The sequence below is a fragment of the Sphingobacterium sp. B29 genome, from assembly GCF_001952815.1.
GTDB lineage: Bacteria > Bacteroidota > Bacteroidia > Sphingobacteriales > Sphingobacteriaceae > Sphingobacterium > Sphingobacterium siyangense.
The window spans coordinates 980,415-1,211,100 of sequence record NZ_CP019158.1; the positions used below are offsets into that span (position 1 = coordinate 980,415).

At 40.5% G+C, this 230,686-nt stretch carries 184 protein-coding genes, 3 tRNA genes and 3 rRNA genes (2 of these 190 only partly in view); 80 read left to right on the forward strand and 110 right to left on the reverse strand.

The window, feature by feature from the left end; genetic code table 11:
• On the reverse strand, nt 1–28 hold the 5' portion of the coding sequence (locus BV902_RS04155) for a lysophospholipid acyltransferase family protein (RefSeq protein WP_075990885.1). It extends 707 nt beyond the left edge of the window; 28 of the gene's 735 nt are visible here — the first part of the coding sequence; it begins with the start codon at nt 26–28; its stop codon lies beyond the left edge, outside the window.
• 123 nt (nt 29–151) lie between these two features.
• On the opposite strand from BV902_RS04155, the gene BV902_RS04160 reads away from it, so the two are divergent.
• The 4 genes from BV902_RS04160 to BV902_RS04175 are packed head-to-tail and all read left to right on the forward strand — an operon-like array spanning nt 152 to nt 2,948.
• Nucleotides 152–451 (forward strand): DUF2089 family protein, encoded by a 300-nt coding sequence (locus BV902_RS04160; protein WP_075990886.1) that lies wholly within the window; start codon nt 152–154, stop codon nt 449–451.
• A 45-nt stretch (nt 452–496) separates the two neighbouring features.
• A complete protein-coding gene (locus BV902_RS04165) occupies nt 497–988 on the forward strand; it encodes a hypothetical protein (protein ID WP_075990887.1) in 492 nt (163 codons plus the stop codon).
• Entirely contained in the window at nt 978–1,562 is a 585-nt protein-coding gene (locus BV902_RS04170) for a hypothetical protein (RefSeq protein ID WP_075990888.1), read from the forward strand. Before BV902_RS04165 ends, BV902_RS04170 begins: the two co-directional genes overlap by 11 nt.
• A gap of 12 nt (nt 1,563–1,574) precedes the next feature.
• Entirely contained in the window at nt 1,575–2,948 is a 1,374-nt protein-coding gene (locus tag BV902_RS04175; RefSeq protein WP_075990889.1) for an alpha/beta hydrolase family protein, read from the forward strand.
• Between the two features lie 159 nt (nt 2,949–3,107).
• Here the strand turns inward: BV902_RS04175 and BV902_RS04180 are convergent, their stop codons facing one another.
• The 3 genes from BV902_RS04180 to BV902_RS04190 all read right to left on the reverse strand — a co-directional run bounded on the left by BV902_RS04180 (nt 3,108) and on the right by BV902_RS04190 (nt 5,152).
• The gene (locus BV902_RS04180; protein ID WP_075990890.1) at nt 3,108–3,815 is read right to left on the reverse strand and encodes an SDR family NAD(P)-dependent oxidoreductase; all 708 of its coding nucleotides are present in this window, start codon (nt 3,813–3,815) and stop codon (nt 3,108–3,110) included.
• 2 nt (nt 3,816–3,817) lie between these two features.
• On the reverse strand, nt 3,818–4,732 hold the full coding sequence (locus tag BV902_RS04185; protein ID WP_075990891.1) for a lysylphosphatidylglycerol synthase transmembrane domain-containing protein: 915 nt from the start codon (nt 4,730–4,732) through the stop codon (nt 3,818–3,820).
• Between the two features lie 87 nt (nt 4,733–4,819).
• Complete coding sequence (locus BV902_RS04190; protein WP_046674904.1) at nt 4,820–5,152, reverse strand: hypothetical protein; 333 nt, start codon at nt 5,150–5,152, stop codon at nt 4,820–4,822.
• 54 nt (nt 5,153–5,206) lie between these two features.
• Between BV902_RS04190 and BV902_RS04195 the strand changes: the two genes are divergently transcribed.
• The 3 genes from BV902_RS04195 (at nt 5,207) to BV902_RS04205 (ending at nt 8,187) form a co-directional block, all read left to right on the forward strand.
• Nucleotides 5,207–5,761, forward strand: coding sequence for a lipocalin family protein (locus BV902_RS04195; RefSeq protein WP_075994619.1), 555 nt, complete (start codon nt 5,207–5,209; stop codon nt 5,759–5,761).
• A 248-nt stretch (nt 5,762–6,009) separates the two neighbouring features.
• The gene (gene gmd, locus BV902_RS04200) at nt 6,010–7,161 is read left to right on the forward strand and encodes a GDP-mannose 4,6-dehydratase (protein ID WP_075990892.1); all 1,152 of its coding nucleotides are present in this window, start codon (nt 6,010–6,012) and stop codon (nt 7,159–7,161) included.
• 99 nt (nt 7,162–7,260) lie between these two features.
• The gene (locus BV902_RS04205; protein WP_157625880.1) at nt 7,261–8,187 is read left to right on the forward strand and encodes a hypothetical protein; all 927 of its coding nucleotides are present in this window, start codon (nt 7,261–7,263) and stop codon (nt 8,185–8,187) included.
• 311 nt (nt 8,188–8,498) lie between these two features.
• On the opposite strand, the gene BV902_RS04210 is transcribed toward BV902_RS04205, so the two are convergent.
• The 5 genes from BV902_RS04210 to BV902_RS04230 all read right to left on the reverse strand — a co-directional run bounded on the left by BV902_RS04210 (nt 8,499) and on the right by BV902_RS04230 (nt 16,735).
• Nucleotides 8,499–12,119 carry an ATP-binding protein gene (locus BV902_RS04210; protein WP_083663471.1) on the reverse strand — a complete coding sequence of 1,207 codons (3,621 nt, stop codon included), beginning with the start codon at nt 12,117–12,119 and terminating at the stop codon, nt 8,499–8,501.
• A gap of 297 nt (nt 12,120–12,416) precedes the next feature.
• Nucleotides 12,417–13,190 carry a succinate dehydrogenase/fumarate reductase iron-sulfur subunit gene (locus BV902_RS04215; protein WP_172840644.1) on the reverse strand — a complete coding sequence of 258 codons (774 nt, stop codon included), beginning with the start codon at nt 13,188–13,190 and terminating at the stop codon, nt 12,417–12,419.
• Nucleotides 13,191–13,204: 14 nt separating this feature from the next.
• Entirely contained in the window at nt 13,205–15,139 is a 1,935-nt protein-coding gene (locus BV902_RS04220) for a fumarate reductase/succinate dehydrogenase flavoprotein subunit (RefSeq protein ID WP_075990894.1), read from the reverse strand.
• 57 nt (nt 15,140–15,196) lie between these two features.
• The gene (locus BV902_RS04225) at nt 15,197–15,967 is read right to left on the reverse strand and encodes a succinate dehydrogenase cytochrome b subunit (RefSeq protein ID WP_046674909.1); all 771 of its coding nucleotides are present in this window, start codon (nt 15,965–15,967) and stop codon (nt 15,197–15,199) included.
• A 171-nt stretch (nt 15,968–16,138) separates the two neighbouring features.
• Nucleotides 16,139–16,735, reverse strand: coding sequence for a porin family protein (locus BV902_RS04230; protein ID WP_075990895.1), 597 nt, complete (start codon nt 16,733–16,735; stop codon nt 16,139–16,141).
• An 87-nt stretch (nt 16,736–16,822) separates the two neighbouring features.
• Here BV902_RS04230 and BV902_RS04235 point away from each other — a divergent pair, with 87 nt between their 5' ends.
• The 6 genes from BV902_RS04235 (at nt 16,823) to pruA (ending at nt 21,178) form a co-directional block, all read left to right on the forward strand.
• The gene (locus tag BV902_RS04235; RefSeq protein WP_070561956.1) at nt 16,823–17,032 is read left to right on the forward strand and encodes a hypothetical protein; all 210 of its coding nucleotides are present in this window, start codon (nt 16,823–16,825) and stop codon (nt 17,030–17,032) included.
• The gene (locus tag BV902_RS04240; protein WP_075990896.1) at nt 17,029–17,370 is read left to right on the forward strand and encodes a tRNA-binding protein; all 342 of its coding nucleotides are present in this window, start codon (nt 17,029–17,031) and stop codon (nt 17,368–17,370) included. Before BV902_RS04235 ends, BV902_RS04240 begins: the two co-directional genes overlap by 4 nt.
• Nucleotides 17,371–17,379: 9 nt before the next feature.
• Nucleotides 17,380–17,847, forward strand: coding sequence for a nucleoside deaminase (locus BV902_RS04245; protein ID WP_075990897.1), 468 nt, complete (start codon nt 17,380–17,382; stop codon nt 17,845–17,847).
• 101 nt (nt 17,848–17,948) lie between these two features.
• Complete coding sequence (locus BV902_RS04250) at nt 17,949–18,557, forward strand: superoxide dismutase (protein ID WP_075990898.1); 609 nt, start codon at nt 17,949–17,951, stop codon at nt 18,555–18,557.
• 155 nt (nt 18,558–18,712) lie between these two features.
• On the forward strand, nt 18,713–19,372 hold the full coding sequence (gene msrA, locus BV902_RS04255; RefSeq protein WP_075990899.1) for a peptide-methionine (S)-S-oxide reductase MsrA: 660 nt from the start codon (nt 18,713–18,715) through the stop codon (nt 19,370–19,372).
• A gap of 168 nt (nt 19,373–19,540) precedes the next feature.
• A complete protein-coding gene (gene pruA / locus BV902_RS04260; RefSeq protein WP_075990900.1) occupies nt 19,541–21,178 on the forward strand; it encodes an L-glutamate gamma-semialdehyde dehydrogenase in 1,638 nt (545 codons plus the stop codon).
• Between the two features lie 63 nt (nt 21,179–21,241).
• On the opposite strand, the gene BV902_RS04265 is transcribed toward pruA, so the two are convergent.
• From BV902_RS04265 to BV902_RS04290, 6 genes are all read right to left on the reverse strand, one after another.
• Nucleotides 21,242–22,423 (reverse strand): metallophosphoesterase family protein, encoded by a 1,182-nt coding sequence (locus tag BV902_RS04265; protein WP_083663473.1) that lies wholly within the window; start codon nt 22,421–22,423, stop codon nt 21,242–21,244.
• 18 nt (nt 22,424–22,441) lie between these two features.
• Nucleotides 22,442–23,209: an endonuclease/exonuclease/phosphatase family protein gene (locus BV902_RS04270; protein ID WP_075990901.1), complete on the reverse strand. Its 768-nt coding sequence runs from the start codon at nt 23,207–23,209 to the stop codon at nt 22,442–22,444.
• 191 nt (nt 23,210–23,400) lie between these two features.
• A complete protein-coding gene (gene recA / locus BV902_RS04275; RefSeq protein WP_046674918.1) occupies nt 23,401–24,426 on the reverse strand; it encodes a recombinase RecA in 1,026 nt (341 codons plus the stop codon).
• A gap of 67 nt (nt 24,427–24,493) precedes the next feature.
• Nucleotides 24,494–25,171: an endonuclease III gene (gene nth / locus BV902_RS04280; protein ID WP_075994622.1), complete on the reverse strand. Its 678-nt coding sequence runs from the start codon at nt 25,169–25,171 to the stop codon at nt 24,494–24,496.
• A 165-nt stretch (nt 25,172–25,336) separates the two neighbouring features.
• The gene (locus BV902_RS04285; protein ID WP_145327159.1) at nt 25,337–25,528 is read right to left on the reverse strand and encodes a hypothetical protein; all 192 of its coding nucleotides are present in this window, start codon (nt 25,526–25,528) and stop codon (nt 25,337–25,339) included.
• Nucleotides 25,529–25,608: 80 nt separating this feature from the next.
• The gene (locus BV902_RS04290) at nt 25,609–27,234 is read right to left on the reverse strand and encodes a S8 family serine peptidase (RefSeq protein WP_075990903.1); all 1,626 of its coding nucleotides are present in this window, start codon (nt 27,232–27,234) and stop codon (nt 25,609–25,611) included.
• Between the two features lie 324 nt (nt 27,235–27,558).
• On the opposite strand from BV902_RS04290, the gene BV902_RS04295 reads away from it, so the two are divergent.
• Nucleotides 27,559–29,664 (forward strand): S9 family peptidase, encoded by a 2,106-nt coding sequence (locus tag BV902_RS04295; protein ID WP_075990904.1) that lies wholly within the window; start codon nt 27,559–27,561, stop codon nt 29,662–29,664.
• A gap of 25 nt (nt 29,665–29,689) precedes the next feature.
• Here the strand turns inward: BV902_RS04295 and BV902_RS04300 are convergent, their stop codons facing one another.
• Nucleotides 29,690–29,953 carry a hypothetical protein gene (locus BV902_RS04300; protein ID WP_075990905.1) on the reverse strand — a complete coding sequence of 88 codons (264 nt, stop codon included), beginning with the start codon at nt 29,951–29,953 and terminating at the stop codon, nt 29,690–29,692.
• Nucleotides 29,954–30,528: 575 nt separating this feature from the next.
• Between BV902_RS04300 and BV902_RS04305 the strand changes: the two genes are divergently transcribed.
• The 3 genes from BV902_RS04305 to argC all read left to right on the forward strand — a co-directional run bounded on the left by BV902_RS04305 (nt 30,529) and on the right by argC (nt 33,707).
• Nucleotides 30,529–31,245 carry a GNAT family N-acetyltransferase gene (locus BV902_RS04305; protein WP_070561978.1) on the forward strand — a complete coding sequence of 239 codons (717 nt, stop codon included), beginning with the start codon at nt 30,529–30,531 and terminating at the stop codon, nt 31,243–31,245.
• Nucleotides 31,246–31,406: 161 nt separating this feature from the next.
• A complete protein-coding gene (argG, locus tag BV902_RS04310) occupies nt 31,407–32,591 on the forward strand; it encodes an argininosuccinate synthase (protein ID WP_075990906.1) in 1,185 nt (394 codons plus the stop codon).
• A gap of 102 nt (nt 32,592–32,693) precedes the next feature.
• Nucleotides 32,694–33,707, forward strand: a complete 1,014-nt coding sequence (argC, locus tag BV902_RS04315) for an N-acetyl-gamma-glutamyl-phosphate reductase (RefSeq protein WP_145327158.1) — start codon at nt 32,694–32,696, stop codon at nt 33,705–33,707.
• A 186-nt stretch (nt 33,708–33,893) separates the two neighbouring features.
• Here the strand turns inward: argC and BV902_RS04320 are convergent, their stop codons facing one another.
• The 4 genes from BV902_RS04320 to BV902_RS04335 all read right to left on the reverse strand — a co-directional run bounded on the left by BV902_RS04320 (nt 33,894) and on the right by BV902_RS04335 (nt 37,294).
• A complete protein-coding gene (locus tag BV902_RS04320) occupies nt 33,894–34,580 on the reverse strand; it encodes a pirin family protein (RefSeq protein WP_157625882.1) in 687 nt (228 codons plus the stop codon).
• Between the two features lie 10 nt (nt 34,581–34,590).
• Entirely contained in the window at nt 34,591–35,313 is a 723-nt protein-coding gene (locus BV902_RS04325) for a dioxygenase family protein (RefSeq protein WP_075990909.1), read from the reverse strand.
• A 75-nt stretch (nt 35,314–35,388) separates the two neighbouring features.
• Nucleotides 35,389–36,078: a LytR/AlgR family response regulator transcription factor gene (locus tag BV902_RS04330; RefSeq protein ID WP_075990910.1), complete on the reverse strand. Its 690-nt coding sequence runs from the start codon at nt 36,076–36,078 to the stop codon at nt 35,389–35,391.
• A 61-nt stretch (nt 36,079–36,139) separates the two neighbouring features.
• Nucleotides 36,140–37,294 carry a sensor histidine kinase gene (locus BV902_RS04335; RefSeq protein ID WP_075990911.1) on the reverse strand — a complete coding sequence of 385 codons (1,155 nt, stop codon included), beginning with the start codon at nt 37,292–37,294 and terminating at the stop codon, nt 36,140–36,142.
• A gap of 429 nt (nt 37,295–37,723) precedes the next feature.
• On the opposite strand from BV902_RS04335, the gene BV902_RS04340 reads away from it, so the two are divergent.
• A complete protein-coding gene (locus BV902_RS04340; protein ID WP_075990912.1) occupies nt 37,724–39,016 on the forward strand; it encodes a DUF3472 domain-containing protein in 1,293 nt (430 codons plus the stop codon).
• A gap of 105 nt (nt 39,017–39,121) precedes the next feature.
• Here the strand turns inward: BV902_RS04340 and BV902_RS04345 are convergent, their stop codons facing one another.
• Nucleotides 39,122–39,958, reverse strand: a complete 837-nt coding sequence (locus tag BV902_RS04345; protein WP_075990913.1) for a hypothetical protein — start codon at nt 39,956–39,958, stop codon at nt 39,122–39,124.
• A 273-nt stretch (nt 39,959–40,231) separates the two neighbouring features.
• Here BV902_RS04345 and BV902_RS04350 point away from each other — a divergent pair, with 273 nt between their 5' ends.
• The 4 genes from BV902_RS04350 to BV902_RS04365 are packed head-to-tail and all read left to right on the forward strand — an operon-like array spanning nt 40,232 to nt 42,558.
• Nucleotides 40,232–40,747, forward strand: coding sequence for an RNA polymerase sigma factor (locus BV902_RS04350; protein ID WP_075990914.1), 516 nt, complete (start codon nt 40,232–40,234; stop codon nt 40,745–40,747).
• Between the two features lie 41 nt (nt 40,748–40,788).
• The gene (locus BV902_RS04355; protein ID WP_075990915.1) at nt 40,789–41,478 is read left to right on the forward strand and encodes a hypothetical protein; all 690 of its coding nucleotides are present in this window, start codon (nt 40,789–40,791) and stop codon (nt 41,476–41,478) included.
• A 6-nt stretch (nt 41,479–41,484) separates the two neighbouring features.
• A complete protein-coding gene (locus tag BV902_RS04360) occupies nt 41,485–42,006 on the forward strand; it encodes a DUF4252 domain-containing protein (protein ID WP_075990916.1) in 522 nt (173 codons plus the stop codon).
• A 6-nt stretch (nt 42,007–42,012) separates the two neighbouring features.
• Nucleotides 42,013–42,558 (forward strand): DUF4252 domain-containing protein, encoded by a 546-nt coding sequence (locus BV902_RS04365; RefSeq protein WP_075990917.1) that lies wholly within the window; start codon nt 42,013–42,015, stop codon nt 42,556–42,558.
• A 92-nt stretch (nt 42,559–42,650) separates the two neighbouring features.
• Here BV902_RS04365 and hemL read toward each other — a convergent pair whose 3' ends face one another.
• The 6 genes from hemL to BV902_RS04395 form a co-directional block, all read right to left on the reverse strand.
• Nucleotides 42,651–43,961: a glutamate-1-semialdehyde 2,1-aminomutase gene (gene hemL, locus BV902_RS04370; RefSeq protein WP_075990918.1), complete on the reverse strand. Its 1,311-nt coding sequence runs from the start codon at nt 43,959–43,961 to the stop codon at nt 42,651–42,653.
• 87 nt (nt 43,962–44,048) lie between these two features.
• Entirely contained in the window at nt 44,049–44,441 is a 393-nt protein-coding gene (locus BV902_RS04375; RefSeq protein ID WP_075990919.1) for a hypothetical protein, read from the reverse strand.
• 142 nt (nt 44,442–44,583) lie between these two features.
• The gene (gene hemB / locus BV902_RS04380) at nt 44,584–45,552 is read right to left on the reverse strand and encodes a porphobilinogen synthase (protein WP_070561999.1); all 969 of its coding nucleotides are present in this window, start codon (nt 45,550–45,552) and stop codon (nt 44,584–44,586) included.
• 90 nt (nt 45,553–45,642) lie between these two features.
• Nucleotides 45,643–47,229 (reverse strand): hydroxymethylbilane synthase, encoded by a 1,587-nt coding sequence (hemC, locus tag BV902_RS04385; RefSeq protein WP_075990920.1) that lies wholly within the window; start codon nt 47,227–47,229, stop codon nt 45,643–45,645.
• A 360-nt stretch (nt 47,230–47,589) separates the two neighbouring features.
• Entirely contained in the window at nt 47,590–48,831 is a 1,242-nt protein-coding gene (gene hemA / locus BV902_RS04390) for a glutamyl-tRNA reductase (protein ID WP_075990921.1), read from the reverse strand.
• A 219-nt stretch (nt 48,832–49,050) separates the two neighbouring features.
• Nucleotides 49,051–49,890, reverse strand: coding sequence for a hypothetical protein (locus BV902_RS04395; protein ID WP_075990922.1), 840 nt, complete (start codon nt 49,888–49,890; stop codon nt 49,051–49,053).
• Between the two features lie 221 nt (nt 49,891–50,111).
• Between BV902_RS04395 and BV902_RS04400 the strand changes: the two genes are divergently transcribed.
• On the forward strand, nt 50,112–50,510 hold the full coding sequence (locus BV902_RS04400; protein WP_075990923.1) for a hypothetical protein: 399 nt from the start codon (nt 50,112–50,114) through the stop codon (nt 50,508–50,510).
• Between the two features lie 137 nt (nt 50,511–50,647).
• On the opposite strand, the gene BV902_RS04405 is transcribed toward BV902_RS04400, so the two are convergent.
• The 4 genes from BV902_RS04405 to rbfA are packed head-to-tail and all read right to left on the reverse strand — an operon-like array spanning nt 50,648 to nt 53,430.
• Nucleotides 50,648–51,298: a hypothetical protein gene (locus BV902_RS04405; protein WP_075990924.1), complete on the reverse strand. Its 651-nt coding sequence runs from the start codon at nt 51,296–51,298 to the stop codon at nt 50,648–50,650.
• Between the two features lie 2 nt (nt 51,299–51,300).
• Nucleotides 51,301–52,389, reverse strand: a complete 1,089-nt coding sequence (locus BV902_RS04410) for an aminotransferase class V-fold PLP-dependent enzyme (RefSeq protein ID WP_075990925.1) — start codon at nt 52,387–52,389, stop codon at nt 51,301–51,303.
• Entirely contained in the window at nt 52,382–53,029 is a 648-nt protein-coding gene (aat, locus tag BV902_RS04415; protein WP_075990926.1) for a leucyl/phenylalanyl-tRNA--protein transferase, read from the reverse strand. Before aat ends, BV902_RS04410 begins: the two co-directional genes overlap by 8 nt.
• A 29-nt stretch (nt 53,030–53,058) precedes the next feature.
• Nucleotides 53,059–53,430: a 30S ribosome-binding factor RbfA gene (gene rbfA / locus BV902_RS04420; RefSeq protein WP_075990927.1), complete on the reverse strand. Its 372-nt coding sequence runs from the start codon at nt 53,428–53,430 to the stop codon at nt 53,059–53,061.
• Nucleotides 53,431–54,103: 673 nt separating this feature from the next.
• Between rbfA and argH the strand changes: the two genes are divergently transcribed.
• The gene (gene argH, locus BV902_RS04425; protein WP_075990928.1) at nt 54,104–55,435 is read left to right on the forward strand and encodes an argininosuccinate lyase; all 1,332 of its coding nucleotides are present in this window, start codon (nt 54,104–54,106) and stop codon (nt 55,433–55,435) included.
• 84 nt (nt 55,436–55,519) lie between these two features.
• Here argH and BV902_RS04430 read toward each other — a convergent pair whose 3' ends face one another.
• Nucleotides 55,520–56,578, reverse strand: coding sequence for an aldose epimerase family protein (locus BV902_RS04430; protein WP_075990929.1), 1,059 nt, complete (start codon nt 56,576–56,578; stop codon nt 55,520–55,522).
• Between the two features lie 250 nt (nt 56,579–56,828).
• On the opposite strand from BV902_RS04430, the gene BV902_RS04435 reads away from it, so the two are divergent.
• Nucleotides 56,829–58,187 (forward strand): deoxyguanosinetriphosphate triphosphohydrolase, encoded by a 1,359-nt coding sequence (locus BV902_RS04435; RefSeq protein WP_075990930.1) that lies wholly within the window; start codon nt 56,829–56,831, stop codon nt 58,185–58,187.
• A gap of 110 nt (nt 58,188–58,297) precedes the next feature.
• A complete protein-coding gene (locus BV902_RS04440; protein WP_075990931.1) occupies nt 58,298–60,409 on the forward strand; it encodes a type IA DNA topoisomerase in 2,112 nt (703 codons plus the stop codon).
• Between the two features lie 32 nt (nt 60,410–60,441).
• Here BV902_RS04440 and BV902_RS04445 read toward each other — a convergent pair whose 3' ends face one another.
• From BV902_RS04445 to BV902_RS04460, 4 genes are read right to left on the reverse strand one after another with little or no spacing between them, the layout of a single operon-like run.
• A complete protein-coding gene (locus tag BV902_RS04445; RefSeq protein WP_075990932.1) occupies nt 60,442–61,332 on the reverse strand; it encodes a TIGR01777 family oxidoreductase in 891 nt (296 codons plus the stop codon).
• 27 nt (nt 61,333–61,359) lie between these two features.
• Nucleotides 61,360–61,740 carry a hypothetical protein gene (locus BV902_RS04450; protein WP_075990933.1) on the reverse strand — a complete coding sequence of 127 codons (381 nt, stop codon included), beginning with the start codon at nt 61,738–61,740 and terminating at the stop codon, nt 61,360–61,362.
• Nucleotides 61,741–61,744: 4 nt separating this feature from the next.
• Nucleotides 61,745–62,107: a hypothetical protein gene (locus tag BV902_RS04455; RefSeq protein ID WP_075990934.1), complete on the reverse strand. Its 363-nt coding sequence runs from the start codon at nt 62,105–62,107 to the stop codon at nt 61,745–61,747.
• 4 nt (nt 62,108–62,111) lie between these two features.
• On the reverse strand, nt 62,112–62,618 hold the full coding sequence (locus tag BV902_RS04460; RefSeq protein ID WP_075990935.1) for a GbsR/MarR family transcriptional regulator: 507 nt from the start codon (nt 62,616–62,618) through the stop codon (nt 62,112–62,114).
• Between the two features lie 222 nt (nt 62,619–62,840).
• On the opposite strand from BV902_RS04460, the gene BV902_RS04470 reads away from it, so the two are divergent.
• The 3 genes from BV902_RS04470 to BV902_RS04480 all read left to right on the forward strand — a co-directional run bounded on the left by BV902_RS04470 (nt 62,841) and on the right by BV902_RS04480 (nt 65,190).
• Nucleotides 62,841–63,824 carry a hypothetical protein gene (locus BV902_RS04470; RefSeq protein ID WP_075990937.1) on the forward strand — a complete coding sequence of 328 codons (984 nt, stop codon included), beginning with the start codon at nt 62,841–62,843 and terminating at the stop codon, nt 63,822–63,824.
• Nucleotides 63,825–63,939: 115 nt separating this feature from the next.
• A complete protein-coding gene (locus BV902_RS04475) occupies nt 63,940–64,344 on the forward strand; it encodes an energy transducer TonB (RefSeq protein ID WP_075990938.1) in 405 nt (134 codons plus the stop codon).
• 78 nt (nt 64,345–64,422) lie between these two features.
• Entirely contained in the window at nt 64,423–65,190 is a 768-nt protein-coding gene (locus BV902_RS04480; protein ID WP_216640431.1) for a suppressor of fused domain protein, read from the forward strand.
• Between the two features lie 61 nt (nt 65,191–65,251).
• Here BV902_RS04480 and lat read toward each other — a convergent pair whose 3' ends face one another.
• On the reverse strand, nt 65,252–66,541 hold the full coding sequence (lat, locus tag BV902_RS04485) for an L-lysine 6-transaminase (protein ID WP_075990940.1): 1,290 nt from the start codon (nt 66,539–66,541) through the stop codon (nt 65,252–65,254).
• Nucleotides 66,542–66,560: 19 nt separating this feature from the next.
• A complete protein-coding gene (gene amaB / locus BV902_RS04490; RefSeq protein ID WP_075990941.1) occupies nt 66,561–68,090 on the reverse strand; it encodes an L-piperidine-6-carboxylate dehydrogenase in 1,530 nt (509 codons plus the stop codon).
• 125 nt (nt 68,091–68,215) lie between these two features.
• On the opposite strand from amaB, the gene BV902_RS04495 reads away from it, so the two are divergent.
• The 8 genes from BV902_RS04495 (at nt 68,216) to BV902_RS04530 (ending at nt 79,195) form a co-directional block, all read left to right on the forward strand.
• A complete protein-coding gene (locus BV902_RS04495) occupies nt 68,216–69,388 on the forward strand; it encodes an acyl-CoA dehydrogenase family protein (protein ID WP_075990942.1) in 1,173 nt (390 codons plus the stop codon).
• Between the two features lie 1,312 nt (nt 69,389–70,700).
• Nucleotides 70,701–72,230, forward strand: a 16S ribosomal RNA gene (locus BV902_RS04500).
• A 121-nt stretch (nt 72,231–72,351) separates the two neighbouring features.
• A tRNA-Ile gene (locus BV902_RS04505) sits at nt 72,352–72,425 on the forward strand.
• Between the two features lie 11 nt (nt 72,426–72,436).
• A tRNA-Ala gene (locus BV902_RS04510) sits at nt 72,437–72,510 on the forward strand.
• A gap of 228 nt (nt 72,511–72,738) precedes the next feature.
• Nucleotides 72,739–75,620, forward strand: a 23S ribosomal RNA gene (locus BV902_RS04515).
• A gap of 128 nt (nt 75,621–75,748) precedes the next feature.
• Nucleotides 75,749–75,860, forward strand: a 5S ribosomal RNA gene (gene rrf / locus BV902_RS04520).
• Together the 16S, 23S and 5S rRNA genes with 2 tRNA genes alongside form the textbook arrangement of a ribosomal RNA operon.
• Before the next feature lie 821 nt (nt 75,861–76,681).
• Entirely contained in the window at nt 76,682–78,088 is a 1,407-nt protein-coding gene (locus BV902_RS04525) for a Gfo/Idh/MocA family protein (RefSeq protein WP_236590176.1), read from the forward strand.
• 216 nt (nt 78,089–78,304) lie between these two features.
• Complete coding sequence (locus BV902_RS04530; protein WP_237241952.1) at nt 78,305–79,195, forward strand: formylglycine-generating enzyme family protein; 891 nt, start codon at nt 78,305–78,307, stop codon at nt 79,193–79,195.
• A gap of 44 nt (nt 79,196–79,239) precedes the next feature.
• Here the strand turns inward: BV902_RS04530 and carB are convergent, their stop codons facing one another.
• Nucleotides 79,240–82,059: a carbamoyl-phosphate synthase large subunit gene (gene carB / locus BV902_RS04535; RefSeq protein ID WP_075990945.1), complete on the reverse strand. Its 2,820-nt coding sequence runs from the start codon at nt 82,057–82,059 to the stop codon at nt 79,240–79,242.
• A gap of 261 nt (nt 82,060–82,320) precedes the next feature.
• The gene (locus BV902_RS04540; protein WP_075990946.1) at nt 82,321–84,555 is read right to left on the reverse strand and encodes a beta-N-acetylhexosaminidase; all 2,235 of its coding nucleotides are present in this window, start codon (nt 84,553–84,555) and stop codon (nt 82,321–82,323) included.
• 173 nt (nt 84,556–84,728) lie between these two features.
• Between BV902_RS04540 and lipA the strand changes: the two genes are divergently transcribed.
• Nucleotides 84,729–85,610: a lipoyl synthase gene (gene lipA, locus BV902_RS04545; protein WP_075990947.1), complete on the forward strand. Its 882-nt coding sequence runs from the start codon at nt 84,729–84,731 to the stop codon at nt 85,608–85,610.
• A 134-nt stretch (nt 85,611–85,744) separates the two neighbouring features.
• Here the strand turns inward: lipA and BV902_RS04550 are convergent, their stop codons facing one another.
• The 9 genes from BV902_RS04550 to upp form a co-directional block, all read right to left on the reverse strand.
• Nucleotides 85,745–88,405, reverse strand: a complete 2,661-nt coding sequence (locus tag BV902_RS04550) for a hypothetical protein (RefSeq protein ID WP_075990948.1) — start codon at nt 88,403–88,405, stop codon at nt 85,745–85,747.
• On the reverse strand, nt 88,405–88,608 hold the full coding sequence (locus tag BV902_RS04555; RefSeq protein ID WP_075990949.1) for a hypothetical protein: 204 nt from the start codon (nt 88,606–88,608) through the stop codon (nt 88,405–88,407). The genes BV902_RS04550 and BV902_RS04555 overlap by 1 nt, the downstream gene beginning before the upstream one ends.
• Before the next feature lie 19 nt (nt 88,609–88,627).
• Entirely contained in the window at nt 88,628–89,311 is a 684-nt protein-coding gene (locus tag BV902_RS04560; protein ID WP_075990950.1) for a GLPGLI family protein, read from the reverse strand.
• A gap of 195 nt (nt 89,312–89,506) precedes the next feature.
• Entirely contained in the window at nt 89,507–91,072 is a 1,566-nt protein-coding gene (locus BV902_RS04565; protein WP_237241954.1) for an amidohydrolase, read from the reverse strand.
• Nucleotides 91,073–91,431: 359 nt separating this feature from the next.
• Nucleotides 91,432–91,842: a BrxA/BrxB family bacilliredoxin gene (locus BV902_RS04570; protein ID WP_070563263.1), complete on the reverse strand. Its 411-nt coding sequence runs from the start codon at nt 91,840–91,842 to the stop codon at nt 91,432–91,434.
• 151 nt (nt 91,843–91,993) lie between these two features.
• Complete coding sequence (locus BV902_RS04575) at nt 91,994–92,527, reverse strand: AAA family ATPase (protein ID WP_075994623.1); 534 nt, start codon at nt 92,525–92,527, stop codon at nt 91,994–91,996.
• Nucleotides 92,528–92,550: 23 nt separating this feature from the next.
• The gene (gene pnuC / locus BV902_RS04580; RefSeq protein WP_075990952.1) at nt 92,551–93,153 is read right to left on the reverse strand and encodes a nicotinamide riboside transporter PnuC; all 603 of its coding nucleotides are present in this window, start codon (nt 93,151–93,153) and stop codon (nt 92,551–92,553) included.
• A gap of 52 nt (nt 93,154–93,205) precedes the next feature.
• Nucleotides 93,206–93,679: a ribonuclease H-like YkuK family protein gene (locus BV902_RS04585; protein ID WP_046672303.1), complete on the reverse strand. Its 474-nt coding sequence runs from the start codon at nt 93,677–93,679 to the stop codon at nt 93,206–93,208.
• 104 nt (nt 93,680–93,783) lie between these two features.
• A complete protein-coding gene (upp, locus tag BV902_RS04590) occupies nt 93,784–94,431 on the reverse strand; it encodes a uracil phosphoribosyltransferase (protein ID WP_075990953.1) in 648 nt (215 codons plus the stop codon).
• Between the two features lie 284 nt (nt 94,432–94,715).
• Between upp and uvrB the strand changes: the two genes are divergently transcribed.
• From uvrB to BV902_RS04615, 5 genes are all read left to right on the forward strand, one after another.
• The gene (gene uvrB, locus BV902_RS04595; RefSeq protein ID WP_075990954.1) at nt 94,716–96,749 is read left to right on the forward strand and encodes an excinuclease ABC subunit UvrB; all 2,034 of its coding nucleotides are present in this window, start codon (nt 94,716–94,718) and stop codon (nt 96,747–96,749) included.
• A 131-nt stretch (nt 96,750–96,880) separates the two neighbouring features.
• A complete protein-coding gene (locus BV902_RS04600; protein ID WP_075990955.1) occupies nt 96,881–97,486 on the forward strand; it encodes a porin family protein in 606 nt (201 codons plus the stop codon).
• Between the two features lie 350 nt (nt 97,487–97,836).
• Complete coding sequence (gene proB / locus BV902_RS04605) at nt 97,837–98,868, forward strand: glutamate 5-kinase (protein ID WP_046672306.1); 1,032 nt, start codon at nt 97,837–97,839, stop codon at nt 98,866–98,868.
• Entirely contained in the window at nt 98,865–100,115 is a 1,251-nt protein-coding gene (locus tag BV902_RS04610) for a glutamate-5-semialdehyde dehydrogenase (RefSeq protein ID WP_075990956.1), read from the forward strand. Before proB ends, BV902_RS04610 begins: the two co-directional genes overlap by 4 nt.
• Before the next feature lie 39 nt (nt 100,116–100,154).
• On the forward strand, nt 100,155–100,529 hold the full coding sequence (locus BV902_RS04615) for a hypothetical protein (RefSeq protein WP_232475671.1): 375 nt from the start codon (nt 100,155–100,157) through the stop codon (nt 100,527–100,529).
• Between the two features lie 73 nt (nt 100,530–100,602).
• Here BV902_RS04615 and BV902_RS04620 read toward each other — a convergent pair whose 3' ends face one another.
• Nucleotides 100,603–101,739, reverse strand: coding sequence for an acyl-CoA dehydrogenase (locus BV902_RS04620; protein ID WP_075990958.1), 1,137 nt, complete (start codon nt 101,737–101,739; stop codon nt 100,603–100,605).
• Between the two features lie 348 nt (nt 101,740–102,087).
• On the opposite strand from BV902_RS04620, the gene BV902_RS04625 reads away from it, so the two are divergent.
• Nucleotides 102,088–102,723, forward strand: coding sequence for a peroxiredoxin (locus tag BV902_RS04625; RefSeq protein WP_075990959.1), 636 nt, complete (start codon nt 102,088–102,090; stop codon nt 102,721–102,723).
• Between the two features lie 79 nt (nt 102,724–102,802).
• Here BV902_RS04625 and BV902_RS04630 read toward each other — a convergent pair whose 3' ends face one another.
• Together BV902_RS04630 and BV902_RS04635 are read right to left on the reverse strand one after the other, a co-directional pair.
• Complete coding sequence (locus tag BV902_RS04630) at nt 102,803–103,909, reverse strand: S1 family peptidase (protein ID WP_232475672.1); 1,107 nt, start codon at nt 103,907–103,909, stop codon at nt 102,803–102,805.
• Nucleotides 103,910–103,933: 24 nt separating this feature from the next.
• Nucleotides 103,934–104,506: an RNA polymerase sigma factor gene (locus BV902_RS04635; protein ID WP_075990961.1), complete on the reverse strand. Its 573-nt coding sequence runs from the start codon at nt 104,504–104,506 to the stop codon at nt 103,934–103,936.
• Nucleotides 104,507–104,885: 379 nt separating this feature from the next.
• Here BV902_RS04635 and BV902_RS04640 point away from each other — a divergent pair, with 379 nt between their 5' ends.
• From BV902_RS04640 to BV902_RS04650, 3 genes are all read left to right on the forward strand, one after another.
• Nucleotides 104,886–108,932, forward strand: a complete 4,047-nt coding sequence (locus BV902_RS04640; RefSeq protein ID WP_075994624.1) for a glycoside hydrolase family 2 TIM barrel-domain containing protein — start codon at nt 104,886–104,888, stop codon at nt 108,930–108,932.
• Between the two features lie 286 nt (nt 108,933–109,218).
• Entirely contained in the window at nt 109,219–110,460 is a 1,242-nt protein-coding gene (locus BV902_RS04645; protein WP_075990962.1) for an MFS transporter, read from the forward strand.
• A 62-nt stretch (nt 110,461–110,522) separates the two neighbouring features.
• Complete coding sequence (locus tag BV902_RS04650) at nt 110,523–110,744, forward strand: (4Fe-4S)-binding protein (protein WP_075990963.1); 222 nt, start codon at nt 110,523–110,525, stop codon at nt 110,742–110,744.
• A 66-nt stretch (nt 110,745–110,810) separates the two neighbouring features.
• On the opposite strand, the gene BV902_RS04655 is transcribed toward BV902_RS04650, so the two are convergent.
• From BV902_RS04655 to BV902_RS04680, 6 genes are all read right to left on the reverse strand, one after another.
• Nucleotides 110,811–110,884 (reverse strand) — tRNA-Asp (locus BV902_RS04655).
• 74 nt (nt 110,885–110,958) lie between these two features.
• Nucleotides 110,959–112,032, reverse strand: a complete 1,074-nt coding sequence (gene prfA / locus BV902_RS04660) for a peptide chain release factor 1 (RefSeq protein WP_046672315.1) — start codon at nt 112,030–112,032, stop codon at nt 110,959–110,961.
• Between the two features lie 98 nt (nt 112,033–112,130).
• Nucleotides 112,131–112,460: a DMT family transporter gene (locus BV902_RS04665; RefSeq protein WP_075990964.1), complete on the reverse strand. Its 330-nt coding sequence runs from the start codon at nt 112,458–112,460 to the stop codon at nt 112,131–112,133.
• Between the two features lie 66 nt (nt 112,461–112,526).
• Nucleotides 112,527–113,117 carry a Crp/Fnr family transcriptional regulator gene (locus tag BV902_RS04670; protein WP_083663477.1) on the reverse strand — a complete coding sequence of 197 codons (591 nt, stop codon included), beginning with the start codon at nt 113,115–113,117 and terminating at the stop codon, nt 112,527–112,529.
• Nucleotides 113,099–113,854, reverse strand: coding sequence for a UDP-2,3-diacylglucosamine diphosphatase (locus BV902_RS04675; protein WP_075990965.1), 756 nt, complete (start codon nt 113,852–113,854; stop codon nt 113,099–113,101). The genes BV902_RS04670 and BV902_RS04675 overlap by 19 nt, the downstream gene beginning before the upstream one ends.
• 59 nt (nt 113,855–113,913) lie before the next feature.
• Nucleotides 113,914–116,082: a M1 family aminopeptidase gene (locus tag BV902_RS04680; protein WP_075990966.1), complete on the reverse strand. Its 2,169-nt coding sequence runs from the start codon at nt 116,080–116,082 to the stop codon at nt 113,914–113,916.
• A 238-nt stretch (nt 116,083–116,320) separates the two neighbouring features.
• On the opposite strand from BV902_RS04680, the gene BV902_RS04685 reads away from it, so the two are divergent.
• Complete coding sequence (locus BV902_RS04685; protein WP_075990967.1) at nt 116,321–118,444, forward strand: prolyl oligopeptidase family serine peptidase; 2,124 nt, start codon at nt 116,321–116,323, stop codon at nt 118,442–118,444.
• Between the two features lie 130 nt (nt 118,445–118,574).
• Here the strand turns inward: BV902_RS04685 and BV902_RS04690 are convergent, their stop codons facing one another.
• The 20 genes from BV902_RS04690 to BV902_RS04780 form a co-directional block, all read right to left on the reverse strand.
• Nucleotides 118,575–119,813 (reverse strand): thioredoxin family protein, encoded by a 1,239-nt coding sequence (locus tag BV902_RS04690; protein ID WP_075990968.1) that lies wholly within the window; start codon nt 119,811–119,813, stop codon nt 118,575–118,577.
• 53 nt (nt 119,814–119,866) lie between these two features.
• Complete coding sequence (locus BV902_RS04695; RefSeq protein ID WP_075990969.1) at nt 119,867–121,105, reverse strand: thioredoxin family protein; 1,239 nt, start codon at nt 121,103–121,105, stop codon at nt 119,867–119,869.
• 111 nt (nt 121,106–121,216) lie between these two features.
• Entirely contained in the window at nt 121,217–122,404 is a 1,188-nt protein-coding gene (locus BV902_RS04700) for an aminopeptidase C (RefSeq protein WP_075990970.1), read from the reverse strand.
• Between the two features lie 269 nt (nt 122,405–122,673).
• Nucleotides 122,674–123,726 carry a TerC family protein gene (locus BV902_RS04705; protein WP_075990971.1) on the reverse strand — a complete coding sequence of 351 codons (1,053 nt, stop codon included), beginning with the start codon at nt 123,724–123,726 and terminating at the stop codon, nt 122,674–122,676.
• A gap of 1 nt (nt 123,727) precedes the next feature.
• Nucleotides 123,728–124,699, reverse strand: coding sequence for a polyprenyl synthetase family protein (locus tag BV902_RS04710; protein WP_075990972.1), 972 nt, complete (start codon nt 124,697–124,699; stop codon nt 123,728–123,730).
• A gap of 50 nt (nt 124,700–124,749) precedes the next feature.
• The gene (locus tag BV902_RS04715; protein WP_046672325.1) at nt 124,750–125,313 is read right to left on the reverse strand and encodes a DUF3109 family protein; all 564 of its coding nucleotides are present in this window, start codon (nt 125,311–125,313) and stop codon (nt 124,750–124,752) included.
• A gap of 5 nt (nt 125,314–125,318) precedes the next feature.
• Nucleotides 125,319–125,504 carry a DUF3108 domain-containing protein gene (locus BV902_RS28525; protein ID WP_335682271.1) on the reverse strand — a complete coding sequence of 62 codons (186 nt, stop codon included), beginning with the start codon at nt 125,502–125,504 and terminating at the stop codon, nt 125,319–125,321.
• Nucleotides 125,467–126,105, reverse strand: a complete 639-nt coding sequence (locus tag BV902_RS04720) for a DUF3108 domain-containing protein (RefSeq protein WP_335682258.1) — start codon at nt 126,103–126,105, stop codon at nt 125,467–125,469. Before BV902_RS04720 ends, BV902_RS28525 begins: the two co-directional genes overlap by 38 nt.
• A gap of 118 nt (nt 126,106–126,223) precedes the next feature.
• Nucleotides 126,224–126,745, reverse strand: a complete 522-nt coding sequence (locus BV902_RS04725) for a DUF2480 family protein (protein WP_075990973.1) — start codon at nt 126,743–126,745, stop codon at nt 126,224–126,226.
• 61 nt (nt 126,746–126,806) lie between these two features.
• Entirely contained in the window at nt 126,807–128,912 is a 2,106-nt protein-coding gene (locus tag BV902_RS04730; protein WP_075990974.1) for a peptidylprolyl isomerase, read from the reverse strand.
• Nucleotides 128,913–129,205: 293 nt separating this feature from the next.
• Nucleotides 129,206–129,835, reverse strand: a complete 630-nt coding sequence (gene lptC, locus BV902_RS04735; protein WP_075990975.1) for an LPS export ABC transporter periplasmic protein LptC — start codon at nt 129,833–129,835, stop codon at nt 129,206–129,208.
• An 8-nt stretch (nt 129,836–129,843) separates the two neighbouring features.
• On the reverse strand, nt 129,844–131,169 hold the full coding sequence (locus tag BV902_RS04740) for a hypothetical protein (RefSeq protein WP_075990976.1): 1,326 nt from the start codon (nt 131,167–131,169) through the stop codon (nt 129,844–129,846).
• Nucleotides 131,170–131,344: 175 nt separating this feature from the next.
• A complete protein-coding gene (locus tag BV902_RS04745; protein WP_075990977.1) occupies nt 131,345–132,328 on the reverse strand; it encodes a DUF6427 family protein in 984 nt (327 codons plus the stop codon).
• Between the two features lie 20 nt (nt 132,329–132,348).
• Nucleotides 132,349–132,558, reverse strand: a complete 210-nt coding sequence (locus BV902_RS04750) for a CcmD family protein (RefSeq protein WP_046672332.1) — start codon at nt 132,556–132,558, stop codon at nt 132,349–132,351.
• 147 nt (nt 132,559–132,705) lie between these two features.
• Nucleotides 132,706–133,368, reverse strand: coding sequence for a cytochrome c biogenesis protein (gene ccsA, locus BV902_RS04755; RefSeq protein WP_075990978.1), 663 nt, complete (start codon nt 133,366–133,368; stop codon nt 132,706–132,708).
• Nucleotides 133,369–133,405: 37 nt separating this feature from the next.
• Nucleotides 133,406–134,065 (reverse strand): heme exporter protein CcmB, encoded by a 660-nt coding sequence (locus tag BV902_RS04760; RefSeq protein WP_075990979.1) that lies wholly within the window; start codon nt 134,063–134,065, stop codon nt 133,406–133,408.
• A 77-nt stretch (nt 134,066–134,142) separates the two neighbouring features.
• Nucleotides 134,143–134,541 (reverse strand): hypothetical protein, encoded by a 399-nt coding sequence (locus BV902_RS04765; RefSeq protein WP_075990980.1) that lies wholly within the window; start codon nt 134,539–134,541, stop codon nt 134,143–134,145.
• 103 nt (nt 134,542–134,644) lie between these two features.
• On the reverse strand, nt 134,645–136,480 hold the full coding sequence (locus BV902_RS04770; protein WP_075990981.1) for an ABC transporter ATP-binding protein: 1,836 nt from the start codon (nt 136,478–136,480) through the stop codon (nt 134,645–134,647).
• A gap of 160 nt (nt 136,481–136,640) precedes the next feature.
• Nucleotides 136,641–137,195 carry a hypothetical protein gene (locus tag BV902_RS04775; RefSeq protein ID WP_075990982.1) on the reverse strand — a complete coding sequence of 185 codons (555 nt, stop codon included), beginning with the start codon at nt 137,193–137,195 and terminating at the stop codon, nt 136,641–136,643.
• A gap of 156 nt (nt 137,196–137,351) precedes the next feature.
• A complete protein-coding gene (locus tag BV902_RS04780) occupies nt 137,352–138,140 on the reverse strand; it encodes an SAM hydrolase/SAM-dependent halogenase family protein (protein WP_046672337.1) in 789 nt (262 codons plus the stop codon).
• A 351-nt stretch (nt 138,141–138,491) separates the two neighbouring features.
• On the opposite strand from BV902_RS04780, the gene BV902_RS04785 reads away from it, so the two are divergent.
• The 11 genes from BV902_RS04785 to BV902_RS04835 all read left to right on the forward strand — a co-directional run bounded on the left by BV902_RS04785 (nt 138,492) and on the right by BV902_RS04835 (nt 148,303).
• A complete protein-coding gene (locus BV902_RS04785) occupies nt 138,492–139,457 on the forward strand; it encodes a PhoH family protein (RefSeq protein WP_046672338.1) in 966 nt (321 codons plus the stop codon).
• 114 nt (nt 139,458–139,571) lie between these two features.
• Nucleotides 139,572–140,522, forward strand: a complete 951-nt coding sequence (locus BV902_RS04790) for a phosphoribosylaminoimidazolesuccinocarboxamide synthase (RefSeq protein ID WP_075994626.1) — start codon at nt 139,572–139,574, stop codon at nt 140,520–140,522.
• Between the two features lie 33 nt (nt 140,523–140,555).
• Complete coding sequence (locus BV902_RS04795; protein ID WP_075990983.1) at nt 140,556–140,936, forward strand: STAS domain-containing protein; 381 nt, start codon at nt 140,556–140,558, stop codon at nt 140,934–140,936.
• Nucleotide 140,937: 1 nt separating this feature from the next.
• A complete protein-coding gene (locus BV902_RS04800) occupies nt 140,938–141,849 on the forward strand; it encodes a ribonuclease Z (RefSeq protein ID WP_075990984.1) in 912 nt (303 codons plus the stop codon).
• Between the two features lie 226 nt (nt 141,850–142,075).
• A complete protein-coding gene (gene hisC / locus BV902_RS04805) occupies nt 142,076–143,134 on the forward strand; it encodes a histidinol-phosphate transaminase (protein ID WP_075990985.1) in 1,059 nt (352 codons plus the stop codon).
• 4 nt (nt 143,135–143,138) lie between these two features.
• Nucleotides 143,139–144,278 (forward strand): bifunctional histidinol-phosphatase/imidazoleglycerol-phosphate dehydratase HisB, encoded by a 1,140-nt coding sequence (gene hisB, locus BV902_RS04810; RefSeq protein WP_075990986.1) that lies wholly within the window; start codon nt 143,139–143,141, stop codon nt 144,276–144,278.
• A 1-nt stretch (nt 144,279) separates the two neighbouring features.
• Nucleotides 144,280–144,879, forward strand: coding sequence for an imidazole glycerol phosphate synthase subunit HisH (gene hisH, locus BV902_RS04815; RefSeq protein ID WP_046672343.1), 600 nt, complete (start codon nt 144,280–144,282; stop codon nt 144,877–144,879).
• A gap of 12 nt (nt 144,880–144,891) precedes the next feature.
• The gene (locus BV902_RS04820; protein WP_075990987.1) at nt 144,892–145,644 is read left to right on the forward strand and encodes a 1-(5-phosphoribosyl)-5-[(5-phosphoribosylamino)methylideneamino]imidazole-4-carboxamide isomerase; all 753 of its coding nucleotides are present in this window, start codon (nt 144,892–144,894) and stop codon (nt 145,642–145,644) included.
• A gap of 1 nt (nt 145,645) precedes the next feature.
• Nucleotides 145,646–146,398 carry an imidazole glycerol phosphate synthase subunit HisF gene (gene hisF / locus BV902_RS04825; RefSeq protein WP_075990988.1) on the forward strand — a complete coding sequence of 251 codons (753 nt, stop codon included), beginning with the start codon at nt 145,646–145,648 and terminating at the stop codon, nt 146,396–146,398.
• 114 nt (nt 146,399–146,512) lie between these two features.
• The gene (gene hisIE, locus BV902_RS04830; RefSeq protein WP_075990989.1) at nt 146,513–147,097 is read left to right on the forward strand and encodes a bifunctional phosphoribosyl-AMP cyclohydrolase/phosphoribosyl-ATP diphosphatase HisIE; all 585 of its coding nucleotides are present in this window, start codon (nt 146,513–146,515) and stop codon (nt 147,095–147,097) included.
• A 300-nt stretch (nt 147,098–147,397) separates the two neighbouring features.
• Complete coding sequence (locus BV902_RS04835) at nt 147,398–148,303, forward strand: WD40 repeat domain-containing protein (RefSeq protein WP_237241956.1); 906 nt, start codon at nt 147,398–147,400, stop codon at nt 148,301–148,303.
• A 25-nt stretch (nt 148,304–148,328) separates the two neighbouring features.
• On the opposite strand, the gene BV902_RS04840 is transcribed toward BV902_RS04835, so the two are convergent.
• The 5 genes from BV902_RS04840 to dacB form a co-directional block, all read right to left on the reverse strand.
• A complete protein-coding gene (locus BV902_RS04840; RefSeq protein ID WP_075990991.1) occupies nt 148,329–148,805 on the reverse strand; it encodes a GAF domain-containing protein in 477 nt (158 codons plus the stop codon).
• Nucleotides 148,806–148,985: 180 nt separating this feature from the next.
• A complete protein-coding gene (locus tag BV902_RS04845; RefSeq protein ID WP_075990992.1) occupies nt 148,986–150,842 on the reverse strand; it encodes a beta-N-acetylhexosaminidase in 1,857 nt (618 codons plus the stop codon).
• Between the two features lie 746 nt (nt 150,843–151,588).
• A complete protein-coding gene (gene ruvA, locus BV902_RS04850) occupies nt 151,589–152,170 on the reverse strand; it encodes a Holliday junction branch migration protein RuvA (protein ID WP_075990993.1) in 582 nt (193 codons plus the stop codon).
• Nucleotides 152,171–152,202: 32 nt separating this feature from the next.
• Nucleotides 152,203–154,485, reverse strand: a complete 2,283-nt coding sequence (locus tag BV902_RS04855; RefSeq protein WP_075990994.1) for an NADP-dependent malic enzyme — start codon at nt 154,483–154,485, stop codon at nt 152,203–152,205.
• A 93-nt stretch (nt 154,486–154,578) separates the two neighbouring features.
• Nucleotides 154,579–156,003 (reverse strand): D-alanyl-D-alanine carboxypeptidase/D-alanyl-D-alanine endopeptidase, encoded by a 1,425-nt coding sequence (dacB, locus tag BV902_RS04860; RefSeq protein WP_083663478.1) that lies wholly within the window; start codon nt 156,001–156,003, stop codon nt 154,579–154,581.
• 238 nt (nt 156,004–156,241) lie between these two features.
• Here dacB and BV902_RS04865 point away from each other — a divergent pair, with 238 nt between their 5' ends.
• Nucleotides 156,242–158,017: an aminopeptidase P family protein gene (locus BV902_RS04865; RefSeq protein ID WP_075990995.1), complete on the forward strand. Its 1,776-nt coding sequence runs from the start codon at nt 156,242–156,244 to the stop codon at nt 158,015–158,017.
• A gap of 107 nt (nt 158,018–158,124) precedes the next feature.
• Here BV902_RS04865 and BV902_RS04870 read toward each other — a convergent pair whose 3' ends face one another.
• The 12 genes from BV902_RS04870 to BV902_RS04925 all read right to left on the reverse strand — a co-directional run bounded on the left by BV902_RS04870 (nt 158,125) and on the right by BV902_RS04925 (nt 175,271).
• The gene (locus BV902_RS04870; protein WP_075990996.1) at nt 158,125–158,532 is read right to left on the reverse strand and encodes a response regulator; all 408 of its coding nucleotides are present in this window, start codon (nt 158,530–158,532) and stop codon (nt 158,125–158,127) included.
• A gap of 155 nt (nt 158,533–158,687) precedes the next feature.
• Entirely contained in the window at nt 158,688–160,583 is a 1,896-nt protein-coding gene (locus BV902_RS04875) for a PAS domain-containing sensor histidine kinase (RefSeq protein ID WP_083663479.1), read from the reverse strand.
• Between the two features lie 211 nt (nt 160,584–160,794).
• Nucleotides 160,795–162,588 (reverse strand): alpha-L-fucosidase, encoded by a 1,794-nt coding sequence (locus tag BV902_RS04880; protein WP_237241958.1) that lies wholly within the window; start codon nt 162,586–162,588, stop codon nt 160,795–160,797.
• A gap of 167 nt (nt 162,589–162,755) precedes the next feature.
• Nucleotides 162,756–164,609, reverse strand: coding sequence for an alkaline phosphatase (locus tag BV902_RS04885; RefSeq protein WP_075990998.1), 1,854 nt, complete (start codon nt 164,607–164,609; stop codon nt 162,756–162,758).
• Nucleotides 164,603–166,123: a RagB/SusD family nutrient uptake outer membrane protein gene (locus BV902_RS04890; RefSeq protein ID WP_075994630.1), complete on the reverse strand. Its 1,521-nt coding sequence runs from the start codon at nt 166,121–166,123 to the stop codon at nt 164,603–164,605. The genes BV902_RS04885 and BV902_RS04890 overlap by 7 nt, the downstream gene beginning before the upstream one ends.
• A 52-nt stretch (nt 166,124–166,175) precedes the next feature.
• Nucleotides 166,176–169,520: a SusC/RagA family TonB-linked outer membrane protein gene (locus BV902_RS04895; RefSeq protein ID WP_237241960.1), complete on the reverse strand. Its 3,345-nt coding sequence runs from the start codon at nt 169,518–169,520 to the stop codon at nt 166,176–166,178.
• Nucleotides 169,521–169,587: 67 nt separating this feature from the next.
• Nucleotides 169,588–170,178: a FecR family protein gene (locus BV902_RS04900; RefSeq protein WP_335682272.1), complete on the reverse strand. Its 591-nt coding sequence runs from the start codon at nt 170,176–170,178 to the stop codon at nt 169,588–169,590.
• Nucleotides 170,094–170,534, reverse strand: a complete 441-nt coding sequence (locus BV902_RS04905) for a hypothetical protein (RefSeq protein ID WP_075991000.1) — start codon at nt 170,532–170,534, stop codon at nt 170,094–170,096. Before BV902_RS04905 ends, BV902_RS04900 begins: the two co-directional genes overlap by 85 nt.
• A gap of 96 nt (nt 170,535–170,630) precedes the next feature.
• Nucleotides 170,631–171,158 carry an RNA polymerase sigma-70 factor gene (locus BV902_RS04910; protein ID WP_075991001.1) on the reverse strand — a complete coding sequence of 176 codons (528 nt, stop codon included), beginning with the start codon at nt 171,156–171,158 and terminating at the stop codon, nt 170,631–170,633.
• A gap of 127 nt (nt 171,159–171,285) precedes the next feature.
• Nucleotides 171,286–172,749 (reverse strand): hypothetical protein, encoded by a 1,464-nt coding sequence (locus BV902_RS04915; RefSeq protein WP_083663481.1) that lies wholly within the window; start codon nt 172,747–172,749, stop codon nt 171,286–171,288.
• 325 nt (nt 172,750–173,074) lie between these two features.
• Nucleotides 173,075–174,166: a DKNYY domain-containing protein gene (locus tag BV902_RS04920; RefSeq protein WP_075991002.1), complete on the reverse strand. Its 1,092-nt coding sequence runs from the start codon at nt 174,164–174,166 to the stop codon at nt 173,075–173,077.
• 34 nt (nt 174,167–174,200) lie between these two features.
• Nucleotides 174,201–175,271: a S41 family peptidase gene (locus BV902_RS04925; protein ID WP_075991003.1), complete on the reverse strand. Its 1,071-nt coding sequence runs from the start codon at nt 175,269–175,271 to the stop codon at nt 174,201–174,203.
• Between the two features lie 575 nt (nt 175,272–175,846).
• Between BV902_RS04925 and BV902_RS04930 the strand changes: the two genes are divergently transcribed.
• The 9 genes from BV902_RS04930 (at nt 175,847) to BV902_RS04975 (ending at nt 190,443) form a co-directional block, all read left to right on the forward strand.
• Nucleotides 175,847–177,589, forward strand: coding sequence for a hypothetical protein (locus tag BV902_RS04930; RefSeq protein WP_075991004.1), 1,743 nt, complete (start codon nt 175,847–175,849; stop codon nt 177,587–177,589).
• Nucleotides 177,586–181,083 (forward strand): DEAD/DEAH box helicase, encoded by a 3,498-nt coding sequence (locus BV902_RS04935; RefSeq protein ID WP_075991005.1) that lies wholly within the window; start codon nt 177,586–177,588, stop codon nt 181,081–181,083. The genes BV902_RS04930 and BV902_RS04935 overlap by 4 nt, the downstream gene beginning before the upstream one ends.
• A 402-nt stretch (nt 181,084–181,485) precedes the next feature.
• Nucleotides 181,486–181,788 (forward strand): hypothetical protein, encoded by a 303-nt coding sequence (locus BV902_RS04940; RefSeq protein WP_075991006.1) that lies wholly within the window; start codon nt 181,486–181,488, stop codon nt 181,786–181,788.
• Entirely contained in the window at nt 181,772–182,425 is a 654-nt protein-coding gene (locus BV902_RS04945) for a hypothetical protein (RefSeq protein WP_075991007.1), read from the forward strand. The genes BV902_RS04940 and BV902_RS04945 overlap by 17 nt, the downstream gene beginning before the upstream one ends.
• Nucleotides 182,426–182,440: 15 nt before the next feature.
• The gene (locus BV902_RS04950; RefSeq protein WP_075991008.1) at nt 182,441–183,190 is read left to right on the forward strand and encodes a hypothetical protein; all 750 of its coding nucleotides are present in this window, start codon (nt 182,441–182,443) and stop codon (nt 183,188–183,190) included.
• 131 nt (nt 183,191–183,321) lie between these two features.
• Nucleotides 183,322–183,693 (forward strand): hypothetical protein, encoded by a 372-nt coding sequence (locus BV902_RS04955; protein WP_075991009.1) that lies wholly within the window; start codon nt 183,322–183,324, stop codon nt 183,691–183,693.
• A 580-nt stretch (nt 183,694–184,273) separates the two neighbouring features.
• Nucleotides 184,274–187,525, forward strand: coding sequence for a SusC/RagA family TonB-linked outer membrane protein (locus BV902_RS04965; RefSeq protein ID WP_075991011.1), 3,252 nt, complete (start codon nt 184,274–184,276; stop codon nt 187,523–187,525).
• Nucleotides 187,526–187,660: 135 nt separating this feature from the next.
• Nucleotides 187,661–189,181, forward strand: coding sequence for a RagB/SusD family nutrient uptake outer membrane protein (locus tag BV902_RS04970; RefSeq protein WP_075991012.1), 1,521 nt, complete (start codon nt 187,661–187,663; stop codon nt 189,179–189,181).
• Between the two features lie 17 nt (nt 189,182–189,198).
• Nucleotides 189,199–190,443, forward strand: a complete 1,245-nt coding sequence (locus BV902_RS04975; RefSeq protein WP_237241962.1) for a YdcF family protein — start codon at nt 189,199–189,201, stop codon at nt 190,441–190,443.
• A gap of 109 nt (nt 190,444–190,552) precedes the next feature.
• On the opposite strand, the gene BV902_RS04980 is transcribed toward BV902_RS04975, so the two are convergent.
• Nucleotides 190,553–191,635 (reverse strand): Gfo/Idh/MocA family protein, encoded by a 1,083-nt coding sequence (locus BV902_RS04980; RefSeq protein WP_075991013.1) that lies wholly within the window; start codon nt 191,633–191,635, stop codon nt 190,553–190,555.
• 16 nt (nt 191,636–191,651) lie between these two features.
• Nucleotides 191,652–192,299 carry a hypothetical protein gene (locus BV902_RS27960; RefSeq protein WP_237241964.1) on the reverse strand — a complete coding sequence of 216 codons (648 nt, stop codon included), beginning with the start codon at nt 192,297–192,299 and terminating at the stop codon, nt 191,652–191,654.
• Between the two features lie 110 nt (nt 192,300–192,409).
• Here BV902_RS27960 and BV902_RS04990 point away from each other — a divergent pair, with 110 nt between their 5' ends.
• Complete coding sequence (locus tag BV902_RS04990; RefSeq protein WP_083663785.1) at nt 192,410–193,819, forward strand: sulfatase-like hydrolase/transferase; 1,410 nt, start codon at nt 192,410–192,412, stop codon at nt 193,817–193,819.
• Nucleotides 193,820–193,839: 20 nt separating this feature from the next.
• Nucleotides 193,840–195,942 carry a polysaccharide lyase 8 family protein gene (locus BV902_RS04995; protein ID WP_075991014.1) on the forward strand — a complete coding sequence of 701 codons (2,103 nt, stop codon included), beginning with the start codon at nt 193,840–193,842 and terminating at the stop codon, nt 195,940–195,942.
• A 67-nt stretch (nt 195,943–196,009) separates the two neighbouring features.
• Here the strand turns inward: BV902_RS04995 and BV902_RS05000 are convergent, their stop codons facing one another.
• The 4 genes from BV902_RS05000 to BV902_RS05015 form a co-directional block, all read right to left on the reverse strand.
• On the reverse strand, nt 196,010–197,266 hold the full coding sequence (locus BV902_RS05000; RefSeq protein ID WP_075991015.1) for a glycoside hydrolase family 88 protein: 1,257 nt from the start codon (nt 197,264–197,266) through the stop codon (nt 196,010–196,012).
• Between the two features lie 45 nt (nt 197,267–197,311).
• A complete protein-coding gene (locus BV902_RS05005; protein ID WP_075991016.1) occupies nt 197,312–199,240 on the reverse strand; it encodes a heparinase II/III domain-containing protein in 1,929 nt (642 codons plus the stop codon).
• 2 nt (nt 199,241–199,242) lie between these two features.
• A complete protein-coding gene (locus tag BV902_RS05010; RefSeq protein ID WP_075991017.1) occupies nt 199,243–200,946 on the reverse strand; it encodes a RagB/SusD family nutrient uptake outer membrane protein in 1,704 nt (567 codons plus the stop codon).
• A gap of 123 nt (nt 200,947–201,069) precedes the next feature.
• On the reverse strand, nt 201,070–204,270 hold the full coding sequence (locus BV902_RS05015) for a SusC/RagA family TonB-linked outer membrane protein (RefSeq protein ID WP_157625886.1): 3,201 nt from the start codon (nt 204,268–204,270) through the stop codon (nt 201,070–201,072).
• Between the two features lie 256 nt (nt 204,271–204,526).
• Here BV902_RS05015 and BV902_RS05020 point away from each other — a divergent pair, with 256 nt between their 5' ends.
• On the forward strand, nt 204,527–205,219 hold the full coding sequence (locus tag BV902_RS05020) for an outer membrane beta-barrel protein (protein ID WP_172840645.1): 693 nt from the start codon (nt 204,527–204,529) through the stop codon (nt 205,217–205,219).
• A gap of 143 nt (nt 205,220–205,362) precedes the next feature.
• On the opposite strand, the gene BV902_RS05025 is transcribed toward BV902_RS05020, so the two are convergent.
• The gene (locus tag BV902_RS05025) at nt 205,363–207,753 is read right to left on the reverse strand and encodes a TonB-dependent receptor (protein WP_075991018.1); all 2,391 of its coding nucleotides are present in this window, start codon (nt 207,751–207,753) and stop codon (nt 205,363–205,365) included.
• Between the two features lie 469 nt (nt 207,754–208,222).
• Here BV902_RS05025 and BV902_RS05030 point away from each other — a divergent pair, with 469 nt between their 5' ends.
• The 8 genes from BV902_RS05030 (at nt 208,223) to BV902_RS05065 (ending at nt 220,952) form a co-directional block, all read left to right on the forward strand.
• Complete coding sequence (locus tag BV902_RS05030; RefSeq protein WP_075991019.1) at nt 208,223–208,843, forward strand: RNA polymerase sigma factor; 621 nt, start codon at nt 208,223–208,225, stop codon at nt 208,841–208,843.
• Nucleotides 208,844–208,906: 63 nt separating this feature from the next.
• Entirely contained in the window at nt 208,907–209,896 is a 990-nt protein-coding gene (locus BV902_RS05035; protein WP_172840646.1) for a FecR family protein, read from the forward strand.
• Between the two features lie 116 nt (nt 209,897–210,012).
• Nucleotides 210,013–213,666 carry a SusC/RagA family TonB-linked outer membrane protein gene (locus BV902_RS05040; RefSeq protein WP_075991021.1) on the forward strand — a complete coding sequence of 1,218 codons (3,654 nt, stop codon included), beginning with the start codon at nt 210,013–210,015 and terminating at the stop codon, nt 213,664–213,666.
• 12 nt (nt 213,667–213,678) lie between these two features.
• Complete coding sequence (locus BV902_RS05045) at nt 213,679–215,331, forward strand: SusD/RagB family nutrient-binding outer membrane lipoprotein (protein ID WP_075991022.1); 1,653 nt, start codon at nt 213,679–213,681, stop codon at nt 215,329–215,331.
• Between the two features lie 58 nt (nt 215,332–215,389).
• Complete coding sequence (locus tag BV902_RS05050; protein WP_075991023.1) at nt 215,390–216,583, forward strand: purple acid phosphatase family protein; 1,194 nt, start codon at nt 215,390–215,392, stop codon at nt 216,581–216,583.
• 157 nt (nt 216,584–216,740) lie between these two features.
• Entirely contained in the window at nt 216,741–217,589 is an 849-nt protein-coding gene (locus BV902_RS05055; protein ID WP_070563489.1) for a glycerophosphodiester phosphodiesterase family protein, read from the forward strand.
• A 93-nt stretch (nt 217,590–217,682) separates the two neighbouring features.
• On the forward strand, nt 217,683–218,177 hold the full coding sequence (locus BV902_RS05060; RefSeq protein ID WP_145328867.1) for a hypothetical protein: 495 nt from the start codon (nt 217,683–217,685) through the stop codon (nt 218,175–218,177).
• Between the two features lie 411 nt (nt 218,178–218,588).
• Entirely contained in the window at nt 218,589–220,952 is a 2,364-nt protein-coding gene (locus BV902_RS05065) for a glycoside hydrolase family 3 N-terminal domain-containing protein (RefSeq protein WP_075991026.1), read from the forward strand.
• Here the strand turns inward: BV902_RS05065 and BV902_RS05070 are convergent, their stop codons facing one another.
• From BV902_RS05070 to BV902_RS05100, 8 genes are all read right to left on the reverse strand, one after another.
• The gene (locus tag BV902_RS05070; RefSeq protein ID WP_139144927.1) at nt 220,953–221,363 is read right to left on the reverse strand and encodes a hypothetical protein; all 411 of its coding nucleotides are present in this window, start codon (nt 221,361–221,363) and stop codon (nt 220,953–220,955) included.
• Nucleotides 221,364–221,419: 56 nt separating this feature from the next.
• Nucleotides 221,420–222,454 (reverse strand): sialidase family protein, encoded by a 1,035-nt coding sequence (locus tag BV902_RS05075; protein WP_075991027.1) that lies wholly within the window; start codon nt 222,452–222,454, stop codon nt 221,420–221,422.
• 161 nt (nt 222,455–222,615) lie between these two features.
• Nucleotides 222,616–224,052: an alpha-L-fucosidase gene (locus BV902_RS05080; protein ID WP_075991028.1), complete on the reverse strand. Its 1,437-nt coding sequence runs from the start codon at nt 224,050–224,052 to the stop codon at nt 222,616–222,618.
• A gap of 74 nt (nt 224,053–224,126) precedes the next feature.
• Nucleotides 224,127–225,710, reverse strand: a complete 1,584-nt coding sequence (locus BV902_RS05085; protein ID WP_075991029.1) for a SusD/RagB family nutrient-binding outer membrane lipoprotein — start codon at nt 225,708–225,710, stop codon at nt 224,127–224,129.
• Between the two features lie 11 nt (nt 225,711–225,721).
• Complete coding sequence (locus tag BV902_RS27640) at nt 225,722–226,849, reverse strand: TonB-dependent receptor (protein WP_216640432.1); 1,128 nt, start codon at nt 226,847–226,849, stop codon at nt 225,722–225,724.
• Entirely contained in the window at nt 226,812–229,049 is a 2,238-nt protein-coding gene (locus tag BV902_RS05090; RefSeq protein WP_216640433.1) for a SusC/RagA family TonB-linked outer membrane protein, read from the reverse strand. Before BV902_RS05090 ends, BV902_RS27640 begins: the two co-directional genes overlap by 38 nt.
• A gap of 23 nt (nt 229,050–229,072) precedes the next feature.
• Entirely contained in the window at nt 229,073–230,197 is a 1,125-nt protein-coding gene (locus tag BV902_RS05095) for an ROK family protein (RefSeq protein ID WP_237241967.1), read from the reverse strand.
• 477 nt (nt 230,198–230,674) lie between these two features.
• Nucleotides 230,675–230,686, reverse strand: the 3' end of a protein-coding gene (locus BV902_RS05100; RefSeq protein WP_157625888.1) for a SusD/RagB family nutrient-binding outer membrane lipoprotein. It continues 1,569 nt past the right edge of the window; the window shows 12 of its 1,581 coding nt (coding positions 1,570–1,581); its start codon lies off the right edge, out of view; it ends in the stop codon at nt 230,675–230,677.

Below are 230,686 nucleotides of genomic sequence, written 5' to 3' on the forward strand. Positions count from 1 at the left end.
ATAGGAAATAGCCTAAAAACTTCTTCATAAACGTTATTTAATGATACAAATATATCATTAAGCAATGATTTTTGAAAAATATTGATTTTATAATCTTTTGTTTTAACATTATTAATATTATCTTTAATAATGTTAATGATGTTATTATTTAATGAAAAAAATACCGGTTGATTGCCCTTGTTGTGAAGCGAAGTTAAAAGTCGCTAAATTGGTGTGTGACTCCTGTGAAACCGAAGTTGTAGGTAAGTTTTCTTTACCTGTGTTGATGCAGCTTACTGTAGAGGAGCAAGAATTTGTTTTGAATTTTTTGATGCACTCAGGGAGTTTAAAAGAAATGGCAAATCAGATGGGCAAATCCTATCCGACGGTCCGTAATATTCTCGATGATCTGATTCGCAAATTGAAATCGCTTGATCATACAAACAATGGAAGCAGGAATAGAAGTATTTAGCAGTCTGGGCAATCGAATGATTGATAAACAAAGAATTATATCAAGATGAAAAATAATACGCTTTATACCGAAAGCCAATCTTTTTTTAGCTGGTGGCTCTGTCTGATCCTTTTATCTGTCAGTGTGGCCAGTTTTTCTGTGCATTGGCATGAGCTCTTGCGGTTGAATTTTGCTCCATTATTTCAATTACCGGGGTTTTGGATCAATTTGGTATTATGGGGATTGTTTGGCGTTCTACAATTAAGAACTACTATTCGTGAAGATGGAATTGAAGTCTATTTTTTTCCGTTTAATTTCTATCGTAAAAGGATGGGTTGGACAGATATTCGTGCTGTTGAAGTACGAAAATATAACCCGATTGGTGAGTTTGGTGGATGGGGTTTTCGGAGAGGGAAGAAAGGGCTGGCTTTTTCAGCTCGTGGTAATATGGGCTTACAACTTACATTGGAAACTGGTAAGGTATTACTTATTGGGACCCAAAATCCAGTAGAAATCGAAAAGTTGAGCTTATCTCAATTCTTAAAAAATGAAAGTTAAACAGATTTTTCAGAATCCATTTGCGGAATTGCCGGAGTGGAAACTATTCTTTGCTGGTGTTATCGGATTTTTGTTATCAAGCTATGTTATTTATTTATCGGGCCAGCAGTTTAATGGATTTATGCATTTCTATCAACCAGATATAGGGGTTTCCATATGGGCTGTCTTGGGCGTTCATGCCTGTATGGTTTTGGCTCCTTTTACATTTCTTTACGGTGCAGGGTTGTTATTAAACAGAAAGACCAGAATCATTGATGTCATGAATGTCGTTTTGATTATACCATTTCCGCTCTATCTTGCCTTATTTTTAGGGAAATTGTTAAACCAGGATAAATTCACGGATCAAGTATTAAAAGCAGTGCAAAACGGCGATCATACATTGGCCGGAGTTGATAAAACTGAGCTATTTTTATTTGGTATGTTTGGAATAATCAGTTTGTTATTGCTATTCTACCAATTCTATTTATTGGTTAAGGGTATGAATGTAGCCGTTAATAATAAGAAGATTGAAATCAGTATAGTATTTGTGGCATTATATTTTATATTGGATTTATGCATACAGTTTAATTTCTAGTAAAAAACGACAATGAGAAAATTTTTATATCTATTTATCATTTGTTTTCATTTTTCATGTACCCACGCGCAGACATTTGATGGCTCATGGAAGGGCGAGGTTGAGGTTTCGGGGCAGAAGCTGCTGCTGGTGTTCAACATTCAAAAAGATAGCACAGGGAAGTGGAATGGAACCTTTGAGAGTCCGATGCAAACAGCGCAGAAATTTGCAATCACTCAAATACGTATAGAGCACGATTCCATTTGGATGGACGTTAGGAATATAGGTCTTCTGTATGCTGGCTTTTTAGACCGGGATAAAGATGTTATGAAAGGAGTGATGAAACAAGGTCCTTTTGAATCTGCTATGATTTTGGTACGAAGCGAGAACGAACAGAGTGGGCTTTCTCGTAAGCAGGATGTTTTCCCCCCTTATAGCTATATGGAAGAGGAAGTTTCGTTTAGAAATAGTGCAGGCAATGCATTTCTGACGGGCTCTCTGACTTATCCTAAAAATGGAGGGCCATTTCCTGCGGTGGTATTAGTCAATGGTAGTGGTCAACAAAATAGAGATTCTGAGGTGTTTGGTCACAGGCCATTTAAGGTGCTTGCTGATCATCTTACGAAAAACGGTTTTGCCGTATTACGTTACGATGACAGGGGAGTAGGTGGCTCCAAAGGAGAAGTTAATTTAGCGACAACGATTGACTTCGCTTCTGATGCTAACGCTGCAGTTGATTTTCTAAGCAAAAAAGCTGTAGTTGATGTCGATAAAATCGGGATGATTGGCCATAGTGAGGGAGCGCTAATTGCCGAAATCGTGGCATCCGAGAATAGTAAAGTAAACTATATTGCACTCCTGTCTGGACCTGTGATCAAAGGAGATTCTTTGCTGATTTTACAAAGCGATGCTTTAGGAAAAGCGGGCGGATTATCTGAAGCTGCATTGCAGACCAATAAAGCAAATAATCGAAAATTGTATACTATTCTATTGAAAGACGAGCCACCAAAGGCGTTGGCCGAATCGTTGGAAAAAGAACTTATTCAGCAAAATAACGGGAATCCACTGTCTCCTGATATGAAAATTAAACTTAGTCCAATGATGAGCCCCTGGTTTAGAACGTTTCTTCGCATCGATCCAGCTTATTATCTGAAGCAGGTGAAAGTACCGATTTTCGCTTCCTTCGGCGGAAAGGATGTTCAAGTCCCGGCGAATGAAAACATCTATTGTCTGCAACACCTGCATTTAAACACCACCGACGTCATCATTAAGGATTATCCTAATTTGAATCACCTTTTTCAAAATGCGCAAACAGGAAAAATTGAAGAATATTTTGAAAACTCAGAGAGCTTTAATGAACAATTGATGGATGACCTTACGAAATGGCTTAAACTGAAGACAAATTGATTTAATCAACTGAATGCCGCGAATCTTAATATTTTTTCCGGATCAAATAAGCTTAAAGAAATCGGGACCATTTAATCGTACATTAAATGGTCCTGACTATATTAGATCAACCTGACTGTATTAGAACAAGGGATATCTCTTTGAAGTGCGCTATTCCAGTTAGGGTGTTGTATTGGCGACAGGAAGTATTTTCCCATTGAAATAGTGATGCCCATTTTGAGCGAAATCTGCAATATAGCGTCCCATTTCAAAGGCTAAAGTACCCGCTTCAACGCCTGGAAAAGCAGCTTCGAACATTTCAGTCTGTGCAGATCCTAAGGCTAGACAGTTCACTTTAATTCCCTTTTCCTTAAATTCCTCTGCTAAGCATTCTGTAAGCACTGCTAATGCAGCTTTGCTGGTTGAATATGCCGAAAGTCCGGGAAACTTCATGGATCCCTGAAATCCGCCCATACTGCTAATATTGACAATATGTGAGCCTGATTGCATCATGGGAACAACGTGTTGGATCATATTGACGTGTCCCATCACATTGGTTTGTAGCATTTCAGCAAAATCCTTTCCATCAGTTTCCATAAATGGCTTATTGATGAGTGCTCCAGCATTGTTAATCAAGATATCAACCTTATCAAATTTTGATTGGATGAAGGGAACAAGAGTAGCATAGTCATCGTAGACAATATCAAATTGGGCCGGATATAAAGTGCCACCATCATAATTTAGCTGACCGGCAATTTCATGAAGTTTTCTCAGTTTGTCCGCTGATCTAGCCAATGCAATTACTTTATTGTCCTTTTTAGAGGTCAAATCCAGTACGGCTTCAAATCCAACACCACTGCTTGCGCCTGTAATAATAATATTTGCCATGTTTATTCTTCTAGTTTTTGACTTTGTTCAACTTCTTCTGCTGAAGGTAATTTGTCCTCTCCAATTGCCTGCGGATGAAAGATAAAATAAATTCCCGAAAGAGCAACGAGAGCGGAAATAATATAAAATAATAAGGTGATCAAAACCGCATTGTGAGAGTCTACCTGGAATATGCCAGCTCCCCACATAATCACAAGTTCACGCATGCCCAATCCCCCAACAGAAAACGGAATGATTGAAACCAAAGAAGATGCAAGGAATAAAAATAGGTACGGAGAGAACTTACCGCTAAAACCTAAGGCATAAAGAATGAGAATTGCTGCGAGAACCTGCATTGATTGTACACCAATAGCCTTTAAATGTGCTCTTAGAAATGTTGCCTTGTATTCCTTAAAGAACTTGGTTACGATAAAGTAATAGAGAACGCTCCCTATAATAAATAATATGATGGTCAGATAGTTTGGAATCCCTAGCTGTGGCATATAGGTAACCAGCGCTGCAATGATTAGGCATAGTGCCCATAGTCCGCTTAATCTATCTAAAAATAAGGCTGTAAATAATTTTCGTCCTTTAATATTGAATCGTTTCCTGAGGAAGAATATCTTATAACCATCTCCCCCAACGCCACCTGGTAAAATGAGGTTGTAAAATAAGCCAAGTTGGTATAGTTTTAAATTATATTTTTCCGTAACATCCAGACCGATTGCCTTTAAAAAGGTCAATAAGCGCGAAGAGGAAATAAAAATAGAGATACTATAAGCAACTAGAGCAAAGAATAGATAGAGCGGATTGGAGTTGATTACCGCTTCTTTCAGATCCTTTAGAGATACCTTGCTGAATACCCAGTATAAGGCGCCCACAGTAACGACAATCTTTGCTATATTTTTGGCTATTTTTAGCCCTTTTTTTTTATCCATATAAATTATACATCCAATCTTGTTCGGCTGTAATTAGCTTTTTGGAGAATCCAAAGTTAGAAACTTTGGCGAATTGTGCAATTACACTTAAGCAATCGTTGGGTAAATTCTTGAATACAATAATATCAAATATAAAATACCAAAGATAGTAGCAAGAGAAAATAGCCAATTTAGGTCAATTCTGTTATATTTGTGCTTGAGCACAGCGATCATTAATCCAATGATGAAGCAAAATAACAAGATAGGAGCGATGAGAGCTATCTTGTTCGTAAAAGCAAGGCTGATTTGATTCAATTTGCTTTTTGCTTCCTGTCCTAAAAAAAGCGGATAAGAAGCAAAGGCCAATAAAATGATAAATAACCTTAACAGCGTTTTTGCGATTATTTTGCTTATGGTATGATTTTTGGCTGTAATTTTCATGTTTTGTGGATTAATTTACCCCAAAAATACAATTTGAAATTAAAATTTATAGATATGAATCGATTCGTTTTATCATTAGCAACTATTTTTGCTACGGTGACCTTATTTTCTTGTGGAGCACAAAAGCAAGGTACATCAACTGGAAATCCTTCTTCCAACACGAGTGCAGCTTCTGGTCCAAGCGCTTCGGATTGGAAATCCGCTGTAAAAGGTACATGGACGTTGAATACAATCGATAGAGAGAATTTACCTTCTTCATTCACGATTAAAAGTGTATTTGAAGAAGCTCCTGCAGAATGTTTCGTAGGTAGTACATGGAATTTTATTGGAAATGGTAAAGGATCTATTACTTTTAATGCGCAAGGAACTTTATGTGCTCCGGGTGCATCACGTGAGATCTTTTGGTCTATCTATAATCCTGGAAAAGGCTTAGGAGAACCTCAGTTTCAATTTAAAAAGATTTATGCAGGCGATAAAGCGAAGAACGTAACAACAGGTTACCGTTTGGATTTATCTTATTCGGATGGGAATAAATTAGTTATGCGTATGCCATTGACTGTTGCTAACGGAGAAGCCTATTTAGTGTTTAATTTTACGCGTTCGAACTAAACGTAAACGATAAAAGAAGAATAACAGAAAGCTATAGGAATTCCTATGGCTTTTTTTGTTTAAAATTTAATACTTTTACACTCCCAATTCATTATGATTTATTTGTGTCATAGGCTGCGGAATTTACCGATACAGTGAAAAAGCCAACTATGCATGATAATCTTATGAGCGTATAAGCTTATTTTAAGTATGAAAATGGGATATATACCTAACGATTTCGTCAGGTATTGCTTAATCTAGAGAGAAACATGGCTGAACAAAACACGAAAACTGCTTTAATAACAGGTATAACAGGACAAGATGGTGCCTATCTAGCAGAATTCCTATTGAAGAAAGGTTACAAAGTACACGGTTTAAAGCGTCGCAGTTCTTTATTCAATACAGATCGTATTGATCATCTTTATCAAGATCCCCATCTTGACAATAGAAATTTCACATTGCATTTTGGTGATTTGACGGATTCAACCAACTTAATCCGTATTATACAGGAAACACAGCCTGACGAAATTTACAATCTTGCGGCGCAATCTCACGTAAAAGTTAGTTTTGATACGCCGGAATATACTGCAAATGCCGATGGTATCGGTACATTGCGGATTCTTGAAGCAGTCAGATTATTGGGATTGATTGAGAAAACCCGTATCTATCAGGCTTCTACTTCCGAACTGTATGGATTGGTGCAAGCGGTTCCACAAAGTGAAACAACACCTTTTTATCCGCGAAGTCCTTATGCTGTAGCAAAAATGTACGGTTATTGGATTACTGTCAATTATCGTGAAGCCTATAAGATGTATGCTTGTAATGGAATTTTATTCAATCATGAGAGCCCTGTAAGGGGAGAGACTTTTGTGACACGTAAAATTACAAGGGCTGTAGCAAAAATTGCGCTAGGGCTGCAGGATAAATTATATCTTGGTAATTTGTCGGCACAACGCGACTGGGGGCATGCCAAAGATTATGTAGAAGCAATGTGGTTGATTCTACAACAAGAAACCGCAGAAGATTTTGTTATTGCTACAGGTGTGACAACAACTGTAAGGGACTTTGTTCGCATGGCTTTTGCAGAATTGGGAATCGAGATTGAGTTCAGTGGAAAGGGAGAGCAGGAGAAGGGGGTAATTATCGATATTGACGAGGAGCGCCTAGCCCAGTTAAATATTGATAAGTCGCTGATTAAATTCGGTCAGACTGTTGTCAAAGTTGATCCAGCATATTATAGGCCAACTGAAGTCGATTTACTAATTGGTGATCCGACTAAAGCAAATACAAAACTTGGATGGACGCCAAAATATGATCTTCAGATGCTGGTAACAGATATGGTACAATCCGATCTTCACCTGATGAGAAAGGAAGAATACTTAAAACAAGGCGGATTTGAGACCTTGAATTATTTTGAATAATTCATAATTGGTAATAAAAAATAAAACTGGAATAATTTTTGTTTAAACATTCAATAGTATAAATTTATAGATTTATACCTATGAATATGACAGTATATTATGATAAATTCAGAAGTTGTTTCGAGTAAGAAAGAAGAAGAGAAGAAGAAAGATTCTTCGAAGATTTACTTCTTTATCATTGCGATAGCAGCATTACTTGCAACGAATATATATTTTTATGTCAAGTTTAAGACCAATGGTGAAAAGGTCTATACACTTACAGTAGAAAAAGAAAATTTGCAGGTACAAATCGATCGTATTGAAGCTGAATTGGATAAAATTGATGTAGAAAATGTTCAATTGACTCCAGAGATGTCCGTGCAGAAGGATGATTCTAGAGCTGAGATCGCAGAGCTTCGTAAAAAACTTGAAAATAAGAGTATTACTGCGAAAGATATCGATGAAGCACAGCACAAGATCAATCAGCTTAAGAAGCAGGTGGATACTTATCGTGTAAATGTGCAACGGCTGATTCAGGAAAATCAGATTTTATCGAAGCAAAACTCCAACTTGAGCGAATCTGTTGTCGAAAAAGAAAAACAGATTACTTCATTAGTTACATCAAATTCGGATCTGAAAGAGAAGGTCGCGACTGCTTCAGCATTAAAGGTTTCAAGCATCAGTATAAATGGCCTTGAAGTCAAAAAGAATGGAAAGGAATTTGTAGAAGAACGTGCTAAAAAAATCGATAAGTTAAAAATCAACTTTACCATTGCTGATAATCCGTTGGCTAAAAGTGGAGAACGTGATATATATGTTAGAATTATCGATCCACAGGGAAATCTGGTCGTGCAAGGCGATAATATTTTCTATGTACATGGCGAGAAATTACAATATACTTTTAAACACAATATTTTATTTACCAACAAAGGTGAAGATTATATCGTCTATTGGGCAGCAGAAGAAGGATTCTCTAAAGGGGCCTATACGGTTTTGTTATATGAAGATAATGCAATCATGGGACGATCTACTGTTGTATTGCGTTAAAAATAGATACACTATAAACAAAAAAAGCTCTTTGCGGTCATGCAAAGAGCTTTTTTGTTTATAGTATACTGTTCTTGTTATACTGATCCTTAAAGCAAAATAATAAGGCTATCCATTAACTGGTTAGTTTTATAGCTATCAGTGTTTGAGTTATACCCTAATTGAACGCTATATTTTTATCTACATCAGTTGGTGTGACAGCTTCTTCTTTACACAAATGGAGTGGTAGGTCCTTATTTAGAGACACTGGAGATAGAGCGCATATAAGCTTTCCTCGATGTCTTATTTTTGTTGATTGCTATCTACACATATTAAGACTCTATCTGTTGCAAAGGAAGCAGTATATGGAAGGTTGTACCTTCGCCTTCTACAGTCTCAAAATAAATTTGCCCATTACTGGCTTCAATTGTTTTTTTGACAAGAACTAGCCCTAAACCATTTCCTGAACTCTTTGTCGTGAAATTAATCTGGAAAATTCTATCCTGCATCTCTTTGGGAATTCCATAACCATTGTCTTTGATGTCTATCTTGACAAATTTGTCTGAGTAGCGTTCAATGAAAATCTCGATCTTCATGTTTTTTCGCCCATAACCGCCTTCAATCGCATTTTTTATTAAGTTATTGAAGGTTCTCAATAATTCATTACCATCAGCCTTAACAATTAGGGTTTTGTGATCGGCATTGTTAATGAGACGAATACTTACATTTGGTGTATTGTTGTACAAGGAAATGGACTTTGTTACTTTTTCTACAATATTGATGTTTTCCATTACCGTATTTGGGAATTTTGCGAAGTGCGAAAATTCTGAGGCAATATGCGTCAATGCATCGATTTGTTCGATAAATGAAGTGGAGAATTTATTGAAGCGATCTGGAAATTTAGGGTCTTCATCTTTGTACGATCTACGGAGTTGCTGAATGCCTAATTTCATTGGGGTCAGCGGATTTTTGATTTCATGGGCTATTTGTTGAGCCATCTCGCGCCAAGTGGATTCTCGCTCAGTATCTTTGATTTTATTGGCATAGTCCTCAAGTTTTATGATCATGAGATTATATTCTTTGATCAATGTACCTATTTCATCATTTCGTTGCCAAAACAGAGGTTCGTTGGGTTGTCCCAGGCGTAGTTGTGAGATCTTCTTACTGATGATGCTCAATGGATTGGTGACACTGTTGGCCACAAATGTCGCATAAAAACCAAAGCCTATGATGATCAGCGAATAAATGTTCACTATTGTATTTAAAAGAAGATTCTTATTAATATTTTCTTCCTTCTGAAGCGAGAAGTTTGGTATACCTATATAAGCGAGTGTATTATAGTTTTTGTCCCTAATGGTTGCATAACTGGTCTCAAATTGAAAAGTTCCTATACGCTCATCTTCAATCGTCTCCGATTTTTTTAAGATAGAAAGATTCTTCAGTGCAGCTGGATTAATGAAAGTAGAGAAAAGTTCCAGATCGTAGATTCTACGTTGCGAGCTATAAAGCAACCTGCCTGATTTGGAATAAAGATTGAAGTCTTTGGAAATTGTTTCAGATAATGTCTTGAGCATGCTGATAAGCTGCGTCTCGGTGGATGTTTCATCTGTGTAGGTCAACATATTTTCCATCCGTTTGCCCAATTCGATAATAAAACGTTCCTTACTTGCTTTATTGTTGTTATAAAGTTGCTTGTTGATACTTATATACGAAATTACTGCAGATATGAGGATAGCTAGTATTACCGATGAGATAATGGAGGTTTGAATACGTGTAGAGTACTGTATTTTATTTACTATTTTGTAGAACTGATATTTTAAATTACGGAAAGTTAGCTTGGTATTCTTAAGAAAGATATAGAATGATTTTATGAAATGGAAAAACATGAAAATCATAAAAAATACCAGGAACAAAAATGAAGTAGTCGCTAGATAGTCCCAAAAAGAAGGTTTTTGTTTACTGATAACATATGTTGAGAATTTATTGGCAACATAAGCCATATGTAGGTATGCATCACGGTCCAGTACTTGAATATATTCTCCTGGAACACCTTTCAGCCCCCTTAAATTGTTCTCGTAGGTATATTTCCCAAACTGTGTTATTAAAGAACCTCCTTTATAGAGGGCTATCGAATAATCCCCTTTATTATAATATTGCGAATTGTTGATCCGCATATCGGTGAGGATTTCGGGATAGGGAACCGTATAACTAAAATCTTTATTGGAAAGATTGATGATGACATTGACAATCCTATTTTGGTCAATGGTGACAGGAATAATGGAGAAGTATTCATGCGTACCTAATTCCGCACTGGCACGGTAGAAGTTCTGCGTGACTTTTATCGACTTGTTGATTACCTTTTCTCGATATTCATTGATCTTATTCTGACTGGCTGGATTGAGCGGAATATTATTCTGATCATAATAATATGCTTTGAACTCGTACTTGGAAAGATAGCCACTAAAGTATTTTTTCTTGATAAAATCGTTGATCCCCTCGGTATTGGTATAGGGAAGGCTGATATTAAATAAGTGTTTTAATTCTTGATCGTTTGCTAAGCTACTTTCAATATCAGAGAATAATGAGACAGCATTGACATCATCTTCTGATTGTAGATTACTCAACAAGATTTTCATGTCGATTAAGTTCCGTTCCTGATAGAAACGTGCGTGCGTGATCGCACTTATGATTGCCCAAAGTATCAGTACAGCAATATAATTTGTTAATATATGTCTATCGAAATACTTCTCGCCAAATGATTTAATAAGGATGATCAGCGCGAGTAGCAAATTGACCAGGCTATTTTTCTCTATATAAAAGGAAATGATCAGGATGACAAAAATGACACATGCCAGTTGAATATTGAGCAGCTGCGTCGGTTTTAATTCTAATTTTTTAAGAAAAAATAGTACAAGATCAATGTAGATACTTAAAGCCAAAATACCCATGCCAACAATGCCTAGATCTACCCAACTTAAAAAATGTAAATCGACAAGTTTTGTGAAATCAAAATAGATGTTGTTGGAGTGTGTAATCAATGTACCAGCGATGTCATACAATAGACCGAACGATAGATATATACTTAGAATAAATCCGATTGCGATAGGAATTCTAAAGAGCCGGATGTTTTTTATTTTGTCAAAGTTGAGCTCTTTGCGAATTGAATAGATAAATAGAACCAACCATAGCACCAATATGGTGGTGGACATCACGGACCATATATTAGGGAAGAAGCGATTATAGGCGTAATTCCGTGAGTCGAAAATTGAAAATGTCGCATTTTCGGACAGCAGGTTCCACTTAAGATCGGCAAATTTGACAAGGCTAAATATCGACAATAGCAGTATCGCAGACCACCAGGCCCTTCCTGTCTTGGCCATATGTAAGCAGAGGCTATTGAAGAAGATCAGTAACGCGATCCAGGCAAGGAGCCAGCAGAAGAATTGCAAAATTGTATAGGCATTTTCATGCTCTCCATCTTTTAGCTTAACGGAGAACAGATAAGACCCCTCATTGCTATAGATATTTTTAATGGTGACCGTGTCTGTATAGGAGGCGATGTCAATATTTCTGGAGTCGAAGAAGTTTCTCCGCAAAGAGCTATTTAAATAGGGGTTGTTGTTATTTGTATAGCCTTTTACAATAATATAGGCGAGTATACTGATATTGCCAATTGTTTTTTTTCGAACAACGTAAGAACGGTTATCATCCTGAATAAAATTGGATTTTTCTGGAAATCCCTGATCTGTGATAGGCACGAATAGATGTGTGCTCCACATCTTCGGTTCATGGTCCTTAAAAAGAAATAGAAAAACCTTCTCGTTGGTTTTAAATTTTTCAAAAGCCTGATAAACTGCTATCGGATACTGATCGTAGTTTTTAAATGTTTTGAGCAGGAGTGAATCATTGAAAATACGATCGACTTTTTTTTTCTTGTTGCGCGATGTAGTCATTGAGTGATTTTGTATCAATGTCTAGTATTTCCTTATTGGTAACAGATTCTTTAATGGTGATAGCTGTTCCTATAAAGCATAAAGTCAAGATAAGTAAGAGTAGTCGAATTTTTATACCAGAATTCACGTTCATCAATTTACATTATTGTAAATATAAAAAAAAAGTCCTTGCTTTCTTAGGGCAAGGACTTTTATATTATTTTTCTGGATTGCTTATTTTCATGGGCCAGAAAGAATCTTCATTAGGTTTTCGTAGCTGTTGATGCTAGCGAAAACATGAAGGATTTACTATGCTAATTAAACGTGTGGCTCTTCTTGACGGAAGATTTTAGCAGTCAAATACTCACGGTTTAGACGAGCAATGTTTGTTAACTTGATACCAACAGGACATTCTGCTTCGCAAGCTCCCGTGTTGGTACAGTTACCGAAGCCTTCTGCATCCATTTGATCAACCATTGCCTGCGCACGTTCGTAACGCTCAGTTTGACCTTGAGGTAATAAGGCAAATTGAGAGACTTTTGCAGATACAAATAACATTGCAGAAGCATTTTTACATGCAGCAACACAAGCACCACAACCGATACATGTAGCCGATTCGAAAGCTTCATCAGCAATACGTTTGGGGATAGGAATCGTGTTGGCGTCAGGAACACCTCCTGTATTGATATTAACATATCCACCTGCTTGTTGAATGCGGTCAAAAGCCGTACGGTCTGTTGCAAGGTCTTTCAATACCGGGAATGCAGCAGCTCTCCAAGGTTCGATGACGATTGTCTGTCCATCGTGGAAGCTACGCATGTGCAATTGACATGTTGTGGTACCTTCTTTAGGACCGTGAGGGCGACCGTTGATTACTAATGAACACATCCCGCAGATACCTTCACGACAGTCGTGATCGAAATATACAGGATCTTCTCCTTTACGAGTCAATTCTTCATTGACAATATCAAGCATCTCTAAGAAAGACATATCATCAGCGATATCGTTTGCCTGATAAGTTACAAATTGACCTTTATCTTTATCATTTTTTTGACGCCAAACTTTCAGCGTTAAATTCATATGTTGTGCCATGATAATTTTCCTTCTTATTTATAACTTCTTTGTGTTAACTGAACGTTCTCGAATACCAAGTCTTCCTTGTGTAATTCCTCAGGTACATTGTCTCCTTTATATTCCCAGGCAGATACATAGGCGAATTCATCATCGTTACGTTTTGCTTCACCTTCTTCAGTTTGGCTTTCTAAACGGAAGTGACCACCACAAGACTCAGCGCGTTGCAATGCGTCAACAACCATTAACTCTCCTAACTCTAAGAAGTCAGCTACGCGACCAGCTTTTTCTAAAGAAAGATTTAATTCTTCGTTCTCTCCAAGTACTCTAACGTTTGTCCAGAATTCTTTTTTCAACTCTTGGATCAAACCTTGTGCTTTTTGTAATCCTTCAGCTGTACGAGCCATACCACAATATTCCCACATGATGAGACCTAGTTTTTTGTGGATATCATCAACAGTTTCTGTACCGTTTAAAGACAACAATTTGTTGATTTTGTCTTCAACTTCCTTACGTGTAGCTTCGAACGCTGGGTGGCTGTGATCTACTGGTGCGAATGAACCTAATTTAGCTAAGTAATCACCCACAGTGTAAGGGATCACGAAATAACCATCAGCAAGACCTTGCATCAATGCAGATGCACCTAAACGGTTTGCACCGTGGTCAGAGAAGTTACACTCACCTAAAGCATACAAACCTGGGATTGTAGTCATCAAGTTGTAGTCAACCCATACACCACCCATTGTATAGTGAACAGCAGGGTAGATACGCATTGGTTGTTTGTAAGGGTTTTCGTCAGTGATTTGGTAGTACATGTCAAATAAGTTACCATATTTAGCACGTACAGCGTCTTCGCCTAGACGACCGATCGCTTCTTTGAAATCCAAGAATACGGCGAAACCAGTTTTTCCAACACCGCGACCATCATCAACAGCTTCTTTTGCATTACGTGATGCTACGTCACGTGGTACCAAGTTACCGAATGAAGGGTATTTACGCTCCAAGAAATAGTCTCTGTCGTCTTCTTTGATATCATTGGCTTTGATCTCACCTTTACGTAATCTTTCTGCCATTTCTTGAGTTTTAGGAACCCATACACGGCCGTCATTACGTAAAGACTCTGACATCAATGTCAATTTAGATTGGTGATCTCCTGTTACCGGGATACACGTTGGGTGAATTTGAGTATAACAAGGGTTAGCAAAGTAAGCACCACGTTTGTGTGCTCTCCAAGCTGCTGTAACGTTACATCCCATTGCATTTGTAGACAAGAAGAATACGTTACCGTAACCACCAGTACACATCAATACTGCATGTGCAGCATGAGTTTCGATTTTACCGGAAACCAAGTCACGAGTTACGATACCTTTAGCATGACCATCGATCATAACCAAGTCTAACATCTCATGACGCGTATAAGATTTTACTTTTCCTTTTTTGATTTGACGGTTTAACGCTGAATAAGCGCCCAACAACAATTGTTGTCCCGTTTGACCGCGTGCATAGAAGGTACGGCTTACCTGAGCACCACCGAAAGAACGGTTGTCCAATAAACCACCATATTCACGTGCAAAAGGAACACCTTGCGCAACACATTGGTCGATGATGTTGACAGATACTTCTGCCAAACGGTAAACGTTTGCCTCACGTGAGCGGTAGTCACCACCTTTGATTGTATCGTAGAATAAACGGAAAACAGAGTCTCCGTCGTTTTGGTAGCTTTTTGCTGCGTTAATACCACCTTGTGCCGCAATAGAGTGCGCACGACGAGGTGAATCTTGGTAACAGAAGGTAATTACATTATATCCTAATTCGGCTAAAGATGCCGCTGCAGATGCACCAGCAAGACCTGTACCAACAACAATAACAGTAAATTTACGTTTGTTAGCAGGGTTAACCAACTTAAGATTAAATTTATGATTTGACCACTTTTGGGCTAATGGGCCCGCTGGTACTTTTGAATCTAACATATCTCTTAATTTTATATTGATCGATAAAGCCTGAGCTTTATCTTAAAAGATTCTGAATTATTTAAAGAAGAAAAACAATGGCATTATTGCAAAGCCAATTGGAATTAATACCCCAAATACCCAAACACCGATTGCTCTGATGATTCCAATATATCTTCTGTGGTTAAAACCTAAAGTTTGGAATGCAGATTGGAAACCATGAATTAAGTGGAATGCCAAAGCTGCCATCGCAATAACATACAAAGCTACCAATGCAACATTTTTGAATGCAAAGTCAACTTGCTTGTACAAATCTCTCGCTTTTAAGATTTGAACATTGTTTTCTACCGTTTCTTGGTAGTCGTGGAATTCAGAAGCTTGAAGTTCTCTCGCTGTGGTTTGTCCAGTTGCCAAATCAGTACGGTATTCGATGTACGGCACTTCATCATTGTGAAACTTCCACCAAAAATTAGACATGTGCGTAGCTAAGAATACTAAAATGACAGTACCTAAGATACCCATGTTGCGTGAATTCCACTTGCTGTTTGCTTGACCATCATATTTGGCATAACCAATAGGACGAGCGGCCTTGTTTTTCATCGACAATGTAATAGCGTAGATGACGTGAACAATTACCGAAGCATACAATAAGTAAGAAACAACTTTGATTGGTGTAAAGTGAGTCATAAAATAGGCGTACTTGTTGAACGCTAGACCCGCATCATCTTTAAATAATTGCAAGTTACCAACCAAGTGAACAACTAGGAATAAACATAGGAAGATTCCTGTTAAGCTCATGATTAGCTTCTTCCCAATCGAAGAACTGAAAACTGGCTTTGATTTACTCATTATCCTTGTAATTTAATTTGAATTAGGCAAATCTACTATTTGCTATTAAATATGATACCATTTTGACAAGAAAAAGCAATAATTTAGAACGGTTCTAAAGTTTATTGAAATAATAAGTCCGTTTTGAATAAAAACGGACTTTTAAACAGTATATGAACAAGCTTTAAAGAACTATAGGATACTGAATAATCTATAGCCTAAACCGATACTCCACATGTTGATTTTGGGATTTGCCTGGCTCTCGTTGTTGACTTTGTTTAAGCCCATTTCATATCTTACATCGACACGTAAGCTTGAAATGTCAGCACCTACACCAAATGCCCAAGACGTACCACTTTTTTTGTAGTTATTTGGGTTCAATTGGTCAATGACTTTATCTTGCTTGTCATCGACTTTAAATGAAAATATTGGGCCAGTTTGAATCCTTGCTCCAATCGGACCTAAACCAAAGCGTTTGCCTAATAATACCGGAACATCGACCGTTGTAAATTTTACATCTGTCGATTCGCCATTTTCTGCTTTCACTGTCGTGTTTTTACCTGTTAAGTAAACCTCAGGCTGAATATGGAATCCCAATACACCAACACGTCCATAAAGACCTGCTTGGTAGCCTGCTTTCGTGTCAGAATTGAAATATTTTCCATCGCTTTTAAGTTTAGAGAAGTTCAAGCCTCCTTTTACACCCACCTCAAACCCTGGCAAAAGCTGCGCCTGTGCCGTTGCTACGCTACCACAAATCAAAAGTAATGCTGGTAAAATCTTTTTCATAATCTTTTATTTATGTATATATTGTATCTTTAAACAAACTTTTACAGTTCAGTAAAGATATACAAATTTTATACCTAAATCTGAGTTATGCTGAAAATTAACGAAGAACAGTGGCAAGTAGCCAAAGAAAAACTCCGTCGCAAGTACAACCACTTAAGTGATGAAGATTTAGCTTTTCAAGCAGGAGAGGAAGATAAACTGATCAATAGATTGTCTTTACGTTTGGGACGGAAGCCTTCCTATGTTTTATTTACGATAGGTAAAGAGATTCAGGATATTAGTAGCAACCGATTATGAGTGATGCCATTAGTTGGAGCGATTTTGAGAAAGTGGATTTACGGGTAGGAACTATTTTAGAAGCAAAAGACTTTCCAAGAGCTAAAAAGCCAGCATATCAATTGAAACTTGATTTCGGCGATGAAATTGGTGTATTACAGAGTAGTGCCCAGATTACAGTACACTACAACAAAGAGGAGTTGATTGGGAAGCAAGTTGTCGCAGTTGTGAACTTTCCCAAAAAGCAGATCGCTAATTTCTTTTCTGAGTGTCTAGTGACCGGATTTCCGGACGAAAATGGAGATATTATTTTGACATCTGTCGACAAAAAATTACCAAATGGATCTAAACTTAGCTAAGTTTGTACCATGACATTTATAGATTTTGAAGGAACACAACTCATCGATAGTGACGAGTCGTTCATGCGTATGGCATTGAATGAAGCTAAGGTCGCTTACGAAGAGGGAGAGGTGCCGATTGGAGCGGTTATTGTTCATCGAGGACGTGTTATAGGGAAAGGTCATAATTTGACGCAGCGATTGAATGATGTAACAGCTCACGCGGAGATGCAGGCTTTTACAGCAGCAGCAAATTACCTTGGGGGCAAATACCTGGATGAATGTACATTATATGTTACTATTGAGCCTTGTATTATGTGTGCCGGTGCAGCCTATTGGACACATATTGGTAAAATAGTCTATGGAGCCAAAGATGAAAAACGTGGCTATTCTCATTTTCACGATAAAATATTACACCCCAAAACTGTCATTACACATGGCGTTTTGCAGGACGAATGTGCGGATTTGGTAAAATCATTTTTTCGTCAAAAACGGTAGAGAAATATTGGATTTATTGTAACACATAAAAACATAACGGTGTATATTGTGTTATATTTGTATGTATAAACGAAGTAATAAACATTTAAATTAAAATAGATATGGCATTTGAATTAGAAGCGTTACCATACGCAGCCGACGCATTGGAACCACATATTGACAAAACTACAATGGAAATCCACCACGACAGACACCATCAGGCATATGTGGATAACTTAAATAAAGCAATCGCAGGAACAGACGCAGAAAACTTATCCCTATTGGATATTGTTAAAAATGTAAGTAAATACAGCGCAGCAGTACGTAACAATGGTGGTGGTCACTATAACCACTCTTTGTTTTGGAAGGTTTTAGGCCCAAATGCAGGTGGAGCTCCAACAGGTGAATTAGCCGAAGCAATCAATGCTACATTTGGTTCATTTGATGAGTTGAAAAAACAACTTCAAGCTGCTGGTGCAACTCGTTTTGGCTCAGGATGGGCTTGGTTAATCGTTGGTGCTGATGGTAAATTGGCCGTAACTTCTACACCAAACCAAGACAATCCATTGATGGATGTTGCTGAAGTAAAAGGAACTCCTATTTTAGGTATCGACGTTTGGGAGCACGCTTATTACTTGAAATTCCAAAATAAACGTCCGGCGTATTTAGAAGAAATTTTTAATGTTATCAATTGGGATGCCGTAGCTGAAAATTATGCTGCAGCAAAATAATTGATCATTTGATAGCGCAATAGAAAAGCGACAATAATAATTTATTGTCGCTTTTCTATTTTATAAACAAAATCTAGTGGGTATTTGTTTATAGGGCATGAATTTAACTCCAATAGTTCAGGGAAGATAAACGGAAAGAAGAAGGGTAATTATTTATGAGAAATATTCTGATACTTTTAACAGCACTTTTTGTATTGAACTCCTGCCAGGGGCAGCAGCAAGGGCTTCGGGTAAAGAAACCTGATTTCACCAAATTGCCTGAAAAAAATACGGCGAGTTTGGATACCGCAACATTTGCTGCAGGATGTTTTTGGTGTACTGAGGCACAATTTAAAGAGTTAAAGGGTGTTGTACATGTTATTTCAGGATATACTGGCGGATGGGTAGCAAATCCAAGTTATGCACAGGTTTGTACCGGAAGTACAGGGCACGCGGAAGCAACCAATATTATTTTTGATCCAAAAGTGATCAGCTACGACAAACTATTGGAGGCCTTTTTTGTAGCGCACGATCCAACGGAGCTCAATCGTCAAGGGAATGATGTTGGCACCCAATATCGTTCAGCTATTTTTGTGCACAATAAAGAGCAGCTTGATAAGACGCAATATTATCTTTCGGCGTTAGAGAAGGAGCATGTTTTCAATAAACCTATTGTAACAGAAGTAGTTCCGGCAACAGTATTTTATCCGGCAGAAGACTATCATCAAGATTATTATAGATTAAATGGAAAAGAGCCATACTGCCAATTGGTGATTAAACCGAAATTGGAAAAATTTAAACGTATCTTTTCCAAGGTGCTCAAAGAGGGACAGTAACTTTGGGTATTCATAAAATTTGAGGTAATTTTACTTCTATTAACGCTATTTAGTGTCATGCTAACAAGTTGAAACCATGGTTTCTGATGCAAATAATGGAATGAACGAACTTGATCGCTTCATGATTCCTAAATAGTATTTTTTGGATGAATAATTAATAATTGTAATATGTCTAAAGGATTTTTTACAGTTCCTGTTCCTACCAATGAACCGGTGTACACATACGCTGTCGGAACGAAAGAACGTAAATTGTTGAAAGCAGCAATTGATGAGGCACGTTCGAAACAAATCGATATCCCAATGTATATTGGTGGTAAAGAAATCACTACTTCTAAAAAAGTAAACCTAGCTCCTCCACATGACCACCAACATATTTTAGGTCAATACAATCAAGGCGATAAATCTCACGTAACAGATGCAATCAATGCAGCTTTAGCGGCAAAAAAGGATTGGGAAAACCTTACTTGGGAAGATCGTGCTGCGATATTCTTAAAAGCTGCTGAATTGATTTCGGGAAAATACCGTTATGAATTGAATGCTGCTACGATGTTGGGGCAATCGAAAAACCCATATCAGGCAGAAATTGATTCGGCATGTGAGATTGTGGATTTCTTGCGTTTCAATGTACAATACATGAGCGAAATCTATAAACAACAACCCCCTATATCGGGTAAAGGTGTTTGGAACCGTGTAGAACAACGTCCTCTTGAAGGTTTTGTATTTGCATTGACTCCATTCAATTTTACAGCTATTGCGGGTAATCTACCTTCCTGTGTTGCAATGATGGGTAATGTTGTGGTATGGAAACCATCCAATACCCAAATTTATTCAGCAAATGTATTGATGAAAATTTTCCGTGAAGCGGGTCTTCCCGATGGTGTAATCAACTTGGTGTATGTTTCAGGTCCTGATGCAGGTGACGTAATTTTCCAACACCCAGATTTCGCAGGTATCCACTTCACTGGTTCAACAGGAGTATTTCAGGATATCTGGAAGACGATCGGTAACAATATCCACCGTTATAAAACGTATCCACGTATCGTCGGTGAGACTGGTGGTAAGGATTTTATCGTTGTACACCCTTCGGCCGATTTAAAAGCTGCAAATACAGCTTTGGTTCGTGGTGCTTTCGAATACCAAGGTCAAAAATGTTCTGCGGCATCGCGTGCATACATTCCTAAATCCTTGTGGCCTGCATTGAAAGAATCTATGACGACTGACGTAAAATCTTTTACAATCGGTGGAACAGAAGATTTTACAAACTTTTTCAATGCTGTAATTGATGAGAAGTCATTTGATAAATTAGCGAAGTATATCGACAGAGCTAAAGAATCTAATGACGCAGAAATTGTAGTTGGTGGTACATACGATAAATCTAAAGGATATTTCATTCATCCAACAATCATTGAGGCTTCAAAACCGGATTACGAGACAATGGTTGAGGAATTGTTTGGACCTGTCTTGACCGTATATGTTTACGAGGATGCTAAGTTTGAAGAAACCTTAGATATTGTTGATACAACATCTATTTATGCCTTGACTGGATCAATCATTGCGCAAGATCGCTATGCCATTAATTTAGCAACAGATAAATTAAGACATGCCGCTGGTAACTTCTACGTGAATGATAAGTGTACAGGTGCTGTCGTAGGTCAACAACCGTTTGGTGGTGCTAGAGGCTCGGGTACAAACGACAAAGCGGGATCAATGATCAATTTGCTTCGTTGGGTGTCTCCTCGTACAATCAAAGAAACATTTAATCCAGATACAGATTATAGATACCCTTTCTTGGAAAAGGGAGAATAAGGAAGCTCGCATAGCAGCTTTCTTCAATCAAAATAGAAAAGGGCGCTTATTAAGCGCCCTTTTCTATTTCTTAAATAATCCCAGTTCTGTGCCATCGTCTCTAGTCATCCGTATGTTCAATGACTTGTTGTTCCCGGCTACATCGATGATAGTTCTTTTCCCAACTTTTGGACCTCCCCCTATAAATACAGGATAATTGTGGTCTTTATCTGCAGGGTAGTAGCCATATTGATGTGTATGACCAGAGATCATGGCATCAATTTTATATTTCTGAAACAAGGGATGGAAACATGCTCTGTTATTCAAGGTACCATGCCAGTCATCCGAATGAAAAATCGGTATATGGCTAATGACAACAGTGTGCTGTGCACTCTTTCTTTCCTTGGATTGTAGAACCTTTTCCAGCCATTGAGCCTGTTCTTTTCTGTAGTTATCATAATCGACTGTTCCGGCGTATACCTCATGATTGTCAGGCTTGTCTTCGCCACTGTCCAGCATGATCCAAAAAATAGGACCTCTTTTAAAGGCTTGGTAATACTTGTTGTCAGGATAACCAAAATATCTTTTGAAATTACGTGCGAAGGATCCCCTTGTCTCATGGTTTCCCCGATTCATAATGAATGGTTTTCCTGTCGCAAAAAATTCAATTGGCTTTAGTAGTTTCTCCGTAATATCTTGCTGATTGGTGACATAATGAAAGGAATCACCATTCAGTACAAAAAAATCGTAGGGTGAAATATCCTGATGCGGAATAAGGTCACGATAACTGCTTTTTTCCTCATGTACATCGTTATAGACAAGACAGCGAATCTGTTCTTGATTGTTCTTGGCTAATTTGGCCTCGAAAATAGGGGTTTCTATTTCTTGGCCGTATACGATTTTATAAGGATCGAATTTTTGCACTTCCTTCGCTTTGATGCGATAACGAAATGAACGCGGTGCGTCTTCAATTGTAAAATGAAAAAAATCAGTATTGGCATTGATCATCCCATCTTCGGATTGGTAGATCTTTTTTTGGACATTCCCTCCATTGTCCAGTATCTCGAGCCAAGCAAAGGCATCTTTGCTCAAAATCGTAAAAATACTGATTCCTGTTTCGGTTTGATTTTGTAGATAGGCAGGTACGACAAAACTGAACTCGCTTTCTGCCTCATTTGCGTCTTTTTCTTGCGCGACGCTTATATTAGGTAATGTAATCCCGGCCAGAGCCAGGGATTCTAAGAATCTTCTTCTGTTAAAATTCATATTTAAGATCACAAGTGGTTATTTAATGTTTATCTCGACATATAATGGCCGATGATCACTCGCATATTGTTCGTTCAGAATACGGTGGTTGGAGAACTTTGCGGCAGATGGTGTATTGATCATGATATAGTCGATTTCAGTAGTGGGTTTATCTTGAGGAAACGTAAATCCGTTAGCAATGCTGCTTTTTGTGAATATTTTGCTAAGTTCAGTAATCGCTGGATCATTGGGTTCTGAGTTTAAATCACCGACAAGGATAGTGGGTAACTTTTCGTTTTTGAAACGCTTGGTGATGAATTTTGCCTGTTCGATTTTGTTTTTGTCTTTCAGGTCAAGGTGTGTATTTGCAAATAAGATTTTCCTTTTGTGTATCGTGACTTCTATTACAGATAAACTACGTGTTTCGCTTTGCACAGGGGAAGGTAGAAAGTGTTTCTCTACACGTTCAATTGGATTTTTTGATAAGATGGCGGTACCATATTCACCTTTATCCAGGTCTATCCCTTTGGAAAAGATATAGTGCATGCCTGTTAATTCGGCTAATTTTTTGGCTTGATTTTCAAAGTATGATCTACCGAGATTGACATCGATTTCCTGAAGACCTACGAGGTCAGCTTTTGAATTTTTAATAATTTTGGCAATTGTGTCAAGGTTGACAACTGATTCTTTTTCGGTGGGTGGGTTTCCGTGGTGGATATTAAAGGAGAGTATGCGTATCGTTTGTGCATGTAGATGAAATACTGAGCCTAGCAGTATTAAAAGAAATAGAATTAGTTTACGATTCATTGTTTATATTAAGTTTAGCATTGGATGTCAGGCGTTTTTGGCTCGACCTGCTAAAATTAATAAAATCTATTAGTACAAATTGAAAACTTTGGACATGTAACAAAATAATCATCTAAGCACTTGAATTTTCGCAAAAAAAATAGCCATCCTAAACAGGATGGCTACCTACATTATACTAATTTTTACAGCAACTAGTCTTCGTTTTCCTCGATGTTAAGCATTGGATCTTCTCCTGTCACTTCAGCTCGGATTTTAGCTTCAAGTTCGTCCATTAAATCCGGATTGTCGAATAATAAGGCTTTAACAGCATCTCGACCTTGTCCTAATTTGGTCTCACCATAGCTAAACCAAGAGCCTGCTTTTTTAATAATACCATATTCAACACCTAGATCAATGATTTCACCTACTTTAGAGATACCTTCACCAAAGATGATATCAAATTCCGCTATGCGGAACGGAGGGGCAACTTTATTTTTTACAATCTTCACTTTTACGCGGTTACCCGATACTTCATCAGAATCTTTGATTTGTGATGTGCGACGGATATCTAAACGTACAGAAGCGTAGAATTTTAATGCATTACCACCAGTTGTTGTTTCTGGGTTGCCAAACATCACACCAATTTTTTCACGCAATTGGTTGATGAAAATACAACAACAGTTTGTTTTTGAAATTGTACCTGTCAACTTACGTAAAGCTTGTGACATCAAACGAGCTTGAAGCCCCATTTTAGAATCACCCATTTCGCCTTCGATCTCACCTTTTGGCACCAAAGCGGCAACGGAGTCAATAACAATAACGTCGATTGCACCAGAACGGATTAGGTTATCAGCAATTTCTAAACCTTGCTCACCATTATCTGGTTGAGAAATCAATAAATTTTCTACATCTACGCCTAATTTTTGAGCGTAATATTTATCAAAAGCATGCTCAGCATCAATGATTGCTGCAATACCGCCTTTTTTTTGTGCTTCGGCAACAATGTGAGTTGCTAAGGTAGTTTTACCTGAAGATTCAGGTCCATATATTTCAATGATACGGCCTTTTGGTACACCGCCAATTCCTAAGGCGATATCCAAGCCTAGAGATCCTGTAGAAATAGCTTCGATCGGCTCAACAGCAGTATCACCTAATTTCATAATTGAACCTTTTCCAAAGTTCTTTTCCAATTTATCTAACGTCAGCTGTAAAGCTTTTAGTTTATCTGTGTTGCTCATATTTTTAGTATATATTTCTCAAAATTAAAAATTAAAAATCATAAACCAAATATTTTCACTAAAAAAATTAGTTTTTTGTCTCTGGTATAGCTGAGACACTTTTTATATGGTGATTTTTTTCAAAGTATTTGCACATATAAGTGATAGGGCATTTCTCACACAGTGGTTTTCGGGCCAGGCATATATAACGCCCGTGTAAGATAAGCCAATGATGGGCAATGGCAATCGTGTCTTTAGGTAGATTTTTTACCAATTGTTTTTCCACAGCTAATGGTGTTGTTGCACGATAAGTTAGCCCAAGACGGTTTGCAACACGAAAAACATGGGTATCTACGGCCATAGCGGGATTATGATAAACAACAGAGGAAATGACATTAGCTGTTTTTCGACCTACACCTGGAAGTTTCACAAGATCCTCAATTTTTTCGGGTACAATATTGTCGAACTTTTCAATCAGTAGCTGAGCCATCCCCACAAGGTGTTTGGCCTTGTTATTCGGATAGCTTACAGATCGTATATAGCTAAACACCTCGTCTACGCTGGAAGCTGCCAAGCTGTGTGCATCTGGGTAGCGTGCAAACAACTTGGGCGTGACTTGGTTGATCCTTTTATCTGTACACTGTGCAGATAAAATAACGGCAACCAGTAATTCAAAGGGATTACTATAGTTGAGTTCTGTCTGTGCGTCAGGACTATTTTTGGAGAAATAATCTACGAAAGCCTTGTATCGTTCTTGTTTTAACATCGGTTCAAAACTAGCCAAAATTTCCATCAAAAAAGAAATTTTGAAACCTAGTAGAAGGAGAATAATCTGATTTTAGTTTGTGGAAGGTAAGGCGAGTCACAGCAGTTTTACACTATAGCTGATCATGGATGTCGTAAGGTGAAAAAGAAAGGCCTAATCTCCAGATTAGGCCTTTCTTTTTTCTAGTTGTTTAGAATATGCAAGGATATTCTCAACACATCTTCTGCTTGGATGAAGCAACATTTTTGGTAATTGAAGTTTCAATTCATTTTCTATGTCCTCGTCTGTCATTACCTTTTCGTTTTGGGTTAGCAAATTTTGAACTTCGTTTTCTGATTGGGTAAAGTTTTCTACCATAAGCATCTGTTGTTTTGTTTCTGTAAGTTAATTAATTAAACGGACAAAAGATAGTTTTGGTATAAAAAACGAGAAAATATTTATTTTTTCTTTCTGTTAGTATATTCCTCCGCTTTTATGATAGCGTTATATGCATTAACGATTCCTCCAGTGACCGAAATGTCTGCTAATCGAACCGTTTTGCTGGCATCTTCACCAACTTTTACCTGTACCAGTTGATTCGGCTTTTCTACCGATTCCATAATAATTTGTTTCGTTTCCACAGCGCTCAAATTAGGGTAATAAGAACGAATCATGGCGGCCAGACCAGCGACAACGGGAGCAGCCATACTTGTGCCCTGTTCTTCTTTATACTTGGAATCTGGTACCGTTGAGTTGATGTGGACGCCAGGCGCGAAAACATCGACAGTTTTTTTACCATAATTGGAAAAATCGGCTAATAGTTCATTGTCCAAATAAAGGCCGGTTGCACCCACTGTGATCCAAGCATTAGCAATCCCGGTTGTATCACCTTTTACATCCGTATAATACTTCATCGGAAAATTAGGCTCTATATCGTTATCTTCACTGTCATTCCCTGCAGCATGTACCATCAGGACATCTTTGGATTCAGCATATTTGATGGCATCGTCTACTGCCTGTTTATTATAGGCATAACTTTTTCCAAAGCTCATGTTAAGTACTTTAGCGCCATTGTCTGCTGCATAACGAATGGCATTTGCGACGTCTTTATCACGCTCATCACCATCAGGGACAAGTCTAACTGTGAGTATTTTAACATTGTCCGCTACGCCGTTGATACCAACATTATTATTACGTTTTGCACCAATGATTCCAGCGACATGGCTACCATGTAATGCGTCCGGTCCTTTTACATCTGCATTTCCGTAGTATCGCTCTGAAGCATCTTCATAATTATCTCCAACAATAGGTCGAGAATCGTATGCTTTGTTTAAATGATAATCAACTTGATTGTTGAAATATTTTGCACCTTCGGTGATATCATCAAAAAATTTGGCGAAGCCGCCGTTGTTGATTTCATCCTTTGCATAGCCAAGTGCGATACGTTGCGTGTTTGTGGTTGCTTTGAAATTGTCTATATCCTCCTGTGTGATATCTTCGGGCTTTTTACCTATTTCACGTACCACAGCGTCTATGTTGCGTTTGAGCGCATCGTAGGAAAATTGGCCCATCTTAGCTTCTTCTAGCTTGTTTTTATATTTGGCAAGCATCTTTTGATAACTAGCGAAAGCTTTTCGATCAGTTTCATTGAGTTCTGTTGCTGCTGTGATGTTTGCAAACTTTTTGTCCAGAACCCTAAGCTGTCTTGTCAATTCTAGGTTATCGAACTGAACATCCTTTCCATCGGCGTTTCCAATAAAATTCCAGCCATATTTATCATTGATATAACCATTGCCATCATTATCTATACCGTTTGCAAGACTATCCTTCACATTGATCCATACAACATCTTTGAGATCCTCGTGATAAACATCAACACCTCCATCCAATACCCCAACAATGACTGGAGTGGATTTTCTTCCTTTCAATAAAGTTTTATACGTTTTTTCGGTACTGATTCCCATGACCCCATCTGTTTTATAATCCAAATTGAACCAATTTGCTGGAATGGTATCGGATTGTCCGAAAGAGATAAGGGGCAATGCGCCCAAAGTAAGTAGATATAGTGATTTTCTTAAATTCATATGTACAAAATTCTTGATAGGTGTTCCGCTTTCATTTGTATCAAAGAACGCGTTCCACCTGATTATTCTCTCCTGTTTATTTAAATTTTCTTCATGAGCGTGTAAGCTCGCATATTCCTGCCTATAGCAGAATAGCAAAGATAATGCTAATGCCTCTTCTGAACTGTTAATTTTTATTAAAAGTATTTATAATCCATATCTCTTAGCAAATTGTTGACGAAATATCTTAAATTCAAACCATTTCAAGGAGTTTCCTGTGTTAGTTGATTGATCCAGGTAGCAGAATAAGAAAGTATGTATATTGAGTAGCATATAAGAAAACGAATGCAACAAAATAAGAAAATAGTTTGGCCTAATGTGATGGCCCCAGTGGCAGCAATTTACCCTCATGTCAGAAAGATACATGATGATACTGTGCAAGATGATTATTACTGGATGATTGATTACTTTAAAAAAGGAGAAAAATCGCAAGAAGTTATTGACTACCTGGAAGAGGAAAACAATTATACCAATTTAATGCTTCAAGATACCGAAGATTTACAGGAAAGTCTTTTTCATGAATTGAAATCCCGGATTAAGGAAAAGGACGAGTCTGTGCCTTATTACAAAAATGGCTACTTTTATTATAGCCGGACGGAAGAGGGAAAACAATATTTTAAATTCTGTCGGAAAAAGGGGACACTGGAAGGCGAAGAGGAAGTGCTGTTGGATGTAGATCAGCTTGCCGAAGGGCATGCATATTATACGGCAAAAGGATTTTCTGTGAGTCCGGATAATCGTTTGCTAGCCTTTAGTGTGGATACTGTCTCTCGGAGAGAATATACCATATTTATCAAAAATATCGAGACCGGAGAAATCTATCCCGACCAGATAAAGAATACAGAGGGAGCCGCTATTTGGGGAAATGATAATCGAACCTTGTTCTATACGGCCAAGAATCCTGTTACCTTGCTTAGTGAAAAGATTATGCGGCATACACTGGGGGGCGATCCTGCAGCAGATGTGCTTGTGTATGAAGAAAAAGATAACACAAATTATATCGGAGTTGGTAAATCCAAAAATGGAAAATATGTTATGATCAATTCTGAAGGGACATTATCCTCAGAAATTTGGTTATTAAATGCTGACTCACCGCAATCGGAATTTCGTATTTTTCAGCCTAGGATACAGGATGTTCTCTATTCGGTTGTTGCATTGGAAGATCGGTTCTTAATACTTACCAATGATGGAGCTATTAATTTCCGAATCATGCAATGTCCCTTAGATCGTACAGATCGCAGCCACTGGCAGCCATTCATAGACCATCGACCGGATGTATTGGTCAGCGATATTGAAGAGTTTAAGGATTTTCTGGCGATTGCTGAAAGGAAAAATGGATTGACCCAATTGGCAATTTATAATTTAAAGAGTCAGCATCAGCACTATTTGGATTTCGGAGAAGTTGCCTATACGGTATACCCGGGTATTAATGTTGAATACAACAGTGATAAGTTACGATATGGCTATACTTCTTTAGTGACACCAAGCTCAGTCTATGAATATGATATGGCTAAGCAGAAGAAAATATTGTTAAAGCAACAGGAGATTTTGGGAGGGTATGACCAAACCGCGTATATCACCGAACGTGTTTTTGCAACAGCAAGAGATGGTGTTCAAGTGCCCATCTCTATTGTTTATAAAAAGGGAACCAAACTTGATGGTTCAGCTCCATTATTGCAATATGCCTACGGATCTTATGGTGCGTCGATGGATCCCACTTTTTCGAGCAATCGACTAAGTCTGTTGGATCGTGGATTTATCTATGCCTTGGCACATATCAGAGGCGGTGAGGAAATGGGGCGCCAATGGTATGAAGATGGAAAAATGATGCACAAGATGAATACCTTTTATGATTTTGTGGATTGTGGTAAATACCTGATTGATCAACATTATTGTATGCCCGAACATCTCTATGCGCAAGGGGGAAGTGCCGGAGGTTTGCTGATGGGTGTAATCGCTAATATTGCGCCTGAGCAATATCATGGCATAATAGCTCAGGTACCATTTGTAGATGTGGTGAATACCATGTTGGATGATACAATACCGTTGACTACAAATGAGTATGATGAATGGGGTAACCCCAATGAGAAGGAAGCCTATTATTATATGAAGGCCTATTCTCCATATGAAAACATTGAAGCAAAAGAATACCCTAATTTATTGGTCACAACCGGGCTGCACGATAGTCAGGTGCAGTATTTTGAACCAGCAAAATGGGTAGCAAAACTGAGAGCTACTAAAATAGGAGATGCGGTTTTACTGTTAAAAACAGATATGGATTATGGTCATGGTGGGGCATCGGGTCGATTTGACTATTTAAAGGAAATTGCATTGGAATATGCTTTTCTCTTTAAATTGGAAGGGATTATTCCAATTTATACAAATGAATAATAAAAAAGCGGCTAGTGCCGCTTTTTTATTGTTGAGCATGATTAATGCTATCCTGTTGTTTTTGTAAACGCTCTTCCCGCTCGATCTCTCTAGAGTCGATCTGATGCTGTTGATAATTGTCCATGGCCACTTTACTGGCTTTCTGCGATACGTAGATCGCTAATAGGGCAACAATAGTAATGATTGCTATTCCCCAGGCATATTTATGTTTGTCCTGTTTGACGAGCCAATACATAAAGATAATGTAAGGGACGGCAAAAATAATATAGAAAATTAAACTCGGTGACATACTATTCTCCATTAAATGATCCCTACAAAAGTATCGTTTTTGACTAAAAATAACGAACCGATAGAAAAAACAACAATTTCAATTGATAAAGCCTTAAACCTTTATCCGTTTTATTGTCAAATTAATATCGCTAATGTGATGGTTCTATTGCCGACTTGTTGTGGATTAATTGCTTGAAAATGAAGCTTACAGGAAGGTTTTGACGGTGGATTGTAAATTTTTAATTTTTGCAAAAAATCAATGAGAATATTGTGGAAAAGAAAAAAATATTTTTATACATTTGCATCGTCAGAAACAATTGACAGAGCATAAAAAAATGAAACAGAACAAAAAGAACGATTATTCTTATATTCAAACTTTTGAGAAGTTTATGAAGAAGGTCTTTTGTGCTTTCATTTTTGTAGAAATACCTGTTTTACGCCTCCGACGACCTATACTACCTCGGGCTTGATTTGAGGTAGTGAATCTTTCCAAGCAAGACCATGATTGTCCGATGGTTTTGAATCCATTATTTTAATTTATTTAGTAACAAAACACGACAGTAGTTGTTGTTTTATTATTAGGGTCGTAAGTCAATGACTATATCAGATTTTTTAATTATCCCGGCTAAACCTGAGCATGCGCACTATGCAGAGGTTATTTGCGACGAAATGTTCGAGTCTGCAAAGGCTCGTGGTACTGGTATTGCGCGTCGTAAACCAGAATACGTTGCCAACAAGATGAATGAAGGTAAAGCAGTGATTGCTTTACATAGAGATGGCCGATGGGCAGGTTTTTGTTATATAGAAACTTGGGGGCATGGTGATTATGTCGCTAACTCAGGTTTGATTGTCAATCCCGAATTCAGAAAAGTCGGTTTGGCAAAAGCAATCAAAAAAAGAGTCTTTGAGCTTTCACGTGAGAAATACCCTAAAGCGAAGATCTTTGGTTTGACAACCGGATTCGCCGTGATGAAAATCAATTCAGAACTGGGCTATGAACCGGTTCCCTATTCCGAATTGACTTCCGATGATGAATTCTGGAAAGGCTGTCAAAGCTGCGTGAATTATGAGATCCTGATGAGTAAAGACCGTAAAAACTGTATGTGTACCGCCATGCTTTGGGATCCCGAAGAGAAAGAACGTGAATTGCGGGAGAAGATCCAGCGCAAGCATGAAGCGAAAGAACGTTTGGAAAGAATTACACAAAAACAGTCTCTGCTAAAGCGTATACAGGCGAAGTTTTGGAAATCGGCCAATAAATTTATTGCTGTCAATTTTCCGAAGCATAACAAAGTCGCAAAAGGATATTAAGCTAAGGCTGAGCGATTATATTGAAAATAGATGTAACAGGTAACTGAAGATGTTCATAATAACAAGATCAGTTCAAGGTTCTCTCAACATAATAATAAAAAACCGAGTGAGACGAGCTTAAATCAGCCGTTGAAAACAAACACTCATAAAATAACATTCTAATGAAAAAAGTAGTTTTAGCATTTAGTGGCGGATTAGATACTTCATTCTGTTGTATTTATCTTACACAAGATTTAGGTTTAGAAGTTCATTCCGTAGTTGTAAATACAGGTGGTTTTTCGGATGAAGAATTAAAAAATATTGAAGAACGTGCTTATGCTTTAGGTGTGAAATCACATACAGCTATAGACGAAACGGCAGACTATTACCGCGAAACTATTAAATTTTTGATTTTTGGCAATGTGTTAAAAAATGCGACTTATCCATTGTCAGTATCTGCTGAGCGTGTATGCCAAGCAACCGCAATTGCAAACTACGCAAAGAAAATTGGCGCTGAATGTGTTGCTCATGGATCTACAGGTGCAGGAAACGACCAAGTACGTTTCGATATGATTTTCCAGACCCTGATTCCAGGAGTGGAAATTATCACCCCAATCCGTGATCTACAATTGTCGCGTGAAGCCGAAATAGAATATTTGAATAAGCATGGTGTAGAGTATTCTGCTGAAAAAGCAAAATACTCCATCAATAAAGGTCTTTGGGGTACTTCTGTTGGTGGAGCAGAAACATTGACATCCAACCAATACTTACCAGAGTCGGCATGGCCAACTCCAGTGACTTCTTCAGAGCCGCAACAAATTACAATCGATTTTGAAAAAGGAGAGCCTATTGCATTAAATGGTGAGAAAATGGCTTCCGTTAAAGTGATTCAAGAATTACAGACAATAGCTCAACCATACGGTATTGGCCGTGATATCCACGTTGGTGATACAATCATTGGTATCAAAGGCCGTGTGGGTTTTGAAGCCGCTGCTTCTGTCATTTTAATCAAGGCACATCATGCCTTAGAAAAACATACCTTAACTAAATGGCAATTGTCCTGGAAAGATCAAATCGCTGCTTTCTACGGAAATTATATGCACGAAGGCCAAATGCACGATCCCGTTATGCGTGATATCGAAGCATTCTTGCAATCCTCACAGGAAACAGTGACTGGCCGAGTGATTGTTGAACTTCACCCATACCGTTTTGTCGTCATTGGTGTCGAGTCTGAACACGATTTGATGTCCAATAAATTCGGCAGCTATGGTGAAATGAATAAGGGCTATACAGGTGACGATGTGAAAGGTTTCTCCAAAATTTTTGGAAATCAAACCATCATTTGGCACAAAGTGAATAAAAAATAAACCGTGTTTTATGCCATGTATTTTTTCTTAAAGTAAACTTGATAAGAAAAAGTACATGGCATGATAGGTGATAACGCATACCTAAATTCTAAATTCAAAAAAATGATAAGAGTAGGAATAATTGGTTCGGCAGGATATACTGGTGGTGAATTATTACGTGTATTGATTTATCATCCTGAGGTGGAAATCGTATTTGCTAATAGCGCTTCCAATGCAGGAAATAAGTTATATGAAGTTCACAATGATCTATTTGGTGATACTGAATTGACCTTCTCTTCGGACTTTCACTCAGCTATTGATGTATTGTTCTTATGTGTTGGTCATGGTGATGCACGCAAATTTTTAGATGCAAATCCAATCGATGCATCCGTGAAGATTATTGATCTCTCACAAGATTATCGTCTTCGTGCGAATACAGCTTTCCAAGGTCAACAATTCGTGTATGGGCTTCCGGAACTAAACAAAGAGGCAATCAAAACGGCTCAGTATATTGCTAATCCAGGATGCTTTGCAACAAATATCCAATTGGCTTTATTGCCATTAGCGAGTAAAGGCTTATTACCTGATCAAATCCATGTTAATGCAACGACTGGATCAACAGGGGCAGGACAAAAACCAGGTGCAACAACGCATTTCTCCTGGCGTAACAATAACCTTTCTGCTTACAAATCTTTTGAACACCAGCATTTGCAGGAAATTTCAGAGTCCTTGGATCAGCTACAAGCGGGATTTTTGCCGGTGTCAGACGGATCATTGTTGGAACGTGCTGCTGCAAAAATTAATTTTGTTCCTCAACGTGGCGATTTTGCCCGCGGAATTTTTTCGGCAATTTATGTAGACACCGATTTGTCTGAAGAGCAGGCCTACGCATTGTATGACAGCTATTATGCCGCTCACCCTTTTACACATGTCAGTCCTAAAAATATTGACCTCAAACAGGTTGTTAATACAAATAAAAGTATTATCCACCTCGAAAAGCACGGAAATAAGCTCCTTATTTTAAATGCGACCGATAATTTGCTGAAAGGAGCATCTGGTCAAGCTGTACAAAATATGAACTTAATGTTCGGTTTAGACGAGCGTACAGGATTAAACTTGAAAAGCGTTGGTTTTTAGCCATTTTTAAAATATTAAACAGCAATATCAACAAGTTGTGAGTAACTTGAGGGATCACCTTAAAAGCGAAATGAGGTTTTCAACATTTTATTAACATCGTGTGGAAAAGTGAAGGGTAGACCCTTCACTTTTTTATGTTTATCGTGGTCGTTATTTTGGAAATCATCGTTTTTTAAATCTATTCCGTTAGAAACACAAAACCACCAAAAGGCCAGTTGCCGATAAGCATTCGATGTCTAAATTTTTTGAATCTGGTAGATAAAGACCATCAGATGGATAAAGAATACGTTCTTCAACTTCAAAATTACCATCTAATGCAAATGCAAATGCGCTTTTTTGGTCTTGGCCAATCTGTAATTCAAAATCATGTTTTCCGGCAAATGCACCGAAGTAGAACTGAAAATCAGTAGCTAAGTCGGTGCCTACAGGATACATCTTGTTTTTCTCAAACGAAGATGAAAGTGGAAGATTCGCAATATGAGGTAGTGTAGGAGTGTTTATTGCCGAATTAAGCACAAATTCTTGAAAGATCGCAGGCTCCCCAACTTCGGATGATGCCTTTATGTGAATTGCCGTATTATTTTCAAAATTGTGTACTAAGATTGTTCCGACAGGAACGGTATAGGTTTGGCCATCCATCGTCACGAGTAGATCCCCAACCAAAGGAATCAAAAATGAGACTGTATCCTGATTGGTCGGGAGTTCCAAAGTCTCTTGAAGCGCGACTTGCCAGCTATTGACTTGTTGCAACCGGCCAATAGCCTCCCGGTGAGGAGCAGCAAAGGAGCCATAATTGAGTGTGCTCCTGACTAAATGTGTTCCGATTGATGTTTCCCCTCGCTGTTCCGCGATATAGATTCTAATATCCTGCATGATCAGGCTGTTAAGCATTAACATGAATCGTCATTTTCATTTGGAAACCTTCAGATAAGGATCCTGTGACCGTAGACATTTCTTTGGTAACACCATCGCTGAATACGTTGTCATTGGCATTATAGGTATATCCTGAAACACCTTTTTTGTAACCATAAGAAGAACCTGTGTTATTGACTTCAAGACACAGACTATCTTGAAAGGCGATTTGCGTCACTAATAGCGATTTACCTGTAGCATCATATACATGAACGTGAATATGTGTTGCTCGACCTTGATACCAGCCCGGAAAGATGGTTTGGAAAGAAACAAGTCCATTGGCATTCGTAACTTGTCTACCGCGGTACCAATTGACAGACTGGTAGTTGCTGGATTGCATCTGTGTTCCGCCATATTGGGAATAGTTACCTTCCACATCACAATGCCAAATATCCACTAAAGCTCCTTCTAGTGCCGCACAGCTATTGTTTGTATTAACAATGGTAATTAAACCGAGCATATTCGCCCCAATACCATCACCTTTGCGTATATCTGATCGGACATAACTTGAAGGTGTTTTTGTCGGAAAAGGCCCTTCGGTTTCCGAAGGTGTTACACTGCAGCTTGAATCGACATTTACGTCAGTGCCCTCATCCGTAATTGATGTGGTATCGTCTTTCTTGCAAGCTGCCCAGACCATTGGCCCTGAAAATGCGAGCAATGATAGGGTTTTTATAAAATTTTTGCGTTCCATATCTCTTCTTTTTTATTTATGGAAGCAAGGTAATAGACGGAGATGTAAAATAATGTTAAGTAACGATAAAGAGGCTTATTGCATCGACGAATCACGTAGACATTGGATAACCTCATTATAGTAACCATCGCCGACTTTCAATGTGAAGTTGGGTAATTGTACTTTACGCTGTGAAAATGTAATGATGTGTTTGACTGCGATAACAAAGCTGCGGTGGATACGGATAAACTGATTTTTTGGCAAACGCTCGAGCATGGCTTTCATTGTCGATAGAGTCAATATTGTTTTTCCGTGTATAAGGTGTATTTTGATATAATCTTGCATGCTTTCCAAGCACTCAATTTCGTCAAGATAGATCTTGATTCGTTGATATTCTACACTCACGATTAAAAAGGGGCGATGGCTCTGTGTAGCTGAACGTGTCATCGCTTTATCGATGGCCCGTTCAAAACGGACGAAGTCAAATGGTTTGAGAAGATAGTCTACTGAATCAAGTTCAAATCCATCTATCGCATACTCCTTATGTGCTGTGGTGAAAATCAATAAAGGTCTTGGTTTTAAGTTCTTTGCAAAATCAATACCATTGATCTCGAGCATATCAATATCCAAAAAAATCAAATCAACACTGTTATTGGCGAGATATAGCTTCGCTTCATGGGGGTTACTGAAGGTTGCAGCAAGCTGTATAGCAGGATGCTTTGCTGTGAACGTCGAAATAATACGAAGAGCCAGGGGTTCATCGTCAAGAGCTATGCAAGTTAACATCGATTAAATTAAGATAAACTGCTTTTGTATATATAATCGTATAGCCTAATATAGAAACAATTTATGAAGAAATGTAAAGGATAAGCTGAACGAAAAAAGAATGATCCTCCTGCTGGATCGTCAGGCGATGTTTGTTGGCATAAAAATGTTCCAATAGACGTTTAACATTTTTAAGACCTGTTCCTGTTCGGTGTTGTTCGGTTGACTGTGTAGCTATGCTATTCTTTACATTTAATACACAGGATGTTGGCGTTAGAATGACTTCAAAACTTAATTGGGAGGGCTCTATTGTGCTTAATCCATATTTGAACGCATTTTCAACAAAAGGAAGCAACACAAATGCGTGTATCGTTTTAGGGTGTTCTAGCCCCGCATAGTGTTCACTGATAGAACAATTTGGGCCAGTGCGTAGCTTTTGGAGATTGATAAAATCTTGTATAGCCTGTATTTCAATCTTGATGTCAATCGTATCACTATGCCGTTCATCCATATAATAACGCATTAATTGTGAAAGACGATGAATACTACTCGCGACGGCATCATCGTTGGTCAATGCTAATGCATAAATATTATTTAAGGTGTTGAACAAAAAGTGGGGGTGGACCTGGGCTTTTAAGAAGGAAAGTTCGGCCTTCATCCGGTCTTGTTCGACCAATTGCATCTTTTGCTGAGTTTCCATCCAGTAGGTTACGATTCTATAGAGTGCGGCAAGGCTAATGGTTAACAGGAAAATATACACGGAAGCAATATCGATGGGTTGTGGCCGTTGTCCCAAGGTCTGCCCCGGACCTCGGTCTGGGGAATGCCTAGCAGATGGCGGCGGTGGAAAATCAGGGTGATGCCTAGACGAAAATTCTCTTTCTCCAGGGGTAGGTAATTGCTGACGTCCAATATGCATCAAGCGATCGAAGGGCTGAAGATAACAGGCTAATAACAAGCCTGTCAAAATAATGGAGATTCCGTAACTGATAAATTTTCGTTTTCTTATCGCATAAGGAATTAGCAGGTAAGCATTGACATAGAATAGGATTAAAAAACAGCCTGTGAAAATCCAAAATGCCGGCGCAAAAAGTATTTCCTTAATTTCCAATTGACCGTTGTTAAAAAATAATACTGGAAAGGATAAGAAAATAAGCCAGGCGAGTCCATGGATCAATATGGAGATTTGTTTTTGTCCTAAGATACGTTTTGATGTGCTATCAGCAGATTTGTCCATGGAGCTTGCTATTTTAGCTTTTATAAAAGGGGACTCTGATCCTAAAAATACACAAAAAGATTAGATCGTATTTTTAAAATGTTAAAATATACATCTCATTTTATAATAGTTCATTTAAATGGAAAGGAATGGTGGTCAATTATTGCTGTTTTTTTACACAATCGATTGATATACATTTCCTTTCTTTTTCTGTAAATCTAAGCCTTATCTTCATCAAATAATCCAGTTTCACAAACCGATACCATCTTTATTCAATAGTAAAGTGCAACAGAAAGATAGCTGATAAACTGAGTTTCAGAATAGCTAAAGGAGTTTGGTTTCGTGAAGTATTCGAGTTTAGCAGCATCTCGAATTCATGGCAAGCATTAATAACCGCAGGTAGTATAACTAGCCTAGGTTTGATATATAAATTGATAAAAAAAATAAAGTATGAAAAGAAAACACTTTATCCAGTATCTCTTTATGGGAGCTTTATCCTGTCTTTCGATAAGCAGTATAGCGCAAACAGTAGGGAAGACTTATGCCGTACCACTTGCCGGGAATGCTTTCATTACCGCAGGACAAGTTGGTGAAGCGGAAATTTCCGGTCGTAATGGCCTTGTAAAATGGTCAAGCGATCAGGAAGTGGTATCGGTTTATTTTAGGGCTCAAAAGGCGGGGAAATTGACTTTGAAACTGAAGGCAAAAAACGATGCTGGAAAATCCAAAATAGCAGTAGACGCTTTAGGAAAAAAGGCGATCGTGAATGTGGAAAGTACTGAGCTGTCGGAAACAGCGCCTCTGTCCATTGATGTAAAATCGCCCGGTTACGTTCAGGTTAATTTAAAAGGCTTAAGTAAATCGGGAAGCAATTTTGCCAATGTAACCGAATTGCTTGTGAGCGGCGAAGCGGCTTCGGGAGGTCTTCTGTTTTCCAATGATCCTGAGTATTACTATTGGTCCAGAAGAGGCCCTTCTTGTCATCTAAATTATACTGTTCCTACGGAGGGTAACGTTAGTTACTATTATAACGAAGTAACCGTCCCTCAAGGAGAAGATAAAGTTGGTTCCTATTTTATGGCGAATGGTTTTGGCGAAGGCTACTTTGGTATACAGGTTAATTCAGAAACCGAGCGACGTATCTTATTTTCCGTCTGGAGTCCATTCCACACAGATGATCCGAAAAGTATTCCAGATGAGCAAAAAATCCATCTACTAAAAAAAGGAAAGGATGTGCATTCGGGTGAGTTTGGAAATGAAGGGTCAGGCGGACAGAGTTACCGTAAGTACTTTTGGAAAGCAGGGGTAACCTATAAGTTTCTCTTGAAAGGCGTGCCCGATGGAAAAGGAAATACTGATTATACGGCTTGGTTTTTTGTACCCGAAGAGCATGCATGGAATGTGATCGCAAGCTTCAAACGTCCGCAGACAAACACCTACCTGAAACGATTCCATAGTTTCTTAGAGAACTTTAGTCCTAATCAAGGCTACCTGGGTAGAAAGGTTGAGTTTGGCAATCAATGGGTCTATGATGGACAATGGAAAGCTGTACAGGAGGCTTCTTTCAGTGTCGATAATACCTATCGTGCAAATCAACGCATTGATGCAATCGGCGGCATTACCAAAAACGGATACTTCCTTAGAAATGGTGGTTTCTTTAATGACGTTGTTAAGCCAGGAAGTAAGTTTGAATTCCGGAATAAAAATAATGCACCGAAAATTGATTTTGACAAACTGCCTTAATCAAAAAGGAATAAAGACAATGTCTTTTTGTCGCTCAAAGTTTGTCCTAAACACAAAAGAGACGCATTTTAATGCGACTCTTTTGTGTTTAGGACAGCCCTCAATTTATTTTTCAGACAGTTTGATATCACGTTCTACCGAAACATTATCTCCGGTAACAGCATTACCATCCTTATCCACTAGAGTCAATTTTACTTTATTGTTGCCCATTGGCAGCCCTTTTATCTCATATGGCCCCCATTTGTCCAATGTAAATGTCTGGCCATTGATATCTGCAATTATCTTGTTGCCGTCTGGAGCAAGTTTGGTATTGACTACGTAAAAATCTAACAGGAGATTTTTTGTTTCATCTCCTTTATACTCACCTTTAGGTCGAGAATAGAAAAGTGATGGTTCCTTTGGTGTTGCATCTGTCGTCAATTTACCCGTTGCATCAATCTTAAATTTTACCAATTTAGAAGCTTCAGTGGTTTTTATGGATTCATGATAGGATCTTGATAAAAATGAGAGCAGGTAATGTTCCGAATTTAACGGTACTGTTACGGAGTTCTCGGGCTTGTAAAGAGCCGTGTAAGGTTTATTGTCTAAAATAAAATGGATATGTTGTCCATCATGCGAATTTGCCATATGGGCAGCATGGGCATCATCGGTCATCTCAGTCAATTTGAAATTCTTGATCGCATATTTTACAGTTACTTTTGCGGAGTCTGTTCCTACCTTTTCTGCAGTGATCGAGGCGATCTGCAGATCAGCTCCAGGAAATTCTTTCGAGTCTGCAATAGGACTGACGGTGATTGAGTCCATTTTTTGTGCAGTATTTGTGTCGATACTGCTGCTTGAGTCAGCTCCACCTGTACTTTTCGTAGAAGAGTTGTTACACCCAACAGCGCCTACTAGGAGTGCTACTGCAGCAGTAATACCTGTAATTCTGTAATACTTCATAATTTTTTTTGTTTAATTTTTTAATCATTCAGCATCTTAAGTAACAGTCTATGTTCCTATTTTGTTTGTAATAAGGTTAAAAATAGGCTGTTTGGGCTACTTATTGAAGTTTAATACACAGTGAATTAAATATTTTTAAAAAAATAGTCATATTAGATGTAATAAATCGATCTGCTGAAATGTCTTGATTATATAAAAGGCACGGGTGATATTGAGATGGAGCATAAGCCGATTAAAAATTAAAATAGAGTAAGTCTCAATATTGACGATAACATGAATCAAGAGCAATTTAAAAATACCGTTTTCATCCATAAGGATAAGCTATTTCGCTTTGCGAAACGGATCTTGATTGATGATGACGAGGCTTTCGATGCGGTACAAAATGTGATGATGCGGTTGTGGCAATTAAAAGATCAGTTGCTTCAATACAAAAATATGGAAGCTTTCTGCATGCAGAGTGTGAAAAATGAAGCACTCAATCGTTTAAAAAGAGATAAGGTCCGGGCGGATTTTGTTGAACAGCATCAGGTTGTTGCGATGACCGAACATACCGTTGGGAATACGAAAGAAATTATTCTGGAGATGATCAATTCTCTTCCCGAAAAACAAAGGCTTGTTATGCATCTGCGCGATGTTGAGGATTATGATATCGATGAAATCGGTGAAGTATTGGAGATGGGAGAGTCAGCAGTCAGAGTTAATCTGATGCGTGCAAGACAAAAGGTAAAAGAACAATTGACAAAATTATTCGATTATGAAACCACGCGGATTTATTCAGGTAAAAAATAAACCCGATTGTTTCATCTTCTTTGAAAATAAGATATACAGTGATGAAAGATAAGAAATTAAAAGAATTGGAAGAGAAGTACTTTAATGGCCAGTCGTCATTAGAGGAAGAAAGAGTATTGAAAAACTCGGATAATGCTTTTTTTCAATCATTGAATCAGGAAAAAAATAAGACAATGGACTGGTCCTTTGAGGACTTCCAAAGTGAGATCAATGATGATAAGAAACGTATTGTGTGGTGGAATAATAGCTGGATAAAATATGCAGCAGCAGCCATGTTGGTAATGGCTATTGGAATTGCACTATTCCTAAATCAGGAATCAGCAATACAAGGACCTGTGCTCGCCAAAAAAGAAATGAGTGAGTCGAAGCCTGCCGATAAGAAGCTGCTTGACGATCAAAATATAGAAATAACAGCTCCCAAACTTAATGATGAGGTAAGTGCGGAGGACAGTGGAAAGGCGATGCGAACAGCAGAAACTTTTAAACGTCCAAAAGTAAAAAAACAGGCCAAAAATTGGATAGTGAAGAAAGAAGTCGTGACTGAAAGTTCGGAATTGACAACAGAAGAGTCCTACCGGGCAGATTATGTTGTTTTGAATGGGAAGCCTGTCGCGAATGAACAGGAAGCTGTTGAACTGACCCTAAAATCTTTGGGCTTACTGGCAAATAATCTGGAAAATGGTGTAGATAAAGCAATGAATATAAAACAAATGTCAATAACGATTAACTAAAATAAAATGAAAGGTTTTTTAATAGCTTGCCTTCTACTTGTAGCAAGTATGGCAAATGCACAAATTTCAAAATTGGATAAACTTTTTGAACAATATCAAGGAAAGAAAGGTGTAACGACACTCAAGATTGGGGCGCCGATGTTCAAACTATTGGGTAATTTGAAAATAGACGATGAGGATATGCAGACAATTACACCACTGCTTAAGAATGTTAAATCGTTGCGGATGCTGATTGTTGAGGATGGAGAAGATAAAGCTTTAACAGGTATTATTCGGGGGGCGGTGTCTAATTTAAAATATGAAGAGCTTATGTCACTCAACAGTGATGGGCAAGATATCCGATTCATGGTAGAAAATATGTCCGCAAATGCCGATATCCTAAACAATCTGTTACTTACAATCAATGGAGATGGGCAAAACCTATTTATGATCCTGGACGGGGCTATACCGTTGAAAGATGTGACTAGCTTGGTAAACGACGGGAATAATAAAGTGAATAAGAACAAAGGAGATAACAACAAAAAGTAGAAAATTATGAAAAGATTACTAACCTTGTTGTGCCTAGTTGGCGTTCTTTTCTCCATGCAATCATGCATGATAAAAAAAGCGTCCAATATGGACTTCGTCAGTCGGTCTAATGTATCTGACGATGCTGAGATTGTTGCGATTAATTTACCGATGTGGTTAACAAAACCCTTTATGAAAAAAGCCTTAAAGGATGATAATGATGAAGATACTCGTGCAATGGCCGAAATTGTAAAGAAATTGAAGAAATTCAGAATGCTGACACTGTCAAATAATGATAAAATAAAGAATGCGCGTATTTTGGACGATTACCATAAGTTTTTAAAGAAAAATAAATTTGAGGAACTTCTGGTTATTAACACCGATGGCCAGGAAATTTCGCTAAATGCTCGTATTGATAAGAACAATGTCATTCAGCGGGTTTCTTTATTGGTCCATGATGATGAAGATGAAAGTGTATTTATGGATATCAAAGGTAAGTTTTCGTTGGATGAGCTTATCGCCGGATTAAATAAGATGAAATCCAAAGATAAGAAGTTGGCAAACAAACTTTAATAAGTATGTTGATTTAAATCGAAACTTCCGCTAACCTCTAAAAAAAGCCCTCCAGTAATATACTGGAGGGCTTTTTTATAGTAGTTTGATTTTTATACGCTAAAGACAATGTCCAACGCATCAAAAATATGTTTTTTTGCCTGGTCAAGATCCGCTGCTGTATGTGCATCAGAAACAAAACCTACTTCATAGCCTGAAGGGCCAAAATAAACGCCGCGATTTAACAACTCGCGGTGCATAATTTTATAAGATTCCATCGATTTAGGATCGATTTCACTCGCTTTTTTAATTTCTTGCTGTTCTGTAAATGCAAACCAAAAAATAGAAGCAACATGGAAAAGTTGAACTTTATATCCTTTCTCAGCAATATAAGCACGCATATCATTGACAAAAGCTTCTGTTTTGGCATTTAAATTTGTGTAGAAATCCTTTTGAGCCAAGATACCCAATGCAGCAATGCCGGCAGCCATAGCAACTGGATTTCCGGATAAAGTTCCTGCTTGGTAAACGGCACCATCAGGAGATATACAGGCCATCAATTCTTTTGAGGCTCCATAAGCACCGACAGGCATTCCGCCACCAATAATTTTACCGTAGGTAATAATATCAGGTTGTACATCATAGTAAGCTGAAGCACCTTCAAAACCAATACGGAATCCTGTGATCACTTCATCCATAATCAACATTGCACCATGTTCTTTGGTGATATTACGTAAGAAGTGAACATACTCCTTAGATTGCAACAATAAGCCATTGTTTGCAGGTATACCCTCAATGATAACTGCCGCAATCTGATCTTTAAACTCTGCAAAAGCAGCTTCTAAAGCTTGCTTATCGTTTAATTCGATAACAATGGTTTCGTCTGCAAATGCTTTAGGTACACCGGCCGAAGATGTTTCACCAAAGGTTACCAGGCCAGAACCAGCTTTCACCAAAAGAGAATCGGAGTGCCCATGATAACAGCCATCAAATTTGATGATCTTATCACGTTTCGTATAGCCTCTAGCCAAACGGATAGCAGACATTACAGCCTCGGTGCCAGAACTGACAAAGCGAATTTTCTCAATAAATCGATTGTTTTCGATAATCAACTCAGCTAGTTGGTTCTCCAACGCAGTAGGAGCGCCAAAACTTAAGCCTTTCCCGAGTTGTGCCGCTACTGCTTCACGAACTTGATCATTATTGTGCCCTAAAATTAGAGGACCCCATGAACAACAAAAATCGATGAATTCATTGCCGTCCGCATCCCAAAGATGCGCCTTATCGCCACGTTCAATAAATAATGGGGTACCATATACGGATTTGAAGGCCCGAACAGGAGAGTTTACGCCTCCAGGGAAATATTGTTTTGCTTTTTCAAATAGCTCAGCAGATTTTGCTCTTGAAATATCAGGTGCTTGCATAGTCTATGTATTTGAATGCGAAGTTATCTTTTTTTGAGAAGATAAGTCTCATAGAAACGTAAGGAATCCATAATAGCCTGATATTAGCTATTTAAATTGAGTAATAGTGTCCTTTTTTAGCAATTGTATTTCTTGTTTATTGACAAACAGGATAATCTCATTGGCCGACTTAATTTCAATCTCAAAAGCCGTCTTATTATCATTATATTTTCCAAAAAGGTTTGGACTAAAAAAGTACCCACTGAATTTTTTGCTATCTAATATTGCAAAATTGCCCACTTTTTGATGAACTGAAGTTGGGGGACTTTGAGGGTTTGAATTTGAAAAGGTGAAAAAGGCGTCGCCATTCTTATTAAATATGATTGATTTCAATTTAGCGTTGGCCGCAATCCAATTGCCTTCTAAAAAGGAGTAAAATGTATGTTCATGTACGGAAGGAGCCGATAACAGGAAACTGCTGATTATAATACTTTTTAACATAATAAGGTGGATTATAATTTTCTGTTTGACCGCAATGTAATAAAAAGGTTTAAATAATATTTTAAAAAAAGCAGAAGCTCGGAAATGACTTCCCGAGCTTCTGTAAGTTATATTCCGATTATCGAAGATAATTTGGAAGTTATTAAATAAAACCTTTCTCCAATACTTCTTTGGAGTGGTAGGATAAGATTGCTGTAGCGCCAGCACGTCTGAAGCTCAATAACGTTTCTAGAATGACACGTTCGTCTAACCAGCCGTTTTGAATAGCCGCCTTTAACATCGCATATTCTCCGCTGACATTATACACCGCAATTGGCAGATCGAAGTTGTCTGCAAGAAGTTTAACGATATCTAAGTAGGGAAGTCCTGGTTTTACCATCAGAAAATCTGCTCCTTCCTGTGCATCGAGCTGTGCTTCGATAAGAGCCTCTTTTGCATTGGCAGGATTCATCTGGTAGGTCTTTTTATCGCCATGCTTGGGCGCCGAGCCTAAGGCATCTCTAAAAGGACCATAATAGGCCGAAGCATATTTTGCCGTATAGGACATCAAAGAAACGTTTGTAAAACCATTATGGTCCAATAGCTCACGGATGTAACCGATGCGACCATCCATCATATCTGATGGAGCAATGATATCTGCACCTGATTGCGCATGTGCCAAAGCCATCTTGCCCAATACCTCTAATGTCTCATCGTTTAGGATCTCACCGTTTTCGACAATTCCATCGTGCCCATCACTGCTGTAAGGGTCCATAGCAACATCCGTTACGATACAAGCTTCCGGAAAATTTTTCTTTACAGCTGCAATCGCACGTAAGTATAAACTTCCATCACGGTAGCTTTCTGTAGCATATTTGTCTTTTAAGGACTCTTCAATGTTAGGGAAAAGATCAAATGAGCGTAAGCCCAACTTTAGGCAACTTTCCACTTCTTTCAATAGATTGTCTATTGAATAGCGATAGATGCCAGGCATCGATTTAACCTCAGTTTTTTGATTTTGCCCATCGACGATAAAAAGTGGGAAAATCAAATTTGACGCGTCTAAACGTGTCTCTTGAATCATGTCGCGAATCACGGCAGATTTACGATTTCTTCTCGGACGTTGTAACATTATATTAAGATTATTTATGATCTATGTTGTTTATTTCAACGTCAGTGGAATCGTTTACCGACGTTGAAATACAAACTACTTTATATGATTCTAATACTCCAATCCAAAAACGGCTTCAGAAAGACCTATTTCATCTGGAGAATAAGGAAGTGTATAAGGGACATTCATCTCATCAAACTTTGCACCGGTAGAGCGGCCAATACAGATTACTTTCTGGCCCGGTTCCAACAAATTGTCCGCAAAATAAGCTTCCACGTTGCTTGGGCTGGTAAAGACCAATACCTCCGCATTGGATGGATCTACATTTTCTTCTAAGACCGTTTCGTATACCGGTATATTGATGATTTTCGTCTCTGGGCTTAACGCTTTTTGAATTGTTTCCAAAGATTCTTTCGCACGTGGAATAAGCACGGTACCACCATTGGCCAATTCAGCAAATTTCTTCGCAATTTCCTCCATATTGATGCCCTCACTGTCGCCAGAGAAATCAGCAACGCGGTCATATTTACGCAAAATCTCCTCCGAGCCGCGGCCAATGACACCGATCTTTGTCTTTTTGCTCAAACGAGGCTCTAAATTGAAAAAGTGCTCAATACCATTTTTGCTTGAAAATATAATCCAGTCAACATGTTTTAGGATAAAAGGATCCAGTTTATTGATAATAGGGAATATTTTGATCAAAGAGCGGCCCTCAATAGTAATATTGTGCTTGGCCATTGCTCTTGCGAAATAGGAATTTTCGTCTACCTCCCGGGAGATAAATACAGATTGTGGCAGCTTTCTATCCTTTGCATACTTATTGAAAATGCGCTCCGCTAAACGTGTCGCATCGGTATCTCTAAGGTAAACACGATCAGGGAAATCTTCACTTGTTTCAGCAATAGAGGCCCAAGCTTCGTATTCGTCACCGCTTTTGCGGCAATAACAGCCAAGTGGCGCATGACATCCTGCATCAAATTTATTTAATACCAAACGTTCTACGGAGATTGTTTGTGCTACTTCTTCATTGTTCAAGGGCTGTAAAGCTTCAAAAAGTTCCCTGTCAACCTCACGGATCTGAATAGCAAGTACCCCTTGCGCTGGTGCCGGAATAATTTCAACGGGAGGAATCTCCTCCACATGAAAATCTGTAATATCCATTTCAATACGGCTAATACCTGCTTTTGCAAGTACTATGGCATCATATTGCTCATCACGTAGTTTTTGGATTCTTGTCTGCAAATTACCACGGAGATCGTCAAATTCTAGATCAGGACGTAGTGCCGAGATCTGCGCTTTTCTACGGTTAGATGATGTTCCAACTGTCGCATTGTGCTTTAATGAGAGACGTTTTTTGATATCCACACAATCTTTGTGGATAATTAATAATTCAGCTGGATCTTCGCGCTCAGAAACCGCTGCAATGATCAATCCTGGAGGATTGACCGTAGGTAAATCTTTGTGTGAGTGTACAGCTAAATCAATGGTCCCGCTTAAAAGCTCTTCCTCAAGCTCTTTAGTGAAAAATCCTTTGCCTTCTAATTTATCCAAACGAAGGTGTTGAATAATATCACCTTGTGTTTTAATGACTTTTAATTCTGCTTCAATTCCGATTTCTGCCAATCGATCTTTTACAAAATTTGCCTGCCACATGGCAAGAACGCTTCCCCGGGTACCGATAATTAGTTTTCTATTCACGTTAATTTTACTTTACCTATTAAAACAATCACAAAGATGCTCCACCGGTAGCTACGTATTCAACTAGCACAGAATGTGTTTCAATTCAATTGAGCCCCGGAAAATGAACAATTTCGGAAAAATGTGTTTAATACCATTAATCAGAGCAAAAATAAATAAATAGAAGGAATATGTTGACACGTTACTGTCATTATATGTCAGGAAATAATTGATAAACCGAAATTTATGGGAAACAGTCAAATGGTAGCTCCATGGGGTGTGAGCAGAGCACATTCAGCGAGTAGAATAACCTCAGTACAAAACCTAGGTGATAATAATAAAAAGTCGAAGGAAATCACTGCTCCAAGAGCAGGTTTAGTGTTAGTTCTTTTCCGTTTCTGGAGTTTTAACCAAAATTTCTTTCGCCATAACCATTGGAACCTTGATGTATTTCTTTTCCATATAGTTGATGACTTTTTCCAAGACCTCTCTCGCTTCGGGGGTTAGGGCTTGAACCTCTTGGGCAAAAACCTCATTTAGAGCGAATGATTTAATTTCTTTAATCTTCTCAGGAACCTCACGCATAGCAACTTCTACGCGTCGCTGTTTAATTAAAGGTAAAAATTCTTGGATATTGTCCTGGATAATCTTTTCGGCACTCTCCAATTCATTATAACGCTCTTGGATGTTTTTCTCCGCAATAGCTTGTAAGCTGCTCACTTCGATATAATGAATCGGATTATTTTGGAGAACTTCAGCATCAACATCATTCGGAACGGCTAAGTCAATGATAATTTTCTTATCAGTCTCTCCGTTTAATAACGATTGGTAAAGTGTGTTGTCAATAATGGAGGTAGGCGCACCTGTACAAGTAATCAGAATATCAAAGCCTTCTTTGTACTGATCAATATCAGCCAAGGGGTAAGCTTCAGCATTTAATTCTTCGGCTAGGGCCTTTGCATTCTCCACTGTGCGGTTGAAAATAACGAACTTAGCTTTTTGGTTCTTCTGGAAATATTTTGCTAAATTCTGATTGGTTTCTCCAGAACCAATGATGACGATTCTAGGGTTTTCAACCAGTTTTAATTCGCGTAATTTGCGATAGGCAAGAGAGACAACTGAAATTGGGTTTCTGGAAATTTTAGTATAGGTGTATACTTCTTTAGCAGTTTTTACGAGACGATCCATCATCAGACGTAGAAAATCTCCAGTAAAACCAGCTTCTCTACAACGATCATATGCGCGACGTACCTGTGCCAAAATTTCTTTTTCACCAACAACAAGACTTTCAAGTGAACATGACATCCGAAGCAGGTGATTTAAAGCATCCATACCCTCGTATTTGTTGACCTGTCCCAAGTAACATTGTAGTCTTTCCTGAGGAACACAGAAGTTTAATTTCCCCATAAAATCAGCAATGAATTCATGGGTCAATTCATGAGCACCATAAAATACAAACTCTACTCGGTTACAAGTACCAATATAAAAGATCTCTGGAATGTCTAGGCTATGCTTTAGATTGATGAGGCGACTTTCTAAATCCTCATTGCAGATCACTAGATTACCTAGATCTTTTAGTTCGACATGTTTATGAGTAAACGCTAATACTTTAAGATTTTTCAAAGCTCTAATCCCTCGCTTATATTTAACGGTACAAATGTAGCTTAAAAGCTTTGTGCTTGTGTCAAAAATCTGTCAAAGGGATTAATTTAGAAAGATTTTAAATAGCTGTTTTTTCTATTTAATAATCTGTTTTATAATTACTTATGTTATAGCTTGATGCTAAATGATTTTCGTCACGATAGATCGTGACGAAAATTTTAAGCGATAAAATACGATAATCTATTCTTTAATACCCGTATTTGTGCTTGCAGAGTCGATGGTAACATCTTCCAATTCTTCCACATAAGGTTCTTCTTCAGAAGTAGTAGCTTCTTGAATTTCACTATCACTATATTGATAATAGCTGTCGAAGGTCTTGCTGCTTTTATTGTAAATTAATGCGTACTTGGAGTTTTTGTTCTTGACAATAATTCCATCGGCAGGAGCAGGTACTAACTTCATCTCGTCCATAAAAATTTTCTGTCCCTTTTTGAAGCTGTTAATGAGTGGCAGTTCGCTTGAATATTCCTTCCAGAATAAAATATCGCCTTTTGCCGATATGATCCAGATGGCACTACTCTGGTAGTCGTTCTTTTCTACTAGGAAAGCCATTTCTTTATTCCAACTGTCTGAATCGTTGCGATCTGTAAAGTTTCCATAGCAGAAAACAGATTTAGCCCGATCTTTTATCCGGGTAAACTTGTATATAGGTTTATCATCTACGGGCTCTAGGTAGCTATTGCCCATAAATATCTTTGTAATCCCCCTTCTGTAGCGTAATGGAATGTTGTCGTATTCCGGAAGAGTGAAGATTGCATTATTCCAATGTTGATAGTCTTCTAATGAACTCCATCCATCAGCATCTTCCAGGTCTTTGGGATCGGCATTGTCAAATCCGACGGCAGCCGTGGCGGCACTGTCTACCTGCAAGCCGTCGAAAGCTTGTCGCTGGCTATAATTGTAATACCCGCCACCCGCTAGAATAACCAATAGGACGGCGCCAATAATGATATATACCCTTTTCTTTTTATTTGGCTGTGCGGGTTGTTCTGCAGCGATTTCTTCAACTTCTCTTTTCATGTTTATTGTTCGGCTTAATGCTAAAAATTATACTCATCTCTTTTAAACAAGAGAAAAATAAGGTTTAAATTACTGATATTCTTTTTGTTAGCTTTGTTTTTTATTTGTTCTAAGCGTTAATTGCGCTTAAAAATAGAATAATTTTTCAAAAAGTGAAATACAAGTTATATATGTGTCAATATTCAACTTATATTCGTAGCAGTTTTAAAGGAATTTGAATCATGATTATTATCAAAAAATACGTTGCCATCGTTGGACTAGTCATTTCTTTTTTGTCCAGCATGACGCCGTTCTTAAAAGTGCCTATTAAAGGAAATTGGAATTTATATCAGGTAGATGCCTATTTATTCTTTATTACATTACTTATTCTGGGGGTGACGGCCCTTTTATTTTTTGTTCGTGCAGTTCGAGCTTATCAATGGATGACTCGATTAGCCGCCTGCTGGTACCTGTTGAGTATAACAGCGGTCTGGTTTAAGATCAATAACTATTTCGGTTGGGGATTTGCCGATAAATTGCTTTCTAAATCCTTGCACATGCGCTGGGGCTGGGTTGTCTATTTGATTGGAATCTTACTGTTATTGTTGAGTACCAAGAAGGTTTCTGCGACAACTGAATAAAATAAAGCCGTTTGTCCAAATAAAACTTTCATGACTTCGCAGACACCAACAGCAATCAAAGCGGACTGGAGGTTCTTTCTGGCCAATAAAATCAAGCAGTTTCAGAAAAAAAATAAGCTAGATGAAATTCATCTAGCTTATTTTTTGTTTGGACGATGCGGTACGAAATGACTTTTCAGCTTGTCCAATCCTAAATCCTCTTCAATCTTATCCAGTTCGTAAGACCATATCTTTTCATCCAAAATTTCGTTAAGGACTTTTGGATTAGTAAGATCTACAGGACGAACACGTTGTTCTCTGTTGATTGGTGAGGTCAGTTCCTGCAAACTGCCGCTATGACGTATGATCTGAAAACGGAAGGTAGGCCATTTACCAACATTTGCAAAGTTGCCTGTGTAAAACTGCATAGCGTCATGCGGTGGTATCTTATTACTGAAAATACCTTTCACTTTATTCGCTGTCGCTTCAGATACAGATACCAGGAGTTCAAAGCTCGTTTCATTGATGATGTGTAATTTGGCAAGTCCATCTTTGTGATCTCCCGAGATTGCCAAAAGTATTCCTTTTTCGATAAATCGATGTGGTGTCAGTGGTGTCGCATGCCGGTCAAGTTCATCATCTGCGCGACGCATATTACCGAAGACAAGGGTGATTTTATCCATTGGCACCGGAATCTCAAAACCAGTGTCGTCTGTAACGCCTACAATATCGTTGGGCTGCATGGATGTGATATGCCCTTCAATGGGTTCATCGACAAACCGTACTAAGTCGCCTATTCTAAATTTCATGTTTACTTTACTTTTGTGTCAATAATATATAGTAGCTTCTCAAGGTCCGCGTGATCATTGTATAAATGAAATCCGACACGGATTCCCGAACCTCGGGGAAAGCATTTTATGCCCTCATCCAGGAGTGTTTGATAATTGTCTGGGTTGATCTGAATATTGAAAATATTACTCTGTGGACGTCTATTGATGATGCTGTCCAATAACAGTTTTCTGTCGGCAAGTTCTGTGCGGGCATCTTCGATCAATTTTTGGGTATAGGCCACAGTTTCGGCAAAGCCCCATTCCTCCAATTGAAGAAGAGACTGCTGTAGCGTTCCGTGCGATAGGGTGTCCAAATGCCCTGGTTCAAAACAGAGTTGTACCACAGATTTATTCATCCATTGCTTGTTGAGGAAGCTGTAATTTTTTTGGATATCCGCATAAAGCATCGCTTTGAGTCTTTCGCTTAAGAGCACAAAACCATTACCAAAACCTGCCATAAGCCATTTGTATCCACTTGATAATACGGCGTCAAAGCCAGAAAGTGCGAAATCAAAAAGATCCGTCCCTAAATATTGGGTGCCGTCGCCTACAATCAACAACTCGGGATGCTGATGCTTTAATTCCTGTATGAAGGATAGATCTATTTTTAACCCCGAAATATATTGAACAATGGAAAGGATGAGAACATCTGGTTTGAATGTTGCTATTGTGTCCAATAAATTCGTTTCCAATTGTTCGTCCATCGTGACAAATTGGTGTTCAAAACCACTTAATATCGTCGGAAAATTAACGGAAGGATAATCATTATTCAGTAATAAAACCTTAGCTTGTTTTGGTAAACCTGCCAATAGCGCATTGAAGGCAAAGGAAAAACAACTTGATAAGAAGACATTTTGGGAAGGGCAATTGAAAAATTTACCGAGTGTATCCCGACAGGCATCTAAAGTTGCGCCTTGCTGTTCGCGTAAGGTGCTGTTCGCGTCGAAGAAATCTTGATCTCTTTTAGCGCGCCAGGCCTTTGTTTCACGTGAAAGTAAGCCGGATCCTGGTGTGGTGAGGTAAGTTACCGCTGAAGCGATGTCAAAATGTTTACGATAGGGACTACTCATGTCTTTGGTCTTTTGTTAGTATTGCTAAATAATCTGTCAAGGAGAGGTATTCTCCGCCCATGCTTTCCAAATGATCTGTGTGAAATTGGCAATCAATTAAACAAAGTTCAATTTCTTGGGCGAGATAAATCAGAGCCGCTTTCGAAGCGTTGGCGACTTTTGAAAACATGCTTTCGCCACAAAAGACACCATTGATTAACACACCATAAAGCCCCCCAACCAGTATACTATCTTGCCAAACTTCCACCGAATGTGCATAACCCAGCTCCGCAAGTTTACTATATGCTTCGATCATGTCCTGTGTTATCCAGGTTCCAGTCTGATCTTTTCTATTCATAGTTGCGCAAAGCTGAATGACTTCTTTAAAGCTGCGGTCTATCGATAAGGAAAATGTTTTTTTCCGGAGAACACTCGCCATGCTCTTGCTGATCTTGATCTTGGACGGATCGATCACAAATCGGGGATTTGGGGCATACCAAAGTATCGGGCTATCATCACTGAACCAGGGGAAAATTCCGTTACTATAGGCCAGTAGCAAACGATCTACCGAAAGATCTCCTCCTACGGCGAGTAAACCATCTTCTTCTGCATAGCTTGGGTGTGGAAACTCCAGTCTTTTAGTATCCAGTTCAAATACCATGGTTACTTAACATGCTGCGATAGATGGTATTATTCTGGTTGACGCGGTTCTTTGCCTATCTCTTCAAATAGTTTATCCATGTGTTCAACATATTCGTTGGTATCATCGAGGAAGAACTCCAATTGAGGAACAATCTTTACCTGGTTCTTAATTTTTGCACCCAGTTTATAGCGTATTTCAGATGTTTTGAAACGAATGGCCTTAATATCCTCCTGTGCCGTTTTTGTGTTTAAAAAGCTCACGTAAACGCGGGCAATCGCTAAATCCGGCGTAACACGAACCCGTGTAACCGTAATAAATGCTCCAGGAGCCCATGAATTACCTTCGCGTTGAAATAATGCTGCTAAATCCTGTTGAATCACCCCAGCAAAACGTTGCTGTCTCTTGCTTTCTGTTCCCATCGTATACGTTTTATGTTGAATATTCTCAATTATGTCAAACAAAAATAGCCAAAATTTCAATTAAAAGAGAAATTTGGCTTGACCTCTTGTCGCTTACTTGACAAAAAATATACAATAAACCATCGATTGGTAGCGAACGGATTATAGCTTTGAAAACAATAAAATAAGCAGCACAAGAAAAAAGGCACATCTTGGTTTGACGTGCCTTTAAATTTCGATTCACAATTGGTTAGGTAATTTCTTTCAAGTTTTAAGACTTTGGGGTCTATCATATTTGGTTTGAAATTTCGGTGTATTTAAAGCGGTAAGTATTTACTAACCTTACCATCTTCTATTTTTTCATCTCCCTTACACTACAAACATAGGAATACTTAAAAAACTGACAAAATAACTTTTAAAAATAAAGTGAGTGGTTACTTATAATGTGTGTTTATCGCGATTTAACAAACTTTTAACATTTAATTTTTTTTTGTAACGGCCCTTTTTTTTCACGAGATTTTTTGTTTTTCATCAAATTGTCCGAGCAAAATGTATGCAATCTTTGCATTGATATAACCATTTGCAATTGGTATTTTTGTAAAAATTGTATGTGATAGAATTATCAGGAGCTTCAATCAACGCTAAACCGACCAAGGGCTTTTGATAATAACGGGATCAAAAAGAAATTATACGAATGAAAATCTGGCAAAAAAATATAGATGTCGATTCTTTTGTAGAATCGTTTACGGTCGGCAATGACCGCGTAATGGACCTGCAACTTGCTGCTGCGGATGTTTTGGGTTCATTGGCCCATACACGCATGTTGAATAGCATAAATCTGATGACCGATGAGGATCTAGTGCTTGTACAAAAAGAACTGAAAAATATCTATAAAGAAATTTTAGCCGGTGACTTTCGTATTGAGGACTCGGTAGAAGATGTGCATTCACAGGTCGAAATGCTGCTTACACAGCGTATTGGAGAGGCAGGTAAGAAAATTCACTCCGGCAGATCCCGTAATGACCAGGTTTTAGTCGATCTAAAATTATACTTCCGCTCAGAGATTCAGCATATCATCCAGAATACAGAAGCTCTTTTTAATGAATTGATCCAACTCAGCGAGCGATATAAGCATATTCTGATTCCGGGATACACGCACTTGCAGATTGCAATGCCTTCATCTTTTGGATTATGGTTTGGTGCTTACGCAGAAAGCCTTGTTGATGATCTGGAGATGATGCGTGCCGCCTGGAAGGTCTGTAATAAGAATCCTTTAGGATCTGCTGCAGGCTATGGATCATCTTTTCCATTAAATAGAACGATGACGACGCAATTGCTGGGATTTGAAGACCTAAATTACAATGTGGTTTATGCACAGATGGGGAGAGGTAAGACCGAACGTATCTTGGCACAGGGCATGAGTTCCATCGCGGCGACATTGGCCAAATTTGCAATGGACGTATGTCTGTATATTAATCAAAATTTTGGCTTTATCTCCTTTCCGGCACATTTAACGACGGGATCGAGCATCATGCCGCATAAAAAGAATCCAGATGTCTTTGAGTTGATCCGTTCACGCTGTAATAAGATACAGGCATTGCCAAATGAAATTGCGTTGATGACTACCAACCTGCCGTCTGGTTATCATAGAGATCTTCAATTGTTAAAGGAAAATTTATTCCCGGCTTTTAAATCGCTGAATGAATGTCTTGAAATAGCAACTTTCATGTTGGAAAACATTTCCGTTAAAGAGAATATCTTGGACGATCCAAAATACGATTATTTGTTCTCTGTTGAAGTCGTGAACAACGAGGTTCTGAAAGGGGTTCCTTTCCGGGAGGCCTACAGGACTATCGGCATTGATATCGATGAAGGCCGTTTCAAGCCATCAAAAGAGGTAAACCATACGCACGAAGGAAGCATTGGAAATCTATGCAATGATCAGATTCAACGTATGTTCGGAGAGGTCAAAGCAACTTTTGGTTTTGAAAAAGTCGAATCAGCATTGGATGATCTTTTAAAATAAAAAATGTGCTGTGGCCCTACAAAGGAAACAGCACATCAACATAAAACGGCCGGTAAGCACATGCTTACCGGCCGTTTTCTTTTCTTATTTTTTTATAGAGAACTTAAAATGTGTCTCGGAGTCGAACGATTCGCCCGCTTTTAACAGGGTTGAAGGAAATTCCGCCTGATTGGGCGTATCCGGAAAATGCTGTGTTTCCAGACAAAATCCGGCATAAGGCAAATATTTATAACCTCTTTTGCCAAAATCATTTCCCGTCATCCAGTTTGCTGTATAGAGCTGTACACCAGGCTCCGTTGTAAAAACATCCAGCTGAATGCCTGTGTTTTTTGAATAGACTGTTGCACAAGGCTGCGAAATAGGCTGGTTGTTGACATAACAATGGTCATAGCCTTTGGCAGCGATCAATTGTTCGTTATTTGCAGTAATATCTTGAACAATAGGTTTGGGTATGCGGAAGTCGAAGGCGGTGCCCTCCACAGGTACTATTGCATTTGGTATCTGGTTGTCGTCTACAAATAAGACCTCATCTGAGTTGATCTGAAGGATTTGCTGCAATACGTCGCCACTGCCTTCCCCATCCAGATTGAAGTACGTATGATTGGTCAAGTTGACGTGCGTATCGGCATCCGATTGCGCATGATATTTGATAATGATCTCGTTATTTCTGGTCAGGGTATAAGAAACCATAACTTTTAAGTTTCCTGGGAAGCCCTCTTCACCATCTGGGGAAACATAATAAAATTCGACGTGCGATTGATAAGTTACCCTTCTGTCCCAAACCTTATCATGAAAGCCCGAAATACCACCATGAAGACAATTATTGCCATTGTTTTGCGGAAGCGTATAGTGTTTTCCGTCGATTTCAAATTTACCCGCAGCAATGCGATTGGCGAAACGCCCTGCTGTGCATCCATGGTATTTCTCATCAGAATCTAGGTAGGCCTGAATTGAATCGAAGCCCAGTGCTACATCCACTAAATTTCCCTTGTTATCAGGTACCAAAATACTGACAATACGTGCACCGTAATCCGTTAAGAGTACTTGCATGCCGCCTTCGTTTTTTAATAAGAGCAAATGCGTGTTTTTGCCTTCGATTGTACCTTCAAAATGTTTTGGAATAAGTGTTTGATATTTCGTCATGATGGATCCCTATTGGTATTTAGGTTAAAGATACAGAATATAACCTGTATAAAAATGACTTTGATAACAGCTGTTTGTAAAATTTGTCATTTTGAAATGCAATCATGGATACTGTTGCAATAATGACTCCTGAATAGGTGAATAACAGGAGTAAAATATAGCGATATGCGGACAGTCATTCGGATAATTTCCGAAGCTGTATCCTATGATTATAATTGTATTTAAAGGCAAATTTATCTAAGTTTGCGCTATGTCTGAAAAAATGAATTGGAAAGATTTGCTCTCTGCAAAGCGCTGGGGTTACGAAGATCGGAGCGTAGATAGTTACCTTGTGGCCCGGTCGGAATTTCAACGGGATTATGATCGTTTGATCTTTTCATCCCCATTTCGGAGATTACAGAATAAGACGCAGGTTTTTCCACTTCCTGGTGCTGTATTCGTGCACAATAGATTGACACATAGTTTAGAAGTTGCCAGTGTGGGACGCTCTTTGGGGCGTATGTTTTATGCGCAGCTGAAAGAGGAAAATCCAAACCTGGATAATGATTACCCCTTTCTGCAAGAAGTCGGAAATATTATCTCGGCGGCATGTCTTTCACATGACTTGGGCAACCCAGCCTTTGGCCACTCGGGTGAATCCGCCATATCTACGTATTTCACAGATGGAGATGGACGTAAATACCAAGAGCAGGTCACAGCCGAAGAATGGGCAGATCTGACCCACTTTGAAGGAAATGCAAATGCCCTGCGGATTTTGACGCATGCCTTCCAGGGCAAGGATCCCAAAGGTTTTGCATTGACCTATACTTCGCTGGCTTCCATTGTAAAATACCCCTGTTTGGCAATTGATGGCCACCTTAAGAAGAGCCATCACCGCAAGAAATATGGCTTTTTTACAGAAGAACAAAAGGCGTTTGAGAAGGTTGCCAATGAATTGGGACTATTAAAAGATCCCTCTAATCCAAAGGGCTATCTGAGACATCCCCTGGTTTATCTCGTGGAGGCTGCAGATGATATCTGTTACAATATTATTGACTTAGAAGATGCTCATCATCTTAAAATATTGTCCTATCAGGAAGTCGAAGAATTACTATTGCCACTATGTGGTAAAGAAAATCTTCGTGACAGACTCGATGGATTGCTGGATACCCCAAGCCGCGTAGCATTGTTACGTGCCAAAGCGATCAATACCTTGATTAAAGGATGTGTTGATGTCTTTGTACGTGAGCAGGACAAGTTTCTGTCAGGAACTTTCGCATCAGCGTTGATGGATGCCCTAGATGAAGATATTGTTACACAAATGAACAAAATCTCGAAGATTTCCATTGCAAAAATCTATAATGCACCCACAGTTGTACAGATTGAGATTGCTGGCTACCGGGTGATGGATGCCCTATTGAAAGAATTTGTTCCGGCATACCTGAAGAAGAACAAGAATAATTACGATAAAAAGCTAGTTGCGTTAATTCCTGAACAATTTTATACGGACAAACAAGATTCGTATTCGAAAATTCGTTGTGTATTGGATTTTGTTTCAGGTATGACTGATGTTTATGCGATAGAGCTGTATCGTAAAATCAAAGGAATAACGATACCATCCATAGAATAGGGACGTTTAAGGTAAAGGGTTAAAACATCAATATTAAATTGAGACTAGCTGTAATACCCTCGGGCATTACAGCTAGTCTCGGATCGAAAATCTAACATCTCATATCTAAAATGAAGGTTGTAATTGCTGAAAAGCCCTCCGTGGCGCGTGATCTAGCTCGAGTGATGGGGGCGAAGGAAGTCAAAGACGGTTATATCGCCGGCAATGGCTATGCTTTTACGTATGCTTTTGGTCATTTGGTTCAACTCTGTACGCCACAGGCTTACGGATACAATTCGTGGACAATTTCAAACTTGCCGATCATTCCACCAACATTTAAGCTGGAGTCAAAGAAAGTGAAGCGTGATGGCAAGCAGATGGATGATACCGGAGCAGTTAAGCAACTCAACACCATAAAATCCCTTTTAGAACAGGCCGAAGAAATCATTGTGGCTACCGATGCTGGACGGGAAGGGGAATTGATCTTTCGTAATATATACTATTTTTTGGGTTCTAAAGTTCCTTTTAAACGCCTTTGGATATCGAGTCAAACAGATAAGGCCATTAAAGAAGGATTTGCCAATCTGAAAGCAGGTGCGGAATACGATAGCCTATATATGTCTGCCCGCTCACGTTCGGAATCAGATTGGCTCATCGGTATCAATGCGACGCAGGCCATCACCTTGGCGGCGGGAAATAAAGGATTACTTTCTTTGGGCCGTGTACAGACGCCAACTTTGGCCATGATTTGTTCACGCTATCTGGAAAACAAAGATTTTAAACCCCAGGCATTTTATAAAATCCAGGCCGGGTTTGAAAAAGACAATATCAGTTTTAAGGCAACCTCCAATAAGATCGATAAAAAGGATGTTGCCGAGCAAACCATTGCGCGATTGACCGTTGGTTCCAATGCCCGTGTGGCAAAGGTGGAAGCCAAAGAAACAAAAGAACAGCCACCCTTGCTATTTGATTTGACATCGCTGCAACAGGATGCAAATAAAAAATATGGTTATTCGGCAGATCAGACACTGAGTATTGCGCAAACACTTTACGAAAAGAAGGTCATCACTTATCCGCGTACGGGCTCCCGTTACATCGGTGAGGATGTTTTTGAAGAAATTGACGCACTTTTTCAACATTTAGCAGATACCGCAGACGAATCCATCGCGTCGATTGCAAAAAATCTGATCGGTGCAAAATTGAACAAACGTTCTGTCGATGATAAAAAGGTAACAGATCACCATGCCTTGTTGGTGACGGATGAAAAGCCGGGGTCCATGCTCAAAGAGCAACAGAACGTTTACAATATGATTGCCAAGCGTATGGTGGAAAGTTTCTCGGAAGTTTGTATAAAAGATATTACCACCGTGACAATTGATGCGCAGGGAGTTGAACTTATCGCCAAAGGTACTGTGATCAAGCAATACGGTTGGCGTCTTTCCGCGGAGCAGATCGAAGCGCCTGATGAAGATAAAAATAATGACGATCAGGATAATGAAAATGCGCAATTACCGAAGCTGTTAGCCGAGGAATTATTGCAGATTCTGACCCTCGAACTTGCCGAACGTTTTACCAAAGCAAGACCCATACATACCGAAGCTTCGTTATTGAAGGCCATGGAAACCTCGGGAAAGGAAATTGAAGACGATGAGATGCGACAGGCTATGAAGGACTGTGGACTTGGTACACCTGCTACGCGTGCTGCAACCATCGAAACACTTTTTCAACGTGATTATATTAAGCGCGACAAGAAAAAACTGATTCCAACGGAAAAGGGGCTTGCGGTATACAATCTTGTAAAAGATCGTTCCATTGCCAAAGTAACTTTGACCGGTAAATGGGAGCAGAAACTGGAGGAAATGCGGGCCAATAAAGTGTCTTATGATGTTTTTATGAAACATATTAAGGACTATACGGCCAAAATCACAAAAGAATTGTTGACACTGCGGATTTCTCTCGCACAAGAGGAAGTTAAACCTCAACAAAAAGGAAAGATAAAATGTCCGAAATGTGAGAAGGGGTTGATTTTGCTCTACGATAAAGTGGCCCAGTGCGACCATTATGCCCGTGGATGTGATTTTAAGATCTGGCGGACATTAAATGGTATCTTTCTGGACGAAAAAGAGATGAAGAACCTATTGGAGAAAGGAAAAACCTCCGAGTTTAAAGGCGTAAAAAATAACGAGGGCACTATTGTCACTGCGCCACTTGTATTTGAAAATTTCAAGGTTAACGTGGGATAATGGTTTACCCCACGTATTTATCTTTTCGGTTTTTATCCCCGCTGCAAAATATCCTGCAAAGCAGTTGAAATCGTTGGAAACTTGAAGGTAAATCCACTGTTCTCCAACCTTTCAGGTAATACCCAACGGCTTTTTAAAAGCAGCTCTGTCTCCGTACCGATTAAAGCCGCACCTATTTCCAGTAGCCATTTTGGAGATGGTAGGCCAATTTTACGGTTCATTACCTGTCGAAAAGTTGCCATAAAAGTCTTATTCATAATCGGGTTGGGTGCCGCACAATTGACGACACCATACAAATCTTCATGACCTTTTAAGAACAGAATAAGCTGAAATAGATCTTCAATATGAATCCAGCTAAAATATTGCCGGCCATTTCCCTGTATACCCCCTAGTCCGGCACGTACAAGATTTTTAAAAGGAAGGATAACCCCTCCATCCGTGCCCAAAACTATCGCCATCCGAAGTGCCACCTGCCTTGTCTTTTCCGATTTGAAGTCGAAAAAAGTCTTTTCCCATAATGTTGCAACATCGACGGAAAAACCTGTTCCGATCTCCCCCGAACTTTCTGTCATTGGACGATCTTCGGCGTGACGATAGATGGTGGCGGTACTCGCGTTTAGCCATAGCTTTGGTGGATTGGTACAGCCTGCTGTGAGCTCGCCGAGAAGCGTAGTCGTTGCTGTCCGTGAGGAAAATATTTCGGCCTTATTTTTTTCGTTATACCGACAGTTGACAGATTTTCCGGCTAGATTGATTAGCATCGCTGCATTTTCCAGTGAATCGGAAATAGCGGATCGATCGGTCCAAAGGATATTGCCCGGCCGACGGCCAATGATGATCACCTGATAGCCTAATGTACGAAATCTCTCGGAAAGATATTGTCCAACAAAACCTGTTCCTCCAGCGATGACTATTTTATTCATGGCAAGTGTATTTGCAGTCTGTTTTAATTATGCATTGAAGGTTGTATCCATGTTTCTTCGTTGTTTTGCAATCCGTTTGCCTCTAAAGAAGAGAAACATATTAAGAAAGAGCATTACACCAAGATATATGCTAAATCCACCGATTTTATAACTCAGACGCTCAATGAGTTCCTGAATGCTGGGCTTGTACAGGCTGATTTCAAGTATGTAGAGTGCAAATCCCAAATTCATGAGGTAGAATCCGATGCGAAATAGATTATTTGTGGCATGGGCTACCTCCGGCCTGCCGGCAAAGATATCATTCATGTAAACAATGCTATTTTTAAAAAGCACGTAGGCAACATAATAGGTTAATCCTATTGCAATGGGTAAGTAGATAAAGTACCCGATAACTGTTAAATTTCCCATGATATTAATGTTTAATGGTTAATGAATTCTTTCTTTTTGCGAAAAAGTAAATACTGAGCATATTGAAGTAATGTAACCCAACGAGGACAAAAAGTAATCGTCCTGTTTTAAAGGCAATGCTGCAGATCATTTCATCAAATGATTCAATTTGTCGCCAATAACTAAATTGCAGGATTGCATATCCAATGTTGAGTAGGTAATATCCCAGCAGCAATAAATTATTTGTCGTATCGGCCAAGTTGACCTCCTGGCGGAAAAGCGAGAGGATGAAAATCCGGCCATTTTTATGGAATAACCGACCGACCCAAAGAATAATATAACAGGTGAGCAGGCCGTAGATTGCGTACGCTAGGATATTGAAGTTCATGACGCTACATCATTAGTTTGATCAATTTGATTAATAAATCTCCGCCGCTTGTATTGAAAATTTTGTTGGCAATAGTTTCGAGTTGATCCGTCAAATTTTGGATGTCCTTTACCGTTTTATGGAACTCCTTACCTTCTGCAGTCTGGTCCTTTTCGGTATTCTGGCTTATATCCTTTAGAATATCCATTACGGGGTCAAGCTCTTTCTGCTTACGCATCACTGCAATTTTCATCGCCCATTTTAAGACCTCTTTCTCTGCGACGAAATATTCCTTTCGATCACCAGCAATATGTTTTTTGTAGACAATACCATAATCGATCAATTGCCGGATACTCATATTGGCATTCCCGCGGGAGATCACTAACTTTTCCATAATCTCATCTGTAGACATGGGATTGCTTGCAGAAAGGAGTAGGGCATGAACCTGAGCAACAGATTTGTTGATCCCCCATTCAGAACCTAATGCGCCCCAGGTGTCTATGAACTGTTGTTTTGCTTCTTGTAATTCCATCGTGCTTTTATTTTGCCAATACCTCAATTTATTTTTATCGGACTATTGAACCGATCGGCTTTCCCATCCTTTTTGTGATTGCCTATATCAAAGGTATTTAAAGTTTTTGAATTTTCAATAATTTCTGAAAATAAAATAAGTTTAAGAATGCAAGTCACCATATCGTAATAAGAATTTGCTTTTCTTGCGGACTTTTCGATTTGTTTTAACTTTGCCAGCATTATGGCGACAACTTTGTATAATCCATTCAAACAATTTCAGTTTGATTCAGATATTTGTTTTTTAACAGGGAATAAGCTTCAGTCGGAAGAAGAATCCATTCAGGTGTTTCCTGTATGGATGATGAAATCTTTTCAATTGGAAGATAAACCTTTTAAAATGCTGGATGAGAATCTGGTTACTTACAAATCGTTGAAACTACCGTGTTCCATGGCTGCAGCCGAAGCTATTGAGCAAATGGAACGTGCGGTAGAACAGTCGTTTGAACAAGGCTATGAAGCCGTCAAACAGCTGGATCCATTACTATTGTTTCAATGGATGACAAAAATCATCTATGGAGTGGTTTTTAATGAAATTCTTGCGGGAATTCAGCAGCAAAAAGCTTCTGGTGAAGATATGAACTTTTCTCAGGCGCTTGCACAGCGTTTTACGAATCTACATGCGATGTTACAGTCTCTGGTTGTACCGATGGAGTTTGAAAATACATTCCCATTTTCATTGGTTGTTGTACCTGTTGAGAATGCACCGGATACATTTATGTATCGTGATGAAATCAATACCTTGATCTTCTCGATCCGTATGAAGGACTTTGCTGTAGTTGCCTGTCTTCAAGATAATGCGACAAACAATATTTATCACGAAGATATTCTCAAAGTCATTGCGGGCAAAACATTACACCCGATCCAGTTTGAAGAATTGTGTGCACGCTATTTTTATTCAGCCTACTTATTTAACCGTTTGCCAGATTATACCTATCTAAACACCCCGGAAAAAGTCTATGTTGAACCTATGCCATTAGCGGATATGTCGATGAAACCTATCTTTGATCATTGGCAAAATAAGACTTATGGCCAAGTTTTGGAAAATTTTTGGAAACCTTGGGGATTGACTTTATTCGAGATTATTAAAAATCCGGAGCATCCGATCAGTTTTCTTGTTGATGAAACAGGGGCGTTTAATGCAGAGGTTGCTATGCCGCTCAATTAGTCCGGAGGATTTAAAGCAATAAATTATCTTATACAAGCGTTAAATGGTACGATTATGGATAGGATAGGTTATGTATTTAACTGGATTTAAGACTTTTTTTTCAATTCTACTTTTTATGGTATGGTGTACTTCCGCAAGTGCACAAGTGATTGCTAAACGGGATATTCCTGCAGACAGTATTGCACAGAACGTTGATGATTTTCCCTATTTCAAGGGCGGGGTGGTGGCCTGGTCCAGATTTTTGCAAAATAACCTGGATTTGTCGGGAACAATCAGGGCAATGGACAGTGTGGCCTATGCAAAATATGGATCTCGGCAGACGGCAGTTCTGAAATTTATTGTTTGTGAAGATGGAGCGATCTGTAATATTGAAATCGAGAATCCCGATAAAGTGAGTCCCGAGTTTGCAAAGGCTGTGTTGTCTGCCATGCGCAGATCGCCACAATGGATGCCGGGACAGGTCAAAGGAAAACCAGTTAAAACAAGATTTAGACAGCCTGTAGTAGCTGTAATTGAATAAATTTGAATAGAAAATAATCGCTAAAATTTTCACCATTTATAAGATAATATGTCATTTTGGGATAAAGTCAAAAAAATTATGAGCGGCGAAGAGGAAGAATCTCCGTCCGAAAAAAAAGATACAGAAATTACTGCTGGAGGGTCTACGGTCTACCGTTATGAGGATCAATCTGATGATAAGGATCCAAAAAGCTTATTTCCGGAGGTACAATGTGTCTATCTGGATGAAATCGAGGAGCATTTGACCAAATATATTGCCGAACCCGATATGGTGTTCCATGAGATTATCTCCGAACTTGTTCATATCGATGTGCATTGGATTAAACCAAGTGCAAACTATCCATTCCATATATTGGTTACTTCAGGCATGAGTGATTTGGCTATGCATGTTCCAGATGAAGTTGAAAACAAAGAGGCTTATGAACGGGCGGAGCTGATGGTCGTGTTGCCGGCAGATTGGAAGATCGGAGAAGAGGAATTTCAGGATGACAACAATTATTGGCCGGTCTACTTTTTGAAAAGATTAGCGCGGTTTCCCCATGAATATAAAACCTGGTTGGGATATGGGCATACCATTCCCAATGGGATGGAAGCCGAGGATATTGCAAATACAGGTTTCGGTTGTATGTTGCTGCTTCCACCTATGCTAAGTTTTGATGAGGAATTTTTGGAGTTAAAAACCAAAGATGGTAATCTGATCAATTTTTATGCAATGATCCCTGTATATAAAGAAGAGATGGATTACAAACTTGAAGAAGGTACAGATGCACTCTTAGACCTGTTTGATGAGTATGGAATTTCAGAACTGGTCGATATTGACCGTCCCAATGTATGTAGAGATAGATAGTTTATAAAAAAAATAAGCAATGCTATAGGCTACATTGAAGCTTTTTAGCATTGCTTATTTTTTAGGAAATACTCTTTTCTATAATTGCTATCGTTTTATTGATATCCTCATAACTCACATTAAGGTGCGGTCTAAAACGGATACTTTTCTCTCCACAGCCTAACATAATCAGTTTATTTGCATAGGCATTTTTGATAAATTCATTGCGTGCAGCTTCCGATGTGAAATCCAATGCAACGAATAAACCCTCTCCTCGTAAATTGGACAGCTGCGGTTTTTTCACTAGCAGTTCCTGGAGCTTATCTTGTAGATAGTGCCCTTTTTCTGCTGCATTTTGAACGAGATTTTCTTGTTCTATGACTTCAAGAATTAATTTAAAGCGGAGCATATCCATAAAATCACCACCAAATGTTGAATTGATACGACTGGACTCTTTAAAGACATGATGTTCCACCTGATCAAATTTTTCCTTACTCGCCAGTATACCACATACCTGTGCTTTTTTGCCGAAGGCAATGATATCGGGAATTACGTTGTAATGTTGGTAAGCCCACATTTTCCCCGTAATACCCAATCCGGTCTGTACTTCGTCAAAAATCAATAGGATCTGATTTTCATCACAGATTTGACGAAGCTGTACGAAAAATTCCTTTCGAAAATGGTTGTCGCCACCTTCGCCCTGTATCGGTTCAATAATGATACAGGCGATATCGTTGGGGTTGGCGGCAAGGGCTTGGCGTATTTCTAAGACAGCCTTTTCCTCCAAAGTAATGGTCTGCTCAATATGTTCGCTTGTTAAGGGGTAGCTCAACTTCGGATTGGTAATGCGTGGCCAGTTGAACTTTGGAAAATAAAGGTATTTTCTGGGGTCTTGTGTATTTGTTAAGGACAGGGTATAACCGGATCTGCCATGAAAAGCCTGTTTAAAGTGAATGACCTGGCTGGCTTCCTTTTGTATTCCCTGTGCAAAATTAAGCCTTGTTTTCCAGTCAAAGGCAGCTTTTAAAGCATTTTCCACGGCGAGTGTTCCGCCTGATATGAAAAAGGCATAGGAGAGTTCTTTCGGTATGGCTACCCGGTCAAAAGTGTCGACAAAATCAGCAAACTCTTTTGGGTAAATATCAGACATGGCTGGCTTATTGACGGCCATTTTGCCTAAGAAGTCACGTTGTTTGACCAAATGTGGATGATTGTAACCCACGGCCATGGAAGCAAACATACTGAACATATCGAGGTATTCATCCCCATTTTCATCCACGACATAAGAACCATGGGATTTTTCCATATCCATAACCAAAGGAAATCCATCGGCCAATATATGTTTGCTTAATCTTTCATGTACGTTGCTCATAATTTTGTGTGTAAATGGTTTATAAATCAAATTTGATACCTTGTGCCAACGGTAGGTCAGTCGTATAATTGATGGTATTTGTCTGACGGCGCATATAGGCTTTCCAGGCATCTGACCCAGATTCCCGACCTCCGCCAGTCTCTTTTTCGCCTCCAAAAGCACCTCCGATTTCTGCTCCCGATGTGCCGATATTGACGTTGGCGATACCACAATCAGAGCCAGCAGCACTCAGAAATAGCTCGGCTTCCCGTAGGTTGTTCGTCATGACGGCCGAAGACAACCCCTGTGCGACGCTGTTTTGTAGATCTATGGCCGCACTGATATCTCCCTTGTATTTGATTAAGTAAAGAATAGGGGCAAAGGTCTCATGCTGTACGATTTCATAATGATTTTCGACTTCGGCAATAACAGGCTGCACATAACAGCCACTTTCATAGCCTTTGCCTTCAAGTACCTTTCCCTTGATCAGCATTTTTCCCCCCTGTGTTTTAATTTTGTCCAGTGCGTTTAAGTATGATTTTACGGCGGCTTTGTCAATCAATGGTCCTACATGATTTTTCGTGTCCAAAGGGTCACCAATTTTTAATTGACCATAAGCTTTGGTCAGTTGTTTTTTGACATTGTCATAAATGTGCTCATGGATAATAAGTCTTCGGGTGCTTGTGCAGCGTTGTCCGGCTGTACCCACGGCGCCAAATACAGCACCGATGATGGTCATTTTTAAGTCTGCGTCTGGAGTAACGATGATTGCATTGTTTCCACCGAGTTCCAAAAGTGTTTTACCGAGGCGTTGTGCTACGGCGACGGCGACTTCTTTTCCCATGCGCGTGGATCCTGTTGCAGAAATCAAAGCGATGCGGTTGTCTGCCGAAAGCCACTCGCCAACTTCTCTGTCGCCCATGACGAGGTTGGATATTCCCTCGGGCAGCCCGTTGCTGTGTAGGATTTCTGCAAGTAATTTTTGGCAAGCTATGGCACATAGCGGTGTTTTTTCGCTGGGTTTCCAGACGACAGTGTTGCCGCAGACCAGTGCGAGGGCGGTGTTCCATGCCCATACCGCCACCGGAAAGTTAAATGCTGTAATAATACCTACAACGCCCAAAGGATGATATTGGTCGTACATGCGGTGCCCGGGGCGTTCCGAATGGATGGTGTTACCATACAGTTGGCGAGATAGGCCTAACGCGAAGTCGCAGATATCGATCATCTCTTGCACTTCCCCCATGCCTTCTTGGTAAGATTTACCCATTTCATAGGAAACTAATTTTCCGAGAATGGGTTTAAGTTCACGGAGCTTGTCACCCAATTGGCGAACGATATCTCCTCTTTTTGGGGCAGGTAGTAGGCGCCATTGTAAAAAAGCATCTCCGGCTTGCTTAATGACCGCTTCGTAGTCCTGACGATTGCTGCCTTTTATTTTTGCGATGAGCTTTCCATCGACAGGTGAAAAGGATTCGAATTCTTTACCCTCGGAAAACCATTGTTGTCCAGTTGATGATCCTAAATTCTGAGAAGATATTCCAAGTGTTTTAAGCGCTGCTTTTATCATAATGGTTTATTTTATTCGTGGAATAGTTTAAATATATGAAATAAATTTTTTATTGACAAGTTTGTGCTGAATATTGTTCAGTGAAAAATAATCGTTATCTTAGATAAGCTAATGTAGACTATATCATGATCAAACAAATTAATATCGATTATTACCAGGTGGACGATTTATTGTCCGAAGAACATAAACTGATACGGCAGTCTGTCCGTGATTTTGTGAACACAGAGATTAAGCCTTTCATTGAAGACGCGGCGCAGGAGCACCGTGCTATTGCGGGATTGATGCCTAAATTGGGAGCAATTGGAGCTTTAGGGCCTTATATTCCTGCTGAATATGGCGGGGCGGGATTGGATCAGATTTCCTATGGCTTGATTATGCAGGAATTGGAAGCCGGTGATTCGGCAATTCGTTCGGCGGCATCGGTGCAATCCTCTTTGGTGATGTTTCCGATTTATACCTATGGTAGCGAGGAGCAGCGTCGTAAATATTTGCCGCTGTTAGCATCGGGCGAGTTGGTCGGTTCTTTTGGGCTTACTGAGCCTAATCATGGATCTGATCCGGGGGGAATGGAAACGAAATTGACGGCAAAAGGAGATGGTTTTTTATTGAATGGAGCCAAAATGTGGATTACAAATTCGCCTGTCTGCGATATTGCTGTCGTTTGGGCACGAGATGAGGCCGGAAAGGTGCGGGGAGTAATTGTTGAACGTGGAATGGCTGGTTTTGAAACGCCAGAGACCCTGCATAAATGGTCTTTGCGCGCTTCCAAAACAGGTGAATTGGTTTTTCATGATGTTTATATCCCTGCGGAAAATGTGCTTCCTGCTGTAAATTCAATGCGTGGACCGCTTTCCTGTTTGAATTCGGCCCGCTATGGAATTTCATGGGGAGTGATCGGAGCAGCAATAGACTGTTATGAAACTGCGGTTCAATACGCTTTGGAGCGACATCAGTTTGATAAACCAATTGCTGGTTTTCAATTGCAGCAAAAGAAGCTAGCGGAATTTCTGACGGAAATTACCAAGGCGCAGTTGTTGTCGTGGCGTTTAGGGCAGCTCAAAAATGAGGGACGTGCTACTCCACAGCAAATCTCCATGGCAAAGCGGAACAATGTGAATATGGCGCTGCAGATTGCGCGTGAATCCAGGCAGATCCTTGGCGGAATGGGGATAGTGGGTGATTTTCCTATTATGCGGCATATGATGAACCTAGAGTCTGTAGTTACCTATGAAGGGACACATGATATTCATTTATTAATCACGGGACAAGATATTACGGGGCTGAACGCTTTTTCGTAATGTAAACTTTTGTTGCGGAACGGAGCTTTTAGGCTTATGTATCCTATGCTAGTCCGAGTGTTTGTTGTTTTTTGGTTATTCTTTGTTATTTCTAGGGCAGGGGGTCGGATCCAGTTCGACTTGTTTTCGGCTGCGGTGCGACTCATGTTTGACTCTGAAAGAGCCTGGACAGGGTTTAGATAGGTCTTAGGTTCGCCCTGTGAGCAAGGTGTGTCCATCGTGAGCGGGTTCTGTCTCCATGTCGGGGTCGGACGGAACACGGACTCAACACGGACAAAACACGGAGTCAGTGCAAATCTTCCCCGAACATGGCACGAAGCCTGTGGAGAGCGGAACAGGAGGTCCCCCCAGATCCTGCGCGGCAGCCGGAGGCCTACCTCCGAGCAGACCCCTAGTTACCCTCTCGATAAAAATAATTCTGAACTTCTTATTCTTTAGTTTAGCTTTTGTTTATACTTAGCTTAGCATTAAGTTAGGTTTTGATTAGCTTATACCTATACTATACCTAAACTAACCCTAACTAAACCCTAAACTAACCCTAAGTAAACAGGTAAGAAAGTATAGCTATAAAAGGAGGTATTCCTGCCTTACCAATATCTGCTCGTCCATCTGCTTGGCCTTGTACCCCGGTCCCGGCTGCTTATGTTTGCCCCTGCCGCCGGTGCTGAAATCCCTCCGTTAAACCTCGGGGGAGCCCATTTCACGGAGCCGCGTGCTTCCCTGTCCCCATTTCGGGTGCAGGATCAGCTGTTTTTCGCCTCCCTCTGCAGCTTCCGCCGCTAAAATGAAAAAGAATCTCGCACCGTTACAGGTAGTTAGGGGCAAAATGAAATAAATAAGAACAAAAGGCTTGGAAGTCTGCCCGAAAACTCCCTATCTTTGCACCACTCCGCAAGGGAGGGACGGTTGCTTTGAAAGAAGGAACCCTGAAAAAAGAAGGGTTTAAGAGAAGCCTGGCAGGATCAAAAATCCCGCTCAGTTTATTTTAAACGCGGAAATCGAAAAAAGGGAAAAGAAAAAAAAACTTCAAAAAGTTTTTGGAAGTTCAGAAAAGATTTCTACCTTTGCAGTCCCAACGGAAACGAAGGGAAAAACAAAAAAGATAAAGAGGGCGCAATGCCCATCGGAATATAGCGGATACGGAAGTTGAAGCGACAAAGTTCTTTAAGAAAACACAATCATGTAAGCGTGACGAGTAGACAAACGAAAGTCATGAACAAATTCAAGTAATTCGTTCAATTCGATCCAAGATCAGAGATATAAAAAAAGAATTCTGATTATTATAAATAGTTGGAATCAAAAACTTCATTTTACAATGGAGAGTTTGATCCTGGCTCAGGATGAACGCTAGCGGCAGGCCTAATACATGCAAGTCGGACGGGATCCATCGGAGAGCTTGCTCGAAGATGGTGAGAGTGGCGCACGGGTGCGTAACGCGTGAGCAACCTACCTCTATCAGGGGGATAGCCTCTCGAAAGAGAGATTAACACCGCATAATATAATTTCCCGGCATCGAGGAATTATTAAATATTTATAGGATAGAGATGGGCTCGCGTGACATTAGCTAGTTGGTAGGGTAACGGCTTACCAAGGCGACGATGTCTAGGGGCTCTGAGAGGAGAATCCCCCACACTGGTACTGAGACACGGACCAGACTCCTACGGGAGGCAGCAGTAAGGAATATTGGTCAATGGGCGGAAGCCTGAACCAGCCATGCCGCGTGCAGGAAGACTGCCCTATGGGTTGTAAACTGCTTTTGTCCAGGAATAAACCTCTTTACGAGTAGAGAGCTGAATGTACTGGAAGAATAAGGATCGGCTAACTCCGTGCCAGCAGCCGCGGTAATACGGAGGATCCGAGCGTTATCCGGATTTATTGGGTTTAAAGGGTGCGTAGGCGGCCTATTAAGTCAGGGGTGAAATACGGTGGCTCAACCATCGCAGTGCCTTTGATACTGATGGGCTTGAATCCATTTGAAGTGGGCGGAATAAGACAAGTAGCGGTGAAATGCATAGATATGTCTTAGAACTCCGATTGCGAAGGCAGCTCACTAAGCTGGTATTGACGCTGATGCACGAAAGCGTGGGGATCGAACAGGATTAGATACCCTGGTAGTCCACGCCCTAAACGATGATAACTCGATGTTGGCGATAGACAGCCAGCGTCCCAGCGAAAGCGTTAAGTTATCCACCTGGGGAGTACGCCCGCAAGGGTGAAACTCAAAGGAATTGACGGGGGCCCGCACAAGCGGAGGAGCATGTGGTTTAATTCGATGATACGCGAGGAACCTTACCCGGGCTTGAAAGTTAGTGAAGAGTGCAGAGACGCACTCGTCCTTCGGGACACGAAACTAGGTGCTGCATGGCTGTCGTCAGCTCGTGCCGTGAGGTGTTGGGTTAAGTCCCGCAACGAGCGCAACCCCTATGTTTAGTTGCCAGCATGTAATGGTGGGGACTCTAAACAGACTGCCTGTGCAAACAGAGAGGAAGGTGGGGACGACGTCAAGTCATCATGGCCCTTACGTCCGGGGCTACACACGTGCTACAATGGATGGTACAGCGGGCAGCTACATAGCAATATGATGCTAATCTCTAAAAGCCATTCACAGTTCGGATTGGGGTCTGCAACTCGACCCCATGAAGTTGGATTCGCTAGTAATCGCGTATCAGCAATGACGCGGTGAATACGTTCCCGGGCCTTGTACACACCGCCCGTCAAGCCATGAAAGTTGGGGGTACCTAAAGCATGTTACCGAAAGGAGCGTGTTAGGGTAAAACCGATAATTGGGGCTAAGTCGTAACAAGGTAGCCGTACCGGAAGGTGCGGCTGGAATACCTCCTTTCTAGAGTATCGAAGATCGGTGCTCGTCACGTTACATATGATTGCAAGAAGAAAAAACATCAGAAGAAAGTGCCCGCCCCGAAAGGAGCAGGACCGAGAGAAAGAGATGAACAAGATAAGCTAGTCCCGTAGCTCAGTTGGTTAGAGCACTACACTGATAATGTAGGGGTCAGCAGTTCAAATCTGCTCGGGACTACGAAAACGATTGGGGAATTAGCTCAGCTGGCTAGAGCACCTGCCTTGCACGCAGGGGGTCAACGGTTCGAATCCGTTATTCTCCACATCACCGGGGAAGTATATAGCGATATACTTCATATATACCGGAAAAAGAGTTCTTTGACATATTGAAAGAGAAAAAAAATTACAAGAGAAGACAACAGTATAGAGACAATACGTGTATGTGTTTGAAGTAAGGGAGAGACCCTCGGTGAATGCCGAACGATCCCGAACCTAGCATATGAGTATATATATCAAAAGCAGCCGCATAGTAGCAAAAGGCTATGCCGGTGAAGAAAGTAAATAAGGGCACACGGGGGATGCCTAGGCTCTCAGAGGCGAAGAAGGACGTGATAAGCTGCGATAAGCTTTGGGGATTGGCAAATGCGACTTGATCCAGAGATTTCCGAATGGGGCAACCTGACTATTTGAAGAATAGTCGTATAAAACGCGAACGCGCTGAACTGAAACATCTAAGTAGGCGTAGGAGAAGAAAATAACAATGATTTCCCAAGTAGTGGCGAGCGAACGGGAAAGAGCCCAAACCGATCATGTTACGGCATGGTCGGGGTTGTAGGACCACGAGATTGTACAGCGCTATGAACTGGAAGCAGGTGGGAAACTGCGCGACAAGGGTGAGAGCCCCGTACAGGTAAAGAATGTTGACATAGTGGTATCCTGAGTACCGCGGGACCGGAGAAATCCTGTGGGAATCCACCAGCACCATCTGGTAAGGCTAAATACTCCTGAGAGACCGATAGTGAACCAGTACCGTGAGGGAAAGGTGAAAAGAACCCCGAACAGGGGAGTGAAAAGAACCTGAAACCGTGTGCTTACAAGCGGTTGGAGCAGGCAGGTCCTGTGACAGCGTGCCTTTTGCATAATGAGCCTACGAGTTACTCTTGTCTGGCAAGGTTAAGTCCTTCAGGGACGCAGCCGAAGCGAAAGCGAGTCTTAATAGGGCGCATAGTCAGATGAGGTAGACGCGAAACCTTGTGATCTACCCTTGGGCAGGTTGAAGTTGCAGTAACATGTAATGGAGGACCGAACCGATAAACGTTGAAAAGTTTCCGGATGACCTGAGGGTAGGGGTGAAAGGCCAATCAAACTGGGAAATAGCTCGTACTCCCCGAAATGTTTTTAGGAACAGCGTCGGCGTAGAGTTTGATAGAGGTAGAGCTACCGATTGGGTGCGGGGGAGTCAAATCCTACCAAATCCAGACGAACTCCGAATGCTATCAAATATAGCCGGCAGTGAGGCTTTGGGTGCTAAGGTCCAAGGCCGAGAGGGAAAGAACCCAGACCATCAGCTAAGGTCCCCAAATTCGTTCTAAGTTGAACTAACGAGGTCCGGTTGCCCAGACAGCTAGGATGTTGGCTTGGAAGCAGCCATTCATTTAAAGAGTGCGTAACAGCTCACTAGTCGAGCGGCCGGGCGTGGATAATAAACGGGCATCAAGAACGGTACCGAAGCTATGGATTTGTACTGAAAGATGTGCATCTGGTAGGGGAGCATTCCATCGCCGGGGAAGCAGTTTGGCAATGAACTGTGGAGGTTATGGAAAAGCAAATGTAGGCATAAGTAACGATAAGGCGGGTGAGAAACCCGCCCACCGAAAGACCAAGGTTTCCTGATCAACGTTAATCGGATCAGGGTCAGTCGGGACCTAAGGCGCACCCGAAGGGGGCAAGCCGATGGACAACTGGTTAATATTCCAGTACTCTTCATAACTGCGATGTGGTGACGGAGTAGTGACACTGCCGCGAACTGACGGAATAGTTCGTTGAAAGGCGTAGGTATAGGGACGGTAGGCAAATCCGCCGACCCTGCTGAACCCCAATAGTACAGCAAAGCTCCGGTGGCGCTGATAGAGCAGGTAAACAGACTTCCAAGAAAACCCGCTAAGCTTCAGGTTATGAAGACCCGTACCGCAAACCGACACAGGTGGTCGAGGAGAGAATCCTAAGGTGCTCGAGTGAGTCATGGCTAAGGAACTCGGCAAAATGGCCCTGTAACTTCGGGAGAAGGGGCGCTGTCTCGTAAGAGCAGCCGCAGTGAAAAGGCCCAGGCGACTGTTTAACAAAAACATATGGCTTTGCAAAATCGCAAGATGAAGTATAAGGCCTGACACCTGCCCGGTGCTGGAAGGTTAAGAGGGGATGTCATCGCAAGAGAAGCATTGAATCGAAGCCCCAGTAAACGGCGGCCGTAACTATAACGGTCCTAAGGTAGCGAAATTCCTTGTCGGGTAAGTTCCGACCTGCACGAATGGTGTAACGATCTGGGCGCTGTCTCAGCCATGAGCTCGGTGAAATTGTGGTATCGGTGAAGACGCCGATTACCCGCAACGGGACGGAAAGACCCCATGCACCTTCACTATAGCTTAACATTGAGATTGGGTACAGGATGTGTAGGATAGGCGGGAGATGTTGAAGTGGCTTCGCCAGGAGTCATGGAATCAACCTTGAAATACCGCCCTTTCTGTATTCGGTTTCTAACTCGGCAATGCCGAGGACATTGTTTGGTGGGTAGTTTGACTGGGGTGGTCGCCTCCAAAAAGGTAACGGAGGCTTTCAAAGGTAAGCTCAGTACGCTTGGTAACCGTACGTGGAGTGCAATGGCATAAGCTTGCTTGACTGTGAGACCGACAAGTCGAACAGGGTCGAAAGACGGACATAGTGATCCGGTGGTTCTGTATGGAAGGGCCATCGCTCAAAGGATAAAAGGTACGCTGGGGATAACAGGCTGATCTCCCCCAAGAGCTCATATCGACGGGGAGGTTTGGCACCTCGATGTCGGCTCGTCACATCCTGGGGCTGGAGAAGGTCCCAAGGGTTGGGCTGTTCGCCCATTAAAGTGGCACGCGAGCTGGGTTCAGAACGTCGCGAGACAGTTCGGTCCCTATCTGTTGTGGGCGTTGGAAGTTTGAGTGGATCTGACCTTAGTACGAGAGGACCGGGTTGGACAGACCTCTGGTGAACCTGTTATGCCGCCAGGTGTACGGCAGGGTAGCTACGTCTGGAATAGATAAGCGCTGAAAGCATCTAAGTGCGAAACTAGCCACGAGATGAGACTTCCTTATAGGGTCGTAGAAGATGACTACGTTGATAGGCCATAGGTGTAAAGGTTGAGAGACCAAAGCCAAGTGGTACTAATAGCCCGAAGCTTTCTCAAGCAGACAGACACTGTTGTCTTCCTCTTTAATTTTTAAGAAACAAACAGGAAACGAACCTCTTTCAATAGCTATGTCAGTTGGCATGAATCACATGATAAGAATATCATAGATCATCCAATAAAGATTTTTAGGTGCCTATATCGGCGGTGTCTACCTCTTCCCATTCCGAACAGAGCAGTCAAGCCCGCCAGAGCCGATGGTATTGCCGTAACAGGTGGGAGAGTAGGTCGGTGCCTTTTTTTACACGGAAGCCCTTGCTGGAAACAGTCAAGGGCTTCTTTCGTTTAAGTACTTCCGTATTTCCATGTACAGGCTATTGCATATCCTCCGCCTATCGGTTATCGCAGCACAGGACCGTCGGTGAGCCTGCTCCATCGGAAGCTGTTCCGCAACTATCCTTTACTAGCCTTGTCAAACGCTATTGCTTTTCAGCAGTATCCTATAGCTGCATATCAATTAACCTTGCAGTAGCTACTTGTCATAACGAGTTGTATATGCTATCCGACTGTCCGGAAGTATACAGGTAGTGGTCGCAGATATAGCTATCAGAATTACATGCTATAAAGCTATTTTCCACTATTATTAAGCTTTATGGGAAAATGTCATTAACCACATAAGTTGATCTTCTTATGTACACATCACAATCAGGAACGTAATATAACATTATACCTGCAGCTATACCTCTGTGTAGTTCCAATTGTATAACGATAGCAAATGCAGCTCGATATTCCCTGCTAGAGTAAACGGCTGTGATGACTGTTATCCCCATCAAGGATTTCATTATTGAAAACTTTGTGGCTAGTGAATATCGATTGAAAAACAACGAAGATAAAAAATTAAGCAATCGTTTGTGTAGATTAAGCAAACGATTGCTTTCAAGTTTCATTTTTTATTTAGAAAAAAGTGTTATATTATTGTTATAGAGATTAAGTTCTTACATGAGAACCAAATATAAATCCAATCCAAAAGGATTTTTCTATTGACTGTTTAGTTTGTTTTAAAATAGGTGATTTTTTAGAGGGACCAATTGGTCCCTTTAAATTTATATGAACTTTAAATTATGGATTCTAGAAGAGATTTTCTAAAAAAGGCCGGAATATTGTCATCACTGGCTGTTTCACTTCCTACTTTGGTCAATGCCAATACGGCAGCAGAGTCGTTTAATATGTGTGGCTATGCAGCTCCAAAAATTGATAAAGTCAGAGTAGCAGTGATTGGACTGGGCATGCGCGGTCCTGGTGCTGTTGAACGGTTGTCCTTTATTGAGGGATGCGAAATTGTCGCACTTTGCGACAAACATCCGGATCGGGTTGAGCGCGCAACAAAAATCGTTACATCGAAAGGTCTAACAGCTCCGAAAGCGTATTCAGGTGAAGATGGTTGGAAATCCCTGTTGAAAGAAGAGAAACTCGATCTGGTCTATATTTGTACGCCTTGGGATTATCATACTCCGATGAGTATTGCCGCGATGAAAGCGGGTAATCATGTGGCTTGTGAAGTGCCGATCGCTTTGACGATCAAAGATTGTTGGGAGGTCGTGAAGACATCTGAAGCGACTAAAAAGCATTGTATGATGCTGGAAAATTGCTGTTATGATTTCTTCGAAATGCTGACATTGAATATGGTGCGCCAAGGCTTGTTTGGCGAACTCGTTCATGCCGAGGGTGCTTATATTCACGATTTGCTGGATCTTAATTTTGCAAAGAATGGCTATGATAACATGTGGCGCCTGAGAGAAAATATAAAATTAAATGGAAATCTATATCCTACTCATGGTCTTGGGCCTGTGGCACAATGCTTAAATATCAATAGAGGGGATAAGATGGATCATCTTGTGGCAATGTCTTCCAATGATTTTATGATGGGAGAAAAAGCAAAAGAGCTAGCGGCCAAGGATTCTTTTTTTCAGGAATTTGTCGGAAAGAAATACCGTGGTAATATGAATACAACGCTTATTCGCACCGCAAAAGGAAAAACGATTATGCTGCAGCATGATGTTACTTCTCCTAGACCTTACTCTAGGCTGCATACACTGAGCGGTACGAAAGGATTTGCGCAAAAGTACCCTACGGAGAATATTGCTTTTGGCCATGAATTCATTACAGAACAGAAATTAAAAGAACTGTACGATAAATACACACCAGAATTGGTAAAATATATTGGTGAGCAGGCAAAACAGGTTGGTGGACACGGTGGGATGGATTTTATGATGGACTGGCGTCTGATAGACTGTTTGCGCAACGGATTACCTTTGGACCAGGATGTCTATGATGCTGCTTCATGGAGCTGTATCGTGCCATTGAGTTTTGAATCTGTAGAAAAGAACTGTAAAACAGTTGATGTACCGGATTTCACAAAGGGTGCATGGAAAAATAATACGCCGGTAGAAATCACGTTAAAAGGCGGTGGAAATACGCCTATTCGTGCTAGATCAGCGAAAAAAGAAAATATACAACTGGGCGTATAGCCCTCTTATATAAAATGACTTATTGAAGGGGAACTTTTTATTGTTCCCCTTTTATGTTTATCTTTAATTATGTTATTCAATCTGACTCTAATTACCTGTTTATCGTTTTTTTCCACCAAGGATACACTTTCCTGTTGTGTTGGGGAAAATATACCTACGCGCGCAGGTCTGATAAAATCCCAAATTGCGCAGTTAAAAAGTAAGACTACGGACAAGATGATATTAGTCGAAGGGGGCAAATTTCTGATGGGAAGTTCGAATTTTGAAGATAGTAAGCCTTTACATCAGGTGCAACTGAATTCATTTTATATGGACGAACATGAGGTCACAAATGCACAGTTTGCGCAGTTTGTAAAGGAGACAGGTTATGTAACTGTTGCTGAGCGGGAGCTGGATCCGAAAGATTTTCCAGGGGTAGACCCCAAGATGTTAGTTCCGGGATCGGCTGTATTTTCCAAACCTAAAGAACTCAATTCATTAAACAATTATCTGATGTGGTGGGAGTATGTCCCTGGTGCAAACTGGCAACATCCCGAGGGACCGAATAGCTCGATAAAGGATAAAATGAATCATCCGGTTGTTCAGGTTGCCTATGAAGATGCTGCAGCTTACGCGAAATGGGCAGGAAAACGATTACCTACAGAAGCGGAATGGGAATATGCGGCTAGAGGACGTAACGATGCAAACGATGACTTGTATTATTGGGGCAAGGACTTGAAGCCTAATGGTAAATGGACCGCCAATATTTACCAGGGAAAATTTCCTGTACAAGATTCAAAGGAGGATGGCTTTGAGGGGACTGCGCCTGTAAAATCATTTCAGGCAAATGCATTGGGACTGTACGATATGGAAGGGAATGTGTGGGAATGGTGTGCTGATTTTTATAGACCCGATTATTATCAGCATAGTACAACTGCTAACCCCAAAGGACCACAAGATTCTTATGATCCGCAGGAACCAAATCTTGAAAAACGCGTTCAGCGGGGAGGATCATTTCTTTGCAATGATCAATATTGCGAAAGGTATAAAGCCGGAAGCAGAGGAAAAGGGGAGGTCAACAGTCCTACAAATAATGTTGGGTTCCGCTGTGTAAAAGATATAAAATAGAAAAGGCTTGCATTTGCAAGCCTTTTCTATTTTATTGATATGTCTTATTGTGCATTCAAAAACATTGATTTTTGATTGTACAATTCTCTGAAATAAGGATCTTGAAGATCTTTGATAAAGCGAATTGCTTCACCAGTTGATTTCATCTCAGGGCCTAATTGCTTATCTACTTCAGGGAATTTATTGAAAGAGAATACAGGTTCTTTAATCGCGTATCCTTTCAGTTTACGTTCGATCGTAAAGTCTTTCAATTTATTAACACCCAACATGACTTTAGTTGCAATATTGATGTAAGGAACATCATAAGCTTTAGCGATGAAAGGAACCGTACGTGATGCACGTGGATTAGCCTCGATAACATATACATTTTCACCTTTTACAGCAAACTGAATGTTTAATAGACCTCTTACGTTCAATGCTTTTGCTAATTTAATGGAGTATTCTTCCATTTTATCCTGAACAGCTTGTGATAGGCCAAATGGAGGCAATACAGCTGAAGAGTCTCCTGAGTGGATACCGGCAGGTTCAATATGTTCCATCATACCAATGATGTGTACATCTTCACCATCACAGATTGAATCTGATTCAGCTTCTTCTGCACGATCCAGGAAGTGGTCGATCAGGATATGGTTTCCAGGAAGGTTTTTCAACAAGTTGACAACAGCTTTTTCTAGATCTTCATCGTTGATAACAATGCTCATGCCTTGTCCACCCAATACGTAAGAAGGACGAACCAATACTGGATATCCAACTTCGTTTGCAACTTGTAATGCTTCTTCTGCTGAAGTTGCCACACCGTATCTTGGATATGGAATTTCCAATTCTTTCAGTAGATCGGAGAAACGGCCACGGTCTTCTGCCAAGTCCATATTCTCAAATGAAGTACCGATGATTTTTACGCCAAGTTGCTCTAGACGCTCAGCCATTTTAAGAGCCGTTTGTCCACCCAACTGAACGATAACACCTTCTGGTTTTTCTAATTCGATGATCTCACGTACATGCTCCCAGAATACGGGCTCGAAGTATAATTTGTCAGCCATATTGAAGTCTGTCGATACAGTCTCTGGGTTACAGTTAACCATAATCGCTTCGTAACCAGATTCTTTAGCTGCCAATAAACCGTGTACACAGGAGTAATCGAACTCGATACCCTGACCGATACGGTTAGGACCTGAACCTAAAACGATGATTTTCTTTCTATCTGAAGAGATCGATTCATTTTCTTCTTCGAATGTCGAATAGTAGTATGGTGTTTGTGCAGGGAATTCTGCAGCACAAGTATCGACCATTTTGTAAACACGGTTAATACCTAGCTCCTTACGACGATCGTAAACTTGATCCTCTGTTACATTTCCTAGTAACCATGCGATTTGTACATCTGAATAACCTTTTTGTTTTAAGGTCATGAAGAAATCGCGTGGAATATTATTCAATTGATAACGACGTAATTCTTGCTCAAGGTGTACCAACTCTTGGATCTGTACTAAGAACCATTTGTCGATACGTGTTGCCTTACGGATAGATTCTAAAGGAACACCTAATTCGAAAGCATCTTTGATATGGAATAAACGGTCACCACTTGGATGTTCCAAACTATCCATGATCTCGTCAAGGTTTCTCCATTGACGACCATCGGCACCTAAACCAGCGCGGCCAGTCTCCAATGATTGACATGCTTTCTGTAAAGCTTCGATAAATGTACGGCCGATTGCCATTACTTCACCTACTGCTTTCATCTGTAGACCTAATTCCTTGTTTGCTCCTTTGAATTTATCGAAGTTGAAACGAGGGATCTTAACGATCACATAGTCTAATGTTGGTTCAAAATATGCAGATGTTGTCTTTGTGATCTGATTTTGCAATTCATCCAAGTTGTAACCAATCGCCAATTTAGCTGCAATCTTCGCAATTGGATAACCCGTTGCTTTCGATGCTAAAGCCGAAGAGCGTGATACACGTGGATTGATTTCGATGGCAATAATTTCTTCGTTTTCTGGGTTTACAGAGAACTGAACGTTACAACCACCTGCAAATGTACCAATTGAACGCATCATCAGGATAGCCTGATTACGCATATCTTGGTAACATTTGTCCGATAATGTCATACCTGGAGCTACTGTGATCGAGTCTCCAGTGTGGATACCCATTGGATCAAAGTTTTCAATTGTACAGATGATAATGACATTGTCGTTGGTATCGCGAAGCAATTCTAGTTCGAATTCTTTCCAACCCAATACAGCTTGTTCGACTAAAACCTCGTGTGTTGGTGATGCGTGTAAGCCTCTATTTAAGGCTGCATCAAAATCTTCTTTTCTGTGTACAAATCCACCTCCTGTACCTGCAAGAGTATAAGATGGACGTATAACAAGCGGATAGCCAATTTCTTGTGCCGCTTCTTTACCTTCAAGGAATGAGTTTGCAATTTTGGATGTTGCAACGCCCACACCAATATCAACCATTAATTGACGGAATTCTTCACGGTTTTCAGTTTTTTCAATGGCAGCAACATCAACACCGATAACTTTTACATTGTATTTTTCCCAAAGACCTAGGTTGGAAGCTTCGATACATAAGTTCAAAGCTGTCTGACCACCCATGGTAGGAAGTACAGCGTCAATATTGTGTTTTTGCAATATTTCTTCAATACTTTCGCAAGTTAATGGAAGTAAGTAGACATTGTCTGCAACAACTTTGTCCGTCATGATTGTTGCAGGATTTGAGTTGATGATGGATACTTCAATACCTTCTTCTTTCAATGAAAGGGATGCTTGAGATCCAGAATAATCAAATTCACAAGCTTGACCGATAACGATGGGACCTGATCCGATGATTAAAACCGACTTAATGGAAGTGTTTCTTGGCATTATATCTAGTTCAAAAAATTAAATTTCCTATTGTAAATCTGAGCAAAGACAATCAAAAATAGCTCATGGGGAAGGGTCATTCCGACTGCTTTGTCGGAGTGCAAAGTTACATTTTAAATTTTGAAAATGAAGTATTTATTTTAATAATATTTCAAAATAAAATGACCTTTGTTGGAAAAGTAGTCTTGAAAGCAGTAATAATAGTTGGAAAACGTAAGGAGTAGGTTCTCCAACTATTATCGTGAATTGTCTATTATTCGGTTAATAAACAATAATTTCGTCTGTAAATAAATATCCTTTTTTCGGATTGCTGGCCTTGATTTTTATGTAGCGTGCCTGCTGCGCTTTATCTAGTTTCAGCTCGAAACGTTTAAATGTTAATTTGGATTCTTTATCGGATATATCATTTTTGATTGTTCCTACAGATCTGAAGGTACGGCCATTATCCGAAAGCAGGACTTCCATTTCTCCTGGCATATAAACGCCGGGGCCGATCATCTGCATAAAATTCATGGCTACTTGGTGTATTTCCTCCCTGCGTTCCATATCCACGACAACATCAATCGGACTGGTGAATCCTTGCCATTGACCATCGTGATAGGAAAGACCGCCCATGATTCCGTTTGTTAAGGTAGAATCTTTTTGTGCTGGATATCCCGACCATGCTGTGTTGTACGTTACTTTTTTTCCAATAGCACGATGAATGTCAATATCAAAGGATAGGGTTGGACCGATTTTGATAGAATCTAGAAAATAAGCGGCATTGATATGACCTGTTGAGCTGAGTTCAAATGGTCCAGTATATGGTGTAGACAAGATTGTAGGCTCACTGCTATCAATGGTATATCGGATCTGATCTGTTTTTAGTTGCTCCGTTGTCAGCGTAATTTTATTGTTGTTTTTAGCAGCATTGTATGTTGCTGTATAAGCGACATTAAAGGAAGGACGATAATAATTGACGTTTAGATCTTGTAGTAGCTTATAATGTGATTGTAGTCTTCGCTGAAAGTCTGTCCAGCTTTTCCCATCTTTATTTGTCCAATTGACTTCCGCCAAAGCCAGTGCACGTGGGAACACCATATATTCGAGGTGTTCGGTGGTAGGTACATATTCTGTCCATATATTCGCTTGTGCTCCGAGGATATGCTTGGCTTTGTCCCCTTGTATCGCAGCTGGAATAGGATCATACGAATAAACTTTATCTAATGTCAGGTAACCCCCGATGGCCTCAGGCTGTGTCCGTGGGTCTGTCTGATAAGAATCAAAATAGAGGTGTGAACCTGGAGTCATGATGACATCATGGCCTGCATTTGCGGCCTTTATGCCGCCGTCTTCACCGCGCCAGCTCATGACGGTAGCTCCTTCTGTGAGCCCCCCTTGAAGGATTTCGTCCCAACCGATCAGCTTTCTACCCTTGGATTGCAGGTATAGATCCATTTGTTTGATAGCATAACTCTGCAGTTCGTCAACAGATTTTAATCCTTCTTTTTGCATGAGCGCCTGATCTTTTGGGCAGGTTTCCCAATGCTTCTTCTCAGCTTCATCACCGCCGATATGAATGTACTGGGAAGGGAATATCGTGAGTACTTCATCCAAAACATTTTTTAGAAATTCAAAGGTTTTTTCATTGCCGATACAGAATTCTCCCTGACTATAGGGCTTTCCGGAGCAAGAGAGTTCGGGATATACGGCCAATACTTCTTCCGAATGTCCGGGCATTTCTATCTCAGGAATTACATTGATTCCTTTACGGGCTGCATAGTCGACCAATTCGCGTGCTTCTTCCTGGGTATAGAATCCACCGCTGGCATTTGGCTTACCTTTTTCTACATACTGACGACCATTGTTCCACCAATCTTTCCAGCCCGTATGTGTACGCCAGGCCGCCTTTTGTGTTAACTCCGGATATTTCTTAATCTCCAATCGCCATCCCGCTCCGTCGGTTAAATGCCAATGAAAATTGTTGAATTTGTAGATGGCCATGATGTCGATATACTTTTTGACAAAAGATAGTGGCATAAAATGGCGCGATACATCCAGGTGTAAGCCACGGTAGGCAAATCGTGGCTCATCGACTATAGTCGCATAGGCTATTTTACTTGGATCAGCTTGTAGATAGCCCAATTGAACCAGTGTGTAAATCCCATTGATAACCTGGGGTACATTCCAGGCTCTGAGTAGCAGGCCTTTTTCATCGATTTGGATGGAATAGGCGTTCTTGCTAAGGTTATCTGCATCGACTGCTTTAATAATGCGAAAGCCTTCTTTTGGGCCTTTTTTATTTTTCTTGAGTACTTCGACAGCTAGGCTTTTGATAGCTGGGTGTTCAGTAAGCAGTTGTGTCGCCTCCTGAAATTCATCTGAAACAATAACCTGAAGATGTGTAGGGATAGCGTATGTTCCCGTAGCCAATGTGATTTTCGAAGGTTTGGGTATAATGTCAAAGTTGGTTTGGGCATGTGCAGTAAAGATGGTTGCACCCCCAAGTAACAACATGGATAAAGATCGGCTCAGTCGCATAGTTTTGTTATTAGATTAATGATAATCAACACAAATATCCTAATTTTTGTTTCATAATTCTATAATTGGTGGCAATCGGTCATTTATTATGATATAAAACCAACAAATTGACGGTTAGAAATTACATTTTTAATCCTTAACTTTGTTGTATGATTGAACTTCCAGTTATTCCGGCAACTCCTGCACAACGCAAGCCTGATTGGTTGCGTGTCAAATTGCCTGTTGGTAAAGAATATAGACATGTCAGAAGTCTTGTAGACGAGCATAAATTACATACAATTTGTGAGAGTGGAAATTGCCCGAATATGGGCGAATGTTGGGGCGCTGGAACGGCAACCTTCATGATTTTGGGAAATATCTGTACGCGTTCTTGTTCATTTTGTGCGGTAGCAACCGGTCGTCCTTTGGCAGTTGATTTGGATGAACCCAATCGTGTCGCCAATTCTGTCAAGTTAATGCAGGTAAAACACTGTGTGATCACTTCGGTGGATCGTGATGATCTAAAAGATGGTGGTTCGGTAATATGGGCGGAGACAATCAACGCAATCCGTAGAGAAAGCCCAGAAACAACCCTAGAAACACTTTTGCCAGATTTTAAAGGACAATGGGATAATTTGGACCGCGTGATCGCAGTGCGTCCCGAAGTTGTTTCGCACAACCTCGAAACTGTCCGTCGTTTGACAAGAGAAGTTCGCGTTCAGGCTAAATACGATCGTTCACTCGAGTGCCTACGTCGCATTTCTGAAGCTGGACTCCGTACAAAATCGGGAATTATGCTTGGCCTAGGTGAAACTGAGGAAGATGTTATCGAGGCAATGCAAGATTTATATAACGTCGGGGTACATATTTTGACATTGGGTCAGTATTTACAGCCTACGAAAGCTCACCATCCTGTAATCGAATGGATTACACCTGCACAGTTTGAGAAATATCAGAAAATTGGTTTAGAAATGGGATTCAAGTATGTGGAGTCTGGACCGTTGGTTCGTTCTTCTTATCATGCTGAGAAACATCTATTCGATATGCAATAGAAAATAGTTCTAAAGTTTTTTAACGAAGAATACTTTTTTCGCAAGATATAAAAAGAAGCCTGAGTGATTTTTTGCTCAGGCTTCTTTTTTTAATAGCTCAAGGCAATTGTTTCTTTTCGATGGAGTCTGATGCTTTAAAGGTTAAAAACTGTGCGGAGTAAAATTGTTCTCCCGCGAAGTTCAAATTCATTCTGGGAAATCATATTGGCCGTCATCAGATAAGTACGATAGTTTTTGATATTGGCCAAATTATTCATTTCCAATTCGAAGTCCATTTTCCACTTGTTGACCTTGTAGCGCGTAAAAAAGTCTATGAAGGTATAACTTGCATTCTTCATGTTTGTTTGAAAGGTGGCAAGATTGCGCAGGTTTAGCCGCATAAAGCCATTTTTGAATGGGCTGGTCGGAAAACCTATATTATGCATCATTGTGGTGGTTTTATTTTGGATCGTATTGTCCAGGCCCTGTTGTTTACTCCTGCTCCAATTGAATAGTCCAGAATAGGAAATGTTATAAGATGTAAAGACTTTAGCTTCTATACTGGGTTGAAATAGATAGCTCATACTTCGAATAGGGACTAGGGCATTGTTTAACAATTGATTGTATTTGAAGTGAGAAATGCTTCCTTTTAGTTTGAGGGTACTTGCCAGGGGGAAAATGTATTTATCAAACCCGATCTGAGAAGACCAGCGCTCCTGCAGGTTATCCATATTGACCAAGATATTTTCGGTGATGTTATTTTTTATAACGGAAGATAATATCGTGTTGGAAAGCGATCTTGAATAGCTAATACCAGCATTTGCAAATAATACTTTTAGGGTGCGGGCTAAATTATAATTGAGATTAAATGTATGTTTTTTGGATTCATTTAGCGCTGCATTATTTTGGCTGAGCATTCTATAGTTCCGTAATACCGCACCACGGTATATATCTTCTATGTTACCAATGTCCTGCGCAAATTGATAGTTAAATTGAAGATAGTCTTCTTGAGAAACCTGCCATCTCGCTTTTAAATTAGGATTGATCAGCATGGAATTTTTGGACGTGGACAGCTGATGACTGACGTCTTCATAATGGGTAAATAAATAGGTTACCGGGATGTCGAGCTGGGTTTCAAACCGATTTGTTTTCCAGGAATATTGAGGAGTAATAAATGCTTGGGACCTGCTCCAATACAGATCATTACGGGTATTATCGCCCAATGCTCGAATATGTTGATCATTATCCGCTATTGTAAGGAGCGAGTTGAAGTGTTGGCGATCTGTATTGAAGCCAATTTGATAGTATTGTTTGATTCTGCCTTTATTGAAGCGATAACCTGTACTGATCTCCGTAAAAAAGGAAGGAATTTCAATTTGCTGGCGGCTACTTTTATAGGGAATGCTATCGTTGAGTATTTCTGGAAAAACGCCGGGATAGATCTGTAAAGTCTGTGGTTTATTACCATAATTTAAAGACCAGTTGATTGCAATAATGTCATTGTTTTTAAGTTGGGGTATATAGCTAAACAAGTTGCTGAATCCCTTGATGTGGTGTTTTTGGAACTGCTCGATCTGGCCTGAAGAGTTTGCCAACAATGCTGTTATATCTTTTTTTTCATACTCAAATGACAAGGCATTACTCGCATATTTCTTTTCCGTATTGGTGGATGCCGAAAGTCTGGCTGCGCCAAGCCATCGCGCTGTTTTCAGATGATTTTGCTCATTAAAATAGACGTCGCCATCATCGAGCAGGTATTGTGTGCTTGCGGCATTATTTTGCCTATCGTTGTCGTATAAAACCTGAATATTTGATTTTAGCTGCCAGTGATTCTTGAGGTTGTATAGGTTATTGGTGTTTAGCGAACCTGTATTGTTGAAATAATAGTTGTTTTTAGGAATATTTGGACTGCCTGTTGTGCTCGTCGCCAGGAGGTTGTTGATGGGCGAGCTGCCAAACTTGGCCAGTAAAGAGGACTGATTGGCGCCGATGATATCTCCGGAAAGATCAATGCCTGTATTATTACCGCTGAGGACATTCAACATCTTAACTTTTTTGTTGAATAGGATTGAGTTCAATTCGGGATCATAGAGATTGGGCGTGCCGACGCCAATTTTGGCTTGCCCAGTGAGTTTTAGCTTTGCTTCCTCTTTGATAACGAGATTTATGGCGACGTCGTCTGTAAATCTTTTATTTTTAAGGACTTTATAATGTTCGTGATTGTCGAGTACCTGAATGTCCTTTACCATTTTATGCGGGATTGTCCGTGTACCTACACCATAGCGATTTTCCAATAGATCGTCACCGTCAATGTAAAGTTTAGAAACGGTTTTGTCCTGGTATTTAATAAGACCCGATTCGGTAACTTCCATACCCGGAAGACGTTTGATTACGTCGCCTATATTTCGATCCTCTTCTTTGGCAAAAGACCCGACGTCGTAGGAGATTGTATCATTTGAACGGCTTACTTTAGGTTTGCTCTTTACAATGACATCTTGTAGTAGATTGGTTTTTGGTACGAGGGCGATCCGAAGATTGGATGTCTGCGTGCCAAGTTTGAGTTCAAATTTTTCGTAAGTAAGGTGATTGATCTGCAGGTAGAGGCTTGCATAGTCCTTTGTTAATGTAATTGTAAAACGCCCTTCTTTATCTGTCGGTTTGAAAGCGATAATTTTGTTGTCTGAAAGGATGTTGACACTGGCAAAGGGTACGGGATGCTGCGTCTTATCCACTTGGACCGTTCCACTAATCGTTTGCTGGGCAAAGGTTATTTGCCCAAGCAAAACGAATATAAATAAACATAAAAATACTTTCATTAAGGCGTCAGCTCTATCGGATTGTTGGTAACTTTTGAAGGTTTGTATTTATCGTCTCTTGAAATATTGAAACTCTTTATTTTTGACGGATCCAAAGCACCGGCAGGGGAGCCTCCTCCGGAGCCGGAACTGGATCTAACTGCAACCATACTGCCCGATGAACCTACACTGATGGTTCTGTTTTTTCCCGATTGGGCTTGCATATAAGCTTGTGGATTAGCCTTAAAGGCTTCCTGAATTTTTTTTTACCTCTTCTGCAGTACTTACGATGGCGTTTTGCGGCAGGGCCACTGATGTTTTGCCATCCTCAATTTTGTCGAATCCGGCGTAAGCAAAAATCACCTCATTTTTTGTGTCACGGGCATCCAGAATTAGGCCAGGAAGACCATGAAGTTTCCACGGACCATAGGAAAACGGTAGCTCGGTTGTAAACCAGGCGATATAGGTCCGGCCTTTGAATGTTGTTTTTGCGTTCTGGCAATTGTAGCCACCAATTTCTTTGCGGTCACCCAGTATTTCCCAATCTTGAGTAGGATAAGCCTGTGGAATGGCAAAATTGTCACTGGCAACGCTAACCACTTCGGTCATTTTGTTCTGATTGGCGTCTAATAAATAGGAAGAGCTTGATGGTGTCGAGCGAGTAGTAATGTTTAGTGTACCGTCGAAACTGGGGCCCTCCATTTGTTTTTTGACCTCATCTTGCATGCGCTTGGATGAATATGATGTGTAGTAGCTGGCCTGTTGATTCAGGTAAACGACTGTTTCATCGCGTATAAATTGATCCCGTTGGGTGCTATCATTTACATGCTTGAATTCGTAATGTACTTTTGCGATCGCTGGAGTACGCTCTTGTGCAAATAACAGCTGCGTCGCTAAGGATAATAGGAATGGTAATGAATATTTCATAAATGTATGTTTATATCGTAAATATACGAAATATTCGTAATCAGGAAAATTTATTCTAAATTTTCCTTGTAATCCTCTCTAGGGCAGGTTACTGCAGGTGAATAAATGTTGATTTGTTAGCTATCTTTTTTGTTAACTATGTTGTATGGTTAGCGATATAAGTTTAGTAGACATATTTAGGCATATGCGCTATTGTTATCTTTTAAACACAGTCTCACCTGCAATTACTGTCCGTTCTGTTTTTACATTTCGCAGTTGCTCATTCGGAATTTTCAAGATATCCTTTTCGAGGATAACAAAATCGGCATCTTTTCCCACTTCGATACTTCCTCTTTTTTTCTCCTGAAAACAGGAGTATGCAGCCCAGATTGTCATTCCTTTCAAAGCGTCTTCACGGCTTATCGCGTCTTGCATCTGAAATCCGTGGCTAGGATACCCTTTTTTGTCGACGCGGGCTACTGCCGCGTGGAAACCATATAAGGGATTGAAATGTTCGACCGGAAAATCACTCCCCAATGCGAGTTTTCCATATTCTTCCAACAGATGCTTATAAGCGTAAGCGCCTTTCATACGTTCTTCACCGAGTCGATCTTTGGCCCAGTACATATCGGAGGTTGCATGTGTGGGTTGTACAGATGGTATGATTTGATACTTTCGAAACTTATCAAAATCTGCAGGCGATATAATTTGGGCGTGCTCGATTCGCCATCTACGATCGCCATTATTGTGGAGGTATTTGCCATAAATATCCAATATAATACGATTGGCCGAATCGCCTATCGCATGGGTATTTGCCTGAAACTTACTTTCGGCAATCTGTTTGATCATTGCTTCGTAATCTTGAGGGCTATGGAGGAGAAAGCCGTGGGTGGGGGCATCATGGTAATGCGCAAGGAGGCATGCACCACGGGATCCCAATGCGCCATCGGCGAGCAGTTTAAATCCTTTGATCTCGAAACGGTCTGTTTCATAGAAACCCTGATCGATAAATGACTTTATATTTTGGGGATTGCCTAGGATCATGGCATAATCTCTAATTTTCAACTGCCCTTCCCGATAGTATTTTTTTAGCAGATCGAGTCTTTCTTTTGATAAACCTGCGTCTACAATGGAGGTAAGGCCAACGGAAAGGAGAGAGTCTTGCGTCCGCTTGAGCATTCTTAAATATTCTTTTTCACTCGGAACCGGAATTGTCTTATTGACAAGATCCATTGCATTGTCGATCAAGAGACCATTGGGAGTATCATTAGTCCCGCCGACTACACCGCCGCGAATGATGGGGATACTCGTTAATTTTGCCCATTCGAGTGCTTTGGAGTTCGCAACCGCCGCATGATAATCTACACGCATGAGGTAGACGGGGATATCCGGGAAAGCTTTATCGAGTAGGTTCTTGGTTGGGAAAGTTTTATCTTTCCAGCGATTTTGGTCCCAGCCACCACCGATCAGCCAAGTTTTGCCTGGGTTTTTTTGTTGGTAGTTTTTGACACGTTGAATAACCTCCTCGAAAGAATCGGCGCCGTTTAGGTCGACTTGATCCATTAGTTCGGCCTCGTCAAATAAATGCGCATGGGCATCGTAGAATCCCGGATAAACGGCCTTCCCCTGTGCGTCAATTTTTTCTATTGCTTTGTACTTTCGCTGTATTTCTTCATCGGAACCAATGGCCATAAACTTACCATCTTTGACAGCAAAAGCATGTGCTGTACTAAAAGCCGAATCTACAGTATATACTTGCGCATGATAAACAATAAGGTCCACTTTCGTTTGCGGTGAACATGATATGATCGTCAAGCAGAACAAAAAAATGATTATTGGGAAGGTTTTCATAACCTAAAAATAGGAAAAAGCTTTTAATAAACTGAAACTAGACTTGGGGCTAGGTCTGCTGGATATGCGGACTTGAGGTTTTGGCTGATCGAATTGCTTTAGCTGATCGAATTGGCTTACGTGAGGCGCTTATGCTGAGTTGCCGCATATTGTTCGGACAGGAGACCATCTGTCAAGTTTTGAAATGGGACGTGCAGGAAAAGTAAGGAAAATACGAATTATCCAATAGACAAAAAAGGCTATCCAAATAACTTGGACAGCCTTTTTAATTCAAAAATCAAAATACGTGATTAACAGTACTCGTCAAATGCTGCAACTAAATTGTCAGCAATCATTTGTGCCGGGCGACCTTCAATCATATGTCTTTCAATCATGTGTACCAATTTCCCGTCTTTAAATAAAGCCATTGCTGGTGAAGATGGAGGGTAAGGCAACATGTAGTTACGTGCAGTGTTTACTGCATCAGTTTCCATACCTGCGAAAACAGTCACCAATTTAGCTGGGTGTTTTTCGTTTTTTACAGCAGCTTTTGCAGCAGGACGTGCATTTGCAGCAGCGCAACCACAAACAGAGTTTACAACCACAAAAACAGTTCCTTCTGATGCGATAGCCTGATCAACTGCTTCAGGTGTTTTTAATTCTTCGAATCCCGCATCAACTAACTCTTGACGCATTGGAGTTACTAAATATTCTGGATACATTATTTCTTAAGTAAAATGTTAATATTCTATTTTAATTGTGTTTATAAAGCTTTCTGTCGCCGGGCAAGTATACTTACTCCGCATAAACAACATGCTATACTTTATTCCTACAAATATAGCTGTAAAAGGCTGCTTCGTCAAGACACTTGTCTCAAATCAATGTCAGAAAATCTTTTACAGCATGAAGTCCATTTTCAAGACGTTGGTCGCCGAGACCCGAAACAAGACGATAATTCGCATTAATGGCGTTCAATTCGCTTTTCCAGATCTCCATGAAATGTTCGCGCTGTTCGGGGAAATCCCGTAGTGGATCGTCCTGCCAGGGTAGATCGATATCCATCAGCAGATAAAGGTCATAAACATGTTGTTGAATTTTATCGGTGACTTCCTGTGGAGTGTGACCGAAAAGATGATCTGACCAAATTTTTACCGTAAGGAAGGTAGTGTCACAGATGAGGAGCTGTCCTTGTGCTAAAGGGACCAGCGCTTCCTCCAAGGCGACCTGTCCATAAAACATATTGACTTCGTCCTGTAAGGTATATTTATTGTTGAGGCTTTGGCAATAATAACGTGAATATTCGGGCACGCATACCGTCTGAAATTCCTTGGCAAGAAATTGTGCCATCGTTGATTTTCCGGTGGACTCGGGGCCAACAACGGCAATTTTTATGAAATCTTTTCCCACATCGATCGTTTTGATAGGCAATATTACGCAAAATTTTTATAGGTTTTCTGCCAATCGCGATAGCCATTCCAAGCTATGAGTGTGAAAACAAGGTAGAGTACTGCGGTCAGCATAAGGTCTTTGTGTATATAGAGCGGGATATAACAAATATCCACAAATACCCATAAGAGCCAGTTTTGAAGTACTTTGCGTGTCATCAGAAATTGAGCAACAAAACTTACGGACGTGCAGAAAGCGTCAATATAAGGAACATCGGAATTTGTCTTGCTGTCGAGGAGATAACCGATTGACAGTGTCAGGACGAGGATTGCCAGGAGGCAAAGGAGCAACTGCCCCTTGCTGGCTTTGACGATGGGTTTCTTTTTTTCTTCTTTTCGTTTTATCCAATAATACCAGCCATAAACAGCAGTAGACAGAAAGTAGAATTGCAGTACAGTATCTCCATATAGTTTGGCATCATAAAACAGAATAGCATAGGACGCCACGCTGATGATACTAATCGGCCAGTTCCATATATTTTGCTTAGCGGCCAAATAGACACAAAGAAAGCCTGTCAGGGTACCTAACCATTCGAGCCAAGAGGTCTGGGCAAATTGACGTGCAATCTGCTGAAAAAATTCATGCATGTGGTGTATTAAAAATTACACCCTAAATATACAAAGTCTGCCTTATAGTCAATTATTGAACCTGTTTATTAGCACAATTGGTACTGGCAAAAGACTCGGGCTTGGCCTTAAAAACAAATCCCATACCCATAATATAGCCCATGGCTTCTTTCAGGGCAACATTTGACTGGAAATTTGGATTGGTGTTGATGTCGGCGTGGACTTCGAGGTCTACTTTGTGTTTTTCGAGGAGGGGGCAGAGTTGATAGGCTATATCGATGGATTTTTGGACTTCGAGTAGCATCCTTTCTTTAATGCTCATTCGGTGGTGCCTTTTGTCCCGTTGGATAAACATAAATCCACCTTTATGTTCCCGGAGAAAGACGATGACTGTTGCGAAGTCGATGATGCCTCTCTTGACTTGGGAATCGGTGCCGATATAAACCTTGAGCTTATTCCCTAGGGCATCTTCTCGTTTAATGACTTCTTCAACAGCATCGAAAATCGTGGAGCGAATGGATTCGCCATTGTATTTTTGCCATCTCATAGCGATATAAATTAGATATAAAAAAATTAAACTTCATCATTGACATAAATTTACTGAATTTCAATGAGCTAAGTGTTAATTTAGTTTTAAATAATTTATCCACATTAATGGTGTTTTACACCATAGGCCAGGTCTCCGGCATCACCGAGCCCAGGTACAATATAGGCTTTTGAGGTCAGTTCGTGGTCGACGTCACCAACCCAGATATGCGCCGTGGGTACAAAAGCCTGAACGTGGTTTAGTCCTTCTTCGGATGCAATGGCTGCAACAATGTGTAATTCGTTGATGTCATATTCGGCCAGGAGATCCTTACAGCATAAAACGAGGCTCTTTCCTGTAGCCAGCATGGGGTCTACAATGATTACTGTACGGTTATCTAAGTTTGGTGTATTGACATATTCCTTATGAATTTCAAACTCGCCGCTCTTTTTTGTATGCCGATAGGCTGCAATGAAGGTGTTATCGGCCTGATCAAAAACATTTAAAAGTCCCTGATGAAAAGGAAGGCCCGCTCTCAGAATTGTAGCGAGTACGGGTTGTTCCATCAAGAGATGGGTTTTGGCCACACCTAGCGGAGTTTCAACTTCAACGGGTTTGTAGGCCATCGTCTTGCTGATTTCATAAGCGAAAATTTCACCTAATCGTTCCAGATTCCGACGAAAGCGCATGCGATCCTGTTGAATAGTGATATCTCTCAGCTCGGCAATAAAATGATTTGCAATGCTATTTTGGGTAGATAGAATAGTGACCATGGCGTGTGTGCTAGTTCAATTAAACTAAAGATAATAAATAATCAATTGAAAGTAATAACATCTATGGTATTATTATAGTTTGCGCTAAAATGGTAAAATTTTTAGTAAATTTGTGTAAGACCATAAGAGGATTTGGCCTGGGCTACAGGTCGAAAAATTCTCTTGTTAGCAGATTGAAACCATCGGATCATAAAGACTGTTTTTGAGCCCACGGCTCAAGCAATTCGTGGTGCAATGTTTGCTGAAAAAGGCCTGAATAGTTTTCTTTAAGAAATAGGAAGTATATGAAATTTGAATTGACATCGGAGTACAAACCCACAGGCGATCAGCCAGAAGCAATTAAGCAGTTGGTAGCAGGGGTAGAGCAGGCAGAGCAATACCAGACGCTTTTGGGGGTAACGGGATCGGGTAAGACCTTTACTGTTGCCAATGTGATTCAGGAAACACAAAAGCCAACATTGATTTTAAGTCACAATAAAACATTGGCGGCCCAGTTGTACGGTGAATTCAAGCAGTTCTTTCCCAATAATTCGGTCAACTATTTTGTGTCTTATTACGATTATTATCAACCCGAAGCTTTTATTGCTTCGACAAATACCTACATTGAGAAGGATTTAGCGATTAACGAAGAAATCGAAAAGTTACGTTTGGCGACTACGTCGTCATTGATGTCGGGTCGGCGTGATATTGTTGTCGTTTCTTCGGTATCCTGTATCTACGGTATGGGAAATCCGGAGGATTTCTCCCGATCTATTTTTCGTTTTGGTGTCGGTATGACTGTCACAAGAAATGCTTTCCTGCATAAATTGGTCGAGATCTTATATTCACGGACGACCGCAGAGTTTAAACGGGGTACCTTTCGTGTTAAAGGTGATACGGTGGATGTGTTTCCGGCATACTTGGATAATGCCATTCGGATTTCATTCTTTGGGGATGAAATTGATGAACTGAGTGAGATCGATCCTATTTCAGGTAAAACGCTCAATAAGATGGAAGATCTTGCTCTTTTTCCGGCAAACCTTTTCGTTACACCGAAGGAAAAATTCAAAGAATCGATCTGGGCTATTCAAGATGAATTGATGCAACGGAAAACGCAACTGGAAGAGGAGGGCTTAATGCTTGAAGCGAAGCGTTTGGAAGAGCGGGTCAATTATGATTTGGAAATGATGCGTGAACTGGGCTATTGCTCGGGAATTGAAAATTATTCCCGCTTTTTCGATGGTAGACAACCGGGGATGCGTCCGTTCTGTTTGCTGGATTATTTTCCGGAGGATTACCTGTTGGTCATTGATGAAAGCCACGTCACCTTACCACAATTGCGTGCGATGTATGGTGGTGACCGGTCGCGAAAAGTTTCCTTGGTGGAACATGGGTTTAGGTTACCAGCAGCTTTGGATAACAGACCTTTAAACTTTCCGGAGTTTGAATCCCTGACGAATCAGACGATTTATGTGTCCGCGACTCCGGGCGATTACGAACTGCAGCAGACCGAAGGTGTTGTTGTTGAGCAGGTCATTCGTCCAACAGGACTTTTGGATCCGATTATTGAAGTACGGCCAGCGATCAATCAGGTCGATGATTTCTTGGAAGAGGTCGATAAGACCATCAAAGAAGGAGGGCGTGTTTTGGCTACTACATTGACCAAACGCATGGCCGAAGAGCTTTCCAAATATATGACCAAGCTGAATTTAAAAGTCCGTTATATTCACTCCGAAATTAAAACCTTGGAGCGTGTGGAAATCTTACGGGGTCTTCGCTTGGGCGAATTTGATATTCTGGTCGGGGTGAACTTACTCCGTGAGGGGCTTGATTTGCCTGAAGTTACGCTTGTCGCTATTCTCGATGCGGATAAAGAGGGCTTTCTGCGTTCCGAACGATCTCTTATTCAGACGATTGGTCGGGCTGCCCGGAATGATAAAGGTCGGGTTATTATGTATGCCGATAAAATGACGGATAGTATGCGTGTCACTATAGATGAAACCAATCGTCGCAGAGACAAGCAGATGAAATATAACTTGGAACATGGCATTACACCGCGTACAGTCGGCAAAACAAGGGAGGAGATTCTGGAGCAGACTTCTGTTGCTGATTTTTCGGGTATTGAACCTAAAATTTATGTTGAACCTGATCCGTCGCAAGCCATTGCAGCTGACCCAGTGATGCAATACCTCAGTGAGAAAGATTTGAAGAAGGCGATCGATAACGTAAGGAAGAAAATGGACAAAGCTGCAAAAGAAATGGACTTCTTGGAAGCAGCGAAATATCGTGATGAAATGTTCTCCTTGGAGAAGCTCTATGAAGAGCGATTCCCATCGTAAAGGAAGCTGGTTTGTTAATATGTATTAATTATTGTTAATCAATATTAAGATTTGTTAAACAACGCTAAATAGCGTTTAAATTAAGATTCCGTCGTGCATATTTGTGGCAATTGTAAATAAATTGACCACATATGAAACATTTAATCTGCAGTATAATACTGTTTTCTGTGCTTTCCACAGCGTTCTGCCAAAGTAAAATTTCCTACGGTATAAACGCCGGGTACACAAATGCCGGATCATTGGTATCCAATAAACGAACGCACAGTTATAGCTTCCGAAGCATTTCGGGTGTTACAGCAGGGCTTTTTCTTGAAATACCGCTCGTTGGTGGACTCTCTATTCAGCCTGAAGTAAACTTTACCCAAAATGGTATGGAGGCAAAGCATGCCCTTGAAAATAACTGGACAACATACCGAAGAAATGCGATCGATATTCCTTTAAACATAGCTTATAATATTACGGTTGGAGAAGGTCGGATTTATCTTGCTGCTAGTCCCTATTATGGTATACAGATGTCTGTGAATAATAATGATGGAAAATTTTACGATGCAACGACCAATCCTTCAGACTATGGTTTGGGTTTTAACTTAGGTTACAAATGGAATGGGGGCTATGGTTTCTTTATTGGCTCCAATTATGGGATGAAGGATATGAGCGTCAATGAAAATGTAAAACTCTATAACCGTACGTTCAATGTTGGCTTACGATTTGACCTCCATCAGATACTGAAAAAATAGCAACTAATATAACTTTAACGGGAAGCAGCACTCCATCAACGATATCGCCTCAGAAAGAACCTGTTTTTTTTGAAGCGTTATCATCGGATTTGCTGCTTTTTTGTAAGCTCAAGTTTTATGTTTTCATCTTCAGGGCATTTGTACTAAGCTCAGAGATCTATATTGACCTCTGAAATCTATGCTAACTATTTTCCTTTCTTTCACATCGGATGTCTCCTGATCCATTGGAATCGACCTTATTTCATGCGATTTTCAATTGAATTATATTGTTCAATTGTTAACATATTTTGCGTAAATCAAATTCTTCTCAGTAAATTAGTGCTCAAATCTAAACTAAAACATACTAAAAAATGAAAAAGCCAATTCTCGTTGTCAAATTTGGATCGGCTTCTATTACCACGAAAGAGGGAGAAGTTGATGAACGTATTGTTTTGGAGATCGCTAGGCAGATTGCTTCCTTACAAAAGAAATACAATATTGTCTTGGTCTCTTCAGGTGCTGTTGCTGCGGGTAAACGTTTTCTGCCCAGTTATACGGGAACGTTATCTGAGCGAAAGGCCGCTGCTGCAATTGGGAACCCCATATTGATTAATACGTATTCAACTTATTTCCGACCGTTTAAAATTTCATTGGCGCAGAGTTTATGTGAGCGACATCATTTTTCCAATCGAGATCAATTTCTACAATTGAAAAATACGTATGAGGAATTGTGGCGGAACAATGTTATTCCAATCGCAAATGAAAATGATGTGGTGAGTAATAAAGAACTGAAGTTTTCAGATAATGATGAGCTGGCAACCTTGATTGCTGTTGGTTTTGGTGCCGAAAAATTGCTGTTTAGTACTTCCGTCCCCGGTGTGTTGGATGCAAACAACAAGATTATACCGCAAATTGAAACCATCGATCGGGATATCTTAGGTTTGGCAAGGAAGGATAAATCCTCAGTAGGATTGGGGGGAATGACCTCGAAATTGAACTTTGCCCGATTGGCTAATCAAATGGGGATCGCTGTTGTCATTTTTAGTATGCAAACCGAAGAGGCGATCCAAAAAGCGGTTAAGCACGAGACTGGTACATTGTGCCTGGCTCAAAGTAAGAAGATCTCTTCCCGCAAGAAATGGCTTGCGAGTGGAAGTTTGATAAAAGGGGAATTGATGGTTGACCGTGGAGCGGAAGAAGCATTATTGAAACATAAAAGTTTGCTAGCTGTAGGGGTAACCCGTATCGTTGAACATTTTGAAAAAGGAGAAGTGTTAAATATCGTCAATCTAGAAGGCTTAACCGTTGCCGTAGCGCGGGCGAAGATGGATTCATCCGCTTTGTCCCAGACCAGTAAAAAAAATGTAGAAATTGCACATGCAAATGATATCGTATTGTTATGAGTGAATCCATCGTAAAACAACTTCAGGCGGCGGCCAAAGCAAAACAAATTTTGCAACAACTGGCTCCTGATACCAAAATAACTATTTTAAATGCCATCGCAGATGGTCTTGTCGCGCATACTGCAGCTATATTACAAGCCAATAAGATTGATTTGGATCGTATGTCTGATGACGACCCCAAAAAGGATCGTCTTTTGCTCAATAGCGATCGTCTAAAAGGCTTGGCTGACAGTGTTAAGCAGATAGCCCAGCTAGCAGACCCAACAGATCAGCTATTACTAAAAAAGATATTGCCGAATGGATTGGAGATCGAGAAAATTACGGTTCCACTCGGTGTCGTTGGGGTAATCTATGAATCGCGACCCAATGTGACGATAGATGTTGCTGCACTATGTATTCAATCGGGTAACGTTTGTCTATTGCGTGGTGGTTCTGATGCTTTATACACCAACGAAGCGCTGTTGAAAGTGATCCATAATATTTTGGAGCTGCATGGTATCGCAACAACTATTGTGCAACTGTTGCCTGTTGAGAGGAAGCATGTTTCGGAATTATTGGAAGCTACCCAATATGTGGATATTATCATACCACGTGGCTCACAGTCATTGATTGATTATGTCAGGGAGCACGCTAAGGTGCCTGTCATTGAAACAGGAGCGGGAGTATGCCATACGTATGTGGACCGTACAGCAGATTTGGATATGGCAGCTAAAATTGTTGCTAATGCTAAAATTTCCAGGCCATCGGTGTGTAATTCTTTAGATACTGTTTTGGTCGATCGCACTATTGCTCCCGAGTTTCTACAGAAATTGAAAACTTATTTTGAAGATGCTCAGGTGGAAGTTTTTGCGGATCCTACAGCTTATGAGGTACTGCAAGGTGAAAATTATTCAAATTTAAAGCGCGCAGAAGAAGATGATTTTGGAAGAGAATTTTTAGATTTGAAGTGTTCAATAAAGACGGTCTCGGGTTTGGACGAAGCTTTGGAGCATATCGCAAAATATTCTTCCAAACATTCGGAGTGTATTGTTTCTTCCAGTGAACTCCATATCGAACAATTTTTGAACACAGTGGATGCTGCTGCGGTATATGCCAATGCATCAACACGTTTTACAGATGGTGGTGAGTTTGGTTTGGGAGCAGAAATCGGTATCTCGACCCAAAAGTTACATGCCCGCGGACCATTTGCATTAGAAAAATTGGTAACAGAGAAATGGATTGTCCGTGGAAATGGACAGATCAGATAAGCATAGATCATGGGATTAAGTTTTAAAAAAGATGTATTGATGAATTGGATCGAAGAAATTGGTAAATTTCTTCGCATATGGACAGAAGGTCATGATGCCTTTACGGAGCCGACTGATCCAGCAGTGTTTGAAGATGCTTATGAAAAATTCTTCGAAAAGAGCAGGGCCTATTTTTTAAATCTTTCCGAAAGTGAGCTTTCGGCATATCTCAAAACAGATCTTCAAATACAGCAACTACATCCATTGGCTTTAACCTTGTTGTTTGATGGTTTGAATGCTACAGATGGTAATCAGGAGAATTTACTTCGCAAAGCAAAGTTTATTTTGAATCTGGCGATGGCCGAAACGGCGAGCTTTGCCTTTCAGGATTATCAATATCTTGCTATGATCGATAACAAGTTGAAGAGCCTTTAAAGTTAAAAAACTGTCAGTCATGCAATGCCCAAAAAGATTAGACACTTTTTGGGGGCATAACATGACTGACAGCTTAGCGCAGAATCTCGCGGGCGATCACCAGACGTTGGATTTCAGAGGTCCCCTCGTAGATTTGTGTGATTTTTGCGTCGCGCATTAACCTTTCGACATGATATTCTTTTACGTAACCATAGCCACCGTGGATCTGTACAGCTTCTACAGTGTGTTTCATGGCGACTTCCGATGCATATAGTTTGGCCATGGCAGCTTCTTTACCGTAAGGAAGTCCCTGGTCTTTCGTCCAAGCGGCTTTATACGTCAAAAGTCGAGCTGCCTCGATATCGACTTCCATATCGGCCAATTTAAACTGTATGGCCTGATGGTCCGAAATTGGCTTTCCAAAAGTCTTTCGCTCTCTTGAGTAAGCCAAAGCGAGATCATAAGCACCGGCAGCAATTCCTAAGGCCTGTGCTGCAATGCCGATACGACCACCATCGAGTGTTTTCATGGCAAACTTAAATCCGAAGCCATCTTCTCCGATGCGGTTTTCCTTAGGAACCCGGACATCGGAAAATAGAAGTGAATGGGTATCAGAACTGCGGATACCCAATTTGTTTTCCTTCGGACCAATGGTAAATCCCGTCAGTCCTTTTTCAACAATTAATACATTGATTCCTTTGTGGCCTTTTTCAGGATGTGTCTGTGCAATGACAAGATAGATATCGGCATGGCCACCGTTGGTGATCCAATTTTTTGTGCCATTTAGTAGATAGTGATCTCCTTTATCTTCGGCGGTTGTGTGCTGCGAGGAGGCGTCCGAGCCGGCTTCGGGTTCTGATAACGCAAAAGCACCAAGTTTCTCGCCCTTCGCTAAAGGAATCAGGTACTTTTGTTTTTGTTCCTCTGTACCAAAAGCATTGAGTCCATATAATACCAGTGAATTGTGGGCGGATACAATAACGGCCGCAGAGGCATCAATTTTGGCAATTTCTTCGAGAACAAGAACATAGGCCAATGTATCCATGCCAGCTCCACCATAAGCTTCGGGGGTCATGATACCCATAAATCCTAATTCGGCCATCTGCTTGACAAAATCTGTTGGAAATTTTGCGGCTTCATCGCGCTCGATTGCCCCAGCCTTTAGCTCCTGGGCGAATTCCCGCGCTGCGTCGCGGATCATTTTATGTTCTTCGCTTAATTCAAAATTCATGGCATTTCAGTTTTTTTGGTTCATCAGTTACCAAGCCGATAACTTATATATCTAATAAGATTTGCTCTCAAAAGGTTTTCTCCCAACTCACAATCGTTTTATGAGATCGGTGTACCACCATACTCAAATATACAAAATATATATTATGCAAGCATAGTAATTTAATAAATTACTTTTTATACTACTTTTGGTAATCATAATAAGTTTTTGGGTAAAATCCTTACTTTCAATTGGATTAGGGTTAGTTTTTTCATCTTAATTTAAAAAATTGAAGAATTACTTGTTTGCTAAATTTAATCTACTATATTTGTAGACTATATAATTTAAACACATTTAAAAAATAAGATTATGAGTTTAAGATTAGGAGATGAAGCGCCAAATTTTAAAGCGCAAACAACCATTGGTGAAATAGACTTTCACGATTATATCAAAGATAGCTGGGTCGTTTTCTTTTCGCACCCATCAGATTATACGCCGGTATGTACAACTGAGTTGGGCCGTACTGCAAAATTGAAATCTGAATTTGACAAGAGAGGTGTGAAGGCCATTGCACTAAGCGTCGATAATGTAAACGATCACTTGAATTGGATTAAGGATATCAATGAAACGCAAAATACCGAAGTGAATTTCCCGGTTATCGCTGATGAAGATCATCATGTATCCGAATTGTACGATATGATCCATCCAAATGCGTCCGCAACAGTGACCGTACGTTCCGTATTTATTATTGGCCCTGACAAAAAGATCAAATTGACGTTGACCTATCCAGCATCAACAGGTCGTAATTTTGATGAAATCTTACGGGTCATTGATTCTTTACAGTTAACAGCCAATTATCAAGTGGCTACACCTGCTGACTGGAAGCATGGCGAAGATGTTATTGTTGTTCCAGCGATAAAGACAGAAGATATTCCTGCTAAATTTCCAAAAGGGTTTAAAGAGATCAAACCGTATTTGAGAACTACGCCACAACCTAATCTGTAAGGATTAGGCTTGGTATTAAGGGACAAAAAAAGGCAACGTTGAGAAAACGTTGCCTTTTTTTATAAGTTATAAATGCGTCCTAATAGACTTTAACCATGTAGATATAGTCTTGCATTTTCTTGATTTGTTCTGTTCTTGGTAAGCCTGCCAAGCTATTCTTTTTGTTGATCTTAAGACCAGTAACCAGTGAATCACTTGGGATGTCCGCTAAAGCATTCAAGATTGATTTCGTTTTGATTGCAAAGGCAGCACCATCTATGCCACGTTGTTTTCCGGAAATAATACCAATCACATTACCTCTGCTATCCAATACGGGACCGCCACTGTTACCTGGATTGACAGGTACGGAGATCTGATAAGCAATGGTATCACCAGCATAACCTGTTGATGAACTTAGGTATCCCTGACCATATACTGCTTCGTCACGAGGAAACCCGATCGTATAAATATCTTCGCCAAGATCTGAAGTCGATGTTTTGAATGTGTAAGGTAAGCTTTTAGCTTTCTTAAAGGTCTTATCCGCGATGTATAAAATAGCCAAGTCTTTGCTTGGATCGGTATGTACGATTTGTGCTTTATACGATTCACCTTTGCTATTTTGCAAATAGATCGAATCTGCTCCACTAATGACATGGTAGTTGGTGACAACATAGCCATCTGTTGTCAGCATAAATCCTGTTGCGCCAAACTGGCTTTCGGTACCTTTTACTGATTTTTTGTCATTGATATCCCTGATTGCAGCGTTGTGTGCGTTGACGTTCTTTTTGACATTGTTCATGTCTCTACGTAGCGCGCTGTAATCGGAAGATGCTTTCTCGAGGTTGCTGTAATAACCGCTCAGCCATAATGTGCCAAATACCGCAAATACTGCTACCACTGCAGCCACCAAAGAACTTGCTTTGATACGTTCCCAAAGTGAAATTACCGTTGATTGTTTTATAGGAACCACCTTTGCGGGTTTGTTTTGGGTTTTATGGTATTCTTTTGCTGATTGCGCTAATGCATTTTTGAAATCCAGCCGTTGACTAGTTTCTTTCATATTGGCAACAAATTCTCGGTGTTGTTGTAATTGGGCAGCATAGGAGGGCTGATCAGCACAAAAAGATTCAAATGCAGCTTTTTCTTCGGCCGATAATTCGCCGCGAAGATAGTGATCTGCTAATTCGAAAAATTCTTTTTGATTCATTGTTCCCATGGTGTTACACTAGTTTTAATCTGTTGAAAAAAATATTTTTTTCAGCCGTTGTAGGCATTTATACTTCTGAGTCTTGGCATTATCTGTATTGGTATAACCAAATTTTTCACAGATGTCCTGCATCGAATGGTTTAAGATGTAGAAATCATGTAGGATTGTCTTACAAGGTTCTCCCATTTTCTCTAAGGCAAGCTCCATTTGATCGAACTTTTTTTCAAGTTCTTGATGCTGTTGAAGATCTTCTTCCTCAAATAAGGAATCTTCATAACCTCGAATGTCACTATTGCCAAAACCAGCACGATTGAGTTGCTTAAGCCAAAGCCTTCTGCAAATCGAGTAAAGATATGTTTTTAGTTTGCTGCTGAGCTCAAAGTTCCCTTTGGAAACTTTATCGTAGAGCACAATGACAGCTTCTTGAAAAATATCTTTCGCTTCGTCCTCACTTCCATTGTTTTGCAAGATCATATGGCTTATAGACGGATAGTACCGCTTATAGATAGCATCTATCGCCAAGCTGTTGCCGTCTTTGATGCCTTCAATGATTTGCTCATCATTTTCTAGCAGGACTGATTTACTGAATTTACTCACCTATTAATACCTTAATGCTTAAATTGTAACCCTTTGAAAAATAAAATTCTTCGAAATATTTTCAAACGTAAACTTTTATTTGTTTAAAGCGAAATCTATCCCCAAAAATAAGGCTTATTCCTTGAAACCGAAAGCATTTGTTTTTTATTGAAATCTGCTGCTTTTGGGAGGACATCGTGATTTTTCGCCATCTCTATTTTTTATGTTTTTGCTTTATGTACAATTCTCGAAGGAAGCTCTTATGAAACGATTTTAACGTGCTATATGGCCTTTTTTTGTATCGAAAAAGTTTCGCAATCGAGTGCTTTAATAATCTGCTTGTTATTACTGCAAAATGAAGTTACATTTGGTTTCCTGGACTAAATTGCTTAATTACATTATGTTAAGAAACTCTGTTATTTTTTCAACGATTCTAGCCTCATTGCTGTCGCTGGACACTACTGTTGCGATAGGGCAAACGATTACGCCATCTATCGACGGTTTCCAGTATGGAGCTGCAATGGCTCCAAAAGGGAATGAATGGGAATCGCCTCAATTATTATCACTTAATAAGGAGTTGCCACATGCTTCGTTCTTCTCCTTTCAGAACGTAGAAAGTGCGAGAAAAGTACTTCCCGAGCACAGTAACTATTGGCTTTCGCTCAATGGATCCTGGAAGTTTAACTGGGTAAAGACTCCGGAAGAGCGACCAAAGGACTTTTATGATCCTAGTTATAATGTTGGAGCCTGGGAATCTGTTCCAGTCCCGATGAGCTGGAATATTTATGGTATACAGAAGGATGGAAGCCTAAAATATGGTGTACCTATTTACACGAACCAACGTGTGATCTTTCATCATCAAGTAAAGGTCGATGATTGGCGCGGTGGAGTCATGCGAACACCGGCCCAAGATTGGACAACTTATGTCTACCGTAATGAAGTGGGATCGTACCGACGCAATTTTACCGTACCTACTGATTGGGACGGTCGTGAGGTATTTATCAATTTTGATGGTGTAGACTCCTTTTTCTACCTGTGGATAAATGGTAAATATGTCGGATTTTCAAAAAATTCAAGGAACGTCGCATCTTTCAATATCTCACCTTACTTAAAAAAGGGTGCTGAAAATGTGTTGGCAGTTGAAGTTTACCGCAGTTCAGATGCTTCCTTTTTGGAAGATCAGGATATGTTTAGATTGCCCGGGATATTTCGGGATGTTTCCCTGACTTCAACGCCAAAAGTTCAGATTCGCGATCTAGCGGCTATTCCAGACTTGGACAGCAAGTATGAAAATGGTTCGTTGAAAATTACAAGTACTGTACGCAATCTAGGGAATAAGAAAGCTGAAGGGTATAAAGTTGTTTATTCACTTTATAAAAATAAGCTATACAGTGACGAGAATACCCTTGTTGACCAGACAGAAGCTTCATCGGCTGTGCCAGCCCTGGATGGTCAGGTTTCCAATAGCATCGCAGCAACGTTGAACGTTAAAAATCCAGATAAATGGTCTGCCGAATTACCATATCGGTATACTTTGGTCGCTGAATTGAAGGATAAAAAGAACAAAACGATAGAGACTATTTCTACCTACGTTGGATTTAGAAAGGTTGAGATTAAAGACACCAAGGCTGCTGATGATGAATTTGGCTTGGCCGGACGTTATTATTATGTCAATGGCAAGACGGTGAAACTGAAAGGTGTCAACCGTCATGAGACCAATCCTGAGCATGGTAAAGTAGTGACCAGAGAACAGATGGAAGCTGAGGTGAAATTGATGAAACGGGCGAATATCAACCATGTACGGAATTCGCACTATCCAGAACCTGCTTATTGGTATTATTTATGCGATAAATATGGAATTTATCTCGAGGATGAAGCCAATATTGAGAGCCATGAATATTATTATGGCAAAGAGTCTCTTTCTCATGTTCCTGAATGGAAAAATGCCCATGTAGCCCGTAATATCGAGATGGTGCATTCGACCATCAATCATCCGGCAGTGGTTATTTGGTCTCTAGGAAACGAAGCCGGTCCGGGTGATAATTTCGTGGCCGCCTATCAGGCTATTAAAAAAATTGATACATCACGACCTGTTCAATACGAGCGTAACAATACAATCGTTGATATGGGGTCCAACCAATATCCTTCGATAGACTGGGTAAGAGGAGCTGTAAAAGGTACCTACAAATTGAAATATCCATTTCATATTTCGGAATATTCACATTCCATGGGGAATGCTGTTGGTAACCTAATAGATTATTGGGAAGCCATCGAATCGACCAACTTTTTTATGGGCGGTGCCATCTGGGATTGGATTGATCAGGCCATGTATTATTATGATAAAAAGACCGGCGAACGCTTTCTTGCCTATGGTGGCGACTTTGGAGACAAACCCAATGATGGAACCTTTGTCAATAACGGGTTGATCTTTGCCGATATGAAACCTAAGCCACAGTATTATGAGGTAAAGAAAGTGTACCAAAATGCGGGCGTAAAAGCTGTTGATATTCAACAGGGGAAAATTGAGCTTTTCAATAAAAATTATTTTAAAGATCTATCCGATTATCAGGTTCAATGGTCGCTATATAAAAATGGGGTAGAGGTGAAAAATAGCAGGGGTACAATCAGTGCGACAGATCTGCCCGAGGCGCGCCAACGCAAGCAACTTGTATTGCCGATAAAATATGCGCAGTTGGATGCGGGATCGGAGTATTTTGTAAAAGTACAGTTTATTCTCAATACGGATCGACCTTGGGCAGCCAAAGGTTTTGTACAAATGGAGGAACAACTGTTTGTCAAAGCGGCCGAAAATAAACCGTTGATTTCATCTGTTGCACAAGGGGCGGCTCCGTTGCTTTCCAAAGAAGGTGATTTGCAGGTGGTCAAGGGAGATCAGTTTATCGTTAAGTTTGACAATAAAACTGGCTCGATATATAATCTAACGTATGCCGGTAAACAAATTATCCGCGATGGTGAAGGTCCTAAATTGGATGCGCTACGTGCTCCGGTTGACAATGACAACTGGGCTTACCAACAATGGTTTGAAAAAGGATTACATAACCTGAAACATAAGGTTTTGTCTTCAAACAGTTATACCAAGAAGGATGGAACAGTTGTATTGGCGTTTACGATTGAATCGCAAGCACCTTATGGCGCATCTCTGTTAGGTGGAACTTCTGGAACGTATACCCTTAAAGAACATACGGATAAGCCTTTTGGTAAGGATGATTTTAAATTTACAAGCAATCAGATCTGGACAATCTATAAGGACGGCTCTATTGAATTGTCGTCAAGTATTACATCCAATAATGCGAGTGTGGTCTTAGCTCGATTGGGCTATTCTTTGCAATTACCGACCGAGTTTGGCAATTATAGTTACTATGGACGTGGACCGATCAACAATTATGCTGACCGGAAGACTGCTCAATTTATTGAATTGCACAAAACTGCTGTAAAAGACCAGTTTGTGCCATGGCCTAATCCGCAAAATATGAGCAACAATGAAGAGGTGCGTTGGACAGCATTAACCAACAATAATGGTCAAGGAGCTATCTTTGTTGCAAAAAATCATTTGGCAACTTCCGCTTTGGAATATAGTGAGCTCGAACTGACATTTGCGCCACACCCTTATCAATTGCCAAAAAGTTCAGGTATACATCTACATCTAGATGCTGCGGTAACAGGATTGGGCGGTAATAGCTGTGGACAAGGGCCACCGTTGGAAAAAGACCGTGTGAAAGCAGTGCCAACGTCTATGGGCTTTATTATCCGACCGATTCAGAATAATGATATGATGGAGAAGGCTCAGGTAGCGGCTGCAGGCGATGCGCCAATTTCTTTAGCAAGAAGTTCTAACGGTGAAGTTTCTATTTTATCAGGTAATAAGAATGAACCTGTTGTATACAGTTTGAATAATGCGAAAGCAAGCGTCTACAATGCGCCTTTTGATTTACGTACTGGTGGTACCGTGACTGCTTGGTATCAGCATAATGAGAAATTAAAGGTAACACAGCAATACTCAAAAATCGAAACTATTCCAATGGAAGTTGTGTTTGCCTCAAGCCAAGAGACTGGCGAAGGGGATGCTAAGAACCTACTGGATGGAGATCCTTCCTCGATTTGGCATACGATGTATTCGGTTACCGTAGCACAGTACCCACATTGGGTTGATTTTGATGCTGGAAGTAGCAAAACAATTAAAGGCTTCACTTTTCTACCAAGACAGGATGGACCGAATGGTGATATCAAGGATTATAAGATTCAGGTGAGTAAAGATGGGAAGAACTGGGAAGATGTGATGTCCGGATCTTTTGAACGGAATAAAAAATTAAAAACTGTTCGATTCGAAAAGCCTGTGAAAGGACGTTATATCCGCTTTACTGGACTTAATTCCCAACGTGGTGACGATTATGCGTCGGGAGCTGAATTCGCTGTTATAGCTGAATAATTTGCTTTATATCGCATATTGAGCCAGCACCTGTCACAGGTGCTGGCTTTTTTGTTAGCGACCCTATGCTATGTTTAAATAGTGGTTGAAAAGGGTGATTGACCGTCTTACCCAAACTGGTAAGGTAAGGTAAGGTAAGGTAAGGTAAGGTAAGGTAAGGTAAGGTAAGGTAAGGTAAGGTAAGGTAAGGTAGAATCTTGCGCGATAATTTTGCAAACTTATTACAAAGAATGTTCGCGCACTTCTGTATTTTTAGGCCAGTTTAAACTGTGGCAATCTGAACAGTATGGAAATAAATAAACTTGATAACGCGCCCTTTACGGCATATCAAAAACTTGTGGTGTTTTTATTGGCCATGACGCAATTTACGGTTGTGCTTGATTTTATGGTGATGTCACCGATGGGGGATATCCTGATGAAAGCCATAGATCTCAAACCGGCTCAATTTGGTATTGCGGTTTCGGCCTATGCCTTTAGTGCCGGTGCTTCGGGGCTGCTGACCGCGGGCTTTGCCGATCGTTTTGATCGGAAGAAACTGCTGTTATTTTTCTATTCTGGCTTTATTATCGGAACCTTCTGCTGCAGTTTTGCCAACGATTACTGGACGTTGGTTGCTGCACGAATCGTCACCGGGCTGTTTGGCGGCGTTATCGGCTCGATTTCTATGGCTATTATCACCGATATCTTTACGCTCCAACAGCGCGGACGTGTGATGGGCTTTGTGCAGATGGGCTTCGGTGCAAGTCAGGTCCTGGGGATTCCCATAGGATTATATATTGCAAATAATTGGGGTTGGCATAGTGCCTTCTTGTGGATTGCAGTGATGGCTTTGATTATTGTCGTTATTATAGCGGTCAAACTCATTCCTATTACGGCGCATATAGGTCTTCAGAAACATCAATCTGCGTTAAAGCACCTTTGGTTGACTTTTTCACAGCGAGAATACCGCGTCGGCTTTATGGCAACAGCTTTGCTATCCATTGGAGGTTATATGATGATGCCTTTTGGAAGTGCTTTTGCAGTCAATAATCTAAAGGTAAGCCACGAGCAGCTGCCGATGTTGTTTATGATTTCGGGTATTGCTTCATTGATTATTATGCCTATTGTAGGGAAATTGAGTGACCGTTACGATAAGTTTAAGATTTTTGCTTTCGCTTCCCTTTGGCTTATGATTGTCGTATTTATCTACACGAACCTAGGTGTTACGCCATTTTATATCGTTGTTATCTTAAACATTTTAATGATGGCCGGCATTTTAAGTCGGATGACGCCATCTTCGGCTTTGATCACTGCTGTTCCCGAGATGAAAGATCGGGGCGCATTTATGAGTATCAGTTCTTCGTTGCAACAGCTGGCAGGTGGTGTTGCTGCTTCATTAGCAGGTGTAATCATTGTCCAAGAAACAAAAGAAAGCCCCTTGGAACATTACCCGACATTGGGGATGATTGTTATTCTACTTTCCATTGTCGGTATTTTTATGATCTATCGGGTAAGTAGTATGATCAAAAAACGGCGCGCTGTTTCTTAAAACAAAATTGCCTTTATCGTTATTAGTTCTTAAAATATGAATTGTTAAAGAGAGATGGAATTATGGAAAAAATAGTTAGATATCCACATCCAAATGGAGAGATAACCGTCCTTTGGATACCGGAACGCTGTGTACATGCTGCAGTTTGTGTAAAGAGTCTGCCGAATGTGTATCATCCGAAAGATAAGCCCTGGGTTACGGCCCAAAATGCGAGTACGGCCGAATTGATTGAACAGATCAAGCACTGTCCTTCGGGAGCTCTTCAGTACGAAATAAAAAAATAATAGCTGTTGTATTGTTAAGGCAAAAAAAAAGCATCATTTATAATTAAATGATGCTTTTTTTGTTAGCGGTCTGGACGGGACTCGAACCCGCGACCCCATGCGTGACAGGCATGTATTCTAACCAGCTGAACTACCAGACCTCAACCCTTCTCCTCAGAAGGTGTGCAAATATAGCGTTTGTTTACGTATCTGCAAAGATTTTTTGAAAAAAAAACTAATCTACTTGGCCATCTTTCATCTTCTCTGCATTCTCAGCAAACTGCAATGCATCGATAATTCCTTGAATATCACCGTCCATAATTGCCGGTAAGTTGTACATCGTCATTCCAATACGGTGCTCCGTTACGCGACCTTGAGGGTAGTTATATGTGCGAATTTTTGCCGAACGGTCTCCTGTAGAAACCAAAGTTTTTCTTTTTGCAGCGATGTCGCCGTTCTTTTTGTTCAACTCGAGCTCATAAAGTTTGTTCCGCAACATCTCCATCGCTAACTCACGGTTGGCTAATTGGGAACGTTCTACCTGACAAACAACAACGATACCCGTCGGTTTATGCGTCAATTGTACCTTTGTTTCTACCTTGTTGACGTTCTGTCCACCAGCACCACCTGAACGGGATGTCTGTAATTCAATATCACCCGGATTGATCTCAACATCGACATCTTCAGCTTCTGGTAACACAGCTACTGAAGCTGCAGAGGTATGTACACGGCCTTGAGTTTCGGTATCCGGAACGCGTTGTACACGATGTACTCCTGATTCGTATTTCAATTGTCCGTAAACGTCTTCACCGATAACTTTTAAAATCACCTCCTTGTAACCGCCAGAGGTTCCTTCGGTAACGTCCATTACTTCGTTGCGCCAGCCTTTGGTTTCGAAATAACGTGTGTACATACGGTAAAGGTCACCCGCAAATAAGGCTGCTTCATCACCACCTGATCCACCACGAATTTCGATAATGGCATTTTTCGCATCTTCAGGATCCTTCGGAATAAGCATTAGGCGAATTTCTTCTTCTTTTTCTTCTTTTGCTACGTATAAAAGATCCAATTCCTCTTTGGCCATCTCACGAAGTTCTTGATCCTTCTCGTTCATGATGATGTCCTTATTGGTATCAATATTACTCACCATATTTTTGTAAATATGGTATTGGTCCACAATTTTGCCCAAATCTTTGTACTCTTTATTCAATTTGGCAAAACGTTTCATATCTTGCATGGTATCAGGGTTGCTCAATTCAGCTTCCACTTCTTCCCATCTTTCTTTTATCGCTTGTAATTTGTCTAACATATATCAAAAATGCTTCTTCTAGGAATGTATGACCTAGATTACTATTGAGTGTACAAAAGTAAGGAAATTTTGTTGCTTTTAAACAACCTAGCCTGCTATTAATGAGAGGAAACTGCTTTTAGTCCTACGATGGAAGCAATCAGCGTGAAAATAAAGAATATGCGCCAGAAATCTGCTGGCTCCTTAAAGAAGAAGATCCCCATTAAAACAGTACCTACCGCACCTATTCCGGTCCAAACAGCATAAGCGGTGCCCAAGGGAAGTGTCTGTGTGGCTTTGATCAATAAGCCCATACTTGCAAATAGGAATACAACAAAGGCACCATACCAGAACCATTGCCCATTCCCGGTTGCATCCTTGGCTTTACCCAAACACGTGGTGAAACCAATTTCACATAATCCGCCCAATATTAAAAATATCCAGTTCATATCGTTTTCTATTTTTTATTTTGGTACAAAGTTCCAGCTTTTGGCCGATAATAATTTTTACAAATGTTAAAAATTTGTGTGAATAGTTGCGCGAATCCGACTTAAGGTTACCTGACTGACGCCGAGATAGGAGGCGATGTAACCAAGTTTGATCCGCTGGATATATTGGGGGTATTTTTGAAGTAACTCGGCATAGCGCTCTTGGGCAGTATTAAAGAGCTTGGACATGGTTCGTTGTTCGGCCTTGATGAATTCAAGTTCAGCCATCTTTCTTCCCCAGTTTGCAATGGCAATATCACTTTCGTAGAGGTCAAAAAGTTGCTTTTGGTCTATCTGATAAACAACACTATCCTCCAAAAGGTCTATGTTTTCATAACCTGGGGTATCATGGACATAACTATTCATGGATATGAGTGTTCCACCAGGTGAAACAAAATCAAGGGTAATCTGGCGGTTGGCCGTCTCGTAGTAAACGCGGGCTAATCCTGAAGCCAAAAAATAGATGTCTTTTTGAATTTTGTCCTGTTCGATCAACAGGCTATTTCTTTTCGCCGTAATTTTCTTACTGACCCGCTCCAATTTTGCAGCACTTTCAGGCGTTAGAAAGTGATAACCATTCAGGCAATCGGATAAAGAAATTAGGATTTGCTCGCCCATTTTTCCAAACGTAAAGTTGCACCATCCCAAACTGCATAGGTATGGTAATTGATCCATTCCCCTAAATTTAGAATACGACTATTGGCGTTCAGCTCAACATCATAGGGAAGATGTCTATGGCCAAAGATATAGTAGTCGTGATGTTGGGTTGACTCCAGTTCCTTTGCATAACCGATCAACCATTCTTTGTCTTCGCCCAGAAACTTTTCGTCCTCATTATTCGAAAGCCTGCTATGTTTGGACCAACGTGTCGCGATTCCGATTCCGAGATTTGGGTGCAACCGTGCAAATAACCATTGACAGAGACGGCTCCGAAATATTTTCTTGAGTATCTTGTATTTGTAATCTCCCGAACCTAAACCATCGCCGTGGTGAATGTAAAAATGTTTTCCGTTGAGATGTAACTCCAGCTCATTGTCGATGATGCGTACATTTAATTCCTTTTTGAGGTAATCAAACATCCACATATCGTGGTTGCCTTTAAATAAAGTAATGGGAATGCCGAGATCTGCAATTTCGGCTAATTTACCCAAAAAGCGGATATAGCCTTTTGGGACAACAGTCGCATATTCAAACCAGAAATCAAAAATATCACCAACAAGATAGAGCTGTGCAGCATCTGTTTTGATCTGGTCCAGCCACTGTATAATTTGCAGCTCCCTTTCCCGTGAACGTTCCAAGGGGTAAGATCCAAGATGAAAGTCGGAGGCAAAATAAATTTTTGTTCTTGTTGACATGTGGCCAAAACTAAAAAAAATGGAGGCGAATACAAAATTCGCCTCCACAATATATTTTGCTATGATTTAGATAATTCGGTGATCAGCGCCTTTAGATATTCCGTAGCATCGGGATCAATGCGCTTCAAGGACTGCTGAAGTTGATCTGGATAAGCACTTTTTATTGCCATGATTGAACTTGCAATAACCATATAGGATTTGTCAGCTACAGCATTCAGAATTAGATTTTTGTATTTTTTATCTTTTGTCTGTGCAAGCTTTTGAATCGCAGAGGCACGGATAACAGAGGCTTCGGACTTCTCTGCAAGTGCCAAGATGGTTTTTTCGGCTGACTTGCGCATCGCGGGATTGCTTAGATCGAGACCTTGAATCGCTGTTGCGGCAAGATCCGCATCGGTATCCGCCAATGCTTTTGTTAAGATTTGCTGGCTGATGGTATTTGTCGGATTTTTTGAGGCATAGGCAATCGCACCGACGCGGTTGGCAAATGAAGGTGCATGCTCATATTGATATAGATAGTCGGCATCTGATTTATCGATTTGAATTTGACCCACGAGTGTTTTTTCGGGATCAATATCAATAAATTCAACAGCAGCAGGTAGCGGGATCATAAATTGGGCATTCCGCCTGTTGAGTTGAAATGTCTGTCTGATCTTCCCATTTTTGGTGTAGATATCGACGGCCAAGGGAAGCTGGAAAGTCTGTACCGTAGAATCTTGAATTTGGGCTACATTCAGTATGACACTGTTCTCTCCGTTTCTTGTTGTGATCTTCAAAATTGGATGTCCGCCTTGGTAATACCATTGATTGAAGTACGGAGCCCAGTCTTTGCCGGTCACTTCTTCCATTGCTAGACGGAGCTGTTGCGGCTCGCCGGTTTTAAAGGAATTGTCTGTCAAGTATTTTTTCAACGATTGATAGAACGCTTCATCACCCATTTGCTCTTTTAGGGCATAGAGAATCAATGAGCCTTTCGCATAGCTGATATTATCAAACATATCTTCTTTATCATGATAATAATAACGGGCTAAAGTCGGGCTTTTCCCATTTTTAGTCGATTTGAGATAGGACTGGAGTTTTTCAAATCTGGATTTATCGCCACGATCTTTACCGCCATCGTGCTCACGCCAGATAACTTCGCCGAAAGTGGCAAAAGATTCGTTCATGGTTAAATTGGACCAAGATTCTGCTGTGACCAAATCACCAAACCACTGGTGAAATAGTTCATGCGCAATCGTTCCTTCCTGATTATCGTCCAACAATTCGCGTTTCGTCTTTTGTACATGTTCGCCATGTAGTGTTGCACTTGTATTTTCCATGGCACCTGAGACATAATCGCGACAGACGATCTGTGCATATTTATTCCAAGGGTAAGGAACACCCAAAGTCTTGCTGTAGAAGTCCATCATCGCTGGTGTCTTACCGAAGATATCTTTGGCATAGGGCGCATATTTCGGTTCAAGGTAATAGTCAACGGGGATATTGTTGTATTTGTCCTGATAGATTTTAAAATCACCAACGGCCATCATAAATAGATATGGGGCATGTGGTAAATCCATTTTCCAGGTATCTGTACGGGTACCGTCATTATTTTTCTGTTGCTTGCTCAATACACCATTCGATAGGCTGACATAGTTGTCAAGAACGGTCATGGAGATTTCTGCTGTCGTCTTTTGGTTGGGGCGATCAATCGTCGGGAACCAGGCTGATGATGCTTCAGTCTCACCTTGTGTCCATATTTGACGAGGTTTGTTCGGCATGCGTTCATCAGGGTTGATAAAATATAGTCCCTTAGCATCGTTAATCGCTGCGCTGCCCTGAACTTTTAATAAGTTGGGTTTTGCTGTGTAATCGAGGTATACTGTATATTGTTCCTTGGAAAGGTAATTACGGTCGAGCTTAATCAGTAGCGAATGATCATCATAGGTATATTTCAAGGGAATCAATTGTGAGCCATTGACCAAAGAAACCTGTTTGATATCCATACCTTTTGCATCGAGGCGAAGAGAGTCCGTTGGGTAGAAATGAGGTTTTAATGTAACCCACTCTTTTCCATTGAGGAATTGATTGGTATAGTCAAAATGGACATCGAGCTTGGTGTGGACAAGATCGTTGATCTTAGTAGGAGTGGCTCGATATTGTTGATCTATGGAAAGTTGTTGTGCTTCGCTTATTCCAATTTGAAGAATGGAAATTGACAAAGAAAGATATATGACTTTTTTAAACATTGTTGTGATATTTTCAAGATTTAAATAAATCTAAAGAAATTTCGGTTGCTATAAAAATATACCGCAAAGAAATATGTGTATAATCTTGTTGTATAGGTTGTTGTGAGTAAAAAAATGCAGATGTCTCGTATATTTTAAGATAAGAGATCGATAAATTTATTTATATTCAACTCAAATTGAATTTTCAGATGCTAAGTGAATAAAACTTAGGTTGGTTGAAACAAGTAGACGATTTTTTATGATAAACAAAAATTTTGGCCTTATTCTAATGATGATAGGTATGGCAGGTACGGCGACGACCGGTTATGGACAACAGTTAACATATCCGAAGACAAATAAAGGAACCGTCGTGGATGAATTTTGGGGTGAAAAGGTTGCAGATCCTTACCGCTGGTTGGAGGATGATCGTTCAGCCGAGACAAAAAACTGGGTACAGGCAGAGAATAAAGTGACTTTTGACTATTTAAATGCAATTCCATTCCGTACAAAATTAAAAGATCAATTAACCGAAATATGGAACTATGAAAAAATAGGGACTCCGTTTAAGGAAGGTGCATATACTTATTTTTTTAAGAATAACGGCTTACAGCAACATGCTGTGCTTTATCGTAAACTAGGGGAGACGGGAGGAGAAGAAGTTTTCTTGGATCCAAATACATTCTCGAAAGATGGATCAACTTCATTGGCCGATGTTTCGTTTTCAAAGGATGGCAGCTTAGTCGCCTATTCTATTTCTGAAGGAGGATCAGACTGGCGGAAAGTCATTGTACTGAATGCCAAGGATAAGTCGCCTGTAGGTGAAACGCTAGTGGATGTCAAATTCTCCGGTATTGCATGGAAAGGAAATGATGGTTTTTATTACTCGAGTTACGATAAACCAAAAGGATCTGAACTTTCTGAAAAAACAGACCAACATAAATTATACTACCATAAACTAAAAACAGCCCAATCTACAGATAAATTGATTTTTGGTGGCCCTGCAACACCGAGACGTTATGTAGGAGCTTCATTAACAGACGATCAACGTTACCTGATTATTTCCGCTGCAAATACGACAACAGGAAATGAACTTTATTATCAAGATCTCAATCAACCGAATGGCAAGATTGTCTGCCTACAAGATCATTTTGACGCAAATACAGGTGTCGTTGACAATATTGGGGATAGTTTCTTATTGGAGACGAACTACAAGGCTGCCAACAACCGTTTGGTAAAAGTTGATTTGAAGAATCCTTCCAAGGAGAACTGGAAAGATGTTATTCCAGAGACTGAAAATGTACTTTCGATCAGTACAGGTGGAGGCTATCTTTTTGCAAACTATTTGAAAGATGCCGTTTCGGTTGTGATTCAATACGATTATACGGGTAAAAAGATTCGGCAAATAGAATTGCCTGGTGTGGGTACGGCGAGTGGCTTTTCGGGTAAGAAAAAGGAAAAAGAAATCTATTTTGGTTTTTCAAATTACATTACACCTTCTTCAAGTTATAAGTTTGACGTAAATTCTGGGCAGTCTACACTTTATATCAAACCTAAGGTGAAATTTGATTCCGATCAGTATGAATCGAAACAGGTTTTCTACACATCCAAAGATGGTACTAAGGTTCCGATGATTATTACGTACAAAAAGGGGATTGTCTTGAATGGGAAAAACCCGACGATTGTGTATGGTTATGGCGGCTTTAATATCAGCTTGACACCTGCCTTTAGTACTTCCGTTGCGGTTTGGTTGGCAAATGGTGGTGTTTATGCTGTTCCGAATCTGCGCGGAGGCGGTGAATATGGTCAGAAATGGCATGATGGCGGTAGACAGCTCAATAAATTGAATGTATTTAACGATTTTATTGCCGCGGCACATTATCTTCAGGAGAATGGTTATACATCACCCGAGTATACTGCTTTATCGGGGGGCTCCAATGGTGGCTTGCTTGTTGGGGCAACAATGACAATAGATCCCAAAGTAGCCAAGGTCGCACTGCCTGAGGTTGGTGTTTTGGACATGTTGCGTTATCATACCTTCACAGCTGGTGCAGGTTGGTCCTATGATTATGGTACGGTCAGTGATAGCAAAGAAATGTTTGATTATCTGAAAGCATATTCTCCGGTGCATAATGTGAAATCTGGGGTTTGTTACCCTGCGACGATGGTCTTTACCGGAGATCATGATGATCGGGTGGTACCGGCGCACTCCTATAAGTTTGCTTCCGAACTGCAGGCAAAGCAAGCTTGTGATAACCCCGTATTGATTCGTATTGAGACAAAAGCTGGCCACGGTGCGGGACGGTCAACAGAAGTTCTGATCAATAGTACAGTTGATAAATATGCTTTCGCGCTCTGGAATATGGGTATTAAAGAGTTAAAGTAAGTAGACAGTTTTCCAATGCTCAATGCATTATCTTTTGGTTCAAAGCACTGTCTGTAGAGCAATAAATAAAAAAGCCGCGATCAAGTTATTGACCGCGGCTTTTTTATTCATCGACGATTAGAATATCTTCTTATTGCCAAGTCTTTTCACCTTTTTTCATTTTTTGTAAGGTCGCTACATACTCTTCTTTTTGGGTAGCATCTGTGATCAGTGAAATTGCTTTTTCTTGCGTTTTAATAGCTTTTTCTTTTTCTCCAAGGCGATACAATATGTTTGCAAAAGTGTCTAGATACATCGGCGCATCCTTTTCTTTCTCATTGGACAATTTACTCCATTCCGCTGCTGCTTTTAAACAGGCAGGATCATTGCAGTTTTCAAAAATAGACCAAGCCATGTTGTTCAATTCCGCTGCTGTGATGGTCGCCCCGTATTTTGCAATATATTTATTGAAGCTATCTCTTAAGCCCGGGTAATTTTTGGTATAACCGTAATAACGTGGTTGCATTTCGAGACTTGCTTTTTCTGTATTGACAGTTGGATATTTTTGCGCCAATTCTTTTTCTATGCTTGCGAAATCAACCGTTTCCTTTGCACGGATTTTGGTATTTACGACGTTGCCAACCAACAGCTGGGACAAGAAGTCATTTGCTTTTACTTTTTCACTAACGGCGTCAAATTTAGCAGGGTTATCTTTGATTAAATTAAAAGCCTTAGAATCGACAACATTAGCCGCCGAAAGTAATAAACTGATATTCTCCTTTGTAAAGATTTGATCTGTAGTCAAGGACGCTAATACGACTCCTTCCGCTTTTGCCTGTGTCTCTTGATCATAAGCTTCTTTGGCTGCCATAGCCATACTTTTGGCAATGTTTACATTAGTTGGTTCGGCATTAAATTTTGCTAATAGCGTTTCATATTGTGTATTTGGATCAAGTGATTTTTGTGCTTTCGCTATAAAATCGTCCGCTTCACCGCCACCAACGATACGATGCACAAGGGTACCTTTTGAATCAAAGATCAGAAAAGTTGGGTATGCCCTAACTTTATAATCTTTGGCAAAACGGTCGGCCTCTTCGTACCATGATTTTACATCTTCACTATCATTCTTGGTTTTATCCATCTGAATTTTTGCATTGATAAACTTTGAATTGAAGAAATCACCTACTTTAGCTTGTGGGAAGATAGTACTCGACATATATTTACAAGGACCACACCAGGTTGTAAAACAGTCTACAAAAATGAATTTGTTTTCTTTAGCCGCTTTTTCTTTAATCTGACTCCAGTTGAGCCCATGCTCAAATTTGACCCCCTCGCTTTGCGCAAACAGTAGGGTCGGAATTAGAAATAGCATTAAAATCAATTTTTTCATAATGTTGGTATTTTAGATTTTTAATTTAATCGTTCGCATTGGTCGGGATAAGGTTAGTTCTCCCAAGTTTTTATTCCTTTCATCATTTTGTCCAGTGTTTCTTGATAGATAGGACGATCGTCCTCACTGGCCATTTCAATAGCTTTGTTTTGCCACTTTATGGCTTTTTCTTTTTCTCCTTTCTTATAGAGTAGGTTTGCATAGGTATCCAAGAATGCACTACTTGGATCTTCAATGATGGATTTCTTGCTCCAGCTTAACGCGGATTCAATACATGCAGCATCGCTACTATTGTTAAAAATAGTCCAGGCAAAGGTATTTAATTGGTGTGGAGTAAAATCTTCTGACGAAAGGTAATCATTAATCGTATTCTTCATGGCTACATAATTCTTCACCTGAAGGTAGTAGTGTGCTTTTATCTTCTTGAACATCGGAACGAAATCGATGTCTGGATATTTTGCAGCAAGTTCATTTTGATAACTATCCCAGTTGGGTTCATGTTTGGCATCTATTTTAATCTGAAATAATTCGTTGACGACAACATTTGCCAGTGTGCGGTTAGCAATACCCGGTGACTCTAATAGAATATCAATTTTCTCTTTATTGTTGCGAATAAGATTGAAAGCTTTTGAATTGGTGAATTTGGCAGCCGCCAATAAAATATGGACATTTTCTTTTTTGAATAGTTCATCCGTGCCCAATGAATTTGCTAAGGTATTTTCTGCCTTTCGTGCTGTATTTTCATCGTAAGCGATATTTGCTGCTTTCAGCATCTGCTTGGCTGTGTAAATATCTTGAGGTCTTTTCTCGAATTTTTTTAACAGCGTGTAATACTGTGTTTCGGGATAAAGGCCATCCATCACATGACCGACAAATTCGGGAGCGTCACTTGCACCGACAATCCGGTGTACCGCTTGCCCATTGGGATTAAAGATAAGAAATGTGGGAAAGGATTGAATATTGTATTCATTGGAAATAGCACGCGCATCGGCATACCATTTTTTGACATTGGCATTGTCGGACTCTGTGGAATCCATTTGTACCCTAACACTAATGAAGTTCTGATTAATTGGCTGCCCCACCTGCTCTAAGGGAAAGATCTCATTGCTCATATATTGGCATGGGCCACACCAGGTTGCAAATAGCTCTACGAAGATAAACTTGTTCTCAGCTTGTGCCCGCTCCTTTATTTGTTTCCAACTCAACCCTTCTACAAATTTCACACCCTTGGTCTGGGCCTGAGCCAAATTCCCGAATAAAATTGTAAGGCATAATGCGATTATACTTCTCATACTCACTCAACAAAAGATTCATAATTATGTTTAAGTTATTAAATTAATCTGAAAACAAAAACACCTCTGAAGTATTAATTTCAGAGGTGTTTTCGTGGACTGATAAATCGCTTATTTGATATTTATCTTCGATTTTAAATCTTTTGTTAGACCGTCTTTATGTAACATCAAAGAAGTTGTTTTATAACGTACAAATTCTTTTGACGCATATAAATAACCATGATAGTCATTTGTTGTGCCCCAAGAGTTTTTAACGATGTAATACTCTTTTCCGTTTTGATCTTTTACAAGACCTACGATATGCATGCCGTGGTCATCTGTAGTTTGCCAGTTGTCGAAAGCTTTTTGTCTTTCTTCCGCTGTTACTTTTAACTCTGGTTTAGGACCAACAAACATTGTTGACTTTTCCTGATCTGTCATTTCCTCGAAAGGTTTTTCTGGCACATAAGCTACACCGTTTTTCCAAGAGAAGCCTTTTTCTGATACGTCAGTTGCCCAAGCTACAGTATAACCCTTTTGTAACGCATTGTCAATGATGTCCGTTAAATCGTTCATCTTAACATTATAGAAACGGTCGAATGACCAGTTGTCAGGAATCAACAATACGAATTGGCTATAGTATGGATGGTCAGTTACCGAAGCAATACCAACGTAATCATCCGGATTGATACCGATTACCTGATCTGCAAAAGTGCGTGGTGTATAAGATTTACCGTTGTAATCAAATTTCTCAGGTACTTCTCCAAGATAAGAATCCATCGCTGCGGTATATGCTTTCTCCCAGTTTGGCGTTAATGTTTTGCCTTTTACTACTGCTCCTAACATCGCATCCAACATATTTGTCATTTCACCAAAGTTGTTACGTGTAGTGCCGTAGTGAAGACCTGTGTAAGCAGATTGCGGCATTGTACCGTATTTACGGAATGAGTTCAAAACATCATGGAATTGACCACCTTCACCCAATGATAATCCACCATGAAGGCGTACATAAGTACGAGCTTTGTCTAAGTACGTATTGCGCGCAGTATAAATTTGGGAGATCTCAATTGGTTTTTTACCCATACGGATCATCTCTGACTCCAGGAAAGAATTACCTGAATAAGACCAACAAGTACCTGATGAACCTTGGTTTTTGATGGATGTATTACCTAGATTGATAACTTCAGTAAATGTAAATCCAGATTTGCTATTGTCATTTTGATTTGCTTTTAGTGCATTGATCAAATTGTCCTGTGCTTGTACTTGGAACGAAGCTGCGAAAAGTGAAGCAGCTAGTACAATCGTTTTATTCCAATTCATTGTTAGTATTTTGTTAATTTAGTGTGGTGCTAAATTAAATAAATTAAATTTAGTAAGGTAAATTCCTATGTAAAATAATTGTTCTTAAAAATCTACTATTTTTTTGCTAATCTTTTGTTGGAGAATAGGATATATAAGAAATGTTAACATCAAATAGAAATGGTCAGAAATTTCTTTCTGACCATGGTGTTTTGTATCGCTTATAATTTAGCGCTGATTACCGGTGTTTTTTGTCGAACGATGACCACCGGTAGCTTTTCAATAATCGCTTAATCGGCCGGTGAAGGCTTTTTTGGAAAAAGCAGCGAAGCAATGATACTCAATGCAAGTATGCTGACAATAACAATCAATGAATGTGTTGTTGTAAAACCTACTTCGGCCAACCAGTGATGCAGCAGCATCTTTAGACCAATGAAGACCAGCAAAAATGCTAAACCGACTTTGAGGTATTGGAATTTGTGGATAATATTGACCAAAAGGAAAAACATAGACCGCAATCCAAGTATGGCAAAAATATTGGAGAAAAATACAACATAGGCATCTTTGGTAACCGAGAAAATTGCAGGGATAGAATCCACAGCAAAAATCAAATCCGTAAATTCTATGACCAGTAATACAAGAAATAGTGGCGTCATATATTTCACTCCGTTCTCTACATGGAAGAAGTGCCCGCCATCTAATTTTGGTGTTACCTTAAAGTATCGGGAAGCGAATTTAACAACTGGGTGGTTCTGTGGATCTACTTCTTCTTCCTGGTTGCGGTTGATAAACATTTTTACACCTGTAAAGACCAGAAAAGCACCAAAAACATATAGAATCCAGCCGAATTTAGCAATCAGGGTAGCGCCAAGGAAGATAAATAAGAAACGCATAATGATTGCGCCCAAAATCCCCCATACCAAAACTTTATGGTAATAGCGCTCCGGAATACCAAAAGAAGTGAATAATAATACCATCACAAAGATATTATCTACGGATAAGGCATATTCCACAACATAACCGGTGAGATATTCCAGGCCAAGATTTTTGTTGTAGAGCTCGAGACTCGCCGCTAAATCACCCGGAATGATTTTAATATCGTGGTGGTGTTTGGTAATGATTTCCTGAAGGTGGTCTAAGTCATGGATGTTGTGTAGTTCAAATCCATAGTGACGAAGAAGCCAATAGAAACCCAATGAGAATAAGACCCAGATGGCGCTCATGATGCTAGCCATCTTTAGGCTAACAGGTTTGTCGCCTTTGGAGAATAAGCCTAGATCTATTGCTAGCATAAGTGCAATAAAGATGAGGAATCCGCCAAAAAACATTAATTCGTGACTCATTTTATTTTTTTCTTTCTGTTGTATATTTTACCAGCTGCTCCAACCCCGCTTTGTATTCACTGTCGGGAAAGTCTTCCAAAATCCGGAAAGCGTCTTGTTGGTATTCCAGCATCTTATTTGTAGCGTATTCGAGCCCTCCGCTCTGGCGGACAAAGGCAATGACTTCGGCCACTTTGTGTGCATCCTCATTATGGTTTTTAATCAAATTAATGATCCTACGCTTTTCACTTGAAGTTACTTGATTCAAGGCATAGATTAGCGGTAAGGTCATTTTCTTCTCTTTGATGTCATTGCCGAGCGGTTTGCCGACATCATCTAACCCAAAGTCGAATAAATCGTCCTTAATTTGAAATGCAATTCCGATTTTTTCACCAAATTGATGGAGCTTATCTATTGTTTCCTGATCTGCATTGGAAGAAGCCGATCCACAGGCACAGCAAGACGCAATCAGCGACGCTGTTTTCTTCCGTATGACCTCAAAATAAATAGATTCTTCAATATCCAGTTTACGGGCCTTTTCGATTTGAAGCAATTCACCTTCGCTCATCTGATCCACAGCTTCCGATACAATTTTTAACAAGTGATAATCCTGATGTTTTACAGAAAGGAGCAGGCCTCTAGACAGGAGAAAATCACCCACCAAAACAGCTATTTTATTTTTCCATAATGCATTGATGGAGAAAAAACCTCTGCGTTCATAGGAATTGTCCACCACATCATCATGTACGAGTGAGGCGGTATGCAACAATTCTACGAGAGCAGCTCCTCGGTAAGTGGACTCATTAATTCCGTTGCATATACCAGCAGAAAAGAACACAAACATAGGCCGCATTTGTTTGCCTTTACGTTTGATCAGGTATTGTGTAATACGATCCAACAAGGGGACGGAGCTTTTCATTGAAGCTTTGAATTTTTTTTCAAAAGCCTCAAGTTCGTGGGCAATAGGGCGTTGGATCTCTCTTAATTTTGACATGAATTGGGGTGAAATACCAAAATAGTTAAAGCTTAAAGATAGTGATTTTGTTACAACTCTTCGACTGCTTTCTCAAGATTTTTGTACCATTCTTCACCATAGGTGCGGATGAGAGGATCCTTTAAAAATTTAAATACAGGTACCTGTAATTCTTTGCCAAATGAGCATGCATCTTTACAGATATGCCAACGGTCATAGTGAAGTACGTCGAATTCGGGATAATGTGTTGTCCTGATAGGATAGAGGTGACACGACACGGGTTTGCGCCAATGGACTTCGCCAAGTTCGTACGCCTTTTCGATAGCGCATTTTGTAATGCCATTTTCCCAGGTCACATAGGCACATTCTTTATTCCCATCGACACAGGTGGTCGTTAGATCGCCATCAACATCGACAACATACTTCCCTTGCTCTTCAATCGCTTCAATACCTTTCTCGGTCATATAGGGTTTTACTTTGGGATAAATCTCCTCTAATATAGCCTTTTCACTCTCCAATAAAGGGGCGCCTGAATCGCCTTCAATACAACAGATTCCTTTACATTTTGATAAATTACACACAAAGTCATTGTTGATTAGATCTTCGTGCACCAATACATTTCCTACTTCAATCATTCTAATTATTTTGAGTAGCTTGCTTTTTGTCCCAATTTGTATTTTAATCCACTGGCTTCGAGTAATTCTAATGTTACCGAGCCGATGAGAATATCTACATTGGCTTTGACCGGAATACGGTTGCCATCATTGGTTACCCACAGATAAAGCTTGCTATTTTTTTTTAAAGATACGTCCCGGTTTAATCTCAGGACTGAATTTGAGACATTCTAAAGTGCCTAATTCTGTTTTTATTTTTTCTATTCCAATATATTGTATGCCTAAGGTGGCAATCTCATCATTCAAAAAATAAGTCAGCTTAAAAGATTCTCCTGGTTTAACAGTCGACAGATCTAGATTACGGGCAAAATAATAGGAAGAAAGCAAGTCGAAAGTCTGATCTACCTTCGAGTTGAAAGTCCCTTTATTACCTACAACACTATTTGTCTCCTGGTTGAAGCGTACCTTATCATTCCGTCTATATCCTCCTTCACGAATGTTCTCTGTATAATAATACGGTAAAAATGTTTTGCTGTTGATATACGAGTTGTATTCATTTCTTACGGTATATATCGCAAAGGCGCCAGCTGTTTTGCCGGCAGCATATAGATGAAAGGAAGGGTTTCCAGCTCCGTCCTTGGTATCCTCAACGGTTAATGTCCCTGTTGCGGCTGAAATAAAGCCATAACGGAGTTTATATTTTAATTTCTCACCACCTTTAAATGCCGATTCTTTTAAATGCGGTAAATCTTGAGCGAAAGCAGTACTTACGATAACGGATAAGTAAAGGAGCAAAGTCGATATAAGTTTCATGTACGTAAGTTTACGAAATTTGTTTGAAAAAGAAATGTTAATTTCATTCAAATAAATTTAACTTTTGGAGTTAATGAGACGTTCATGGACGATGACTTATACTTAATTCTGAGCTGATTTATTTAGGCTGTGTCCGCTTAAATACGGGGACCGTAGAACAGGGTTCACCGTACATAATACTTTTTGCAACCTTACTTAGTTTTACTGTAAACTGTACAAATGTAGACTCTGGAATAAAAGTATCGCCACAACCTTTCACAACGACACGTTGATCCCGAAATTGTTCCATGTCGATCTGTTCAATTGCCGCAGCATACTGAATGCGTAATAACTCTTCTGAATCCCCAAAAATAACTGTCGTTGCATAGGGCTCCAATTTGTTGGCCAATAACATATAAGCCCAAGTCGGAACAATGGCATCGGCAGTACACGTAATGGCGACATGTTTACCCGCGTATTGCGACCAGTCGTGTGTCTTAATGAACTCGCGGAAGTCCTTTTCTTTAAGAATCAAGCCATGGAAGAGATTATCCTTAATATCATATACTACATTGTCTGCCTTAGGATGGTAGTTGGCCAAGTCAACTGTGACTAACCCACTTTGCGCAACTTTGTTGACAATATTTGTTTGAATATCCATATTTACATCAAAAAAAAGCCGGACGATAATTCGTCCGGCTACAAATTTACTTAAAAATCTTTTAAAAGAATTTCACTCTATTGTCAATGATTTCAGCTTTGTCTTGTAATGCGCGGAAAATAGATCCCCAAGCGCGTTGTGCTTTTGCTGCAAGCATTTGTTTCTTTTGTCCGTTGATATCCGAAATGGCGGCAGGATTGGTAAAACCATTTACTTGTACAACATATACACCTGTATTACCTTCAATAGCTTTGGAAGGTTTGTTTGGCTGTAGTCCAAAAACAGTACCAACTACTTTGTTTTCTAATGCAACACCAGGGATAACTGGATTTGCGAAGACAACATTTTCAACGTGAATAGCTGCTTTACCAACTTTTTGTGCAACTTGATCAATAGAAGATGTACCTGCTAAAGCCTTGTCAAATTTATCTTTCAAGATTTTAGCTTTAACCATATTTCTTACTGCAGGTTCAATATCTTTCTTAACAGCATCCAAGGAAAGGGTTCCTTTAGGCTGTATGTCGACCAAGCTTGCTAAGATATAAGAGGTTTCAGTCTCAAATACTTTGTCTGAAATCTCACCTTTTTTAGCTTCGAAAGCCCATTTGATTAAATCACGCGGAGCTTCGGCACCATCTAGTACATTGTCCATCGCTGTTACGCGTGAGGCTGTTTTTGCTTCTAGACCAAGTTTTTTCGCTTCCTGAGCAAAGTTCTGTGCTGTAGCTGCAGATAAGAATGCTGTCGCTTTGCTATGCGCATTGTTCAACGTTTCTTTCCCACTGTTGATCACTTTGTCAATGATGGCAACTTTAGCATATTTTGAACTACCTGATTGTTTCTCAATTTTAATGACATGGACACCATATTGTGATTTTACAACTTTGATATCGCCTGTTTTACTTTCGAAGATGGCTGTCTCAAGATCTGGTGCCATACGGCCTCTTGTTAAAGTACCCAGCTCTCCACCATTCGTTTTGCTCTCTGGATCTTTGCTGAACTGAACGGCCAATGCTGCGAAATTGTCTCCTTTTTGAATCAAACCTTTGATAGAATCTGCTTTCGCCAATGCTTTATCCATTCCACCTTCGGCAGCAGGATCCAATAGGATGTGTGATGCTTTCACAGAGTCAGGGCTTACGATCGTCGAAACAACTTTTGCGATTTCAAATGCATTGTTGTTTAAGAAAGGTCCAACTGTTGTTCCGGCAGCGACATTGAATACAACTGAATCCAAAGAAGGACTCAACTGTCCTTTTTTCACATAAGTAAACGGAAATTTGTTGTCTGAATTGATCGAAGCAAATAACGAGTCATCTTTAGCAACGATTAAATCTTGTTTCAATTTGTTGATCGTCTCTTTTACGGCCAATGAATCTTTCGCAAGAGGTTTTGCATCCACCATTACGTATTGAATCGCACGTGTTTCCTCTTGTGTTTTGAACATGTTTTTATGTTCATTATAATATTCTTGGTAATCTGCATCAGTCAATTTAGCATCAGCATCTTTAACAGAAGCGTAATCTAAAAGAATGTATTTGAAGTCTGCAAGTTTATTACGCTCTTGGTATTCTTCGTTTGCTTCCAAAGAAGTAACATATACGCTATTGGAAAGCAATTCGCCATATTTGCTGCTTAAACGCTCATCTCTAACGCCTTTCAGTAGTTCTTCCCATTGTTCAGCCACTTGCTGGTTACCTGATGTGTTCATTTGGGTGATAAAAGCACGCAGTTGACTCGGGTCAAATTGTCCTGTTTGTGGGTTGGTGAAGGCTTGAACGATTTGAGGCGAAGGGTTGTTACCTTGCACTAAATCATTTAATTCGTCTTTACCGACAGTCAAACCGATTTTTTCAATTTCCTTTTTCAAGATCTCTCTTGACAAAAATTGATTCCATACTTGTTGAACAGCGTAGGTCCGCATTTGAGGGGTGACTGCACCGCCCATTTGTTGTTTGAACATTTCCTCTGTTTGTTCAACTTGCTTACTGAACGCAGGATATTCAATTTCAGTTCCGTTGACTTCCCCTACACGATTTTGATGTCTCGCCCAAAAAGGAGCTCCCCCTCGAACGACATCGCCTAGTAAAAATGCTAAAATTGCGATAGCCATAGCCGCGGTCAAGATGACACCAGCTTTGTTACGCAAAAAGCCCATTAATCCCATAGTCTGCTTATTGTGTTTATATTGTGTAAATACTTGTATTTCGTTAATTTATGCATAGCATAGCAAAATGCGGTGCAAGATACAATTTTTATAAAAAAAAACGGAATATTTTCCTGAATGTAGCAAAACAAATTTGAAAACTATTTGTATAAAGTGGAGTTTTTTGTTCTCTTTTAGTTCAAATGATTCGTTTTGAATAACTTAATCGTATAAATAAACAGTCTGGAGCCATTGTATCAGATCCATGGCTGCTTTTAAACCAAACCGGAATCTGGTTTATGGCCCACGATGAGCTATTTACCTAACGAAGGGAAGAGGTTGTTGTTGGTAATGACCGTATACCCAGTTGCATTGGCTATATTGACATGTTTAAAATCTTTGTCCGAAGTAAATGATGAACCTTGTAAGTTACCGCGATTATCTCGAAAGAATGCCGTAATGGGAACATGATTATAAAAGGTCATGTTGCTGTTGCTATCGGCCTTACTTTCGTCGTAGATAATCTCTTCTGTTTTGATGACAGAACCGTCAGCCATCGTTACCACCACATTTTTTGTAAAGGTGGTCGTCTTTTCTTTTTCCCTTCGGATGGCGTGGTCGGAAGTGATTCGCTGAGTTTCCTTTAAATTGTCATCGTAAAAGATGATTTTTATGCTTTTTGGAAATTCGTATACTTCGGTGCTATCGTGTTTGATACGCATTTCGGGCGCTGTGAGATTCGCTTTTACCCGTGTGGAATCGCTATAGATAATATCGACATGACGTGAAATGTCGACCGCCTCTTCCTTTTTCATGTTGGCAAGGCGATCCACCTCTTTGAGATCCGGTTCGCAAGAGGTCAATGAGAGCGCCCCTAGTAAAGATAATATTACTAGGGGCGATATATTTTGGAATATGGATGAAGCAAATGCCTTGCGTACCATCGTATTAATTAATCTAAAGGAGGTTTTCTAAACCAGCGGTCATTTAGGGTAAAGCCGATATTAAAGTTAATATAACGTTCACGTAGGAGGCTATTGCTAATTTTACCCATTTGGCCAAATTCTGCAGAGAAATTTATTTTAGAGAAGGCCCCTGAAAATTGATTTCTTGCCAATGGCAAACCTACGCCTACAGTAACCGCCATATCGTTGATATTTTGGTCGCTTAAGAAATATTGTGTTTTATTATACCTAAAACCAACTCTATAGTCTACTTGGTTTAAATATTTGAGCGAAGTAACATCTGGTGTTATCTGACCACCAATGGCTACGCCATAATTCTTCCGTAGTTCGTTTTCACCCGCTCTTGTCTGAAATCTTGACCAATCGGCATATTTAAAATCGGCCCCTACCAACCAGCGGTTATTACGTGCAAGGGTAATACCTACATTGTGTTTCAACGGAAGCGTCAAATGCCTGCTGCTACGGCCAGAAACATAGGTACTATCCAAAGGAATGTTTTGATTGTCTGGATCCGTTGAAGGTGTAATTCTTGTATTAAAAATTGTTGTTCTTTCTTTGATGTCATTATTTAGCGATCCTGAATAACCAACGATCAACGAATATTCTCTATTTAAAGGTTGTTCGTACTGTAATCCATAATCAAAGATAATTCCTTGGATTTCGCGCTTATTTTGTTGTTGCGTATTTAATGCTCCGGATGTAGGCAAAAACTCTACACGGCTATAATCATTTAAGGTTCCAAATAGATAAGACATATTGGCACCAATACTCAGACCTTTTACAATGCGTACACCCCAACCCGCATAGGCTTTAGTTAAACCACCTTCGCCCGTGAATACTTTCGTATAGGGATCAGAATTGACTGTTCCACTTGAAGATGTCCGATAGCCTATATCTGAGTAGGGAAGGATACCCAAGCTGATACCGCCAAATCGTTTCATTGGGAAAGTCATCGTGATGTGGCTAAAGGCAAAGTCAGCAGTATTATCGGATCTGGTCGTCGAATTTAACTGCGTGTAATTCCCGTATAAACCAGCATCAAAGGTTGTAAACTGTGTTGCAGAATAAGATGCAGGGTTGCTTGGGTTGGTATTGTATACACCATTAATTCTCCGAATAGCGGTATTGACACCTCCCATGCCTCTATATTGTGGCAATAAATCTTCACGCATCTGACCAAGTCCAAATTGAGAATAAGGTGATGCGGATGTCGTTTTTTGTGCAAATGCGGTAGTAGAACTAGCTAAAATTCCACCTGCTAACAACAGTTGGAGTGATTTATTTCTTAGAGAGCTTGTAAAGCGTTTCTGCATGGTCAATCTATAAAATTGAGAAACTAATGTTTATTTAGTTTTAGTGAAATTTTCGAGTTATCTGACTCTTATATTAAATGTTCTTTGCTTTTAATCGCATACAAAACTATTCAATTTTTGCGAGCTTGTTAAGCCGATTTTGTTAAAAAAGGTTAAACACTTATTGTACAGTAGTTTAGAAAAACTGAAAGTAGATTATGGTAAGTGTTATGATGGCGTATACGACTTCAAAAAACCATTTCTTTTTGGCATAGGTGAAATAATAAGCCATATAAATAGCGATAGAAGGGGCACAAAGTAAAAAATGGGCCTCCGTTAGTTTTTTATTCCAATAAAACGAGACGATCGCTAGGCATAACATAAAAAACAACAGTTGAAATGACTTGCGAATATGCACGACACTTTTGAAAAAATTGTCTTTCAATACCAATAGGAAGAGTATTAACGTAAAGATTACCGGGACGAGTACCAGATAATCGACTAATTGAATGCGAATAGCAGTAGGGAATTTGTAGGTAAACGGCAGCCAAATGGTATAAAATTGCTGCATTTTACCCATCCATAGATAGATAACCGCTAAGATGAAATAAACTGTTGCCAGGCCAAGTAAAGGGGTGATCCACTCACGCCAATTGAAGGGCCTAAAAATGAGTAGGCCTATCCACAATAGGAAGAACATACTCAGAAACGGGAAGTAGATCAGACTTCCTATACCTACAATCATACCGAGATCAAACATTTCGGCTTTAACATCTGTCTGCCGATAGAGGGAGAGCAACTTGCTTAACATCCATATCGAAATAAAATTACAGATCAGGGTCGGGGACAGTACCAAAAATGGTAAAAACAAGCTGGCCAGTGTCATATACATCAAAGCCACCAAGAAACTGGGTTTGCCCAGCAGGTTAAAATGGCTGGTGATGCGATTGAGTATCGTTGCTTGAAAAATCGTCAAGATCAGTGTGATAAAAACATTGGTCGAAGGAGAGAGGTTGATTAAGTTATTTTCTCCTAAAAGATTCCCCAAGGCAGGTTCAAAGATTACAGAATCAAGTTTGTCCGGAAGGTGAAGAAATATGCCTAAACATAAAACAAAACCCACGAGGGATAGAAATAAAATATTGATGGGTGAATAATTTCTAAACTGACTTATAATCATTGTATGCGATCAATAAAATGCTATTTATTCTTTTTTTCCAATTTGCTGATACGGCGATCGAGCAAGAAAAGGAAGAAAGCCAAACCTAAAAAAATGACCAACATGACCAATACAACAACGTAGATTTTACCTTCGCTACGCAATCCAGTCGCCATCTCGACATCATCTTGTGCAAATGTGCTCAAAGTCGATAAGAGTAGTAAGGCGATTGACAATGTTATTTTTTTCATTTGTTTAAAATATTATTCGTGTCGTTTTCATTGTTATACATGACTCGATACACGCTATTTGATTTATGTAATATCCTGTTTTTTATTTATTCGGCATTACCCGATTTCTCTATGATAGAAATAGAGGATTGTATTAGCCGTTCAATTCTATGCGTTCAAATCTTTCTTTTCGAGCAAACGTACTCTATAGCGGAGTGAACAGATCCAAGCTGCAATCATTGGCCAGCCAATCATTGCTGCATAAAATGTAGGACGTAGCTCGCTGCTCATTTTTAAATCGCCAAAGGCAGAGTTTCCACCACTTCCGGGGTGAAGAGAGTCTGTCATCTTTGGTAGAATATAAAGTAGCACGATGATAATTGGAAATGCAAAGATATTGTACACCGCAGATATTTTTGCTCTTTTTTGCTCTTCTTCCAGCGCATTACGGAGTACCAGATAGGCCAGATACATCAGTGTTGCTATTGCAGAGCCATTAAGCTTCGGATCGTTTGGCCAGGGTTCTCCCCAGGTGATGTTTGCCCAAAGCATGCCTGTCGCAAGTCCAAGAAAACAAAATGTTATTCCGGTATTGACAGCTTCAATGGCCATTAAATCATACTCCTGTTTGCCCGTATTGAGGTATTTAATACTGTAAATAACGGAAACCAGGTACATAACGAACATGGCAGACCACATTGGGACATGAAAATAGACATTTCGTATGCTTTCGTGAAGGATGAATAGGCGGGGAACAGGTCCTAAAAGACCATTGATAATGACTGCACAGATAATCATTACCGCTAATATTTTCCACCATTTTTTTCTCATGGATAAATTGAATTTAGTTTGTTCTCAATTCTGACACTTAATCTCGCCAAAGGTACGGAAATAACAACAAAGAAATAGTGATGGTGATTACATTAATTGCAAGTAATACGATTATTTCTTTGCTGCTGGAAGCCCTTTCCAGGCCTTCTATTGCATTGCGGGACAGCTTGATTAATACGATTAACAGCGGGATAATGGCGGGGAAACTCAAGATGGCCATTAGGGTGCTATTGTTGCCTGCTTTGGAGCTGATCCCCGAGATCATGGTAAAAACAGTAGCAAAACTTATGCTGCCCAAGATGACCGAAATGAAGTAAAGGGTTGGATCACCGACAGGGTTCCTGAATATTGTCGAATAGACAAAATAGGCAATGACCGCCAGCAGAGTCATCATCATCATATTGTAAATGACTTTCGCTAAAATGATTGCTCTAGGGTCGATCAGTGAATAATAGTAAAGTTGCCGGTTTGGGTTTTCTTGGACGAAGCTTTTGTTGATTGCATTGATCGAAGCGAAGAGCATAATGATCCAGAATAATGCATTCCAAGTAGCCGTATCAACTGATTTGAACGCTTGATAGCAAACGAAAACAGTTGATACGACATATAGTAGAATTCCGTTAATAGCATATTTTGAACGCCATTCCAGAATGATGTCTTTAAGAATTAAAGTTTTTACCTGTTGCAGCAAAGTCATATGCAGCAAAGATACAAATGTATTTTGACCACGAGAGTGACCAAAACCATCAATTCTTAAAAAAGCTGTTTTTTTACTTATGCGTTAGAAATTTTGGACTTTGCAGCATCAGTTGTATTGTCGATTTTGCTTGCCAAATTTTGAGCGGCATTATTGGCGTGGTCCAAAGCTTCTCTGCCGGCTTCTTTTGCTTTGTTTTTCAGTGCATCTGCATCATCTGAAGCTCTGCTGAACGCTGCTTGTGCCTTTGATTTCAAATGGTCTAGTTCAGCCGAAGCTCTGTTGGCTAGTTTTTGTGCCTTTTTAGCTTCTTTTTTTGAAAGATCTTTCAATGACTTAGTTAAGCTTTTAATGCCATCATTTGCACGATCTAATTGTTTTTTTCCATCATCAGTTCCTAAAAGATACCATGCAGCAGCTCCCGCAGCTAATCCTACCAAAGCAAATGCCACTAATCCATTTTTGCTATTTTTCATAATTCTTCTATTTTGTTATATATTCAAATGATAATCAAGTATGATACCAAATGAACAATCACAGGGTGAATTTGTTTAAAAAGAATCAATAATTAACAAAATTTTACATATCAATTTTCTGCTGCTTTGACTGCAGATTATACAGATGCTGATAGAGACCGCTTTCTTTTTGGAGCAGTTCAAAGTGAGTACCGCTTTCAGATACGATTCCATTTTCGACAACGATAATTTTATCGGCATCAACAATGGTCGATAGTCGGTGTGCAATAATGATCGAGGTGCGTCCACGCATTAATTCTTCCAATGCATCCTGTACCTGTCTTTCTGACTCTGAGTCTAAGGAAGAGGTGGCTTCGTCCAGAATAAGAATTGCAGGGTCTTTTAACAGTGCACGGGCAATGGCAATGCGCTGGCGCTGACCACCGGAGAGTTTAACGCCACGTTCACCAACAATGGTGTCATAGCCTTCAGGGAAATTTAAAATAAATTGATGCGCGTTGGCACGTCTCGCAGCTGCTATAATTTCATCTTCTGTAGCCTCGAGCTTACCATAAGCTATATTTTCACGAATTGTCCCGCCAAATAACAAAACATCCTGTGGTACGATAGCGACCTGGTTGCGGATATCACAAAGCTCAAAATCGGATGCCGGCCTGTCGTCGTAACTTACTTCCCCTTTTTTTGCTGTGTAGAATTGTAGAATCAATGAAGCTATTGTTGATTTTCCAGTTCCACTTGGGCCAACTATGGCGATTTTATCACCCGCATTGGCTGTAAAGTTGATGTCTTTCAGGATTTCAATATCGGGACGGCTTGGATAGGCAAAGGAAACATGATTGAAGCTTAGTTTACCAGTCATGGTTTTGTGGACTTCCTTGCAAGTAGGTTTCACATTGAGATTTTCTTGTGGCTCATCCAAAATTTCCAAAATACGTTCACTCGCTCCCAAAGAGCGTTGGATATTGGCATATAGCTCAGGAAAACTGCCCATAGAACCTGCTACAAACATCGAATATAGAATATAGGTCGTTAGGTCGCCTACTGTCATTTCATGGATAGAAACTAATGCTGCTCCATACCAGATAACTGCGATCACTGCACCGAAAATACAGAAGATAATAAAAGAGGCAAAAGCACCTCGGAAGGTAGCTCCTTTGACCGCTAATTTCACGACTGAATCCATCTGATTACTGTAACGGTTGAATTCGAAATATTCATTCACAAAGGCTTTTACGTTGCTTATCCCCAACAATGTTTCCTGAACAATACTATTTGACTCGGCCATTTTATCCTGTGCCTGTCTGGACAATTCGCGGATGAATTTTCCGAAAATAATAGCAGCCACAACAATGATCGGTAAAATACAAAGGTTCATGAGCGCGAGTTTGGGGGATACCCAAACCAAAAGAAATACACCGAAACAAAGACTAATCAACTGTCTTAAGATTTCAGCCAATGTTGTTGTTAACGTATCCTGAATCTGTGAAAGGTCTGCAGACAAGCGGCTGTTTAATTCGCCAACACGGCGATTGGCGAAAAATTCGATTGGTAATGAAATGAGTTTGAGGTAGGTGTCCTTGCGTAATGCGGATAGTGTACGTTCAGCAATCTCAACAAAGATTCGTATACGAAAAAAAGAGACGACTGATAGAAAAGACAGAATAATAAAGGCAATTCCACCAATATAATAGACGTGTGGTGCAAGCCAGGGATAAGTTTGCTTGCCTTGCGCAGCATCAATCATGGCACCAAGCAAAGCCGGAAAGGCGAGCATGGCCAAACTGGATAATACCAAGAAAAACATGCCGACCCCAAATTTAAGCCGATAAGGTTTTAAATAGGTCATCAATTTAGATGCTCTCAATAGGAGCTCCTTATTCAATTTTGGTTTTGGTAGATCTTCTTCTTGTTTATTACCGCTGTTGAATCCTCTTGCCATATCCGCTACTTCAAATTTTGTTGCGAGGACAAATGTAAAGAGATTAAAAATATATTGCTATCATACTTTAGTCAATTTTTGAATAGAATCGTACTTTTTCTGATTTAAACAGCTGTTTTAAGTAGCTTTTCGTTGTGCAAATGCTTATTGCTGTGATGCTTTATCCTAAATTTTGTTGTTTCGGAGCTGTTTGTTGCGCTTTAAATTTATAGAGTATATATCCTAATACGGCGATAACAAGTAAAGCGATATAGAGGAGGATGTTGCTTAGCGGTAGATTTCCGGATGTTTTCTCTCCCTGTGCCCGCAGCTTTTCGTTTTCTTTTTGAAGTTTACTTATGGTACCTATATAGGCTGATACTTGCTTGTCGTAATCTGTTGCCAATTGTTGGTATTTATCTTTTTCAAAATCTTTGATTTTCAATAGTTTTTGGGTTTCCAGGAAAATGTTGTTATCTGTGATGACGATATCTTTAAGGATATCGATGCTCTTTTGCATGTCACCTTTTGATTTGAAAAGACCAAAAAGTCCTGTTTTTTGTGTGAGGCTCGTGTCATAAGCCCCGAATTTCTGTTGACGGGCATCGAGTAGGTCATTTACACGGCTTCGTTGTACCTCAAAAGAGCTGGAGTCTGGGTTGTTTTGCGACTTGGCCTGTCCAAAGAAACAAAAAAGAACGGTGATTGGAAGAAGGAATCTTAAAAATTTCATCATGTATTTGGACGATCTATTTATCAAATGTTTAGTTTAAACTAACGTTCATGGTAAAATTTTATTTTGCCATAAAGCTACATCTACAAGTTTAGCCCTACGATCAGTTTGACCAAGGAAAAAAAATGGAGCGAAAGCACTACAGATGAATTTATGAAATTAATCTTTAAATTCTATACGAATTACATTGGAATCATCATCATGAAGTCCGAGTAGCTGGCTTGCATTGCCTTTATTGATGGCGATTTCAAGGTAGTTGGAAATACCAAATAAACAAAGTTTCTCGCCTTCTCCTACTTCGTTGTAATGCCAGGAAAGGTTGGTAATGGTTTCATTGCGTTTGAAATAAAGGACAAAATGACGTCCTTTTTGAACTTTATTGAATAGATCTTTCGAGATGTTGGTAATGGCATTGCCGAAAGCATCCACATAAATGACGTTGCCTCGGATCATGTCTTTATCAAAGATAGGCTGCAAAGTTACTTTTTCGATGAGCTGTTGCATTGAAGTTCCGATTTCTTTCAGTTTGCCTCCCTTGGCAATATGACAGGCGGATTTAGAAAGGATATCTGCGAGCGGAAAGTGAAGATACCGAAGGTCTTGCATTAAGTTGAGCTCATAGAGTTCCTGAGGTTCATTGCCATTCAGCAATAGACTGAAAATACCATTGTCGGCACCGACGAAATAATGATCGTTGTATTTCATGCCGATATATTTCGACTCTTCATGAAACAGGGTGTTAATTCCGATAATGTGTACGGTTCCTTTAGGAAAATAATGATAAGCGTTACCTAATACAAAGGCCGCCCGAGGGATATTGAATGCTGGAATTTCGTGGGTAATATCAACAATATTGGCACCGGACAGCTGCGATAAAAGACTACCTTTTAACGCGGCTTGATAAAAATCTTTGTGTCCTAAGTCTGTTGTTAATGTAATTACTGCCATTATAATCTAAATCCTAGATCGAATTGCTGTCGAATTCCCTTAAATATACCCTTAAATTTATCTAAATAGTGGACAAAATTACTATTTATCAGATGATTTATAAAGCTAATTGGATAACTTATTTTGAATCTGTCTTTTTTCGATTGATATACACAAACATAGCGAAGATTTTATGTATAATGAAATCTTTGTGCCCCTTTGTGGGCTGTCTCCATACGCTTCTAAATCATCGTCGTTTGTACGCTGTATCTTCTTGGTTGTTTCGTTAGAATACGTTAATTTTGAATAGTATTATACAGGAACGATAGTGTGTAATGGCTACAATCTAATTAATTCTAAATAGGATAAAATTTGAACGAATTACTAATTGCATTAGATGGTCTGAATTTGCCCATATTATGGGGAGCAGACAATGAGCACTTCGATTATTTGAAGAAGCAATTCCCAAAACTGCGGATTGTAGCTCGCGGAAGTGAAATGAAGGTGTTGGGAGACGCGAAGGAATTAGATCTGTTTGAGCAATCGTTTAAGGAAGTCATGGCTCATCTGGAGAAATTTAACAACATTACTTTATTGGATTTTGAAAATCTCCTTGGAGCAAGTGCAGGTTCTGCTGTTCAACAAGAAAAAGAACTTGCGGCCAAACATGCAGCCTTTGGATCCGAACCGATCGTGTATGGACCTAATGGTCTTATTGTACGTGCACGTACGGCTAACCAGCGGAAGATGGTGGATAGTATTTCGAAAAATGACATCTTATTTGCTATCGGACCGGCGGGTACAGGAAAGACCTATACGGCGGTTGCATTAGCTGTTCGAGCACTTCGAAATAAAGAAATCAAAAGGATCATTCTAACAAGACCAGCCGTAGAGGCCGGCGAAAATCTCGGTTTTTTACCTGGCGACTTAAAGGAGAAGGTAGACCCCTATTTGAGACCGCTCTACGATGCATTGGACGATATGATTCCAGCAGAGAAGCTAAAAGGTTATCTGGAAAATCGGACCATTGAGGTCGCTCCTTTAGCATTTATGCGTGGGCGAACACTTGACAACTGCTTTGTGATTCTGGACGAAGCTCAGAATGCAACGGATATGCAGCTGAAGATGTTTTTGACACGTATGGGGCCGACGGCAAAATTTATCGTTACAGGTGATATGACACAGGTAGATTTACCGAAAAAAAATCAATCTGGATTGTCTACTTCGATTCGTTTATTGGAGAATATCGAAGGAATAGACATTATCCACCTCAGCGGTGGAGATGTGGTTCGGCATAAATTGGTTCGCCGCATCCTCGAAGCGTATGGTGATATTTAATATTAAAAGACAAATCGAGCCGAGCGAGCTCTTAAATAAATGCGCTGCATTTATGAATGCCATTAAACGCAGTCATAAATGAACAATTACTTACATTTGAATTTTACTTTGAACATGAATGCTATAAAAGAAACAAATTTCAATTTCGAAAATCAGACTGCTTTTTACCGAGGAAAAGTACGTGACGTGTATACGATTGCCGATACTTATTTGGCGATGGTTGCCTCAGATCGTATTTCGGCATTTGATGTGGTACTTCCACGTCCTATACCCTATAAAGGGCAGGTGTTGAATCAAATTGCAGCCAAATTTTTAAAGGCTACGGCTGATATTATTCCAAATTGGGTCGTATCTGTTCCGGATCCAAGTGTTACTATCGGTCAAATGTGTGAGCCGTTTAAAGTAGAAATGGTTATTCGGGGTTACTTGTCGGGACACGCTTGGCGTGAATATGCTGCAGGCAAACGTGAAGTATGTGGTGAGGCATTGCCAGAAGGACTGAAAGAAAATGACAAATTGCCTGAGCCAATTATTACACCGACAACAAAGGCTGCTGTTGGACATGATGAAGATATCTCACGTGCCGATATCTTGAAAAAGGGTATCGTAAGCGAGGAAGATTATATTCAATTGGAGCAATATACCAAAGCATTGTTCCAAAGAGGTACTGAAATTGCTGCGCAAAGAGGGCTAATTTTGGTGGATACAAAATATGAGTTTGGAAAAAAAGATGGAAAAATTGTGTTGATCGATGAGATTCATACACCAGATTCTTCCCGTTATTTTTATGCAGAAGGCTATCAGGAACGCCAGGAAAAAGGTGAGTCACAAAAGCAATTGTCGAAGGAGTTTGTTCGCAAATGGTTAATTGAAAACGGCTTCCAAGGGAAAGACGGTCAGGTCGTTCCGGAGATGACCGATGAGATAGTAGCTTCCATTTCTGAACGTTATATTGAGCTATACGAACATATCGTCGGAGAGAAGTTTGTGTACCCAGATCAGGAAAACGTACTGGAACGGGTGGAAAGAAATGTGGCAAACGCCTTGAAAACGCTAAATTATTAGTACATTGTATCCTCAAACAAAGGAGATAGACTAATGAAGTATACCATTGATAAGCACGATCGCTATATTGTCATAGAACCTCATGTCGATGTGATTGACGCGGATAACGCCGCTAAACTCAAAGGGGAGTTTTTGTTGCGGAATACGATTGGACAACGGAATATTGTTTTGGATATGATCCACGTTAAGCAAACGGACGAGGTAGGTATTCGTTTAGGCGTGCTTGCCCATCGTTTATGTCAGTCTGTTGGTGGCATATTTATTTTGGTTAATCTTTGTCCAACGTTAATGGATATGGTTCGTGTATCGCATTTGGATAAATCGCTGAAAATAGCACCATCATTAAAGGTTGCGGAGGATTTAATCTTTGCGCACGAATTGGAATCTGAGTATCGGGGGACTATTGAGGATTAATATGAAGTTTGAAGTTCTGATATTGGGAAATAGCTCGGCAACGCCGATGTTTGATCGTCATCCGACTAGCCAAGTGCTGAACTTTAATGAGCAATTGTTTTTGATCGACTGTGGAGAAGGCACACAAATGCAACTCAGCCGATACGGCATCAAAAGCAATCGCATAGGACATATATTTATTAGCCATTTGCATGGGGATCATTATTTGGGCTTGGTGGGGCTGCTTTCATCGATGCACCTTGTCGGCCGAAAAAGTGATCTCCATTTGTATGGCCCGCCTGCGTTAAAGGAAATTTTAGACGTGCAGTTTTTGCATTCCGAGACTATCTTACGCTATAATCTTATTTTTCATCCGATTTCACCAGAACAGCCTGGCGTTATTTTTGAAAACAGAACATTAAAAGTAAGTGCTTTTCCATTAAAGCATCGTATTGCCTGTACCGGCTTTCGTTTTGATGAGGGACCCCGCGCGCGAACATTGTTGGGCGATGTCGTGCAGGAATTAAATATACCTACCGCCTATTTTCCGATGATCAAAAAAGGATTTGATTACGTCGATGAAACCGGTACAGTATATCGTGCAGACGACCTGAGCCTTCCTGCTCCCTTATCGCGCAGTTATGTGTATTGTTCGGATACCGTACGGACGCCAGACTATCTGCCTTATGTGCAAAAGGCTAATCTGATGTATCATGAGTCTACATTCTTACACGATATGGTTGATCGCGCAAAAGAGACGTTTCACACAACAGCGCTGGAAGCTGGAGAAATCGCCCAGGAAACGCATGCAAAGAAGTTGCTATTAGGTCATTATTCAGCTCGGTACAGAGATTTAAATCCCCTATTGGAAGAAGCGAGAACTGTATTCCCAAATACGGAGCTCTCTGTGGAAGGTAGATGGTTTTCCGTCTAGTTTTTTTTAAATTTTCTTTTATATCCCAAGGAGGAATGGGTTTAGATCAATGAAATCGATTAAATGGGAGTAATCAGTGGGGTAAAACGAATTGATACAAGCAAACTACCAGGTAGAACAAGCTGATCAAAGCAACTGAACATCCAATAGTCGCCTATGAATAATTGCTTATTATATTGCATATGATGAACAATTTATCTAAGTTTACGGCTCTAATTTTTTTATAATGGATAATCCATTCAACTTAAACAACCTACTACGGGAAAATATTAAGAAGCTCGTACCTTATTCATCCGCAAGAGATGAATTTAAAGGGGAGGCATCCATATTGATTGATGCCAATGAAAATCCTTTTGGATCCCCCTTAAACCATGATTACAACCGATATCCAGACCCTCTCCAACATCAAGTTAAAGCAAAACTTTCTAAAATAAAAGGTGTACCATCAGAGCATATCTTTTTGGGAAATGGAAGTGATGAAGCTATTGATATTTTATACCGTGCATTTTGTACCCCTGGTGTTGACAATGTCATATTAGTTCCGCCAACTTACGGGATGTATGAAGTTTCTGCGAACATCAATGATGTTGCTTTCAAAAAGGTAAACCTTACTGCTGATTACCAGCTGGATTTGGATGGTATTGCCAATGCAATAGACGCACATACTAAACTGATTTTTATCTGTTCACCAAATAATCCGACGGGAAATTCTATCCGTCGTCAGGATATTGAAACGATCTTGAATAATTTTCAGGGGCTTGTTGTTGTGGATGAGGCTTATATTAATTTTTCTGCTGTCAAGTCATTTACGCAAGAACTGGCTGAATACCCTAATCTAGTGGTATTGCAGACTTTGTCTAAAGCTTGGGGGCTGGCAGCCCTACGCCTGGGCATGGCTTTTGCCAGTAAAGAGATTATAGCTGTTTACAATAAAATAAAACCACCATACAACATTAACCAGGCTACACAAGATATTGTATTGGAAGCCTTAGATCAGGTTGATCAAGTCAATGACTGGATCAAGGAGACGGTGGCGGAGCGCGAGAAACTCGTGCGTGAATTGCTTGAACTGGACTATGTGCAGCATATTACACCTTCTGATGCCAACTTTATTTTGGTCAAGATGGAGCAGCCACGTGAAGTTTACGATTATCTAGTTCAATATGGAATTATCGTTAGAGATAGATCCAAAGTCGAATTATGTGAAGGCTGCCTACGGATCACTGTTGGAACGCCTGCAGAAAATCAAATATTGTTAGAAAAACTTAATCAAATCAATAAATAATACTATGCCTGATAACTTAAAACGTGTACTGTTTATAGACCGCGATGGAACATTAATTTTGGAACCTGAAGACGAACAAATCGATTCTTTTGCCAAATTAAAATTCTATCCTGGTGCTTTGCAGTATCTTCCACGTATCGCAAAGGAGCTGGATTTCGAATTGATCTTGGTTTCCAACCAAGATGGTTTAGGAACGTCTTCCCATCCGGAGGAGAATTTCTGGCCAGTCCATCATTTTGTGATTGATACGTTTGCAGGAGAAGGAGTAGTGTTTGCTGAGGAACATATTGATAAAACCTTTCCACACGAGAATGCGGAAACCCGAAAACCGGGAGTTGGTATGCTTGGAGCTTATTTTGATACGTCGAAATACGATTTGAGTCAATCGTTCGTCATCGGCGATCGTGTGAATGATGTTAAATTAGCACAAAACCTCGGCGCAAAGGCAATTTGGCTGCGTGCTAACGATCAATTAGGTGCTTTGGAAAACCTTGCGATAGATTCAACTGTTATAGCTTTAGAGACAACAGATTGGAAGACGGTGTATGAATTCCTTAAATTGGGTACGCGCACTGCCGAACATCATCGTAAAACCAATGAAACGGATATTTTTATTCAGTTGAATTTGGACGGTTCGGGTAAGTCTGATATCGAAACGGGATTGCCGTTTTTCGACCATATGTTGGATCAATTGGCTAGACATGGAGCACTTGATTTGACCATTAAGGCGAAAGGTGATCTTCATATCGACGAACATCATACCATCGAAGATACGGGTATCGCACTTGGTGAGGTCTTTTTGAAGGCTTTAGGGGACAAACGTGGAATTGAGCGCTATTCCTATACGTTGCCAATGGATGATTGTTTGGCTCAGGTTGCATTGGATTTTGGTGGTCGCAACTGGATTGTGTGGGATGCGGAATTTAAACGGGAGAAGATCGGCGATATGCCTACGGAAATGTTTTTCCACTTCTTTAAGTCGTTTTCAGATGCTTCACGATCGAATTTAAACATTAAAGCTGAAGGTGACAATGAGCACCATAAGATCGAAGCGATCTTCAAAGCTTTTGCTAAATCTATCAAGAAAGCGGTAAGACGCGATGCCGACCATATGCAATTGCCAAGTACAAAAGGAGTATTGTAAGATGATAGGAATTATTAATTACGGTGCGGGGAATATTTTCTCTTTGACAGCGGCACTGGATCGTGTTGGGCTTACCTATGGTATGGTCAATACCGCAGATGAGATCGATCAATACGATCGTATCATCATTCCTGGAGTGGGGCATGCTGGCGCAGCAATGGACAAACTACAGGAATCAGGATTGGTGCCTTATATCAAAAAGCTAAAAAAGCCTGTATTGGGGATTTGTGTTGGTATGCAATTACTGACGGCTTTTTCAGAAGAAGGAAATGCCGAAATGTTAAAGCTTTTTCCTTTGAAGACGTTACATTTTGATGCCGAAAAGTCGGGTAAAGTACCACATATGGGCTGGAATAGTGTTTCCGTGCCAGCAAATAGTCCTTTATTTGCACATATTGAAGATCAAACTTATTTTTATTTTGTCCACTCGTACTTTATCGAATTCGATGCGACATATACTGCGGCAAAATGTGTCTATGGACAGCCTTTTTCGGCTGCAATTTCTAAAGACAACTTCTTTGGCGTACAATTCCATCCAGAGAAATCTGGAAAAGCAGGAGAGCAGCTGTTGCTCAATTTTTCAACTATTCAAATTGATTAAAAATATTCGACTATGTATATCATTCCAGCAATAGACGTCTTGGACAAAAAAGTTGTCCGTTTGAGAGAGGGTAACTACAATGACGTTACAACGTATGCGATTAGTTTAGAAGAGCAAATCGAAACCTACCGCGCAAATGGTACGGAACTCGTCCATATCATTGATTTAAATGGTGCAAAAGGAGACTTCAGCAATCAGGCCTATTTATTTGATATCATTCAGAAGACGGATATGAAGATTCAATATGGCGGTGGTGTTAGAAGCATAGAGAAGGTTAAAGAATTGGTAGATGCGGGTGTTTATCGCGTTATTGTCGGAACACAGGCAATTACAAATCCTTCATTTTTGGAGGAACTGGCTACATTGAATGAAGGTAAAGTAAAATATGCAGACCACATTGTCATAGCGATAGACGTATTGGATGAAGTCATCAAATACTCCGGGTGGCTGGAAAGCTCTCCAATCAAATTGATCGAATATATTGATAAATGCTTGGTTTTAGGATTCTTTAGGTTCTTATGTACCGATATTAGTAAAGATGGTAAATTGGGCGGTGCAGGTGTTGAATTGTACCAAAAGTTGTTGAACCATTCTCCAATTATCAAGTTAATTGCTTCTGGCGGGATCAGTTCAATGGACGATATTCAGAAACTTCAGGAGCTGGGCAGTGTAGAATCTGTTGTCGTTGGTAAAGCAATCTATGAAAATAGAATCTCGATCGATGAAATCAAAGATTGGAATTTAAAATCGTTAATCAGATTTTAAAATGCTGGCAAAACGTATAATTCCCTGTTTGGATGTCAAGGATGGGCGGACTGTAAAAGGAGTCAATTTTGTGGATCTGCGCGATGCGGGTGATCCCGTTGAATTGGCCTATGAGTATTCTCAACAAGGGGCGGATGAACTCGTTTTCCTGGATATTACAGCGACACATGAGGAGCGTAAAACGACAATTGATTTAGTCAAAGCGGTCGCACGTCAGGTGAATATTCCTTTTACAATTGGCGGTGGTATCAATGAAATCAAAGATGCTGACATTCTGTTGAATGCAGGTGCAGATAAAATTTCCATCAATTCCGCGGCGGTACGTAACCCCGATCTTATCAATCAGATGGCGGCAGCTTTTGGTGCACAATTTGTTGTGGTTGCTGTCGATACCCGGTCCATCGACGGACAGCATTTTGTCCATCTGAGTGGTGGACGCATTAGGACGGAATTGAACACAGCGGATTGGATACTTGAAGCGCAGGAACGTGGAGCGGGAGAGATCCTGCTGACGTCAATGGATCATGACGGAACAAAAAATGGCTTTGACAATGGTTTTTTAAAAACAATAAACGACCAGATTCATATTCCACTGATTGCTTCTGGCGGAGCTGGTAATCAACAGCATTTTGTGGATGTTTTTCAGCAAGCTAACGTAGATGCTGCCCTGGCGGCATCGGTCTTCCATTATGGTGAAATATTGATTCCCGATCTTAAAGCTACTTTGCGTCAAAATGGAATTGTCGTAAGATAGGAAACAAGATCGATCAAGGAGAAGTAAGCCATAAACTTGCTGAATGCAATCCTGAGAAGTTAAAAGAGAGCTCATGGCTCTTCGAAAATAATTAAAAATTGAAATACTAAAATCATGTTAGATTTTGCAAAAAGTGACGGCCTCGTTCCAGTGATTGTGCAGGACTTCCAAACGTTGGAAGTGTTGATGTTAGGCTATATGAACGAGAAAGCTTGGGAGAAAACACAAGCAGAGAAACGTGTTACGTTTTTCTCCCGAAGCAAAAATCGCCTTTGGACAAAAGGAGAGGAGAGTGGAAACTTTTTGAATGTAAAAAGCATCCATGTTGATTGTGATAAGGATACTGTTTTGATCAAAGCAGAACCAATGGGGCCGACCTGTCATACAGGAAGCAGAAGCTGTTTCAGTACAGACTTCAACCAAAATTTTCTGTTGGAGCTAGAACGTATTGTCAACCATCGCTATGAACATCCTTCTGACGAATCTTATGTCAATCGTCTGCGTTCTCGCGGTATCAATAAGATTGCGCAAAAAGTTGGCGAGGAAGCCGTAGAAACAGTAATTGCAGCATTGACAGAAACAGATACTGATTTTATCAATGAAACTTCAGACTTACTGTTTCATTTGATCGTATTGTTGCGTGAGAAAGGATTTTCATTGGAAACAATTGCGAAAAACCTCGAGAGCAGACATCAATAGGTAGTTGAAGGGACATCTTACTTCATGCTCCTAGCTCACTTAAAATCGGAAGATGGCAACACCGTTGAACAAAATCCGAAACGGGGAGAAGGCTTTAAGCTAAGATGACAAAATAATCTAAGAAGTGCAGTATATTTGTGGATATACTGCACTTCTTGTTTCTACGGGCTAACAATACGTATTGCTGTATTGATTTTTACTGGACTCACAGTTCGATCAGCGGAGAATTTAGTCCTACAACATAAAAACTGGGCGTAAAATATGCGATCCGGCTGGAGAAGGAGTTTTAGCGAAATTACTATGGATATTACATTAAAATCGACATTACCAGGACATCAAAACCCTATTTTTTGTGTAGAGAAGGGCTATTATAAGCATACATTTTTTACAGCTGGTAACGATAAGGGCGTTGTCGAATGGGATATTGAGCAGAATGCATTCAAGCGTATTCTTTGCGCGGTAAGTTCATCGGTATACGCTTTACGGTTGATAACGGGTACGCCGATTCTGGCCATAGCCTTGCGCGAGGGCAAGCTACTTTTTGTACATGTAGAAGAGCAAAAGCTTGTAGCAAGCATACAACTAAGCACCAAAGCTATTTTTGCATTGGCTTATATGTCCTGGAAAAATGAGCTTTTGGCAGTAGGTGAAGAGGGGACATTGTATGTTATTGATTTGGCAACTTATAAAAGTATTTACGAGAAGCGTATATCCCCAACAACAATTCGAGCAATTGCAATTGATGAAAGACTTGAACGAATAGCATTGGGCGATAAAGATGGACAGGTTTATATGTTGGATAGTGCTGACTTTCATGTTATTACTGAATCAAAATTGCATAGTATGCCCGCAACGTCGCTGGCATTTATCCATAATAAATTGCTAAGTGGTGGAAGGGATGCGCAATTGGTGATTTCAGATCCAAATCAATTGACAATTCATTTTTCCTTTGTACCTCATCTTTTTACCGTATACGGAATATATCCCCATCCTGAAGCGCCAATTTTTGCAACTGTCAGTCGCGATAAATCGTTGAAATTTTGGTCCACAGCCGATTTTGCACTATTGAAAAATATGAGCCGCGAGAAGATGCAAGATGGTCATCATTTATCTGTAAATGCAGGAGCATGGTCCGAAAATGGACAATATTTCTTTAGTGTCGGCGATGACAAATTAGTGAAGGTCTGGGAATTTGAAAATAAATAAATGATCAAAAAATAGCGTAGCTTATCTATTCGCTGTCTAAAAGCTGTAATACCTGCGTAAGGTATTTCTCATCGACTTCATCAAAACTATTTAATTCACTGCTGTCAACGTCCAGCACACCGATAGTCTGTCCCTGTTTTAAAACGGGTAGCACTATTTCGGACCGCGAGAGCGAACTACAGGCAATGTGTCCCGGAAATTGCTCCACATCAGGAACAATCAATGTTTTTTCCTGTGCCCAAGCCCCCCCACATACGCCACGGCCTTTCTTGATACGCGTGCATGCAACGGGCCCCTGAAAAGGGCCTAATACGAGCTCGTCTCCATCAACAAGATAGAAACCAACCCAGAAAAAATTGAATTGTTCTTTCAGTGCAGCAGCGATGTTAGCCAAATTGGCAATTTGATTAGGCTCGCCTTGTAAAAGTCCTCCAATCTGAGGAAGTAAATTTTGATATTGTTCTTCTTTGCTACCTTTAGCTATTTGTAAATCCTCTGCCATAAAAATCTATGTAAAAAAAATAATCATGCATTTGCTATCAGGATTACAATTGCCAAGCATGTTTTGCCTGTCCGGAAAGCTTCACGGCATATTGAGTCCCAACCTGCATGAAATGAAAAAGCGCTAATACGCTGTTCAAAGTTAACAGAATATTAGCGCTTTCTTATCAGGCAAATGTTATTATTTCTTGGTGTTGATAATATTCACCCGAATGTAGTTGCTTCTTTTGCCGGAAGGCGTTACAACAACGGCTTTGAAAACACGTTCCTTACTATTTGGAACTGTAATTTTTACTGGACCTGTATATTCTAAATCCAATTCTGAAGGATCGTAGTTGTCCAATGTGTAATAAATTTTGGCCCCTTCAACAGATGGTTTCAAGCCTCTGATCGTATATTCCGAAGCATATACGGTGGTATCTGTTATACCATATACTTCCGGTACACGATAGAATGTATTGGTTTGGTCAAGTTTAGCCAGCTGATTTGCTGCACGCTGTTCTGCGAAATTTTTCCAGTTCTTTTTCTCTGGCTGAGTCCAGGCAATTTCAGAAAGCGCTAAAACGCGCGGTAACACTGTAAATTCGACTTTATTGGACGATCCAATGTACTCTGTCCAAATATTTGCCTGTACACCTAAAACGTGTTTCTTGTTGTTCTCAGCAATTTTGCTAGGCATTGGGTCTGACGAATATACTTTGCTCAATGTGGAAAGTCCGCCGATACTTAAAGGTTCTCTGTTTTGATCAGGACCTTGTTTGTGATCAAAATATAGACCATAGCTGTTTGCCGTAATGATCACATCGTGACCTTGATTGGCTGCATCAATTGCGCCTTGATCGCCTCTCCAGCTCATGACAGTCGCATTAGGCGCTAAACCGCCCTCTAAGATCTCATCCCATCCAATGATACGTTTACCTTTACTATTGATGTATTTTTCCATACGTTGGATAAAATAGCTCTGTAACTCATGTTCATCTTTGAGGTTGTTGTCCTTGATTCTTTTTTGACAAAATGGACATGTTTTCCATTTTGTTTTTGGACACTCATCACCACCGATGTGGATATATTCGCTGGGGAATAGGGGAATGACTTCATCAATTACATCTTCCAATAATTTGAATGTCTCTTCTTTTCCGGCACAGAAAACATCGTCAAACACTCCCCAAGTCTGAGCAGCTGTGTAAGGTCCTGGCTTATCACCACAGCCCAATTCTGGGTAAGCCGAAAGTGCTGCTAATGCATGTCCTGGCATCTCGATTTCGGGTATAACCGTTACATATTTAGCTTTTGCATAGGCAACCACTTCTTTGATTTGGTCCTGGGTATAGAAACCACCATAAGGTGTATTGTCATAATCGCCATCTGTCTTGTAGTTACCCAGCAGTGTTTGCTTGCGGTAACCGCCAACTTGAGTCAATTTTGGATGTGATTTGATTTCTATACGCCAGCCTTGGTCGTCTGTCAAATGCCAATGAAACGTATTCAATTTGTAAGATGCCAGAATATCAATGTATTTTTTTACAAATTCTACAGGAAAGAAGTGACGGCCAACATCGAGATGTAATCCACGATAGGCAAAACGAGGTTCATCCTGGATTGAAGCTTGTTGAATTTCTATGCTGGCATTTTTATCTACAGGTAGCAGTTGGATCAACGATTGCATACCATAAAATAGACCGGCACCTTTTCCGCTAATAGTTGCGCGGTCCGAACTTATGTTAAGTTCATACGCTTCAGCATTAGTGGATTTTGCGTTTTTGGAGGAGAAATAGATCGTATTGCTGCTCGCTGATTTCACTACTGATAAATTGAGATTGTAGTTGCTTTTTAGGAAATCCTGAAACAGCGTAGCGACTTTTTTGTCCTCTTCGCTATCAAAGGCGATTTTGGTGTTAGCGTTGATTTTAAACGTACCATTTTTAATTTGAACCTGTTGTGGTAATGGCACAATGTTCAAGGTAGCATCTTTCTTTTCTTGCGCAAATACTGCTGCTCCTACACTTAGAGCCAGCGCAAGTGAAAATAGTTTCTTCATGCGTGAGATTATAACTGAAATAAGAAGTCCTAAAAATAGCTGAATAAATACGTTTTAGCAAAGAGGAAATGTAACAAATAGGGTATGAAAACACTGTTGAAAGGGTTTTTGGGCACTTAGAAGTAGTTTGGATAATAGCGTGTTTGGGGTAGGTCAATCGTTTGTTTAGTCTGTTAAAGGGGATATTTTACTTCGGGGAATAGTATCCAAATTTAGGTGAAAAAATTTATGCCTTTTAACTGTATCTATCCGTGTTCTACTGAGCAGCTGTTCAGTGACGGGCACAACGGAATCTGCTTTTTTGGTAACAGCCCCTCAAACGCCATTTTGAAGATGGCTATAATTGGTTGATTTCAAGTTCAAAATAAACATAATATTTAATCAATTTTTAGACAGTGCTTACTCAGTGCTTATTCAGTCTTCACTGACTGATCACTGAGCAAGCACTGAACAATCACTGAACAAGCACTGAATAAATAGTGTCAAAAGACCAAATTTGATCCCTATTTGATGTCCGTTTGCTGTATCTAAAAACCAAAGCGAAAAGAAGGAAAGGGCCCGCCTTTTTAAAGAATAAATCGCTGTTGTGATGCTTCCTAATTTGTCCTCGATTTATTGCAAAACTGAGGTTCGGGAAATGACAAAGGAACCCGAAGGTTCCTTTATATCTTTTACGATACAGCATTAGCAGTACGTATCCGTTATCTAATGATTAATATCGGATACGTACTGCTCATGTTTATGCATTAAAGTCGTTTCAATGCTAATTTGATCATATCCTCTACGGAAAGATTGCTTTCGGTCTTTAAAATGGTATTTAAGACCTTCTCTGCCGCGGCTTTGTTGAATCCGAGCATGACCAGCGCTGATAAAGCTTCTTCTGGCACAGATTGGGATTGGATAGGTGATGCCAAGGCTTCGAAACCCTGTTTTTTTAATTTATCCTGAAGTTCCAGTATAAGACGTTGTGCTGTTTTAGGGCCGATTCCTTTAATCTTTTGAATTAGGGCAACCTGGCCATTGACGATGGCAGACTGGATCTCATCGGGTGTGTTTGACGATAGGATCATGCGGCCTGTATTGGGGCCAATACCAGAAACAGAGATCAAATTTTCGAATAATTTTTTCTCGCCTTCTGTCGCAAAGCCATAAAGCGTGTGTGAGTCTTCCCGAACTTGAAGTGATATAAATAGTTTGCAATTTTCCTGATCCTTGATTTGGGAGAAGGTATAGAGAGAGATGTGGACATAATAACCAATCCCACTCACATCGATAACAACATGAGTGGGGGCTTTATATGCTAATTTTCCATTGAAATATTCGTACATAGTATACGAATATAGGAAGATTTTAAGCTTTTCTATAAATTTTTAAGATGTGCTTGTACATCTACTACGGCAATGGTAACCATATTGACGATTTCGCGCACAGAGCTGTCCAATTGCAATACGTGAATTGGTTTGTTCATACCCAAAAGGATTGGACCTACAGCCTCAGCTTCACCAACTTCTTGCAATAATTTATAAGCGATATTTCCGGACTCCAAATTGGGAAATACGAGTGTATTCGCAGATTTTCCATTTAAGCAGCTGAAAGGGAAGTTTGCTGTCAACATTTCGCTGTTTAAGGCGAAGTTTGCTTGTAAATCACCATCAGCAATAATCTCTGGATGTTGATCGTGTAGGATCTGCGCTGCCGCTCTTACTTTTGTTGGCGTTTTTCCTTCACTTGAACCAAAATTAGAGTAAGATAGTAACGCAATACGTGGCTGAATGTTCATGCGTTTCACAGCTTTATCCAATAACAGGGTAATGTCTGCTAGTTCTTGTGCTGTAGGGTCTTCATTTACGGTTGTATCACCCATGAAGATTGGTCCTTTTTTTGTTAACATCATATACATACCTGCGACACGGCTGCCTGGTTTAGCACCGATTACATGTAATGCCGGACGGATTGTATTTGCATAATTTTTGGTCATACCGGAAATTAGGGTATCAGCTTCGCCAAATTCCACTAAAGAGGCGCCAAAATAGTTGCGGTCGTACATCAACTTACGGGCATCGTATTTCGATATACCACGGCGTTGTCTTTTGATGTAAAGATGCTCAATAAATTTCTTCGAACGCTCCGTTTCGTTGTCAACTTCAGCAACTGGGTCGATAATTTCAAGACCATCCAATTCAAAAGCATATTCTTTGATTAAACGTTCGATTTTATCTCTTCTACCTAAAAGAATTGGAATCGCAATGCCCTCTTCTTTAACAATCTGTGCCGCACGCAACGTTTTGTAATTGTCTGCTTCTGCAAAAACAACACGTTTAGGATCTCTTTTTGCAGCCATAGTCAAATTGCGCATAATCGCATCATCTTTACCAAGACGTTTACGTAGGGCATCGCTGTATTGATCCCAATCTTCGATTACGGTCTTTGCTACACCTGATGCGATGGCAGCTTTTGCAACAGCCATGGAAACTTCAGTGATCAAACGCGGATCGGTAGGTTTTGGAATGATATATTCTTCCGAGAATTTTAAATTGCTCGTGTTATAGGCTTGATTTACTTCTTCTGGAACAGGTTGTTTCGCCAAATCTGCAATTGCACGCACTGCGGCAATTTTCATTTCCTCGTTAATTGCTGTTGCACGTACATCCAAAGCACCACGGAAGATATATGGGAAACCCAATACATTGTTTACTTGGTTGGGATAATCTGAACGACCCGTACCCATGATAATATCGTTACGTGTTGCCATTGCCAAATCGTAAGCAATCTCAGGATTTGGATTTGCCATCGCCAATACAATTGGGTTTGGAGCCATCGATAACAACATCTCTGCCGACATGACGTCTGCTGCCGATAGACCGATAAATACATCCGAATCTTTTACAGCATCTGCCAGGGTGTGAATATCGCGATCTGTTGCATATTGTGCTTTCATACTGTCTAGATTTTCTCTATCAGTACGGATTACACCTTTGCTATCCAGCATCACAATATTTTCTTTGCTAGCACCTACTGAAATATACATTGCAGTACACGACATTGCAGCCGCTCCAGCACCATTGACGACGATTTTTACTTTTGAAATATCTTTACCGATAATTTCACAGGCGTTGATCAATGCTGCACCTGAGATGATTGCTGTACCATGTTGGTCATCGTGCATCACCGGGATGTTCATTTCTTCTTTTAGACGGCGTTCGATTTCAAAACATTCCGGTGCTTTGATATCTTCCAGGTTGATCCCTCCAAAAGTAGGCTCCAATGCTTTGACAATGTTGACAAACTCATCAACATTTTTGGTGTCCACTTCGATGTCAAATACATCAATGTCGGCAAAAATTTTGAATAATAAACCCTTACCTTCCATGACTGGTTTACCAGCTTGGGCGCCGATATCGCCTAAGCCCAATACTGCTGTACCATTACTGATAACAGCAACAAGGTTTCCTTTTGCGGTATATTTATAAGCATCTTCTTTGTTCTCAGCAATAGCCAAACATGGCTCCGCTACACCTGGAGAATATGCTAATGATAAGTCTCTTTGCGAATTTGTTGGTTTGGTCGGAACAACAGCTATTTTACCAGGTCTACCCATTGCGTGGTAGTTTAACGCTGCCTGTTTACGATTAGTGTTACTCATTACGATTTTATTAATTTAAGGCTACAAATCTATCATTCTTTTTGATAATTGGAAATATTTGCCAATATCTTATTATAATTAGACAATAATATGTTACTTCAGGACATCCAACAGTTTAAACATTTGCTGACGCATGCTGGAGGCCGACCCAGCATAGTTGTTAACCAGTAACGTGTAGGTAAATGACTGTCCTGTTTTATTGGTATGTACACCTGTATAACCAAGTACGCCGCCGATTGTTCCACTTTTCATCTTCATATTGTTATAGGTGGGAAGACTTTCATAGAAAGCAGGGTACCAACTTTGTTTTTGTGCATACTGCATAATCTTATTCATCGCGGTTGTGGTCACTCGATTTTGAGGTGATAGTCCCGAACCATCCATACTATTGAGTTCACTGGATTTTATGCCTAATTTGGCGTTCCAATATTTTTGGATATAATAGGCGCCATCGTCGGTACCTGTTTTACCCGCTGTCGTATAAGCGATCGCTTTCAATAGGGCTTCTCCATAGAGATTGATGCTCTTTTGGTTAAACCAGTAGACAATTTTATCTAAGGTTGGGGATAGGTGGATATCCAGGGTTTGTTTTTTTGAAACATCAACTGAATCCATCTTTGTTCCAGTAGCAGGCCGTTCGCTGGCAACAATACCGTTGTTGTTTAGGACTTCGTTTAATTGATAAGCGAGATCATAAGCTGGATCGGGAGAGGAGAGCTCAATTGTTTTCTTGAGATCCTGCCCATACGAACCACGCACAAATATCTTGGTTGAATAGGGGGCAGCATAGGCGTATACGTTGTCGCCGCTTCCCGATTTACCAGTGGTTGTTTCATTGATAATTTCCAGGTAGGGAACTTGGGCTGTATAACTAAGGATCTCCGCTTTGGCGCCAATTTTATTACTTGGGGTAAAATTTATGCCAAAAGCGTTCTCACACCAATTGAGCGAAGAAATCCCCGCGCCGTAGTAGTTACCCATGTCAGTCCAGATCCAGCCACCCGGAAGCTGGTTCCCATTATAAAGCCGATCATCGGCGATAATAGCGCCATTAATACTTTTGATACCGGCATTTTGGATCGCTGTAAGCCACTTGTTCAGTATCGTTGTTGCCTGAGTCTCCGGATAGCGAGCGCTGCCAAGGGTAGGGTCTCCCGTACCTGTCACAATAATACTTCCGTTTAACACACCGTTCTCGTCGATTTCACCTGTATAATACAGGGTTGTTTTGAACTGAAAATTCTTACCCAGGAAGTCCAATGCCGTGGCCGAAGTGATTACCTTCATGGTGGACGCGGTTGCTAGTCCGATATTTTCATTTGCTGCGAATACAGTCTGACCTGTTTTTCCATCGAAAACTATCAGTGAGCTCAAACCATTCCTGAGGCTTTCCTGATTTTGAAACTGCGTAAAAGCATCCTGAATTTTACTGCGAAGATCCTGCGCAAATAATGGAGTGGTAACGGTCGTTAACGCGTAAGTAGAAAAAGCAATGGTACTTAGCAGAAATTGGTTCATATATACTATTTTTTTTATCGTCCTAGGGTATATCCCAGTTTATCTTCAATGAGTTTGCAAACACGGTTATCTATATTCGTGCAGGCAATCATGGATATTCCATTGGATTTATCATGATGACTTGAACGCAGCCTATTTTAAGGGAAAAGCGTTCGCTGTACTTCGTTTGTTTTATTTGGCTTAAAGTTAGGCATTCGACCCTAAAAAATCCTAACTTGCATAAAATTGTATAGACGACATGAAGCATATCGAAAAATTAGCTGCCATTCGTGAGGCGATGAAGGTTCAGGGAATCGATGGATATATCATTCCATCTTCAGATCCTCATATTAGTGAATATCTACCGGAACGTTATAAATGCATTGCCTGGGCCTCGGGTTTTACCGGGTCGGCAGGTACGTTGGCAATCACACAAGATTTTGCCGGCCTTTGGACCGATTCTCGCTATTTTGTCCAAGCAGCGGAGCAATTGGCAGGAACAGGTTTTGAATTAGTGAAATTGAAAGTGCAGGGCGCAGCGGAGTATGCAGATTGGTTGGGCGAGCAGTTGGGTGCTGGTGCTAAGGTTGCTTTTGATGGCAATCTCGCTTCTTTATTGGTGGCTCAATCTGTTCAGCATACTTTGGAGCCTTTGGAGATTAAAGTAGATGGTCATGTTGACCTGTTGTCATCATTATGGGAAGGACGACCAGAGCTTCCTAAGGCACAGGCCTACCTGCTGGACGAAAATATTACGGGACAGTCAACGGTTTCTAAAATTGAAGCTGTCCGCGCGGAGATGAAAAAGAATAGAACGGAGGCTCATCTGATCTCATCTTTGGATGACCTGGCCTGGTTATTAAACATCCGTGGTCAAGATGTACCTTGTAACCCTGTTGTTTTGGGATTTGTATTGATTACAGCAGAAAATGCAACGCTTTATATTGAACCTTCGAAGCTGACAGCTCAGGCAACGGAAGAACTTAAAGGCTACGGAGTGGATATTGCAGCTTATGAGGATCTCTTTGAGACAGTTCCGACATTGGAGGTTGCATCTATTCTTATCGATCCAAAACGTACCTGTTTTGCTGTTTTCGACAGCGTACCTAAAGAGGTTAAAATTGTTGAGAAAATAAACCCTTCGACGAGTTTAAAAGCAATTAAGAATAAGGTTGAAGTTGAAAATAACCGCCATACGTTTGTAAAAGACGGTATAGCGTTGACTCGTTTCTTCAAATGGTTGGAAGAGAATGTCTCCTCTGGTGAGCTTTCTGAATTATCTATTGCTGACAAATTACGTGGATTTCGTGAAAGTCAAGATGGCTTTGTTGATGTCTCTTTCACGACAATTGCGGGATATTTGGATCACGGTGCCCTGCCGCATTATTCGGCTAATGAAAAATCGAATTATACACTAGAGCCTAAAGGTTTACTATTGGTCGATTCTGGGGGGCAATATACTACAGGGACAACGGATATTACCAGAGTGGTAACGCTTGGAGGTCTTACGCAGGAGGAAAAAGAGGATTATACCCTTGTGCTCAAGGGAACAATAGAAGGCTCTCAGGCTATCTTCCCTACTGGAACGCGCGGCTATCAGATCGATGCAATTACGCGTCGTCCATTGTGGGAAACATTACGCAATTATGGGCATGGTACGGGACATGGTGTCGGTTTCTTCTTGAATGTACACGAAGGTCCACAAGTGTTCAATGCAGCAGCAATAGATGTTGCTGTTGAACCAGGTATGATCACTTCAATAGAGCCTGGATTGTATCGCGTCGGCAAACATGGTATTCGCATTGAGAACCTTGTGTTGACCCGTAGAGCAGGATCTTCCGAATTTGGAGACTTCTTGGACTTTGAGACACTAACAATATGTTATATCGCAACCGATTTAATCGAAAAATCCTTATTGGATAAGAAACATATTTCCTGGCTAAATAACTATAATCAGTGGGTATTTGATCAATTATCGACTCATCTTACGGTTGAGGAAAAGAATTGGTTGGCAGACAAGTGTCAGGCGATTTAATCGCTCAAAAAGAATAACGACAGTGGCTGTCCGCTGTCCACAACAATAAGTTGTCAAAATAAAAGGCCCCTCCAATAATTAAGTAATAAAGTTTGGGGGGCTTTTTTTTAATCGATTTTTTTCAAAATCTCATAAATAGATTCTTTTCCAAAAGGTTTCAGAATGAAACCGCTTATAAAAGGGTAATTTGCCAGTTGCTCCTGATCGTTTTTGCTCGTAGAGGAGCTGACAATAAAAATCTTGGTTCGTTTGATGAAGTCTGTCCTATTTTCAAGTACATCCATTAACTCCCAACCAGTCATAAATGGCATATTGATATCCACAAAGAGTATGGGTGGCATCAACGACTGGCAGATGTCATTGTTATCCAAAAAATCCAATGCATCCAGTGCATTTTTGAAGGAATGAAAGTCAATCTCATAGTCGGTAAATCCCTGTAGCATATGGCCGAAAATAGTGCGTAAAATGGCATTATCATCAATGAGAATGATCGTTCTTTTAGTTTCAGGATTCATGGTCTTTTTGATTAATAATTGTTTTCATCGTGTCAATAAACCTCATCTTTGTCGTTGATTGACATCGCAGTTTTTCTTTTACTCTTTTACTTGTGAGATCACGCTGTCCAGGATCTTAGCAGTTATTTTCTACGAACAGGATTGAACGCTATTTTTTATAGTTGTATCAGCGGATCTTTATATGCTTTTTCTAAAAATTTGACATAAAAGGTGCTACCCGAATCGATTTTACTTTGTACATCGATCTTTCCGCCCAATGATTCGATCTGGTATCTAATGAGAAATAATCCGACACCTTTAGTCTCAAATCCACGGTGAAAAACCTTTTTGAACATAAATAGCTCAGATTTGTATTTTGGTATGTTAATACCCAGCCCGTTGTCTTTAACCGTTAATAACGTTCCTTCTTGTTCCAGATGCGTATGTATTTCGATCCTAGGGGCTCTATCTTTTGCCGTAAATCGGAGTGCATTACTCAGGAGATTGCTTAAGATACTTTCCAGGTAAATCTTTGGATAATAAATATCTTTTACATTGAATTCGATGGAAATAGTCGCATTTTTTTGCTGTATTTCTTCCATAAATTGCTGTTGCACTTTTTTGAATACGTCTAGAAAACTACATTGCTCGTAAATCAGTGAATTGTTTGATTTGATATCAAGTATTCCCCCCAAATCATGTAATGTTTCGTTCAGGTTGTCACTGCTAATATGCAGAAGGTTCATAAAATCAGCCTTTATTTTTTCATCATCCGTTACCTTGATTTCGTCAATAAGCATCTGTATATTGCTGAGCGGGCCCTTTAGATCATGAGCGAGGATGTTAGCAAATTCTTCCAGTTGTCGTATTTTGGTTTCAAGATCTATTTTGACTAGATCCGATTCAATCTTTTGCCTTTTTAGGATTTCGATATTCTTTTTTGATTCTGAAATATCCTGCACCTGGACGATCAGAAATTGTGCGGTATTGGCATTATCAAAAACTGCCGCAACCGTTACAGAACACCAAACAAAATGCCCTAATTTATGTAAATAGCGTTTTTGAAGCGTAAATGCTTCAATTTCGCCCCTGACAAGTTTTTCTCTAAGTTCAACATCTTTATCTATATCGTCTGGGTGTGTTCGATCAGTAAACTTGGTTGTCGACATTTCTTCATGAGAATAACCAAGAATTTTGGTTAACATGTTATTGGATTCTATGCAGTAACCTTCGAGACTTGTTAACGAGATTCCCAGACCAGATAAATAAAATGCTTGATTAAACTTGTGTTCATTGAATTTACTCTTTTCATTGGACTCGACTTGTTTTGTAATGTCGGAAATAACCAGGGCTACCCGGTTCAGCGCCCTATGTATAGGTTTAATCTGTAAACGGTACCATTTGTCTTTGTGCTCTTTTAAATTGGATTGAAAATCCATCTTAAGTTCGCGGTCCAATTTTAATGAACTTTGTATTAATTGAAGAGCGGGCACTGCAAGATCAGGTGGGAAAAGTTCCGTGAGACTCTTATTTAGAAATTCTTCTGGCGTATAGAACAATAGATCCGGATTGTTGGTCCAGTAGTTTTTAAAAACCCCAGTATCGGTTACTTCGAATACAAGATCATTCAATGAGGCAACAAGCAATTGAAGTTGGTGTTGCTTATCTTCTAGGACACGATTTTTATTGACCAATTTTGTTACATCAATAAATGAGATTAAAAGACCTTTTTTATTGTCTTCTATAATAAGATTAACATTGAATTGATACCATCTAAACTCTTGATCCTTTTTTCGTCCTAGGATAATTTCATTTTGGTTTTGGTTTTTGGAAAGAGCACTAAAAAATGGCGTTTCTGTAGGCGATAGTTCCGAAAGATCATCTGCTGAGTAAAATGTAATTAAATCATGTAGTTTGTTGGTGGTTGCCGTACTTTCGAGGTCTAAAAGCTCTTGTGCGCGTTTGTTAAACAGTAGAATGGTGCCATCATCGGTGGTCGTGATTAATCCCTCCAACCTTGTATTTACAGTTTGGTCAGAAAGCACAGATAAAGAGTACCGTTGCAGATGCATTATCTAACAATGTTTAGGGTTAATTTTCTCATTTATAAGCATAAGTGGCCTATCAGCCCCTATTTGCAAAATTGGTAACTTTTACCCCAAAATAATAAATAAATATTAAAATATGTAACTTTTTGTATAAATTGCTAGCAAGCAGATTGTTATGTAGGCATAGTAATCTGCCTGCTGGTGTTTTACATGTTCTGTACCGAGGAACTTATGTTTAATTCTTCATTTTTTCGAGCCAAATCCAGTTAAACCAAAGTGGCTGTAGTTCTTTACTTTTAAAGGTTACGATATATTTTCCGGGCTTATCGAATTTAAATTTGCCGATGCGGTTTTCGACAAATTCTGCTGTGTAGTTGTTTTCATTGGGCTCGACCACCATTTTGTTTGTAGGAGCAAAACTTCCTTGCAACCGCTGATTGGCAGTACTGACTTCAAAAACACTGTTTTGTTTATTGGGATTATGTGCTGAAAAATCGAGTGAGTAGACGCCTGCTTCAGGGATGGTTACCTCCCAATCGATCTTCGTATCACCCGTCAGGATCGCATGCGTTGGATTTTTGCCGTTATAGCGTACAATTTTGAGTCCTTGGTTGAGGCTATTGGTTGATTTCAACGAAAAGCCACCAAAGGTTGATTCCGGGATTGTATTTTTGTCCAATTCTAGCGGGCTGTTAAAAGTCAATTTAACTTCTGAAACATAATGATCAGGTTGCGCGTCAGGTAATTGGATATGGATTAGACTGAGACTTTGATCAAATTTTAGCGCCGTAGATACACTTCCGTTCATCAGTGAAACCTGTTCTGGGGTCGATTTGATTCCTGTAATCCGAAGTGTATGATCTAAGGGCCAATTAAAGACGTGCGCATATACGACTGTTTTTTGCCCTTCTTTTTTGGTCGTGAGGTAACCCCAATCGAAATGGTTGTTTTTTAGATCAAGGCCGGTGCTGCCATAGATGCCCTCTCCATAACTGTTTAGCCAATCTCCGACTTCGTGCAGACGACTGACACTTTCGTAGGGAACTGTTCCATTGGCACGTGGCCCGATATTTAAGGTGAAGCCCCCGTTGAGACTTACATTGGAGATCAACGATTGGAAAATTTGACTGGTTGATTTCCATTCATTCTCCTGACCGTTGTAACCCCATGAATGGGCAATCGTCCCAGGGGTTTCCCATGGATGGTTAATGTAATTGCTGCCAAATTGGTTATCTCCTAATGTCTCAAAATCCACGTTCTCCGCATCCGTAGGAAGACCTAGACGTGAATTAATCAAGCAATTAGGCTGTAGTTCACGGATCAGTTTGACAACTTGCAGTAATTGTTCTTTTTTTATGATCGACTTTTGATAAGGGATCCACATGTCGAACCATATCAATGCAATGTCGCCATAGTTGGTCATCAGTTCGCGAAGTTGAGGGATAACTTTCTCCTGCCAATATTGATTGTATTGGGCATCGGTAACATGTCCCGACAGCTCCTGTTGATGATTCCAGCCGTATGGATGTTCCCAGTCAATCCAATGGGAATAGTAAAAACCTAATTTCATACCGTGCTTTCTACAGGCCTCTGCGATATCTTTGATGACATCCCGATTGGAACCACTCAATTTTGGGAGGCTATAATCACCAACTTTTGTGTCCCAAAGGGCAACACCATCATGATGTTTGGCGGTGATGATGATATATTTCATCCCAGCCTCTTTTGCTAGAAGAACCCATTGCTCAGGATCTATTTTACTCCAGTCGAAACGTTTTGCCAAAGTACCGTACTCTTCTTTGGAAACGCGGTTGCGATATCTTAACCACTCGGCATAGTTATTCATATAACGTAAAGGTTCACCCTTCCACATGCCTTCAGCCGCACTGTATAGTCCCCAATGAATGAACATGCCAAAGCGGGCATCTTTAAACCAAGAGGCTTTTTCAGAAGTTTGTGCAAATAGTTGGGCCGAAATACTGAATAGCAATAATGACAAAATCAGTAGTCGCTTGATTGATGGTATCATAAAGGTTGTTCTGTTTTTTTGACTTACAAGATAGGCAAAAAATCGAACATCAATCCTGAAATTGGATTTTGGAGTGGTTGTAAACTATGGAATGTAGTCGGTGAAAAAGTGAAAACCCCTCGTATTTAAACTAAGGGGTTTCATGTTGTATGAAAACTTTAAAGCGATTATTTCAAGTTATAGGCTTGGATAATCTTTTTAAAAACGGCTGTATTGTTGTAAATGCCAATAAAATTTTGCGCACCTGGTCCGTAAGCAAAGACAGGTACCATAATATTGGTATGGTCATCGCTACTGAAATTGCCTCTAACAGTTCCCTTTTTATAATTGGCATCCAATAGGGAAAGTCCACCAGTTTCGTGATCTGCAGTGACAATGACTAGTGTTTCACCATCTTGGTCCGCAAATTTTAGGGCTTCCCCGACAAGCTGATCAAAGTCATGTTGCTCGGTAACAACATAGGGAAGATCGTTGGCATGGGCTCCATAGTCGATTTGTGCACCCTCGGCCATGATAAAGAAGCCATTTTTATTTTTAGACAAAAGCTGAATCGTTTTTGAGAGGGAATTTTTTAACATTTCTCCTCGTCCATCGAGGATTCTTCTTGTCGCAGAATCAGCTAGGAGCACCAACTGTTTGCCCGATGTCGCTTTTTCAAAGTCGTCTAAATTTTGCTGAAGCTGATATCCTTTTTCGGTCAGTTGCTTCATCAGCGTGTTATCCTTGTTGTTGAGGAAGCTTTCGCGACGGGATCCAACTAAGATATCCACATGGCTATTTTTGAAATCTGCCGCAATTTCCTGTGACATTGTTCGATCGATCTGATGTGCGTAAAATGCAGCTGGAGTGGCATCTGTAATATCTCCCGCACTGATGATACCACTTTTGATCCCGTGTTGAGCAAGTGTGTCGGGAATAGCGCTCAACAATTTACCGTCAGCATCCATGCCAATGTAACGGTTATTGGTTTTATGTCCAGTAGCCAAAGCTGTCCCGCCCGCAGCGGAGTCGGTAAAATCCGAATTGGATGCCTCGGTGCGTGAAAGACCAATATGTTTCATATTGATGATATTGGACTGACCAAAATTGGCACTTAAACCCGCTTGTATTTGAGCCAAGCCCATTCCATCACCAATAAGTAAAATAACGTTCTTAACCTTGCTCGTTGCACCATCATTTTTATAGGTTGGCTGATAGGGAACGTAGGCCTTTGGATTTGCGTATTCGACTTTAGCGTTGTTTAAATAGAAATTCTTAAGCGCAGTAGGATGGTCTGTATTGATCCAGTCTACCCCCATGTGACCAAGTTCTTTCCAACTATTGGGACTGTCTTTGGTTGCCCAGAAACGAAAAGGTTTACCCAATTTATGCGCTTTGTCTATCACAGATTTCATCTTTTCAAGGTCGGGTGGAGTAGGCGTCCCTTTGCCATTCCAGACAGAATACTGCTTAATATCCTGACTGATCATCCCAATATGTTTGAGCTGTGCCGGCGTATAATCTTTTTCCGGCCGGCCATCAAAATAAATCATCGATGGATAATTGTCGAACTTTTCCGGCGGCGGGATTTCACCGCTGACGACAATTTTAATGGCGGAAGGATTTTTCTGCTGGTCGAATATAGATTCGTTGCCCTTCAAATCGGCCAACAATTTAGACAATACCTGTTCGTAATTTTCTTTGATATCAATCACGAGCTGTAAGGTCTGCTCAGGTTTGGCATAAGGTTTATTGCCGTTCTCCTTAAAGAAAGCAATTAAAGGGTCGATGTAAAGTTTTTTTAACGTCTTCCCTGGTTTGATTTCGCTGCTTTCATGGGCGACGTAAAGCTCTCCATTGCGATAGAAGACGTCCGCTTCGATAGAGCCCATTCCAGCATAGTAAGCCTCCAACAGCGGGATTTGCTGTTTGTAATCATTGTGGCTGTGACCTGCATTGGCAGTCAGTTTCTGTTGTGCAGAAACTGACTGAATGCTTAGGCTGGCAAAGAGCAGCCACATTAATTTATTGTTTTTTACCATCCTGCATTCTGTTTAATGACGCCGGAACTGTTGTCGATCTCGCGTTGTGGAACTGCCCAAACATCATGTACTTGCGGATTGAAATTTCTAGCCGGCCAAATTACAGCACCATCGAAATCGTGTAAAGGTTTGGCATAGGTAGCTTGCGCATCGCCCCATCTGACCAAATCACGGTGACGGTCTGCCCATTCGCCAGCAAGCTCATTGCGGCGCTCGCGTTTTAGGTCTACAAGAGTCATTCCGCTTTTTGCTATTAAACCAGCTCTCTTCCTAATTTTATTTAATTCAGTATCACCGGCTCCAGCCCCATTTAAATTAATGGCGGCCTCAGCTTTAATCAATAATACTTCGGCATAACGCATCAATGGTACATTGAGGTCTGTTGTTCCGTTGTCGCCATTTGGATTAACGTGTGTTGGAATAGGGTTGGCGTATGAAAATGGTTCCATGTACTTTTTGAACTGGTAGTTCGAAGTCGCACCACCGTCTTTTGTAAATGTACGTTCTTCGCCAAAAAACTGGAACTTATCCCCTGGTTTCAAGATTGTTGCTTCACGACGCAAGTCACCTGTTTCAAAAGAATCGTAAAGTTCTTTTGTCGGTAGATAGTAGCCCCAGCCGTTGTAGATTCCCCAAGCTTTATTGGTCAGCATAACACCCGGAAGTTTGCTGCCCCAGCCAGTACCGCCACCATTTGGCGTACAGACCACCGACCAAATATATTCTTTGGACCAGTTGTTAGCCGCCTTAAACACATCCACAAAATTGGTCAATAAATCATGTTTGCCCGAACTGATCACCATATCCGCGTACTTCGCAGCATTGGTATAATCTTTTTTGTACAGATATACTTTTGATAAATAGGCCCACGCAGCTGTTTTGTGCGCTTTACCATAATCGGTATCCTTCATTTCAGAAAAATAAGGAAGGTTGTCGGCCGCTTTTAATAGTAGTGAAATGATGTAATCGTAGTTTTCGTTAACGTTGTTGGCTCTAGCTACAGGAACAGAAGCATCTGTTTCAGGCGTAACAATAGGCACACCCGCCTTGTCGTTACCATAGTTTGCCGCCAATTGAAAATAAACCAAACCTGCATTGAAATAGGCATCGCCAATGATCTGTTTTTTTCGCGCTTCATCCATGCTTATATTGGGAACATTGATAATAATATCGTTGGCCCTTTTTATAATCGCATAACGCATGCTCCATTGAGATTCGGTATAACCACCACCGATGTAATTGCGGTTGAAGTTTTTAATATTGTCGGCTTCGGGCTTGTTACGTCCTGTCACCATGTCGTCACTGGCATTAATAAACCAAAACATCCCACGACCGTAATAATCCTCTTCATTGTACTTTTCGTACATTCCGGCTTCTGCTTTGATCGCATCTTGTTCCGTTTTCCAGAAATTCTGTGCGGAGGGAGAACCCTCTGGTGTTATATCTAACTGTTTATTGCACGATGCAAAAAGTGCGACTGCTGCTATTGCAAGGTATTTTATATTCGTTTTCATCGTTTTATTTTTTTTAATGGCTGATGAGTATAAATCATCGGCTTTTTTTAGATTAAAAATTGACATTTAAACCAACAATAAAGCTTCGGGCTTGTGGGTAACGTCCCACGTCGAGACCATTGTTATCCATTCCAATTTCTGGGTCAAAACCTGTATATTTCGTAATGGTAAATAGGTTGTTGGCCGTTGCATAAACACGTACGTTGCCCATCTTAAATTTGTTTGCAATTGATTTTGGTAAGGTATAGCCTAATGTAACATTACGAATGCGGAGGTAGGAACCATTTTCGATGTAAAAATCTGACGCATTGAAATTGCCATTTGCATCTGAAGTGGAGATGATCGGCACTTTACCATTTGGATTTTCTGGAGACCAGGCGTCCAAAATGCCCGTTAACTTATTGTAAGAAGGTCCACTCGCACTATACGTTGTTCTTTTGATAGCGTTGAAAAGCTTGTTGCCTTGAACGCCCTGAGCAAAAATATTAAAATCAAAATCCTTATAATTCGCATTAAAGCTCAATCCATAGGAGAAATCTGGATATGCACTGCCCGCAAAATAACGATCTTCAGGTCCGATTGAACCATTGCCATCGATATCTACAAATTTGAAATCTCCCGCTTTTGCATTAGGCTGAATTTTTTGTCCATTGGCATTTTTGTAATTATCAGCTTCGGCCTGGCTCTGAAAGATACCATCTGTTTTTAGTACATAGTAGCTGTAAAGCGGTTGACCGACGGTAATAGAGAGTGGGGCTAACTCATTTCTGAAATTAGTACCCACAGCAATGGTGTTCAAGCCCGGTGCTAATTCTTCAACCTTGTTATTTAATTTGGTTAAGGTTGCGTTGATGGAATAAGTAAAGTCGGAATTTTTTGAACTATTGTACGTTAATCCCAGCTCAATTCCTCTGTCTTTGACTAAACCCGCGTTGATCGTTTGACTATTTAAACCTGCTGTACCTGGTAGTGATCTGGTCAGGATCATTTTATTTGTTTCCTTAATAAAGTAATCGGCGACTAAGTTAAAATGGTTGAAAATTCCCAAATCTACACCTATATTGGTCTGCTTACTTTCTGCCCAAGTGAGGTTCTTGTTGGCCAAAATCGTTTGTACGTATCCTTTTTGTAAGGTCGGTGTTTGGCCGAAATAACTTTGTGTCGATGCTAGTAGCGGGTTAACAGCTGCAGCTGACAAACTACCGAGATTACCTAAAATACCATAGCTACCGCGTAATTTTAATTGATCTAACCAGGTTGCTGATTTTAAAAACTCTTCTTTACTGATTACCCATCCTGCTGAAGCAGAAGCGTAGTTTTTAAATCTATTTTCTTTTGTCAACATGGATGAACCATCTCGTCTACCAATTAACGATAGTAAATACTTGTCGTTATAACTGTAGTTTGCTCTTAAGAATAGCGATGATATTGCTGTTGAAGCATAGCCACTTTCCGAAGGTTGAATGGTATTCGCATTTGTTAAATAACGGTATTGTTTGGACTCATCGTCAAAACCTGCTCCGGAAGTATATAGATAGGTGTTCTTTGTTTTTTGAAAGGTATAACCACCAGTTAGGTCAAGTTGATGCTTGTCGAAAGAAGTTTTGTAATTTAAAACTTGTTCTGCAAGGATATCATTTGCATCATCAGCTCGTTCAACTAGACTATTGCTCAAAACCGGTTTACCTATTTCAGGACGTCTTGGTGTAAAGCTTTTAAATCGAGCATTCGATTTAGTAATACTTAAATTAGATCTGAATGTTAAGCCTTTTGCCAATTGGATGCTAGCATAAGGATTGACAACAAGGACATTGACCGGATTGTTGATGTCGATGCGCATCAGTTCGGCAACGGGGTTAATGATATCACCGTAATCGCCAGGGAATGGACCCGGTAGACCAGCAAAACTTCCATCTGCATTGTAAGGGGTCCCATTGGTTGGATAATAAATGGCGGAAAGTAAGGCTCCTGTATAGTCACTGCTGGTATTGGCACCATTCCCATTGGTACTGCTATAGGATAAGTTTTCACCAACTTTCAACCAAGGGGTAAGTTGATGTTCTGAATTTATACGGAAATTATAGCGCTGGGTTTTGGTATTCAATACAATACCCTCGGCGTTGCGGTAATTAAAACTCAGGTAAAAGTTAGACTTTTCGCTACCACCATTAATTGCAGCATTGTAATCCTGTAGTGTCGCGTTTCTAAAAACTTCATCCATCCAGTTTGTTTTGGTGACTAAACCTTCAGGGTATTTGGTCGGATCAAAAGCAGGTAGGATAGTTGTTCCACCATTTTGAGCGGCTGTTGCAGCTACTTGTGCACGTTGTTCGGCATTTAAAGGCTGTAATTTTCGCCATGCACTTTGTTGACCTAACTTGGCATCAACGCTAATTTGCATCTGTCCTTTTTTTCCTTTTTTAGTGGTGATCAATACCACACCTCCGGAGGCTCTCGCTCCATAGATCGCTGCCGATGCGTCTTTAAGGACCGAAATGGATTCGATATCGTTTGGATTGAGCTGTGGGGTGCCTAGGAAAATTGAACCGTCAATAACGTAGAGTACACTTTCGCCATTGATACCACCGGCGCCTCTGATATTGATACGTGGCGTTGCAGTTGGGTCACCACCTTCATTCGTAACAATAACACCTGGTGATTTACCGGCCAATACTTCGCCAACACTGTTGACAGATCTAGACGATAATTTGTCAAGTGATACCAAGCTGACAGCACCTGTTAATGTTTCTTTTTTCTGGGTTCCATATCCCACTACAACAACTTCTGATAAGGTCGAACGCTCTTCGCTTAGCGTTACATTTATAACTTCATTTTCACCAACAGAAACATCTTTAGAATGGAATCCGACCATCGAAAAGGAAAGTACGGCTTGCGGTCCTGCTTCGATACGGAATGCACCTTTTATATCTGTTGTGGTCCCAACCTGCGTACCTACTACTTTTACAGAAACACCCGCAATTGCAGCCCCTGTTGTATCTCTTACAAAACCGGTAAGGATTCGGTCTGCCTTGATGTTTGCTTGCGTGTTCAGGATCACATAGTCCTCTTTTTCCACTGCATTGATTCCAAGCTTATTCAAGAGGGAGCGAACGGGTTCAGTTTTAAAGCTGCCGCTTAAGACTGTGTTCCGTTCTTGCAATAGATCGGGATTGTAAACAAAATGAAGGCCCGAAAGACTTTCGATTTTGTGGAGAATCACATCGAGTTTTTCGCCCTTGCTTATTTTGATGTTTACGCTGCTTTTGTCCAAACGTTGGGCCATGCTTGGGGAGGCCATCAATGAACTGCAGAATACTGAAGTAATCGAAAATGCGATGCAGGGATACTTCATGATCCGGTAAAAAGAGAATTCTCTCTTGAATGCAGGTGTTTTCATTTTTTTGTAATAATTAGGTAATGAATTACGCATGGTGACTAAGATGTTTTAGGTAAATTTTTAGACATTATTTGTGGATTTTAAATACTTTATCCTTTTCAATCGTACTGTACTTAAGGTGATGCAGGCTGCAGATAATATCCAGTATTTCTGCTGGATTTTGTGTGCTATTGAATGTGGCTGTTGTTTTTAGAGATCTAAGCGATGTATCCTTTAAGATAATTTCAATGTTGTAGATATATTCCAGTTTTTTTGCGACCTCTTGGAGGTTTGTTCCATCAAATGCTATGGCGACAGCTGTATTTTTTTCTACTACGCTACGCGAAGATTGTGCGGTCTCCTTGCTGTAACGTAGACTTTGGTTTTTGGTTAATATACCCAAGATTTTATCTTGTTGCTGTACCGCAACCTTACCGGTAGCAACGGTGACTTCGACTTGGTCGGAAGCCTGATAGGCTTTTATCCGAAAGGAGGTACCCAATACTTTAACCGCTAGCTTGGATGCAAGCTGTACCTGAAATGGGTGTTGCTCGTCGTGGGCAATATCAAAGAAAGCTTCCCCTTCAGTAAGTGCTATTTCGCGGATATTTCCCCTGAATTTACTTGGATAGCTGATTTTGAAGATGGTTCCATGATAATTTCCGAACCATCTGCCAATACAATCTTTTTATGTTCACCTGCAAGGGTTGTTGTGACGATCTGCGCAGATGGTGCGATAGGTTGATTATTTACTTTCCAATAAAGAAGTCCTATGGAAGCAATCACTAAAATAGCGGCCGCTATTTTGAATACAGGAGAATACAGCAGGGAAGGTCGTTTACTTTCCTTTTCTGAAATACCGGACTGGATATTGGCCAATAATTGTTCGCGCAAGGCAGCTTTGCGTTCCTGCGGAATTTTTTTTGATGCGTTATCCAGTTGGGCGTACCAATCTTCGACTTGTTTAATCTCGGCGGCGCTGGCCTCTCCATTTAAATATTTTTGCAGTAGCTGCTTTGCTTTTTCTTCCATCATTTGAATACATGTCACTTCAAATGGGAATTGGTACTAGTCGAAAATATTAGGAGTATATTAATTTATTGTTAACACTCAAAAAAATGTAGGAACTGCCTAAGAGAGGCTTTTTTTGAGCAGTTTCATGGCCGAGGTAATTTGATTCTTGACGGTTTGTACCGATACATTCAGCTCGCTCGCAATTTCCTTGATTGATTTTTCTTGCTTGCGGCTCATTGTGACGACCAGTCGCATACGTTCGGGAAGCTGCATCAACGCTTCTTCAACTTTTTGCTGCGCATCTTTTAGGATCAGCAGGTCGTCCGCTGAATCCGCATATTGTTGGTTCATTAAAGTCGCTAGTTCGGCTTTGTGTCCATCTTTAACTGTCGTATTCCGAAAATGGTTGATTACTTTGAATTTTACAGCCCCATGTAGATAGGCTGCAAGGCCACCAGATATGATGACCTGTTCACGGTTTTCCCACAGCGAAATGAAGATTTCCTGGGTAATGTCCTGAGCCACATTTTCGTCACCTATTTTCTTAAAAGCTGCATCAAATATGGCTTCCCAATACAGATTAAAAATCTGTTCCATGGCAAAGTGGTCACCTCGCTTTAATGATGCTATCAATAATTCGCTCACAAGATCAGTTTTAATTGGACAAAGCTAATAACTCAGTATTCCTTTAAAGTTAATAAATCTTAAAGAGTATATTTTGTCTGTTATAAATTAATCTTGGCAATTTGAGCTGAAATTGAGCGGTATATTTTTATTCTTTATACTCCTCGCCCGTAGCAATGTCAATAAAATAGCCCTCGTGCCGATTCTGCTCATTTCTAGGTTGTACCCAACCGTTGGGATTGATGGTCATGTAGCTTTTGTTGCCGATTCGTTGTTTTGTCTTATTGTTGTATAAAGTATAGCGGCCATCTTTATACTCCTGTAATGCGAAGATTTGTCGTTTACCATCTAAGGTTTCAATATGTTCGAAATCGGGGTTTATATCCCAAGTCTTTGCACTTGAATTCCATAGTCCTTTTGTAGGTTCCAGATCACCTCGTTTTACATCAATTAAATAAAGATCTTCTGATGAATCGACGTATTTTATTTTTCCGGTTTTCCAATTCTTTTCCATGGCATTCGAGGTGAGTAACATGTGTTTGTCTGGCCAGACCAAATTACCCACCTGATCCAGGATATAGAAATTCGGGGCTTTGATGGTGTCCAATAAGTTGCCATCTTTATCTATATATAACCAATCATAAGCCCAGATCGCATGATCGTAGTTAAATCTGCCCAGAATAAAATAGGGCGAATTAGTCACCGAATAAACTAAGGATATTTCTTTTAGAAAGGCAATCTGTGTCGCATTGGCTTGTCTAATTTGTTTTGGAAAAGCTTTGTCGTATTGTGGAAAGGCATATATACTCCCTGTATTATTGTCCTTTAGTAGTTTTGGGATTGTTGGGCTGTAGCGCTCCTGATTGATGGAATCGAGCTGTATGGTCTCATTTTTCCAAAGAAGGTCTATTTTGTCAATGCCCGTCAAAGCGGATAAAACCGGTTTTTTGCTTTTGATATCAAGGATAGCAAAACTGTTTGTTGATGCTGGAATATAACGTCCGTTTTCCAAGGGCATTTCAATGTGTTCTTCTATTTGCTTAAGTTTTTGATCTTTTAGCAGATATAGGTTCCCGTTGAGAATCATATGCTTGTTGTCTAAGGGGTAAGTTGCAAGGTTATACTCGTTCTCATCGTAAGGAATATCTTTTTTCAGCAAGACCTGATTACTTTCCAATACCCGTATTTCAAGCTTAACATAAGTAGCTGTTTTCTTGATATAACTGCTTAGGATATTCCAGTCCCATTTCCAGAAGGGCAATTTCTTTTCATATTCCTGACGTTTCATTACGAGAGTCAGCTGTTCGAGGTCTAAGAGCTGTAAATCTACGTCGGAATAATGTTCGATAAATTCACCTTTGCTGTTAATGATCCCCGTTTGATCCTTTTCATTGGCTACCAGTGCGTATCCTGTGGACGTGAAAGGCTGAGCCCAATGGAACTCTTGGGATAGCTTCTTATGGAATGCGCTGTCGACATAGACAAACTGCTTGTTTTTGGTTTGATAGGGAATCCACTTAACCCGGTCATTTTTTGTGATTATGGCGGATTCCTGTGCACATGCTGTGATACATAGCATAGCTGTTATACTTAGCAATAATGATTTGATCATTCTTTTTTTTCTATAAATTGGACCTACTTGTTTGCAGCTCGCATGTTATTGCAATTGCTCTCGTTGATCGAGCCCGAATGCGAATCGTACACGCGCTGAAACGCGTTGGTTTCGAAGCTAAAGTAGTGGAAAACAAGCTTTAGAAAAATAGCCGATTTCAGTGATTATCGTGGCGGCAATCAGGGGTGATTTAGTGTAATGAAAGTGAAATGGAATACCGTATATTGTAAGTTATAGCCTGTTGGCGTGTAATATTGACCGCTGATTGGACAGATGATATCGGGAAGGAGCAGCGCTAATTTTGGGGTTGAGCCGATTAGTGTGATCACTTTTTAGTAACCGGCACCAAAATAACCTCCCCTTTGTTGGTTTGGTACCAGTATTTGTTGCCCCGGTCATCTTCGAAATCATGGTTTACTCGCGACTTGTCAACCTTTCTGAAGCTTTTTACATCAGGGCCATTGAATATTTTATTTCCAATGAAAATGTGGTTCGCGTCTTTTGCTACAGCGAACTTGAGAACCTCGAAGGTTTTCGGATCTGCTTCGGCAAATAATTGTTGCTCGTAATAGACATGATTTTTGTCGCGCGACCAAAGGACTTTTCCATTTGCCCCTTCCAATAGCTCGAAACTTTCGGCATCGACCGCTGCATATTCAAATTGCTTACCCGAGATAATCACCAATTGGTCAATGATTACTGTCTTATCATTAAGGAATTTTATGTTGTTTGATGAAGGAAGTTCGATCTCCAGTATACCGATGTTTTGATAAGGCTCGTAGTAGAGCAGTATTCGGTCATTCAGTAGTAGATAGGCTATATTGAGAGCCTTAACGTTCTCTGTTTTATAGTGGAGCGGAAGAATCGCTTTGTCTGTTACTACGAAAAGCTGATTTTTATCTTTTACAAAATTACTGTTAACTACGTTGAATGAAGCATAGTCGACGTTCAGCGGTTGATACCTATAAAAGTAATGTGCTTTATCTTTAGCTAGTGCTGGAAGTTGATGATATAATGTTGTATAAGTTGCAGGATCTGCTCTTTCGATAATGGTGAGCTGATTTTGGCTACACGTTGAAGTTGCCGAAGCAAAACCTTCAAACTTGAATACATGCTCCTGATCGATTGGAATGTTGTTTTTCAGTTGAAATGTCTTTACATCGACCAGCTCTTGCGGGCATCCCATAAAATAGACGTGATCTTTATCGCGGGCATAGACCTCTTTGATCACAGCAAAACTTGCCAGATCGGCAACCATCTTTCTCGAACCTCGTTCAAAGCCGTTTCCGCCCGGTATAAAATAAATCGCACCGCTCTTTTTGTAGTAATCTTCAGACAAAGGACTCACTTGCTCTTTGCAGGAAAAGAGCAGACCTATCAAAGCACTTATTATTCCCATTTTTAAGATATTTTTCATACTCGCCAACGTTATACTTTATCGCAATTATTGCTTATTCATTGATGTAACGCACCGCAAAATCGATCCAGTCTGTAATAGATTCATCCAGATAGATATCGGGCTGTATACCTATATTGTCAATCGGATATTGCGGTAAACGGGTAGATCGGTAGGTTGGCAAAAGGAGCTGGTAGTTGTCGCAACCAAATTTGAACTCACGTATAGAGCCATAGTCAAGGGCGCCCATACTCGGGGTTCCCATGATTTTTACTTTTTTGCTCTGGCGGGAACTGAATAAAAAATTCTCCGCTGAACTGGCTACATTTCTATTGGCTAGGATAATGACCTGTTGCGGACTTTTTTTATTAAGGACAATCGTATCTATGATCACCTTCTCGTCACCATACAGTACAAATTTTCCGATATTCTCCCTGTATTCCCGCAGATCTTCGTCAATTCTTTTTACTTCATTCAGAGAATCCTGCTTGATATTCTTGATGGCATAATCACGCAACCCATTGACTAAGGTCTGTGTCGCAAAAAACTCAACACTCATAATCCGGATCGGGTTAGTTAAGATATAGGGCAATAGGGGCTGGTATACATCGTCCGTTCCACCGCCGTTGTTTCGTACATCTATAATAAGTCCTTTACTGCTTTCGATCTTTTCTTTGTTTTTTTCGATCAGCTCTTTGAAAGGGGCTATGTTTTCGTACCCGAAGCTTGAGATCTTAATATAAAATATATCGGGACTGATCGATTTTGAACTTATTTCCTCTTCTGGTTCTGCCTTTGGGGTTTCGGTACTTGTCTGTGGAGCATTTTTCTTTTTGGAAAGATCAGCTAAGACAATGTGTTCATCCTGGAAGAAGTCAAGATATTCCTGCAAAAGTCGCATACAGCTCCCATTTGAAACCAGCAAGCTTTTCTTCGTCAATATATTTTTTTTAGCTTGATACAGGTCCTTATTCTGCTTGGTTTTTTCTGGAAAACCAGGGTACTCGCTCTCTATTTTTACAATTAATTGCTTAAGTGCCTGTGAGCAGTTGCAGGTGGTTTGACCATATATTGGTCGAACAAAGAAAACAAGACAAAAGATGAGGAATAATTTGGTATTGGTCATGGATATGGTTGTTAAAATTAATGCAATTTAAGAAATAGCGTATTTTCTGATGCTTAAAAATTGAATAGCCTAAAAATAGTAGAAATATATAATTGATTCGTGAGTTGTTTACAATTCGTAGCATATATTTATAATTTGTAAAAGCCGGAAATAAATGGTCGTGTGTCTATGTACAGGCCCGTATCCTTTATTTAAAACTTTAATGATAAATAATATTTTGATTTGGTTTTGTTTATTTATATATTTGTATATATAAACTATATTTATGTATTCTATTTTGTTTTTCTTTTAATGGGAAAACAAAGTGTTTTCTCTGTCTATATTGCCAGCGACGGGGAAACACTTTTTCGCTAAATGAATGATTTGAATACATGTTGATTTAAATGCTGGTATTTCCTGAAAAGCCAAGGGGTGAACGTCTATATGTAGTAATGTGTTACCCCCTCTTTAGTCTCCTTGGTTGTAATACTGTTTTTTTTACAATAAAGTATTGATTATTTGCAATAATGATCTGTAACAGTCTGATCTGTTGGAGTAATTTATTGTGCCAAATTTTTAATCTTAAATCATTTAGTATGGAAATTAATAGCCAATTAATTATCGATCGGCTTTCTCAGCGTATGGATCTCGATCGTGCCTATCTTTTTAAATATCAGTTTCTCGGTCAGGAGCATTATCATTTGCTTCTCGCACTCAAGCATGTGAGCGGGCTTTCACCGAAGGTATTAAAGCCTATCGTGGAGTTATGTTTAATGGATCAGAAGAATATTTCCTTTGAGCTGGTGCCAATTGCTGAAATGCTCAGTAAAGTCAAAGTGGGCAGCCTGTATTATTCCTATGCCTCCCTACCTGAAAATACCGTTCATCAGGCTGGTAACAAAAAGAACCCACCCCTTCAAGCGAAAGAGCTAAAAAGTGTTCTAGAAATAGCTGATGAATATTACCAGAAGCTCTTGCCTATTTCAGCGGGATTCCTACAGGGGGCTGAAACATTTGGTCAGCAGGGGAACTATCAAAGGGCTGTATTTATGTTACATCAAAGTATGGAAAACCATTTGCGTTTTTTACAGCTAATGATTGACGGAAAAGCCAATAATGTACATCATGTTAGCAACAGAATTAAAAGCCTCAATGAACATTTTTCCATGTTAAGGGAGTCCCTTGTCGGAAAGGATGAGGAAGAAAAGAAACGTTTTAGATTATTGGACAGTGCCTTTGATGCGGTGAAACAAAATAAGGACCTCGAAATTTCCGCCTTTGATGCCTCCTGGCTTTATGAGCATTGCAAGTTTGTTCTTCATACGATTGAACAGCTGTACTTGAGTTTTATGGAAGGCCTTAAAACCGGCTATGAAAAATTGTTGGCAATAGTGGAACAAAAAGTCGCAAATAAAAACGTCGAAGTTGCAGTAGGTAATCTGGCGGCGAAGGAGACTACATTATCGAATGCCGCGGCCTCGCAGTTTCATGCATTTCCTTGGCCGGATCGGTATGAGGCAGATATACTTCATGTGCTGGCTCAGATTCGTCAGGAGAATAATCCCGAACAAATGATGCTGCTCAATTATTACGTCAGCGATGCGCATGGAAAAGGACTTTTTCATTTTCCTGCAGTGGAAAATGAAAAGGCAGAAATCTACCTTGTCGTAATAAAAAAGAAAATAGGTCACTGTCACTTTCGAAAAATCGTTTATGGTCGAGTTACTGCAGTTGTAGCTTTTATGAGCACAGATTTCCTGGCAACAAAACTGGATCTGGGCAGCCGTTTCTCCCATACTATCTGGAATGAATCTGTTGTTGTTTACCGTCGTCCGAGTTATAAACCAACATATCCCGTTTCTCCGATCAATTGGCATGATACATTGTTTAAGACATCCATTTCATGGACACGCAATTCAAAACTCATGCAGGATCTGCTAGGTGTATTTGCTTTTGAAGGACTTGCTAGTTCACAATTGGCTGTATTATTTTTAAATCAATTGACTTCAATTGGACTATACAGTTATCTCTACCTACGAATTGGGTATGCCCCGATGAATGTGACTATAGCCGATCTGGTGGACTGGACCTGTATCTGTGATAAAAAGGTGAAGGAATTTTTTACAGCCAGAGGGGATGTGGAAGAAATATTGAATGCAGAGTTATTAAAACAGATGAAAGGGCGGATCTATGAGCTTCCTTCACAATTAGCTCAGCTTGATATGGATTACTTTAGGTCAAAAGCAAAAGAAATTACAGATTTCTTTGTCGATCTCTGTGATCAGAGCATACGGTATATGGAGCTGAAATCGGAGGCTAAATTAAACGAAGTGATATGATAGGAATTGGCTTTAACTGCATTACGACGGATGCTAAGATCCATTCAGTCGAAAAAATACTTCCAAAAAGAAATTCTAGTGAACCTCTTGTAATTCCTTGGGAAGATGGATTTATAGGGAGAATGACTCCGCGCTACCTGAGCAAATATTATGCTGATGATGAGATTCCATTTATGGAACGAGAGAATATTGTTATTCAGGTCCGACCGTATCCACCGAAATATGAACTTAAGTTAAAAAAGTTCTCGGGTACTACGGTTAAAGTCGAGCTGACTACGGAACACCTCAGCATTAATTGTTCTTGTAGCGACGATGTAGCAGGGCTTTGCGTACACGAAGCAACCCTGTTATCGAATAAATTACTGGATAGTTGCCCAAATTATTTAAAGGGCCTATATCGGGCTGAAATCAACAATTTGCCACCATGGAAGAAAAAGATCGTGCCATTTAAGGTCTGTGAGAACTATTCTTATGCGGAGTTAACTGTAGAAATGAATAATGAATATGGACGATTTTATCGTTTAGCTACTAATGATTATGAGAATGGACTTCGTCTGCCTGCACGTAACTTGGAAGGATATCTCGATTTAAAGCGAAACGATGAAGTATGTTTTTTTGTTACAATAAATTTTTCCGCTTTTGGTCTGCCTGTTTTTTTTCCTTTTCATTATAAATTTAAACGCTCTCGTTCCTTTTCGCACTCTTATCTATTGGACGAAAGTAACTTGAAGATGTCTTTAAATTCTTATGATCAGTATCTGGAATTGTTCAGTCGTCGATTTGCCGCCCTCCTTTATGAAGATAAAATACTTCGGGAAGAGAAGAAGGATCTAATCAGTGAAGATATCAACTACTTCGAGCGGAAACAATGGGAAATTATACAGATATGGCGTGATTTACTGGAGGATCCTCCGTTTCCAATTAAATTACGTTTTGCCCAAACATTTAAACGCTATCGATTTGCACATCAGATTAATTTGAAAAATTCGAGCGTGCTGGGTGCCGCTACATTAACTAAAGCACGGGGGAATTTGCAGCTCAAAGTCGAAATTGATGATCAGGATCAATATCTGAAAATGCGAATTTGTCTCTATTACAGAAACCAGCTAATAGATTGTCCTGAGTTTTTGGGGGATGAAAATTGTTTCTTTCTGAAAATATCTAACGAGGAAATTTTATTTATTGATAATCTGACCCAGGCTGGAGTATTGCAAAAGTTTAGACAATGGAAATATAGATTGACTGTCTTTAAAGAGAATTATCATACCTTCTTGAACGATTATCTGATACCCCTATCAAAAATAGCGGAGCTTGTCATCTTAAATAGGCTAGGGGAAAATATGACAATTCCTCAAGTCTTTAAGCCGTTTAAAAAAATAGCTACTATTTCTGTAATTGACCAATTCCTTTGTATAGCGGCTTTTGTCGAATATGAGAAAGAGGGTAGATTTTTGTTGAACTCCAGTAGCAACTTGATTTTAGAGGAGAGACTGAATCAATTGGCGTATTTTGAAAGGAATAAGCTCGAAGAAAAGGTTTTTCAGGAATTTGTTAAAACACAACATCCGATTCTTAAGGAGACAACATTAGAAAATAACTGGTTGATTCCTTTGAAAGAAATTGAAAATACCACTTGGCTATTTGATTTCATGGACAGCTGCTCTCTCAATGAAATTTCGTTAGAAATTGACCATCTTCAGCAAGGTAGCGTATACTATCCTTTCCCTCTAAATTGTATTGTCCGTAACATCCGTCTGGAAAATAATTTATGTTCAATTCTACTGGGGCCGAAATTTGGAAGACAAACAATTTCAATGGATGAATTCGAGGATTTGATTATGGGAACAGATAAAGTTTTTACTCTTACTGATGGGACTTTTGGCATTATACGCCGCGCTGACCGAGAAATCTTTAGGCCACTGTTTTTAGGAGGAAGAAGAGAAGAAGATTGTTTTGTTTTAAATACAATTCAACTTGTGTCTATGCAGAAGGTTTTGGATAAAATAGATAAAAAAATTATTCAGGACAGTATTCGGGAACGTCGTGAAAAACTCGCAGCTTTGGATGAAATCCCTCTTTTGGAAATCCCTAGAAGCTTAAAAGCGCAATTACGACCTTATCAGCAGGTAGGTTTTAGCTGGCTCACTTTTTTGAATGAATTTCAGTGGGGCGGCCTTTTGGCTGATGATATGGGTTTAGGGAAAACATTGCAGATTATAACAGTGCTGGAATACTTTTATCAACAGCATTCTACAGGAAAATCTGCTTTAGTGGTTGTCCCGAACTCTCTTTTGTTCAATTGGGAAAATGAATATAAAAAGTTCGCCCCCTATCGAAAAATAGAAATCTATCATGGGAAACACCGGGAAGCATTTATTTTTGAAGAGGAAGGCACTGTAGTTCTTACGACATATGGAACGATGTTGACTGATGCGGCGTATTTAACCAGTTTAGACTTTAGCTATCTGATTATGGACGAATCCCAAGCCGTCAAGAACCGTAATTCGAAGCGTTTTGAGGTGCTGTCAATGGTTAAGGCCGATTACCGTGTAGCGATGACAGGAACGCCAGTTGAAAACGGTATACAAGATATTTATGCGCAAATGTCTTTAGTTAATCCTGGTTTCTTTGGAGATTATCGAAATTTTAACAAGGCATATAAGGGTGTCAAAGAGGTAGATATGGTTCAAGAGACGACTTCTAGCCTCCAAAAGATGATCCAACCTTTTATTCTTCGGCGTACAAAAAAACAGGTTGCTTTGGACCTTCCTGAAAAGACCGAAACAATTCTCTATATGGATATGCTTCCAGAGCAAAGGAAAATATACGATAAGGTCAGAAAAATATTCAAGGGAGAGATTGAAAATAATCTGAATAGCGCTGATTCCACGAAATCCAAATTTTTAGCGATCGAGGCGCTGCAAAAACTACGGCAGCTTTGCAACTCCCCCATTCTGATGAAAGATGGCGGCTTCGGTCATGAATCTATTAAATTGGATTTTATTGATGAGATCATGGATGAAGTAGCTCCAAATCATAAGATTCTTCTCTTTTCGGCGTATACTTCCATGCTTAAGCTGGTGGCTCAACGAATCGAAAATAAGGGAATAGCTTATGTCTACCTTGATGGTAAGATGAATCAAGATCAGCAGCAAAATGCGGTCGAAAGATTTCAGAACGAGGACGAATGCCGTGTGTTTCTCATTAGCCTTAAAGCGGGAGGAACCGGCTTAAATCTAACGGCTGCCGACTATGTCTATATTTTGGATCCCTGGTGGAATCCTGCTGCCGAAGCACAGGCGATAGATCGTTGTTATCGAATAGGGCAAGAAAAGCATGTGATGGCTTATAAGATTGTTTGTCGGGATTCCGTTGAGGAGCACATCTTAGCCCTTCAAGAAAGTAAAAAACGAATATCCGAAGGACTGATTTTAGATGAGGCTAATCTAATGAAATCGATCAGTAAAGATGAGCTGCTTAAATTATTTGAATAACCAATTGTACACTATAATGATCAAAAAAGTATCTCCACAAAAAGCATCCTATAGGGGAATGATGTTTTCGCACGATTTTCAACTATGGTACACCTATCTAAAACGGAGAATAGAAAAGGGCTGGAGACCTGAAGAACTGTCGTTCTTGGTTGGTAGACCTGATCATGCATATTTAGACTTTGAAAAAATGTATCAGGTACGAAGTTTTTTGACCCAGGAATCGATCTTGCTGGATCGAATATACATGAGCTCATGCATTGAACCGATGGAATTCATCGCGAAAGATATGAAGTTACCGAAGAACGTCTCGTCCGTCTTCATATTGAAGAGGACGAGGTCAGGTGGCATTATTCTATCGAAATTCCTTGGCAGTTTGTCTCGCAAAAAAAGTCTTCAATTGCATTGCAATTTGAGGAATGGAAAGCTGAAAAAGATGTCCAGCTTGAATCGGATGCGATGTTACATGTGCGCCAAAAGATTGAAGGGCTATTGGATCTGGAATTCTTTGGGCATGGTGCAGCTCCTTGGCAACTGTTTCGGAAAGTTAAGGAAACGGGACAGGTTCATCTCCAGATTTATCCAAGGCATTTGAAAAATGTGCTGTATGGACTCATTCAGCAAAACAGGTTGGTCGTCAGAAATGTAGAAGGAAGGTATTCTTTTTATCCGGTTGATAGAAAGGAGGAGCATGCAAAATTTAATTAATGATATTGGCAGAGAGAGATTTCGCGCAGAATTTTCCATGTACTATGCGGGTATTATTTATCTCCTGATATTAAATCGGATCAGCTGCGGTTTTACCCGTGAAGAAATGGCTTTCTTAATGGGACAAGAGCAAACCTATGTTAAGGAAATGGAAGAACTTAAAATTCCGGCCGGAAATCTTGAAGTTATGGTGCATCTCAGTTGGGTATTTAATCGTAGGGGTATAGATATCAGTAGATTTGACAATAAATCTAGCTATCAGTTTGAGTTGACGATTTGGGAAGAAAAGGCTATTCGATACTATCAAATGGAATATTTTATCAATTCCGTTGAAACCATGACTTTTTTTCAATTAATGGAGGAAATCAGGGTAGAAGATTCAGCCCAAGCTGAACAGTTCGCATGCGATTGCATGGTAGTGGAAATCGTTTTGGGTAAGCTTATCGAGATGGATTATTTTAAGAAATATAGAACACCGCTTGAACTATGGCGTTATGCGGAAAAGTATCTGGGAGAAAAAATTTGCATAAAAAGCTTGATGCATGAAATTGGCGTGTTCGTAGGAAAGAAAGGGAGTGCACCGCTGCGGAAAACTAAAGCCAAGAGTTTTGGCTTCCGCTATATCGCACATAAATAAAAAATATTAAAAAATATGGAAGATATAATTGGAGTACCTTTAAAGGTACCACGAAATTTTCGGTTAATATGTGAGCTTTTTGGTATCGCTGTACCAGCTTTTATCCAATTGTTTTTGGATCATTACTCTTTTATAGATCAAAATTTTAAAGATAATTCAAGCTATAATATTGTGACTAGGGCTATACGTTTTATCAACGATAAAATTCCTAAAGACCATAATCGTTTGAAGATCGAATTCAAAGATAATGACAGGGATGTTGGGATAAAATTATTGCGACGTCAGGTAAAATTAGCAGTCAATAGAAATTATAGTACCGGCGAACGCAGAAATAGAGGGCGTATTATTACTGCGCAGCTTTATGATCTTTTTGCTAAAAAGGTAATGCTTAAAGATCGAATTTATTTAGATGAAAACATATACTTTAAATTGAGTAAGGATTTTCTGCTGACTTGCATTATGAATTCCGTTCATCCATCGCATTATATCAATACCATGATGCTGCAGGCATCAACACCTGATTTTTTAGCAGCAATGCACCTCGATAAAGCGACTTATAATCCAGTTTTGGGATTTATTCATCGTGTCCTTGACGGTTATGGCGGCCTTATTGATTGGGAATATCGTAATACATCTTTTTTTAAACGATTTATAATGGATTTGCAGGAACTCAATAAACGATATTTTTTCTATCGGGATCTTGATCAAAGAGTTGCACTTTATCACGTCTGGCTAGATAATCTTTTGGAAACTAAGGAGGACTAATTTGAGTTATAAACAACCTTTGGAAAGTTTGGGAAACAACCTGTCTTTTGATGAAGATGGCGTAATCTTACAGCGGTTAAATAGAGGTAACTAGGATAAAAAAAATGATGACTTCTTAAATTAAATAAATAATGGAAACATTCGAAAATATTAAATTGACAACAGCATTTAAACAGTTCTGCGATCTGTTCAATTTCACACCGGAAGAAGTTGTACAGGAATTTATTGATAAAATTGACATTGCAGAGTATATGTGTGATCCAATACAACCCAATCGCTGGGCTAATCTATTTGCGATGGAATATTTGATCCAATATACACAGTCCGAAAACAGTATTGTTGAATATAGGGAATTTGCAGAAGAGTGGGTGAAAATGATGGAGACTGGTGGAGATGATCTGATCGGAAATACAAGACTACTGTTGGATGCCTGGCACAAAAAAGTTTTAGAGGATCGTATTCATAGTATTATGAAAGAAGATGAAGGGGACGATATAGCGTAACTTTATGTTAAGTTTGATCAACCTTGTAAAATACGACGATCAAAATGTTTAAACCTAACTCGTCATTAATTGGCTAACGATAGTGATTATAACATGCAATCAAAATGAATTGCTATATTTAATCATGCATGCAAAACCTGAACAACGAAAAACATCATTAGTACCAGTATTATGTAAAGTTTTTATTGGTACTATTGGTGTTTTTGCTATTTTGACAGCTTGTTTCTATCATAATCAACTTGACGTTGACGGCAACTTGACAATAGGATTTCCCTGGACATTTTATAGGGAAGGAAGCGGCTATAGCCCAGATCTTAATGAGCAGGTTGGATACCATGAATTTGAACCTCTAAAATTGATCGGCAATATTCTTTTTTCTGCTACTTTATATCTTCTGATTTTATTGATTTATAGCTTTGTTAGCAGGAATCTTAGGAAATAAATCTTAGGTATATTGTTATCCTTTTGTTAAGCTTTCATGACATGCTAACTCGGTTTAGTTAAAAACTGTTAATGTTTTATTGACCCTGCCTTCATATAGCATTTGTAATCTTGTAACCATAAATCAAATGCGCTACTTATGAAATTTAAAGCCAACAATGTCTTTTGGTTGTTATGTGCCATTGCAGCGAGCTCACCCGCTGTTCAAGCCAAATCGTTCACACTAACCACGTCCCAATTTACGCATGTACAGGGGATGGTCAAAGGCCGTGTCGTCGACGCCCAAGGAAATGCTGTCGCCGGAGCAACTGTTCAAAATTTGAAAAGTAAAAAATCTGTTCAGTCTGACGAAAAAGGAAATTTTCAGATCGAAGCCGAAATGGGCGATAACCTGAGTATTTCCTTTATTGGGTATAGCAGACTTGTGCAAGCTGTTACCCAATCCAATGGGCAGATATTTTCCCTACAGACTGATGAGAACACACTGGAAGAGGTGACCATCTCTATCGGATATCAGCGGATCAGAAAGTCGGATGTCACTGGAGCTATTGCCAGTGTTAAGGCCGAGGAACTCAATTTGAGCGCACCAAAATTATCCCAGGCGTTGGTTGGTAAAGTAGCAGGTGTACAGGTGATGCAAACAAGTGGTGCTCCATACGATGGGACCAAAATGCGTGTTCGCGGAATGGGATCGATCAATGCTGGTTCGGATCCATTGTACGTTATTGATGGTTATCCAGCAGGGAACAATCTCAATATTAACCCCAATGATATTGAGTCTATCGATGTTTTAAAGGATGCCGCTTCTGCTGCGATCTATGGGTCCCGTGGTGCTGGTGGTGTTGTATTGATTACAACCAAGCGTGGCAAGGAAGGTAAAAGTAATGTGGACTACGAAGTATTGGGGGGCTTTGGTCAGCTTTCCAAGAAAATCGATGTTTTAAATTCGGAACAGTTTATTGATCTCTTGATTGATGGCCGTAACAATTCCTATAAAGACCTTCTGGCTACGAAAGGGATCGCTTGGAGCGATAGTAGACGCTTTGATGATAATACAACGCGTATCGCCAATGTCGGAAATGCCGGTTCAGTAAGTATTCCTGAAGACTACTATGACTTTGCGTCCGGTACAGCAAAAAAAGCGAAATATGATACGGATTGGCAGGATGCCTTATACCGTAATGCTCCTTTCCAACGTCATAATCTCTCTACGTATGGCGGTAACGAAAAAAATCGCTATTTCCTAAGTGGATCTTATCAGAATCAACAAGGGATCATGCTGGGGACGGATCAAAAAGTCTTTAATTTTCGTGCCAATATCGATAGCAAAGTAAGCAAGAGGTTGACCGTTGGCGCAAATGTTTCGTTTACATATAACGACAATAACGAGGTGACGACAGGCCGTTACGACAGAAGTCCGTCTATGGCGGCTTTAATCTATCTGCCGACACTGCCGGTTTATAATGAAGATGGAACCTATGCCAAATACCTGATGGCCGATCTTTCGGCGAATAATTACGGTATCCAGAACCCTGAAAATCCACTGGCTTATGTTACTGAGATTAAAAACAACCGTCGCGGAAAAAGAGGAGTATACAACGCCTTTGCAGATTTTTCCATTATGGATGGCCTAAATCTAAAAGTAAACGGTGGACTGTCTACTTATGACGAAAAGTATGATTATTTCCGTCCGACAAGTATATCCGATGGAAACAACAAACCGTTTTCACCGCAGGCAATTTCTGCTGCCTATGCAGATGCCAAGACAAAAAATGAATTGGACAAATTGCTGGAAACAACGCTAAACTATAACAAGACCTTTGGTGGTAAACATCAGGTATCTGCGTTATTGGGCTATTCGGCTCAACGAACAGATTATGATTATCAAGGTGTGAGAGCCAACGGTTTTAATAATAATGCAATTGGAGAAATTACAGATAAAGGAGCCGATCCTTCTAATTTCCAATTGCTAAAAGACGATACGTTCAAACGTACGACAACGCTCCAGTCTTATTTCAGCCGCGTAAATTACAGCTTCGATTCGAAATATTTCCTTTCGGCATCCATTCGTACTGACGGTTCGTCACGCTTTGGACCGAACAGTAAATGGGGAACTTTCCCATCGGTTTCAGCCGGCTGGACCCTCTCCAAGGAAGAGTTTTATACGGATTGGTTAGGGCAACAATCGACAGTCAAACTAAGAGCGAGCTGGGGACGTAGTGGAAATAATAATATTGGTGATTACAATGCGATATCCGTGATCAACTCACCAGCGGGTGTGATCCTTGGGGATAAAGTAGAGACCTCTTATACAGCAGGCAATCTACTCGATCCAAAATTGAGCTGGGAAACAACTTCGCAATATAACGCTGGTCTTGATCTCGGTTTGTTGAAAGGCCGCCTCAACATTATGACCAACTTTTACCTGAGCCGTTCCTTCAATTTATTATTCAACCAGCCACTCTCCGCTGTATCTGGATCAACAACGATCTTGACCAATCTGCCAAATTCGAAGGTGCAGAATAAAGGTTTTGATCTACAGATTGATGCAACACTGATTCGCAAAAATGAATTTGAATTAGGATTCAGTGGGAATATCAATGTCAACAGAAATAAAGTGCTCGATCTTGGTGGGGCTTCTACCATCCTGACGAATGGTGCTGAACGCTCCTACTTAACGCATATTACACAAGAAGGAAGTCCAATTGGTATGTTCTATGGTTTTAAAGTTCTGGGTGTTGCAACAGAGGAAAACTATAAAACTGTCGCACCTTCAGCGGCTTCAACAACCCCGCTACAACCTGGAGACCTTTATTTTGAAGATGTAGATGGCAATGGTATCGTCAATGATGCCGATAAACGTGTGATCGGCAATCCGCATCCTAATTTCACTTATGGCTTTGCCGTCAACGCACGCTATAAGGCATTTGATCTACGGGCATCATTTAATGGCTCCCAAGGGAATAAAGTGCTGGATGGCTATGATTATTACCTCTACAATATGGAAGGTTCCGGTAACCAATATGCGGATGTCGCACAACGCTACCGTTCGGCTCAAAATCCGGGAAATGGTAAAGTCTACCGTGCATCACGTGGCGGTACGCAAAGTAACAGTACACGTCTTTCCGATTTTTATCTGCAGGACGGTTCATTCTTGCGTATGACAAATATTGCCTTGGGTTATAATCTTCCCAAAAGTCTAGCGGAAAAACTAACACTTTCTGGGGTAAGGGTCTACGCGACCGTGGACAATCCATTTACGATTTCTAAATACAAAGGCTACAATCCGGAACCGGATTATAATCAACGCGGCAACCTGACTCCAGGTGTGGATTATGGGCTTTATCCATTGGTGAGATCATATAACCTTGGTGTGAAAGTAACGTTCTAATAGCAGGATCGAGGAGCTGTTGTGCGTAGGAATATCAAGGAAAGTCCCGTGTTAATAGCTCCAGTATTGTAAAAATAGTCCTACAGACTGCTCTTTGCAGTTCCGTGGGCTGATGAAAAATAAAAAAATAACAGGATGAAAAAAAGATATATATTACCCTTTGTTTTGTTGGCATTGTCTTCATGTACCAAAGATTTTTTAAATCAGAAAAATCCCAACGCCGTTACGATCGATGATTACTTCAAGTCGGAAAATGATGTGCTCTTGGCGGTTAACGGTCTTTACCAGTCCCTTCGTTCGGGAAGTACGATCGGAGAATCCAGTACATTGTATAATGAGGAACGTTCGGATAATAGTGGACGTAATGATAACCAATCCAACGCCGGGGAGCCATTCCAATTCAATGACTTTTCGTTGCTGCCAAGTAATACCTATCTAAAGACGCATTGGTCGGCTATGTATGCGGCAATCAGCCGCTGTAATGTGGTTCTGTCACATGTCGACGATGTAACCTTTACAAGTGCAGAATTAAAAGGACGTTATATTGCGGAAGCGAAATTCGTTCGTGCATTATTATATTTCCATATGGTGCGTAAATTCGGAGATATTCCATTATCTACGGTACAGGTGACCAGTAAAGAGCAAGCAAATGAATTAGCTTTTCGGCAAAAAGAGTCGGTTGTGTACGAACAGATCATTAAGGATTTGACAGAGGCATTGTCCAGCAATCTTCCCAATACGCAGAAAGATTACGTCATTGGCAGAGCATCTAAATCGGCTATTAATGCAATTTTGGGACAAGTATACTTAACGTTGGGAGCAACGCAGACGTCGGGGAGTGCAGAAAATTTTGCGAAGGCAGAACAGTACCTTAATGCGGCCTACCAAATGCGAACTTTTGGTAAACTGAACGAAATCCCCTATGCGGATGTTTTCGATGTGACCAAGAAAAATAGCTGTAAAGAACTTGTTTTTCAGATTCAGTACAAACAAGGTGACCAAAACTATAGCTCGAGTATTGCCCGTAATTACCAGGCGAGAGGGGAGACCATCAACTCACGCTATAACTCTACAGGTGCTGGCGAAGTTGCGAAACTAGATTTGATTAAAGATTACGAGCAAGACGATATCCGAAAAGGCTTCTCGGTAAAGTTTGCCGCCAATACGCAAGTTAACGATTGGTTTGTAACCAAATTTAGAGATAACAGTGACGCTGCCGGTACCAATGGTTGGGGTGGAAATGACTGGATCTTGATCCGTTACGCAGATGTGATGCTGTTGTTGGCAGAAGCAAAATATCACTTGGGTAAAGATGCGGAAGCTATCGCGCTTTTGGATCAGGTACGTGAACGTGCTGGATTGCCTTCGTATGCTACTTCAATGCTAAATACTACCTATCGCAGTAAATATCCAACCTTAAAGGAGGCCATATTGCATGAACGCCGTGTAGAACTGGCATTTGAAAACCAACGTTGGTTTGATTTGATCCGTAATTATAATGCACAAGAACTGGTGACTTATTTCAAAACGAAGAGCCAGGCTGATTATGGAAATGCTAAAATCTCCAATATCTCGACAAAAGATCGATATTATCCAATTCCTTTTGATGAATATAAGCTGGATCCGACACGTATGTATCAAAACCCTGGTTATTAATCTGCAATGGAATAGCTATGATAAAAAATATCAGAAAGATCTTATTACTTGTCTTTGGAATATGCTGCCTGCATATTTCCAAAGGTCAAGTAAACAATATGCCTGTTGGTCCACAGGATTGGCTGATCAAGAAGAATTATTATGCATCCTATTTGCTCTTAAAAGATCCTGTCCTTATACAGGAGCTCGTGGGCTCCAAGCCGATAGTACAGGTATTGGAAAAACGGTTCGAACGTTTTAACAACAGCGTCAGTTGTACCGATCTCATGTGCTATTTGAATGCCTTCAAATGGCAGGATAACGAAATTGACCTGTTGGCAGAGCAATTGGCGGAGCAAATTGGTCATAACAAGAAATTGGACCAGCTTGTTCAGGCTAATCTTATTCCATCAATGACCTATGGTGTGTTGCATCATGAAACGGCAAAGGCCTATTTTACGAAAGCCTTGAAACAGGATTTAAAGGCAATGAATTATGTGGTGGACGTCTATGGGGGAGGTAAAAGTCCCAATTACCCCAAGATAGATTCAATCTCTTTCGATGTAAAACGTGCGGCCTACCTTCATCTTTTGGACGATGTTCGCCAAGACGTCCGCAAAGATATTCCAACACATAAAACAGCATTTTTTTTGACCATGATGACTGCGGTACGCTTGTTGGAAATTAATGAGCGATGGGACGCGGCACAACTAGAACCGCTGATTGAACTCGAAAACAAGAAAGCTTACGAAGCGGTCAAAAATACCGACTTCGCAAGCTATCCCTATAGTCTGTTGCTGACCTTAGGTGCAGGCCCCGAGGTGTATGGACAGCCTATTAGTCCTGGTGGAATGCTACGTGCGCGAATGGCAGCCCGAAGCTACTTTGAAAAATTGGCCCCTTTTATTGTGTTGTCTGGCGGTAAAGTACATCCCTATAAGACTCGCTTTATTGAGGCAATAGAAATGAAAAATTATCTGATCGAGATTATGGGAGTACCTGAAGCTGCAATATTGATTGATCCACATGCGAGACATACGACCACAAATTTGCGTAATACAGCACGTATCCTGTTGAATTATGGTTTTCCGAAAGATAAATACGCCATCGTTAACAGTAGTAAAGTGCACATTGATGCGGTGGAAAAAATGGGCGATCGTTGTATACGTGAATTGGGGTATATTCCTTATACATTGGGTAAACGAATTTCAGATGTGATCATCGAGTTCAAGGCAAAAGAAGAGGCCTATACGATCGATCCTGATGAACCATTAGACCCCTAGCCGACTAAGTAGGCCAATTGCTAATCCATTAACTGAGCGGATCGGCTTTGTCTATGGCTTATGGGAAGGCATGAAAAAGGTCCGTAGCATTGCAAGCTACGGACCTTTTTTATTTTAAAATAATGGACTTTCCTTCTTTAGCCGAGCGTTTTGCCGCTTCCAGGATTTCGACCACAGTGACATTATTATTGATCGATCCGAGATCATTTTCTGGAGCCATAGCATCTTTCAGAACCTGTTCGAGATAGGCAATATGGTTCTCAAAATACGGGATCGCAGTCGATACATGTGTAGGTGGATCATTCTGTTGTTTGTATTTTAGAAGTTCTTTGTCATTTTTGGCGTAGAGCTGAGCTTTTGTGCCAAACACCTGCAGATCTTTAACACTGTATGGCCAAGCCCAGGAAGCTTGAATAATACCCGTGCTGCCATCACGGTAGCTTAGTATGATGGTAGCGTTGTCATCGACTTTTGGATAAACCTCAGGCTTGAGCTGTTGTGTAAAGGCTGTCACTGAAATTGGCCTTTCTCCATTTTTGAGCCAGGTCATCAGATTGGCGCCATAACAGCCAAAATCCATCACTGCACCGCCACCATTTTTTTTCGGATCAGTAAGCCAGTCGAGGAAGTAATTGCTACAGCCAATTTCTTTAGGTCCTTCGTGCCCGTCTTTTACAAGTATACGTGTGATTTTTCCAATTTCACCCTTGTCGACCAGCTGCTTCAACTGTTGATTACTTTTATACCAGGTTGTTTCGTAATTTACCAAAAAGGGTGTTTCGAACTGTTTGGACAAAAATGCAATACGTTTTGCGTCAGAAAGAGTCGTAGCAAGAGGCTTCTCTACCATTACAGGGATCTTAAGCGGGAGACAGGTCTCTGCGACGCGGATATGCTCATCGGTTGGATTGTAGGCCAGCACCGCGTCTGGCTTGACATGTTTCAATAAACTGGGTAAGTCATGGTAGAAGATTGCGTCAGGTAAATTATACTGCGTTCGTATTTTGTTTGATAAGGTTTGATTCGGTTCGGCAATACCGATAATATCGACTTTTTTATCCTTATATAAATTTAAAAGCAAGAATACGTGGTCATGGTTGAGCCCCGCAACAGCAACTTTAAGTCGCTCACTGGCCTGTGCAACTTGTTGGAAGAATAGGAGCAGGAAAACTAGGCGGATAAGATGCTTCATATGTTAAGTTTAGTTATTATAAATATACCGATTTGTGCTGAGGATACCCGTTGTAAATCCAGGTTACTTTGCGGTGCGATTGGATGATATCGGCAACAATGTCAAAATAGGTTTCTCCACGACCAGCTTTTAGCTCATCTAGTTTCTTTTGAAAATGCGTTTGATTGAATGGTGATTCTGCTCCAAGTTTCCCTCTATAATAGGCCAAAGTTGTTTCAACGCCCAATGATGCCCTGCTGTGTGCAATATCCTTCCAAACAATGCAATGTGAAACAGCATCTTTAAAGGTACCAAATCCACCGTAAAGCAAATCGTCAAAGCCATCTAGGCTTCCTATCTTCCAGCTTTCGCTGGACATGTAGACGGCATTGATTTCTTCGTAAAAACTTGCAATATCGTTGATGCTACAGCCATCAATCACAGCCACGCCGAGATCGGGATTGCTCCCCACAAGTTGCTTAAAATCTGTCCAGAGGTCCTCCCCGGGAAATACTGTTCCAGCTGCTTTGTTTTGCCATTTGTTCAACAATTGAACGAGTTCGGTTCTAATGGTACTGGGGTGATAGGTCAATGAATACAAAAATGAGCTTAATGCAGTGCCATCCGAATCACTGACCAAAAAATGAGCAAGTGTACCGACCAATTTTTTTTCATCTGTTTTCATCTCTGACCTTTATTTTTAATCGTCTAAAAATAGCCTAACGAAATCGTTTGCGGTTTTTTAACAAAAAATCCTATACATTTAACGATACATTTAGGGATAAATCTAATGTTATGATCTACCGATTTACTTGCTATAGTATATTAATTCTTGTGAATATACTCTTTAGGTTTGGGATTTCTGTATTCGGACAGCAACATCCTAACGTTATTGTCATCCTGAGCGACGATGGAGGTTATGATGATTTTGGTTGTTACGGTGGTAGTGAGGTCTACACCCCAAATATTGATGCGCTTGCGAAAAATGGCGTGCGTTTTCAGTCGGCCTATGCCTCTGCTTCAGTATGCGCTCCTTCTCGGGCGGGCTTACTTTCTGGCCGCTACCAGCAGCGCTTTGGTTTTGAACATAATATTTCGAAACGTCCCACTGCGGGTGTCGCACCTGAAGATATCGGAATGGATACGCAGGTAGCCACCATTGCTGACTTCATGAAGTATAACGGCTATAAAACTGTAGCGATTGGCAAATGGCATCAGGGGGATGGTCCACAATTTAATCCATTGAAACGTGGGTTTGACCATTTCTATGGTTTTATCGGTGGTGACCGGCCTTACTTCCCAATCCATGGTGCCGTGAAGCCAACGCAGCTGCTTTATGACGATCGACGTATAGTCCCCGAAGACTCAATTCATTATTTGACTGAAACATTGACCAATAAAGCAATTGCGTATATTCAACAGTATCGAAGCCAGCCCTTTTTTATGTATTTAGCTTTCAATGCAGTGCATACACCTGTCGAAGCGCCCCTGAAGACTATTGATAAGTATAAAAATGTAGCTGATCCATTGCGACGTGCTTACTTGGCTATGCTGGATAATATGGATGAAAATATTGGACGTCTGGTTGAACATTTAAAGCAAGAAGGACTTTATGAAAACACCTTAATCATTTTTATGAATGATAATGGAGCGGCAACAAATAATGGCGCAGACAATGGACAATTGCGTGGTTTAAAGGGATCGAAATGGGAAGGTGGAATCCGGGTTCCCCTTATCATGCAATGGCCAGCCAAGCTACCGAAAGGGATAACATCAGATGCCATGGTATCGGGAATGGATATCTTACCCACCAGCATCGAGGCAATAAAAGGGAAGAACATCCAGGGGCAGCAAATCGATGGCATCAGTTTGCTATCTTCCTATAAGGATGTGAAAAATGGACACGACTATTTATTCTGGCGTCGAGGGATTGCACGTGCTGTGCGACACAAAGAATGGAAACTGATTGTGGTTAAAGATGATCCGATATTATTGTTCAATCTTAGGGATGACCTTCGGGAACAGCATAATCTAGCCACGAAGTATCCTGAGCGTGTAAAGGAGATGCTGAATAAACTGAAGGAATGGGAAAAGGGACTGGAGAATCCAAAATGGCTAAGCTCTGTATTGGACAATGATCAAAATCAACTGATGAAACACCGGATGGAAGTCGTCGGACGAGCCGCAGAACGACAATATCCTTAAGTAATGAATACTAAAAACAGATGAAAGGACTAATCCTATTTTTATTGTCCTTTGCCTTGGTTATGGCAAAGGCGCAGAACAGCGATACGTTTGTGCGTATTAAAAAGCATGTATACGATGATGAGTTAAGTGGCCCATTGCCAAATGCAGATAAAACGTTAAGCCTATGTAATCAACTGCGTGCCGACGGTACTTGGGCAGATATCGATTACAGCAGTAAGTCAATATCGCTTTGGCCTCCGGGAGAGCACTTGGATCGGTTAAGGACACTTATTGTTGCCTATGTGTCTCCACAAAGTGCATCTTATCAGGAAAAATCACTTTACGATAAAATCCTGCTTGCCGCACAATATTGGGCAAATAATCGTTTTGAGTCTTCAAATTGGTGGCATAACGAGATCGCTTCGCCAAAAGCCATCGGTGTCTGTCTTATCCTGATGAAATTTGGAAAGGAAAAAATTCCTACTACACTAGAGACTCCACTTGTTGAGCTGATGAAGCGTGGCGATCCTTACACAAAAACAGGGGCGAATAAAAGTGATATTGCCATGCACTATTTTTATCGTGCATTGATCTTGGAAGATGAAAATCTTTTAGCTGCTGCGATGGAGCAGCTGCTTTTTCCGATACAGCTCGTGAATGGCAAGGAAGGACTGCAATATGATTTCTCTTACTTACAACATGGCCCTCAATTATACATTGCAGGCTATGGGGAGGAATTTCTGAAGGGGATCTCAAAAGTTATGGCCTATGTGCGGGAGACACCTTATGCTGTAGACATGAAGAGGCTCGGCCTTTTTGAACAATTTCTTACTGAAACCTACCTGCCAATTATTCGTTCGCGCTATATCGATTTTAATGTACATGGTCGCGGGATCTCACGCCCCAATATCTTGGAAAAAACACAGGAGACCGCCATATTACAACAAATGAAGTTGATTGATCCCGCCAAAAATACCATTTGGAACAAAGCGCTAGCAAAACTAGATAGCGTCCAGCCTTATGACGCTGAGCATATCGAGGTCCACCGCCATTACTGGAAAGGAGACTACACGACTCATCTGCGTAAGCAATTCCACTTTAATGTTCGATTGGCCAGTAGCCGTACCAATAAATCGGAGTCTGGAAATGGAGAAAACGTTCTTGGGCGCAATATGTCAGATGGTGTGACCAATATTCAGGTATTTGGACCCGAATATTATAATATTATGCCCGTATGGGAATGGGATAAAATTCCTGGAACGACAACACGAGATTATCCGGGCGACCTGGAATTGAAAGAACAATGGGGAGCACTTGCTGCAAATAACTTTGCAGGCGGCGTAAGCAACGATAAGACAGGAGCCTCAGCTATGTCGGTCCAGTACGACGGGGTCAAGGCTCAAAAAGCCTGGTTCTTTTTCGATCGGGAAATCGTTTGTTTGGGGGCTGGGATTCACTGTGCTGCGCCAGAAGCTGTGGTAACAACCTTAAACCAAACCTGGCTGAATGGACCCGTTGTCTGGAATGGAAAGGAAATGTCTGCACTCGATTCAGTACAGAGATCTGTCAAAGTAGGCGATTTTATAACCCATAACAATGTTCTGTATTATTTTCCAGCAGCTATGAATGTTGGATTGACAACCAAAGATCAGGTTGGTTCCTGGTACCGGATCAACCGTTCCCGTTCCAAAGATGTTGTACATGGAAAGGTCTTCAAGCTTTGGTTTGATCATGCTGTTGCTCCAAACAATGCGAGCTATGCTTATATTGTTGTGCCTGGTACCAAAACTGTTGATACAAAAGCAATGCAGCAGCTAAAAATTTGGCAGAATACATCGGATATACAGGCGGTGGAGCATAAAGGGAGCCGGATTCTACAAATTGTTTGTTATCAAGCAGGAACGTACCAAGTTGGCAATTGGTCTATAAAGCTCGATCAACCTGCTATCATACAATTGAGTATGCGCGAAACAACTAGCATGCAGCTTGATGTTGCAGATCCACTCCAAAGAGCCAAAACAGTGAAGGTTCAACTCGTCAATAAACAGCTTCGTGTAAATCAATCGCTGGAGGTTTCGCTTCCACAGGGCGAATACGCAGGGAGTACTGTAAGTAACCAAATCGCGATCGGGAAGAAATAATCCAGATTCAATTGGAAAGCTTATAAAAATACAAAGGGGAGATATTAAATATCTCCCCTTTGTATTTTTATTTTTTGAGCTGCTCCAACCGTGTCAAACCTTCCAGATAATAATAATCTGCATAGGTCAGCGGAACATCGATTTCCGAATGATGGGGTAAGCTACCCACACTATGCTGCAATAAGAAACCGCCATTGCTTGCATATTTAGCAAAATAGGTGGCTCCTGATAGTGTTTGCAGGCTTTCCTGAGCAAATGTCAAGTAGGATTTGCTTTCGGTGCCAGTGGTCATTGTTGAGAGTTCAATCAGTGCAGAAGCAACAATGGCTGCAGCTGAGGCATCGCGCGGCACAAAATTTAATTTCAAGGAAGAAAAATCAGCATCCGATTTATAACCCGGCTTTCCGGCATTAAAATCCCAATACGGAATTTTATCTTTTGGAAGATTCGGATGGGTCATGTAAAACTTTGCCGCCGCTTTTGCCGTTTTAAGAAATTCTGGTTTTTTGGTCTCCCGGTACATCATGGTAAATCCATAAATAGCCCATCCTTGACCGCGTGCCCAGGTTGAATTGTCGGCATAGCCTTGGTTTGTTTGTTGGTGGATAGCATGGCCATTACCATCGTAATCGACAACATGGTAAGTACTGTAGTCTTTACGAAAATGGTTTTTCATGGTTTGGGTGGCATGACTGATGGCCACATCCTTATATTTGGTATCTCCAGTCAAGTCGGACACATAACACAGCATTTCCAGGTTCATCATGTTGTCGATAATGACTGGATATTTCCATAGGGTCTTGCCGTCCCAGGACTTCTTCTCGTTCCATGATTTGATGACGCCCACCTGCGGATTATAACGTTTAAGCGCAGTATTGGCCGAGTGGATGAGGATATCCTTGTAAGCGGCAACCTTTTTGGGATCTTTAAGGTATTTAATGGCATTGCCATAGGAACAATACATCACAAAACCAATATCATGATGTTGATCAAGGTCTTTGGCTTTTTCAAGCGCCTCTGTCCATTTGATCGCCGCAGCTTCGGTCTCTTTATTATGGGTATGGTTGTAGATATACCACAGTGACCCTGGAAAGAAACCACCGGTCCAATCCCATTCGTCTGTCCCTACCAGTTTTCCTGCAGGACTCAATGTGCGTGGAAATTTGTGCTGCTTTTCTGCTGCTTGTTCTAAAAATTGATATTGTTTTTCTGCTGCTTTAAAACTTGTGTCAATAAAGCTTGGTTTTTGATCTGTAAAGCTCAGTGCAATCAGACTGGATGTGATCACGAAAAGTGCTTTTAGACCAGGTTTTCTTTTTTTCATAACGGCTTATATTCTTAGTAAATTACATAATAATCTCGATTCTTTTTATTTTATAGCCTCTTGGCGAATCGTAAAGGTGTATTTTCCAGCGGATTTGATGCTTTTAGCGGTGAGCTTGACACGATAGAGTTCCTTACCCCATACCTGACTCAAACGCGGGTCATCCTGAGGAATGACATCGTAGCTCGCCGTGAATTGTCCAGCATCAAAGTGCAAGGTTGCGTGCCCATTATTGAGGCGGACTTCCCCTTTGCCAATTTTTGGTTCCTGAGCAACCAGAAAATGGATGATATTGGCCTGCTTAGGAGCTGTGATTTTAAACTCATCCTGAATGTCCAGCCCATTTTGTACGAGGGTGTAACTTCTATTCCAGTGTTCAACATTCGCCGACTTCGGATATGCTTTTCCAATATCAAGTTGGAATCTATTTTGTGCAGGCAGAAATGCTACATTTTCAGCTTTATATTCCTTTCCAAAAGATTGGTCGGCTCCATTGATCACTGGAACATTATGGTAAGCACTCTGCATCGTCCAGATACTGTATCTGTCATCGCTAAAGGTCTTTTTGGTATAGGTGCCGACACCGGCATCAATGAACAAGGGTTGTTGATCCTCGTATAAGATAAAACTCCCGACATCGTTATGGTTGTGACTTTCATTATTGAAACCACCTTTGGCGGCAAAGAAAAACGGACCCGTTTTTAGATATATAAATTGTGTTTCCGGATACCACTTCACATTATTTTGAGGGAGCGCAGCGGTAACACGCTCTAGTTGTGGGTAGCATCTCAGGTCCTCGAAGGCACGAAAAATATCCCTTGAAGGTTTGAAATGTGCAGTTTTGTCGCCGGTATTTTCCATATATCGGGCAAATTGCATCATCTCGCTACTATTGACATCCTGTCCATAACGGTAGATCAATAGTGGATCGCCGCCACCTTTTGCCGAAGCATCGGCAAAATTAACTACCCATTTATCTCCGCCAATATAGGATTGTGCAATGTACTCACCCATATCGCGAATTACAGGTTTATCAAAAATATTGATCTTGCCCTGAGTGGCCAGCGAAAGTATTTTTAAATAATCGTACAGTTTGCCCGCAGCATGTCCCCAATAGGAGGGTCCCTCTTCGCAGGCACCGTCTGTTTTGACATAGTTGATAAAGCGATCCACAGAAGACATTGTCTTATAAATTCCCGCCAGTTGTATATCGGGATTGTCCTCAACCAAAAGCAAGGCCGTAAGAACATTAAAGTTACACCATGGATTCCAGTTATTGACCAACTGTCCTTCCTTGAGTTCAAATGCCTGCCACCACATGTCGTTACGATCCAGATAGGGCTGTATAATGCGTTGTTGGATCTGTTGTTTTAGACGGGTACTGATTTCGGGGTTTATTGTATTGAATGTATCGCGGAAGAAATAATGAACCCAGGAGAGAAGCGAGCCTACATCACCGGCCATCAGATCGACCACTTGTGTGCGCTCTTGCGGCAATGATCGCTTACTGGACTGAAAGGCCCCAAGGTGTGCCGAGAGAGACCATGTTGCCATTTCCGTCAATTGCCAACTGCCGTTTAGGATTTGGTCAACAAAGCGCCCCTGTCCTTCTGCAAGTTCCGCCAACAGTAGGTTGGTCAGCGCAGTACAATTTTCGTTCATTGGCTTTTCCATTATACTGCGGTTGCCTGAACGCTCATATTCAAGGTAGTCGGTTGCTTTGACGACCTGCCATTGGTAGCTAAGGGCTTCGTTTCCCTTTTTTATAATACGCTCTTTAAAGGGAGCCATCAGCTTATCCCAGGCTAAACGGTCGGAATAAGCCGGGTAGGGAACCCACGATTTGTCATTGCCTAGGCTGGCTTTCAGGTTCTCTTGTTTAAATGCTCCTGTTAGCAGGTTCAGATCTTTCCCTAGCAGTCTTTGGAAAGAAAAACTGCTAAGGAAAAATAGTAGGATTAAGTAAATTCTCATAATTACCAATCTTGATTTTGTGGTAGTAATGCCGGGTTCATTTCAATCTCTTGCCCTGGTATTGGCCAAAGCTTATGACGGCTTTGGTAACCACGCGTAACGAGATTGTCTCCGGTAATACTTTTTTCGATGTAGTCTTTGGAGACGCTTTCTAAGAGGTTCCAGCGCTTAAGATCAAAATAACGCCATCCTTCACCTGCTAGTTCTACGGCCCTTTCGTGCTGGATACGTTTGCTCATATCTGCTTTGCTACCGACAACCAAAAATGAGCTGCCACTATTTAGTGCTGGCATTTTAGAGCGTGTACGTACTTTGTTAAGCTCAGTAATCGCTTTATCCAATTGATTGGACTCGTTGTACGCTTCGGAAAGCATCAAAAGTACATCGCCCAAGCGTATGATAGGGAAATTGATCGGTGTATGTGCACGATCGGTAATGGCACCTTTTAGGTTCCCTTCAGGAACAAATTTCCGCCATAGATAGGTGTACCAACCCCGATTGTTGCGGATCTGACCAAAGTTTTCGTTTACACCGGTTGCCAATATCAGCTGCATATCTCTTTCTTTGTTTGCATTCCATCCTAAGTAATGCGAATATGGGACGATCAAGGTTTGAGTCATCCGAGGATCGCGATTGGCATAGATCTGACGCAGTTTTGCTGTATCTGGTACTTTGGTAAGCGTGCCTCCAGATTGCGTAGACTCCATCGCCTGTTTTTTGACCGCATTATCCGTTGCATAGTTGGGGAAATAATCATTCCAGTTAAAGGGGCTTCCATCGCGGTTTTCGTAACGGTCTGCAAGGCGTGTGCTCGGCATACAGTTGTTCCAGTCGCTACCAAAGGTTGAACGCGTTCCCATATAGAAGGCCATGGGCATACCATAAGGGAAACCCGTACCACCCATATTCTGAATGGCAAAAATCATCTCCGGCGATTGATCACCATCCATGGTGAATAAGGCCGAGTAGCTTGTGTTTAAACTATAGCCATACGTGTTGGTCTTGTTGTAAACAATCTCTTCAAAATCCCGGATTGCTCCAGCCCAATCTTTATTGTAAAGGGCTACTTTCCCTCTCAAAGCATACGCTGCACCTTTAGTGATTCTTCCATAATACTTTGCATCATAGCTTACCGGCAATTTCTCAATTGCATAGTTCAGGTCATTGAGGATAAACTTATTGACATCTTCTACAGAAGAGCGACTATTTTTAAGATCAGCGAAATCTTTGTTCAAGTCGACAGTTTCATCGTATATCGGCAAGGCGCCATATAGATTGGTGAGCTGGAAGTACATCAGCGCACGTAAGAACTTCGCTTCCGCAATAAAGCCCTCCTGTTTGGCCTTGTCTATGGTCATAGGCTGGATATGCGCGATTGCATGATTACAACGTTGGATAAGATCGTAGCCCGCTTGCCATCTATCCACAATAATTGACGAACGGTCCGTAAAAGTACCGCTGATCACTTCGCCCAGACCCGGGGGATCATAGCCTAGACCAATATCGGTAAGACCATCGTAAGAAAATTGCAAACCAAAGGTGGCTTCTTTCTTTAAATCATTATAACAGCCCAGTACGCCAGCTAGGGCTTGGTCTTCATTCTGCCAGAATGTGCTAGCACTTACCTGACTGTAGGGGTTGGTATCAAGCTTATAACAAGATGATAAAGCAATGCATCCGGCTATGAGTAGTGAAATCTTTTTCATGAGGTTTAATTAATTATTCATGATATGTGTTATATTCAAAGGTGTTAAACCACCTCCTCAACTTTTGTCCATAATTTATCTGTTACAGGTAGGGAACATATCCCCTGTCGCACACCTTCCTTCTTAAAAGGATAAGCTAACTCCAAAAACGGCCTGTTTCATTGTTGGATAGTTGGTGCCGCTGATCTCCGGATCGAAACCTTTATATTTGGTAATGGTCCAGAAATTTTCCAGCGATGCAAAGACGCGTAGGTTTTGTACCTGTATCCGCTTGGTGATATCGTTCGGAATTGTATAGCCCAGCTGGATATTTTTTACGCGGATAAATGCCTTGTTCTGTAACCAGAAATCACTGTTTTTGGTGTTTCTTGTATCGGTATAAGGCAACAATCGCGGAAATTTTGCATCTGTTGCACCTTCAGTCCACCGGCCATCAGCAATTTCCTGATTGATTTGATAGCCCCAGCGAACAGTAGGTGTGTAATAACCATCCGTCCACACGACTTTGTTGCCTGCATTACCTTGCAAGAAGACCGAGAAATCAAATCCTTTATAATCGAACCCCATGTTAAAACCATAGGTCATCCGTGGCGCCGTACCATGTCCTACCGGAACCCGGTCATTGTCGTTGATGACGCCGTCGCCATTGGTGTCTTTATACAAGAGATCCCCTTTTTTAGGTGTACCATAGGATGCGAATGGATTTACTTTTTGATTGGTGTTTGGGTCGATTGGCGCATTATCGATCATCTGTTGCACGAGCTGCATATCAGCATCTGTCTGTAATATGCGATCTGTCAACAGGATATATTGGGTATTGATGGCATAACCTTCCTGAAGTAAATTGGAACCGCTGATAGACTTGTCATTGCCTTTAAATTTGACCACTTTATTGTCAATAAAGGTAAAGTTGCCGCCAATGTTGAATTTAAAATTATCGCCAATTTTATCGCGGTAAGTCAAATTCAGCTCGACACCATTATTACGTACTTTGGCCGCATTGGTGCGTGGTATTGTCGCATTTCCAACGACAAGCGGAGCAGGCAGATTGATTAAGATGTTGTCGGTTACTTTGTTGAAAACGTCGATCGAGCCCCCTAGTTTGTAATTGAAAAGGTCAAAATCTAAACCAGCATTCAGGATATAGGTGTTTTCCCAAGTCAAGTATGGATTACTGAGCACTGTCTGTGCAAATCCCACATAGAGCTGGTTATTTAACACATAGTTTGTCGGATTATAAAGCGCCAAATATTCATAATTGTTAATGTCGGCATTTCTGCGGAAAGACTCATCGGTTGTTCCATTGTTACCCAAGGCGCCATACGATGCACGGAATTTCAGGTTAGGCATCCATTTGATGTCATAGAAATCTTCTGAAGAAACTTTCCAGCCAAAAGACGCAGAAGGAAAAGTACCCCATCGACTTTTTCCGCTCATAAAACGTGATGAACCGTCTGTCCGTAGATTGGCTTCCAACAAATATTTGTCATCCCAGGATAGGTTGATCCGGCCAAAAAACGAACGCATAGCCCAATCGGTGATATTGCCAGAAGCGGAGGCATCCATAGTCGCCGCATTCAGAACGGTCAGGGATGGATCTACAAGGTCGAGTTTGGATGCCGCAAACCAGCCATCTTTAAAATACTCCTGACTGGCGCCTACCATGACTTCATAATTCAGTTTCTCAAAGAGCTTGTTTTTATATTTGGCAATTCCATCCATGTAATAGCGGTAGGATTTGATCGATTCGTTGGTTACCGACGAACGGCCTGTACCCGCTGAGGCAATTGTATTTGTCAAAAAGTTCCACCGGTCATTGAACACGGGTTGAGAGTAGACGAAATCATCGTCATAGGTATAGGTGTATGATCCTTCGATGGAAAGTCCCTCGATGGGTTTCAGTTTTCCGTAGAAGCGCGACACGAAACGGTTTTTGTTGATATTACCTTTTTGGGCATAGAGGCGGTGAAGTACGTTGTTGGACTGTGGGTCGTCTTCCGGATTGTTTGGTGAACCAAATCTTCCATCTGGCGCGCGCAGTACCATGCCCGGAGTACTTGCTGCAGCAAAAGTAAATACATCATTGATGATGTTGGTGCCAATATCTGTTTTGGAAACGACACCGTTGATATTGGCTCCCAACGTTAACCAGGGTTTTACATCAGCTTCTAGATTGATACGCCCGGTATGACGTTTATAGGTTGCCTGTTCGATAATTCCAGGGTTGTTGAGGAGGCCATAGGAACCGAAAAACTTGATTTTGTCACTACCTCCGGTAAAGGAAAGGTTGTGGTTTTGGCTAATTTTGTTCTGAAAAAGCTCCGAAACCCAGTCCGTGTTGGGATATTTCAATGGATCCTGTCCAGCGTCCTGGCGCCAAAGGTCGATTTTTTCCTGCGAAAATATGGGCTTAGCATTTGGATCGCCATTGCGATAGCCTTCATTGATCAGCTCCATATAGTTGGCATAGTTGGAAACCATTCCAATGGTATTGGATGGTTTTTGACTCGAGAAATAATTGTTGTAAATAACTTTAAATTGCTCCGATTTACCTTTTTTAGTTGTAATGAGGATAACGCCATTTGCCGCTCTTGAACCATAAATTGATGCCGAAGCAGCATCTTTTAAAACCGATATGCTTTCAACATCTTGCGGGTTGATCAGGTTCATGTCGCCAATAACACCGTCGATCACGACAAGTGGATTGGCATTATTGAGTGTTCCCTGTCCACGAACACGTAGTGTTCCCCCATCACTACCCGGTCTACCTGAGCCCTGATTAACATATAATCCCGGCGCCTGTCCAGCTAGACCAGCTGACAAGGAGGTTACAGGTCTGCTTTCCACAACCTCGGACATCTGGATGGAAGAGACCGAACCGGTTACATTTTCTTTTTTCTGTGTACCAAAACCGACAACAACAACCTCGTCGAGTCCCTTGGACTCATTCTCCAAGGTGATCGTAAGCGGGCTGCCAGCTTGCGCCTTCGTTTCGATACTTTTATAACCGATGCTGGTGAAAACCAATGTTGCGTCGTTCTGTTGACTCTTGATTTCGAATGAACCACTTGCATTGGTCGATGTTGCTAGATTCGTTCCTTTAATCTGAACGGTGACATTGGCGATGCCTTTGCCCTCTTTGTCTACAACCTTACCCCGAATGGTTGTCTGCAGCATGGCCAGTGAAAGCTTGCTGTTTGTTTTAACAGGTGCAAATGGAGTTGCTTGTGTTGTCAGGCTAGATACGACCAACAAGCAGGATAATGGTATTGCCGGATACATCCAACGATTCGTCGAAACGGATGTGTTCTTGATCTTGATCATAGGCTTTTAGATTTAATTGGTCTGAAAAATGAATTTTCTGTGAAGTGAATTTACAGTATTGAAAGAGAACAATAACGGCGTTTTTTCGCAATCGTTTTCGTAACAGCCTGCCTAAAAACCGACAGATTTTTGGTTAATATCTGTTTAGAAAGGTATGCCTGCTGGGAGGATTTGGATCAATAATTCAAAGGTCAGTGTAGCATCTGTAAGCGATTGTCGTTTAATAAGAAAATTATGTAAACCTATTTCTTTTCGTATGATGAATATCAAAAAAAACGCGTTATTGTTGTGTCTGTCATTTGGAGCATATGCTGGCTATGCACAGACAAAATGGAATGTAAAAGCCGGAGTCGCCTTTTCAAATGTGGATGCTAAAAATAAAGCGGGCGATAAGGCCAACACGGCCGCGGTTGGAGGCCTGTATTTGGGACTCGGTCCCATATTACGCCTCAGTGAGCATTTCTCTTTAGAACCGGCATTTGTATTTGCTAAACGGGGCTTTAAACGAAAAGATGGGAGTTTTATAGGCTGGGGTAAAGATTTTAAAGCGAATACGTCTTATATCGAAATGCCTATCGATGTTGTCTTTAATGCTACGATCGGTACAGGTAAGTTGGAGGTCGGTATAGGCCCTTATATCGGTTATGGATTGGGCGGGAAATGGAAAACTTCGGAATCTGTTTACCTAGACGATATTGCAATTGATAACAAGGGAGATATCAAGTTCAAAAATGATTCGAGTGAAGGTGAGTATGGGGATTATACACTTGGGAGACCTTTTGATTATGGCGCTCGTGCAAAAGTAAACTATCTTTTTAGGGAACATTATCTTGTCGGCATAGAATTTCAGAAAGGAATTGCCAATTTAGAATCCAAATGGGGGGATTATAAATCCGGGAATGCTATACGTAATCGCTCCTTGGGTATTTCAGTTGGCTATCGGTTTTAGTAACTTAAAAACAGTGAATAAATAAGCGTATTGTTGGAAGCATGAGCTTGTCTCATTAATCCAATCGTTTGTCTTCAGCGCCTCGTGTCTGGAGACAAACGATTGGAAATAAATCTTTCCGTTGTACTTGCTACTATTGGGCATTAGAATTCAATCCGGTAGTTAATGGTCGGAATGATACCAGTCCATTTTTGAGGTTCAATGATACGTTTGCTGAAATTGTAGTGCATACCCACAGTGTTTTCTCTATTAAGGAGATTCTGAATATCCAAAATAAACAGATGGCTTACTTTTTTGCGGTTAACCCGATAGCTCGATGAGAAATCAACACGTACGTAGGGATCGGCAGTCAGGGTATTGATGCGATCTTGATCAATAACTTCTTCGTCTAAACGAAGCGATTCTTCTTCCAGAACTGGAGAGTACTTTCTTCCTCCGGCATAAATTAATTTGGCATTAAGACCGAACAGATTATTTTTACTCTTTCCCACGGTCCATTCTTTCCCCATCAATAAATTTCCTACATAACGCGTATTGAATGTGGTATTGTATTCTTTGCCATTGCGTGCTTTGAACTTGGAATCAAAGAAGGAGGTCGTTGCCATGAAGTAATACCCCTTACTTAACGACTTCTCAAGCGTCAGCTCAATGCCGTAATTTTTGCCGGTTCCTTTATTGATAAGCTGACGGTAGTTTGATGTACCAATAGCTGCAATATCCGATACATTGAGTAAGGAGAAGTTGATGTCGGAATCTGTAGATACCGGGACATTATAAAGATGCTGATAATAGAGTTCTGTCTTAAACCGGAGTGTTCTGCTTAGGTTCTTTTCATAGCCAATAACAGCCTGAGCAGATTTTGTTGGCGAAAGTGGCTTGTTTGGCTCTAAGCTTGTGTGATCGCTACTTTTGGCAAAATAGTAGACCAAGGGCTCCAGTCGGTTATATAGACCAGTCCCAAAGGATATCGTTTGATCTGCGGCTACACGCCAGTTTAGGCCAAGCCTTGGCTCGATAGACCAGCTCTTGCTCAAGGCAAAGTAATTGGCATGTACTCCTGTATTTAGCGTTAATTTATCGTTCAAAACTGTTTTTAACTGTGCAAAAGCATCATAAGTACTTGTATTCCCAATCTCATTAATCCGCTCTTTCAATGCTGCTAGCTCGGTGTCGTAGGACAGCGCATAGAGGTCATAGTGTAATAAACTTGCATTTAAGCCCGCTCTAATCGTGTTTTTACTGTTGGCGCGATAGTTTAGCGTACCCGCATAGCGAAGAGCCGTATTCGTAAATTTGTCCTTGTGATAGAGGCTGGAAATATAGTCCCGTGTTAATGTATCGGTGCTATTGGAATTACGGCTAAGGGACATGGAAACAATATTGGTGAAATATAATCTGTCGTTTGCAATGTATTGATGTTTTAGTCCAGCGCTCCCTGCGTTGAATTTTAAATTTAGATCCTGGGCGTCTGTTCGTTCTTCCCATTTTTCGTAATTACGCTCGGCAGTTTGTTGAAGTTTCCCCAAACCACCTATACCGAATAAGGAAAAGGTTCCGGCTTTTTTTGTGGGAAATACAAAATTAAAAGAAAGGTCCTGATATTTTGGGACGCCAGTGTCTGAAACTTTTACACCTACTTTTTCCAGTAGACTCAATGAAGAATAGCGGTAACTAATTAAATAGGAAGCGTCACTTCCTTTTTTGAAAGGCCCTTCTAACGTTGCTCCTACGCCCAGAATTCCGACGTTGAATGTGTATTCGCGTTTGTCGGTATTTCCCTTACGGAACCTAAGATCAAAAACACCTGCCGTTGCATTGCTGTATTCCGCGGCAAGTCCACCGGTATAGAAATCAGATTTTCCCAATACCATGGTATTGAGCATACTGATTCCGCCTCCTGCAGCGCCTTCGGCTCCAAAATGATTGGGATTTACAATTTCGATACCTTCAAGCCGCCATTGCAGGCTTTTGGGGGAATTTCCGCGAACAATAATTTCATTGTCATCGCCGCCGGCAGCAACACCTGGAAAACTCTGTGCCATACGGGCGGGATCAAAAAAGGCGCCAGCATAGCGGTTGGTCTCTTCCGGCGAAAAAGAGCGTCCACTCGTCATTGCCATCTGGTTGAGCGGTTGTTTTCCGGCATTGGCATAGACGACAGCTTCGTTTAATGCATTTATTTGCGGCTCCATTTCCACATTGACCATATTCTCCCGTCCACTGGTGATCAGTAATTCCGTAAATTCTTCTGGTTTATATCCGGCCATGCGAACTTGAAGCTGTTGACGCCCAACTGGAACTTGCTGCAGCCGAAATATGCCCTGTGCGTCTGTACTTACAGACTTTGTTCCATCACTGGATGAAATGACAATTGTGGCACCTGTAAGCGGTAATCTGGTAGTTTTATCTATCACGGTTCCTTTGACAGTTTCGGTCACAACCTGATTTTTTTGCTTTGGCGATGCTGGTTGTTGGGCGAATGTAAACCCTGCTTGAAGCGATAATCCAATGAGTAAGATTGGCGATAGTTTCATAAAAGATTAGTTTTTATCTTTATGACAGCCGACTTTCAATTTACCCTTAGCTTTTACCTAATTTTTTGTTTTTCACGCCGCGAATATGTATGATTCAACTTAAATTCACATGTCATTACATGAAATTTTATAGGTTTTACTGATAAGTAGTTATTAACATAAAGGTTGTTGATTACAAGTTAATTAACATTGTTGTTAACATTTTAGCTGAGCTGTTTTTGTCCTAAATGCCTAATTGTAAAAAAATAGGAAGTCCGCTATGTTTTTAACAAAAGATCTGCTCTATACTAGAAAGTTAACATGTTTATTAACAATTCCTGGGATGTTTTTTTACAAACACTAAGCGGAGTGCACTCAAATAGCGCAGTTTATTCAAATAGCGCAGTTTATTCAAATAATAGAGCGTATTCAAATAAAAGCTTCCCGAAAATTTAACATTTTGATAATCTGACGAACCTATCTTTGTTAGGTGAAAACTACCGAAGCCAATGTAGATAACCACTATGTGTTGCGTTTTAAAGAAGGTGACCCCATTGCCTTTGCCCATTTCTTTGAGCGGTATTGGGAGGATCTATACACCGTCGCTTTTCGTCATCTTCGGGAAGAGGATCAGGCTAAGGATCTTGTGCAGGAAGTATTCATCCATATCTGGGAAAAACGATCGCTCGTGAGTACTGAATACTCCGATATAAAATTCTATTTCCACAAAGCCCTCAAAAACAAAATACTGAATTACTACGCCTCGGAGCGTGTACGAAAACAGGTCTTGGAGAAATCAATGGAACGTATGGACGCTTTTTCCAATTTGGATAGCCAGGCCTTTGCCAGGTATAAGGCGCTGGAGGCTATTGTGGATGATTCGATAGACAAATTACCTAGATTGATGAAAGCAGTCTACTTAATGCGTTCTGACAATTATTCAATAACACAAATTGCCAAGGAACTCAATCTGGCTGAACAGACCGTTAAGAACTACCTGTCAGAGGCCAAAAAGATTATGCGGTACGAATTGACAAGAAGGTTTGCGGACCACGATTCTGTATTTTTATTGCTCGCAGGAAGCTATCTCCTTTATGATTATTTAATATAAAGAACATATTTAATTAAAGTACTTTGCCCGTTTTGATCTGTATTAGTATAAAAATTAATGCAGGTGAATTTAGAACGCTTTAAACTTATCATAACAGATTATCTCGGAGGAAAATTGACTGAGGAGGAAAAAGGTCATGTTGACGACTGGTACGAGTCTATTTCAAACGATGATATTAATCCCTTTAGCGATGCAAATCATCGGGAAAAAATCAAACAAGAATTATTTATTCGTGTAGGAATAGCTGAAGCACCTGCGAGGGCAAAGAAGGTGGCCAACATACCGGTCAGAAAATTCTCTTGGCTTTCAGCAGCAGCGGCTATTTTGGTCCTAGGAGGCATCAGTCTGCTATTTTTACAGCACAACCCGATGTCGCTTTCTCGGAAGCGGACAGAAGCGGTCACATTACTGACGGAAACGGTTACGAATGCGGGCGAATTGAAAGAAATTCAGTTACCTGATGGCACATCTATTTTTTTAAACGGAAATACACGTATCCGCTACGATCGTAAGAATTTTGCATCAAATAGAAAATTCTTTTTAGATCGAGGGGAAGCATTCTTTCGGGTCAGACGGGATACTTTACACCCATTTGAGATAGAAACAGGTAGCGTTTCTGTTGCAGTCCTAGGCACATCATTCAACGTCAACAATTCGATGTCTACTAAACATGTGACGGTCGAAGTTAAAACTGGGCGGGTGAGTGTTCTAAATGCAAAAAATGGAGCAAACCATATCCTTACAGCAGGTAAGGCCGTCCGGTATAGCGTAGTTAAAAATGATTTTAAAACTTTCGATAGCGATCCAGCTTACATCAGCCTTTGGACACAAGGTGGTATGCAATTGAATAACATCAGCTTCAAGGAACTGAAAGAAATAATCTATAACCGCTTCGGTGTTGTGTTGCTTACCGAAAATCTGAATACAGATCCATTCAATTATTCGCTTATGATACCACATGTACAGTCATTAGACCAGGTGCTGAATATCGTTTGCAATATTCATCAAATCAAATTTAGGAGGGAGAAAAATGAAATAATCTTATACAAATAAGCTGTAGGGGGTAGAACAGCATAATTTATCTGCCCAAGAAAAGTGCTCATCTGGCAAACCGCTAAATCGACCAGTGAGCACCTGAATATTCATGTTTAAAACATTCATACAAATATATGTATAAAATAATTAAGCTTACCGGCCTTGCGACAAAGCTTGCCATCTGCGCTATGGTCTCTTGTGCTGTAACCAATAGCCATGCTGAGGGATTGGAAAAGATCAATCGCACTTACTGGGATAATATCAATATTCATTTGTCTAGTGGTAACGCCGCGCAGGCGGTACTGCAGTTGTCAAAACAAACAGGTCAAGCGATCGGCTACGATCGGAGTATGCTCCAATTAGATCGGATTTTAATTGCCGAAAAAAAATTCCAGAATGCGAGCTTCGAGGAAGTCCTTGCCTATATCCTGAACGGGACCAACATTAAGTCAAAAAGAGTGTCAGGGGGTATTGTCCTTGTAAAAAATACGGGTAAACAAGAGTCTTATGATTTGAAATTGCAGCTTGTCGATCGTACAAAACAGCCTATTGGGGGAGCTTCTGTACATATTCCACTGACTGGACAGAGCGCCTTGTCAAATGCCAAAGGTGAAGTGATTATTCGATTAGCTGCCGGAGTATATGATGTACTGATAAGCCATGTTGGCTATGAAAAAAAAGAGTTGAACGATCTCAAGCTCGATGCCAACACAGCAGGTATACGTCAGGTGGTTTTAAACGAAGATGACAACGAATTGGATGAAGTGGTCGTGACTGCATTGGGCATCAAACGACAGGATCGTTCCCTTGGTTATGCTGTCGGTAAAATTAAGGGCGAGGATATCAATCGGGTCAATAATGATAACTTTCTGGTTGGTATGGCAGGTAGAGTACCCGGGGTTTCGATTAGTTCTACAGGACCCACCGGTTCCAGCGTGAATATGGTGATTCGGGGGGCATCATCGCTAAGTACAGACAACCAGCCGCTATTTGTCGTAGATGGAGTGCCCTTGATGAATAGTTTAAATAATGTTGGTCAGATCGGTGACGACAACAAAGTGGATTATGGTAATGCAATTGCCAATATCAATCCCGAAGATATTGAAAATATTTCCATCTTGAAGGGGCCAAGTGCAGCTGCGCTTTACGGCTCACGTGCAGGTAATGGTGTAGTGCTGATCACAACCAAAAGTGGTAAGAATGCGGAGAAGATGACCATTGCTGTGACTAGTAACACAGTATTTGATATCCCGTATAAATTTATTGAATTGCATAACAAATTTGCAAGCGGTACCTTGCCATGGCGACCAGGCGACTTGCCTGGCAATTTAGTTATTGAGGAGGAGTCTAGTGTTATGGTAGGCCCTGCACTGGATAAGGGGTATAAAGCTGTTCAATGGAATAGTCCACTTGACGAGAATGGTAAGCCCATTCCTACGGAACTAAAAGCGTACCCAAATAACATTAAAAACTTTGTCCAGACTGGGGTCACAAGTACCAATGGGATTTCCCTCAGCAACAGAAGCGAAAAATTGGACTATCGTTTCTCGTATTCCAATATGGCCAATAAGGGTATTATCCCCAATTCGGATCTGTTCAGAAACACCTTGAATATCAATTCGACCATGCGCCTTCGCAATAGTTTGACATTGGGGCTCTCGCTAGATGCCAGCAGAAATAACTCCAACAATAGACCTGCAGGAAATCGGGGAACCAATCCGATGCAAGCGGCCTATGAAGTTGCACCTCACATCAATATTCTGGACTTGCAGGATTATTGGTTGCCAGGGCAGGAGCAGATCCAACAGCGTTCACAGTCTATTGGCAACCACAATAACCCGTATTTCCTTGCTTATGGAGTGAATAATGCTTTTACAAGAGACCGCGTCTTTGGAAACCTACGGTTAGATTGGACCATCAAAAAAGATTGGACGGCCATGATACGGTACGCAACGGATATTTATTGGGAAAATAGGGAAACAAAAATCCCTTACAGTTATACGAACGAACCCAGAGGTGCTTATGGGATTGTTAATCTGATGAATATGGAACAGAATATCGACTTTCTGACGGCATATACAAAGAAGATGAGCGACTTTCAGATCACAGGATCATTGGGTGGGAATTTACGGTATAATCGTGGTAAATCCGTGCAAAATACCTCAAAGAATGGCGCTGGACTAATCACGCCGGGACTCTATACATTGGCCAATATCAGTCCATTAAATTTGGATTTCTACAGTACAATTTCTGAAAGAGCCATAAACAGTGTTTACGGACTGATCAATCTAAGCTACCGGGATATGGTTTATTTAGATGTGACTGGGCGCAATGACTGGTCCAGCACCTTACCTGTGAACAATCGATCCTATTTCTATCCTTCGGCATCCCTAAGTGTGTTGGCTAACCAGGTGTTTTCTCTGCCTAAAACGATCAATTTAGCAAAACTGAGAGCGGGTATTGCACGTGTAGGAAATGATACTTATCCCTATAATCTCTCCAATGTACTGAGTAATCCCGGTAGCTGGGGTGATGTATTGCGGCTAACACGTTCGGGGTCACTCTTGGTTCCTAATCTGAAGCCCGAAATTGCCACATCTTACGAATTTGGTCTGGATCTGGGCATGTGGAATAATCGACTGAAGTTTGAAGGAACCTATTATAAGCTGGAGAACAAAAACCAAATTATTTCAACAACACTTCCCGGATCAAGTGGTTTCAATTCTAAAAATATCAACGCCGGACTGTTAAGCAGCCGCGGTATTGAACTTGCTGTTTCCGGGCGACCTATTGCCAAGGAAAATTGGTCCTGGGACGTTGGTGTCAACTGGCATCGCAATCGTACCCGTATCGATGAGCTTTCTGATGGTGTAGAGTTCTATACCTTTTGGACCGACGGTCGGGGTGGGGCACGTACCTATGTCGGGGAAGAGATCGGGGATCTGTACGATTCCAAGTTAGTGACCGTGGAGGATCAATCGTCGCCGTATTATGGTTTTCCTATTCTCAATAAAAATGGTTCTTGGCAGGCTGTACGGATCAATAATAGTCGCAACAAAATCGGAAATTTTAATCCCGATTTCACGATGGGCCTACAGTCAAGTCTTCGCTATAAAAAATGGACAATGAATATTGCCGCAGATATGCGTTTTGGAGGGAAATTTATGTCGCAGACCTATCGCTATTTCGAATCGAACCTAACCACGCAGCGTTTTCTTGATCAGATGATCAACCCCAATGGGATGACAGGCGAAACGCTACGCAATTATTTGGTCGATAACAATCTTGTTCGCGTGCAAGGCAATAGGTATCCCATTGTTGGAGGACCAGGCGAAGAGTATGGTGGTTATCCGATCAGTGTGGGTGGTCTTGTTGGCAATTTTGGGGTGTTTAATCCAGGTGTTATCGCACAATATGATGATAAAGGTAATATCACAGGTTATACAGAGAATCTTGGTGGTGAAGGAACAAAATATATCGCTTATTCAGACAATTACCCTTGGGATTTTATGAATGCAGCGACATTTGATGCTTCTTTTATCAAGCTTCGGGAACTGTCCTTTAGCTACGATTTATCAGGAAAATGGCTGAAACGTCTCGGAATAGAGAATGGCAGTGTGGGAGTCTATACCCGTAACCTGATCTTATGGACCAAAGCGAAAGTAGGTATAGATCCGGAAATGGCCTTCCAGCCAGAAACTGGCGTTGGATTTAAACAGGGGATTGAGCGCTACAACGTTACCCCTTGGTCAATGCCTATTGGATTTAAAGTAAATGTGACATTTTAATATACGACATAAATGAAAAATCAGTTGAAGAGATTCATCATGGCTGCAGTAGGCCTTGGGATGGTATGGAATATTTCAGCTTGTAAAGATCTGACCGAACTTAATATCAATCCGAACGGTGTAAGTGAGGAAGATGCCAACCCCAATCTGTTATTGCCGACGATATTGACAGGAACAGCGAAAAAATACAACGAATTGAGTTTCTCAGATCTTGGCGGAGTTATGCAGCACACCCAATTTGATGCATGGTTCAATTCACATAATGACTACGAATGGACAGGAGGGATTCTGAGCTGGGATGCCTATTATGGTTTTCTACGTGACAATGAGCTTATGCGTAAACGTGCGGAGAAATTGGGGCTAGATTTCCATAAGGGAGTTTCGCTGGTGATGCGCGCTTACTTATTCGGATTGGTGACTGATCTCTGGGGAGACGCTCCTTATACCGATGCCTTAAAAGCGGAACTGGGAGATGCTGTATATAATTTTCCGAAATACGATAGTCAGGAAATAATCTATAAGGGAATTATCGACGAGTTGAAACAAGCCAATGAACTTCTATCCCGCCCCGATGGTTCTTATGAGGTGCTGGCGAATGCGGATGTTTACTTTGGCGGAAAGGCTTCCAAATGGCGTCGTTTTGCCAATTCTTTGGCATTACGGTATTATATGCGCATTTCAGCAAAGTCTGCTGACTTTGCCAAACAGGGGATTGAAAGTATTGTTGCCAATCCCGATAAATTTCCAATTATTACGAGTACTACTGATGATGTATTGATGGATTTTGTTGGAAATAATGCAAATGACTCCTGGCCGTCAAATACGGTGTATGATGCCAGTGGAAGTAATTTTAGACGAATGAAAATGTGTGCAACACTGGTCGACCGGCTACAGGAACTTGGCGACCCTCGTTTGGCGGTTTGGGCAAGAAAGGTAGACATACCCATTGAGATCCGCAGTAACGAGCCCGCAGGTACAGATAAGATCGTTAATGGTGTTCGGATTGTATCGCCAGATGTCGTCAAAGGCGTTCCGGTGGATACCGATAAGGAGTATGTTGGACTGCCGCCAAGTGTATCTAAAAACCCTTCGGCCTACAACCTCAATCCAACACCGGGGCAAACCTCGATCAATCCGCATGTTTCTTACCTGAATGATAGCTATCGTTCGGCGAAGGGAAGTTTGTTAAAAGCACGCTTGCTTTCTGCTGCCGAAGTTAATTTTATTTTGGCTGAAGCAGCCTGGAAAGGATGGGGGCTGCCTGAGTCAGCCAAGACCTATTATGAGCGTGCTATACAGGAATCGTTGGCAAGCTGGGGAAAGGGCGCAGACTATTCCAACTATATCCGTCAGAAAGGTGTGGCGTTTGAAAATACGCAAGTGCAGATCATTGAACAAAAATGGATCGCCAGTTGGTCAACTGCCGCACAGTCCTGGTTTGATTATCGTCGCACAGGGTACCCCGCTTTAAAGGCCGGCCCCGCAGCCATTCGTACACAGCTTCCTGTTCGTGTACCTTATATGCAAACCGAAATGAGTGTGAATCAAAAAAATGCCGAGGAGGCCTTGAAACGTATTGAAAAGACAGCGTATTCACAGGCAGACAATGAAAATAGTGCCTGGTCAAAACCTTGGTTATTGCAAGGAACAAACAAGCCCTGGTAATTAGTAATTAAAAGTTATTAAATAGAGTTCTCAAATCGCTTATAAAATCAATATCACAATGAAAATCAAACATATTCTTCTTGCTGTAGTACTGTGCTGCACTTTATTGGAAGGGAAAAGCCAGACGGATAATAAAGACAAACAACCTGATCGTATTACGTTGACCTGGTCCGATGAGCCCAGCAGTACGCAGTCTGTTTCTTGGCGGATCAATGCGGATAGGACCAAAATAATTGGTCAGATTGCTGAAGAACAGAGCAATCCAGAACTTGAAAAAAACGCGATTACAATAAATGGAACAGCGCTACCGCTCGAGCGAGGACAACAAGAGGATGCTTATGGACAGGTAACCTTCCGTGACCTGAAACCCGGTACAGTTTATGCCTATCGCGTTGGAGATGGCAGCAATTGGAGTGCCTGGAACCAATTTAGGACTGCGGAGCGTTCAGGCGCGTTTTCATTTATCTATTTGGGTGATGCACAGAACGACTTACGTTCACGCTGGGCACGTGCCATTCGGCGTGCTTTCCAGCAGGAAGCGAATGCACGCTTTATTGTTCACGCGGGCGATCTGATCAATCGTTCGAATGCAGACGAGGAGTGGGCAGAATGGCATGAGGCCGCAGGATTTATTCATCAGATGATCCCTGCTGTTCCAACACCGGGTAATCACGAGTACCGCCGCGACTCGCTTGGGAAGCTTGTACTTGACCCGCATTGGAAAGTACAGTTCAACTTGCCAAGGAATGGCCCTGAGGGTATGCAAGATGCTGTTTACTACCTCGATTATCAGGATCTACGTATGATTTCCCTAAATTCTCAATTGATTATGCTCGACTCTACTGCAGCAGCGATACAGGAAAAGTGGTTGGAGAAAGTGTTGTCTTCATCACAAAAAAAATGGAATATTGTTGTCATGCACCATCCCGTATACTCTACGGCAAAAAATCGTGACAATACCATCTTGAGAGAACGTTTCAAACCTATTTTCGAGAAATATGGTGTCGATTTGGTCCTTCAGGGCCACGATCATACCTACGCTCGTGGCGGGCTGGGTAAAAAGCGACCTGTCTATCTCCTGTCTGTAGCGGGGCCTAAGATGTATGAATCTGATTCTGAACGCTGGATGGAAGTTGCAACGTCACAGACACAATTATATCAGGTGATCAAGCTGACCGAAAATAAACTGTATTTTTCGAGCTATAAGCTGAATGGGCAGTTGTTTGATTCATTCGAGTTGTCGAAAAAGTAGAACGACATAGACGGAAGGTAATCCATTCAAACCGGATTACTTTCCGTCAATATAATTGCGGGATTCACTCCATGACGCGATTGAGATGTAACCGCAGCGAGATCGCCGTTTTTTAAGGTATAACAAAAAGAGATTGCAAAAAAATAACTATACAGCAATGAAAAAGATTTTATTTTCTACTATTCTGTTGGGTATAATAGTAAGTTCTACGACCCACTTATATGCTCAGTCGATCGATTTAATAAAAAAGTTAGAGCAAAAAAGTTTACACATTGCCGCACACCGGGGAGCTCATCTGGAGCAACCTGAAAACTCAATTGCTGCTATCGAAGAGGCCATTCGGCAGGGGGCTTCCGTGGTAGAGGTCGATGTGCGGGCCACCAAAGATGGTGTACTTGTACTGATGCACGATAAAACAGTCAATCGGACGACAACCGGGCAAGGAGAGGTCGCCAAACAAACCTATGCCGAGCTTCAACAGCTTCACTTACGCAAAAAGGCTAATGGTGAAGGCTCGGATCATGTTATACCAACGCTATCGGAAGCTTTGCGCGTTGCAAAGGGAAAAATCCTTGTTGATCTCGATTTTAAAGAAGATCGCAAAGAGTTTATTAAGAAAACCTATGCGCTTGTTGAACAGGAGGGGATGGAAGACCAGGTACTATTTTTTCTCTATGATTATAAAGACATGCTCAAGATTTACAAACTCAATCCAGCGATCACGCTTTTTCCGAGGGCACGTAATATGAAGGATCTAGAGGCCATACTAAAGATGAAATTAACCTCAATTGTCCATCTTGATGAATCATTTACTGATACCGAAAAACTTAATGCATTGCGCCAACAGGGCATTTATTTTTGGATGAATAGTTTGGGGGAATATGACGACAAAGCAGAACAGGAGGGAAAGAAAGCTTATCGATCTTTTTTGGAGAAATATCCTTTTGTACGTCTTATTCAAACAGATCATCCTAGTTTGTGGCGCGAAGTGCTTTCTGGATCTTAGTCTATTTTTATCTGTTTAGTTAAAAATGCTTGATTTTATTGTAGCGATATTGTTAGAACGATCGTTCTCAAGATATAACTAATGGAAACCGTAATGAATAAATTATTTACAGGGAGTTTTGCAATCCTCTTTTTACTGACGAGCTGTAGTAAGGAAAATGAAATGACTGTACCTATGGATGTTCAAAAACAGCTGGAAAGTTTTGAATGGAGCCCCATCGTGTCTGCGAAAGGGACGACAAACGAGCAATTGAAGCACAAACCGAAAGATTGTGAAAAGGATAATGTGTATACATTTACATTTGCTGAGTCAGCGAATAAGTTCACTGTCAATCGTGGTAAAGAACTATGTGGGGATGATAAGTTGACATTTGAAAGTTTGATTTTTGCTGAAGGACAGCATCGCGCATTTGCCTATGATAAAGAGAAGAAAAGTATCAAGTTTGCCGACAGTAGCCCATACCAAAGTTATGAGGTACAGCTTGATGGTGATCAGCTCATATTAATTTCGCGCAATAATAATCCTCTAGCATACGCAGCTCCAATTGAATACTATTTTCAAGGTAAGCGAACGGCTGCAACAAAATAAGATAAGTAGTATATTTCCTTTAACATTCAAAATAAAGACGGCTTGCTGTCTTTATTTTTTTGTTCAATTCTGTTTTGATGAAATTGCAATTGAATCTTTCACATTAGTTTTTTCTTTGTCTAACTGTTTTGTTGTTGCCCAACGTGCTAGAATGAATTTCGTGGATATTTGCCATTTGCTCTCCTCTACTTCAATACATAAAGTAAAGCCTGTGTTAGGTTGTTTAGATGAACGCTGTTCAAACCGATGCTGCCGCCCTATGATTATTAAAAGAATTAGGAATCAAAATTTAACTTGATTATTTAGGCTAAATCGTTAATTTAGTGGTTTGGAAACCGGTTGCATAGATAATGTGAAATAATAAAACCGGATCCGATTAATGAAGAAAACTAGATAGATAATAATCCACTTATGAAAGTCCGTATATTACTTATGGCGGCAATGGCGACATTGCTCTGCCCACAACTTCAAGCCCAGCAATTGCCCTATAAGAACAGTACATTACCAATTGAAAAACGGGTAAGTGATCTATTGGGAAGGATGACTGTGGAAGAGAAAGTCGGGCAATTGAGCAAATTGCTGGGCTGGGAAATGTATAGCAAAAACGGAAAGCAGGTTACAATCAGCAATAAATTGCGAAAGGCAGTAAAAGAACAGCATATCGGATTGTTATGGGCAACCTTACGTGCAGATCCTTGGACACAGAAAACCTTACTGAATGGCCTGAGCCCTGTGGAAGCTGCGCGCGCTACAAATGCGATCCAACGTTATATGGTGGATAGTACTCGACTAGGGATTCCATTGTTGTTGTCTGAGGAGGCGCCACATGGACATATGGCGATTGGTGCAACAGTGTTCCCTACCGCGATCGGACAGGCGAGTACATGGAACCCACAGTTGATTCAGGATATGGCATCAACAATCGCCATGGAGACTTATGCTGTGGGTGGTAAAAACGGCTATGGTCCTGTATTAGATTTGGCACGAGATCCACGTTGGTCGCGCACTGAAGAGACCTATGGGGAGGATCCCTATCTGATCGGTCAGATGGGAACTGCAATGATCCGTGGTTTTCAGGGTGAGAAGCTAGGTGAGCGCGATAAAATAATAGGAACTTTAAAGCATTTTGTAGCCTATGCCGCTCCAGATGGCGGTCATAATGGTGAGTCCGTATCGGTTGGAGAACGAAGCCTGAGACAGTATTTTCTGCCGCCTTTTGAGCGTGCTGTAAAATCGGGAGCTGGGTCGGTAATGACAGCATATAATAGCATTGATGGTATTCCTTGTTCTGCCAACCCCTGGTTGCTAAAAGACATTCTACGTAAAGACTGGGGATTTACGGGGTTTGTTGTATCTGATCTATTAAGTATATCAGGGCTCAATGGAGGGCATGCAACAGCAGCGACTGCAGAAGAAGCGGCTTCACAAAGTATACATGCCGGATTGGATGTCGATCTAAGCGGGACTGGTTACGGTTCAAATCTGCTTAAGGCTGTCCAACAGGGGCTCGTTGAATCTGCTGTTCTTGATACAGCAGTAGCCCGTGTACTGCGAATGAAGTTCAATTTGGGGCTTTTTGATCATCCCTATGTGGATGAAAAGTTGGTAGCGCAAAAAGTCGCTACGGCACAAAATAAAACGGTAGCAAGACAGGTCGCCCGCGAGTCGATTGTTTTGCTTAAAAACGATCAGCATATCTTACCCTTAAGTAAATCGTTGAAACGAATAGCCGTTATAGGACCGAATGCCGACAACGCCTATAATCAGCTGGGCGATTATACTGCTCCACAAGCTGAGGGGAAAGTTCAGACCCTGTTGACCGGAATACGGGCGGCAGTTGGTAACAGTACCAGGGTCGATTATGTGAAAGGTTGTGCAATCCGTGATACAAGCAATTCCGATATCGCTGCCGCCGTCGCAGCTGCAAAGCAGGCCGATGCGGTGGTTTTAGTCCTGGGTGGTTCGAGTGCACGTGATTTTAAAACGTCGTATCAAGCAACTGGAGCAGCCAATGTGGATCCCAATACGGTAAGTGATATGGAGAGCGGAGAAGGATTTGATCGCGTTTCTTTGGATATGATGGGCGATCAGATCAAGTTGCTGAAAGCGATACAGGCGACGGGAAAACCAGTTGTACTTGTTACGATTATGGGGAGACCATTGAACTTAAATTGGGCAGCTGAACATGTGCCTGCGATCGTGAATGCCTGGTATCCGGGACAGGAGGGAGGCCTGGCTATTGCCGATGTATTGTTCGGTGACTATAATCCGGCTGGAAGATTACCGATTTCGGTACCTCGTTCGGTCGGCCAGCTTCCTGTACATTACAACCATACAAAACCTAAACATCACGATTATGTGGAAATGTCGGCCAAACCATTGTATGCTTTTGGGTATGGCTTGAGCTACAGCAGTTTTGATTACTCCAATTTACAGGTCTCGCTGAAGGATAATGGCAATGATTTTGTATGTACACTGTCGTTCGACGTGGTAAACCAGGGCAAATTGGCGGGCGATGAAGTCGCTCAGTTGTATGTTGTGGATGAAGTAAGTTCGGTGGTGACACCTGTTATGCAGTTGAAGCGGTTTGAGCGTAAAAACATTGCCGCAGGAAAGAAAGAACGTTATTCTTTTCAATTGACCAAGGAGGACCTCAAACTTTGGAATGCAGGTAACGAATGGAAGACGGAAAAAGGCAGGTTTAAACTTTTGGTCGGCGCATCTTCCGATGATATCCGGTTGAAGGGAGAATTGGAATTAACGAAGGATTATTAATTAATCCTTCGTTAATTTATAGATATAGCTATTATGTTGATGGGGAGCTTTTGTTAAAGTTAGATCGTTTCCATTCACTAAATAGGTGTAATTGTGGTTCAATATTAAAGCCCAATCGAAGTCGGCGGTCCATACATTTTTATCTTTGAAAATAATTTGGTCGCCATTAATCTCATATGTTCCTGAGCCACCTGCAGGAAATCTATTTTTGTTTGCTGTACAAAAGAAACTGTCCGCTTTAAACCGTACAGTTACGTCTCCAGTGAAAGTTTGGTCCTGATTTTTATAGCTGACTATAAATTTTCCTGAATAGATTCCCTCGAGATAGAGGTTGTGATTAGCAGTTTCCTTTGAGCAACCTACGGATACGATATATGCTAATAATGTTAATAATTTTGATATTGATCTCATAACTTGGTTTTTAGCATACAACGAAGTTACTGCCATTTTTGTTACAACTATCATTCTTATTTGAGCACAATATGCTTGATACTTTTCCTATTCCAGGTATAGGTGATGTGGATAAGACCGTTTGTGTCCTGAATAATTGTCGGATAGGAATATTCATCGTTCTTTACCCCATCTTCAAGGGTTAGGACATCTTTCCACTGTAAGCCATCCTTTGATATGGCGACATGGAGTTTTGTGCGTCCTTCCCACCAGTCGTTGCCAGCGATGGCCGGATTGAAGACGATCATAAATAAACCATTATTTAAACGGATGGCGTCTGTGGCAGAATTGGGATTGAGCAGGTTTGTGGCTTGCCAGGGGCCCCAGGTAAGGCCTTCATCTGCTGAGAATGCTGCCATCACTTTATTTTCTTTACTTCGACAGAGCACCTGAATGCGTCCATCTGTATGTTGGATCACACTTGGCTGAATAACCTGGATACTGGTATCGGGGCGTATTGCGCTGACGGACCAGGAGCGGCCATGATCGCGGCTGATTTCCAGGTGTGCTTTCCAGATTTCTTCTTTGGACTCCGTGCTGGAAGGGGAGAGAAGCAGTCCGTTTGTCAAGGTGAGCGGTTTATTCTTGATGGGCCCCAAAATACCTTCAGGCAACTGCTGCTCTGCAGACCAGGTCGTTCCTTTATCCAGTGAATGTTTGACATAGCCTTTCCATTCTCTGGGATTGGGCCCTATTTTATAATACAAAGATAGGGTGTCACTGTGCGGGTATTGATAGAAGACAGGATTCCATGTTGGAAAGCGGTTGTCACCAAGGATACCGTCTGCAATCTGTACAGGACGCTGCCATTGTCCATGGCTATACAGTGAACTCCATATGACAACATCGGGGTTAGATTCATGTGTACCACCAAACCAGGCTGCCAATAAACTGTCTTTTCCGATGACTTGAATCGTGGAAGCATGGCATTGTTGGAATGGAACCTGGCCTGTTTTAAAAATTTGCTCTGATACCAGGATCTGAGGTTTATACGTTGCACACGAGGATAGAAAAAGAAGGATAAATAGTGGAAATAGGTTGATTTTTTTCATTGGAATTTAAGGTTCTAAAAACCCCATAGTTTGTTGATGACTTATTTTCTTATTCCTGAGCAGAGGCTCTGGGAATATTGAGATGTTCAGGCGGTGATCGGTAAACAATGACCTTGTTAAATGATAAAATTCCGTTAGATTATATCCAACGGAATTTTATATTATTTGCTTTGTAATTGAATTGCAGTCGCATAACTAAATCGTGTAATAGGGCTTCTCAAGGTAATTTGGTTACCACGTTGAGACCAGTCTAATTTACCTTTATGACCCAAAATAGCGATTTTCTTTACGCTAAAATTATCAGGTACTTGAAAGACGTATTCATTTGGCTGCTGGTAAGTATCACCTTCAGAAAGATGGAATACATTGACCACTTTACTGTCTTTGCTTCTAGTGTAGTAATAGTCACCTTGGTGATATGGAGCAATCGTACGTGTTGCAAACACTGCAGTTTGATTGATTTTCATCCAGGCTGCCAGTTCGTTCAAGCGATCGTATGCTGCCTGGTCATAATCTCCTGTTGGGCCAGGGGCTATGTTCAATAGGTAGTTTCCACCGCGGGAAATAATTTTCACCAATGTTTCAACAATCTTTTTGGTCGGTTTGTATTGGTCGTTGGGCACATAGCTGAACGAATTTCCCATGGTGATACAACTTTCCCATGGAATATCCAAGGGATGTTCAGGAATCGCTTGTTCAGGCGTGACATAATTTTCCCAGTTTCCAGGTACTGTACGGTCGACAACGATAATGCCGGGTTGATTTTTCCTTGCCATGCCCCCAATGCGGTCCATGTCAATATTCTGATCCATTTTGATTGTCTGTTGCCAGTCAACAGATTTGTCAACGGTTTCTAAGGGGCGCACCTGACCACCATCCAACCAAAGAATGTCGACTTTGCCATATGCTGAGGTCAGTTCGTTGATTTGATTGTAGGTGAAATCTTTGAATTTTTGCCAACGGTCCGGGTATTTTTTAGGGTCATAATTGACATTTCTGTCTTTTGGCGGAAAGTATGACCACCAGTAGTAATCGGAGTGCCAGTCCGGTTTGGAGAAATAAGCCCCAATTTTAAAACCGTCATTACGGAAGGTATTGAAGATTTCTTTGGTCACATTTGCCTTTGGGTTTGTCGAAAATGGTGTTTTGGAGGATGTAATTTTATAATCCGATTCTTTGGTATCGAACATGGCAAATCCATCGTGATGTTTTGTTGTAAAGACGACATATTTCATGCCGGCAGCTTTTGCGGCATCGGCCCATTTTTGTGGATTGAAATCCGTAGGATTAAAGGTGGTCTGTAGATTTTCGTAGTTCTTGAGGTATTCAAAATAAGTTTTACCATGTTCGGGATTGCGTTGGGTCCAGCCTTCATCTTCAGGACAGATACTCCAGCTTTCAACGATTCCCCATTGACTATAGGTACCCCAGTGCATGAAAAGACCAAACTTCATATCTTGCCATTGTTCGAGATTTTCAATCACTAAGGGATCTGTCGGTTTTTGGTAGCCATTAGATACGTTATGTGCCTGGCCAAACGCTAGTGTTGCGCTTGAAGCGATCAGCGCAGTGGATATAATGGTTTTTAATTTTTGCATGGATAAAGATAATGAAAATGATAAAAAGAAGGCCACCTTAGGTGGCCTTCTTATAGATAGATGTAGTGTATGCCTTAATTAACGTCCCAGAAAAGTTTGGTGTTGACGTTGTCTTGCGCTTTTACAGCATTATAATTTGCTGAATTATACACGCTTTCTGAAGGAGGTAAGTTAAATTTTACTGGTACTGTCTTTTGAATGTCAGCGTTTTGAACAACAAAATCAAACTTAGGCAGATCCAAACGACGTTGCTCAGACCAAGCTTGTACAGTTTGCAAAACATTAAAATGTATCCATTTTTGCGTTGCAATTAGTTCAAGTTTATTAGATGCGCCTGCCCAGTTAACATTATTGATATAGGTATTGATCGCTTCAGTAGTTGGAGCAGCGGGCGCAACAACTGTATTGTCGTTGGATCTGCTTCTAATAATGCGATATAAATCAATAGATTCCTTAATACTGTTTTCAAATGCTGTTTTCGCGGACGATGCATTTCCTGCTTTATTGTAGTATTCCGCCAACAGTAAATTTGTTTCTGTCGCTGAAAATAATATACCTGGGAAATATTGATTTCTTGAGTATGTAGATCGATTATAGATGGCTAAAGTTCCACCTATTGCCAAGGCATTCTGATCTGCACTTACTTTGCTTTGATCTAAACCTATGTATTTGCCAGCAGCTTTTGCTCCAGGCTCAAACATAAAAGGTAATCTTGGATCTACTTTTTCAAGCATGTTGTCGATCATCCGCTTACTAGCTAAGTTTGCATACCAACCACTAGCTTCGAAGGCATCTTTGATATTTTTAGTTTGGATACTGTTATCGTCCAGGTTATAAATATCCAGTTGGGCGTTTTCAGCGTTCGTTAAAATCAGTGGATTAGTAGTTTGATTATTAACAATTTCTGCAATTTCCTGATTTGCTTGTGTGGCAAATTTTGAGCTCGCTGAAACTCGTGTTAGTATTCTTAGCCTAAGTGAGTTACAATATTTTTTCCACATTGCGATATCACCATTATTGATTATATCTTGCGTCTTGAATTTGTTGGCGGTAGCACTACTTAATGTAATTGAATTCAATTCAGCGCTTATACTTTTTAAGTCAGTCATGATGGCCGCATAGATGTCTTCTGGTTGGTCATAGGCCGGATACGAATTTTGATAATCACTATTGTTCGTACTCAGCATACCCGCTTTAGACCATGGAATGGCCCCATGTAGATCGACCGTTTGCTGTGTTTCATCGTAAAATAGAACTTTAGCAGTTAGATAGTAGATTCTACTTTCTTTCTTAGCTATTTCATCTGATTTGTTGTAGATTGTTTCTAGCTCTCTATATTGTGCAAGTCCCTCGTAAAATCTTGACCAACGGTCCTCGATAGCAGCGGCTCCTGGCAATAACTGGTTTGTCTCATTAATCCAGCCTGTGATATGTAAATATCTAAATATGGTTGGTCTAAGGGTAACAAATAAATTTCTATATTCAGGGACAATTAATTGTCTGTAACTGTAAATCATACCTGCAAACTGTTTTTCAACGGTCGTCTCGGTTACTTTTCCTGGGTCACGGTAGTTTTCATCAAATGAACTCTTACTGCAAGAATTTGTGAAAGCTAATGTGGCTGCGCACAGCCCCATATATAATATATATTTTTTCATGTCTTTAATAATTAGAAGCTAGCACGTAGCATTAAACCATATGTTCTTGTTGCCGGACTTGTTCCTGCATTGGAAACTTGATCAACCCAATTTGACCCACCAGTCATTTGTTCAGGATCTAGATCCTTTATACTTCTGTAGATAAAGAATAAATTACGTCCAAATGCAGAGATTTGAAGGTTTTTAGCTCTTAATTTCTGTGCAACTGATTTTGGAAGACGATAAGCTATTGAAAGCTCGCGCATCTTGATATAATTATTCTTTTGTACATATAGTTCGTAACGTGAGTTAGAATATTGTGGTCCGCCCCAATTGTATGTGTTGTTGTAATAAACGGCCTGTGAAATAATATTGTCGTTTTGCGATCCGTCAGCTTTAACTCCAGACATCAGCATCCCATCATGATAAACAGTCTCTCCATTTGGACCTGTACTTCCAGTTGTTGCGATCCCTTTTCCATTGGCGATATAGTAGCTAAGCCCGCCATGTTCTGTATCCATGTTGTTTAAACTTTCCTCTAAGAGACCTCTACTGATCATCCAGTTTATACCGGTAGGCATAACATGGCCACCCCAGCGAAAATCAAGTAAGGCATCCAAGGTGAAATTTTTATACGTGAATGTATTTGTTAAACCACCGACAGCTTTAGGCATTGCATTTCCTGCTTTGATCCAAGAATTGGCATCCACTTGGTATAAGCCGTTATCTTGGACAATTTTATTGCCATTTGCATCAGTTGCTACTGGATGTACCATGATATCGCCCATAGGTTGGCCTACTTTTGATACTAATTGTGCCGCTGCACCATCATAATCTTTATGCAAAAGTTCAGAAACGCCACCTGGCAACTCTTCTACGATATTTTTATTCATTGAGAAGTTTAATACTGTATTCCATTTAAAATTCTCATGCTGTATTGGAGTACCTGTGATTGCAAATTCCCATCCTTTGTTGCGTAAAGTTCCCACATTTGCAACGATTGAACTCGATCCCATAGAAATTGGCAGGGTGTAGTCTAGAATTTGGTCCTGGATCAAGCCATTATAGTACGTGATGTCGAAGCCCAAACGATTATTTAATAATCGTGTTTCCAAACCAAATTCATATTCTTTTTTTTCGTTCCGATTTAATTTTCTCATTTCCAAAGGCACTCGTTGGCACATTTGTGTAAATTACAGCTTGACCTCCTTGAGTCTGTACTCCCATGGTGTTCTGCGTATAACTTAGTGGGCTTTGATAGATCCTAGGATAGTTACCCACGATACCAAATGATCCTCTTAATTTAGCGTAACTGAATATTTCAGGTAAATGGAATGCTTCGGATAATATCAAACTTGAGTTTACAGAAGGATAGTAAGTAACATTGTCGTCTGGGTGCATTGTTGAGATAATTTCTCTTCTCAATGTTCCTTCAAGAAACCAGTAATTTTTATAGTTAAAGTTTAAGGTTCCAAACAGCGCATCTCTCAATTGATTTCTGCGGTAATTGTATTTTGAATTTCCGCCAATAGTATTTACCGAAGCGTTGATATCATACCAATTTCTTACGCTTAGTCCACCCGCAGTTTCCCGTTGTACATAGGTATCCTGACTTTTGGTTGCGGTATAACCGAGCATAGCACCAACTTTGATGTCTTGATTGATCTGTTTGCTATATGAAGCCAAAAAATCTGCATAGTAAATATTGGCATTTTGTTGGCCTAGACCAAAATACCCTGTATTTTCATAAGCTAGTGGTTTTTCATTAGGTTGTTTATCTTCGGTGCGCAGTGAGGTCATATCTGCCGAGAAACGTGCTCTTAAAGAGAAATCACTTGTTACTTGCCAAGTATTTGTTACTGATCCTAAAACGCGATTGGAATATTCATCATATTGTCTTGCTTTTGAGTTCCAGATAAAATCCAATACATCTGTTTTATAGCCATTATAGATTAAATTTTCTGATGGTGTTAAGCTTTGGTCTGTGCCTGTAACATATTTATAACCTAAGCTTGTTTTATATTTGTTTAGATACCACTCCGGATTGTCAAATGTTGAAATCATCCCGGTGAAGTTATTGATTAAACGATCCGTAAGGAATGGTCTGTTATGTGTATGTTGGTTCACATAATTAACGACCACGTCTGTTGTTAATTTATCCCAAAGTTTGAACGAGGAATTTAAATTGGCAATATTCTTCTTGTTTGAAGATTCAAGCGCGGTCATCTGATTATCCTGACGTGTGACCGAGAATCTTGTATTTGAATTTTCAGTAGTATGACCAAGGGCTAAATTGAATGAAGTATTATTTGGGTTGTTGAATAGTTTGTTGTACGAATTTTGAGCTGAATATGGACGTACAACACCGTCCCAAGAAATAATGTCTTTACCGTCAAATTTAGGTCCAAAGTTTACAGTAGCCGGAAGTACGCCACGCGTTACGCCGTTGATAGCTCGGCTATTATCATAATAGAAAAACATATCATCAGCCTGTCCATCATTCTGATAGGCTTTTGTATAACCAGGGCCTCTGACATCTTGAAATCTTGGTAGATAAGCAATTTTATCATGCGTGTAGGTGGCATTAAAATCTATAGAAAAACCCTTTCCACCTTTCCCTGATTTTGTCGTTACCAATACCACCCCGTTCATTGCTTCTGACCCATACAAAGCTGCGGCAGAAGCACCTTTTAGAATGCTGATGTTCTCAATATCTTCCGGGTTGAGATCTTCTAAACCATTTCCGCGGGCACGTTGGTCGCCCCAATAATCCGAATTGTTAAAGCTTGATTGTCGCATTGGTACCCCATCGATAATAACCAATGGCTGTGAGTTTCCTGTGATTGAGTTAGTACCACGGATATTGATGTTAATACCCGATGTTGCTCCTCCAGGTGCTGCTGAAATACGAACTCCAGGTGCTTTACCATACAATGCCCCCGCAAAGTTTGGAGAACCAGTTTTTGTTAATTCTTTAGAATCGACTGTACTCATGGCATAACCAAGTTCCTTTGGAGCTCTTTTAATGCCCATGGCAGTAACAACAACCTCTTCCAGGTTGGAAGCATCTTCTGTTAATTTGATGTTAATCGTCTTTGAGGAACCAACAACTATTTCTTGGGACTTGTATCCGACAATGGATACACGTAAGACTTCACCTTGGGAAGCTTGAATTGTAAAAGACCCATTGGCCCCTGTTTGTGTACCCCTAGTTGTTCCCTTAACGGAAACTGTTGCGCCAGAGACTGGTCCATTAGCATCTGAAACTATTCCAGAAATGCTTTGCTGCGCATAAAGCGATGTAGCACTGAAAAGTGTACATAACGCCAATCCTGCAGTTTTTTTGTAAAATAGACTCATGTTTTAGGTATTTGTGTAAAACGTTAGTTAATAATGTTTGTGATGTATTTTTCTATGACTAATGCTGTTGTGCCGAGTTGTTGCGCTCTTTTGTGCAAAGTGGAAATGGCTAAAGTTGTTTTTCTTGAAATCTTCGGAATGCTATATTCATTAACCGCGACTTGGATATGAGGTGCCAGAATATCCCCGATTTCTGCACCACGGCCACTGATGATTATTTTATCAGGATTTAGAATGTGTATTAATGTTGAGATTCCCTTGCCAAGCAAGTAGCCTACTTTCCCGATATTGTTGATCGCTACTTGATCTCCGATTTGGACAGCTTCAATTAATGCGTCAATTTTATTGATATGTTCATTCGCTAGTTTATCATAAATAGAATATTCTCCGTTTTTTATATCTCGCTCTGTATTTCGAATGGCTGCGCTAATGGAAGCTTCGACTTCAAGACATCCTCTTTTGCCGCATGAACATAATGTCAGCGTGTCCGAAAGAGGAATATGGCTAAATTCACCGGCATAACCCGAGGTTCCTTTGAAGATATCGTCATTGATGAGTATGCCTAAGCCTACTCCCCAATTTAGATTGATCACGAGTGAATGAGATGAATCTTTAGCTTCACCAAACTTTCGTTCAGCTAAGGCAATGCAACGTGAATCATTGTCAATAATGGCCGGAACCCTAAATTTCTGCTCAAATAGTTTTCGAATGTTATATAAAGGGGAATCTTCATTATATGATTCATTGAGGCCCGTTTCTGAATCAACGAATCCCGGAATGCTTATTCCAATACCGATGACTTGGTTAATATCAATTTGATTTGAAATGATGAAACTGTCTAAAGCTTCAAGAATGGAATCCGTCGCACTTTTATCTCTGAGATCTATCGGAATATTGTTCTGAGACGAGATGGTTTGAGCCTTAAGATTTGAAGAGGATATGGACGTATAGAATTGATCGATCGATACGCTAATAATACTTTGCTGTAAATTTTCATTAAGCATGTATTGTATGGCTTTTCTGCCACCTGTGGAAGCAGCGTAGCCTTTCTCGACAATGACATTTCTTGTCAAGAGATCATTGATCTGTTTAGTGACAGAGGGGATGCTTTTCGATAAAGAGTTTGCTATATCTGCAATCGGTTGCATCGGTCTATAATACAAAATTCTCAAAATTTCGCCGCCCATAATTTAGTTCAATTGTATTAATATAAATATTGGTTTATCTAAGTTTAATAATGGCCGACAACAACATTTCTTGTCGGCTTGGTCTTTCATAGTTACTTGCTTAAAGGAGATCAATATGTTTGACTTCTAATAAGCATTGTATATTAAAGATAAGAACACTTTGTGTTAAGTTCAAAATTCTTTTTAAAATTTTTAAAAAGAATTTAAAGATGATGTGTTTTTAATCAAAAGAAGGCTCTTTTTTTTATCCGGAGAAGGAATGCTTAATTTCGATTGTAACGAAATCGCGATAATTTAAGTGAGATTTATGGCGGATTTTGGTTTTATGATCTCCAAGGGCAAGTTAGCCTATATTTAAAAAAAAGCTCGGTATAAAACCGAGCTCTTTTTAAATATAGGCTAACTTGCCCTTTTGTAAACAATCTAAGAAACGATCAGCTATTTGACGTC

Coding starts and splice junctions, on each gene's coding strand:
- BV902_RS04160 (WP_075990886.1), top strand. CDS start 152: ATGAAAAAAATACCGGTTGATTGCCCTTGTTGTGAAGCGAAGTTAAAA.
- BV902_RS04165 (WP_075990887.1), top strand. CDS start 497: ATGAAAAATAATACGCTTTATACCGAAAGCCAATCTTTTTTTAGCTGG.
- BV902_RS04170 (WP_075990888.1), top strand. CDS start 978: ATGAAAGTTAAACAGATTTTTCAGAATCCATTTGCGGAATTGCCGGAG.
- BV902_RS04175 (WP_075990889.1), top strand. CDS start 1,575: ATGAGAAAATTTTTATATCTATTTATCATTTGTTTTCATTTTTCATGT.
- BV902_RS04180 (WP_075990890.1), bottom strand. CDS start 3,815: ATGGCAAATATTATTATTACAGGCGCAAGCAGTGGTGTTGGATTTGAA.
- BV902_RS04185 (WP_075990891.1), bottom strand. CDS start 4,732: ATGGATAAAAAAAAAGGGCTAAAAATAGCCAAAAATATAGCAAAGATT.
- BV902_RS04190 (WP_046674904.1), bottom strand. CDS start 5,152: ATGAAAATTACAGCCAAAAATCATACCATAAGCAAAATAATCGCAAAA.
- BV902_RS04195 (WP_075994619.1), top strand. CDS start 5,207: ATGAATCGATTCGTTTTATCATTAGCAACTATTTTTGCTACGGTGACC.
- gmd (WP_075990892.1), top strand. CDS start 6,010: ATGGCTGAACAAAACACGAAAACTGCTTTAATAACAGGTATAACAGGA.
- BV902_RS04205 (WP_157625880.1), top strand. CDS start 7,261: ATGATAAATTCAGAAGTTGTTTCGAGTAAGAAAGAAGAAGAGAAGAAG.
- BV902_RS04210 (WP_083663471.1), bottom strand. CDS start 12,119: ATGACTACATCGCGCAACAAGAAAAAAAAAGTCGATCGTATTTTCAAT.
- BV902_RS04215 (WP_172840644.1), bottom strand. CDS start 13,190: ATGGCACAACATATGAATTTAACGCTGAAAGTTTGGCGTCAAAAAAAT.
- BV902_RS04220 (WP_075990894.1), bottom strand. CDS start 15,139: ATGTTAGATTCAAAAGTACCAGCGGGCCCATTAGCCCAAAAGTGGTCA.
- BV902_RS04225 (WP_046674909.1), bottom strand. CDS start 15,967: ATGAGTAAATCAAAGCCAGTTTTCAGTTCTTCGATTGGGAAGAAGCTA.
- BV902_RS04230 (WP_075990895.1), bottom strand. CDS start 16,735: ATGAAAAAGATTTTACCAGCATTACTTTTGATTTGTGGTAGCGTAGCA.
- BV902_RS04235 (WP_070561956.1), top strand. CDS start 16,823: ATGCTGAAAATTAACGAAGAACAGTGGCAAGTAGCCAAAGAAAAACTC.
- BV902_RS04240 (WP_075990896.1), top strand. CDS start 17,029: ATGAGTGATGCCATTAGTTGGAGCGATTTTGAGAAAGTGGATTTACGG.
- BV902_RS04245 (WP_075990897.1), top strand. CDS start 17,380: ATGACATTTATAGATTTTGAAGGAACACAACTCATCGATAGTGACGAG.
- BV902_RS04250 (WP_075990898.1), top strand. CDS start 17,949: ATGGCATTTGAATTAGAAGCGTTACCATACGCAGCCGACGCATTGGAA.
- msrA (WP_075990899.1), top strand. CDS start 18,713: ATGAGAAATATTCTGATACTTTTAACAGCACTTTTTGTATTGAACTCC.
- pruA (WP_075990900.1), top strand. CDS start 19,541: ATGTCTAAAGGATTTTTTACAGTTCCTGTTCCTACCAATGAACCGGTG.
- BV902_RS04265 (WP_083663473.1), bottom strand. CDS start 22,423: ATGAATTTTAACAGAAGAAGATTCTTAGAATCCCTGGCTCTGGCCGGG.
- BV902_RS04270 (WP_075990901.1), bottom strand. CDS start 23,209: ATGAATCGTAAACTAATTCTATTTCTTTTAATACTGCTAGGCTCAGTA.
- recA (WP_046674918.1), bottom strand. CDS start 24,426: ATGAGCAACACAGATAAACTAAAAGCTTTACAGCTGACGTTAGATAAA.
- nth (WP_075994622.1), bottom strand. CDS start 25,171: ATGTTAAAACAAGAACGATACAAGGCTTTCGTAGATTATTTCTCCAAA.
- BV902_RS04285 (WP_145327159.1), bottom strand. CDS start 25,528: ATGGTAGAAAACTTTACCCAATCAGAAAACGAAGTTCAAAATTTGCTA.
- BV902_RS04290 (WP_075990903.1), bottom strand. CDS start 27,234: ATGAATTTAAGAAAATCACTATATCTACTTACTTTGGGCGCATTGCCC.
- BV902_RS04295 (WP_075990904.1), top strand. CDS start 27,559: ATGCAACAAAATAAGAAAATAGTTTGGCCTAATGTGATGGCCCCAGTG.
- BV902_RS04300 (WP_075990905.1), bottom strand. CDS start 29,953: ATGTCACCGAGTTTAATTTTCTATATTATTTTTGCCGTCCCTTACATT.
- BV902_RS04305 (WP_070561978.1), top strand. CDS start 30,529: ATGACTATATCAGATTTTTTAATTATCCCGGCTAAACCTGAGCATGCG.
- argG (WP_075990906.1), top strand. CDS start 31,407: ATGAAAAAAGTAGTTTTAGCATTTAGTGGCGGATTAGATACTTCATTC.
- argC (WP_145327158.1), top strand. CDS start 32,694: ATGATAAGAGTAGGAATAATTGGTTCGGCAGGATATACTGGTGGTGAA.
- BV902_RS04320 (WP_157625882.1), bottom strand. CDS start 34,580: ATGCAGGATATTAGAATCTATATCGCGGAACAGCGAGGGGAAACATCA.
- BV902_RS04325 (WP_075990909.1), bottom strand. CDS start 35,313: ATGGAACGCAAAAATTTTATAAAAACCCTATCATTGCTCGCATTTTCA.
- BV902_RS04330 (WP_075990910.1), bottom strand. CDS start 36,078: ATGTTAACTTGCATAGCTCTTGACGATGAACCCCTGGCTCTTCGTATT.
- BV902_RS04335 (WP_075990911.1), bottom strand. CDS start 37,294: ATGGACAAATCTGCTGATAGCACATCAAAACGTATCTTAGGACAAAAA.
- BV902_RS04340 (WP_075990912.1), top strand. CDS start 37,724: ATGAAAAGAAAACACTTTATCCAGTATCTCTTTATGGGAGCTTTATCC.
- BV902_RS04345 (WP_075990913.1), bottom strand. CDS start 39,958: ATGAAGTATTACAGAATTACAGGTATTACTGCTGCAGTAGCACTCCTA.
- BV902_RS04350 (WP_075990914.1), top strand. CDS start 40,232: ATGAATCAAGAGCAATTTAAAAATACCGTTTTCATCCATAAGGATAAG.
- BV902_RS04355 (WP_075990915.1), top strand. CDS start 40,789: ATGAAAGATAAGAAATTAAAAGAATTGGAAGAGAAGTACTTTAATGGC.
- BV902_RS04360 (WP_075990916.1), top strand. CDS start 41,485: ATGAAAGGTTTTTTAATAGCTTGCCTTCTACTTGTAGCAAGTATGGCA.
- BV902_RS04365 (WP_075990917.1), top strand. CDS start 42,013: ATGAAAAGATTACTAACCTTGTTGTGCCTAGTTGGCGTTCTTTTCTCC.
- hemL (WP_075990918.1), bottom strand. CDS start 43,961: ATGCAAGCACCTGATATTTCAAGAGCAAAATCTGCTGAGCTATTTGAA.
- BV902_RS04375 (WP_075990919.1), bottom strand. CDS start 44,441: ATGTTAAAAAGTATTATAATCAGCAGTTTCCTGTTATCGGCTCCTTCC.
- hemB (WP_070561999.1), bottom strand. CDS start 45,552: ATGTTACAACGTCCGAGAAGAAATCGTAAATCTGCCGTGATTCGCGAC.
- BV902_RS04395 (WP_075990922.1), bottom strand. CDS start 49,890: ATGAAAAGAGAAGTTGAAGAAATCGCTGCAGAACAACCCGCACAGCCA.
- BV902_RS04400 (WP_075990923.1), top strand. CDS start 50,112: ATGATTATTATCAAAAAATACGTTGCCATCGTTGGACTAGTCATTTCT.
- BV902_RS04405 (WP_075990924.1), bottom strand. CDS start 51,298: ATGAAATTTAGAATAGGCGACTTAGTACGGTTTGTCGATGAACCCATT.
- BV902_RS04410 (WP_075990925.1), bottom strand. CDS start 52,389: ATGAGTAGTCCCTATCGTAAACATTTTGACATCGCTTCAGCGGTAACT.
- aat (WP_075990926.1), bottom strand. CDS start 53,029: ATGGTATTTGAACTGGATACTAAAAGACTGGAGTTTCCACACCCAAGC.
- rbfA (WP_075990927.1), bottom strand. CDS start 53,430: ATGGGAACAGAAAGCAAGAGACAGCAACGTTTTGCTGGGGTGATTCAA.
- argH (WP_075990928.1), top strand. CDS start 54,104: ATGAAAATCTGGCAAAAAAATATAGATGTCGATTCTTTTGTAGAATCG.
- BV902_RS04430 (WP_075990929.1), bottom strand. CDS start 56,578: ATGACGAAATATCAAACACTTATTCCAAAACATTTTGAAGGTACAATC.
- BV902_RS04435 (WP_075990930.1), top strand. CDS start 56,829: ATGTCTGAAAAAATGAATTGGAAAGATTTGCTCTCTGCAAAGCGCTGG.
- BV902_RS04440 (WP_075990931.1), top strand. CDS start 58,298: ATGAAGGTTGTAATTGCTGAAAAGCCCTCCGTGGCGCGTGATCTAGCT.
- BV902_RS04445 (WP_075990932.1), bottom strand. CDS start 61,332: ATGAATAAAATAGTCATCGCTGGAGGAACAGGTTTTGTTGGACAATAT.
- BV902_RS04450 (WP_075990933.1), bottom strand. CDS start 61,740: ATGGGAAATTTAACAGTTATCGGGTACTTTATCTACTTACCCATTGCA.
- BV902_RS04455 (WP_075990934.1), bottom strand. CDS start 62,107: ATGAACTTCAATATCCTAGCGTACGCAATCTACGGCCTGCTCACCTGT.
- BV902_RS04460 (WP_075990935.1), bottom strand. CDS start 62,618: ATGGAATTACAAGAAGCAAAACAACAGTTCATAGACACCTGGGGCGCA.
- BV902_RS04470 (WP_075990937.1), top strand. CDS start 62,841: ATGGCGACAACTTTGTATAATCCATTCAAACAATTTCAGTTTGATTCA.
- BV902_RS04475 (WP_075990938.1), top strand. CDS start 63,940: ATGGTATGGTGTACTTCCGCAAGTGCACAAGTGATTGCTAAACGGGAT.
- BV902_RS04480 (WP_216640431.1), top strand. CDS start 64,423: ATGAGCGGCGAAGAGGAAGAATCTCCGTCCGAAAAAAAAGATACAGAA.
- lat (WP_075990940.1), bottom strand. CDS start 66,541: ATGAGCAACGTACATGAAAGATTAAGCAAACATATATTGGCCGATGGA.
- amaB (WP_075990941.1), bottom strand. CDS start 68,090: ATGATAAAAGCAGCGCTTAAAACACTTGGAATATCTTCTCAGAATTTA.
- BV902_RS04495 (WP_075990942.1), top strand. CDS start 68,216: ATGATCAAACAAATTAATATCGATTATTACCAGGTGGACGATTTATTG.
- BV902_RS04525 (WP_236590176.1), top strand. CDS start 76,682: ATGGATTCTAGAAGAGATTTTCTAAAAAAGGCCGGAATATTGTCATCA.
- BV902_RS04530 (WP_237241952.1), top strand. CDS start 78,305: ATGATATTAGTCGAAGGGGGCAAATTTCTGATGGGAAGTTCGAATTTT.
- carB (WP_075990945.1), bottom strand. CDS start 82,059: ATGCCAAGAAACACTTCCATTAAGTCGGTTTTAATCATCGGATCAGGT.
- BV902_RS04540 (WP_075990946.1), bottom strand. CDS start 84,555: ATGTTGTTACTTGGGGGTGCAACCATCTTTACTGCACATGCCCAAACC.
- lipA (WP_075990947.1), top strand. CDS start 84,729: ATGATTGAACTTCCAGTTATTCCGGCAACTCCTGCACAACGCAAGCCT.
- BV902_RS04550 (WP_075990948.1), bottom strand. CDS start 88,405: ATGAAAGTATTTTTATGTTTATTTATATTCGTTTTGCTTGGGCAAATA.
- BV902_RS04555 (WP_075990949.1), bottom strand. CDS start 88,608: ATGCAAGCCCAATCGGGAAAAAACAGAACCATCAGTGTAGGTTCATCG.
- BV902_RS04560 (WP_075990950.1), bottom strand. CDS start 89,311: ATGAAATATTCATTACCATTCCTATTATCCTTAGCGACGCAGCTGTTA.
- BV902_RS04570 (WP_070563263.1), bottom strand. CDS start 91,842: ATGTATCCAGAATATTTAGTAACTCCAATGCGTCAAGAGTTAGTTGAT.
- pnuC (WP_075990952.1), bottom strand. CDS start 93,153: ATGCATGAATTTTTTCAGCAGATTGCACGTCAATTTGCCCAGACCTCT.
- BV902_RS04585 (WP_046672303.1), bottom strand. CDS start 93,679: ATGAGATGGCAAAAATACAATGGCGAATCCATTCGCTCCACGATTTTC.
- upp (WP_075990953.1), bottom strand. CDS start 94,431: ATGGTCACTATTCTATCTACCCAAAATAGCATTGCAAATCATTTTATT.
- uvrB (WP_075990954.1), top strand. CDS start 94,716: ATGAAATTTGAATTGACATCGGAGTACAAACCCACAGGCGATCAGCCA.
- BV902_RS04600 (WP_075990955.1), top strand. CDS start 96,881: ATGAAACATTTAATCTGCAGTATAATACTGTTTTCTGTGCTTTCCACA.
- proB (WP_046672306.1), top strand. CDS start 97,837: ATGAAAAAGCCAATTCTCGTTGTCAAATTTGGATCGGCTTCTATTACC.
- BV902_RS04610 (WP_075990956.1), top strand. CDS start 98,865: ATGAGTGAATCCATCGTAAAACAACTTCAGGCGGCGGCCAAAGCAAAA.
- BV902_RS04615 (WP_232475671.1), top strand. CDS start 100,155: ATGAATTGGATCGAAGAAATTGGTAAATTTCTTCGCATATGGACAGAA.
- BV902_RS04620 (WP_075990958.1), bottom strand. CDS start 101,739: ATGAATTTTGAATTAAGCGAAGAACATAAAATGATCCGCGACGCAGCG.
- BV902_RS04625 (WP_075990959.1), top strand. CDS start 102,088: ATGAGTTTAAGATTAGGAGATGAAGCGCCAAATTTTAAAGCGCAAACA.
- BV902_RS04630 (WP_232475672.1), bottom strand. CDS start 103,909: ATGAATCAAAAAGAATTTTTCGAATTAGCAGATCACTATCTTCGCGGC.
- BV902_RS04640 (WP_075994624.1), top strand. CDS start 104,886: ATGTTAAGAAACTCTGTTATTTTTTCAACGATTCTAGCCTCATTGCTG.
- BV902_RS04645 (WP_075990962.1), top strand. CDS start 109,219: ATGGAAATAAATAAACTTGATAACGCGCCCTTTACGGCATATCAAAAA.
- BV902_RS04650 (WP_075990963.1), top strand. CDS start 110,523: ATGGAAAAAATAGTTAGATATCCACATCCAAATGGAGAGATAACCGTC.
- prfA (WP_046672315.1), bottom strand. CDS start 112,032: ATGTTAGACAAATTACAAGCGATAAAAGAAAGATGGGAAGAAGTGGAA.
- BV902_RS04665 (WP_075990964.1), bottom strand. CDS start 112,460: ATGAACTGGATATTTTTAATATTGGGCGGATTATGTGAAATTGGTTTC.
- BV902_RS04670 (WP_083663477.1), bottom strand. CDS start 113,117: ATGGGCGAGCAAATCCTAATTTCTTTATCCGATTGCCTGAATGGTTAT.
- BV902_RS04675 (WP_075990965.1), bottom strand. CDS start 113,854: ATGTCAACAAGAACAAAAATTTATTTTGCCTCCGACTTTCATCTTGGA.
- BV902_RS04680 (WP_075990966.1), bottom strand. CDS start 116,082: ATGTTTAAAAAAGTCATATATCTTTCTTTGTCAATTTCCATTCTTCAA.
- BV902_RS04685 (WP_075990967.1), top strand. CDS start 116,321: ATGATAAACAAAAATTTTGGCCTTATTCTAATGATGATAGGTATGGCA.
- BV902_RS04690 (WP_075990968.1), bottom strand. CDS start 119,813: ATGAAAAAATTGATTTTAATGCTATTTCTAATTCCGACCCTACTGTTT.
- BV902_RS04695 (WP_075990969.1), bottom strand. CDS start 121,105: ATGAGAAGTATAATCGCATTATGCCTTACAATTTTATTCGGGAATTTG.
- BV902_RS04700 (WP_075990970.1), bottom strand. CDS start 122,404: ATGAATTGGAATAAAACGATTGTACTAGCTGCTTCACTTTTCGCAGCT.
- BV902_RS04705 (WP_075990971.1), bottom strand. CDS start 123,726: ATGAGTCACGAATTAATGTTTTTTGGCGGATTCCTCATCTTTATTGCA.
- BV902_RS04710 (WP_075990972.1), bottom strand. CDS start 124,699: ATGTCAAAATTAAGAGAGATCCAACGCCCTATTGCCCACGAACTTGAG.
- BV902_RS04715 (WP_046672325.1), bottom strand. CDS start 125,313: ATGATTGAAGTAGGAAATGTATTGGTGCACGAAGATCTAATCAACAAT.
- BV902_RS04720 (WP_335682258.1), bottom strand. CDS start 126,105: ATGAAACTTATATCGACTTTGCTCCTTTACTTATCCGTTATCGTAAGT.
- BV902_RS04725 (WP_075990973.1), bottom strand. CDS start 126,745: ATGGATATTCAAACAAATATTGTCAACAAAGTTGCGCAAAGTGGGTTA.
- BV902_RS04730 (WP_075990974.1), bottom strand. CDS start 128,912: ATGGGATTAATGGGCTTTTTGCGTAACAAAGCTGGTGTCATCTTGACC.
- lptC (WP_075990975.1), bottom strand. CDS start 129,835: ATGGTACGCAAGGCATTTGCTTCATCCATATTCCAAAATATATCGCCC.
- BV902_RS04740 (WP_075990976.1), bottom strand. CDS start 131,169: ATGCAGAAACGCTTTACAAGCTCTCTAAGAAATAAATCACTCCAACTG.
- BV902_RS04745 (WP_075990977.1), bottom strand. CDS start 132,328: ATGATTATAAGTCAGTTTAGAAATTATTCACCCATCAATATTTTATTT.
- BV902_RS04750 (WP_046672332.1), bottom strand. CDS start 132,558: ATGAAAAAAATAACATTGTCAATCGCCTTACTACTCTTATCGACTTTG.
- ccsA (WP_075990978.1), bottom strand. CDS start 133,368: ATGAGAAAAAAATGGTGGAAAATATTAGCGGTAATGATTATCTGTGCA.
- BV902_RS04760 (WP_075990979.1), bottom strand. CDS start 134,065: ATGACTTTGCTGCAACAGGTAAAAACTTTAATTCTTAAAGACATCATT.
- BV902_RS04765 (WP_075990980.1), bottom strand. CDS start 134,541: ATGAAAAATAGCAAAAATGGATTAGTGGCATTTGCTTTGGTAGGATTA.
- BV902_RS04770 (WP_075990981.1), bottom strand. CDS start 136,480: ATGGCAAGAGGATTCAACAGCGGTAATAAACAAGAAGAAGATCTACCA.
- BV902_RS04775 (WP_075990982.1), bottom strand. CDS start 137,195: ATGATGAAATTTTTAAGATTCCTTCTTCCAATCACCGTTCTTTTTTGT.
- BV902_RS04780 (WP_046672337.1), bottom strand. CDS start 138,140: ATGGCAGTAATTACATTAACAACAGACTTAGGACACAAAGATTTTTAT.
- BV902_RS04790 (WP_075994626.1), top strand. CDS start 139,572: ATGAATGCTATAAAAGAAACAAATTTCAATTTCGAAAATCAGACTGCT.
- BV902_RS04795 (WP_075990983.1), top strand. CDS start 140,556: ATGAAGTATACCATTGATAAGCACGATCGCTATATTGTCATAGAACCT.
- BV902_RS04800 (WP_075990984.1), top strand. CDS start 140,938: ATGAAGTTTGAAGTTCTGATATTGGGAAATAGCTCGGCAACGCCGATG.
- hisC (WP_075990985.1), top strand. CDS start 142,076: ATGGATAATCCATTCAACTTAAACAACCTACTACGGGAAAATATTAAG.
- hisB (WP_075990986.1), top strand. CDS start 143,139: ATGCCTGATAACTTAAAACGTGTACTGTTTATAGACCGCGATGGAACA.
- hisH (WP_046672343.1), top strand. CDS start 144,280: ATGATAGGAATTATTAATTACGGTGCGGGGAATATTTTCTCTTTGACA.
- BV902_RS04820 (WP_075990987.1), top strand. CDS start 144,892: ATGTATATCATTCCAGCAATAGACGTCTTGGACAAAAAAGTTGTCCGT.
- hisF (WP_075990988.1), top strand. CDS start 145,646: ATGCTGGCAAAACGTATAATTCCCTGTTTGGATGTCAAGGATGGGCGG.
- hisIE (WP_075990989.1), top strand. CDS start 146,513: ATGTTAGATTTTGCAAAAAGTGACGGCCTCGTTCCAGTGATTGTGCAG.
- BV902_RS04835 (WP_237241956.1), top strand. CDS start 147,398: ATGGATATTACATTAAAATCGACATTACCAGGACATCAAAACCCTATT.
- BV902_RS04840 (WP_075990991.1), bottom strand. CDS start 148,805: ATGGCAGAGGATTTACAAATAGCTAAAGGTAGCAAAGAAGAACAATAT.
- BV902_RS04845 (WP_075990992.1), bottom strand. CDS start 150,842: ATGAAGAAACTATTTTCACTTGCGCTGGCTCTAAGTGTAGGAGCAGCA.
- ruvA (WP_075990993.1), bottom strand. CDS start 152,170: ATGTACGAATATTTCAATGGAAAATTAGCATATAAAGCCCCCACTCAT.
- BV902_RS04855 (WP_075990994.1), bottom strand. CDS start 154,485: ATGAGTAACACTAATCGTAAACAGGCAGCGTTAAACTACCACGCAATG.
- dacB (WP_083663478.1), bottom strand. CDS start 156,003: ATGAACCAATTTCTGCTAAGTACCATTGCTTTTTCTACTTACGCGTTA.
- BV902_RS04865 (WP_075990995.1), top strand. CDS start 156,242: ATGAAGCATATCGAAAAATTAGCTGCCATTCGTGAGGCGATGAAGGTT.
- BV902_RS04870 (WP_075990996.1), bottom strand. CDS start 158,532: ATGAATCCTGAAACTAAAAGAACGATCATTCTCATTGATGATAATGCC.
- BV902_RS04875 (WP_083663479.1), bottom strand. CDS start 160,583: ATGCATCTGCAACGGTACTCTTTATCTGTGCTTTCTGACCAAACTGTA.
- BV902_RS04880 (WP_237241958.1), bottom strand. CDS start 162,588: ATGATACCATCAATCAAGCGACTACTGATTTTGTCATTATTGCTATTC.
- BV902_RS04885 (WP_075990998.1), bottom strand. CDS start 164,609: ATGGTAAAAAACAATAAATTAATGTGGCTGCTCTTTGCCAGCCTAAGC.
- BV902_RS04890 (WP_075994630.1), bottom strand. CDS start 166,123: ATGAAAACGAATATAAAATACCTTGCAATAGCAGCAGTCGCACTTTTT.
- BV902_RS04895 (WP_237241960.1), bottom strand. CDS start 169,520: ATGAAAACACCTGCATTCAAGAGAGAATTCTCTTTTTACCGGATCATG.
- BV902_RS04905 (WP_075991000.1), bottom strand. CDS start 170,534: ATGATGGAAGAAAAAGCAAAGCAGCTACTGCAAAAATATTTAAATGGA.
- BV902_RS04915 (WP_083663481.1), bottom strand. CDS start 172,749: ATGATCAAATCATTATTGCTAAGTATAACAGCTATGCTATGTATCACA.
- BV902_RS04920 (WP_075991002.1), bottom strand. CDS start 174,166: ATGAAAAATATCTTAAAAATGGGAATAATAAGTGCTTTGATAGGTCTG.
- BV902_RS04925 (WP_075991003.1), bottom strand. CDS start 175,271: ATGACCAATACCAAATTATTCCTCATCTTTTGTCTTGTTTTCTTTGTT.
- BV902_RS04930 (WP_075991004.1), top strand. CDS start 175,847: ATGGAAATTAATAGCCAATTAATTATCGATCGGCTTTCTCAGCGTATG.
- BV902_RS04935 (WP_075991005.1), top strand. CDS start 177,586: ATGATAGGAATTGGCTTTAACTGCATTACGACGGATGCTAAGATCCAT.
- BV902_RS04945 (WP_075991007.1), top strand. CDS start 181,772: ATGCAAAATTTAATTAATGATATTGGCAGAGAGAGATTTCGCGCAGAA.
- BV902_RS04950 (WP_075991008.1), top strand. CDS start 182,441: ATGGAAGATATAATTGGAGTACCTTTAAAGGTACCACGAAATTTTCGG.
- BV902_RS04955 (WP_075991009.1), top strand. CDS start 183,322: ATGGAAACATTCGAAAATATTAAATTGACAACAGCATTTAAACAGTTC.
- BV902_RS04965 (WP_075991011.1), top strand. CDS start 184,274: ATGAAATTTAAAGCCAACAATGTCTTTTGGTTGTTATGTGCCATTGCA.
- BV902_RS04970 (WP_075991012.1), top strand. CDS start 187,661: ATGAAAAAAAGATATATATTACCCTTTGTTTTGTTGGCATTGTCTTCA.
- BV902_RS04975 (WP_237241962.1), top strand. CDS start 189,199: ATGATAAAAAATATCAGAAAGATCTTATTACTTGTCTTTGGAATATGC.
- BV902_RS04980 (WP_075991013.1), bottom strand. CDS start 191,635: ATGAAGCATCTTATCCGCCTAGTTTTCCTGCTCCTATTCTTCCAACAA.
- BV902_RS27960 (WP_237241964.1), bottom strand. CDS start 192,299: ATGAAAACAGATGAAAAAAAATTGGTCGGTACACTTGCTCATTTTTTG.
- BV902_RS04990 (WP_083663785.1), top strand. CDS start 192,410: ATGATCTACCGATTTACTTGCTATAGTATATTAATTCTTGTGAATATA.
- BV902_RS04995 (WP_075991014.1), top strand. CDS start 193,840: ATGAAAGGACTAATCCTATTTTTATTGTCCTTTGCCTTGGTTATGGCA.
- BV902_RS05000 (WP_075991015.1), bottom strand. CDS start 197,266: ATGAAAAAAAGAAAACCTGGTCTAAAAGCACTTTTCGTGATCACATCC.
- BV902_RS05005 (WP_075991016.1), bottom strand. CDS start 199,240: ATGAGAATTTACTTAATCCTACTATTTTTCCTTAGCAGTTTTTCTTTC.
- BV902_RS05010 (WP_075991017.1), bottom strand. CDS start 200,946: ATGAAAAAGATTTCACTACTCATAGCCGGATGCATTGCTTTATCATCT.
- BV902_RS05015 (WP_157625886.1), bottom strand. CDS start 204,270: ATGATCAAGATCAAGAACACATCCGTTTCGACGAATCGTTGGATGTAT.
- BV902_RS05020 (WP_172840645.1), top strand. CDS start 204,527: ATGATGAATATCAAAAAAAACGCGTTATTGTTGTGTCTGTCATTTGGA.
- BV902_RS05025 (WP_075991018.1), bottom strand. CDS start 207,753: ATGAAACTATCGCCAATCTTACTCATTGGATTATCGCTTCAAGCAGGG.
- BV902_RS05040 (WP_075991021.1), top strand. CDS start 210,013: ATGTATAAAATAATTAAGCTTACCGGCCTTGCGACAAAGCTTGCCATC.
- BV902_RS05045 (WP_075991022.1), top strand. CDS start 213,679: ATGAAAAATCAGTTGAAGAGATTCATCATGGCTGCAGTAGGCCTTGGG.
- BV902_RS05050 (WP_075991023.1), top strand. CDS start 215,390: ATGAAAATCAAACATATTCTTCTTGCTGTAGTACTGTGCTGCACTTTA.
- BV902_RS05055 (WP_070563489.1), top strand. CDS start 216,741: ATGAAAAAGATTTTATTTTCTACTATTCTGTTGGGTATAATAGTAAGT.
- BV902_RS05060 (WP_145328867.1), top strand. CDS start 217,683: ATGAATAAATTATTTACAGGGAGTTTTGCAATCCTCTTTTTACTGACG.
- BV902_RS05065 (WP_075991026.1), top strand. CDS start 218,589: ATGAAAGTCCGTATATTACTTATGGCGGCAATGGCGACATTGCTCTGC.
- BV902_RS05070 (WP_139144927.1), bottom strand. CDS start 221,363: ATGAGATCAATATCAAAATTATTAACATTATTAGCATATATCGTATCC.
- BV902_RS05075 (WP_075991027.1), bottom strand. CDS start 222,454: ATGAAAAAAATCAACCTATTTCCACTATTTATCCTTCTTTTTCTATCC.
- BV902_RS05080 (WP_075991028.1), bottom strand. CDS start 224,052: ATGCAAAAATTAAAAACCATTATATCCACTGCGCTGATCGCTTCAAGC.
- BV902_RS05085 (WP_075991029.1), bottom strand. CDS start 225,710: ATGAAAAAATATATATTATATATGGGGCTGTGCGCAGCCACATTAGCT.
- BV902_RS27640 (WP_216640432.1), bottom strand. CDS start 226,849: ATGAGAAAATTAAATCGGAACGAAAAAAAAGAATATGAATTTGGTTTG.
- BV902_RS05090 (WP_216640433.1), bottom strand. CDS start 229,049: ATGAGTCTATTTTACAAAAAAACTGCAGGATTGGCGTTATGTACACTT.
- BV902_RS05095 (WP_237241967.1), bottom strand. CDS start 230,197: ATGCAACCGATTGCAGATATAGCAAACTCTTTATCGAAAAGCATCCCC.